This window comes from Rhizobium tropici CIAT 899 (assembly GCF_000330885.1).
GTDB lineage: Bacteria > Pseudomonadota > Alphaproteobacteria > Rhizobiales > Rhizobiaceae > Rhizobium > Rhizobium tropici.
The window spans coordinates 1173770-1401105 of sequence record NC_020059.1; the positions used below are offsets into that span (position 1 = coordinate 1173770).

Genomic DNA, 227336 nt, shown 5'->3' on the forward strand with positions numbered 1-227336 from the left:
AGGAAAACCTTCCCTACCAGCGCCCACCTTTGACCAAGAAGTACCTGCTCGGCGAGATGGCTTTCGATCGCCTGCTCTTCCGGCCTGAACATTGGTACTCGGACAACAATGTCGAGATTCGCGTGTCCACCTGGGTCGAGCAGATCGATCGCGCCGCAAAGCAGATCGTCATGCAGGACGGCTCCAGGCTGGATTACGAGACGCTGGCGCTTGCGACGGGCTCGACGCCGCGCCGCCTGCCGCCCTCCGTCGGCGGCGCGCTCGAAGGTGTCTATCTCGCCCGTGACAAGCGAGACGCCGATCTTCTTGCCGGCGAAATGCGCCCCGGACGCCGGGTGCTCATCATCGGCGGCGGCTATATCGGGCTTGAGGCCGCTGCTGTTGCGCGCCATCGCGGCCTGGAGGTCACGCTCATCGAGATGGGCGACCGGATATTGCAGCGCGTGGCGGCCAAGGAAACCGCCGATATTTTTAGGGCCATCCATCAAAAGCACGATGTGGTCATTCGCGAGAAGACCGGCCTGAAGCAGCTCATCGGGCGCAACGATCATGTCACCGCCGCCGAATTGTCCGACGGGTCTACCATCGACGTCGATTTCGTCGTTGTCGGCATCGGCGTCGCCCCCAATGACAGGCTCGCCAAGGAGGCCGGCCTCGAGGTCGGCAACGGTATCGTCGTCGATTCGTTTGCCCGCACCTCCGATCCCACCATCTTCGCCATGGGTGATTGCGTGGAATTGCCCTGGGAGGGCGGGCGCATCCGGCTCGAATCGGTGCAGAACGCCGTCGATCAGGCTGAGGCCGCGGCGGGAATCATAGCCGGCGGCGAAAAAGCCTATGATCCGAAGCCGTGGTTCTGGTCGGATCAATATGACGTCAAGCTGCAGATTGCCGGCTTCAACCTGGGTTACGACGAGACGCTGCTGCGTCCGGGCCTCCGCGAGGGCGCAGCTTCCGTCTGGTATTTCAAGCAGGGCCGTTTCATCGCCGTCGACGCGATAAACGACGCAAAGGCCTATGTGACCGGTAAGAAGCTGCTGGAAACCGGCGCCAATCCATCCAGGGAGATCCTTGCCGACCCGGCCGCGGATTTGAAGCAGCTACTGGCTTGATGTGAATTTTCGAGCCGGCCGGAGCATAGTTCGGTCGACAATCGCCTGTTGCTGAATCATGGAAAGAACGTACACAAGCGCGAAAAAGCGCTTGCGTCGATAAATGAATGGCCCTATCAGGGCCGCACCGGAGAGGTGGCCGAGTGGTCGAAGGCGCTCCCCTGCTAAGGGAGTATACCAGAAATGGTATCGTGGGTTCGAATCCCATCTTCTCCGCCATTTTCCTGATTGTCCTACCCTGCAGGCGACGGCCCGCGATCTTGGCGCTGCGCCAAGCCGATCAAGGTCAGTTATTATAGAGAATTTCGGCCTGCAAAGCCTTCGGAGCGCTTCAGATATGCTACGAGCGCGCGCAACTTGGGAGCCATGTTCCGTCGATTGGGATAGTAGAGGTAGAAGCCCGGAAAATAAGGGCAATATTCCTCAAGGATCGGCACCAGCTCGTTTCTGCCGATGAAGTTGCGGAAGCTTTCTTCCATCCCGAATGTGATCCCCGCTCCGGCGACAGCCAGCTTGATCATCACGCCCATGTCATTCGTCGTCACCTCCGGCGCGACCTCCACCCGGAATTCCTTGCCTTCCTCGGCAAATTCCCAACGGTAGGGGACAGCCTTCGGTGAGGATCGCCAGCCTATGCATCGATGCATCGAGAGTTCTTTCGGATGCGGGGGGATGCCGAATCGGTCGCGATAGGCCGGGGAACAGACGGCCAATTGCCGCTCGTTGCCGGCGACGGGTACGGCAATCATGTCCTGTTCGATGACTTCGCCAAGCCGGACGCCCGCGTCATAGCCTTCCGATACGATGTCGAATTCCTCGTCCGTGACGGTGATGTCGAGCTGAATCTCGGGATTGGCGTCCGCAAAGCCTGCGAGAAAGTCGCCGGCGAGAAAACGCTCCGCGATCGACGAGACGGCGAGCCGTAATTGACCGCGAGGTCGGGTGCGCAAAGTTTCCGTCTTTTCCATAGCTGTGCGTATGTCCGAGACTGCCGGCTCTACGTCCGCATAAAGCCGTTCGCCAGCCTCGGTCAGGCTGACGCTGCGGGTTGTGCGCTGCAGCAACGCAATGCCCATGCTCTCCTCCAATCGCCGGATCGTCTGGCTGACTGCCGAGCGGGTAACGCCGAGCCTATCGGCAGCGGCGCGAAAATTGCGCTCCTGAGCGACCAGGATGAAGACGGAGAGAGCATTGAGATCGGGCCACATTGGTAATTATTGCTTTCCAAGCTGTCACTAAATGGATGTCTTATCACGACAATGAAGCTCTGTATCCTCCTCATGTTCGGTTCCGGGAAAGAGCCGCTCACACAAGAAGGAGTGATCGCATGCCTATCGATAAAGTCATTCTCATCACCGGCGCCTCCAGTGGCATCGGTGCGGGCATCGCCCGCGAACTCGCGTCTGCCGGCGCAAGGGTCATGCTGGGTGCCAGGCGCATCGACAGATTGGAAGCATTGGCGGCCGAGATACGAGAAAAGGGCGGCACGGTCATGACCCGCCGGCTCGATGTCACCGACAGGGCTGACGTAGCTGCCTTTGCAGAGGCGGCACGCCTGGCCTGGGGAGGTGTCGATGTGATCGTCAATAATGCCGGCATCATGCCGCTTTCCCCGATGGCCTCGATGAAGGTCGAGGAATGGGACAGAATGGTCGACGTTAACATCAAGGGCGTGCTTCATGGCATTGCGGCGGTCCTGCCGGAAATGACGGCGCATGGTTCCGGCCACATCATCAATATCGCCTCGATCGGGGCGCTGGCCGTCTCTCCGACCGCCGCCGTCTATTGCGCGACCAAGTATGCCGTTCGGGCGATCTCCGATGGGCTGCGGCAGGAATGCCGCGACATCCGGATCACCTGCATCCATCCGGGCGTCGTCGAGAGTGAGCTCGCCGATACGATCACCGATCCGGTGGCGGCCGAAGCGATGAAATCCTATCGAGCCGTTGCGCTGACTCCCGATGCCATCGGTCGGGCGGTGCGCTTCGCCGTCGAGCAGCCAGATGATGTCGATGTCAATGAGATCGTCGTTCGCCCGACGCGGGCGGCGCATTGATCCGCTCCCTTGCTCTCATCCTGGCAGGCATCCTGTTCGCTTCGCCGGCACTTTCCGAGGATCGAATCCAAATGAAGAAACCGACTCACGCTTACGCCGGCATGTGGGTGACCGCAGACGGTCATATCCGCCATGAGCTCCTGCCGAACGGCCGCTATATCGAGGCGCGGGGCAGTCGTGAGCGTGCCTATCAGGGGCGCTACGTGTTGACTGGGGATCATATCGACTACTGGGACGACACCGGTTTCACCGCCGATGGTGACTTTATCGATGGCGTGCTCCATCACGCCGGGATGATCCTCTATCGAAGGAAATGATGGTTCGGAGCGGCGTTTGGTACTCAGCGGCCCTTCCTTTTCCAATGGCTGCTCGCGCCTGTCCGAATCGCTCATCCTGGAATCATCCGCGTCCCTGCTTCGTTTTGGGACGCGGGTGGAAGTCACCAGTGGCTATTTGTCCGGCGACGAAGCGAGGCCAGTGCCGCAAAGAGCTCGCCGGACCGCGCAAAAATCGGCCGGCTAGCCATGGAATGGCCATTTCCTCGCCTTTTTCCAGCTGACTGAAGCTATTCTAGCCGTTGGCGTAAGTACCCGTAGATTAAGACGTTTCTTAACGAAGTCTAAATAAATGCGGCCACCGTGTCGCCGACTTGTGTCCTTTCAGCAACAGGAATTGCGGAAGGCTTACGCAAATCCCCTTTTCGGAGAAGATGTCGATTGCGTGACAGGCCGCGTCTTGTATTTTCACTCTCGGAAGCGAGGGCGATTGATCGTCCACTTCTTGAAACACGAGGATGGGACAGGGAATGCCTTCGGGTAGTTCTCATTCTTGAGATAAAACTTTGACTGGAGGTCAATATGAACATCAAGAGCCTTCTTCTCGGCTCCGCTGCTGCGCTGGCAGCAGTATCCGGTGCTCACGCGGCTGACGCGATCGTCGCTGCTGAGCCCGAGCCGCTGGAATACGTTCGCATCTGCGACGCATACGGTGCTGGTTACTTCTTCATCCCGGGCACGGAAACCTGCCTCAAGATCGGCGGTAAGGTTCGTACCGAAGGCAAGTGGTACGATGCTTACGACGCAGACAGCCACAATGGCACTCTCTGGCACACGCGTGCTGAGCTGCAGCTGCAGACGGCAACCGACACCGAATACGGCCCGCTGAAGACCAACACCGAGCTGCGTTGGGACTGGAATGACGGCAATGCGACGTCGACCAACCTGCTGCACGCCAGCATCAGCCTCGGTGGCTTCACCGTTGGTAAGGAAGACTCGCAGTTCAACGTCTTCACCGGCTACGCCGGCGACGTCATCAACGACGACGTGGTCTATGACGGCCCGTACGAACTGAACCAGATCACCTACAACTACGACGCCGGCAACGGCTTCACGGCTGTGATCTCGGTTGAAGACAGCAACTCGGGCGCTGGCGCCACGGGTGCAAACGGCGAAGACAGCACCAACCACTACCTGCCTGACGTTGTTGCCGGTGTTGGCTACAAGGCCGGCGCATGGGCCTTCAAGGTCGTTGGCGGTTACGACTCGATCGTCGAAGAAGGCGCCATCAAGGCTCGCGTAGACGCTGACTTTGGCGTATTCTCGGCCTTCTTGATGGGCGGCTGGAACACCGACGGCGACAAGCTCAACAAGTACGCTGGTGCTGGCAGTGAAGGCATCGGCTGGGGTGACTGGGCTGTCTGGGGCGGCGTTGGCGTACCGGTCAACGAAAAGCTGAAGTGGAACCTCCAGCTCGCTTACACCGACTCCAAGGTCTTCGCCGCTACCACGAACGTCAAGTGGAATCCGGTCAAGAACCTGCTCATCGAGCCGGAAGTTTCCTACACCAACTGGGACTCCATCAACAAGGACCAGTGGGCTGGTATCCTCCGCTTCGAGCGCTCGTTCTAATCTGATCTGACTTCGGTCACATGAGATTTCTCACCCCGGTGAGGAAAAGCCCGGTCTAAAGGCCGGGCTTTTTGCGTTGCCTGAAGCAGCATTTCTTTCTGATCTTGAAGATAGACGCGACCATCTTGGTATGGCGCATTTTTCTCTGCGGATATTGCCTGACGCGCGAAAGTTTTTTCCATGTAATTTTAAGTAGAATTTGCTCCGGGTGCTTCGGAAGTATGACAGATTTGCGACGTGATTTTTGTGCAACGCACTCGTTTGAAACCGCCGTCACAATTGTTCATAGTTTGCCTCTGATATTGCTCTGAAAAAAACGATCTGTAGGTTCCCAATCGGAAGCAAGACTTACTGTCTTGGTTCTCCCAGATCAGGGGTCAACTTTTAAAACTAGGTGGGGTAGGGCGCGTCGATTTTTTCGATGTGATTTCTCATACCTAATTGATATTGAAACTGGAGTTACTATGAACATCAAGAGCCTTCTTCTCGGCTCCGCTGCTGCGCTGGCAGCAGTATCCGGTGCTCACGCGGCTGACGCGATCGTCGCTGCTGAGCCCGAGCCGCTGGAATACGTCCGCATCTGCGACGCATACGGTGCCGGTTACTTCTTTATCCCGGGCACGGAAACCTGCCTCAAGATCGGCGGCCGCGTCCGTACCGAAGGCGGCTGGTACAACGCCTATAAGGCTGGCCAGGACGCTGGTGGCCGCGGCACCTATTGGCATACCCGCGCTGAACTCTCGCTCGACACCGCGACCGACACCGAATACGGCCCGCTGAAGACCAATACCGTTGTTCGTTGGGACTGGAATGACGGCAACGCGACCACGACCAAGCTGCTTTGGGCCAACATCAGCCTCGGCGGCTTCCTCGTCGGTAAGGCTGATTCGGTCTACTCGACCTTCACCGGCTACGCCGGCGACGTCATCAACGACGACGTGATCGAATACGGCATCAACGGCACCGACGAACTGAATCAGATCACCTACAAGTACGACGCCGGCAACGGCTTCACCGCTGTGATCTCGCTGGAAGATTCCAATTCCGGCACGGGCGCGACCGGTGCAAACGGCGAAGACAGCACGAACCACTACCTGCCTGACGTCGTTGCCGGTGTTGGCTACAAGGCCGGCGCCTGGCAGTTCCGCGTCGTCGGCGGCTACGACTCGATCGTCGAAGAAGGCGCTGTCAAGGCTCGCGTCGATGCCGACTTTGGCGTTCTCACCGCTTTCGTTATGGGCGGCTGGAACACCGATGGCGACAAGCTCAACAAGTATGCCGGTGCTGGCGGTGCTGGCCTCGGCTGGGGTGACTGGGCCGTATGGGGCGGCGTTGGCGTTCCGGTCAACGACAAGCTGAAGTGGAACCTGCAGCTTTCCTATGACGATCTGAAGACTTTCGCCGCAACGACGAACGTCAAGTGGAACCCCGTCAAGGACCTGCTGATCGAGCCGGAAGTGACCTACGTCAACTACGACGCCGTCAACAAGGACACCTGGGCTGGTATCCTGCGCTTCCAGCGCACCTTCTAATTCGGTCGCCGAATCGAATTTGACAGATCTTCCGATCAGACCTCCGATCGGAAGAGGGAAGGCCCGGTTTCCCACCGGGCCTTCTTGTTTCATGAGGACTGAACGATTTCAGGCTTCGTTCTCAAAGCCCCGAGATGAAAGCGCCGATTGCCTTTGGAATGTCGCCGAGATGCAGGATCGGAGCGTGTCCTTGTCCGTCGGCGATCTTAACGACGATGCCTGGGTGGCGTCTTGCCATTTCATCTGTCGTGGATTGCGTCAGCAGCTTCGAATTCTCGCCGCGAATCACCATCAGCGGAATATCCTGAAATCCTTGGAACTGCGCCCATAAATCGGGAATCGGCGCGTCCAGATCGAGTGCCTGCATCTGCAGCGCGATGGCGGGATCGTAGTCAGCGACAGGTTTCTCGTCGACAACCGCGTAGATCGCACGGGCCATGTCCTGCCAATCGTCTTCGGCAAGCGCGGCAAAGGCATTCCCATGGTTTTCGCGCAGGATCTCGACCGCCTCGCTCCAGTTGGCGGGCTTCTTGTCACGATTTAGATAATCGCGGATATCCGCTAGCCCATTCCGCTCCAGGAGGGGGCCAATATCGTTGAGAATGACCGCTTTCAGGATGTCCGGCCGACTGGCCGCGATCATATGCAAAACCAGCCCGCCGCGCGAGGTGCCTATGAAGATGGCTTGCGAGATATCGAGAGCGGCGCAAACGGTCAGGACGTCCTGCGCTTCGACGGCGAGATTGTAGTGGGACTTATCGGGATCCCGTTCGGATAGGCCACGTCCGCGGGCGTCGAGTGTAATCACCCTGTGTGGGTCCAAGGAATCCTGCGATAGAAGCAGCGCCAACTGGTGAAAATCGCGCGAGTTGCGTGTGAGCCCCGGCAGGCAGAAGACGGGCGGCCGGTTGTGCGCCGTCGCTTCGCTGCAGGCATAATCCCGCACATAAAGCTTCAACCCGTCCCCGGCCGCGATCGTTCTGGCAAGGAAGCCGCTTTCATCGTCGCTGCGCATGCATCACTCCCTCGGATTTTGGATATCGCGAGGGATGTAACGGCATTTCCGCAGCACGCACAACTGGGGTCACCGGCTAGCCGCGACCGCTTATCAGATCGTGTACGATGTCGGCTTTCTGCCCCAGTCGCGCCTTGTACACCTGATAGTTTTCCATCACGCGCTGCACGTAGTTGCGGGTCTCCGGGAAGGGGATGCGCTCGATCCAGTCGATCACGTCGTCGAGCGACTTGCCGCGCGGATCGCCATAGCGGCTGATCCATTCCGGCACCTTGTTCGGCCCGGCATTGTAGGCGATGAAGGTCAGGATGTAAGATCCGCCGAAGGTGTCGATCTGCTCGCCGAGATAATGGGCGCCGAGTGTGGCGTTGTAGCCGGCATCCTGCGTCAGCTTGTCGGCGGAATAGGTTATGCCGTGCCGGCCGGCAACGGCCTTTGCCGTCTTCGGCAGCAACTGCAGCAGGCCACGGGCATTGGCAGAGGAAACGGCGGCCGGATTAAAGGCGCTTTCCTGCCGGGCGATGGCATAGGCGAGTGCCTTGCCCGAGCCCGAAATATTGGCGTTGTCCGGAATGACGCCGATCGGGAAGGCGAGGGCTGCGACGTCGATGCCGCGCCCATAGGCGATCTTGCCGATCTGCAGCGAAAGCTGGTGATTGCCGGAACGCTCGGCGCGGGCGGTCAGCATGGCGACTTCGCCGGGGCTATCCAGCTGCTTGGCGAGAGCGCGATAGAGCGCGTCGGCACGCCATCCGTGCCCGGCCGCCTCAAGCCGCGAAATCGCCTGTACCGCCTCGCGCGCCTGAAAGCGCTGGCGATCCGTAGCCGCGGGCGAGGGATAGGTGACATCAAGGGTGCGACGGCCAAGTTTCTCAGCGGCAAGCTGGCCGTAGAAAGTGCTCGGATAGGAGGCGGCCTTCGCATAGAAATCGGCAGCCTTGCCCGGTCCGCCTGCCTCTGCTGCCCGGCCGAGCCAATACCAGCCGCGCGATTGCGAGATCGGACCGTTCGAGACCTGCAGGATCTTGCGGAAATGGGCTGCCGCGTTTGCACCGTCCTGCAAGCCGCGCAGAGCGTACCAACCGGCATGGAATTCGGCCTCGCCGATATCCTGCGGGCTTTCCGCGACGCTGGCGTCGACGATGCGATAGGCAGCCTTGAATTCACCCTGATCCACCAGTCCGCGGCTGACGATGCGCTGCTCGGCCCACCATGCGCCGGGGCTGACAAGCAAGCTGCGGTCTTTGGGCATCTGCGCCAGAAGACTGGCGGCATCGTCATATTTGTTCTGGCGGCGCAGGTTCTCGATGCGCATGAAGAGGTAGGCAGGATCCTTGCGCAATTGCGCATCCACGCCTGCAATCATCGCATCGGCTTTCGGCGAGCGGTCATTGACGGCCGCCCACGCCTTGTAGAGCGATTGCGCCCTGCCGAGATCGCCGAAGCGCTTGGCCTGTGCGGTTCGGTCGCGGTAAAGCAGATAGTCCATGCGGGCCTTGTGATCGGCAGGCGAAAGCAGGCTGGCGAATTCCGCAAGGATCTTGTCTTCGAGAGGCTTGTCCAATGGCTCATCGCGCCAGATCTTGCGGATCAGCTTTCCGGCCTGCGTCGACGCGCCGCGCGCCATAAGAGCACGTGAGAGGATGATACTGCCCTCCACGGTCTCCGGCTGCGAGTTGCCGAAGGCGGCGAGGACCTGTTCCGTCGCCGGATTTTCCGTGTAAAGCGCCCGCTCGGAATTGGCGCGCAGGCTGCCAAGCCCCGGCCAGCCGACAAGCTCACGGGCGGCGGCGGCAATCTCGCCGGAGGGGATGCCCGGCTGGCCCGAAGTGGCGATTGCCCAGGTGAGGATATGGCGGTCGAGCGTGCCTTCCCCCATGCCATTGCGAATGGCGAGCGCCTGCATAGGGTTCTTGTTGGAGAGCGCGTCGAGTCCTGCCTTCAGGTCGCCGCTGATGGGGGCGATAGCGCCGCTGCGCGGGATCGCGGCCGTGCTCATGGGATCCGGCGCCATGGCGACATAGGCATTGGCGCTCGTCGGTATCTGCTGGCCAGGAATTTGCGAGGCAACGGCGCCCCAGGCGACCGCCAAGCCCACGGCGGTCCAGATCATGACAGGTCTCTTCATCCGGCTACTCACAAAACAAAAGGCCCCTTCCATTTGCCAAATGCAATATTAACGAAACCTTACCGGTGGTCCGAATTTCAATCAATTATGATATCAGAAACTGCCCTTTACCATTCAAAGCGTGCTTGTCGCGGTCAAGCCTGCGCTTTATGGTGCGCGGATTCATAACCATGGATTGCGGCTGAAGCATGAATGCCGCACCGCTAGGGAGACTTGCATGTTCCAGGGATCCATTCCCGCTCTCGTTACGCCCTTTACTGACGCCGGCAAGGTGGATGAGGCTTCCTTCGCCTCGCATGTCGACTGGCAGATAAAAGAGGGCAGCAAGGGACTGGTGCCCGTGGGTACGACGGGTGAATCGCCGACCCTGTCGCATGACGAGCACAAGCGCGTCGTCGAGCTCTGCATCGAGATCGCCAATAAGCGGGTCCCTGTCATGGCGGGCGCGGGTTCGAACAATACCCGCGAGGCGATCGAGCTGGCGCAGCATGCCGAAAAGGTTGGCGCCAATGCGGTTCTGGTCGTCACGCCCTACTACAACAAGCCGACCCAGAAGGGGCTTTACGCGCATTTCGCCGCGATCGCGGAGGCGGTGAAGCTGCCGATCTATATCTATAACATTCCCGGCCGTTCGGTTGTCGACATGACGCCGGAGACGATGGGTGCGCTTGCCAAGTCCTATTCCAATATTGTCGGTGTCAAGGATGCGACCGGCAAGATCGAACGTGTCTCCGAGCAGCGTATCAGCTGCGGCCGCGATTTCCGCCAGCTTTCCGGCGAGGATGCCACGGCGCTCGGCTTCAACGCCCATGGCGGCGTCGGCTGCATCTCGGTCACGGCCAACGTCGCACCGCGTCTTTGCGCCGAATTCCAGGCGGCGACGCTCGCCGGTGACTATGCCAAGGCTCTGGACTATCAGGATCGATTGATGCCGCTGCACAAGGCGATCTTCCTCGAGCCTGGCCTTTGCGGTGCCAAATACGGTCTCTCCCGGCTGGGCCGCATGAGCCGCAATGTGCGCTCGCCGCTGCTGTCGACCCTGGAGCCGGGCACGGAGGCGGCGATCGATGCGGCCCTGCGCCACGCCGGCCTCTTGAACTGACGCTATTCGAGGCCATTACCAAACTCTGCCGGACCGCTCTCTTCACAAGGAGGGCGGTCTCGCTTATTTAGGGACTAGGATGTGGCGCACCTCTGGTTGCTGCCGGAACGACGCAGGAAAAGAAGAAGAATCATGGCACCCAAAGGCAGCCAGCGCGTGGTGAACAAGGTCGTGGCGGAAAACCGCAAGGCCCGCTTTAACTACGAGATCATCGATACCTATGAGGCTGGTCTCGTGCTGATGGGCACCGAGGTCAAGTCGCTGCGTGAAGGCAAGGCCAATATCGCCGAATCCTACGCTTCGGACGAAGGCGACGAAATCTGGCTGATCAACTCGTATCTGCCGGAATACCTGCAGGCGAACCGCTTCAATCACGAGCCGCGCCGTCGCCGCAAGCTGCTGCTTTCCAGCCGCGAAATTGGCCGGCTGCGTTCGGCGATCAACCGTGAAGGCATGACCTTGGTGCCGTTGAAAATCTATTTCAACGACCGGGGCCGCGCCAAGCTGGAATTGGCTCTCGCCAAGGGCAAGAAGCTGCATGACAAGCGCGAATCCGAGAAGGAACGCGATTGGAACAGGCAGAAGAGCCGCCTGCTCAAGGACAATGGGTGAGGGTGAGGAGCGATCGGGCAACGCCCGAGCAATCGATCCAGTGAATCGATTGCAGCGACGAACGCCCTGAGCCTAGCGAAGGGCCGGCTGTCGCGGCAAACGCAAAATGCTTCCACCGCGCGCAACTATCCCTGAGCAAAGACAGCTGCGCATGAATCGATTGCAGCGGCGAACGCCCCTTCGGCAGGCTCAGGATGCCCTAGCGAAGGGCCGGCTGTCGCGGCAAACGCGAAACGCTTTCTGCCGCGTGCAGCGAACCCGTCTAATGCAGTCCCTAACTATTCCTCGGATTCCGCAGCGGTGTGACCTCCCTCGGGTGCACGTGCGGGCCGTTCCGAGGCTTCGCGGCCGATCTCGGCCTTCAGCGAGACAAGGTCGATGAAATGGTCGGCCTGGCGGCGCAGATCGTCGGCGATCATCGGCGGCTGGGTCGACATGGTCGAGATCACCGAAACCTTGCGTCCGCGGCGCTGGAGGGCTTCCACGAGGGTCGTGAAGTCGCCGTCGCCGGAAAAGATCACCAGATGGTCGACGGTCTCGGATTGCTCCATGGCGTCGATCGCCAGCTCGATGTCCATGTTGCCCTTGATCTTGCGGCGTCCCATGGAATCCGTGAATTCCTTGGCCGGCTTGGTGACGACCTTGTAGCCGTTATAGTCGAGCCAATCGATCAGCGGGCGGATGGAGGAATATTCCTGATCCTCGATGAGAGCGGTGTAATAATAGGCCCGCAGCAGATAGCCGCGTTTCTGAAATGCCTTCAGCAGCTTGCGGTAATCGATATCGAAGCCAAGGCTCTTGGACGCAGCGTAGAGATTGGCGCCATCTATAAAGAGTGCAATTTTTTCGCGTGGGTCAAACATTGCTTACTTATCCACTGTTATAAAAACGTAATCACTTCATTCAAACGCTAGCTAAAACAATGCCTTGTAAGGCGTTGCAGAATAATTCGTATTACTTTATGAATTATTCATATAACCGAGATTTAGGGCACGCAATGGGATATTCCAAGCAACTTCCGGTGGAAATCACCGTTTGTCTAGGGGAATTTTAGCACTTTCCCGGGGCCTGCAAAGGCGCTGAAACAGGAAAAACTTGAATTTGCCATCGTTTGCTTGTATCGGCGTGCTACTCCGAGACATGATGACGACATCACGACCGCAAAGGACAGGCAATGGCCCGTGTCACAGTAGAAGATTGCATTGATAAAGTAGAGAACCGGTTCGAGCTCGTGCTGCTCGCCAGCCACCGCGCCCGTCTGATTTCGCAGGGCTCGTCGATCACCATCGACCGCGATAACGACAAGAACCCGGTCGTCGCGCTGCGCGAAATCGCCGACGAGACCCTGTCGCCTGATGATCTCAAGGAAGACCTGATCCATTCGCTGCAGAAGCATGTCGAAGTGGATGAGCCTGAGCCCGATCCGGCAAGCCTCCTGGCAGCAGGTGCTTCCACCACCAGCGAAGAGGAAGAAGACGCTCCTGAAGCCGTTACTTTCGACCAGATGTCGGAAGAAGAACTTCTGGCCGGCATCGAAGGCCTGGTTCCGCCGGAAAAAAGCGACGATTACTGATCGTCGATCTTGATGCTCCGGGCAGGAGCGATATGATGGCAAGATGCGTGCGCCGGTCAGATGACTGGCGCGCTTTTGTTTTTGCGGGAGTAGCTTCGGAATGATGCGGCAATACGAGCTTGTTGAGCGCGTGCAGAAATACAAGCCCGATGCCAACGAAGCTCTTCTCAACAAAGCCTATGTTTATGCGATGCAGAAGCATGGCCAGCAGAAACGTGCCAGCGGCGATCCCTATATTTCCCATCCTCTCGAAGTTGCTGCGATCCTGACGGATATGCGTCTGGATGAATCGACCATCGCAGTCGCTCTTCTCCACGATACGATCGAGGATACGACGGCGACGCGCGCCGAAATCGACGAGATGTTCGGCGAGGACATCGGTCGCCTGGTCGAGGGCCTGACGAAGATCAAGAAGCTGGATCTCGTCACCAAGAAGGCCAAGCAGGCCGAAAACCTGCGCAAGCTGCTGCTTGCCATTTCCGACGACGTACGCGTGCTTCTGGTCAAGCTTGCCGACCGCCTGCACAATATGCGCACGCTCGATCACATGTCGCCGGAAAAGCGCGCGCGCATTTCCGAGGAGACGATGGAAATTTATGCGCCGCTCGCCGGCCGCATGGGTATGCAGGACATGCGCGAGGAGCTGGAGGAGCTGTCCTTCCGCCATATCAATCCGGAAGCGCATGAGACCGTCACCAAGCGCCTGGAGGAGCTGTCGCGCCGTAACGAAGGGCTGGTCAAGAAGATCGAGACCGAACTGCGCGATCTTCTTGTTGCCAACGGCTTGGCCAATGCCATGGTCAAGGGCCGGCTGAAGAAGCCCTATTCGGTCTTCCGCAAGATGCAGTCGAAGTCGCTGTCTTTCGAGCAGCTTTCCGATATCTACGGCTTCCGTCTTCTCGTCGACGATATTCCGTCCTGCTATCGGGCACTCGGCATCGTCCACACCCGCTGGCGTGTCGTTCCCGGCCGCTTCAAGGATTATATCTCGACGCCGAAGCAGAACGATTATCGCTCGCTGCACACAACGATCGTCGGCCCTTCCAGCCAGCGCATCGAGCTGCAGATCCGCACGAAGCGCATGCATGAGATCGCCGAATTCGGCATCGCCGCCCATACGCTCTACAAGGACGGCACGAATAGCAATGGCAATGGTGCGGATGGTGAGCTCCTGTCGCGGGAAAGCAATGCCTATTCCTGGCTGCGCCATACGATCGAGGCCTTGGCCGAGGGCGACAGCCCGGAAGAATTCCTCGAGCACACGAAGCTCGAGCTGTTTCAGGACCAGGTCTTCTGCTTCACGCCCAAGGGCAAGCTGATCGCCCTGCCGCGCGGCGCGACGCCGATCGACTTTGCCTATGCCGTCCATACCAATATCGGCGACACCACGGTCGGCGCCAAGATCAATGGCCGCATCATGCCGCTCGTTACGCGGCTGAACAACGGCGATGAAGTCGAGATCATCCGCTCGGGCGTGCAGGTGCCGCCTGCCGCCTGGGAAGAGATCGTGGTTACCGGCAAGGCGCGCGCCGCCATTCGCCGCGCAACCCGTCTTGCCATCCGCAAGCAATATGCCGGCCTCGGCCACCGCATTCTGGAGCGCACCTTCGAGCGCGCCGGCAAGGTCTTCTCGCGCGATGCCCTGAAGCCTGCCCTGCATCGCCTCGGTCAGAAGGATGTCGAGGATGCGATCGCCGCTGTCGGGCGAGGGGAGATGTCGTCGCTCGATGTCTTGCGCGCCGTCTATCCGGATCATCAGGACGAACGCGTGACGGTCAAGCCTGCCGGCGACGAGGGCTGGTTCAACGTTCGCAGCGCCTCGGGCATGATCTTCAAGATCCCGGGCAAGAACAAGGCCGAGGTTTCCGATGGCGCCGATCTCGATGCGCCGCCGATCCGCGGCATCTCTTCGAATGTCGAGGTGCATTTCGCGCCGACCGGCGCCGTCCCGGGCGACCGCATCGTCGGCATCATGGAAAAGGGCAAGGGCATCACCATATATCCCATCCAGTCCCCGGTCCTGCAGCGGTTCGACGATGAGCCCGAGCGCTGGATCGATGTGCGCTGGGATCTGGACGAAGCCAACAAGTCCCGCTTTGCCGCCCGCATCCTGATCAATGCTCTCAACGAGCCGGGCACGCTTGCAAAGGTGGCGCAGACCGTAGCGGACGTCGACGTCAACATTCGCGTGCTCAATACCGTTCGGGTTGCGGCCGATTTCACCGAAATGGCTCTCGACGTCGAAGTCTGGGATCTGCGCCAGCTCAACCAGCTTCTGGTGCAGCTCAAGGAACTCGATTGCATTGCGACGGTAAAGCGCCTCTACGATTAATGCAGCCGATCTCAAGGCAGCCTGCATATTTTGTGATCATTTTATGACCAAATTCGAGCACCTTTCCGGATAGATATGCATTATACGCATGGCTGCGTATATTTCAAAGCGGTGGTAATTAACCTTTGTCAGGCCTATCTTCTGGTCATCGAAGAAACGAAACTGAGATGAGAGAAGACAATGTTTAGCCCGATCAAGAAAATCGCCCGTGCCCTGCGTGTTCCGAGTGTTGAAGAACGCGAAATGGCTTACCTGAATGGTTCGCATGACCGTTTTGACCTTGAGTATCGTCAGCGTCAGGTCGACCGCGGTCTGTTCCGCACGCGTTAACAGCCGTTAATACTTGAAAGACCAGGAGGGGCGCGTCGTTGTTGCGCCCTTGGAGCATCCCGATCTCGCGGGATTGCTGCCCGCCGCTGAAGGGGAACGTCCATTTTCTGCTTCAATAGCGGGTGACGTCCAAAAAAGAGCCGTACTTTCGGTCCTTAATCGGTGCATGATACGCTTGGCCGCTCTTGTCACGACGGTCCCCATTGCACTAGATAAGCCGCATGCTGTTTCGCCGCCGAAAACCACTGACATTCAAGGAAAAACTGCGGGAGCATCTTTGGCCTCGCAAGGGTTTTGTCCGCTCGTTCCAATATTTCGGCAAGCGCCTCGTTCGCCTTGCTGCATCGCCGCATTCGGTTGCTGCCGGCTTTGCCGCGGGTATTGTCGTGTCCTGGACGCCGTTCATCGGTGTGCATTTCGTCATGGCGATCATCATCGCATATCTGATCCGCGGCAATGTCATCGCTTCGGCGTTGGGCTGTCTGGCCGCCGGCAATCCCATTACCTACCCCTTCATCTGGGCCCTGACCTGGGAGATCGGTCATCTGATCCTGTCACGCGATAGCGGCGGTCAGGGCGGCAGCATCGATCTGCCCGCGCTCTGGCACAAGGGCGATCTCTCGCAAATCTGGGACCCGGTGTTGAAGCCCATGCTGATCGGCGGCATTCCGCCTGCCATCGTGACGGGTGTGATTGTCTACGCGCTGACCTATTATGGTGTGAAGACCTTCAAGACCCGCCGCAAGGAGCGCCTGATGGAGCGCGCCCGTGAGCGGCTGGCGCTTGCCGAGAACGCATCGAGCGTCTGATCGCGCCTGATTTTGTCCGGGCCGCCAGGAGGGCCTTCCCATGATTATCGGCATAGGCAGCGACCTTATCGACATCCGCCGTGTGGAGAAGACGATCGAACGTTTCGGCGCCCGGTTCACCGAGCGCTGCTTTACCGATATTGAGCGCGCCAAGTCCGAGCGCCGTAAGAACAAGGCGGCCTCCTATGCCAAGCGTTTTGCCGCCAAGGAAGCCTGCTCCAAGGCTTTGGGCACAGGATTGGCGCAGGGCGTCTTCTGGCGCGACATGGGCGTCGTCAATCTGCCCAGTGGAAAGCCGACCATGCAATTGACCGGTGGGGCCGCCGAAAGAGTGGCGGCCATGCTGCCACCAAATCACCGCGCCGCCATTCATTTGACGATAACGGATGATTTTCCTCTTGCTCAGGCCTTTGTGATTATCGAAGCGCTGCCGATGGATGCCTGAATCACGACTGAATGTCGCTTTTGGCACCCGCACCATTGCCGCGATGATATGAAGCGAGTAGACAGTGCCTGAATATAAGTGCGCCGGTGGGGTGCGAAAAAGGAACAAGACTGCGTGTCCGAGAAAGCCGTAAAACAGCAGAACGCCCTGTGGGAGAACATTAAAGTCATCGTTCAGGCGCTTGTCCTGGCCATGATCATCCGCACGGTTCTCTTTCAGCCATTCACCATTCCGTCCGGCTCGATGATGCCGACGCTTCTTGTCGGGGACTATATCTTCGTCAACAAGTTCGCCTACGGCTACTCCAAGTACTCGCTGCCGTTCTCGCCCGATCTGTTCAGCGGCCGCATTTTGGGCAGCGAGCCGAAGCGTGGCGATGTTGTGGTCTTCCGCTTCCCGCCGAATCCTGATGTCGACTACATCAAGCGCGTGATCGGCCTGCCGGGCGACCGCATCCAGGTCAAGAACGACATTCTCTATATCAACGGCCAGGCCGTTCCGCGCGAGCCGCATGGCACCTTCTCGTCCGACTACAGCCAGGAGCCGGGTGACCATATCGCCGTCTACAGCGAACGTCTGCCCGATACCGGCAAGGTCTTCGACACGCTGGACCTTTCACCGAATTCGCGTGGCGACAACACCCAGGAATATGTCGTTCCCCCGGCCCATTACTTCATGATGGGCGATAATCGCGACAATTCCGACGACAGCCGTTTCGATGTCGGCTATGTCCCCGCCGAGAACCTGATCGGCCGTGCCAGCGTCATTTTCTTCTCGCTGGGTCACGACACCTCGTTCCGTGAAATCTGGAAATGGCCGACCAATATGCGTTGGGACCGTATTTTCAAGGTTGTCGAATGACGAAGGCACAGACGCTCTCCCAGGCGGATCGTGCCAGGCTTGAGGTCGTTATCGGCCACGAATTCGCCGAGAAGGAGCGTCTCGACCGCGCGCTGACCCATGCCAGCGCGCGTACGCACAAGACGGGCAACTACGAGCGGCTGGAATTTCTCGGCGACCGTGTTCTCGGCCTCTGTATCGCGGAATTGCTTTTCAAGACCTTCGGTGCGGCGACGGAAGGCGAGCTTTCGGTTCGCCTCAACCAACTCGTGAGTGCCGAAACCTGTGCCGAAGTTGCCGACGAGATGGAGCTGCATCTCTATATCCGCACCGGCGCCGACGTGAAGAAGCTGACGGGTAAGCGGATGCTCAACGTGCGCGCCGATGTCGTCGAAAGCCTGATTGCAGCACTCTACCTGGACGGCGGGCTTGAAGTCGCCCGCGCCTTCATCCTACGCTTCTGGGAGCCTCGCGCCATCCGGCCGGAGGGCGCAAGGCGCGACGCCAAGACGGAGTTGCAGGAGTGGGCGCATGCGAAATTCGGCGTCACCCCGGTCTACAGGGTTGATGATCGCAGCGGACCGGATCATGATCCTCGCTTTACGGTGACGGTGGAAGTCAAGGGAACGGCGCCTGAAACGGGAATAGAACGTTCCAAGCGTGCGGCCGAACAGATGGCGGCGACACGGATTCTGGAGCGCGAAGGTATTTGGCAGCCTCAGTTGACTGAGAAGTGACTGCCGGGGAATAGTGGAAAATGACCAATCAGCAGGACATGCCCGCCGAAGACGGCGCGGTTGAACATATCGGCCCGACGCATTCGGGCTTCGTTGCCCTTATCGGCCCCACCAATGCCGGTAAGTCGACGCTCGTCAACCGGCTCGTCGGCGCAAAGGTCTCGATCGTCAGCCACAAGGTGCAGACGACGCGCGCCATCGTGCGCGGCATCGCCATTCATAACAACGCGCAGATCGTCTTCATGGACACGCCGGGCATCTTCAAGCCGCGTCGCCGTCTTGATCGCGCCATGGTGACGTCCGCCTGGGGTGGCGCCAAGGATGCCGATCTCATCATGCTGCTGATCGACAGCGAGCGTGGTCTGCGCGGCGATGCCGAAGCCATCCTGGAAGGGCTGAAGGATGTTTCCCAGCCGAAGATCCTCGTCTTGAACAAGATCGACCGCGTTCGCCGTGAAGACCTCCTGGCGCTTGCCGCCGCCGCCAACGAGAAGATCGCCTTCGAACAGACCTTCATGATCTCGGCGGAAAACGGCTCCGGCTGTGACGACGTCATGGATTATCTGGCGAAGACCCTGCCGGAAGGTCCCTGGTATTATCCGGAAGATCAGATTTCCGACCTGCCGATGCGCCAGCTTGCCGCCGAAATCACCCGCGAAAAGCTGTTTCTGCGTCTGCATCAGGAGCTTCCCTATTCCTCGCATGTCGAGACGGAAAAGTGGGAAGAGCGCAAGGACGGCTCCGTGCGCATCGAACAGGTGATCTACGTCGAGCGCGAAAGCCAGAAGAAGATTGCTCTCGGCAAGGGCGGCGAAGCGATCAAATCGATCTCGACCGCATCACGCAAGGAACTCTCCGCGATCCTGGAGCAGCCCGTGCACCTCTTCCTCTTCGTGAAGGTCCGTGAAAACTGGGGAGACGACCCCGAGCGTTTCCGGGAAATGGGGCTCGACTTCCCGCATTGACGAGAGTTTGCGTTCCTGCAACGCTTAATATTACAGTGGCTTATTGGGCATATTCTGTTTGCCGCTGTAACTTGAGGGGTGTTTCATGGCGAAGGCAGCAGCGACGGTGCATGGACGACGCACGCCCTGCCAGCAATGTCCGCTGAGATCACTGCCGCATTTCCGGGAATTCGATCGCGACGAGCTGAATTTCATCAGCGGCTTCAAGAAGGGTGAGCTTCTTGTCGATGCCGGTGCCACGATCTTCCTCGAAGGCGCGCATAGCGCTCACCTTTTCACCATCCTCTCCGGCTGGGGTTTTCGATACAAGACGCTGGAGGATGGCCGCCGCCAGATTCTGAACTACGTGATGCCCGGCGATCTTATCGGATTGCAGGGGTCGATCATGGGGGAGATGCAGCATTCGACGGAAGCGCTCTCGCCAGTATCGCTCTGTGTTTTCGAGCGCACGGAGTTGATGACGCTCTATAATTCTCATGCCTCGCTGGCCTATGATCTGACCTGGATCGCATCGCGTGAGGAGCGGATTCTCGATGAGCATCTGCTGAGCATTGGCCGCCGCTCCGCGATGGAGCGGGCCGCTTATCTCATTGCATATCTGCACCAGCGCGCCAGCACTCTGCGCCTTTTCAACGGCAGCAAGGTTATCCCCATCACGCAGCAGCATGTCGCCGATACACTCGGCCTTTCCGTCGTCCATACCAATAAGACTTTGAAAAAGCTGGCGGCCCGAGGGTTGCTCCTTTGGCAGGAGAGGGGCTGCGAGGTTCTGGATGGGAAGGGGCTTGCAGAACTTGCGGGCTGGGACGGTTTTGATTCGGGCAAGCGCCCCTTCATCTAGGCACTGCCTTTTTAGCAAACGCATGTCTTTTTTAAATGCCGGCAATAACTGTATCAGCATAGATTACTGTTATCGTCACTTTTCTACCAGTTTCACCTTTTACTAACCCCGGCGACAAAAGCGATTGGAGCGTGGTGACGAGCCCATAGTACCGCAGTGCAAAAAGTGCGAAGCGGGGTTGGAGGCAAAGTCATGTCACAAGAGACTGAGCCAAGGCGGATGGGGCAAACCATCCATTCAATACGGGCCGATGATTGGCGCCGGAGGGATAGATGCGGGACTTTTTACGGGCTGCGCCAACTGGCGCATACGTGCAGGGATGGCGCTGATATGACGTTTCAGCGCGTGCTTATATTGGAAGATAATCTCATTATTGCAATGGAGACTGAGGAAATCCTTCGTCTTGTAGGTATCCAGCAGATTGAGATTGCTTCGAATCTGGAACAGGCGGTCAACGCGATTCATTCCGAACATTATGATTTTGCGATGCTTGACGTGAATCTCGGGGAGTCGACGAGCTTCGGCTTTGCCAGATTGCTGATGGAACGCGGCATTTCCTTCGGCTTCGTCAGCGGTTATTCCGATACGCTCGATTTTCCGGCCGATCTGCGGCATGTGCCGCTTTTGAACAAGCCCTTCGACGAGCAATCCATGCGTCTCTTTGTCGAGGCCCTGGCCGGCGGCTCCTCTCTTGCCATGTGACAGCCGCGGCCGTTTGCCCTAAACTCGAATCGCGGAAATTTTTCGGGGCAGCCGGCCGATGCAATGGCAGGACCATGCGATCATTCTGGGTGTCAAACGTCTCGGCGAGACCAGTGTCGTCGCTGAGGTGATGACGCGTGGCCGCGGCCGCCATATGGGGCTGGTGCGATCCGGCCGCTCGCGTGCCATGCAGCCGGTGCTGCAGGCCGGCAATCTCGTCGAGGTCACGTGGCGGGCCAGGCTGCATGAGCATCTCGGCGAGTTTCGCATGGAGCCGGTCACGCTCAGGGCCGCGCGGCTGATGGAGACCGCGACCGCCGTCTATGGCGTGCAGGCAATGGCCGCATTGCTGCGGCTCTTGCCGGAGCGTGATCCGCATCCGCATCTCTACGATGCGCTCGATGTCATTCTGGAAAACCTCCAGAATCCCGCCGATGCCGGTGAACTCTTCGTGCGCTTTGAACTTGCCGTGTTGAACGATCTAGGCTTCGGCCTCGACTTGACCGAATGCGCGGCAACCGGCGTGCGCGAGGATTTGGCTTTCGTTTCGCCGAAGAGCGGGCGGGCCGTCTGCCGCGCGGCCGGCATGCCCTGGGCGGACAAGATGCTGGCACTGCCGCCGTTTCTATCGACGGGAGCCGTGGTTGCCGCCGATATGGAGAGCCTTGCGGCGGCCTTCCGCTTGACCGGCTTCTTCCTGCATCGCCATGTCTACGAACCGCGCGGCATAGAGATCGCCGCTGCGCGCGAGGGCTTTATTCAGGCCGCGATGAAGGCGCTGCATGCGGTGTCGCCGGAGCGGCCGGCCATTGCAGCCAAGAGATAGAACACGCCCACAAAGTGCACGGCAAAGGGGCACGCTCGCGGCGTGGTCGGAGGTGAAAGACCGCTCGCTTCAAACAGCCATATTCGACGCCGCCGACATCACTTCCCGCGGTGCGGGAATGCCGAACATATGACGACCGGCCTCTTCAGCTTCGGTGAAACACCAGCGGATGACGCCATCCCGATCAAGCAGGAATTCGCCGACGAGCTGGCCTTCGCCGGTGGCAATCATCTGCTTGTCGTCCTGCGTGAATTCATATCCGTCTGCCTTGTCGAGGAATTCTGTCGCTGCCATCGGATCCATCGGCTCGGGAAGTTCGCCCGGCATGTCGATACGCATCGACCGCACGGCGCTGATGCCGACCTTGCGCGGCCAGTCGGTCTCATCTTCGGTGAACTGGACATTCGGCAGGCCGAAGGCCTTGTGCGATACCCGCTCCGGATCAGAAGCGGCCAACAGATTGGGAAGCGGATGAAACCGGAAATAGAGCCGGGCGCGTTCGATTGGCGTGTTGACGACGGTCAGGCTATCGATGCCTTTCTCCTGCAAAGCGCCTGAGAGTTCGGACATGGCGGCGATCTGCCGGCGGCAGAAGGGACAATGCAGCCCGCGGAACAATCCGACGAGCACGGGCTTTTGACCACGAAAATCGTCGATTGCGATCTTGCCCTGGCGAGTAATCGCGTCCAGCACGACATTCGGCGCACGATCTCCCGGCTGCAATGGTCTTTCGCTGTGGTTCTCCTGCATGTTTCGTTCCTCCCTTTGTGTGCTTTAATAAAGTCTCCTGACAATTGCCGACGACCGTCATGGCAGGGCGGTCAGTCGAGAAACGGCAATACGACGAGTGTTCCTGGATCGAGGTTGTGGCGCATGCACACATCCTGTGCCAGCGTGAAAAACCGCTCCGCTTCGGCCAGGTCGTCATGTTCAAGGCTCAGTGTCGCCAAGCCATCATAGCATGGAAAGAGCAATTGAGGTTCATCGATCTCCTTCGCGACCTCAAGAGCTTCCTCGTAATACTTGCGGGCCAGCTTCGGCTGCCCGTGGCATTGATGGATCTGCCCAAGGACGATCAGGGGCACGGAAAGGTGGTCACGCTGATCGAGCGCCTGGTCGATTTCCACCGCCTTCTCCGCTGCCGGCACGCCCTCGACGGCGCAGCGGTCGGTGAAGGTGCAGCAGGAAACGGCAAGGTTGGCGAGAAGGCGCGCCTGGAAGCCGAGATCGCCGATGCGGGTCGCGACCTCCAGCCCCTGCCGGCAGATCTTGATGGCGTGAGCCGGATCGACGATGGTGTAGAGCACGCCGAGGTTGGAATAGGCGCGACAGGCAGCACTTTGCAGATCGGCCTTTTCGGCGACGGTGAGGCTGCGCTCCACTTCCTGCACGGCATCGCGGCGGCGGCCGAGCCGCGCAAGTGCCACGCCCTTGGTGTTCAGCGCCTCCGCCATGGCGCGGGCCGCCTCCCGTCCTGCCTCGGTCGTTCCGTCGATGGGCAGCATCTCCAGCCGCTGCAGGGCCTGCGTCGCCCATTCAGCGGCTGCGGCCTGGTCGCCCATGCGGAAGGCCAGATGGCCGCGCTCCTGTAAGAGATGCGCGTGCTCGACCGGCGCGTCGACCATCGCGATCATCGCTTCGGCCTCGGCGCAATGCGCTTCCGCCTGATCGCGGCGCCCGGCGTCCAGATGCAGCCGGCCGATCTTGCGCAATATCCTCGCTGCCGCCATCCGATCGTCTCCGGTACGATGGATTGCCAGCGCTCGTTGATAATGATCTAACGCCGCGTCGCGGCGACCGGCAGGGCCGTAGAGATCAGCAAGACGCTCCAGGAGCGCCGATTGTTCTGGTGTTACCTTCGGTTCGTTTGCGAAGGTGGCGAGTGCCTGGCGATAAAGGCGCATCGCGTCGTCATTGGCATAGGTCTTGCGCGCCAGATCGCCCGCGGCCATCAGATAGGCGGCACCTTTTGCCTTCTCTGTCGTCAGGCTGAAATGATGGCCGAGCTGCGCCAGATGCTCGGGCCGGTCCGGCGTCGAGCCATATTGGCGCTCCAGAGCCCGGCCGATCCGGTGATGCAGCTCCATGCGCCGCTGCAGCAGGAGATTATGGTAGATGACGTCATGCAACAGCGATTGGCTGAAACGATAGGTGGGCGAGGCCCCGGCATCCGGCCCACGCAATTCTTCGATGATATCGGCATCGCAGAGATAATCCAACGCAGCATCGATGGCTGCCGGGTCGGTTGCGATGGTGTGGAGCAGGGCGGTGTCGAATTTCGGGCCGACCACCGCCGCCTCCTGCGCCAACCGTCTGATCTCTTGCGGCAGGCGATCGACACGGGCAAGCAGCAGGGTCTGCAGATTGACCGGAATATCGACATCCGTGTCTTCGGCCGCAATTCGCCAGCGCTGACCGTCATTCTGTAGTCTGCCCATATCGATCAATCCCCGAAGGATTTCCTCAATAAAGAGCGGATTGCCGCCGGCTCGATCAAGGATGCGCTGACACATCGCAACCGGCAGCCTGCCATGGCTCTCGCCGAAAAAGGCGGCGAGCAGCTTCCGCCCGTCGGCGGCGGCGAGTGGGCCGAGACGCTGCACTGTGACGCTGACCCGATTGGAATCCAGCGGGTCGATCTGCGACGTCGGCCGGTAGATCGCCAGCAGCATGAGCCGGCTGCGTTCCAGCCGATCCATCATGAAGCGAAGCACTTCCAGCGAAGCGGCATCGGCCCAATGCAGATCCTCGATGACCAGCAGTAAAGGTCCTTGCGCCAGCCGCCGCTCGAAGACGGTGCGGACCGCATAGAAGATCTGGCGGCGCAATTGTTCCGGCTCGATATGGCGCAACGCTCCGCCGGGGTCACCCAGGCCGAGAACATGCAGGAAAAGCGGCAGAAGCCCGTCTATATCCTCCTGCGTGAGATCGAGCGCGCGGAATCCCGTCGCCAGCAATTGTCGCATCCTGTCAAGATTGTCGCGCTCGCCGATGCCGTAGGCGCTGCGCACCACCGCGGCAAGCGTCCCATAGGATTGTTCGCCGAGAGGCGAGCAGGTCGCCTTGCGGATGGCGAGGCCCGGAAAGCGGGCCGTGTCGCCGGCAATGCCGATGAACTCGTTGACCAGCCGCGACTTGCCGATACCCGCTTCGCCGATGAGGCGGACAAGCTGCGCCGCACCCCCGCGGGCAAGGTCGAGGCAGGTCAAAAGCCGCGACAATTCCGCATCCCGCCCGATCATCGGTGCCTGAAGGCCGAAACTTTCGAGCCCGCGCGCCGCATGCGGCGCCTCCAGCGGTCCCGTCAGCCGATGGACAAGCACATTGCCGCTTTTGCCGCGTAAGGCTTGGGCACCGAGGCTGTCGAAGGCGAAGGCATGGCGGGTGAGGCGACAGGTCAGCGGTCCGACGAGGATGTCGTTTTCGCCGGCCATGGATTGCAGCCGTTGGGCTGTGTTCACCGTGTCGCCTGTCACGGAATAGGATTTGGTGCTGACGGCACCGAAGCCGCCGGTGACGACGGGACCGCTGTTGATGCCGATATGCAGCCGCAGTGGGACGCCGGCACGCGATTGCCAGCGCTCGCCGACCTGCGTCGCCCGCTCGATCATGTCGAGTGCTGCATTCAGTGCCCGCACCGGATCGTCTTCATGGGCAACCGGCGCACCGAACAGGGCCAGCAGCGCGTCGCCGACGAACTTGTCGACGAAGCCGCCATAGGCCTCGACTGCCTGGGTCATCTCCTCGAACAATTCGTTCTGCAGCATCCGCATGACTTCGGGATCGATCTGCTCGCTCAATGTCGTGAAGCCGCAGAGGTCCGCAAAAAGTACGGTCACCGGCCGCCGGTCGGCATCATCCTCGGATTTTGCAGGCGCAGTCTTGATGGCCGGCTTGGCTACGGATTGGGCCTTGTCGGCAGTCGCAGCGCCGCATCGGGGGCAGAAGGCAAAGTCAGGCTGGCAGGGATAGCCGCACGCGGCACACGAAATAGGTTGCCTTGCCCCGCATCGCGGACAGAAAGCAAAGCCGCTCTGAATATCGAAACCGCAGCCGGCGCACTCCATCGGACGCACCTCGTGCAAGCCCGCACGCCACGACTATCTTAGCCGCAACCGACGGGTTCAAAACGAACCATAAGCATGCGCCTGCTGCTTTGGGTTCGCAAGCCAAACAATCGGCGGAACGACTATCGCCGCTTGAGCGCCCAGCCCTCCGGCCGTTCCTCAAGCACCGTCACAGCATCGCCGATCTTCACCGAGCCTTCACCGCGCGGCACGGCATTCCAGCCGAAGAGCGGGCCGGGGACGCGGCGGTCGGCCGACATGCGGATGCGGCCCATGGCGGGCATTGGATTGGGCACATCGCGCGAGCCGGTCTGCTGGTCCTGCGTCGTCATGATGCAACGAGAGCAAGGCTTGACGAGATCGAGGCGAATGCCGCCGATCTCGATTGCCGCCCAGCGATCTTCCGGCCACTCCTCGTCAATATCGATGACTATATTCGGGCGGAAGCGCTCCATGCCGACCGCGCCTTCGCCGTGATTGGCGAGATCGGCGTTAAGCGCTTTCAGCGAGCCGGTGGTGGTGACCAGAATCTGGTAGCCATCGGAAAACGTAACAGGCGCGTCCTCGCCCGCCCATTCCGGGCTGGCGATGCGCTTCGCGAGCCTGTCGAAGAAGACCATTTTGACTTCGCGGCCCATCCATGCCGACAGCGCCTTGTTGGTGTCCTCATCCGCGACGGACGCGTTGACGGCTGATTTCCAGACGACGATGTCCATGCGGTTGTCGGGGTGTGGCGGCGGGACGATGATGTCGGGTTTGTCCTCCATCTTCAGGCGCAGATGGGAAGGCGCCGGCTGGATGTCGATCCGGGCCAGTGCCTGCAATTCGCGTTGGGTGATGAAGTTGCCCGAGGGATCGACCAGCATGGCGCGGCGGTCGCCGGCGAGACCGAAAGCATCGACGGCGGCCGACGGAATGGCGATGCCGCGGGCGCTCTTGAGGGGATAGATGAAAAGATCGCTGACGCGCATGGGTGGCCCTCAGATTTCGTCAATGAACATTGCCAGCACGGTTTTCAGCCGGTCGTGTCGTGCTCCGGCAAACCTGGCTCCGGTCTCGGTCTGGAATCCATCAGCCAGTTTGAACAGCTTTGTCTCGAAATGGTCAATGGCGAAGCGCTTGTCGTCAAGCGGCCGCTCTGTCGCAAGCGGATCGAAGGGGTCGTAGAGACCGGAGCCGAGACGCCCGGCAATATAGAAACAACGCGCAGCGCCCACCATGCCGATCGCATCCAGCCGGTCGGCATCCTGCAGGATCTTCGCTTCGAGTGTTTCCGGCGACAGGTTGGCGGAGAAACTATGTGTGGTGATCGCATGCGCAGCAGCGGCAATGTCGTCGTCTGCCCAGCCGAGCTGCTGCAGAATGCCCGAAGCTTTCTCGGCCGCAAGCCGCGAGGCCTGCGCGCGCTGCGGCGAATTCTTTTCGACGGCGACGCAATCATGCAGCAGCACGGCCGCGGCGAGAATGCGCGCATTGCCGCCTTCTTCGGCCTGGATGGCCATGGCATTGCGGAAGACGCGCAGGATATGGGCAATATCGTGCGAACCGTCATCGCCATCCGCGGCGTGGGGAATGAGATCCGCAGCCAGCGCTTCGAACGGGGCAAAGGCTCGCGTCATCTTGTCAGTATTCATTGTTGCGTTTGCTCCGGAATGATCAGTCGGCAGGTTCTTTCCTCCTACCGGGCGAATGGATTCGCCGCAATCATTCCGTCGCCTTCTTACGCGTCAGGATCTTTTGGTAGAACAGGCCGATACCGATCAGCACTGCGCCGAGGCCGATGAAGGAGAGGGCGCGCAGGAAGCCTTCGAGATTCGCCATGTCGATGAGGAAGGCCTTGACGACGGCGATGAAGACGAGCACCGCCGAGGCGATGCGCAGGCTCCGGGCCTCGAAGCGGGCGCCGAGCCCGAGAAGTGCGATGCCGATCAGCAGCCAAACGACGGAATAGGAATAGAGCTCGCCCTGGATGAAGCCGTTCCAGAAGGGAATGTACTCGCCCTGCCAGAAGCGACGCACAGACAATGTCGCCCATGCAAAGGCCATCACGGCCGCCGCGACAGCCAGCATTGCGACATAGGGGAGAGGACGCCGGTTGCGGGCAAAGAGCGCCAATCCGCCATAGGCGGCAGCGGGCAGAAGATAGGCAAGCAGCAGCAGATTGAAGAGTGGGATGCGACCCGTGCTCTCGCCTGTCATGAACGGGTTCAGTCCCAGCAGATGCAGCGTGAGGATCATTGCGACCGAAATGACGCCGAGGGCCATGCCGCCATAGCGGAAGACAGGGCTCGCGGCGCTGAGATCGAGCGCCATCAGCGTTGCGGAAGCACCGATTGCCAACAGCGTATAGATCGACTGTTCCCCGAGCGTTGGAGCCGCATCGTTCAGAACGCCGCCGTTCATGGCATGGCGTACGAGTATGGCGATCATTAGCAGTACGAGGAAGCAGGCGAGCGCCTGCAAAGCGTTGCGCAGTCGCAGGCTTGGCGAATGACGCGTGATGAACGCCGCAAGGACGGCAAGGGCGGCCGGAATGCCGTAGCCGGCAAGCAGCATGTTGAAGACCGGTGTCGTGCCGAGCTCCGAGGGATCGACGATCGTCGGTTGCCAGGCGATGCGCCCCATAGTGATGACAAGCGCGGCAACCATGGTCCATGGCAGAACGGGCCAATTGCGCAGGCGCCCGGCCAGCAGATAGGCGATGCCGAGAACCGGCAGCAGGATCGTCGCGGAGGCATGATGCGCAAGCGTATGCAGGGCGAAGACTGCCGCGGCAAACGAGCCGGCCGCGAGGATGTTCGTCGGCAGCTTCAACCCTTCTCCGTCGCTACGATCCTGCCATTCCGCAAGTCCGATGAGAACCAGCGCCAGTCCGATGCCGTACAGCCCATGCAGCCAGTCGAGTGTCCAGTTGCCGAAGTTGACGAAGCTGATCGTCGCGATCGCCAGCGGCGTGGCGGCCATGACAAGGCTCCAGAGAGCGGCATATGGCTTCTCCGCCTCGGCGAAGCGCCGGAGGAAGAAGGCGCCGATCAGTACGAAGAGGGCGCCGAGGCCGAGGACCTCATGGAGCACCGTGCTCTGCAGGCTGGCGGTTCCATCCGCCGTGGATTCGATCCCGGCGATCCAGTTGGTCAGAATGCCGGACGTGCCGACGATGGCGACGAGCGCGGACAGGATCGTTGCCCAGGCTGCATGCAGGCGGCCGGCGCCGAAGGCCGCAACCGCTGCGACGATCGCCGCAAACATGAACGTCGCATCGACAATGGGATAACCATATCGAAGGCCGAAGCTGACGATGCAGAGTGATACCGTGAGCGCACCGATCGCGGCCGTCAGCGTCATGCCGAGGGGTTGTCGGGCGAGAAATGCCGCCCATTCCATACCGGAGCTTACTCGCTGAGGCGCCTCTTCGGCTGGTGCCGTTGTTGCGTCTTCTTTCACTGCTTCCGAGACTGCATAGCGTCCCGGCCACAAGAAGATGGTGCCGCCGATCATGGCCAGCATGGAAAGCGTGACCGGCGCGAGATCGACGACCGGGCTGAAGGTAATGTAGAGCAGCGGCCAGAGGCTCAGAAGCCCATTTGCTAGGGATGGCGCGATCAGCCAGCGACGCAGGCGCGACGCCAAAAGGGTCGCAAGCCAGGTCAGAACGAGATAGCCGAAGAGTATCCAGGGCCGTGGCGCGGTGGAAGCGACGAGGGCAGGGGTCGCCATCGACGCCAGCAGGCCGAGGCCAGCAAGCGCCTGCCCGTGCAGCAGCGATAGTCCGAGCGTGGCAAGCGAGATCAGCGCGAGAAGAATGAAGGCGGTTGCGGGGCCGATGAATTCGTAGATGGCATGCGCCGCATAGGTCGAGCCGAACAGGGCGACGACACCGGCTGCCGTCAAGACGCCAGGGATCATCGCATTCTGAAAGGCGCTGTTCGGAACCGGCGCGGCGCGGCGGCGGATCACTTCGCCCGCGGCAATCAGGACAAGGCCGAAGAGTGCCGCAAGAGCCAGACGCACGCCGGGGCTGAGAAGGCCGCTTTCGATCGAATATTTCACCATGAAGATGCCGCCGAGTGCCAAGGCGATGCCGCCGACCCAGACCGCCCAACGTGCGCCGATGGTGCTTTCCAGGCTTTCCTTCGGTGGGGTGGAGGTCTGGCTCGCAAGAGGAGCGTCTTCTTCCTGGCCCGCATCCGCAATGTTGCGTGCGGCGAGAGCGGGCGCCTCGATTTCGGGCGTGGAAGTATCTTCGATCGCGACTTTCGGTTCGTCGTCCATGGGTTGCGCGACGGCATAAGCCGCCGGAATCGATTCGCCCGTATCCGGCGTCAGCACCTTGCCCTCGAGAGCGTTTTGCAGCTCCTGAACGCGTGCCTCAAGCTGCTTTATCCGTAGGTTGTGGCCCCGCAATACCACGACACCGACAATCAGGATGACGAGCGGCAACAATTCCATCATGTCCCCTCCATGGGCAATCCGTCGCACCATATACGAAACTGTTCACCGAGTAAGGCTGGATAGCCGGATTTGCCTATGATTCCAGGGGATTATGCCGCGTCGCCAGACAAGGCATCACAAAACCAATATTAGAAAATCTGGATTTAACGCTCGGGAACTATGGTTAATACTCATTAACAATTTGTCTTTACCGGCAGCGCGAAGCAGCTTAATACCCACTTCATAGTTTAGCTCTGAATGTATTGAGTACAAACGACGTCGCATGAGGCGGCTCCTACCCTAGGAGGTTTGTATGTCCCATGTTTCTTCCATATCCAATAGCTCCTATCCGTATCGTGGCACGCTCTCGCGCCTTGATGCGAATGACGACGGTCTTTTGAGCGAAGGCGAGCGCGCGGCGGCCGAGCGCCCCGGCATTCTCGAAGCCGACGACCCCGGTGCTGCAGCCGATGGTTCCAGCAGCGCTTTGGGTAATCTGATCGCCAAGCTCATTCAATTGCCGGGCGCCGACGCTGCCTCTACGGCAAAGTCGCCGGAATCCAATGCCGTCTACGATCTTAATCTGCTGTCGCCGATGGATGCCTACAACAGTACCTACGGCCAATATGACGCCGATAGCGTAGCGGCCTGATACGTACTTTCATCCAATGAGAGGGCGGCCTGCCGGCACACTGGCAAGCTGCCTTATCATTTTGATGTAGGATCATTTTTTCCAGTTACCGGAACCGTCATGCCTGCCATGCGTTGGGCAACAGCCACGCAGAACAGGGAGGGTGTTCCATGAAGCGGATAATGATCGTTGCAATTCTCGCTCTTGCCGCAGCCGCGCCCGCGGCAGCACAAACCCAAAGTCAAAATACCGCTACTGCCGATTTTGTCGGCCTCGACGGTAAGCAGGCCGGTCGGGCGACGTTGACTGAAGGTAAAAAGGGCGTGCTCATCGAATTGGAAGTGTCCGGCATGCCCGCCAATCGCTGGGTCGCCTTCCATATCCATGAGAATAGCCGGTGCGAGCATACGCACGGCTTCGAGTCCGCCGGCGGGCATTTCAATCCCACAAAGGCGGAACACGGCTTTCTGGCCGCCAGCGGGCCGCATGCGGGCGATATGCCCAACCAGTATGTCGATCAGGATGGCAAGCTGCGCGCCCAGGTCTTCAACGGCATGGTATCGCTGAACGGCAAAGACGGCATTCGCGGCCGCACGCTGATGATCCATGCGGAGTCCGACGATTACCGCAGCCAGCCTGTGGGCGGTGCCGGCAAGCGTCTGGCATGTGCCGTTATTCAATAGGAGGCCGGCGGCCAGGCAAGCGAGGGTGAGCCCCGCTATTGACGCGATCGGTGTCCGGCAGTGATTGTTCTGCCGATGGCGTGCCTGCTGGCGATGATTTTATGGCCGTCGATGCGTTAGCTGGCCAAGGATAGTGTGAAAGGCGCATTGCCGTCGGCATCCGCGCCGCGGCCGATCTGTTTGACTGCCGCGACCAGGCGCCCTTGGCGCCCCAGCAGCTCATCGCCGATGGCGACCAGCCGGGCATTCGGCGTGACGAATGGCGAGCTCGCCCGCAGCCGATGCACCAGCACTAAATCGTCTTGCTGGGGGTGAACGGCCAAAGCCGCGATCAGCGCTGCCGCCGGCGAGCGGGAGACGCCCATCCAGCAATGGATAAGCAAAGGCGCGCTTCGATCCCAGCCGGAGACAAAATCGATAATCGCGCGAACATGCGCCTCCTGTGGAGCGACGAGATCGCCTGTCCCGGCAAAACTGATGTCGTTCATATGGAGCAGCAGATGCCGATCCGCCTGGATGACCGCCGGGCGGTGGAAGCTGTGCTCCTTGGCCATCAGGCTGATCATTTCGCGCGCGCCATGATGAACGGCCATTTCGGCAATGCGCGCGAGCGGCGATACGACGATCCTGGTCACGCCCCAACCCTCATGGCAGCGCGCTCCGCCTCGATCGCTTCGAAGCGCTTCAGAAACAGCCGTTGCGCCTCGATTGCCGGCAAAGGCTCGATCGGCAGCATCTCGCGCGTGATGTCGCGCGGCTGACCGAAGAACTTGCGCGCCTCCTCGGGCGAAAAGCCCGCAAGCAGCGTTGCCTCGAAATAGGCAGAGATCGTGTCGGCCTTCTTGATTCTTTCCTTGAGCTTCGGCGCGCAATGGGGGGGCAGGGCGAAGCGCCGGTAGATGGCTGCTTCGAGCCGCTTTTCCACGGCCTTGTAATCGCCGCCGACAACGGACTTGAAGGGCGAGATCATGTCGCCGATCACATATTCCGGTGCATCATGCAGCAAGGCGGCGAGCAGTTCGCCCGGCGTCGCCGGATTGAGGTGACGAAAGATCGCCTCCACCACGAGGCTGTGCTGCGCCACCGAAAAGGCGTGATCGCCGGAGGTCTGGCCGTTCCAGCGCGCGACACGGGCAAGCCCATGCGCAATGTCACTGATCTCGACATCGAGCGGCGACGGGTCCAGTAGGTCGAGCCTGCGCCCGGATAACATACGCTGCCAGGCGCGCGCAGTCGTCGCCGATGTCATGCCGACGCCTCATCGGCGCGGGTGGGGAAGGAGAGGCCGGACCAAGCAGGAAGAGACACGGTGACGTCGATATCGCCAGCCCTTATCGGAGCCTCTTCGGCAATGGCTTCGCCGGCCCGGTCGATACGGACGATGGCAAGGCCCATATTGCCGGCGGTCGAGCCGAGCGTGCCGATCGGCTTGCCGCCGACGGTCAATTCCGTACCGGAGGAGGGCAATTCCGAACTGCCGCTGACAATGACGACGCGCCTGCGCGCCGTGCCGCGATGATGCATGCGCGAAACCACTTCCTGGCCGATATAGCAACCTTTTCGAAAGCCAAGGCCTCCGTTCAGATCCATCAGCACATCGTGCGGGAACGCATCTTGCAACGCGAAATCGAGGCCGGAAACGGCGATGCCGTTGGCGATCCGCAGCGTGTCATAAAGTGTCTCGGGGTCGCCGCCGTGCTCGTTGGGCGTCCGGGTCAGCACAATGCCCGCCTTGGCGAAGCGACTGTCCTTTGGTCCATGCGTCGCATTATCTCCCCACGCGACCGTGACCCCCTGGGTATCCTCAGCGACGAAATCGACCTTGGCGCGCAGCCGATACATGGTGAGCCGCTTCAGCAGACCTTCCCGCTGCGCCGTGTCGGTTTCGAGTAGAAACCCTGCGCCATCCCGCCAGATCATGAGGTCGAACAGGATCTTGCCCTGCGGCGTCAGCAACGCGCCGGGGCGAGCCTCATCGGCGCCAAGCGAGACGAGATCGGTGGTGATGAGATTGTGCAGAAACGCTTCTGCTTCTGCGCCGGTGATGCGGATAAAGGAGCGCTCTCTGAGGAATACGGCTGGCATGACGGTTCCGCTGATTTGACCTGAAGCACGGCGCGATCTCTAAGATTCGCTTCCTGTATTTCAGGTCTTTGATCTTGCGCATGTCGTTGTCGCAAAACCGCTGCGCACTTTTGCGCGACATGCTTCATCACGCAGAGGTAGGGCCTTCGGCGGGGAACCGCAAGTTCTCCGGCCGGATCATTCGCCCGAGGTGAAGAATTTCCAGCGGCCGTCCGGCGTGATGCCGACGCGATAGAAATTATAGCCGCCGAATTCCTGCATATCGGCATAGTCGCCGGCCGTCACGATACGCATCAGATCGACCTTCTCCGGCGTGGAGAGCGCCTTGATGTCCTTTTCGGCGAAATAGGGCCAGACATAGACCTCATCCGGGGTTCCCTGGCCGACATGGGCAAAGCCTGACGACATGATGTCGAGGAGAATGGACTGGATTTCTATGCCGTCGGGATCTCCCGAAAGGTCATGCAGCGTCTTGATCGGATCTTCGCCGGGATCGTCGGCCGTAACCTGGGTCTGTTTCAGACCTCCTCCGATGTTCATCAACGGGCGCAGACGCTCAAGATCGCCGGAAGCAGCAGCCTCGACGATCGCCGTACGGAGCTTCTTTACCGGCTCGGGCGCCTTGTCGATATCGAAGAGGAATTCGACCGATTTGCCGGTATTAGAAGCGCTGCCGCTGCTCTGTGCAGCCTGCTTGTTGATCAAGGGCTCAGGCGCCGGCAGCGCATTGTTGGCGGGTGCTTCCAGCGCCTGCTCGATCGGTTTCTCGTTTTTCTGTTGCGCGGACTTTGCTGTATCTTTCGCCTGGGGGGCCGGCGGATTGAGCTGAGAAAAGGCGCTAGCCGGAATCGGCAGAGCCACGCTGCCCAAAAACAGGGTTACGGCAGCGAAGGAGGCAATGGAACAGGTGAGCGCATTGCCTGGAAAGATACGCATAAGCAATCTCTGATTGTTATTGCAGGGTACGGTTAGGAGAGAATTCGCCAGCGAGCATGCGTTCACGCAGCGATTCGAGCAAGGCTTCGGCGCCCTGTTCCCCCTGAATCCGGATTGTCTCGCGAATTGCATGGGCGATGGCTGCATCGGCGATGATTTCAGGCTCGATGCCGTCAGCCATACCGTCTGCCCAAGCTTCGTTCTGGTATTCCAGCGCTGCCTGCATCTTTTCATGAACGATCATGTCGTCGATTTCGTTCAGGCTGGCTTCCATTGTTTCTTTCCTCGAGACGTTCATGTCCTTACCACTTGCTTAATAACTTTATCAGCCTTTTCTCAAAACGACACGGCTCGCTGTCAAAAGAGGTTAATAAATCGTCAATTTCCAAAGCGTGCGGTGATTTCTGTCGCCAGTGTTGCACCTTCGTTACGGTATCGCTCTTCCGCGATGCGGGCCTGCGGCGTGCAATTCGTGTAAACCGATGCAAAGGACCTATACCCTCGGTTGAAAGCCGCAGTCAGCCTTTCTTTTCGCTTTGGCTCGTTCTTGGTTTCCGTGTCGAGCAATTGCTGCATGTCGCCGCGCCAACCATCCTCCCGTGTCGGGCTGCAGAGATTGCGCAGATAGTCGATCGAGCCGAGGATTTCGGAAAGCCGGGACAGCCGTTCGTCGTAGGGTACCGGCTGCTCCGCATTCCCGCCATCGGGCGCCTGTGCCGGCGGCGTGCTCGCTGCCGGCTGTGCGGCAGCGGGAAAGGCGGCGGCAAGCGCGATGCAGATCAGAAGCGGTGGGCCAAGGTTATGAATCATGTAACCATGTTGACCGGACAAGCATGACGGGAACAAGGCGTGGCAGGTGGTTTCCACCCCGATATTGCTCAGCATCGTTAATTTCGGGGCTGAGCTATGCGTTTTCTGCAGCAAGCCGTTCCACGCATTCGAGCACGCTGGCCGGAACGGGCAGGGCGCGCACCTCCTCCACCGTGTACCAGCCGATGGCAGCCGCATCGTCGGCGGCCTCGGCGACGGCATCCTCATCGGCGTCCACAAGGAAGACCGAGAGCAGGAAGTGGCTCGTCAGCGTTCCGTCTGCCGCATGGGAACGCAGGTCGTAGGTTTCGAACAGGCGGGGATTGCGGGCTGATATGCCGGTCTCCTCCTTGAACTCGCGCAGGGCCGCGTCGGCCGGCATCTCTCCTTCCTCGGCCCGCCCGCCCGGAAAGGCATACATGTCGGCAGACGGCGGATTGCTGCGCAAGACAAGCAGGAAGCGGCCATTGCGCTCGAGAATGGCGGAAGAGGCAGGGCGAGGATTGGAAGTCATGGATCGCTTTGCATCGGATGGGAAGATCGGTGTGCGACGACGAAGGTCATCGGCGACTAATCTCTACAGGAAACGCCGCTTGCTGTCCCGCGGGAAAGCCCATTAACTCGCTTCCGGCGGAAGCCGCGATTCTGAATGCATCGAACATGGGAACGATCGGGGATGATCTACGGGCTATACGCTTTGGCTGCTCTCGCCGAGATCGCAGGCTGCTTTGCCTTCTGGGCGTGGCTGCGTCTGTCGAAGCCGGTCTGGTGGCTGGCACCCGGCCTTGTCTCCCTGGCGCTCTTTGCCTGGCTGCTGGCACTGGTGCCGAGCGAGGCGGCGGGGCGCACCTTTGCTGCCTATGGCGGCGTCTATATCGTTGCCTCCATTCTCTGGCTCTGGCTTGCCGAAGGGCGGCTGCCGGACCGGTGGGATATTTCGGGCGCCGTCATCTGCCTTGTCGGCGCGGGGATCATTCTCTTTGGTCCGCGCGGCTGACATCAGACTTGACCCTCCGCGTCTCGGGTGCAACACAGGCCTCATGTGCGGACGTTTCGCTTTGACATCGACGGCAGACCAGGTGGGCGAAGCGCTCGGCGTCCTGCTGAATGAGGCATTTCCCGCGCGCTATAATATTGCGCCGACGCAGCCGATCCTTGTCGTCATATCGGGCGATAGGCAGCGACCGGGCAGCAACCTGCCGGATCGCCGTGCTCTGCTCGTGCGCTGGGGCTTTATGCCCGACTGGGTGAAGGATCCCAAGGAGTTCCCGCTGCTGATCAATGCGCGAGCGGAAACGGCCATCGGCAAGGCGTCCTTTCGTGCCGCCATGCGCCATCGCCGCATCCTCATTCCTGCATCCGGTTTCTACGAATGGCATCGGCCGCCGAAGGAGAGCGGCGAGAAGTCGCAGGCCTATTGGATTCGGCCTCGCAGCGGCGGCGTCATCGCTTTTGCCGGGCTGATGGAAACTTGGTCGTCGGCCGACGGTTCCGAGGTCGATACGGGTGCGATCCTGACGACGGCGGCAAACAGCGCCATTCGATCCATCCATGACCGCATGCCCGTTGTTATCAAACCGGAGGATTTCGCTCGCTGGCTCGATTGCAAGACGCAGGAGCCGCGCGATGTCCTTGATCTGATGAAGCCGGTTCAGGAGGATTTTTTCGAGGCGATCCCGGTTTCGGATCGCGTCAACAAGGTTGCCAATATGGGGCCGGATGTGCAGACACCCGTAATGCTCGATCCGGTCAGAAAGCCGCCGAAGAAGGCGGATTCGGACGATGGCCAGCTAAGCCTTCTCTGAGCGGCCGCCATTCGGCGGCCAGTGATCGGAAATGCTGCCTGCCGGTATTGGTCGGCGGCGGGCAGAATTGTATTTTCAGGCGATCTTTTTCTTGAGAGGCTTCGTCTTCAGCATCAGATGTGCTGCAAGAACGGCTTTCAGGCCCAGCGGACGATAATGCTTGCTGGGATCGATCTTTGCCTGCGGTTGTGCCGGCTGGTCTTTCTTCTGCGTCATGTTTCACTCCTCACCATGCTCCCCGGAGCATTTTTCGATTCACAGTCGAGTAGTGGTTTTTGTCGTAAATCATGACAAATCGAAGGCGTTTTCCAATCAGCTTTTGTAAACAACGACCATATTTCGAGAGATTAGCGCCGAAACCTCGTGTAGAATCCGCACTGCCGCAATGTTGAATCTGCGGAAATATTGCGCTGCGACGGTTCGCGATGGCGCCGATCAGCTATCGCCATGTCTCTGATCGATAAGGAAGACTTGCCGACTTGCGGTTGCAGTGCAGCGAAGCCGCTGCAGGGCTGCTGCGCAGGGATATGACAAGCAAATCAGATATGCCGGCCTATGTCGTCATTGGAATCGTCGACATTGGGATCCGCGGGGCCGTTGATGGTGTAGGTGCCGTATTTCTTCGCCCAGGAGCGCGCACCGAAGGGCAGGGACAGCAAATAGATGACGACGGTCACGACCATGACATGCCACGTGTAGCTCATTAGCAGCGCGACATAGACGACAAGGCCGAGCATGATCGGCAGCACCAGATCACGCCTTACGCCATTGCCTTCCGATTTGCCGGACCATACCGGCAGACGGCTGACCAGAAGAAAGCCGATGAGGACGGTATAGGCTGCACCCCACAAGGCGAAGGTGCGGTCCGGCGTCAGGCCGAGAAAGCCGAGATAAACAGGCAGCAGCACCAGCATGGCGCCGGCAGGCGCGGGTACGCCGACGAAATATTCCGACTGCCAGGAAGCCTTGTGCTCGCGCTCGGCCATGACGTTGAAGCGGGCGAGCCGCAGCCCGGCGGCGATCGTGTAGATCAGTGCCGCGATCCAGCCAAGCGAGCGGGCCTGGTCGAGCAGGAAGACGTAGACGACGAGCGCCGGGGCAACGCCGAAGTTGACGATGTCGGCGAGCGAATCCATCTGCGCGCCGAACTTCGAGGTGGCCTTCATTAACCGCGCGACGCGCCCGTCGATGCCGTCCAGGAAGGCGGCGACCAGCACGGCCACGACGGCGAGCTCGTAGCGGTTTTCGAAAGCGAGACGAATGCCCGTCAGGCCCGAGCAGATCGCCAGCACGGTGATCATGTTCGGCACGATCAGCCGCAACGGAATTTCCCGGAGACGCGGTCCGCGTGCTTCGTCGTTAGGCCCGTGTGGCTCGAAAGGCGGAAAAGGCGTCTTCATCTCGCTCGTGTTCCTAGAGCAATTCCAGCAAAAGTGCGAAGCAGCTTTGCGTCCGAAATTGCGTGAAAACAATAGTGTAGAGTATTTCCGTACCTCCGTTTAGGGCGGAAATACTCTCGGCTTCAGCTGCGGCGGCTAAGGGTTGCGCCCTTGGCCGAGCCGAATTCGGCAATGACGGTTTCGCCGGCGATCGCCCGCTGGCCGACGGCAACGCGCGACGAAGCACCTTCCGGCAGGAAGACATCGAGGCGCGAGCCGAAACGGATGAGGCCGATGCGCTCGCCGGCATCCAGCGGCTCGTTCGGATGGACGAAGCAAAGAATGCGCCGGGCAACGAGGCCGGCAATCTGCACGACGCCGATTTCGCCATGCTTCGTTTCGATCACGAGGCCGTTGCGCTCGTTCTGTTCGCTGGCCTTGTCGAGTTCGGCATTGAGGAAGCTGCCCTGACGATAGGCGACGTTGGTGATGCGGCCGCGCATAGGCGAGCGGTTCACATGGCAATCGAAGACGTTCATGAAGATCGAGATACGCAGCATCGGCTGGCTGCCGAGGTTGAGCTCAGCCGGCGGCGTCACCATCTGCACGCTCGAAACCTTACCGTCCGCCGGCGATATCGCCAGATCATCGTCCTGGGGCGTCAGGCGTTCGGGATCGCGGAAGAAATAGGCGCACCACAGCGTCAGGATCAGGCCGATCCAGAAGAGCGGCTTGAAGATCCAACCGAGCACCAGCGACGCGACGAAGAAACCTGCAACGAAGGGATAGCCCTCCTTGTGTACGGGAACGATGACATTGCGCACGCTGTTCATCAAGCTCATCTATGGCCTACTCCGTTAGGGCATTTCCGCCAGGAACCGGGCTCCGGTTCTCCGTCAAGATCATGCCAGTCAAAAGAATGAGAACAAGATAAGCGGTCTTGCTCTGAATACCAGTCGAGCGTGACTACAGGCAAACTCTGTCACGGGCAATGCTTTCGCACGCTCGTCCTCAACGCAATCCGCATCGAGCAAGATGCCAACGTCCCCCGGACTTGAAAAGTGTAGCCTGTGGAAACCCGTGTGGGATGCAATGAAAAGGCCGCCGATGGCGGCGGCCTCCTATGTTTTGCGTCGATCGACAGGAAATCAGAGGCCGAGAGCAGCGCGCAGTTCCGTCTTGGCGCCTTCATACTCGGTCTTGTAATCGTCATGCGTCATGATGGTTTCGGCGATGACGGTGCCTGCAATGCGGCCGGCTTCGATGTCGGAGGCGTAATGGATGCCGCCGACGATGCGGTTATGGCCGTATTCCCAGGCGCGGGCCATGATGGCGGCGCGCTTTTCCGGCACCATATTCGCAAGCACGATGCCCATCAGCGTGCCGACCGTGGTGTGGCCGGACGGATAGGAGCCGGACTTGGAGAGCGGTACGATCGGCTTGACGAGATCGCTGTAGAGATGCGGGCGCGGACGCTTCCAGACATCCTTGGCTGGGTCGACGACGGCGCCTTCGGTCTCGACGACGCGATCGAAGAAGGCCGAAAACTTCGGCAGGTTTTCCTTGGTGAATTTCGGATTGTCGATGACGTCGGAAAAGCGCCAGACATTCTCTTCCGCGTCGGCCACGGCGCGTGCCGCCATTTCCGGTGTGCGGGTCACCTGGATCGTCAGGATTTCGCCGAGCTCCGCCTTCATCTGCGCGGAATCATTGGCAGGCGGGGGCGGAAGCAGATCGAGGAGGTTGATCTCCTTAGCATCGGCGAAAGGCTTGGCATCCTCGGCGAAAACCGGCGAGGCCAGGCCGACGACGAGCAAAAGGCTTAAAGCTTTGGCAAGAGTACGCATTGGGGGGCTCCGTTCAAAAAGACCCTCGTACCTAGCAAGCTGTCATCTCAGTCTCGTGACAGCAATCGGTGCATAACTGCTGCGCCCCGGTGCTGCCATGGAGTGCAGAATTCAATGCTTCTGCGGGTTTTCTCACCTTGCCGGCGCCAGCCGATCGATAACGCCCAGGTCGTCGTTCTCGCGCACCTGCTTCAGATGCTCCTCGGCCTGCGTCGCCTCGCGCTGGCGGTTCCACATGGATGCATAAAGCCCGTTCCGCGCCAGCAGTTCGGCATGTGTGCCGCGCTCGGCGATCACACCACTTTTCAGCACGATGATCTCGTCCGCGCCGATAACAGTCGACAGACGATGAGCAATCACAAGTGTCGTGCGGTTCTTGGAGACGACGTCGAGTGCGGCCTGTATTTCGCGCTCGGTCGTCGTATCGAGCGCAGAGGTCGCCTCGTCGAGGATCAGAACGGGCGGCGATTTAAGAACGGTGCGCGCGATCGCCACGCGCTGCTTCTCGCCGCCAGACAATTTGAGACCGCGTTCGCCGACCTTGGTCTCGAAGCCTTCCGGCAGTTGACGGATGAAATCGCCGATCTGCGCGATCTCCGCGGCCGCCATCACTTCCGCCTCGCTTGCGCCCGGCCGGCCATAGCGGACGTTGTAGGCGATGGTATCGTTGAAAAGCACGGTATCCTGCGGCACCATGCCGATGACCTTGCGCAGGCTCTTCTGCGTGACGGTTCGCAGATCCTGGCCGTCGATGGTGATCGTACCGCTTTGCACGTCGTAGAAACGATAAAGCAGGCGCGACAACGTCGATTTTCCGGCGCCTGAAGGCCCGACGACGGCGACGGTCTTGCCTGCCGGAACCTCGAAAGAAATGCCCTTCAGGATCGGCCGGGCCGGATCATAGGCGAAATGCACGTCCTTGAACGTGATCGCGCCATTACCGATGACAAGTTCCTTGGCGTCAGGCGCATCGACCACCTCGGGCTTGACCTCGAGCAGATCGAACATCTCCTCGATATCGGTCAGGCCCTGGCGTATTTCGCGATAGACGAAGCCGATGAAGTTGAGCGGCACGGAGAGCTGCAGCAGCATGGCATTGATGAAGACGAAGTCTCCGACCGTGTGTTGGCCGTTGAGGACAGACCAGCCGGACATGACCATCATCACTGTCGTGCCGAGGCCGAAGATCAAGCCCTGGCCGAAGTTCAGCCAGCCAAGTGACGTCCAGACGCTGGTGGCAGCCTTTTCATATCGCTCCATCGATTGATCGAAGCGTTTGGCTTCCATCTCCTCGTTGCCGAAATATTTGACCGTCTCGAAGTTCAGCAGCGAATCGATCGCCTTGGTGTTGGCGTCGGTGTCGCTGTTGTTCATCGTCCGGCGGATGGAGATGCGCCAGTCGCTCGCCTTGACGGTGAACCAGATGTAGAGCCAGACCGTGACGGCTGTGACCGCGAGATAGGAAAAGCCATAGCCGCGCCAGAAGATAATGGCGGTCAGCAGGAATTCGATGAAGGTCGGAAACGTGTTGAGGATCGTGAAGCGGACGATCGTCTCGATGCCCTTGGTGCCGCGCTCGATGATGCGAGAGAGGCCGCCGGTCTTCCGCTCCAGATGGAAACGCAGCGAGAGTTCGTGCATGTGCACGAAGGTCCTGTAGGCGAGCTGGCGCACCGCATACTGACCGACACTCGCAAACAGCGCGTCGCGCAGCTGGTTGAGGCCGAGCTGGATCAGGCGCGTCGCGTTCGTGGCGATGATCAAGGCGACAGCGCCGACCAGGAAGGCAGGCAGAATGCCCTGCATGTCGAGCTTGCCGTTCAGCGCATCGACGGACCATTTGAAGAAGTAGGGGACCAGCAGCAGGAAGAATTTCGAGACCAGCAGGAAGACGGTCGCCCAGACCACCCGCATCTTTAGATCCATGCGCCCGCTCGGCCACATATAGGGCCAGAGATTGACGATCGTGTTCAACGGATTGCTGGAATCCGCCGATATGGTTTTCTTCTGGCCTGCCATGTCCGTCTCCGGCGAATGATTGGGCAGCCGGGATGGCAGTGTTTGCACAGCCGACTGGCGAGCCTTCGCAGCCAAGACATGGCCATTGCGCGAAGGCTATGGGGTCGGGCGACGCTTATACTATTTTCATGCGGTATAAAAGCAGCGGCCAGGCGTTGATGCACCTGGCCGCAATCAATGTTCTCACTGGACTATGGTTGCTGCTAGAGATGCTCGCCCGAAAGCCGCTTGCGATGGAGCTCCTCGGCATTCGGAAGAGCGTCCTTCGGCAGACCAAAGACCTGACCCGGCAGGATCCGGTCCGGATTGTTGATCTTGTCTTCGTTGGCCAGATAGATCGTTGTATAGCGTACACCCGCACCGTATATGCGGCGTGAGATCTGCCACAGCGTGTCGCCGCGGCGGATGATGACGGCATTGCTATCCTGCGAGAGCGGCGCCTGCTCGAGCGTCTTCGGCTCGCTGGACGAGACTTCGGCATTCGGCTGTGCTGGCGCCGTCTGCGCCGGCGCCGTGATAACGGCGATCATCTGTTCGAGTCCAGGCAGGGCGGCGGCGACCGACTGCGGGTCCTTCGGCAAGGCGACGAGAGCAGCTAGCGCCTTGCCGGCCATGCTGGAGGCATCGGCCGCAGCCTTCTTGAGCGCGGCGCTGGCGTTGATGGTCGGCCGGAATTCGGAGAGCGACTTCAGCGCGATTTCCGTGCCGGAGCGGGCGGCTGCGAGCTGTTCCGTATTCGGTTGCTTACCGTCGGTAAAGAGGCCCTTCAGCAGCGCAAAAGCCTTGCCGGCGCCTTCCTTGAGCTTTGCAAGCTCGCCCTCGTCGAGCGGTACCATGTTTGCCGTGGTCGCTTGCGTTTGACCATTGGCGGCGGACGTCTGCGCCGCAACCGTCACCTGATTGCCCTGGGGGCGCGTGAAGTTGACGCTGGTCCGCACTACGACTTTGCCGGCGCCATCGAGCACATCGACGCGGATCTTGTGATCGCCGACAGCCAGAGGCATGGGTCCGTCTACGACGAAGTGGCCATCGGCACCCGCGACGTTCTCACCGATGAGCTTGTCGTCGGCATAGGCGCGGATCTTGGCATTCGGCTTCGTGGTGCCGGCGACGAAGATATGATCGTTTTCGATCTCAACCGCGTTGACCATGACGTCTTGATCCGCCTCCACCTTTGCTGCCGACGGCGTTGCCGTGCCTGCCGCAGTATTGGCGGATGCAACCGCGGTGCCGTCTTGTTGCGGCTTGGCATCTGTCGTGGCTGCCGGCTTGTCCGTCGCTTTGGCCTGAGTGTCGGCTGCGGACGCGTCCTGTTCGCCGGCGGTCACGCGGCCCTGCTTGGCGGAAGGCGCGGTGATGATGCGGCTTGCAGCGCCTGGCTTGGACACCATCGCGAGGACCTGGGTGGAATTGTCTTTCGGCACGGAGACAGTGGCGACTTCCTCGGAATTGACGGCCTTGCCGTCCTTGCCGGTGGCGCGTAGCACCAGTTCGTGGTCCCCAGGCGGCAGTGGATTGTCGAGCACGGCGGCAAAGTCGCCGCTCGGGCCGGCATTGGTCGTCGTGACGACCTTTTCACCGTCGACGATTTCCAGCTTGGCATTCGGCTCGGCCGAGCCTGCGATAACCGTCGAGCCATCCGGCTCGACGCGCAACACGTCGAATGACGGCACGCGCGGAGTGCCGGCAGCCGTCTCAGGTGCCGGCTGGCCGGTCAGCGCTGCGAAAGCCTTGTCGATAGCCGCACTCGCTTCGGCGGCATTGTCGGGGAGAGACTGGATGATGGTGAGCGCCTTGCCAGCGCCGTCCTGTACCTTCTTCACAAGTCCGGTTGTCGTGGCGTCGATCCCCTCGGGAAGCGCAAAGCCGACGATCGATTGCAGGGCGTTGGTTGCCTTCGTCTTTGCGGCCGTGAAGGTATCCTGGGACGGTGTGTTGCCATCCTTGAACAGCGCCTTGAGATCGGCAAGCGAGGTGGTTGCCGCACCCGTAAGCTCGGTCAGCTTCTTGGTGAGATCTGCGGTGTTGACGGCATTCTGTGCGGTTTTGGTCGCGTTCTGTGCAGTCTCGCCGGCCTTCTGCGCGTTCTCGTCGATGGTGTTCTTCACCGTGTTGCTGGCTTGATTGACCGCATCGCCGATCGGGGTCTTGTCACCGTTGATGCGCGGCATCACGAAGAAGACCATCAACAGGGTCGCAATTGCCAACACCAACAGAGCCAGCCACCCGGCACGGTTCTTCATCATCATTTATCTCCACGCGGCGAAGTCGTCGCAACTCCTGAAATTGCTAGCGATTTCGCCTGCTTTTACAAGCTTTCTCAGCCATTTTCGCATGTCCCGGCACAAGTTTTCCTTTGAAAAATCTTGACTGAGCATCTGCAGCATAGTTGTTTGCATCCATGACCGACGATTCCACGCCAATTCGAACCATTTGCGTCTATTGCGGCTCACGGCCGGGGCGCGATCCCTCCCACATGGCTGCCGGCCGCGAACTGGGCAAAAGCATTGCCGAAAACGGCCTGCGCCTGATCTACGGCGGCGGAACGAAGGGCATCATGGGCGCTGTCGCGAGCGGCGTGCTATCGCACGGCGGTCAGGTTACCGGCATCATTCCGGAATTCCTCGTCGATATGGAAGCGACGCGCCATTCGCTCGGTCAACTCGACGAGCTCATCATAACGCCTGACATGCATGCGCGCAAACACGGCATGTTCGAACGCGCCGATGCTTTCGTGGCATTGCCGGGTGGCATCGGCACTTTGGAAGAGATCGTGGAGATCATGACCTGGGGTCAGCTCGGCCGTCACGAAAAGCCGATGGTCTTCGCCAATATCAACGGTTTCTGGGACCCGATGATGGAACTCATCCGCCATATGACGGAAGAGGGCTTCGTCCATACCGCCCACCGCGTCCAGCCGCTGGTCATCGACAAGATCGCTGATATCATCCCCGCCATCCGCAAGCACGCTGCGGAGGTGCCCGGAGATCGCGGCGGCGAAGAGGCCGTCATTTCCAAGCTTTGACTGGGGATCTGCTAACCAGGCCCGCTGGTTAGCCTCCTCTGCTCTGACGCAGCATCGACCAGCTGTAGAGCACGAGACCGGCCCAGATCAGCGAGAAAGCAATCAGCTGCGTCGTCCCGAAGGGCTCCTTGAACAGGAAAACGGCGATCAGGAAGACCATGGTCGGCACGATGTATTGCATAATGCCGATGGTCGACATTTTGAGAAGCTTCGCGCCATTGGCGAAGATCATCAGCGGCAGCGCCGTCACAAGCCCGCAGCCGAGCAGAAGTGCGGTGTCCGACAGGCCGGTTTGGTAGAAATGGCCTTCGCCCCGCGCTTCCAGATAGATGATGTAAAGCGTCGCGGGAATGCAAAGCAGCAGCACTTCCAGGAAGAAGCCCTGATTGGCGCCGACGGGCAGCGTCTTGCGGAAGAAGGCATAGAAGCCCCAGGAGAAGGTGAGCGATAGCGCGACCCAGGGCAGGGTGCCGGCCTTGACGGTCAGGATAACGACGGCTATCGCCGCAAGGCCGATCGCGACGATCTGCGTCGGTGCCAGTTTTTCCTTGAGCAGGATGGCTCCGAGCGCGATGCTGAACAGCGGGTTGATGAAGTAGCCGAGGGCAGCATCGAGCGAATGTCCGGCGCCGATCGCCCAGACGTAGGTGCCCCAGTTGATGGTGACGAGCGTCGCCGTCAGTGATGCCATGGCGATTGTCCGCGGATTGCGAAACGCCGCCTTCACGTCCCCCATGCGTCCCAGCGCCAGCAGCACTATGCCGGCGACCGGAACCGACCAGACGATACGATGGGCGATGACCTCGAAAGCCGGAATATGGGCCAGCGCCTTCATATAGAGCGGCAGGATGCTCCAGAAGAGGTAGGCCGTCAGCGCGAAGCCGAAGCCCCGGACCGCGTCGTTATTCTTGATTTCAGGTTTGACCGCATCTGTGGCCATGAGTTTTCCCGTCATTCTCTGTTATTTGAGACGGGATTACCCCAATGCATGCGGCATGGCTAATTCATTTCATTGACGGCATCGTCAAGCTTTTTGATGGGCGGCGGATTACTCCGCCGCGATCCTGCCGGCCATGTGCCGGTTTTTCATCAGCTTGTAGATGACCGAATCCACCAGGGCCTGGAACGATGCGTCGATGATGTTCTCGGATACGCCGACGGTCCACCAGCGTACGCCGTCGCTATCCGTAGATTCGATCAGGACTCGGGTTATGGCCTCCGTACCGCCATTGAGGATACGCACCTTGAAGTCGGCCAGTTCCAGGTCGTCGATTTCGTGCTGGTATTTGCCGAAATTCTTGCGCAGCGCCAGGTCGAGCGCATTGACCGGGCCGTCGCCTTCGGCAACCGACATGATGGTCTCGCCATCGATGATGATCTTCACGACCGCTTCCGAGACGATTTTCACCCGGCCGTGGGAATCGAAGCGGCGTTCGACCATGACGCGGAAACCGTCGATTGCGAAGAATTCCGGGATGGTGCCGAGCGTGCGGCGCGCCAGAAGTTCGAAGCTCGCATCCGCACCTTCGTAAGCATAGCCCGTCGCTTCGCGCTCCTTGACGATCTGGATCAGCTGGTCGAGCTTGGGATCGTCCTTGCCGACCTCGATGCCGCGCCGTTTCAGCGCGTTGATGAAGTTCGACTTTCCGCCCTGGTCGGAAACCATGACCTTACGGAAGTTACCGACGCTTTCCGGCGGCACATGCTCGTAGGTGCGCGGGTCCTTCAGCAGCGCCGAGGCATGGATGCCGGCCTTGGTAGCAAAGGCCGACGCGCCGACATAGGGCGCCTGGTGGTCGGGCGAGCGGTTCAGCAGTTCGTCGAAGGCATGCGAAAGGCCGGTCAGGCCCACCAGCCGTTCGGTGTCGATCGTCGTTTCGAAGCGTTCGCTATAGGCCCTTTTCAGTGCCAGCGTCGGGATCAGCGTGATCAGGTTGGCATTGCCACAGCGCTCGCCGATGCCGTTCAGCGTGCCCTGGATCTGCCGGACACCTGCCTCGACTGCGGCAAGCGAATTGGCAACCGCCTGGCCGGTGTCGTTGTGGGCATGGATGCCAAGACAGTGCCCGGGAACGCCGCAGGCGATGACGGCTTCGACGATGGCGCGCACCTCCGGCGGCTGCGTGCCGCCATTGGTGTCGCAGAGCACCACCCAGCGCGCACCGGCGTCATAGGCTGTCTTGGCGCAGGCAAGCGCATAGGTCGGGTTGGCCTTGTAGCCGTCGAAGAAATGCTCGCAATCAACAAGCGCTTCCTTGCCGGCATTGATCGCCGCCTTGACGCTCTCAGCGATGCTTTCGAGGTTCTCCTCGTTGGTACAGCCGAGCGCGACCTTGACGTGATAGTCCCAGCTTTTCGCCACGAAACAGATCGCATCGGATTTCGCCTGCAGCAGGCTGGCAAGGCCGGGATCGTTGGAGGCGGAGATACCGGCGCGCTTCGTCATGCCAAAGGCGACGAAGGTGGCCGATTTCGTGCGCTTCTCATCGAAGAAGGCCGTATCGGTCGGGTTGGCGCCGGGGTAACCGCCTTCGATGTAGTCCAGGCCGAACTCATCCAGCATGGTCGCAATCGCAATCTTGTCCTCGACCGAGAAATCGATGCCGGGCGTCTGCTGACCGTCACGGAGCGTCGTGTCGAAGAGATAGATTTTTTCGCGTGTCATACTGTTTCCTCCGGCGAACCGGTTTTCTTGCTCAGTCGCTCCCTCTCCCCGCGTGCGGGGAGAGGGTTAGGGTGAGGGGCCTTACTCGGCCTACGCTTTCCCAGCAAACTTGTCCGTCGCGCGGATCAGCTGATCGAGAATGCCCGGTTCCGAATAGGCATGGCCCGCGCCCTCGATCAGATGAAATTCCGCTTTCGGCCAGGCCTTGTGCAGCGCCCAGGCATATTTGGCCGGACAGGGCATGTCGTATCGGCCATGGACGATGACGCCGGGAATGTCTTTCAGCTTGTAGGCGTCGCGCAGCAGTTGGCCCTCTTCGAGCCAGCCGGCATTGACGAAGAAATGGTTTTCGATGCGGGCAAAGGCGTGGGCGAATTCCGCATCGGCAAAGTGGTCGCTGGTGGCCGGCTCCGGCAGCAGCGTGATCGTCTCGCCCTCCCAGATCGACCATGCCTTGGCGGCCTCCAGTCGGGCAGCCTTGTCCGGATGCGTCAACAGCCGATGGTAAGCGGCCATCATTTCATGACGCTCTTCCGGTGGGATGGGCGCGATGAAACGCTCCCATTTGTCGGGGAACATCTCGGAGACGCCGAACTGATAATACCAGTCGAGTTCGGCTTTCGTCAGCGTGTAAATTCCCCGCACCACCAGTTCAGAAACACGCTCCGGATGCGTTTCGGCATAGGCGAGCGCCAGCGTCGAACCCCAGGAGCCGCCGAATACCAGCCATTTTTCCGCGCCGGCCATTTCGCGCAGCCGCTCGATGTCAGCAACGAGGTGCCAGGTGGTGTTGGCTTCCAGGCCCGCATGCGGCGTCGAGCGCCCGCAGCCGCGCTGGTCGAACAGGGTCACGTCGTAGAGCCTGGGATCGAATACGCGGCGATGGCTCGGCGAAATGCCGCCGCCCGGACCGCCATGCAGGAAGACGGCGGGCTTGGCGCCGGGCGTTCCCACCCGTTCCCAATAGATCACGTGCCCGTCGCCGACATCGAGGTGACCGGAAGCATAGGGTTCGATTTCCGGATAGAAAGTGCGCAGGAGCTCGGTCATATTTTCAACCCCTCGGCGGGCCAGACATCGGTATCGTGATCGGGATGCTGGAAAGAAATGATGTGCTCCTGCCGCGAATAGAAATCCGGATCCTGATAGACGGGCTTTTCGAAGATCGTCTCTACCCAGGGCAGGCGATAGGCGTGGTTCACCTGGATCTGTGGGGCGAGATCCTCGCGCTCGTCGAAGGCACCGATGGCGATTTCGACGCCGCCCGGATGACGGTATGTCAGCGGTGTGCCGCAGTTCTTGCAGAAGCCGCGATCGATGTTGACGGAAGACTGGAAATAGGTCGGCTCGCCGCGCGTCCATTCCAGGCCATCTTCAGGTGCAGTAACGAGGGCGGAGAAGAAGTTGCCGAACTGCTTCTGGCACATGCGGCAATGGCAGATCGACGGACGGCCGAGCTCGCCGCGGATGCGAAACCGCACCGCCCCGCATTGGCATCCTCCGCTTCTGATGGCTTCACTCATGGTGCTTCTCCTGTGGCCAGCTTGAGGTATCGTGATCGGGATGTTGATGATTGGAGAGCTTGATCGATATCGCACGATCCGAGCTATCCTCATCCGGTTCCATCGGCAGCGCATCGAGCGCCTGGAACCAGGTCATTTTTCCTGCGCGGTTCGATTGCGCAACGGGTTGGACCAGCGCCGGCTCATCCAGTGAGCCAAGTGTCACATTGATAGAATCCGTGCCGGGCACATCATAGAACAAGGGTGTACCGCAGGTGCCGCAAAAGCCGCGACGCACAAGATCGGACGAATGAAACCAGGAGGGTTCGCCGCGTGTCAACTCGAAATCGACGCGCTTGGCACTCCCCAGTGGGAGGGCGTAATTGCCGGATGCCTTCTGGCACATGCGGCAATGGCAAAGATGCGGATAGCCGAGCGCACCGGCGGTGCGATAACGAACCGCGCCGCATTGGCATCCGCCGCTAAATCCCGCTGCCATTGTCATTTGCTGCTCTCCAGAGGCCATGCCGCCGTATCGTGGTCAGGATGCTGATATGACACAAGTTCAAGCACGAAAGGCGCCTGCCCGGCGTCCTCTTCCGTGCGGTGTCCAGGCAGCAGATGCAGCCGATCGACGAAGCCGATCTTGGCTTCCGTGCCATATTGCACGACAGGCGGCAGTTGCGAGGGATCGTCGAAGGCACCGGCCGCGACTGCAATGCCATCGGGCGCCTCATAGGTCAGCGGTGTGCCGCAATCCCCGCAGAAACCGCGCTTTACGAAGTTCGACGATTGAAACGCCTTTCGCTCTCCGCGCGTCCAACTGAGTTCGGCGCCGCGCACCGAAACCAGCGGCGCATAATAGGCGCCGAATGCCTTCTGACACATGCGGCAATGACAGATGGAGGCATCCTTCAGCTCGCCCCGCACCCGGAAGCGAACCGCGCCGCACTGACAGCCGCCGGTGTAGGTCGAGACGGTCATGATCTATCCTTTCCGGCGACGATGAGGATATGCATGCAGACGTTATCGATATCCTTGAGGACGTCGTCATTCCAGAAGCGCAGGACAGTCCAGCCGTCGGCTTCGAGACGGCGGGTGCGAACCTGGTCATAGGTCTGATCACGATCATTGCCGTGCTGGGAACCATCGACTTCGACGATGAGTTTTTCAGTAGGGCAGGCGAAATCGACGATATAACCGGCGATGGGCAGTTGGCGGCGAAAGCCGAGACCCATGAGGCGGTGTGCGCGCAATTCATTCCAGAGCCGAAGTTCCGCGTCCGTCATGACCTTGCGCATGCGGCGGGCGTTACTGCGGATTTTGGGCGGGACTGGAATATGCGGCAAGGTACCCCCCTTTGTCACTTTCGTGACATCTCCCCCACAAGGGGGGAGATTGTTAACCCGCGGCACTCGCTCGGCCCAAATGGACATCGAACTTGCGGTGACCAAGCCTAGTGATCTTGCGAAGACATGCGGCAAACTCCCCCCAATCTCCCCCCTTGTGGGGGAGATGTCACGAAAGTGACAGAGGGGGGTATAAAAACTCACCGCTTGATCTCCCAAGTCGTGATGCGCTCGCTAGTCGCCGCATCCTTGCCGTCCTTGAGCTGGATGCCCATGGCCGTCAGCTCCTCGCGAAGCTTGTCGGCTTCGGCAAAATTCTTCGCCTTCAGCAGTTCAAGCCGCTGCCGCACCTTGGTATCGATCTCTGCGACTACAGCTTCGTCGATCTCCGCCTTCTTCGGCAGCAGGCCGAGAAGATCGGCGCTGGCCGCGAAGACCGACAGGAGGCTGGCATCGGCATTGGCGGCCTGTGCCAGGGCATGCAGTGCCTGGATGGCGGCAACGGTGTTGAGGTCGTCGCCGAGTGCGGCAAGCACTGTTTCATCCGGAGCCGCCCCACTTAGGTCGGCAGCCGGCCATTTGGCGATCAGCCGTTCCGCTTCCTCGAGGCGCTTCACCGAGAAGTCGATCGGCTCGCGATAATGCGTCATCAGCATGGCAAGCCTGAGCACCTCGCCCGGCCAGGTTCGGCCGCCGAGCTTGTCCGTCTGCAGCAGCTCATGGATGGTGACGAAATTGCCTTCCGATTTCGACATCTTGCGGCCTTCGACCTGCACGAAGCCGTTGTGCATCCAGACATTCGCCATCGCATGCGTGCCGTGCGCGCAGCGCGACTGGGCGATTTCGTTCTCATGGTGCGGGAAGATCAGGTCGAGCCCGCCGCCATGAATGTCGAAGAGGTCGCCGAGATAGCGCCCGCTCATGGCAGAGCATTCGATGTGCCAGCCTGGACGACCGCGGCCCCAGGGGCTTTCCCAGCCCGGCTCGTTCTCGTTCGACAGCTTCCACAGAACGAAATCGCCAGGGCTTTTCTTGTGTTCGTCGACGGCGACACGGGCGCCGGCCTGCTGCTCATCGAGATTGCGCTTCGAAAGCTGGCCGTAGTCGGCCATCGATTTGGTGTCGAACAGCACCTCGCCGGCCGCTCGGTAGGCATGGCCCTTCTCGATCAGCGTTTCGATGATCGCGATCATCTCAGCGATATTGTCGGTCGCCCGCGGCTGTACTGTTGGCTCCAGGCAGCCGAGCGCCGTCGTATCCTCGCGGTACTGCCGCTCGGTCTTTTCCGTCACCAACCGGATCGCATCGTTCAGCGGCAAGCCGGGGTGATCGCGCAGCGCGCGCGCGTTGATCTTGTCGTCGACGTCGGTGATGTTGCGGACATAGGTGACCTGGCTTTCGCCGTAGACATGCCGCAGCAGCCGGAACAGCACGTCGAAGACGATGGCCGGCCGGGCGTTGCCGATATGGGCGAAGTCATAGACCGTCGGGCCGCAGACATACATGCGGACGTTGTTGCGGTCGATCGGCTGAAAATCGACCTTTTCGCGCGTCAGCGTGTTGTAGAACTTCAATTGCGGCTCGGTGGCCATATCATTCTCCCAAGGCATAAATCCGAAAAATACCGTCACCGGCAGGCCGGACGTTTGTCATCTTGGATTTTGGGAGACGAAAACGGCCAGGCCAGCGAAGCGCTAGCGAATAATCTTCCGGCAGATAATGCAGATAACCGTTTTCATGGGCGGCTTTATCGCGCGCCGGAAGAATTTGGTCAAGTAGGGATAAGGCGCCTCGTGTAAAGGCGAGGGACTATCTTATTCCGGCATCCGATAGTCGACGAGCTTGTTTTCGCGCACGACGAAAAGCTTGCCGGTTTCGGCGACATCGGAACCGACGAGCGGCAGGATCGCCTGGGCGACCTCGCGGGGATGCGGCAGCGTATCCGGATCTTCGCCGGGCATGGCCTGGGCGCGCATGGCGGTGCGGGTGGCGCCGGGATCGACGCTGGTGATGCGCAGCGGCGTGCTCTGCGTTTCCCCGGCCCAGGTCCGCGCCAGCGCCTCGACGGCGGCCTTGGATGCGGAATAGGGACCCCAGAAGGGCCGGCAGCGATGGGCGGCGGCCGAGGACAGGATGACGGCGCGGCCGGCCTCGGCGCGCATCAGCAGCGGCTCGACGGAGCGGATCAGTCGCCATGTGGCGGTGACGTTGATCGTCATCACCTTCTCGAACACCTTGGCCTCGACGTGGCCGATCGGTGAGATCACGCCGAGGACACCCGCATTGGCGACGAGAATATCGAGTTTGCTCCACCGCTCGTAGATGGAGGCGCCGAGCGCGTCGATGGCATTCATGTCAGCGAGGTCGAAAGGAACGAGAGTTGCCGAGCCGCCGGCAGCCTTGATGGCATCGTCAAGCTCCTCCAGTCCCCCGACTGTGCGGGCGCAGGCGATCACGTGCGCGCCGGCCTTGGCCAGTTCCAGTGCCGTGAAATAGCCGATACCGCGCGATGCGCCGGTGACGAGGGCGATCTTGTCCTTGAGATTGACGCTCATGCTGCCTGGATCCAGATATGTAAGGGGAGGGAGAGGAGCGAAATGCCCCTCTCGGCCGTTACTTGGGCGTGTCAGCCGTTGCTGGCGAGAACGGAAAGCTTGCGCACGTTGCTGGTGCTTTCCTTGTCGAGCAGGCGCGTCGGATAGTCACCGGTGAAATAATGGTCGGTGAACTGCGGCTGCGCATTGTTGCGGGGCTCGCCGCCGACGGCTCGGTAGAGCCCGTCGATCGACAGGAATTCCAGCGAATCCGCGCCGATGAAATCGCACATGGCCTTCAGGCTGCTGTACTGGTTGGCGAGTAGCTTGTCGGCGTCCGGCGTGTCGATGCCATAGAAGTCCGGATGGAAGATCATCGGGCTGGCGACGCGGATATGCACTTCGCTGGCGCCGGCATCGCGGATCATCTGCACGATCTTCACGGACGTTGTGCCGCGCACGATGGAATCGTCGACCAGCACGACGCGCTTGCCCTCGATGATGGCACGGTTGGCGGAATGCTTGAGCTTCACGCCGAAGGCGCGAATCTGCTGCGTCGGCTCGATGAAGGTGCGGCCGACATAATGGTTGCGGATGATGCCGAGTTCGAAGGGAATGCCGCTCGCCTGGGCAAAGCCAATGGCAGCAGGCGTGCCGCCGTCCGGCACGGGGACGACGACGTCGGCCGCAACAGGCGCTTCCCTGGCGAGGTTGATGCCCATGTTCTTGCGGGCGACATAGACGTTGCGGCCACCGACGACGGAATCGGGGCGGGCGAAATAAACGTATTCGAAGAGGCAGAGCCGCTCGGGCTTCGGAGCGTCGGGCTTGCGGGCATCGATGGTGATCGAGCCATCGGGCTGGATCTCGCAGATGACAACCTCGCCGTTTTCGACATCGCGGACATATTTTGCGCCGATGATGTCGAGCGCGCAGGTTTCCGAGCAGAAGATCGGCTTGCCGTCGAGTTCGCCCATGACCAGCGGCCGGATGCCGATGGGGTCTCGGGCGGCGATCAGCTTCGTGCGCGTCATGGCGAGCATCGAATAGCCGCCTTCCATCTGCCTGATGGCATCGATGAAGCGGTCGGAGGAGGAAACCTGCTTGGAGCGGGCAATGAGATGAAGGACGACTTCGGTATCCGAGGTCGATTGACAGATGGCACCGTCGGCGATCAACTGCCGGCGCATGGTCAGGCCGTTGGTGAAGTTGCCATTATGGGCGATGGCGATGCCGCCGACTTCGAGCTCGGCAAACAGCGGCTGCACGTTGCGCAGTATCGTCTCGCCTGTCGTCGAATAACGCACATGGCCCATGGATCGGTCGCCGGGCAGGCGGGCAAGCGTCGCGGGATCGGTGTAGTGATCGCCAACGAGACCCATCCGTCGCTCGGAATGGAAGCGCTGACCATCGAAAGAAACGATGCCGGCCGCTTCCTGGCCGCGATGCTGCAGGGCGTGCAGGCCAAGCGCCGTCAGCGCTGCCGCGTCCGGGTGTCCCAGAATGCCGAAGACGCCGCATTCTTCATGCAGCGTGTCGCCGTCGATATCGTCCTCGAAGGAAAGGGAATGATTCATGGCTGCGGGCCTTTGCTCTCAACGTGGGCGGATCGGGGCGGCGTCACGAGTAACCATTAAAATAGCTCAAAATCCGGCCGGAAAAAATATCCGGTCGGATCTTCTATTGTCACGCCGCTCAAATGGAGATTCTCGAGCGGCAGGTCAAGCCTGTAAACGCACCGTCAATTGTTTGTCTGCGGCGCCGGCGCGTCATCCGAGGGCGCGGTATCGTTCGGCGCGGTGTTATCGCCATTTCCTTGCTGCTTCGGCGCGATCTTGTTGAGGATCTCAGCCGGCAACCTCGCCTGAATGTCCTGCGGAAGCGCTGCGGTCAGCTTCTCGACCATCGAATCGAGGAACGGCTTCGATTTGGCGTTGTTGACCCAGTCCGGACGGGCGGCCGGTGCCACCAGCCAGTTCCAGAAGGCCACGACGACGACCATCAGGAGCAGGCCGCGAGCCGCGCCGAAGAGGAAGCCGAGCGTGCGGTCGAGCGCGCCGATGCGGCTGTCGATGATGAAATCGGCAATCCGGATGGTGATGAAGGAAATGATGATGAGCGCCAGCAGGAAGATGACGGCGGCTGACGCGATCGTCGCGATCTTGGTGTCGGCCTTGTATTGCAGGGCATAGGGAACGAGCAGCGGATAAAGATAATAAGCGGCGACTGCGGAGCCGCCCCAGCTGACAATCGAGAGGATTTCGCGCGAGAAGCCACGAACCATGGCCAGAACGGCGGAGAAGAGAATAACGCCGATAACAATACCGTCGAAAATCGTAATGGGCATTTATAATCCACTTCAAGACTTGCCAGACCTTTTGGTCGGCATCGGCCTCAATCAGGAGCCTCTTCTTCGCCAAGAACGGCTGAAGTAAGGCTCAGTCTTCATCTTCCGCGCGTTTCAGCGCGCCCTTGGATCCGGCAATGCGCGCCACCAGATCGGGCAGGCTGTCGATCTCGCTCCAGCGTCCGCCGTTGACCTTCGGCAGATCGGCAGAAGCGGCAGGCAGAACAGCCCCGGAAAATCCCAGCTTCTCGGCTTCCTTGAGGCGCTGGGCGGTGTGCGCAACCGGCCGGACGGCGCCCGACAGGCTGACTTCGCCGAAATAGACGCAATCGGCGGGCAGAGCAAGACCGGCTAGGGAGGAAACCAGTGCAGAAGCGACGGCTAGGTCCGCAGCCGGCTCGGAAATGCGGTAGCCACCGGCAATATTGAGGTAAACATCGTGCTGGCCGAGCCTGACGCCGCAATGCGCTTCCAGCACGGCCAGAATCATAGAAAGGCGCGCCGAATCCCAGCCGACGATGGCGCGGCGCGGAGTGCCGAGCGATGTCGGCGCCACCAGCGCCTGCACTTCGACCAGCACCGGACGTGTCCCCTCGATGCCGGCGAAGACGGCCGCACCCGGCGACTTTTCGTTGCGCTCGCCGAGAAAGAGTTCGGACGGATTGGGCACATCGCGCAGGCCGGCGTCGGACATTTCGAACACGCCGATCTCGTCGGTGGGGCCGAAGCGGTTCTTCACCGTGCGCAGGATGCGGTAATGATGGCCACGATCGCCTTCGAAATAGAGGACGGCATCGACCATATGCTCGACGACGCGCGGCCCTGCAATCTGGCCATCCTTGGTGACGTGGCCGACCAGCACCATGGCCGTGCCGGTCTGCTTGGCGAAGCGGATCATCGCCTGCACGCCGGTGCGCACCTGCGTCACCGTGCCGGGCGCGGACTCGGCAAGTTCGCTCCACAGCGTCTGGATGGAATCGATGATGACGAGATCCGGCCGCTTGCCTTCGGAAAGCGTCGCCAGGATATCCTCGACGTTGGTCTCTGCGGCCAGCAGCACTTCCGTATCAGCCGCTTTCAGACGTTGGGCGCGCAGGCGAACCTGCGCCACGGCTTCTTCACCGGAGACATAGACGATCTTGTGCCCCTGCCGGGCGAGGGCGGCCGCGGCTTGCATCAGCAGCGTCGATTTGCCGATGCCGGGATCACCGCCGACGAGAACGGCCGAGCCGCGCACGAAACCGCCGCCTGTCGCGCGGTCGAGTTCGGATATGCCGGTATGGATGCGCGGCGCCTCTTCGATCTCGCCCGAAAGCGTCGTCAGCGTGACAGGCTTGCCCTTGCGCGGCGTCTTGGCCGGTCCGCCGCCGATCCCGCCCATCGGATCTTCCTCGACGATGGTGTTCCATGCGCCGCAACTGTCGCATTTGCCGACCCAGCGATTGTGGACCGTGCCGCAGTTCTGGCAGATGAATTGTGTACGGGCCTTAGCCATCGGATGCTGTTCTCAAGTTCAAATGCTTCGCTCCTCGCGACGAATCGTGATCGGCTGACAGATAATGTCTTTCCCGGCCTATCAAAACTAATGATTTCCGTATCAATGGCGATCGTGTCAGCTTTTATGCCGGGTTTTTATGGACGATGACCGATGTTTGACTATTCGCTTGCGCACTGGATCGCCTTTCTCACCGCTGCAACCCTCCTCAATCTGTCGCCGGGGCCGGATATCGCTTTCATTCTCGGCCATACGATCAGAAGCGGCATGCGCTCGGGCTTCGCAGCGCTTTTCGGGATCTGGAGCGGCGCATGCCTGCATGTGCTGATGGCGGCCGCCGGCCTGTCAGCGATCCTTGCGGCTTCAGCACTGGCCTTCTCGACGGTCAAATGGATCGGTGCCGCCTATCTGATCTGGCTCGGCATCCAGGCGCTGCGCTCGAAGGGCGAGGCAGCATGGATCAAGGAGGCCGGTAAAACCTTGTCTTTTGGCCGCATCTATCGCCAAGGCATCCTGGTCTCGCTGCTCAATCCGAAGGTCGCCATCTTCTTCCTGGCCTTCCTGCCGCAATTCGTCGTCGAAGGCGCCGGTCCGGTCTGGGCGCAGCTACTGCTGCATGGCAGCCTGATTATCGTCGTCGCCGCTTTCATCGAGCCGCCGCTCATCCTGCTCGGCGGCCGTCTGAGCGAGGCGCTTCGACGCAATCGGAGCCTCGGCCTGTGGCTCGACCGCGGTCTCGGCACGCTCTTCGTCGCCCTTGGCGTCCGGCTGGCGATCAGCGCCCGCTAAATATTCTGAGGAGTAGCCCGGCTATTCTTCGGTCTGTTCCGAGATATACCGGCGCTCGTGCCGCAGCCCCATGCTGGTCAGCATCTCGTAGCCGATCGTGCCCGCCGCCCTTGCGGCCTCGTCGACCGAGATGTTGCTGCCGAAAAGCTCGACATAGTCACCGGCTCTGACCAGGTTTTCCGGTAGGTCGGTAACATCGAAGATGGTCAGGTCCATGGTGATGCGGCCGGCAACGGGCACCTTGTGACCGGCAATGAAGCCATGACCGCCTGGGATGCCGGTCTGGCGCAATGGCACGCCGGCGCTCGACTGGCTGCGCATATAGCCGTCAGCGTAACCTGCCGAGACGATCGCCAGCCGGCTGTCGCGGGTCAATTGCAAGGCGCGGCCGTAGCCGACGGTTTCGCCCGATTTGACCGAGCGGGTCTGGATGATTCGAGCCTCCGCCGTTGCCACCGGACGCATCGGATTGGCCACGCCGGGCACCGCCTCGCCGCCATAAGTGGCGATACCCGGGCGGGTGAGATCGAAGTGATAGTCGGCGCCGAGAAAGATGCCGGCCGAATTGGCAAGGCTCGCCTCGATGCCTTCGAAAGCGGTACTGACCTTGCGGAAAGCCTCGAGCTGCTGCCTGTTCATCGCATTGGCAGGGTCGTCGCCGCAGGCAAGGTGGCTCATGACGAGAACCGGCGCAAAGCTTGCAGGGCGGGAGACGTCATCGGCAAGCGCGATCGCATCGCCCATCGGCAGGCCGAGCCGGTTGAAGCCGGTGTCGACCTGCAGCGCGCAAGGATAATCACCATAGTCCGACAGAACCGACATCCAGAAGGTCAGCTGCTCCTCCGAGGCGATGACGGGTACGAGATCGTTCTCGAAGAACCGGCGCTCCATACCCGGCCAGATGCCGCTGAGCACGAAGATGCGGGCCTCGGGGGCATAGAGCCGCAAGGTCGTGCCCTCATCCGCTGTCGCAACGAAGAAATCGCGCGCGCCGGCGCCATAAAGCGTTTCACCGACGTCCTCGATCCCGAGCCCGTAGGCATCGGCCTTGACCACGGCCGACGTGCGGGCCTTTCCCGAGCGGCGCGCGAGGTCGCACCAGTTTTCGACGAGAGCGCCGAGATCCACCGTCAGCCGCAGGCCGGCGGAAGCGAAAGCATCGTCGTCATTGAAATTATCTGTCATGGGGCGCCCTAAATAAGGAAGTGGCCGGAGGTGATTTGGCTTGAGCCAGGATACCGGTCGCCGATGAAAAGAAAAAGTGCTGCGAGGCATATATGCGGAACTAGGCAAAAACTGCCGCCACATGTCTGACGACAGCTTCCGGCTTAGTGCCTGAAACCACCGGCTGCTTCGAGGCTTGAATTAGCTGAAGAACAAACCTTCATGCACGTTGCGCGCATCATCTTGAAAATAGGCTGTCGTAGGCTTTAATTTCCGGGATGATGGCTATTTCGGAATGGCGGCGACGGACAGTGCGTCGCTGGAGATCGCCGGAATAGGCTCAGTCGTCACGCCATCTCACCGGCCATGAGGCGGTATCGCGATCAGGATGCTGGTTGTTGCTCGTCTTGATCGCCGCAGCCCAATCAGCGCCGTTATTTTCGGTCGCACCGGTATTTTCTATGCCCGTGATTGTATCGAACCATGCCACCATGTTCTCGGTGCAGGTATTGGCATGCGGCGGGAAGGCGTGCGGATCGTCCAGCGAACCGATCATCAGGTTGGTGCGGCCGTTTTCGAGGTGATGGAAAAACAATGGCGTGCCGCAATTGGCACAGAAGCCGCGCTCGACAAGCTCAGAACTCTTCCAGACGCTCGGCTTGCCGCGCGTCCATGTGAGCGCATCATCAGGCGCGGCGACGAGCGCGGTAAAGATATTGCCGGAGGCTTTCTGGCACATGCGGCAGTGGCAGAGATGCGAATTATCGAGCATGGCGCTTGCGTGGTAGCGCACGGCACCGCACTGGCAGCCGCCGCTCACCTTCATCTCGATGCGTTTCAATTCTTCTTCTCCTCTGGAGGGCGGGTTTGGGCTTAACGCTTTTAGGTTTTCATCTTGTGATCGTCCAGCAGAACGACGGATCCGATCACGCCTTGCCGGTGCTGGCAGAGTCTAATGTTGTATTTGCTTAGCCCGTAACTCGGAAGCCGACATCATGGATGGAGGAGCCATAAGCGCCTCAAGTCGCTGACAAGCGGCTAACGTTGAAAGGTGAGATGGATAGTGCCGCTCGGCGCAGTTTCTGATTTGACCGTATAGCCAGCTTCCAGGCCGCGCAGATCGTCCCACAGGCGTATGCCGCGCCCGAGCAGAATCGGTGCGATCGCGACATGAAGACGATCGACAAGGCCCGCCTTCAGAAACTCGCGAACGACTGTTGGACCACCGCCGATCCTCACGTCTTTATCGCCCGCCGCCTTGACGGCTAGCTGGAGCACATCGGTCGGCGCTGCGCTGAGGAAATGGAAGACGGTGCCGCCAGCCATCTCCAGGGAAGGTCTGGGAGTATGAGTGAGGACGAAGACTGGGACGCGGAAGGGCGGTTCTTCGCCCCACCAGCCCCGCCAATTCGGGTCGTCGGGAAAGTTGTGGAGCCCGAACATGCCGGCGCCCATGATCTCGGCACCCACGTTCTCGAAGTATTCTCTGGCGTAATTATCGTCGACACCTGTGGTCCCGGTTCCGCTGGTATCCTTGAGGACGCGCTCGCGAAACGTTCGCGTTGCAACATATGCGCCGACGAGACGCGGCCAGTCCTCGCCAAACGGGGTTTCGGGTGTCTGATCCGTCGTCGTTGCGAACCCGTCGAGCGAGATCATGAGATCGACACGTATTGCCACTGGAGCTCTCCTTGCGAGTGGTTGCACCATAGCTGCTCCCGCAGTCCGGAGCTCAATACTAAGGTAAATGCCTTTATATAAGATGTAGACACTAAGGCAAGTACCTTATTGTTGTTGACTAAAGGCTGAAGACGTTTTACCGAGTCATATGCCTTACCATTCGACGCCCCTCGATCTTGCCTTTCATGCTCTCAGCGACCCGACCCGCCGCGCGGTGGTATCGCGGCTGGCTGAGGGCGAGGTGCCGGTCAGCATCCTTGCCGAACCTTTCGACATGGCACTGCCCTCCTTTGCCCAGCATCTCAAGGTGCTGGAGGATTGTGGACTGATCGCTAGCGAGAAGCGGGGACGCAGCCGCTGGTGCCGACTGGTGCAGGCGCGCTTCGACGAGGCTGCGGACTGGATGGAGGCAGAGCGCAGGCGCTGGACCGAACGATTGGATCGCCTGGAAGTCTACTTGGACAAGAAGGAAGAGGATGATTGAGAACATGGCAAACCCGTTCGACACTTGGGCGCTCGACAGGGAAATCGTGCTGGTGAAGCTGCTGAATCATCCGCGCGACAAGGTTTTTGCCGCGTGGATGGACCCCAAGGCCCTCGCCGAATGGTACGGTCCGGCCGGATTTGAAATTGAGAACCACGAAGGCGACATCCGCGAGGGCGGGATCTGGCGGTTCGACATGGTGGGCGTGTTCGAGGGCCGGAAGCAGCGCTTTCCCAACCTCATGCGCTTTCTGGAGATCGTCCCGAACGAGCGGATTGTGATGGACCATGGCACGCCGGAGCCCAATGACCCCGATCGTTTCCGCGTCACAGTGACCTTCGATGAGCAAGCCGACGGCAAGACGGTTCTTACCCTGCGCCAACTCCACCCCAGCCCCGAGCGGCGCCGGTTCGTCATCGGCTTCGGCGCGGTCGAATACGGGCTACAGACGCTCGATGGCCTCGCAGCATGGTTGGACGGTTGACGTGTGATCCATTGAAGCAGAGAGGTCTCTCTACGGAAACCTTCACCGCCCATGCTTGCGCCGGTTTTGGCGAGCGCGTCGAGATCAGGCCGCGAAAGTAAAGGCATCCTCGCCTCAGAAAGGGGAGGGAAGATCTGTCATGAATCGCCGCGATGAGAAGCAAGTTGTAGAGAGGATTGTGGCAAGGAGAAAGCGCGGACAGGCAGATACCAGCCTTTCCCACACGCGATCACTTTTGTTCAAGACGCGCGGCAGTCGGCTCGATAATGTGCTGGCATGCAGAACGTTTCGCAGAAAGAGGCGGCTGACGCCATGCCGCTTGCCAAGGTGGAATCGACCCGCTTCTGGCGGGACGGTCGCTTTCGCGGTATGGAATGCCTGAGCGCAAGCTTCGTGACGCATGAATATGCGCCGCATGCGCACGACACGTTCAGCATCGGGGCGATTGAGCGCGGCAGCCAGATTGTCACATTGCACGGCAGGCGGGAGGAAACCGGACCGGGCGATCTCTATCTGGTCAATCCTGACACAGTCCACGACGGCGCTCCGGGCGGCGAAGGCTATCGCTACCGCATGATCTACCCGGACACGAAGCTCTTCGTCGACATTCTGGAAGACGTTACGGGCAAAGCCTTCAACGCGACGCCCTCTTTCGCCAGTTCGCTGTCGCGCGATCCGCAGCTTGCCAGCGCCTTCCACAAGGCGCACCGCACACTCGAGAGCGGCGCCGGCGCGTTGGAATCCGATGAAAGCATGTTCTCGGTGCTGGCGGCGCTCTTTGCGCGCTACGGCAGCACGATCGTCCTGCCCGTCGATACCAAGGAGCGCAGTGCCGTTGCGCGCGCCCGCGATTACCTCAGTGAGAATTTCGACAGCGATGTCGGATTGGAGGAGTTGGCCAAGGTCGCGGGGCTGAGCCGCGCGCACCTGATCCGCGCCTTCCGCAGGGAGTATCATATTACACCCCATGCCTTTCTGACCGACCGGCGTGTCATCGTTGCCCGCCGATTGCTCCGGGAGGGCCGCATGCCGGCCGACGTCGCCATCGAATGCGGTTTCGCCGATCAGGCGCATTTTACGCGCCACTTCAAATCGCGCACCGGTGTCACCCCGGGCCAGTTCCGTGTCGGCTAGCGGTTTTCCGTCCGGAATACGTAAAGAAACAAATACGTAGAGCATTTCGCTTTTCCCCGGATGTTGAAAACGCGTTGCGGATTCCGGATGGAACTCCAGTCACTTTCGTTCAATACAGCGCCGGCTGCCGTCGGCTACCTCTCCGTCATTGTTGAAGTGGAGGTTGCCAATGTTGCAGCAAAGCCGGCCGGCCGGCGAATTCAAAGCCGGGATGCGTGCCATTTTTCCGCTGATCGTCGCCGTCCTGCCGATCGGCCTCGTGTTTGGCGCGGTTTCGGCGACCAAGGGGCTTTCGCCGCTGGAGACCACACTGATGAGCGCGCTCGTCTTCGCCGGCGGCTCGCAATTCGTGGCGATGGACATCTGGACACATCCCGCAAGCTGGATGGGCGCCGGCTTCGCGGCTCTGCTCGTCAATATCAGGCACTTGCTGATGAGTGCTTCGATCGGCACGAAGATGCAATCTTTCGCCGGCATCAAACGCTATATCGCCATGCTGTTTCTCGCCGATGAGATTTGGGCCATGGCGGAATTCCGCGCGGGCACGATGCGGCTCACACCCGCCTGGTATGCGGGCATCGTCACGCCCTTCTACTTGGCCTGGGTCGGCTCGTCGCTTGCGGGTGCCTTGCTTGGCGCCTTTCTCGGCGATCCCGCCGTCATCGGTCTCGACTTCGCCTTTCCTGCCGTCTTCATCGTGCTGGTCATGGGCTTCTGGAAAGGACCGGAAACTGGCGCGGTGCTTGCCGCAAGCGGAATTGCAGCCGTTGCTGTCCACCAGTTCGTGCCCGGTGTCTGGCATATTGCAGCCGGCGCGCTGGCGGGGCTGGCAATGGCTTTCTGGAAAGGCCGGGCGCGGGAGCAGGCAGCGTGACGCTTGATCTCAGCACTCTGCTCGCCATCCTCGCCATGGCTGCCGCAACGATTTTCACCCGTGTTGGCGGTCTTGTCTTGATTCGCTACGTTAGGATTGACGAGCGCAGGCAAACCGCAATCGAAGCCATTCCACCAGCGGTGCTGATGGCTGTCATTGCTCCGACGGCTTTTGCTACCGGCTGGGCGGAGGCGCTGGCCTGCGCGGCCACCGCAATCGCCTCCCGCCGCTTGCCGATGCTGGCAAGCGTTGTTGTCGGTGTTGCGACGGTGGCTTTGCTGCGAACTGCGGGACTGTGAAGCGTCTCCGGGAAAAGTGCGAAGTGTTTCTCCGTCCCAGCGGAACATTGAGCTTCGTGTCAATGTTCCTCATACTGCGTAAAAGACGGGTCGGCGAGGTCGGCAAAGCGCGTGAATTCCGACTGGAAGGCGAGCTTCACCGTGCCCGTAGGCCCGTGGCGCTGCTTGGCGATGATGACGTCGGCCGTGCCTTTGACGCGGTCGAACAGAGCTTCCCATTCCCCATATTTCGGGTCGTTCGGATCGCGCGGCTCCTGGTTCTTGACGTAATATTCCTCGCGGAACACGAAGAGTACGACGTCGGCGTCCTGCTCGATCGAGCCGGATTCACGCAGGTCGGAAAGCTGAGGCCGCTTGTCGTCGCGGCTTTCGACCGCACGCGAGAGCTGGGAGAGCGCGATGATCGGCACGTTCAATTCTTTGCCGAGCGCCTTCAGGCCAGTGGTGATCTGGGTGATTTCCTGAACACGGTTCTCGTTCGATTTGCCGGAGCCGGTCATCAGCTGCACGTAGTCGACCACCAGAACGTCGAGACCGCGCTGGCGTTTCAGGCGTCGGGCACGCGCGGAAAGCTGGGCGATGGAGATGCCGCCGGTCTGGTCGATATAGAGCGGCACCTTCTGCATCATCATAGAGCAGGCAACGAGCTTTTCGAAATCGGCGTCATTGATATCGCCGCGTCGGATCTTCGACGAGGAGACTTCCGTCTGCTCGGAGATGATACGCGTGGCGAGCTGTTCGGACGACATTTCCAGCGAGTAGAAGCCGACGACGCCGCCGTTCTTCGCCTTCATCGAGCCATCCGCCTGGACTTCGCCCTCGTAAGCGGCGGCGATATTGTAGGCGATGTTGGTCGCAAGCGAGGTCTTACCCATGCCGGGGCGACCGGCAAGGACGATCAAGTCGGAGCGCTGCAGGCCGCCCATCTTGCTATCAAGCGAGTGGATGCCCGTGGAGATGCCGGAGAGGCCGCCGTCACGCTCCTTGGCGACGGCCGCCATGTCGATTGCAAGGGCCACGGCGTCGTTGAAGGACTGGAAACCGCCGTCGTAGCGGCCATTCTCGGCAAGCTCGAACAGCCGGCGCTCCGTATCCTCGATCTGTGCCTGCGGCGGCATGTCGAGCGGCGCGTCATAGGCGATATTAACCATGTCCTCGCCGATGGTGATCAGCGCGCGGCGCAGCGCCAGATCGTAGATGGCGCGGCCATAGTCTTCCGCATTGATGATCGACACGGCTTCGACGGCAAGCCGCGCGAGATATTGCGCGACCGTCATGTCGCCGACCTTCTCGTCAGCCGGCACGAAGCTCTTGATGGTGACGGGGTTGGCAGTCTTGCCCATGCGGATGATGTCGCCGGCGACCTCGAAGATCTTGCGGTGCAGCGGTTCGTAAAGATGAATCGGCTTCAGGAAGTCGGAGACGCGGTAATAGGCATCGTTGTTGACGAGGATGGCGCCGAGCAGAGCCTGTTCCGCCTCAATGTTATTGGGCGCTTCACGATAATGCTGGTCGGCGGGAGCAATGGCGGCGAGCTTGCGCGCAGCTTCGTTCATTTTCCATCTCTTCGTACTTTAGGGTGTCGACTGGTTTGCGACGTTCCGATGTCATGGTCAACCAGGCAAATGGACAGCCACCCGAAGTGGGGCGAATAGGTCCGGCCTATCAACGTTTTTCCACTCGTCCACAGGCGCAGATTGCCGCCACGTAAAAAATCTCTTGTGGCCACTTTGCAACGAAAAGATCGACACACGAATCACATACGCAAACCATCTGTGGGGAATATCTTAGCTGGGTCTTTCGGCGTATGCATCAATTGGTGCGGCTATCCTGCTTGAAAAGCTGGGGAAATCCGGGTATTTCCTTTAAATTAGGGTAGGACGCTAATTATATAAAGCTGCAATAATGCCAGGTGCGCCATCAAGACAAGAACTCTTCGACGACCTCTCTGCGTTCAATCGCAAGCTGAGGGCGGCTTTTGACGCCCTCGTTCGAGAGCACGGCATGACCCTTTCCCGTGCGAGGGTTTTTCGCAAGCTCTCCCGCCGGGATGGGATAAACCAGAGAGAGCTCGCCGACGAGCTGGAGCTGGAAACGCCGACGCTCGTACGCATCCTTGATGCGATGGAGGCGCAGAATTTCATCGAACGTCGGGCCGCCGTATCCGATCGCCGCGCCAAGCAGATATTCATAACGGAATCCGGAAAAGTCGTTGCCGCCGAGGTCGAAGCTCTTGCCAGCGGTGTGCGCGCGGATATCTTGGAGGGGATTTCGGACGAGGATGTCGGCATGGCGCTGAAGGTTATTCGTGCCATGACTGCCAATCTTCAGAATATCGGCAAATCATGAGGTAATGCATGAGCGGGGATCCGGGCCCGGTCGCCAATGCGCAAGCCAACGCCGTCCCGCCCGCTCCACCGCCTATGCCGGGCTGGAAAGTGCCGCTCTATATTGCGGCATCCGTTCTGTTCTTCCTGACCCAGGGTCTGGGTCTTAATCTTGCCTTCGCCAACCTTACGCAGATCCAGGGAACCATTGCGGCGACCACCACAGAATCGGCGTGGCTTTCTGCCGCCTATATGGCGCCCAATGTCAGCCTCGCCATCGCGCTGGTGAAGATTCGCCTTCAATATGGCGTGCGCAATTTCGCCGAGGTCAGCATTCTCGGCTTCGTGCTCGCCTCGCTGCTCAATCTCTTCGTCTCCGACCTGCATTCTGCGATCGTCGTCCGCTTCCTGAGCGGAATTGCCGGCGCGCCGCTGTCGACGCTCGGCTTCCTTTATATGCTGGAGGCCTTCGAGCCGGCGAAGAAGATGACGATCGGCGTCAGTCTGGCGATGATGAACACGCTGCTTGCTGCCCCCATCACCCGCCTCGTGTCACCCTCGCTGCTGGACTATGGCGAATGGCGTGGCCTCTACACGCTCGAGATGGCATTGGCGCTGCTCGTCATGCCGATCATCTATCTGCTGCCGCTGACACCGCCGCCGCGCGTCAAGGTCATCGTGCTGGGTGATATCTTCAGCTATCTTCTCGTGGCGATCGGTTTCGGCTGTCTTGCCGTCGCCCTGTCGGTCGGGCGCCTCTACTGGTGGCTGGAGGTGCCATGGCTCGGGGTCGTCCTGGTGATTGCCATCGCGTCCCTGACCGTTGCCATTGTCGTCGAGCTGAGGCGGTCGACGCCTTTGATCGACGTTCGCTGGCTGCTTCGGCCTGAAATTCTGCATCTGACGGCGATCCTCCTGGTCTTCCGCATCATTGCCGCCGAGCAGACCTCCGTCATCATGACCTTCTATCAGAACGCGGTCGGGCTCCTCTATGATCAGCTTTCCATTCTGTACTGGATCATCCTGGCCTTCTCCATCATCGGGGGCCTCATCTGCACCGTGTTTATGAGCTACGGCTTCAGCTGGCAGATCCAGTTCGTCGCGCTCATCCTGATGGGCGTGGGCGCGCTGATGGATTCGCAGGTGACGAACTTGACCCGTCCCGAGCAGATGTATTTCAGCCAGGCGCTGGTTGCAGCCGGCGCGGCCCTGTTCCTGCCGCCGTCCATGTCGCAAGGCTTCAAGGAGGCTATATCCAAGGGGCCACCCTATCTGGTGACCTTCTTCGTCGTCTTCACCTTCACGCAAAGCATCGGCGGCCTGATCGGCTCGGCCTTTTACGGGACGCTGATCACCATTCGCGAGAAGTTCCACTCGGCTGTCCTGACGGAACGCGTGCTGCTGACAGACCCGCATGTGGCCACACGCGTCAGCCAGCTTTCATCCTCCTATGGCAAGGTGATCGGGGATAGCGCGCTCCTGAAAGGGGAGGGGCTGGCGCTGCTCGGTGCGCAGGTCAGCCGTGAGGCCAATATGCTCGCCTATGGAGATGCCTTCTTCACTGCTGCCGTAATCGCCTTCCTGTCGCTTGCCGGCCTCTCAATCCATGTCTTCTTCCGCTTCGTCAGGGCTCGCCTGGCCGACGATCGGGCTGAGGTCGTGACATCCAACCCATGAGGATATGAAATAGCTCCATGTCGAGGCTCGTTCGCTCCCCCATCGAAGTCATCGCGGTTCTCGCCGGCATCGGCGGCGTCATGTTGGTTCTCTATGCCTGGCATCTGCCGCCGTTCAAAACCGCGGTCGAGACCACCGACGACGCCTATGTCAAAGGCTATGTCACGACTATCAGCCCGCAGGTCAGCGGCTATATCACCGACGTGCCGATCAAGGACTACAAACTCGTCAAGGAGGGCGACGTGCTCGCCCAGATCGATAATCGTATCTACAAGCAGAAGGTAGCGCAGGCCCACGCGACGCTGGACGGGCAGAAGGCGGCACTTGCCAATTCGCAGCAGCAGGAGCAGGCCGCCAAGGCTGGCATCGTCTCCAGCCAGGCGCAGATCGATAGCGCCAACGCTGCCTTAAAGCGTGCCCAGCTTGCCTTCGATCGCGTCACGACACTGGTCTCCAGAGGTGTCTCGACCACGAGCGATTCCGAACAGGCGCAGGCGACGCTGCAGCAGGCTCAGGCATCGGTCAATCAGGCAAAGGCCGCTCTCGACGTCTCTCAGCAGAACCTGACGACGATCATCGTCAACCGCGCCTCCCTGGAAGCCGGTGTCAGCGGCGCGGAGGCTGCCGTGCAGCTTGCCGATATCGATCTCGACAACACGACCATCAGGGCGCCGCAGGACGGCCGCATTGGGGAAGTTGGCGTTCGCCTCGGCCAATATGTGACACCAGGTACGCAGCTGATGAACCTGGTGCCGAAGGACATCTGGGTCATAGCCAATTTCAAGGAAACGCAGCTCGATGGCATGAAGCTCGATCAGCCCGCCACGATTTCCGTGGATGCGCTCGGGCATCGCGAGATCAAGGGCCGCATCCAGCGTTTCTCTCCGGCAGCGGGTTCAGAATTTGCCGTCATCAGGCCGGACAATGCCACGGGCAATTTCACCAAGGTCGCCCAGCGTCTCGGCGTGAGGATCAAGATCGAGGATGGACAGCCACTCGCCGACCAGTTGGCGCCTGGCATGTCCGTCGTCGTTTCGATTGACAAGGATTCGGCTCCGCTGCCGGAGCCTAGGAATAACGACTGACAGAAGCGTTCGCTTTATCGTCTGCCAATAACAAAAAAGCCTGGGTCGAGGAGCCAGGCTTTCTTTCATTCACAGTTTTGGAGAAGGCTTGAGGATCAAGCTTCTTCTTCGCCGTCGCGGTCAGCTTCCGGATCGAAGAAATCTTCCGGACGCAGCGCGTCTTCGTCAACGCCGTAGATGGCGTCTGCGGAGGTGAGGGTTTCGCCCTTGGCCTGACGCTCGGCTTCTTCAGCGGAACGGGCGACGTTGAGCTCAACCTTGATTTCGACTTCGGCGTGAAGCCCGATGGCAACATCGTGCAGGCCGATAGCCTTGATCGGCGTGTTCATGTGAACCTGGCTGCGGCCGATGTTGAAGCCTTCTGCGGCGAGGATTTCGACGACGTCACGAGCAGCGACCGAGCCGTAGAGCTGGCCGGTTTCGCCAGCCGAGCGAACGACGATGAAGGACTTGCCGCCGAGAACGTCGGCAACCTTCTGGGCTTCGCTCTTGCGCTCGAGGTTGCGGGCTTCGAGCGTTGCTCGCTCGGCTTCGAAACGAGCCTTGTTGGCGGCGTTGGCGCGCAGCGCCTTGCCGAGCGGCAGCAGGTAGTTACGGGCAAAGCCGTCGCGAACCTTGACGGTTTCGCCCATCTGGCCGAGCTTGGAGATGCGTTCGAGAAGAATAACTTCCATTTTCTTGTTCCTTTCGATGTCAGATTTTCGTGTCTTGTTTGGGTGTGTCGGCATTCTTGTTCGGGGTGAGCGATATCGCCTTGCGGGTATCGTAGAGGCCGAGAACGAGAACGATGAAAAGCGGCAGCGTCACAAAGAAGCATACCAGGTAGCAGATGATCAGAACCGGCAGACGCCAGTCCTTGCCCCGCGTCCGGTAGTGCAGCGAAGCAAAGCCGGAAATGATGAAGCCCGCGCCGAAGGCGCCAAGCACGGCGGCGGCGATGAGGCCGAGAACGCCACCGAAGAAGATCGCGACGATCGCCACGAGAAAGACGAAGATCGCATTGCGGTTCATACGCAGCGACGAGGGGATATCGTCGCGCGGACGCAGATTGTGGCTCGAGGCCGCGACAACGCGGGTCGCTACATAATAGGCGGTCAGCAACATCATGACCCAGATCATGCCCCAGGCGATCGGGATCATGTAGAGCATCAGCGACTTCATCTTCGCGATCGCAACCGGATTGAGCTGAAGATCGGGAGACTGCTGGTTCACTGCGGCCATGTAGGCGTCGACGACTTGTCCCACTAGATCGGCACCGTAGCCCATGACCGCGCCGGCGACGATGATCACGACGGCTGCAAGGCCGCACAGATGCAGCATGATGTCGGAGAGCGGATACCAGGCCATCAGATTATCTGGCCCACCAAGTTCAGAGGCAGGACGCGCCAGATTGGCGAGATGGCTGAGCCATGCGGGTATCAGCGTCAGGAGAACGACGAAGAGCCCGAAATAGACCGAGGGTGCGATGATCGTGCCGACGATGCCGGCGACCACGACGGCAACGATAACAGCCATGTTACCCCAGCCGAGGCCGACGATCAGGATCGGGAGAGCGGAAAGCGCACCGAACAGGATGAACAACAATGGCTGAAGGGTCGCGCCATACACGAGTAGGGCGGCGGTCAGACCGGCGAGCGCGCCGATGCCAAGCTCTTTTGCGTTCAACTTTTTCACGTCGCTGTCCTGCTTCGTATCGAGCAGTTAGAGGATGCCTTCGCCACTCTGGCGCGAAAGCTTATCCCCAACATGGGGTTTCAAGGTTCCGATCCGCGCCCATCGCGAAAGGGAGAAGGGAAGGCATCGCTGCCTTCCCTCTAATTCAATCGGCGTCAGCTTATATTAAGCGACGACGTAAGGCAGCAGGCCGAGGAAACGCGCGCGCTTGATCGCCTGGGCGAGTTCGCGCTGCTTCTTCTGGGAAACGGCCGTGATGCGGGACGGAACGATCTTGCCGCGCTCGGAAATGTAGCGCTGCAGGAGACGAACGTCCTTGTAGTCGATGCGCGGCGCATTGGCGCCCGAGAACGGGCAGGTCTTGCGGCGGCGATGGAACGGACGGCGGACCGGTGCGGAGGAAACTTCAGACATTCTCAAATCTCCTTATACGCGGTCTTCGCGCGGACGGCGCGGACGGTCTTCGCGGTCACCACGATCCGGGCGCGGACCACGATCGCCGAAGCTGCGCTCCGGGCGGTCGCCATCGCGGCGCGGACGGTCGTCACGGTCGCGCTTCTGCATCATGGCCGACGGGCCGTCTTCGTGCTTTTCGACAGCGATCGTCATGTAACGCAGGACGTCTTCGCTGATGCGCATCTGGCGTTCCATTTCCTGGATCGCAGCGGCCGGAGCATCGATGTCCATCAGGGCGTAGTGAGCCTTGCGGTTCTTCTTGATGCGGTAGGTGAGGGACTTGAGGCCCCAGTTCTCGATACGCCCGACTTTACCGCCGTGAGCTTCGATGACACCCTTGTACTGTTCTACGAGGGCGTCGACCTGCTGAGCGGAAATATCCTGCCGGGCAAGGAATACATGTTCGTAAAGAGCCATGGATAGCTTTGCCTTTCTTGCGTTGGTCTGAACCCGATATTCGGCGGCTAAGCCTCAACGACTGCTCCTGAGAGGGTAAACCCAAGCAAGAAAAGCGTTTCCGAGACGGTCGAGAGCGGAGACACGGGAGGCTGGAACGCTTCCGTTCCGAACGATTCCCCTTGCGGAAAACCGGCCCTCCGTTCAGCCACCAGCCAGAAGACCGGGTTGCGAACAGGGCGGCTTATACGGATTTTTCTCCGAAAGGCAAGGGTGCGGGCGAAATTATGCCGTTTTGCCCGTGAGCGGCGTTGATGCTCGGGCCAAATCGCGGGTTCCCGTCCGCCGCAGCGTTGCACCCGCCGCACTCTCCCATATGATGGGATGCGAATTGCAGCAACAGGGATGGTTCATGCGCATCTTTCTCGTTCGGCACGGCGAATCCCTCGGCAATATAGACGACCGGTCCTATCGGCAGTTCGGCGATCATAATGTGCCCCTGACGGAATGGGGCTATCGGCAGGTGCTGGAGGCGGGTGAAGCGATATCAGCCTATCTGAAGGGATTGCCATCAGCTGAATTGCGCAAACTGAGCGTCTGGTACTCGCCCTTCCTGAGAACGCGGCAGAGCAAGGATGCCCTGCTGGAGGTTCTGTCTGCCGAACTCATCGGGGATACCAGAGAGGATTATCTGCTGCGCGAGCAGGATTTCGGGCTCTTCACCGAAATCTACGATCACGCCGAACAGAAGCGGAAATTCCCCGACGAGTTCGAGAAATGGGCCAGGCTGCGCAACAATAACGGCAAGTTCTATGCGCGTCCACCGGATGGCGAAAGCCGCGCCGATGTCGCCCAGCGCGTCCGTCTGTTCCTGCAGACCGTCATGCACGACGCCGAAAACGGCAGAAACAATGTCATCATCGTCGGCCACGGCGTCACCAACCGCGCCTTCGAGATGAACTTCCTGCATCACCCGGTCGATTGGTTCGAGCGCTCGGACAACCCGGGCAATGCCGATGTTACCCTGATCGAGGGGCGAAGCTCTGAAGGCTATCGGTCGATCCTGCTTCACAAGTCGACGGACCGGGTAAAGGGGCAGGACGAGTTGCGTGAGGCCTACGGTTCGGAACTGACGATTACGCCGAAGGCGGAGTAATAGGTCGTTTGCCGTAGATATGGTTTTCCCGCTGCCTTATGGGCCTGCTTTCATATCAGCGCCGAGGCGGAATCTTTCGAACGTGTGCTGCAATCATGGCTTGTGAAGCGCCTGGAGCTGTGGAATTCATTGCATGGCTGCAATTGGGGGCTGGCTTGTGAAAGAAATGACAAAGAATTTTGTTTTGGCGGGTCTTGTTTTGGGCCTCACCCTTGTCGCTCAGCATGCGACAGCGAGGTTAAGCTATGAAGCCCATAGTTTGAAAGATGGTTCCAAGTTCATCATGGTGAGTGGTCGGTTCGAAGCTGACGATGACTTGAGCATATTTCGCAATGAAGTTCTTTCCAGCCATGCATTTTCCATTAGTTTCTTCAGTGGTGGCGGAAACGTATACAAGGCTATGGAGTTTGGTCGTCTGATCCGATCTCTAGGCCTTCAAACCGTGGCTGCGCGGGACTCGGAATGCGCCTCGGCTTGTTCCTTGTCATTTCTGGGCGGCGTAACTCGTTATGCCGAGCCGGGTGCGATCGGCGTTCATAAATCTTCGTTCAGCGATACGAGTGGAATGAATATCGAGGATGCCGTTGCGGCCGTTCAACAGCAAACCGCCGACGTGATTTCCTATATGAACGAAATGGGCGTCGATCCTAGTTTGCTGCAGCTTGCCCTAAAGTACGACAGCAATGATATTCGCTATTTGTCATCGAGCGAAATGACACAGTTTCGGGTTACGACGGTCTCGTTTCAAGAAGTTCATGAATCTGAGGTCAAATCGTCGTCCGATAAAGCTCAGGCACCGGTTGCTGATGGACGCATAACGTCAAAGACGCTGAGCAAAAAGCCGCCGCTTCTGCAAGTTCCTGTCCCAAAAAACGGTATTGTTCAAGATGATAGTGGTTCGGCTCTATTAAAAGCCGGGCGGGATATCCGCTCCAAGACGATTGCGGCTTTTGCGAATGGAAGCGAGTTACAGATCATCAAGAGCACCGGCGACTGGTATCGCGTGTTGATCGGCAAAAAAGCCGGTTATATGCCTCAAACGTCGGTATGGGTACGTGAATTTGAAGAAAAACAGCTTGGGAGGCGATACATTGAAATAACCACTGAAAAATCTTTAGAGCCCGCAATGGTTTTCGCCAAGCAGTCATTTATTCCAATGGCAGTTCATTTAACCGCACAGGGGAGTTATGCCGTCACGATTGTTGGGACGTACGAGGGAGATGTTAATTCCCTTGTATTTCAGCCTTTGATTAATACCAAAAGCATCCCTCCGACCGCCTTCGTTACTTATGGCAACAACTACGTTCGCGAAATCTGCTGTCGTGCTTCCATCATGACGGCCGAATAAACGGACAAACTTGCCCGCTTATCCGTTTTGAATCCTACCGGCAGGCTTCCTCACATCGGCATCGGATACTTGCGATGCACCTGCTCCATCTCGGCAAGTGCCTCTTCCGGGAGCGTCACATAAGCGGCGGCCACGTCGGTCTCGAGTTGCGCCATCGTCGTCGCGCCGATGATGACGGAAGTCATGAATGGCTTGGTGAGGCAATAGGCTAGCGCCAGTTTCGAGGGATCGATGCCGTATTTGGCGGCGATTTCGAGATAGGCCTTCACCGGCGGTTCCTGCAGCGGCTGCAGGCGGCCACCGATATCGAGATTGATCGAGCCACGCGAGCCGGCCGGCCTTGCGCCACCGACGTATTTGCCGGTGAGGATGCCGCCGGCGAGCGGCGAATAGGCGAGCAGGCCGACATCTTCGTGATGCGACAGTTCGGCCAGATCGAGGTCGAAATGGCGGTAGAGCAGGTTGTATTCATTCTGGGTGGTGGCGACGCGCGGCAGGCCCTTCTGCTCGGCAATCGTCAGATATTTCTGGATGCCCCAGGTCGTCTCGTTCGAGAGGCCGACGGCGCGGATCTTGCCGGCCTTCACCAGCTCGCCCATCGTTTCCAGGATTTCGGTGATCTCGGCGATGACTTTCTCGCGATCCTGGTGGAAGGGGTTATAGCGCCAGTTCTGACGGAAATGGAAATGGCCGCGGTTCGGCCAGTGAACCTGATAGAGGTCGATGTAATCGGTCTTCAATCGCTTCAGGCTGGCGTCAACGGCTGCATTGATATTGGCGGCATCCGGCCCTTGTCCGCCGCGCAGATATTCGCGGCCCGGACCGGCGACCTTGGTGGCGAGAACGACATCCTTGCGCTTGCCGCTCTTCTCGAACCAGGTGCCGATATATTCTTCGGTGCGGCCTTGAGTCTCTGGGCCGACGGGCGTCGTCGGATACATTTCGGCGGTGTCGAAGAAATTGATGCCTTTATTGACGGAATAGTCCATCTGTTCATGGGCTTCGGCTTCGCTATTCTGCGTGCCCCAGGTCATCGTGCCCAGGCAGATCTGCGAAACGGAAATATCGGTGCGGCCTAATCTCTTATATTTCATGGGAAAACCTTGGGGATGGGAGAAGGTCAAAATGAACGAGGTCGCGCAAATTTAGGCCCGATCTGAGCGAGCGCAAGAAAAAAATCATTGCACTTCGCAGGCGCAAAAGCGGGCGGCTGCGGGGCTTGCACTATTGACTCCGCTGCAAACAATGTCATTGGGAAGCAAAACGACCCCCAAAAGGACGCTTTATAATGACTGTTGCTTTCACATTTCCCGGCCAGGGCAGCCAAGCTGTCGGCATGGGCAAGGACCTTGCCGACAATTTCGCCGAGGCGCGCGCCGTCTTCGAGGAAGTCGATGATGCGCTCGGTGAAAAGCTCTCCGACGTTATCTTCAACGGCCCGGAAGATAAGCTGACCCTGACGGCCAATGCGCAACCTGCGCTAATGGCAGTGTCGATGGCAGTTATCCGTGTACTGCAGGCGCGTGGCCTCGATCTGAAGAGCAAGGTCGCCTATGTGGCTGGTCATTCGCTCGGCGAATATTCCGCTCTCTGCGCCGCCGGCACCTTCTCGCTTGCCGACACGGCGCGGCTTCTCCGTATCCGTGGCAACGCCATGCAGGCGGCAGTGCCCGTCGGCGTCGGCGCGATGGCTGCGATCATCGGCCTTGAACATGCCGATGTCATCGCGGTTTGCGAAGAAGCTTCCACGCTTGGCGCTTGCCAGATCGCCAATGACAATGGCGGCGGCCAGATCGTGATCTCGGGCGAGAAAGCCCCGGTCGAAAAGGCAGCGGAACTTGCGACCGGCAAGGGCGCGAAACGCGCGATCCTGCTGCCGGTCTCCGCGCCGTTCCATTCCGCATTGATGGCGCCTGCTGCGGACGCCATGCGCGAAGCGCTTGCCGGCGTCGCCAAGACCAACCCGGTCGTGCCTGTTATCGCCAATGTGAAGGCGGCTCCGGTTACCGACGCCGATGAGATCGCGCGGTTGCTCGTCGAGCAGGTCACCGGACAGGTGCGCTGGCGCGAGACGGTGGAATGGTTTGCCGCCAACAACGTGACGACATTGTATGAAATTGGCGCCGGCAAGGTGCTGACGGGTCTTGCCCGCCGCATCGACAAGTCGGTCAACGGCATCGCCGTCAACAACGCTGCAGATATAGATACGGCGCTTGCCGCATTGCTTGCCTGATATATTCAAGGAACGAGGGACACACATGCTTGATTTGACCGGCCGCAAGGCCCTGGTAACCGGTGCATCCGGTGGCATCGGCGAAGAAATTGCCCGGCTCCTGCACAAGCAGGGTGCAATCGTCGGCCTGCACGGCACGCGCGTCGAAAAACTTGAGACGCTGGCCTCCGAACTCGGCGATCGCGTCAAGATCTTCCCGGCCAACCTGTCGGACCGCGACGAAGTCAAGGCACTCGGCGCCAAGGCCGAAGAGGAGCTTGGCGGCGTCGATATTCTCGTCAACAATGCCGGCATCACCAAGGACGGCCTCTTCGTGCGCATGAGCGATGAGGACTGGGATGCCGTGCTGGAAGTCAACCTGACGGCCGTTTTCCGCCTGACGCGCGAGCTGACCCATCCGATGATGCGCCGCCGCTACGGCCGCATCATCAACATCACTTCGGTCGTCGGCGTGACCGGCAATCCGGGCCAGGCGAACTATTGCGCCTCCAAGGCCGGCATGATCGGCTTCACCAAGTCGCTGGCCCAGGAAATCGCGACGCGCAACGTTACGGTCAACTGCGTTGCCCCGGGTTTCATCGAAAGCGCGATGACGGGCAAGCTGAACGACAAGCAGAAGGAAGCCATCATGGGTGCCATTCCCATGAAGCGCATGGGCACTGGCGCGGAAGTCGCTTCCGCCGTCGCCTATCTTGCATCTTCGGAAGCCAGCTACGTCACGGGCCAGACGATCCACGTCAACGGCGGCATGGCGATGATCTAAAGGAATTGCTGTTGGAGGGTGCTTTCCCGCCAATAGCATGTTGAGCAACCCGGAGCCGGCTATTTTCTGGCTTTGCGACAGACTTAAACCGTGTTAAGCGGGCCATGACTGTGAACAGTCGTCCGGAAAATTCAGGCGGACTGGGCCATATTCAAGGCGCTGGGCCGGATCTCAATGCCGGATTGAACGGGTTTGCCAGCGGCGTCGGAACAGATGCTGCAGGTTTGAATTAGGGTAGGGATGTCACAAGGCATTCTCATCAGGATATAAGGTCGAGGAAACCGACATGAGCGATATCGCAGAACGCGTAAAGAAAATTGTTGTTGATCATCTTGGCGTTGACGCCGACAAGGTTGTTGAAAGCGCAAGCTTCATCGACGATCTGGGTGCGGACTCGCTCGACACCGTCGAACTGGTCATGGCCTTCGAAGAAGAATTCGGCGTCGAAATTCCGGACGATGCTGCCGACTCGATCCTGACGGTCGGCGACGCGGTAAAGTTCATTGAGAAGGCCCAGGCCTAATCTTTCGCGCTTTTTGACAGGGCGGGCTGAAGAGTCCGCCCTATTTCGTCCGGCGAAGCCGGCCGAAACCCATTTATACGCATATCATCATAAAAAGACGGGGGTCTGCGGGCGATGAGACGTGTCGTTATCACGGGTACCGGCATGGTATCACCTTTGGGCTGTGGCACTGAGGTGTCTTGGACGCGGTTGCTCGCTGGGCACAACGGCGCCCGCCTCGTAACTGAGTTCGAGGTCGAGGACCTCGCGGCAAAGATTGCCTGCCGAATTCCCGTAGGCGACGGCACCGACGGCACGTTCAATGCTGACGATTGGATGGAGCCGAAGGAGCAGCGCAAGGTCGATCCCTTCATCATCTATGGCATGGCGGCCGCCGATATGGCGCTGGCCGATGCCGGCTGGCACCCGGAAACGGACGAGGATCAGATTGCAACGGGCGTGATGATCGGCTCGGGCATCGGCGGCCTCGAAGGCATTGTCGAAGCCGGCTATACGCTGCGCGACAAGGGTCCGCGCCGCATCTCGCCCTTCTTCATCCCAGGGCGTCTCATCAATCTCGTTTCGGGGCAGGTCTCGATCCGTCATAAGCTCCGCGGCCCGAACCATGCCGTCGTCACGGCATGTTCGACCGGTGCGCACGCGATCGGCGATGCCGCCCGTCTCATCATGCTCGGCGATGCCGATGTCATGGTTGCCGGCGGTGCCGAAGCTCCGGTCTGCCGCATTTCGCTTGCCGGCTTTGCCGCCTGCAAGGCGCTGTCGACGGACTTCAACGATACACCGCAGAAGGCTTCGCGCCCCTATGATCGCGACCGTGACGGCTTCGTCATGGGCGAGGGCGCCGGCATCGTCGTGCTCGAAGAGCTTGAACATGCCAAGGCACGCGGCGCCAAGATCTATGCCGAAGTCGTTGGCTACGGCCTCTCCGGCGACGCTCATCATATCACCGCTCCGTCCGAAGACGGCGAAGGCGCATTCCGCTGCATGACATCGGCTCTGAAGCGCGCCGGCCTGACGCCTGATGATGTCGACTACATCAACGCCCATGGCACTTCGACCATGGCGGATACGATCGAGCTCGGCGCCGTCGAGCGGCTGGTCGGCAATGCCGCGTCGAAAATCTCCATGTCGTCCACCAAGTCGGCCACTGGCCATCTGCTCGGCGCCGCCGGTGCGATCGAGGCGATCTTCGCCACGCTCGCCATCCGCGACAATATCGCCCCGCCGACGCTCAATCTGGACAATCCGGAACGCGAAACCGCCATCGATCTCGTCCCGCACAAGGCCCGCAAGCGCGAAATCAACGTCGCGCTGTCGAACTCCTTCGGCTTCGGCGGCACGAATGCGTCGCTTGTTCTGCGTCGCTATGAGGCTTAATAACAACGCGTAACTATGAGAGCGGGGATGTCTTTCGGCAACCTCGCCCGCATTCTTGATTGTTGCTGCGCCTTCGTCTTTTTCGGGAATGCGGTGCGGGAACGCCTGATCGGTCGAAGTCGGAGCTCGCGTTCCGCCTTATCTTCTGAACCTGTTTTTTGCCGCATTGCTTGGCCAAAGAGCAGGCAATCACAAAAGGGAAGGGATTGCCGGTGAGCGATACGAACCAGAGCAATGGAACTCCGAACGGGCAGAAAGGGCCGATCATCCCGAAGTCGGCCAATGAAGCCTTGCGTCCGGAGCGTGTTCCGGACCCGCCGAAGCGTTCGCGCAAAGCTCGCAGCCAGATGGTCATCTTTCTGAACTTCCTGATGACGCTGGCAGTTTTTGTTGCCGTCGTTGCGATCGGCGGCGCCTATTACGCGTTTTCGATCTATCAGGGGCCCGGTCCGCTGACGACCAATACGAATTTCATCGTTCGTAATGGTGCCGGCCTCGGCGAGATTGCCAATCGCCTTGAATCCAATAACATCATCAGCGATCAGCGCGTTTTCCGGTGGCTGACGGCCACCTATCTCCATGACGGCGAAACTCTTCGGGCCGGCGAATATGAGATCAAGGCTGGTGCTTCCATGAGGGACATCATGGAACTGCTGAAGTCCGGCAAGTCGATCCTCTATTCCGTTACCCTGCCTGAGGGCCTGACGATTCGGCAGATGTTCAACAAGCTGCAGGCCGATACCGTGCTGGAAGGCGATCTGCCATCGGCGCTGCCGCCGGAGGGCAGCCTGAGGCCCGACACCTATAAGTTTACGCGCGGCACCAAACGCACGGAAATCATTCAGCAGATGGAGGCCGCGCAGACGAAGCTGGTCGAGCAGATCTGGGAAAAGCGCGACTCCAGCGTGCAGTTGGCGAATAAGCAGGATTTCGTCACGCTGGCCTCCATCGTGGAAAAGGAAACCGGTCTTGCCGATGAGCGTGCGCACGTCGCGTCCGTCTTCCTGAACCGCCTCGGCAAGGGTATGCGTCTGCAATCTGACCCCACAGTCATTTACGGCCTCTTCGGCGGCGAAGGGAAGCCGGCCGATCGCCCGATCTATCAGTCCGACCTGAAGAAGGACACGCCTTATAATACTTACCTCATCAAGGGTTTGCCGCCGACGCCGATCGCAAATCCTGGGAGGGACGCTCTGGAGGCCGTTGCCAATCCGTGGAAGACGCAGGATCTTTATTTCGTCGCTGACGGCACGGGCGGACACGTCTTCGCCGCAACGCTGGACGAGCACAACGCCAATGTCAGGCGCTGGCGCAAGCTGGTTGCCGAAAAGGGTGAAGATCCCAGCGCCATTGCCGTGGACGGTCAGCCCGACGATGCTGCCGTCGCTCCCGGCTCAGGCGCACAGCAGAAGAAGAAAACCAACTGATCCTCGCTGTGCCGCGGCTTGCATAGGAAGCGCGGCGCGGATTCACTTTACATTGACCCATAATGCGAAGACTTTCGTTGGATGGGGATAGAATTATCGGAGGCTTGCATGGCATTGCAGTCCATGACCGGTTTTGCCCGGCGTGAGGGAACGAGCGGTCGTGGCCGTTGGGCATGGGAGCTGCGTTCCGTGAACGGCAAGGGATTGGATGTCCGTCTGCGTCTGCCGCCGGGCCTGGAGCGCCTTGAGGCTGATGTCCGGAAGTCGATTGCGGATCGGCTCACGCGCGGCAACCTTCAGGTCAGCCTTTCCCTTTCCATCGAAGAGAGCCGCGTCGAGGTCGTCGTGAATCAGGATGCGCTGGCAGCGGTCCTGGCGCTGCGCGATCAGCTGGCCGGCATCGTCGATCCCGCGCCGTTGCGACTGGAAAGCCTGATGGCCGTGCGCGGTTTGGTGGAATTCAAGGAAGCCGAAGAAAATGAAGACGCGGTCGCTGCTCGAGACGCCGATATCATGGCGGGCCTTGAGGCAGCGCTCGGTGATCTCAGCGACATGCGCCGGCAGGAAGGAGATGCACTCGGCAAGGTGCTGCTCGGCCATGTGGCAACGATCGAGTCGCTGACGACGACGGTCGAGCGTGATCCCTCCCGTTCGCCGCAGCAAATTGCCGCAAGGCTAGCCACGCAGGTTTCGATGCTTCTCGATGGCTCGTCCGGCCTCGACCGCGACCGCCTGCATGCGGAAGCGGCTCTTCTCGCCACCAAGGCCGATCTGCGCGAGGAAGTCGATCGTCTGAAAGCGCATGTGGCGGCAGCGCGCGATCTCATTTCCAAGGGTGGCCCTGTTGGACGAAAGCTCGATTTTCTTGCACAGGAATTTAACCGGGAATCGAATACCATCTGTTCGAAGTCGAATGCAGCGGCGGTTACTGCCGCCGGCATCGAGTTGAAGGTGGTTATCGACCAGTTCCGCGAACAGGTCCAGAATTTGGAGTAGGCCATGAAGCCGGCGACATCCACATCCATTCCGATCGCCCGCCGAGGGCTGATGCTAGCCATCTCCTCGCCGTCAGGTGCCGGCAAGTCGACGATCGCGCGCACACTGCTCGATAAGGACAAGCAGGTGAGCCTCTCCGTCAGCGTCACGACGCGGCAGCGCAGGCCGAGCGAAATCGAGGGCGTGCACTACCATTTCGTCTCGCAGCGCGAATTCGAGCGCCTTCGCGATTCAGACTCCCTGCTGGAATGGGCCGAGGTGCATGGCAATTTCTATGGCACACCGCGCGAGCCCGTGGAGACTGCCATGGCAGAGGGCCGCGACATGCTTTTCGATATCGACTGGCAGGGTGCGCAACAGTTGCAGGAGAAGATGCCGGCTGATGTCGTCTCCATCTTCGTGCTGCCACCGACCATGACGGAGCTGCAGTCGCGCCTGCATCGCCGTGCTGAGGATTCGGAAGAGGTCATCGCCATGCGTCTCGCCAATTCCCGGGCCGAGATCGCTCATTGGCGCGAATACGACTATGTCATCGTCAATGACGATCTGAACGTTGCTTTCGACGCCGTTCAGTCGATCGTCAAGGCCGAGCGCCTGCGCCGCGACCGCCGGCATGGCATGTTCGATTTCGTTCGCGATCTGCTGGAAGAGACGCCGAAGCTGTAAAGCTGATTACAGGCAGTTTGCCAGACGGCAGAATTCTTCTACCGAAAGCGTTTCGGCGCGACGCTGCGGGTCGATATCGGCCTTTAGCAGCAGGGTTTCGCCACCAATTGGCTTCAGGCTCTGGCGCAGCATCTTGCGGCGCTGGCCGAACGCGGCCTGTGTCACCTTCTCCAGCTTGTCGACTGAGCAAGGAACGGGGTTTTCCCTTGGTGTCAGATGCACAACCGTCGAGGTCACCTTCGGCGGGGGCGTGAAGGCCTGCGGAGATATGTCGAACGCCATATGAGCCGATGTCCGCCAGCCGCAGAGCACGCCAAGCCGGCCATAGTGATCATCATCCTCCTGCGCGACGATCCGCTGACCGACTTCCTTCTGGAACATCAGCGTCAGAGACTGCCAGAAAGGCGGCCATTGCGCCGGCAGCAGCCAGTTCACCAAAAGCTGCGTCGCGACATTATAGGGCAGATTGGCGATGATTTTGACTGGCCCTTGCGGGGCAAGGGCGGCAAAATCCGTCTTCAACGCATCGCCTTCGATCACCTCGAGCCGGCCTGGATAGTGATCGGCGATTTCCGCCAGCGCCGGCAGGCAGCGCGCATCGCGTTCGACGGCGATGACCTTGGCCGCCCCGAGCGCCAGGATGGCGCGCGTAAGGCCGCCCGGTCCGGGTCCGACCTCGAAAACGGTGACACCCTCGAGTGATCCCGCTGTGCGCGCGACCTTCTGAGTCAAATTGAGATCGAGGAGGAAGTTCTGCCCAAGCGCCTTGCGCGCATCGAGGCCATGGCGCTGGATTACATCGCGAAGGGGCGGCAAGCCATCGAGAGCGGCCATCAGGGATTGTTTCCGGTCTTGCTGCTGATCTCGTTCGCCAGCTTCAGGGCGGCAACCAGGCTGTCTTCCTTGGCAATGCCCTTGCCGGCGATGCCGAAGGCCGTACCATGATCCGGAGACGTACGGACAAAGGGTAAGCCGAGCGTGACATTGACGGAATCATCAAAGCCGAGCGCCTTGGCGGGGATTAAAGCCTGATCGTGATACATGCAGATCGCGACATCGTAACGTCGACGGGCATCGTCATGGAACATGGTGTCGGCGGGCAGGGGACCGAATGCATCGATGCCCTCGGAGCGGAGCTTGTCGATCGCAGGCCGGACGATTTCGTCGTCTTCCTTGCCGAGCGCGCCATTCTCTCCGGCATGCGGATTAAGGCCAGCAACGGCAAGGCGCGGCTTGGAGATGCCGAAACGGACGCGGAGGTCGTGATCGGTAATCCGGCATGTCTCGGCGATCAGGTCGGAGGTCAGCGCCTCCGGGACGTCTTTCAGCGGGATATGAATGGTGACCGGAATGGCGCGGAGCTTCGGACCGGCAAGCAGCATGACCGGCATGACCGGCTTTCCGGTCGCACGCGTTGCAAGATCTGCCAGGAACTCCGTATGACCGGGAAAGCCAAAACCGGCATCATAGAGCACCGATTTGGCAATCGGATTGGTAACGACTGCGGATGTCTGGCCGCTCATACTGAGAGAAACAGCCATCTCTATGGCGGCGATCGTTCCCTTGGCGGTGGCGACATGCGGTTTGCCGGCGATGACATCGACCCCTGCTTCGATCGGCAGGATTGGCAGTGCGTCGGGAAAAACGCTGCCGGCATTTGCCGGATCGGCGATCGCAAACGGTACAGTCAATCCGAGCTGAGAGGCCCGTGCCGCAAGCACGGCAGCATCGCCGAGAAACAGAAAGGGCGGCAAATTCAACTCGCCGCGACGCAGCCAGGCGGCGAGCGTAATGTCGGGGCCTATGCCAGCCGGATCCCCCTGCGTAAGAGCAAGGGGAAGGGGCAGGGAAGAGCGCTGTGGCATGGTCAAATCAGCGATAGACGATCTGCGCCTTGGAGCGCAGTTCGTCCATGTACTTCTTATCGTTGGCGCTCACACCCGTTGCCTTGTCCTTGCCTATATCCTCGGCGCGGAACACGGCAGCCGCGGCAACGTCATCGTTCACCTGGCGCTGCGAACAAATGGCCACATATTCGACGCCACGATCGGTCACGATGGGAGCGGTCGTATTGCCGGAAGCCTTCTCCAGCATCGGCTTCCACATTTCCGGGACTTCCGGTGCGAGCACACGGCCGAGATCCTGTACGGAAACATCGCGCATCGTAGCGGCAAAGACTTTCGCCTGGTCGCAGCCGGGGAACTTCGACCGTGACGCCTCGGCTTCTGCCTTGCGCGCATTCAGGATCGCGTTGCGCTTCGCTGCCGGTACGACGAAGACGATCTGCTTCAGGAAATACTCGGTCGTAACGGGTTTTGTCTTGTTTTCCGTCATGCGCGTCACGAGATCGTCGTTCGACATTCGGCTTCTTGCGCCGAAACGTGCATTGACAACCCGGGGCCAGCTCATGGAAACGGCGATATAGGACTTGAAATGATCAACGCCGACGCCGGCCTTTTCCAGAATCTGGCTGAGCTGCGCCGGTGTCATCTTGTTGCTGGAGGCGAAGCGGCCGAAAGCGGCATCGACGTCCGTCGTTGAAACGGACATGCGCAGGCGGGAGATCTCCGCGCGCTTCAACGTTTCGTCGACGAGCTGCTCCTTGGCGAGCTTGTTCAGATCGCCCTTCTGGCGCTGCAATTTGAGGAAGGCGACGCGTTTGGCGATGTCACCGGATGTGATCACCTGGCTATTGACGAGAACTTTCACTTCGCTTGCTGCGAAAGCAACATCGCTGCTCGGCACGGCGAAGCTCGCCATAACCAAGGCCGCCGCTCCAAACACCAGAGCGCGCATCGGTGCATTTCCAGAAAACATCAATTACCCCTTCCCAAAGGTATTTCCTGCCAGCATTGCGCCGTTTTGGTGCGCCTGTCGCGCAATACGGCAACTTTGCGCCACATGTCTACATCAAGCGCGATGAATTGCAAAATCCTTGCGGCGAAACAATGACGTCGGAAACAGCAAGCCACGTCAATGCAAAAGAGCCGGCGATGAAGCCGGCTCTTTTGCAGTTTCGATTCATATCAGAATGTCGCGTCCTGGACGCTGCCAAGGTTGACATCGCCAAGCGTACGGAAGGTCAGGCGAGCGCCGATCGACCAATTGCTTGCCGAGCTGGCCGTCGAATCCTTCTTGTCGAGGAAGGACACGGTAAAGATCGTGCATTCGTCCTCGTAGGAAAGACCCACGCCCTGGCGGGTGATCTCATTGCTGTTGAGATCATAGCTGACTGTGCCGAAGACGGACCAGTATTCCTTGAACTTGATCTGCGCGCGCGACTGGATTTCATCCTGATTGCTGGTGAAACCATATTGCGGCTGGGCCGCAATATGCGTGTAGATCAAGGATGTCTGGAACACATCGTTCGAGAAGCCGACGGATGTATCGCCGCGCTTGAAAGCGAAATCCTTCTGGTCGAAGCGATAGGATGTCGCAAGCGAGATACCTTGCGGTGTCGTCAGACCGAACATGGTGACGTAGTCGGAACGGGTCGTTTCAAGCCCCGAATCCGAACCGACGCCAGCCAGATCGTCGGTCGCAAACGAGTTGCGGCCCGCGAGCTGATAGGACTGTCCAAAGATATGCTGAAGCTTGTAACCGCTGTCGAAGCTGGCCGTATAACGCCACCCGACATTCGCGCGTGTACCACCCTCGATGCGATCGAAGCCCGAGAACTTGTCACGATCGAAGAGATTGGTGGCGTCGAAAACGAAGCTCTGTGCATCTTCGTTCGGCAACCGACCAGCAAGCTGTTCGTCCGGCCGCACATAGATCTGTGCGATCGGCTCGAACACGTGCGTGCTGTTGCTTGTCGTGATGAGGAACGGATACTTGGCTTCGAGCCCCGCCGTGACCATGCCACGAGTTGCATAGTCGCTGGTGTCGTAATTGCCAGGATAGTTGAACGATGTGCCGAAAGAGTTGGGCGAGTTCATATCCAGACCATAGACGTCACCGCGCGCCGCCGCCAATGGCGTCAGCACAAGGCCTTCATCGGTCGTAAAGGTACGCTGCCACTGCACCTCAGTGCTCAGGCGCGTATAGTCGCCGGAGAGACCGAGGAAACGGTCGTTCAAGTTGGCATCGCCAAGATTGACTACGTTGTCGAGTGCGGATGTCTTCTCGCGCGACAGGTGCGTGAAATTCATCGTTGCCGACAGCTCGCCCCCGTAAACCGACTTCGGGTCTACGTAGTGATAGTCGATGCTCGGATAGACATATGCCTGCTGCTTTTGTGCCGTGGCGTTATTGTCTGTATCCTGCACGTTATAGTAGAAGGCGCGCATATCGAAGAAATTGCGCTTTCCGATACCTGTCAGATAGGCCTGGTTCGTATGGGTGCTCTGGGTGAGCCCGTCCAGTCCATAGGTGCGCGAGAAATTGTTATCGCTTTGCACCATGACGTCCCAGCCGAAAGTCCAGCGAGGATTGATCCTGAAATCGGCCTTGGAATTGATCATGCCGCGAGTTTTGTTCTCGGCATCAGTCGTCCCGGCCGTGAAGGCGTCCGGATTCATCTGGCTGATGCCGGCGACGCGCAGGGTATGTGTGCCATTCTCGAAACGCTGGCGGAATTCACCCTCGAGCAACAGCCCCTGGTTGCTGAAGCCCGTGGCAGTGACCGTCGCATCCATGCTCGGCGAAATGACGTAATAGTAAGGAACCTTTACGCCAACGCCGAGACGCTGCGAAACGCTCACCGACGGAAACAGGAAGCCGGACTTGCGCTTGACCGTATTGTCGGGAACCGTGACCCACGGAATATAGGCGATCGGCAGGCCGAACAATTCGAAGCGAGCGTGCTCGAGACGAATGGTATGGGTCACGCCATTCTGGACGACGCGTTGTGCTTTGACCTGCCAGAGCGGCGCACGTCCCTGTTCGGAGCAGGCCATGCAGGCGGTGTAAACGCCCTTTGTAAGAATCAGCTGATTGCCGCCGACACGCTCGCCCTTTTCGGCGACCATTCGGGTATTGTCAGGCATTTCAATGCGAAGGGCATTCACGAACCCGTCGGAGAAGCTGTCGGTGACGTCCATTTTGTCACCGTACATGCGATTGCCGTCCGGAGTGATCAACTCGACATTGCCGAGCGCCGTCATTCGTCCGGATTTCTGATTATACTCGACCCGCTGAGCGACCATCCTGTAGCCGCCATAGTTGATCTGGACCGCACCGCTTGCGGTGACGATCTGCGTATCCTTGTTATAGACCAGTTCGTTGGACGAAAGGACTAGCTTTGCGCCGTCCGGCACCTTCACCTTGATAGGGGAGGTCGCAGTGCCGGCACCGCCATTGTTATTGCTGGCATTATTATTGTTGACCTGGGCGTAAGCGACGACCGGGCTCAAAATATATGCACATGCGGCCGTGCCCGTAACCAGGGCAGCCACAAACTTTCTGATACTCTTGCGGTTGCCTGCCGCCACTTAGCCGTCCTCCTGATGAAGCAGGATCGTTGCCCCGAATGCCAATGCGACGATCACGGGTATCCATGTCGCCACATAGGGAGGAACCACTCCGCTGCTCCCGAATGCCTTTACAAGCACGGTGACAACATAAAGCACGAAGCCGGAGAGGATTCCACCCAGAATCACAGAGCGCGATTGATTGAATCTACTGAATTTTAGGGACACGGTTGCCGCAATCAGCGTCATTGCCACCAGAAGGAATGGCTGTGACAGAAGCGAATAAAACTGTGTCTCAAGTGCGTTGGTCGATATGCCGAAGGAGCGTGCGACCTTTATTCGATTAGAAAGATCATAAAAAGCAATGGTTTCCGGTTGAGCCAAGCGTTGCGAAACGAAATCCTGTTTCAGATTCGTACGAACCTGTACCGAACTCTTGTGGTCAGGAATTTCACCAGGCCGCCGCTCGACGACATTGTTAAGAAGCCAGTAACCATCTTGCAACTTAGCCGAGTCGGCATCCTGCCGCAGGACGATATTTCCCTGTGAATCAAAGTGGATAAACACGACACCGGTCAACGTCGTTCCATTGTTCAGAATGGCCTTGGCACCGATGATCGTGTCGTCTTTTCCGCTGGATTGGCGCAGCCATGGAACAGAAAGCGTATTGCGATAGGACGGGTCTCCGCGCAGGTCGGCTTCGATTGTTTCAGCATGTCGCTGACCCCATGCCGCAACCGGATTAAGCGCGAGCATGGTCATGAGACCGACGCAGAAGGCGCCCATCACGAAGGGCGTCATGAATTGCCATACGGAGATGCCGGCCGCGCGCGCGATAACCAGTTCGCGGCGGCGGTTGAGGGCGATCAGCACCGTCATCCCGACGAAGAGCGCGATGAACGGTACCGTCTGCTGCAGGATGAACGGCAGTCTGACCGCCGTCATCAGCAAACCGACGGACACCGTGTATCCGGGCAGTCCGGCAAGACGCCCGGCGGTCTCGCTGAAGTCGACGAGATAGACGATCGAGACGACGCCGAGGAAGAACCAGAACGTTGTTACGATGTAACGCGTGAAGAAGTAGCGCCAGAGCGTGCCGAAAATCATGCACCGCCCCCGTTCGAGCTGCCCGGTGCGGTCGGCATGCGGTCCTGGATTTTTTGTCTCCAACTGTTGAGGCGGTTGCGGATCGAGACGGGCATTGTCATCTTCCGGCTTCGCAGCAAGAGGACAATCGCGATAAGGGCTGCGATGATATTGATGCCGTAGAGAACGCCAATGAATTTGGTCGAATGGTCAATCTGGTTGGCGGCGTAGAAATCAGCCCAGCGCAGCGCGAACGCTATGCCCAGCGCCGATACCATCGGATGCAGCCGCGCCTCGCGATGTGACCGCGCATCGCCCGCAATTACCAGAGATATCAGCGCGAAGATTGCCGGCAATGCCCAGTCGTTGAGCCGGCGATGCAACTCGGCCCGATAATCGCCAGGCCTTTGCTTATAGTCCGGATCGTTCGTGTCCGGATTGAGCAGGAAACCGAGGCTGCGATCGCTGGCTCGCGCATTTGGCTGGCCGCGACTTTGCGTCATGTCCGAGAGGTCGAAAGAGTAGGAATCGAACTTGATGACCGAGACGGTGCCGTCGGGTGTCTTGCGGTGAACTTCACCGTCCTTCATGAGCAGCGACGTACCGCTTGGGTCGACCGCCCCTTCCTTCGCATAATAGATGAGATCGAAGGCGGGATCGCGCGAATCGACCACAAACAATCCCTTGAGGATGCGTCCCGACAGACGCTGCGAAATCTGGACATAGAGCCCGTCCTCGATGCGCCGGAAGTTCTTCTCTTCGATCACTGTGGACAAAAGGTCCGCATAGGCCTCGGCCACCATCTGACGGGCAGCGACGCGGGCTCTCGGTTCGACGACATTGTCGACGAAAAAGGAGAACACGCTAATCGCAATGGCGAGAATCATGATCGGGCGGATGATGATGCTGCGCTTCGCGCCGGCAGCTTCCATGACGGTCAGCTCGGAATCGCTGTTCATCGCGGTCAAGGTCTGCGTGATGCCGATGACCAATGCGAAAGGCAGAACGATCGGGATAATCGTCGGCAGAATGAGCGTCGCGAGCTTTGCGAAGGAGCCCATGGACTGACCGCTATCGGTCACGAGATTGATGCGCTGCAGAACCTGGGTGGTCCAGATAATAGCGAGCACCGGCAGCAGTGCCACCAGGAACATCATACCGACACGCCGTACGATATATGTCTCGAATAACTTCATGCCGGCCCTTAAACGCAACAGCTGCCGGGCGAGCCGACAGAGATTCACCCTCCTCTACGCTGTTTGAGTTTTTTTGGCGACAACCAACTCGAAAAAATTCGTTAATTTTCCGAGATTTTTCTGTCGTGTGTCGTTTGGGATAATGCCAGCAGGGCGGCGAATATGACAGGTGAAGAAAGCCACCCGAGGACGGCATCAGAGACGTAATGCGCGCCAAAAGCCACTCTCAGCGCGGGAATCAGCAGTGAAACCGCCGCGATCGGCAGAGCCGCGGCCGATCGGAATGGCTGCGGGATGATGAGGATGAGGCAAAATAACCAGCCGGCCGCCGCGGCCTCACCGGAGATGAACGAACAGTTGCTGAGACATTTGCCGGCGAAGGACCCGGCATGCACGAAATCAAGGGGGCCACCGAAGAGATCGGTCTGCCGGGGCCGCGGGCGGCCCGAGAACGCCTTCAGCCACAGATTGACGATCAGCACCGGACCGATGAGCAGGGAGCCGAGCGCCACCTTGAGATTGCGGGCTCTGAGCGCATTGAAGGTCGCGCCGTGATCCCGCCAGCATCTGAGCAGCATCCACAGCAGCACGAAGGCGACGACATAGGGTAGTTGAAAGAAGATTTCCCTCAGCAGGCGCATGTGCTGATCGCTGCTATAAGGAAAAATGCCACAGATCTGGTCAGGCCTTGTGCTTCCAAGGCATTGCTGCCGTTGGAAGAACATGTTCGCGATACTGAGATCGATCTGTGGAAAAAGGGAAAACAGACCCAGCAAAGCCCACCAGAGACAGAAGAGGGCAATGAAGGCATCGCCCGCCGTGCGTGGCCGTAGAACCTCCGGAAAACGATCTTCGCGGTTGATGCTGTTGAAATCTATGATCAAGGCGGCTTCCCGGCGAGAATTGCACCGCCGAGGCGGTTAAACACCATCCCACTAGCCTAATCCCGCTGAATGACAGGGATTTGAAGAGGCCGGACATCCCTTATGGAGAGAATACCGCGTCGAAAGCTTGTATTCCTTAGGGAGACCTTGAATGATGGTTGTGCAAAATTCTCTCACTACGACGTATATTTATCGGAGCAGAAATGTCTGTGAAATTCGAGATTTCCTTCGCCAAGTCGGCTCGTCTCAGCGGCGGTCTGGCCATTCTCCTGAAAGACACGGACAGTGAACTGCCGGCGGGGGCGGAGAGCGCCGATCCTGCGAATGTTTTCGCCCGAGCCGCACCTGTATCCGGCTTCAAAGGCAAGGTGCTGAGCAGTCTGGATCTCATCGCGCCTGAGGCCTCGCCCGCCGATCGAATCATCGTCATCGGGGCCGGCAAGGCCAGGAACCTGACCGCGCACGACTGGCTGAAACTCGGCGGCAGTGCGGCGGCAAAAATCCGCAATACTGAGAAGGTTGCGATCTTCCTTGATGCGCCCAACATCGATGTCGGCCCCAAGGAGGCCGCCGATTTTGCCTTGGGCATGCTTCTGCGCGCCTACAGCTTCGATACCTACAAGACGAAGAAGGGCGATGACGACGAGAAGGGAGCCTCCCGCAAGGCGGTGAAGGTGACGATCGTCACACAGGAGGCGGCAGCCACCAAGAAGCTCTATGCGGCCTCCGAAGCCGTGGCCGGCGGCGTGATTCTCGCGCGCGATCTCGTCAACGAGCCGCCGAATGTCCTCGGCCCCGTCGAATTTGCTGCCAAGGCCAAGGAGCTGGAAAAGCTCGGTGTCGAGATCGAGATCCTGACGGAGCGTGAGATGCGCCGGCTCGGCATGGCGGCTCTGCTTGGCGTCGCGCAGGGTTCTGCCCGGCCGCCGCGGCTCGTGATCATGCAATGGAAGGGCGGCAAGGCGAAGGACAAGCCAGTCGCCTTCATCGGCAAGGGCGTCGTCTTCGACACCGGCGGCATTTCCATCAAGCCGGCGGCCGGCATGGAAGACATGAAGGGCGACATGGGCGGCGCGGCAGCCGTCACCGGCCTCATGCATACGCTTGCCGCGCGCGAAGCCAAGGTCAACGCCATCGGCGTCATCGGTCTTGTCGAAAATATGCCCGACGGCAATGCGCAGCGTCCGGGCGATATCGTCACCTCCATGTCCGGCCAGACCATCGAAATCATCAATACCGATGCCGAAGGCCGGCTCGTTCTTTGCGATGCGCTCTGGTACACGAATGACCGCTTCAAGCCGCAGTTCATGATCGATCTGGCAACCTTGACCGGCGCGATCCTCGTGGCGCTCGGCAATCTGCAGGCCGGCCTCTTCAGCAATGACGATAAGCTCGCGGGCGAACTGACGGCGGCTGGTCTTGCGACCGATGAGCGTCTCTGGCGCATGCCGCTTGGCAAGGACTACGACAAGATGATCGACAGCAAGTTCGCCGATATGAAGAATACCGGCGGACGCCATGCCGGCTCGACCACAGCCGCCCAGTTCCTCAAGCGCTTTGTCGGCGACACGCCCTGGGCACATCTCGATATTGCCGGCACGGCGATGGGCTCGGTTCAGGACGAGATCAATCAGTCCTGGGGTTCCGGCTTCGGCGTGCGCCTGCTCGATGAACTGGTCCGTGCCAATTACGAATCGTGACCAGCCCGATTTTGTAAGATAGCGCCTTTCCGCTTTTCTTCGAATCGCGAAAATGCGCTATCCTTCCCTTGTGACGCATTCCGAACGGAAAACCGCTTCGCACTTTTCCTGGAATTGCTCTAGAAGAGGCGCCATGACCGACGTTCTCTTCTATCATCTGACGGAATCGAAGCTTGAAGACGCCCTGCCGCCGCTGATCGACAAGAGCGTCGAACGTGGCTGGCAGGTCGCCGTGCAGATGCGCGAGCCGGCCCGGCGCGATCTCCTCGATAGCCATCTATGGACCTATCGCGAGGACAGCTTTCTACCGCATGGCACGGAGGAAGGCGACATGGCAGACAAGCAGCCGGTGCTGCTGACCATTTCCTCTGAGAACATAAATAATGCCTCGGTGCGTTTCTTCATCGACGGGGCCGAGGCAACGGATGTTGGGACCTATCAGCGCGTCGTGCTGATGTTCGACGGCTACGATCAGGAACAGTTGGAAAGCGCGCGTGCCCAATGGAAGCGCCTGAAAGGCGAGGGACATAACCTCACCTACTGGCAGCAGACGCAGGACGGCCGCTGGGAGAAGAAGGCCTGACCTTCTTCCGATTTGGCGGGAAGGTGCTTTACGCGCCTTCCGACAGGATCTTCTGGATGAAATCCTTCTTCGCCGCCGTATAGGACGCGCGATCATTGGCATATTTTGCCGCAAGCTCGATCTTCAGTGCCTCATAGGCATGCGCCAGATCCGGCTCTCGGCGCAACCGGTCGCGAAAGATCAGGAAGTTGCGCCAGGTCGGGCCGCCATATTCGACCACATGCACGAGGTGCGTGCGGGTATCCCCTTGAATGTCACGACCGAAAATATGGTCGTCCGGGACGATATTGCTGCCGGCATAGACGTAGCCGATAGACGCCATCGGCTCGACACAGGCAAGCCCATCCTCGAAACGCCGCACGCCGACGGCAATATCGATGATCGGCTTGGCCTTTATCGTTGGGATCGAGGTACTGCCGAAATGCTGGACATCGACGGCAAGGTCTCCGAGAGCCTTGCGAATGGCAGCTTCCTCCAGCAAATAGGCTTCATGCCAGCTCTGGTTCGGGTCGGCGAGCTTGACGGATTTGTTACCGACGCCGAGGCCAAAAGATTGTTCATGCTCCGATGCCATAGGCATCTCTCCAGTGAAGACGATGCGCCACGCTAGCACGCCGCGGGCGGCATTGTCTTCACCGGGAAAGCCTCATCAATCGTAAAATGCTTCAACGAATTTGCGCTTGCCGAGCATGAAGGCATCGGCGACGTGGCGCAGCGGCGAAAGATCGACGTCGGATGTCCCGGCTTTGACGATCTCCGCAAAACGGCGATAGAGCGAGGGATATTCGGCTTCGGGCGCCGAGAATGTGAGCTCGCCATTGACGGAAAGCTTGGAGCCGCCTTCGGCCAGAACCATCCGGCCGGCATCCGTCTCTGCGACAATATCCCAGCTCTGCTTGCCGGTCTGGCGCCAGTCAAATTCGGCGTGGACCGGAAGGCCGGTCCCGCTCTTGAAGTGCAGGTCGGCCGCGATCGGCGAATCGCGATTTTCCGGGAATTCGAGTGTCGCGCCGGTCAGGAAAAGCGGCGGCAGGATATGGGTGACGATCGACAGCGCATTGATGCCCGGATCGAAGACGCCGAGCCCGCCGGCCTGCCAGATCCATTCCTGGTTCGGATGCCAGTGGCGGACATCTTCCTTCCAGATTACGTGAGCGCTACGGATATTGGTGCTGGCGAGGAAGCTCTTTGCAGCCTCCACCGCCGGAGCATAGCGCGAGTGCCAGCTAGCAAAGAGCGACACGCCCTTGGCCTTGGCGAGGTTTTCAAGGTCGGCAACTTCACTCAGCGTCGCACCCGGCGGCTTTTCCATGAAAACATGCTTGCCGGCCGAAAGCGCCTTGTAGGCGGCTTCATAACGATATTGCGGCGGCATGCAGAGAGAAACGGCATCGATGTCAGGCACGGCATCGAGCATGGCTTCGATCGTCGTGAAAGCGGGAATGCCTTCGACGGTGCCATGACGGCTTGCCGTGGCGATCAATTTGAAATCCGCATTGTTCGCGATGGACGGAAGATGCTGGTCGCGGACGATCTTGCCGACACCGACGATAGCGAGGTTGATGGGGGACATGTGCGTCTCTCGATTAGTATGATTATTGATGCGATCTTTATCAGAATGCCGCATGTGGGCAAGGGCGGCAAATCGCAAATGCAGGAGTCAGGCCCAATCTTGGACCATCGTGGCCAGGCGTCATCATGCTTGGAAAACGGGTGCGGGCTCTTGATTCACAGCCTGAAATCGGCACTCTTCCACTGCGCGGCCAAAAGATCCGGGAAGAATCGCTGCGGGGGGAAATCATGAAAACATTGCTCGGCTTCAGCCGAATCGTCGACTATTTGACTGAGATCATTGGAAAATCGGTCTCATGGCTTATTCTGGTGGCCGTCTTGGTCAGCGCCGGAAACGCGATCGTCCGTAAGGTCTTCAACATCTCGTCCAATGCCTGGCTGGAAGCGCAATGGTATCTGTTCGGCGCAGCCTTCATGCTCGCCGCCGCCTACACGCTGCGCCAAAACGAGCATATCCGCATCGACATCGTCTACGGGTCGCTGTCGCGCCGGGTGCAGCATTGGATCGATCTCCTCGGCCACTGCCTGTTCCTAATGCCCTTCGTGCTGTTGATGGTCTACGATCTCGTGCCCTACGTCCGCACCTCGTTCATGTCCGGAGAGGTGTCTTCCAGCGCCGGAGGCCTGATCATCTGGCCGGGCAAGGCATTGCTGCTGGCGGGCTTCTTTTTGCTGGCGCTGCAGGGGATCTCCGAGATCATCAAGAAGATCGCCGTCATGCGCGGCGATGTGGATGATCCGACGCCCTATGTACCGACGCATGCGCCGCTCGATATCGAAACCCCGGCCGGGGAGGCGCGCTGATGATCGAATTCATCGCCGTGAACATGGCGCCGATCATGTTTGCCTCGCTGATCATTTTCCTGCTTCTGGGTTATCCGGTCGCCTTCGCGCTTGCTGCGAACGGGCTGCTGTTCTTCTGGATCGGCGTCGAGCTCGCGCCCTATTCGGGCGGCACCATTAATCTATCATGGCCGCTTCTCAACGCGCTGCCGGACCGCTTCTGGGGGGTGATGTCGAACGACACGCTGCTGGCGATCCCATTCTTCACCTTCATGGGCATCGTTCTGGAGCGATCCGGCATGGCCGAAGACCTGCTCGACACGATCGGCCAGTTGTTCGGGCCGATCCGCGGCGGTCTTGCCTATGCGGTGATTTTCGTTGGCGCGCTGCTGGCGGCCACCACCGGCGTCGTCGCGGCTTCGGTTATCGCCATGGGGCTGATCTCGCTGCCGATCATGCTGCGTTATGGCTATGACCGGCGGGTCGCCTCCGGCGTCATCGCCGCTTCCGGCACGCTGGCGCAGATCATTCCGCCGTCGCTCGTCCTGATCGTGCTTGCCGACCAGCTCGGTCGTTCCGTTGGCGATATGTATGCCGGCGCGCTCATTCCCGGCCTGGTGCTGACCGGTCTCTACATGCTCTATGTATTGATCATGTCGATCGTGAAGCCGAACTCCATGCCGGCATTGCCGAAGGAGGCTCGCTCGCTTGGCTCCGGCGTCATGTCCTTGCTGATCGCATTGTTGATATGCGCCGGCGTGGCCTATGCCGCGCACGTTTACCTGACCCCCGCCTATGGCGAAAACGCCGACATTCTCGGCGCAACTGTCGGCGTCGCCTTCATCTATGCGATCGCGGTGCTCGACAAGGGGATGAAGCTCAACGTGATGTCCCGGCTGGCGCAGCAGGTCATTATTGTCCTCATTCCACCGCTGGCGTTGATTTTCCTCGTGTTGGGCACCATTTTCCTCGGCATCGCGACACCGACGGAGGGCGGTGCCATGGGCGCGGTCGGTGCGCTCATAATGGCAGCTGCCAAAGGTCGGCTGAGCATGGAGGTCGTCCGCTCCGCGCTGACCTCGACGACAAGGCTTTCAGCCTTCGTGTTGTTCATCCTGATCGGCTCGCGCGTCTTTTCGCTGACCTTCTACGGCGTCAACGGCCATGTCTGGGTTGAGCATCTGCTGGTGTCGCTGCCCGGCGGCGAGGTCGGCTTCCTGATCGCGGTCAACATCCTCGTCTTTGTGCTGGCCTTTTTCCTCGATTTCTTCGAGCTTGCCTTCATCATCGTGCCGCTGCTGGCGCCGGCAGCCGACAAGCTGGGCATCGATCTCATCTGGTTCGGTGTCCTGCTCGGCATCAACATGCAGACGAGCTTCATGCACCCGCCCTTCGGTTTCGCGCTGTTCTATCTCCGCTCGGTCGCTGCCCGTGTGCCCTATCTCGACAGGGTGACGGGCAAGCAGATCGCGCCCGTCACGACCGGCCAGATCTATTGGGGATCCGTGCCTTTCGTCGGCATCCAGATCCTGATGGTGGCATTGACGATCATGTTCCCGCAGATGGTCATGCACTACAAGGGAGCAGGCACGGGCGTCGATCCCAACACGATCAAGATCGAGGTCCCCGGCTTCGGCGCGCCCGGCCAGGACAATGGCGGTGGCCTCGGTCTGCCGGGGCTGCAGCTTCCAGGCGGCAATCCGCTTGACGGCAAGCCGGCGGATCAGGGCGGCGGCGATCAGCCGAAGCCGCCAGCCAACGATCTCAGCCAGCCTCCGTCGTTTAATTAAAAGCAAGAATACCTCCTCCCTTTGGGGAGAAGGTATTCATCTGTGCCAAAATACTGACCTGAGATATTACCTCGCCTGCTTCGGAATAAGTATCATTTGCAGCCTTTGGCCTTCATCGTATTTTGAATGGATAGGACCTTACCTTTGGTGACGGAGACAAGGCCTTCCTTATCACCACCTGTCACGCTGGACATAGGCACGCCAACCAGGAAGACACCGAAGGCATCGCCGTTGGCGGCGTTGTTCTGGTCTTTCGAAAGGGCCGTCAGTTTTCCTTGTTCGGCACTGAGTTCTCGGGTGAGGCCTGTGCAATCAAGGTTGGAATAAGCAGCCATTGGAATTTCTGTAGGAACAATGGCATCGGGACGTTTGGCGCAAGCGGCGAGTGGCAATAAGGCGATTATTGCAAATTGTTTTCGGTTCATAAAATTCCCCAGCGTTGAGACAATAATAGCTAGCAACAACGCAGGAGAGAATTGAGTTGAAATATTAATCAACCACAGGAATTTCGTTTCGCGTGAGAAACGGCAAGTCTTTATTCTCGGCCATCAATTCGCTTGGGCGGAGCTTGGGACAAACTCCGCCCGGAAAGGCTATGTCGCCAATTGCCCCACTCAAATCTTCCCAGAGCGCTGCAGCGTCATCATGTAGACGTCGTAGCTGTACTCGGCGACCTGGGTATAGAGATAGTGCTGGCCGCGGAAGCCCTTGATCGATTCCCAGATCTTCTTGAAGGTCGGGTTGTTGGCTTCCATCTCGGCATAGACCTCGTTGGCCTTGTCGAAGCAGGCATTCATGATCTCGGTGCTGAAGGGTCTAAGCTTCGCCCCTTCTGCAACGACCCGCTTGATGGCTGCCGGGTTCAGGTAATCGTATTTCTGCAGCATGTTCGCGTCGGTCGCCTGCGCGGCCGTGCGCAGCAGCGATTGATAGGCCTTCGGCAAGCCTTCATAGGCCGCCTTGTTGAACATGACATGCACCGTCGGGCCGCCTTCCCACCAGCCGGGATAATAGTAGTAGGGCGCGACCTTGTAGAAGCCGAGCTTCTCGTCGTCATAGGGGCCGACCCATTCGGCCGCATCGATCGTGCCTTTTTCCAGCGCCGGATAGATATCGCCGCCGGCGATCTGCTGTGGCACGACGCCGAGGCGTTCGACCACTTTGCCGGCAAAGCCGCCGATGCGCATCTTCAGACCCTTGAGATCGGCAACCGTATTGATTTCCTTGCGGAACCAGCCCCCCATCTGCACGCCGGTATTACCGGCCGGGAAGCCGATCAGCCCCTGCGTCGCCAGGAATTCGTTGAACATGTCGATGCCGCCGCCGTGATATTGCCAGGCATTCATGCCGCGGGCGTTGAGCGCGAAAGGAACGGCAGCTCCCAAGGCCCAGACCGGATCCTTGCCCCAATAATAATAGGCGACCGAATGGCAGGCTTCGACGGTTCCGGCCGAGGTCGCGTCGGCCGCCTGCAGACCAGGCACGATTTCGCCGGCCGCAAAGACCTGGATGTTGAAATTGCCGTCTGTGGCTTCAGACACATATTTCGACAGCACTTCGCCGCCGCCATAGATCGTATCGAGCGATTTCGGAAACGACGATGTCAGACGCCAGTTGATCTTCGGATTGCTCTGGGCAATGGCCGGAGCAGCAAGCGTTGCGGCAGCTGCCACCGAACCCGCACCGGCGACGCCGGCCTTGCGCAGAAATGAACGACGATCCATCTATTACTCCCCCCGGATACGAGCGGGCGGGTTCGCCCGCTCTTCGTGATCACGGCTGCAGCTAATCACGCCCCTCGACGCGTTTCAAGCGTATCGGAAGCTCGTGCAACCATTGATTTTTGCTCGAACCGCAAGAGGGGCCTATAGGTTTTTGCCTTTCACGATCGTTTCCCGCAGGAAGCTGTAGCCCAGCGCGGTACGTGTCGCGCGTTCCGTCGAAGCGCCGTCACCGCCATGGCCGCCCGAGCCGAATTCGTGGAACAGCGGGTGATGGCCGAGCGCTTCCAATTGAGCCGCAAAACGCCGGGCATGAGAGGGGTGAACCCGGTCGTCATTACTCGAGCTTTCGATGTAGATCGACGGATAAGTGATCTCGGAGATAGCCTTGACATTGTGCAGCGGGGAATAGGTCACCAGGTAATCGCGGTCCGCCGGATTGTCGGGATCGCCATATTCGTCGATCCAGGCTTTTCCGGCCGGGAAGACATGAAAGCGGGTCATATCCAGGACAGGCACCTGGCACCAGATGGCACCGAAATCCTTTGGATAGCGTGTCGTCATGACGCCAGTCAAAAGTCCACCATTGCTGCCGCCATTGCCGGCAATGCGCGACGGCTTGGTATAGCCGCGGGCGACGAGATCGCGGGCGACGGCGGCAAAGTCCGCGAAGGCCTTGTGGCGCCCGTGCCCTTTGGCAGCACGGTGCCAGTTCGGCCCGAATTCGCTGCCGCCGCGAATATAGGCCATGACATAGGCGTTGCCTTGCTCCAGCCAGCGGCCAATGACACCGGAATAATAGGGGCCAAGCGAGACGTCGAAGCCGCCATAGCCATACATCAGCACCGGCAGTTCACCCTTGGTCCAGCTTCTCGGCAGGACGATATGATAGGGAATTTTCGTGCCGTCTTCCGAAGTGGCTTCCAGCAGGACGGAACTCATACCTTCGCTGTCGAAATAGGTTGGGGAGCTGGCAATGTGCCTGAGTTCAAGCGGAGTCTGGCGATCGCCAAGATCCAGCCGGTAGGAGGTGGGCGGCTGCAGAAAGCCCGCGCCATAGACCTGCAGCGTATCATCGCCGAGATGCAGATCGGAATAGAGCGGTGCGACCGACACTGTCTGAACATCCGCCGGCAGTGCGATTTCGCGGATTTCGGCATCGGTCCTGGTCAGATCGAGAACGAAGAGATGCGGTTGCATATTGTCCGAGACAATGAAGACGCACCATTCGCGCAGCAGCAGGAATTGCGAAACCGATTGTCGCTCATTGGGCGAAAACAGAATGCGTCTTTCATCAGCATCGCTCTTGCCGGCCTCCCGTGGCAAGGGCTGCAGGGCCAGGCTGCCGGCCGGAATCCGTTCATCGGTCTTGGCAAGCCAGATCAGATGAGAGTGGTTGAATCCGAACTCGGCATCCTTCGGCAGGTCGATCCGCCGCAGCGAGCCGTCCCGATCCTCGATGAAATGGCTGGCGCTGCCGATTTCGTGACCTGCGCTGAAGATCCGGATCGGCTTGGCCGCATCTCCCGTCGCAAGACCAGCGAGCTGCGGATCGAAGATCGAACAGGAGCCATAGATGTCGCTGTCATCGGCGGCATAGAGCACGGGCGCATCCGCCGGCGACTGTCCGCGTTTCAGGCGGCGGCCGACGCGCGGCCAGCCGGAACGCGTCGAGGATTCGCGGTCGATGGAGCCGAAATAGGCGATTTCGTCACGGCCGAGCCAGGTCGCGTGACTGCGCACGGCCGGCGTGTCGAAGCCGCCTTCGACGATGCTCTTCGTCTCGCAATCGAATTCGAGCATCCGAATGGGATCGGAGCCGCCATCGGAAAGGCAAAGCAGCACGCGCGTCGGCTCCCAGGGGCAGGTGATGGCGCCGCGCCAGAGCCATTTTCTGCCCTCTTTGGCGCAGAAGGCGTCGAGATTGAAGATCGGTTCCCAGGGAGCATCGGGTAGAGGGGCAAGATCGGCCGACAGCCGGTACCAGCGACCGAGCGGATGATCGGCGCTGCGATGAAAATCGAACAGCCAGTTGCCGCGCCGAGTGGTGGTGATCAACCGGTCCTCGCGTTCGATCATCTCCTTGATGGCATCGCGGTCCGCCTCGAATTCCGGCGTCTTTAGCAGCCGCTCGGAGTCCGCATCCATTTTGGCGACGAATTGCAAGGTTTGCGGATCGTCGTCGCGTTCGAGGTGGAGGTGCATGGCGGCTCCGGATTCTATTGCTGATGGTGATGAAGCATCAGCAAACCAAAATACGGGCGTTGAAGCAACCGTGCTTCCGCGCCGTATTGGTCATAGATTTTTCGGTATTACCCGGCTCAGCGGACCATCTTGGTGCCGGCCTGCGCGACGAGATTGGTCGCCGGACCCGGTTCGCGCTTGTATTTCAGCGTGACGACCTTGTAGCCCTCATTCTCCAGCCTGCTCAGGAGAGCAGGCAGCATCCTGACAGTGCGTTGGTGGATGTCGTGCATCAGGACGATACCGCGGCCGCGCTGATGGAGCTGCTTCATGGTGCGATCGACCACAGAGGCGGGCTTCGAAGTGAAGTAATCCTTGCTGTCGATATCGACATCCATGACAATCATGTCGCGGGCCGCGATGGCGGAGCGCAGGCGCTTGGAGTCGGCAAGGTAGGGGAAGCGGAAGAAGGGAACGTCCGTGCCGATCGCCTTGGTGACGGCATCCTTGCCGCGGGCGATCTCGGTCATCGCCGCGTCGAAAGTCATCTTGTCGAGATCGGGATGGCGGAAGGTGTGGCTGCCGATCGCATCGCCATGGGCGAGAACTTCGCGTGCCGTCGCTGGGTGAGCTTGTGCCATCTCCCCGACCATCATGAACGCCGCCTTAACGCCGAACTTGTCGAGCGTAGCGAGAATGCGCTCCGTCTTGCCAGGAGCCGGACCATCGTCGAAGGTCAGAATGACCTCCTTGTCGGCGAGCCTGATATCCTTGAGCGACGAGACTTCGAGCGTGCGGCCGGCAAGATTGTGCGGGCCGCCCATGCCGGCCAGGTCATCCCGGGTTTCGAGATCGGCGACGAGCCATTTCTTCGGCTCCATCTCGATGGGATCGTTGGCCTTCAGCGGCTTGTGGCGCGGCTCCTCGGCGGCATAGCTGCTCTTGAGCGACGCTTCATTGCCTGGCTTCGTGGCGCATCCTCCGAGAGCCAGGGACACGGCAAGGCCAGCCAGCAACAGACGGTAGTTCATCAGAATCGCTCAACACTATGTCTATGAAAGTTGAGCGCATATTCTGCAGTTATGGTTAATGATCGGTTAGGAGCGACCGCGAATTCCTTAACAAGCAGTCAGCTTCAGCCGGCCATGCCGCTTTCATATTCCGATGAAAGTTCCAGCCACTGCTCCTCGGCTGCCGCAAGCTTCTCGGCGGCATCGGCGCGCTGCTTTGCCTTTTCCGCAGCCTTTGCCGGTGCCTTCTCGTAGAGGGCGGGATCCGCAAGTTCTGCATCAAGGGCCTGAATCAGTTTCTCAAGCTTGCCGGTCAAGGATTCGATTTCGTTGATCTTCTTCTTGAGCGGCGCTAGCGACGCGCGCCGATCGGCGTTGAGCTTGCGCTGATCCGCTTTGGAAACGGAATCGTCGATGCCGTTCATCTTGGCCTTCTCGTCCTTCGACTTCGGGCTAGCGACGACGAGGCTGCGGTATTCTTCGAGATCGCCGTCGAAGGTCGTGACCGTACCGTCACGCACCAGCCAGAGACGATCGACGGTGGCTTCGATCAGGTGGCGGTCGTGTGAGATCAGGATGACCGCACCGGAATAATCGTTCAGCGCCTGGATCAGCGCATTGCGGCTGTCGATATCGAGATGGTTCGTCGGTTCGTCGAGGATCAGCAGGTTCGGTGCGTCGAAGGCGGCAAGGCCCATGAGAAGGCGCGCCTTCTCGCCGCCGGAGAGATCCTTGACCTGCGTGTCCATCTTCTCCGTCGCCAAGCCCATCTGTGCAACGCGGGCGCGGACCTTCGCTTCCGGTGTCTCAGGCATGCGGCGGCGGACATGTTCGACGGCGGTCTGGTTCGGAATGAGATCGTCGAGCTGATGCTGGGCAAAGAAGCCGATCTTCAGGTTCGGTGCGAGCCTGACTTCGCCGCTCTCCGCGCCCAGCCGGCCTGAAATGAACTTCGCGAAGGTCGATTTGCCGTTGCCGTTGGAGCCGAGCAGCGCGATGCGGTCGTCGGCATCGATGCGCAGGTTCAGGCGCTTGAGGATAGGCTTGCCCGGCTCGTAGCCAACGGCACCGCCGCTGATCGCGATGATCGGTGAGGCGGGCTGCTTCTCCGGCTCCGGAAAGCTGAAGCCCATCACATGGTCTTCGATGACGGCGGCGACGGTGCCCATGCGCTCCAGCGCCTTGACGCGCGACTGCGCCTGTCGCGCCTTCGAGGCCTTGGCCTTGAAGCGGTCGATGAAGCTCTGCAGATGCTTGCGTGCCGCGTCGTTCTTCGCCTTCGCCTTCATCTGCAGTTCGTCGGCCTCGGCCTTCTGCCGCTCGAACTGGTCGTAGGAGCCGCGATAGAAGGTGAGCTTCTTCTGGTCGAGATGCACGATGGAGTTGACAGCCGTGTTCAAAAGATCGCGGTCGTGCGAGATGATGATGACGGTGTGAGGGTAGCGGCGGATATAGTCCTCAAGCCAGAGCGTGCCTTCAAGGTCGAGATAGTTCGTCGGCTCGTCGAGCAGCAGCAGATCCGGCTCGGAAAACAGTACGGCCGCAAGAGCCACGCGCATGCGCCAGCCGCCGGAGAAGGAGGAGGCGGGACGCTTCTGCGCTTCATGGTCGAAGCCGAGGCCGGCGAGGATGCTGGCGGCACGCGCTTCGGCCGAATGCGCATCGATATCGGCAAGCCGCGTCTGGATATCGGCGATGCGGTGCGGATCGGTCGCGGTTTCGGCTTCCGCGAGCAGTGCGGAGCGCTCCTTATCCGCTGCCAGGACGATATCGATCAGAGGTTCTTCAGTGCCGGGGGCCTCCTGCGCCACCTGGCCGATGCGCGCATTGCGCGGGATCGAGACCGAGCCGCTTTCGGCAGCAAAATCGCCGGTGATGATCCTGAACAGCGTGGATTTGCCAGCACCGTTCTTGCCGACGAGGCCAGCCTTCGTGCCCGCCGGAAGCGTCACGCTGGCATGATCGATGAGAAGGCGGCCGGCAATGCGGGCGGAAAGGTCTGAAATCGAAATCATGGCGCGGTTTTGGCCGAACTCGACGCCGAAGGCAAGAGCGCGAAGTCGCTTAGGCGCCAGCCTTTTACGAGGATTTCGAGAGGTTGGCGCAGTTGCGCAGCCGCTCGGTCAACTCGGTTTCGTAGAGCATGAGGTTGCTGAGCGTCGCATTGAGACTGTCGAGGGCGGCACTGGCATGCGGTGCCGCATCGATCTCGCGGGCAAAACGCTGTTTCTTCATCAAGCCCATGGCGAGCTGCTCGGCCACTTCGCGCAGCATTTCCGCCGCATCGCTTTCCGATTTGCGCGCCACCAGCCCGCAATGGCTGACGAGGCGGTGCTTCAGGCCGATTTCGTCGAGCCCGCTTTGCGAGGGAAGGGGGCCAAGTGCCTCGATTTCTTCGGCAAGACGGCGATCCTGCCCGTAAAGCGCCTCATGAAAGAGCTGATAGTTGCGCGGCAGGTTCTTGACCTTCAGCCGCGTCATGAAGCGGCCGATAACCTCAAGCTCGGTTTCCGTTTCATCATTATCGATGGAATATGCCGAAACGCTTGTCTGCGAGTTCTTCATGCCTGCTTCTGACCGTGAGCTGATATATCTTATCAATTTGCAGGTCGGCAGGTTAAGGGAACCTGAACAAAATGCCTTATTCACGCTGCGTCGCAACAAAATGAGGCAGGTGCTCAACGTTTTGGCGAAAGCGGAAAACAGCAATTCGCTTTCCGCTCACATCCAGCGTGTTCCTTCACTACGCAGGAAGTTCAGCAGATCCAGCACCAGCGACGGCTTGCCCATGGATGTGAGGATGGTATGGCACTGGCCGCGGTGGTGGGTGTGGTGGTTGAACATATGGGATACCGCCGCATGGAGGGGAACGGTGATGGCGCCCGGCCGCAGGATCGAGGTATAGGTGAGATCGACGGCAAGCGCGTCGGCATCGAGTGTTTCCAGCCACATGATGATATTTCGATCTTCCGCCTCCCGTAAGCTGCAAAGTCCTTTCAGGGTGTCATGAAGGACGGTCTCGAGTGACGCCGGCACCCCACCGGTGCCGTTGAAACGGTGCATCCACAGCCGGTCCGCTATCAGCAGATGATTTAGCGTTCCGTGGAGCGAACCGAAGAACGCGCCGCGATCCTCGTGGAATTCCGCGTCGCTGAGGTCTGCCGCGGCGTTGTAGACCTGAACATTGGCCCAACGATTGTAGTCGGCAAGCATCCTGAAATGTTTGAGCATATGACCTCTCCTCAATGGTGCGGCGATGTTGCCGCCGAGTTTGCGAATAAACCGTCGCAATGCCATCGGTCGATTGCGAATCGGATGTCCGGACTGTGACAGCGGCGTGAAATTGGCCGATCCCCCTTGTTTTCGGGCCTTGGGGCAGGTAAAGACCGCCCACTTTTCTCTGATTACAAGGAATGGACCCATGGCGATTGAACGTACTTTCTCGATGATCAAGCCGGACGCGACGAAGCGCAACCTGACCGGCGCCATCACCAAGGTTTTCGAAGACAACGGCCTGCGCGTCATCGCCTCCAAGCGTGTCTGGATGAGCAAGCGGGAAGCTGAAGGCTTCTACGCCGTTCACAAGGAACGTCCGTTCTTCGGCGAACTCGTTGAAGGCATGACCTCCGGCCCGACCATCGTTCAGGTTCTCGAAGGCGAAAACGCCATCCTGAAGAACCGCGAAATCATGGGCGCGACCAACCCGGCCAACGCTGACGAGGGCACGATCCGCAAGACCTTCGCTCTGTCGATCGGCGAAAACTCCGTTCACGGCTCGGATGCTCCGGAAACGGCTGCCGTCGAAATCGCCTACTGGTTCTCGGAAACCGAAATCGTCGGCTGAATCAGCCTTTCAGCTTCAGCGCTGAACGATTTGAAATGACTCATGGAAGCCGGGACCTCGCATCCCGGCTTTTTTCATGCCAGCAAGTTAGACTCCCTCTCCCCGCTTGCGGGGAGAGGGCTGGGGTGAGGGGCAGCAGACTATCGTCTGAATGCAAACTTATCGTCTTCAGAATTCGGCATCAGAAGTGGCAACTCTGTTTTTTACTAACGGCTTCATTGCTGGAACAGCGATGGCGTCGAACAATGACTGTTTTCGCAGACGGCCCCTCACCCTAACCCTCTCCCCGCAGGCGGGGAGAGGGGACTGCCCCGCGAACGCCTTCAAACTCAAGGAAACGCAGCTTATCTCCGTTTATGCCGGGCAGGCGGCATCATGCCCGTAGTCGGCGCTGCCATCGCCCTTGAAGACATCGGGATTGGCGGTATAGACCGGGCCGACGACCAGTGGCTTCGTCGGCAGCACGGTCTGGTCGAGATCGGATTTGACCTCCGTCTTGATCGTCTGGATCGTCTTGTCGCTGGCATCGACCAGCTTGATCGAGACGGAATAGGGGCGGTCCTTGCGGACGCAATGGAGGTCCGGACTTTCCAGCGTGATCTTATCCCAGAATGTATAGATCTTCTGGTTGACAACAAGCGGATCGCCGCCGGCGGGATTTTCGAATTCCGCGATCGCCTTTGTTCCCTCCGGTATCGGGGCGATCTTCTTGAGCGTGATCATGTAGCTTGCGCTCGCCACCCGGTAGTTGAACACGAAGAGGCGGCCGGTGAGCTGGGTCGGGCCCTCATCGTCCTCCCGCTGGCAGCCAGCCAGCGCCAGGCCGGCGACGATCCCGGCACCTATCATTGTCAGCATGATCTTTCGCATCGTCATGGCGCAGTCTCCTCTTTCTTGCGCCGGTAGTGCCGGCTGGCTTTGGCCCGGTTGCCGCAAACCGCCATGTCGCACCAGGCGCGGCTCTTGTTCTTGCTGCGGTCGATAAAGAGCCAGCCGCAGTTGCGGCATATTTTCATTCGTTCCGGATCGGGCATGGCGATGAGGCGCAGCGTCGAACGCACGGTTGCGGCATCGAGCCCATCGGAGGACGCGCGCTTCAGGACCCCAGCCAATGCCGCAAGCAGATCGGCGAGCAGCAGATCGGCACTCTCTCCAAGAACGCGTGCCCGGAAATAACGATCGATCAATTCGCGGAGGGCGATGAAATCGGTTCGGTTTTCACGCTTCACCGGCAGGATATCGCCGAAGAGCGTCCGTTCGGCGCAGAAATTGGCTGCCGCCTTCGGAAAGCTATCCATCTGTCCTGCCGCCTCGAAACGGTCGATCCGGCGCTCGTCGTCATGGCGCAGGATCACGCTGTTGGCGACATCGAGCGCAAGCGCGCCACCGGAAAAGCGATGTGGAGTCCAAGTAAAGCTCATAACAAAAATTATAACTGGTAAAATGAATTTTGCCAGTTACTATTTGCTCGTTCTTCGGAGGGGTGGAATGGCCTATCTTCTGCAGCAATTGGCGAATGCCGTTCCGCTCGCTGCACTTTATGCGACGCTGGCCTTCGGCTATTCCATTGCCTTCGGGGTCATGAAGCGGGCCGATATCACCTACGGCGCGTTGTTCGCCTTTGCCGGCCAGATGCTCGTGCTCTTCACGGACGTCGGTTATACGAAGATGTATCTCATCCTGCCGGCCGCCTTTGCTTTCGGGGCCGTGATCGCCGTCGGTTATACGATCGGCACCAGCTTTCTGGTCGGCCGCGCGATCATGCTGCCGCTATCGCGCAAGTCGCCGAATACGGTCATCGTCGCAGCGCTTGGCATGATGATCATCCTGATGGAAACGGCGCGGCTGGCGTCTAGTACGCGCGGCATCTGGCTGCCGCCCTTTCTGAACGGTGCAGTCGTGTTCTGGGATAGCGGCGGCTTCCGCGTCACACTGACCGAAATCCAGCTACTTAACACCGTCCTGATGATCCTCGTTATCTTTATAGGTGCCTATGTCCTCAAATGCACCGGATGGGGCCGCATCTGGCGTGCCGTCACCGACGACGCGCTTGCCGCCGAACTATGTGGCGCCAGCGCCAGCCGTGTCTTTCTGATGGCCTATGTCGCCTCCGCTATGGTCGCGACCATCTGCGGTCTGCTCGCCACTTCCTACTACGGAACCATGGATTTCGGGGCGGGACTGATGTTCGGGCTGAAGGTGCTGATGATTGCGGCCGTCGGCGGCTATTCCGAGCCGCTGAAGTCGGCCGGCGGGGCTGCGCTCCTCGGCCTGACGGAGACGATGTGGGGAGCTTACGGTCCGTTCCTTTGGCGCGATTTCGTCATCTTCTCGCTGCTGGTGCTGCTGCTGGTGTTGAGCCGCCGTGAACGAGTGGTGCCCTGAAGCCTACTTGTTGCCGGCCCACTTGGCCCGCGCGGCATCGTCGGCATCCTTGGCGGAAACCCAGCTGCCTTGCGTGCCATCCTTGCCGTGTTCCTTCTTCCAGAAGGGCGCAGAGGTTTTCAGAAAATCCATAACGAAATTGGCGCCGTCGAAAGCCGCCTGCCGATGCGGTGCCGCGGCAATGACGAGCACGATGTTTTCGCCAGGTGCGATCTTGCCGTAGCGGTGAATGGCAGTCAGGCCAAGAAGCTCGAAACGTTCGATGGCAAGCTTGGCGATGCGGTCGATCTCCGCTTCCGCCATGCCGGGATAATGTTCGAGTTCCAGCGCACCCAAAGTGCCGCCTTCGTCACGGCAGAGCCCGGAGAAGGTGACGACAGCGCCGATATCGCGTCGCCCGTCGGTTAGTCGGTCGATTTCCGTCTGGAGTTCGAAATCCTCGCGCTGAACTTTGACGAATGGTGCAATCATCGCAATTTCCTTGATCGACTTCTCAATCAGTTTGGGGAGTCCGCTCGGCCCTTCGCTCTTGCTCTGGGCGTTCGTCGCTGCAATCGATTCACTGGATCGATTGCTCGGGCGTTGCCCGATCGCTCCTCACCCTCCCGTCATCGGCGGGAAAAGCCCGATCTCCCGCGCTCCGGCGATCAGCTCGTCGTGCTCGGCGTGCTCCATATTGATCGCGACGCGGATCGCCTGAGGGAATTGAAGTGCCGCCTCGTACTCTTCGCCCAAGCCCTTCAAATGACTCAGGAGATCGCCGACGGTGACGACATCGGCGGGTAGGGAAATCTCCTCTTCCGCTTTGCCGATCCGCTCGCGCACCCAGGCGAAATAGACGAGCTTCGTCATCATTCCTCATCCACGACATGCTTCAGCCCGGCCCGGAAATAATCGTAGCCGGTATAGATGGTCAAAAGCGCTGCGACCCAGAGCAGGACGATGCCTATCTCCGTCGTATAGGGTAGCACCTTGTCGCCCGCAGGCCCAGCCAGCAGGAAAGCGATAGCCACGAGCTGGGCGGTCGTCTTCCATTTCGCGATGCGCGTCACGGGAACGCTGACCTTTAGCGCAGCCAGATATTCGCGCAGGCCCGAAACCAGGATTTCGCGGCAGAGAATGATGATGGCAGCCCAGAGAGACCAGCCGGCAATGGTGCCGTCGGCCGCGACCAGCAGCAGGATTGCGGAGACCAACAGCTTGTCGGCGATCGGATCGAGCATGCGGCCGATATTGGAGGTCTGGTTCCAGATGCGCGCAAGATAGCCATCGAGGAAATCGGTGATCGAGGCAATGACGAAAATCCAGAGCGCGACCCAGCGCGCGAAATCCGAACCCTCCAGCTTGCCTTCGATGAAGAAGCATAGAACGATCAGGGGTACGCAGAGAATGCGGCCGTAAGTGAGCAGATTGGGAATGCTATAAGCGCGCGAAGCCATGGAAATCGTTTCGTTTCGGTTGTCTCGGCGGATCGCGATGAGCCTCGATTTCGGGTTTCATCGCGCTCCGAGCATTTGATTTTCTTGATCTTCTCCAAAAACCGCTTCGCACTTTTTGGGATCAAATCCTAGATGATGGTTTGGCGACCTTATCGTCAATATTATTTCTGTTTTTTCACCGCCATTGCGTGGAATTTGCGACCAGCGTTTCTTATTTCGCGGCGTCCTCGTGGAAATGGTTGTAGACCTGTCGTGCCACGTTTTCCGATATCCCCTCGACCGCCATCAGATCCGATAGCGCTGCCCGCGATACGGCCTTGGCGGTGCCGAAGTGCTGCAGCAGCGCGCGCTTGCGCGAGGGTCCGATGCCGCCGATCTCGTCCAGCGGATTCCTAACCATCTCCTTCTTGCGCCGAGCACGATGCGAGCCGATCGCGAAGCGATGCGCCTCGTCGCGCATCCGCTGGATGAAATAGAGCACGGGATCGCGGGGCGGCAGCGAGAAGCTTTCGCGCGCCGGGGCGAAGAAGCGCTCGCGCCCGGCCTCGCGGTCGACACCCTTGGCGACGCCGATGGCGATGACGCTGTCGGTGATCCCAAGCTCCTCGAGAATGGCGCGCACGGCCGTCACCTGCCCCTGGCCACCGTCGATGAGGATGACGTCGGGCCAGGCCGGGAAGGGCTGGTCGGCTGCATCGGTGCCAGATGCTTCTGCGATGGCTGTCCGATCAGGCTTTCCTTCCTCCTTCAAGAGGCGCGAGAAGCGGCGGGTCATGACCTCGCGCATCATGCCGAAGTCGTCGCCCGGCGTGATGTCGGTCGATTTGATGTTGAATTTGCGGTACTGGCCTTTGACGAAGCCTTCCGGCCCTGCCACCACCATGCCGCCAACTGCATTCGTGCCCATGATATGGGAGTTGTCGTAGATCTCGATGCGCTGTGGCACATAGGGAAGCTTGAATGTTTCCTTTAAGCCTTCGAGCAGCCGCGATTGCGAGGCGGTTTCCGCGAGCTTCCGGCCATGCGCCTCGCGCGCATTGGCAATGACATGCTCGACGAGATCGCGTTTTTCGCCGCGCTGCGGCACGAGGATCGCGACCTTGTGGCCGGCTTTCTCGGTAAGCGCTGCCGCCAGGAGTTCCATTTCCTCGATGGTCTCCGACAGCAGGATCTGCCGCGGCACGGGCTTGTCATCATAGAATTGCGCGAGGAACGCGTTCAGCACTTCGGCGCCGGAAAGCGACGGATCGGCCTTCGGGAAATAGGCGCGGTTGCCCCAGTTCTGCCCGGTGCGGAAGAAGAAGACCTGGATGCAGGAAATGCCGCCCTCGTGATGGATGGCGAAGACATCTGCTTCCTCCACGCCGGCCGGATTGATGCCTTGGTGGCTCTGCACATGCGAGAGCGCGGCAAGCCGATCGCGAAAGATCGCGGCGCGCTCGAAATCCAGATCTTCGGCGGCGGCATTCATCGCCTCGGCCATATGCGCCTTGACGTTCTGGCTCTTGCCGGAAAGGAAGTCCTTCGCTTCCTGCACCAGTTCCGCATAGCCTGCATCGCTGATCTCATGCGTGCAGGGGCCGGAACAGCGCTTGATCTGATAGAGCAGACAGGGCCGCGTGCGCGTCTCGAAGACGCTGTCGGTGCAGGTTCGGATCAGAAAGGCGCGCTGCAGCGAATTGATGGTGCGTCCGACCGCTCCAGCCGATGCGAAGGGCCCGAAATAGTCGCCTTTTCGCGCGCGGGCGCCGCGATGCTTGAAGATCGCCGGCGCGCGATGATCGCCCGTGATCAGAATATAGGGGAAGGATTTGTCGTCCCGCAGCAGCACGTTAAAGCGCGGGCGCAAGCGTTTGATGAGATTCGCTTCCAGCAGCAGCGCTTCCGTCTCCGTGCGCGTGGTGACGAATTCCATATTGGCGGTTTCGCGCACCATACGGGCGATGCGGTTGGAGTGCACCTTGCCCAGCGCGTAGTTGGAAACGCGCTTCTTCAGGTTTCGCGCCTTGCCGACGTAGAGTACGTCGCCGGCCTCGTTGAACATGCGATAAACGCCGGGATTGTTAGGCAGGCGCTTGACGAATTCGGCGATCAGTTCGGCGCCGCGAAGGCCGGTCTCGTTCTTGCCGCCTTCATTCCAATCGACAGGCGCAACAGGGGAGGCGGCGGCATCGCCCTCCACCTCGATGTCGTCTTCGATATCCTCTGATTCGTCATAGAGAACGCCGCCATCGGGCAGCTTTCTTCCATTCATTCCGCACTCTCCGACACGTCTGGCGTTTCCCAGGCAAGATGCTGGCCGCCATCGAGCGCTATCATTTGGCCCGTGATCGAGGGCGTGTCAAAAAGAAAGCGGATGGTCCGGCCGAATTCTTCGAGCCCCGGCGCAGCCTTCAATATGAGGCCCTCGATCTGCGCTTGAAAGTCCTCCTCGCTCTGCCGCACGCTGCGCACCGTCGGACCTGGGCCAATCGCGTTGACGCGGATGCGCGGCGCAAAGCTCTGCGCCATCGTCTGGGTTGCGGCCCAAAGAGCAGCTTTCGACAGCGTATAGGAATAGAAGCGGGGATTAAGCGCCCAGACCCGCTGATCGACCATGTTGACGATCAGGCCCGGATAGGGTTCGGGAAGCTGCCGGACGAAATCGGCAGCCAGGATGGATGGCGCGCGCACATGCACGGCGAAGTGCGCTTCGAAGGCTTCGGCATCGAAGTGATCGGCGGAATCACCGAGGAAAGCCGAAGCGTTGTTGACCAGAAGATCGAGCGGACCAAGAGCATCCGCGGCCCTTTCGACAAGGGTTGACGTCTCGACCAAATCTCGCAGATCGGCCTTGATCGCAATCGCCTTGCGGCCCGTTTGCCGCAGTTTCGCCGCAATTTCTTCCGCCTCGTCGAGGGACTGATGGGCATGCAACGCCACCGCGAAGCCATGAGCCGATAAATCCTCGGCAATTGCCAGACCTATTCTTTTGGACGCGCCGGTTATCAGCGCCGTGCGTAGTTTTTCCTGGCTCAAGAGATCGCCTTCTGCTCGTCGTTACCCGATCGATGTTCATATAGGGCGTCGATACACCATATGAAAAGATCTGCGAGCAAATGACACGCTTCGGAATTCTTATGTAAAACTTGCGATATATTTAGTTTAAAATAAGTATACATGCTTTAACCATTGGTTATGGTTAATAATTCCTCTGTTGCGATGAAGCAACATCGAAATTCAGCCACCTCTGTGCCACAATGATATCATATTTTGGCTCTTCCAATTCCTCATTTGCATTCCAATTTCAACCTCGATCCGGGAGGGATATGTTTAATTGCTCGTGGCGCTTCACAGTCGAAGACAGTAAGCGAAGCACACGGGCCTGAAAGGAGAAAAGTATGCGTACTCTTATCAAGACCCTCATGGTCTCCACTCTCGCCCTCGGTGGCTACACCGCAGCTCACGCCGCTGACGCTGTCGAGCAGATTCCGCAGCCGCCCGTCGCTCAGGAAGCAGCTCCGGCCGTCAACAACTGGTCCGGCTTCTACATCGGTGGTGCAGGCGACTGGAGCAAAGGTCATTTCAGCCACAATGGCAACGGCTATGGCTTCGGCGGCCAGGCCTTCACCGGCTACAACTGGCAGCAGGGCCAGATCGTATACGGCGTTGAAGCAGACCTCGGCTATGCAGGCATTGACAGCACCCGCAACGGTCTGACCGCCAAGAATGGCGTCAATGGCTCGGTTCGCGGTCGTATCGGCTACGACTTCAACCCGTTCATGCTGTACGGCACGGCCGGTCTGGCGCTCGCTCAGAACAAGCTCGAAGACGCTACCTCGTCCGACAGCAAGACGGCTGTTGGCTACACGGTTGGTGCAGGTGCTGAAACCTTCATCACCAACAACATCACCGCTCGCCTCGAGTACCGCTATACGGACTACGGCAAGAAGAACTTCGACCTCGACTCCGGTCGTTTCTCTCGCGGTTACGACGAGCAGAGCGTCAAGGTCGGTATCGGCGTCAAGTTCTAATCGCTTGATGGCATGGAATGAAGAAAAAGCCGGGGTTTGCGCCCCGGCTTTTTTGTTTGCTCGATATTAGTTGCCGATGTGACGCGCAACGTCGCAGAACCGCTTCAGACCTGCGGTTTCATCGCTGGAAAATCCGGGAAACGCTTCTCGAACTTCTGCGCCCAGGCAACCAGCTCGGCATGATCCGCCTCCCATTGCCCTTCGAAGCGGAGCTGCAGATAGCCGACGAGCGAGGCAAGCGCAAAATGGCCCGCGTGCAGCTTCTTGCCGATCTTTGGCGGTTCGGCGTCGAGATGGGTGAGGGCGCGGCTGACCTTTGTCCACTGGCGGTCGATCCAGGGCTGATGCTGCTTCTCGGGTTCGCGAAGGCGCCGCTCATAGACGATCGACAGCAGGCACTCGTTGGTGCCGTCGATCAGCGCTTCCAGAACCTCGATTTCGGTGCGCTTGCCCTTCTTCGATGGGTAGAGCCCGCCCTCGCGCCGGTCGAAATAGTGCATGATGGCGCGGCTGTCGAAAATCGCTTCGCCGTCGTCGGTCAGTAATGTCGGGATCTTGCCGAGCGGATTGTTGTCGATCAGCAGCGTCGGACCGGCATTCGTGTCGACATGGATTTCCGCGAGCTTGATGCCGAGATGGCGTGCCGCCATGCGGACCTTGCTGGAGAAGGGGGAGGTGGGCGAGCAAAGAAGTCTCATGAAATCACCTGTGGGATATGTATGTGAAAAGTCTCAATGTTCGCCACGCAGCCAGAAGGCGCGCTGCGAGGCGAAGCGGTCCTGCGCCAGCAGATCCTTCAAAGCCGGCAGCAGCGCGTGCAGCTCGTCCTTGAGCGTGAAGGGCGGGTTGACGATGATGAGGCCGGAGCCGGTAAGCCCGGTGAAGCCGCGGTCGCTTTTGACGCTCAGCTCGGCGCAGAGCATCTTCGGAATTTCCAGTGCCTGCAGCGCCTCGTGAAATGGCTTGATCGGCGCGTCCTTCTTGATCGGATACCAGAGGCAATAGGTGCCGCCGGGAAAGCGGCGCCAGGACCTTGCGAGGCCGTCGATCAGCCGCTCATATTCGCCTTCTTCCTCGAAAGGCGGATCGACGAGCACGATGCCGCGCTTTTCCTTCGGCGGCAGATGCGCGCCGAGCACCAGCCAGCCGTCGAGCTCGGTAATGCGGGCGTGGTGATCGCCCTCGAACAGCCGGTGCAGCCGCTGGAAATCGTCCGGATGCAGTTCCATCGCCGAAAGCCGGTCCTGCGGGCGAAACAGCATGCGGGCGAGTTTCGGAGAACCTGGGTAAAGCCGGAGTCCGCCTTCCGGATTCAGCTCGCGGATCGCGGCGAGGTAGGGTTCCAGCAGATCGGCCACCTGCGGCACAAGTTCTGCCTCCAACACCCTGCCGATGCCGTCGCGCCACTCACCGGTCTTCTGCGCTTCCTCGGAGGAGAGATCGTAAAGCCCGATGCCCGCATGCGTGTCGAGGACGCGGAACGCCTTGTCCTTGTTCTGCATATAACGGACGAGGCGCGCGAGAACAGCGTGTTTCAAGACATCGGCAAAATTGCCCGCGTGGTAGATGTGCCGATAGTTCATTGTCGGTGAAGTCCGCATGAATTGTTGAGATGGGCCGGATTGTCTCTAGTGGCCGGACATCGCTTGAAATATACAAACATCATGAACATTGCGACCCCCATCCAAGCCAAATCGCGCGTCGGCCACACAGCCTGTCCGCATGACTGTCCCTCCACCTGCGCGCTGGAGGTCGATCTGACTGAAGACGGCAGGATCGGCCGGGTTCGTGGCGCCAACGACCATTCCTACACCGCAGGCGTCATTTGCGCCAAGGTCGCGCGCTATGCCGAGCGGCTCTATCACCCCGATCGCCTGATGAAGCCGCTGCGTCGCGCCGGCGCCAAGGGCGAGGGGCGCTGGCAGGAGATCTCCTGGGACGACGCGCTGGATGAGATCGCCGAAGCCTTCGTCAAGGCCGAAGCCCGGGACGGCAGCGAGGCGATCTGGCCCTATTTTTATGCCGGCACCATGGGCTGGGTGCAGCGCGATTCCATCGAGCGGCTGCGCCATGCCAAGCGCTATTCCGGTTTCTTCTCGTCGATCTGCACCAATCCGGCCTGGACCGGCTTCACCATGGCGACAGGCGTGCTGCGTGGCCCGGATCCACGCGAGATGGGTCGCACGGACTGCGTCGTCATCTGGGGCACGAATGCGGTTGCGACCCAGGTCAACGTCATGACGCACGCGATCAGGTCCCGCAAGGAGCGCGGCGCCAAGATCGTCGTCGTCGATATCTACGACAACCCGACGATGAAGCAGGCCGACATGGCCCTGATCGTCAAACCGGGCACGGATGCGGCCCTTGCCTGCGCCGTCATGCACATCGCCTTCCGCGATGGCTATGCCGACCGCGACTACATGGCCAAATATGCCGACGATCCCGCCGGCCTCGAAGAGCATTTGAAGTCGAAGACTCCGGCATGGGCTGCTGGCATCACTGGCCTTTCGGTTGATGAGATCGAAGCCTTCGCCAAGCTCGTGGGAACGACGAAGAAGACTTACTTCCGCCTCGGCTACGGCTTTACCCGTCAGCGCAATGGCGCGATCGCCATGCACGCGGCAGCCTCGATCGCCACAGTTCTCGGTTCCTGGCAATATGAAGGCGGCGGCGCTTTTCATTCGAACAGCGATATCTTCCGCATGGACGCGAGCGAACTCACCGGCCGCGCCATGAAGGATCAGGATATCCGCATGATCGATCAGTCGCAGATCGGCCGCGCTTTGACCGGCGATGCCGTGGCGCTGCGCCATCGCGGCCCGGTGACTGCGATGCTTATCCAGAACACCAATCCGGTGAATATTGCGCCGGAACAGCGGCTGGTGAAGCGTGGCTTTGCCCGCTCCGATCTCTTCGTCGCCGTGCACGAGCAGTTCATGACCGATACGGCGGACATGGCCGATATCGTCATCCCCGCCACCATGTTCGTCGAGCATGACGACATCTACCGTGCCGGCGGCCAGAACCACATCCTGCTCGGCCCGAAGCTTGTCGAGCCGCCGCCGACCGTTCGCAGCAATCTTTTCGTCATTGAGGAATTGGCGAAGCGCCTCGGTATTGCGGATCGCACCGGCTTCGGCTTCTCCGCCCGCGAGATGATCGACAGGGTTCTGTCCAGAAGCGGCTTGCCGGATTACGATTATTTCCTCGAGCACAAATGGTTCGATCGCCAGCCGGATTTCGAGGCCGCCCATTTCGTCAACGGCTTCGCCCATCCCGACGGCAAGTTCCGCTTCCGCCCCGATTGGACCAACCAGCCGGCGCCGAACCGTCCGCCGGCCTCCGTCGGCCTGCTCGGCCCTCACGTCGAACTGCCAGAGTTTCCGGACCAGGTCGATGTGATCGAGGTGGCCGACCCCGAGCATCCGTTCCGGCTCGCGACCTCGCCCTCGCGCAATTTCCTGAATTCGAGCTTCGCGGAAACGAAGACGTCACGGCAGAAGGAAGGCCGTCCCGAGGTGATGATCAATCCCACCGATGCCGAAGCGCTTGAGATTGCACACGGCGATCTGGTGTGTGTCGGCAATGGTCGCGGCGATATCCGCCTCCACGCTCGCGTGACGACGGAAGTGAAGCCCGGTGTGCTGATCGCCGAGGGGCTCTGGCCGAACAAGGCTCATGTCGACGGCGAGGGCATCAATGTGCTTACCGGCGCCGACCCCGTCGCGCCCTATGGCGGCGCGGCTGTCCACGACAACAAGGTATGGCTTCGCAAGGACGTGGCATGAGTAAATTCGAAAAGGCGAAAGCCGAAATCGTCAGCGAAAAGACGCTGGCGGATCAATGGACTCGGCTGAGCACATTCGAGGTCGACTACACGGATTCGCAGGGCGAAAAGCATCGGCTGAAGCGCGAGGTCTATCATCGCACGCCGGCAGCCTGCATCCTCCTCTATGATCCCAAACGCGAAACCGTGGTGCTCGTTCGGCAATACCGTCTGCCGGCCCGGCTGGTCGGCGAGCCGGTCTGGATGATCGAAGTGCCCGCCGGATTGCTCGACGGCGACCAGCCGGAAGCCGCGATCCGCCGCGAGGCCATGGAGGAGACCGGCTTTCGCGTGCGCGACGTCCGCTTCCTGTTCAAGGCGATGACCTCGCCCGGCTCGTCGACGGAGGTCATTCATTTCTTCGCCGCCGTGATTGACACGTCCGACCGTGTTGCCGATGGCGGCGGGCTTGCGGAAGAGCATGAGGATATAGAGGTGCTGGAAGTTCGCCTGTCCGATGCGATTGTCATGATTGAGAAGGGCGATATCTGTGACGCCAAGACGATCATGCTGCTGCAATGGGCGGTCTTGAATGTCGCCAGCCTGAAATAGGCGGCTGCGTGGGTGGGAGCTTGCTCTCCATTCATCACATTGTCACGAATCGAGCTTACCGGGGCGGGCGGCCGAAGACACTCGAATGTTTCCGCCCTTCCTTCGCTTATGGATGTTTCAGGAGAAAGCCGATGTGGCTCAGCAATTTCACGCTCGTTCTTCCTCATGAAGTCGTCGAGAAGGGCGCAGTGCGCATCGAGGACGGCGTGATTGCTGAAATCCGCTCGGAGCCGGTGGAGCAGCCGACTTTTGACGGCGATGGCCGCTTGCTGATGCCGGGCTTCGTCGACCTGCATTGTGACATGGTGGAGCGCGAGATCGCGCCGCGGCCGAATGCGATGATGCCGATCGATTTCGGCATTCATGAACTAGACAAGAAGCTGGCGGCGGCCGGCGTCACCACGGCCTTTGCGGCGCTCTCCTTTGCGACCGAAAGCGTCTACGGCCACGTCCGTTCGCTCGAAACCACCTCGGCTGTCATTCGCGGCATCGGCAGCCTGCGTGATGAGCTCCTGATCGACCACCGCGTCCATGCACGCTACGAAATCACCAATCTCGGCGCGGCGCCGACCCTGGAGCGGCTGCTGGAGGAGGGCTCCGTCGATATGATTTCGCTCACCGACCACACGCCGGGGCAGGGGCAGTATAACGACATTGAAAGCTATATCCGCAGCATGTCCGAGCGCCGGTCCATGTCGCGCGAGGCTGCCGAGGAGGTCGTAGCAAAGCGCATCGCACAGCGCGAGGACCCTGAGATCGAGCGCAAGCTGCATGACGTGGTTGAACTTGCGCTGAAGCACAAGCTGTCGCTCGCCTCGCATGATGACGACAGCCGGGAGAAGGTGGCTGCCATGCACGATCTCGGCGTAACGATCAGCGAATTTCCGGTGACGGGACCTGCCGCCGAGGAAGCCTGCCGTCGCGGTCTCTGGACCCTCATGGGAGCGCCGAACGCGCTGCGCGGCCAGTCCATGTCCGGCAACCTCAGCGCCCTGGATGCGGCGCGCTCCGGCCTGCTCGGCATCATCGCCGCCGATTATCACCCGGCCGCCTTCGTGCCGGCGATTTTCAAGATCGCCGATGTTGTTGCCGGCGGTCTGCCGGCGGCTGTTGCGACGGCAACCGCCAACGCCGCCCGTTCGGCCGGACTGATGGATCGCGGTGAGATTGCTGTCGGTCAGCTTGCCGATCTGGTCGCCGTCGAGCCCGGCTCGGTTCACCGTATCCGCGCCACCTTCCGCGGCGGCCGCATCGTCTATAGCGACGGCACGCTGCATCCGCTGATGGCAATTGCGGCTTGAGGAAGGCGGTTGAGAGCGGCGGATGAGGGGGCTGTTCGACGCCAGAGCTCCGTAATTACTCCGCGTCCCCAAGCAGCGACAAAATCTGCCGTCCATCGACAGCAGGTGTTTTGCCGAGGCTCACGGCCTTGCCGCCTTCCATCCTGACCTTGCCTTCCGCCAGGAGCCGCAGCGATTGCGGATAAATCTGATGCTCGACTGTAAGTACGCGGGCGGCTAGGCTGTCGGCGGTGTCGTCGGTCAAGACAGGCACGGCAGCCTGGCCGACGACAGGACCTTCGTCCATGCCCTCGGTGACGAAATGCACGGTGCAGCCGGCGATGCGCATGCCGGCGTCGATCGCGCGCTGATGCGTGTGCAGGCCGGGGAAAAGCGGCAGCAGCGACGGATGGATATTGATGATCCGGCCCTCATAGGCCTGGATGAAGCGGCCGGAAAGCAGCCGCATATAGCCGGCAAGGCAGATGATATCGGGGGAGAGGGCTTCCAGCTGCGAGAGGATCGCCTCTTCATGGGCTTCCTTGCTGGCAAATTCCTTGCGCACGAAAGCGAAGGTCGCGATGCCCTCCGCCGCAGCCTTTGCGAGACCACCCGCATCAGCCTTGTCGGAGATGACGCCAACGATCTCGGCCGGATAGTCAGCTGCCTTTGTGGCTTTCAGAAGAGCCAGCATGTTGGAGCCGCCGCCTGAGATGAAGACGACGACGCGTTTGCGCGGCGTGGTCATAGAGCGAGAGTGCCCTTGTAGACGGTGCCGGGAGCGCCTTCTTCGCGGGCGATCATGCGGCCAAGGGTAACGACCGCTTCGCCTTCAGCTTCAAGCGCAGCCTTCACGGCGTCGACGTTTTCCTGAGCGACAACCACGATCATGCCGATGCCGCAGTTGAAGGTGCGCAACATTTCCTTGGCCTCGACGCCGCCCGTCTTGGCAAGCCAAGAGAAGACCGGCGGCACCTTGACGGCGGCCAGATCGATTTCGGCGGCCAGATGCTTCGGCAGTACGCGCGGAATATTCTCCGGGAACCCGCCGCCGGTGATGTGGGCGAGAGCCTTGAGGGCATGGGTTTCACGGATCGCCTTGAGCAGCGGCTTCACATAGATGCGCGTCGGCGTCAGTAGCGCTTCGCCGAGCGCCTTGCCTTCGGCGAAGGGAGCCGGCGCATCCCAGCCGAGCCCGGAAAGCTCGACGATCTTGCGCACCAGCGAGAAGCCGTTGGAATGAACGCCTGACGATGCCAAGCCGAGAATGATGTCGCCCTCGGCAATATCACCCGAAGGAAGCAGTTGGCCGCGTTCGGCCGCACCGACGGCAAAGCCCGCCAGATCGTAATCGCCGTGGGAATACATGCCTGGCATCTCAGCCGTCTCGCCGCCGATCAGCGCGCAGCCTGCATCGCGGCAGCCGGCAGCGATACCGCTGACGATCGCAGCACCCTGGTCGGGATCGAGCTTGCCGGTGGCGAAGTAATCGAGGAAGAACAGCGGCTCGGCACCCTGGACGACCAGGTCGTTGACGCACATGGCAACGAGGTCGATGCCGACAGTGTCGTGATAGTTCGCGTCGATTGCGATCTTCAGCTTGGTGCCGACGCCATCATTGGCGGCGACCAGCACCGGATCGGTGAAGCCGGCAGCCTTGAGGTCGAACAGGCCGCCGAAGCCGCCGATCTCGCCATCGGCACCCGGCCGGCGCGTCGAACGGACGGCAGGCTTGATCTTTTCGACCAGCAGGTTGCCGGCGTCGATATCGACACCCGCGTCGCTATAGGTCAGACCGTTTTTTCCAGACTGGCTCATGCTTCCGCCTCCGATGGCCGCCCGTCCATTATGACAGGGCTTTGATCGGGTCGCCATTGCATGATAGGGGCCTTTATGCAAGGCGCAAGCGCCGCAACACCCTCAATTTTCCCCGCTTCCCATTGCTCAGAGCAGATTTCCGGCCGCAGACTTGACCATAATTGCGGCATCATCCTATGTCCTAAGCACACGGCAAACGGGCGCGGAGTAACGGGGAAGACGATGGAGCAAAAGGTCAGCGGGGCGAGCCTCAAGCGTCAAGTCACCTTCTGGGTGATCGTGCTCGTCGTTTTCATCGCCTTTATCTATATCTTCAGCACGATCCTGCTGCCGTTCATCGCCGGCATGGCGGTCGCCTATTTCCTCGATCCGGTCGCCGACCGGCTGGAGCGGATCGGCCTCAGCCGCCTTATGGCAACGGTGGTGATCCTCGTCTCCTTCGTGCTGGTCTTCGCGCTGGCTCTGACGATCTTCATCCCGATCATCGTCAATCAGTTCAACGATTTCATCCAGCACATTCCGACCTATGTGCAGCAGATCCAGCAGCTGATCGCCAAGGCGCAGACCATGGTGCTGCCGGATTGGATCCGCAACCAACTCGGCGCGATCAAGGACAATTTCTCCAGCATCATGTCCGAAGGTTTGAGCTTTGTCGGCGGTCTGTTCGCGCAGCTCTGGAGCTCCGGCAAGGCGCTGGTCAACATCCTCTCGCTGATGGTCGTCACACCCGTCGTCGCCTTCTATATGCTGCTCGACTGGGATCGGATGGTCGCCAAGGTAGACGACTGGATCCCGCGCGATCATGTTGCCACCGTTCGCGAAATCGCTCGCGAGATCGATCAGGCGATCGCCGGCTTCATTCGAGGGCAGGGCTCGCTCTGCATCATTCTCGGCGTCTATTACGGTGTCGGCCTGTCGCTGGTCGGCCTGAACTTTGGGCTGCTGATCGGCCTCTTTGCCGGCATGATCAGCTTCATTCCCTATGTCGGCTCGATGGTCGGCCTCGTTCTGGCCGTCGGCGTCGCGCTCGTTCAGTTCTGGCCGGATTATCTCTGGGTCGGCCTGACGCTCGTCGTCTTCTTCACCGGCCAGTTCCTGGAAGGTAATGTGCTGCAGCCGAAGCTCGTCGGCGAAAGCGTCGGCCTGCATCCGGTCTGGCTGATGTTCGCCCTTTTTGCCTTCGGCGCGCTCTTCGGCTTTGTCGGGCTGCTGATTGCGGTCCCGGCCGCTGCCGCCTGCGGCGTTCTTGTCCGCTTCGCCCTTTCGCGCTACCTTCAGAGCGATCTCTATTACGGACGCTCGGAAGCGGGCAAGGCGCGCAGAGCCAAGGCCGGCAAGACCGAGAATAGCTAGACATGACCGACGCAAAGAACGCTGATCTAAGGCGCAAGGCCGCCGAGCAGCTGCCCTTGGCCTTTACGCATGACCCCGCAAATGGGCGCGACGATCTGCTCGTCGCCGATCCCTTGAGCGCGGCGGTGAGGATCATCGATTCCTGGCCACACTGGCCGTCGCCGGTGGTGATCCTGGCGGGGCCTGTCGGTTCAGGCAAATCGCATCTTGCGAGCATCTGGACAGAGCGGTGCGGCGCCGTCCACATTCATCCTGTCGCCGGCTCCGATGCCGCAGTCGCAGCGGCGAACGGCCCCGTCATCTTCGAAGACGTGGATCGTCTCGGTTTTGACGATACAGAGCTCTTTCATGTCATCAACAGTGTGCGCGAAAACGGCACCAGCCTCTTGATGACGAGCAGGCTCTGGCCGATGTCATGGCCGGTGACGCTGCCCGACCTGCGCTCCCGACTGAAGGCGGCGACGGTGGTCGAGATCGGCGAGCCGGACGAGGAGTTGCTGTCGCAGGTGATCGTCAAGCTGTTTGCCGACCGCCAGCTTTATATCGATGACAAACTCGTCCTCTATATCGTCAATCGCATGGAGCGTTCCCTGAACGCGGCGCAGCTGATCGTCGACCGGCTGGACCGGCTGGCGCTTGGGCGGGGAACAAGGATCACGCGTCTGTTGGCGGCCGAGGTCCTGAACGAGCTGGGCAGTTCCGGCCAGCCGGATTGAGCTGGCTGCGACTGTCACAGTTCCGTCGTCAAACTGATATAGGTGGCACAAGATTGGAAAGAGGGTAGGTGGAACATGGACTCGGCACTCACGGAACATCAGGACGCCAACCAGGAAAATCCAGAGGCCGCACCCCCGGTCAGCGAATTGATGACCAGCCCCGAGCGCTTCATCAACCGCGAATTTTCCTGGCTGCAGTTCAACCGCCGCGTCCTTGAGGAGACGCTGAACACCGCTCATCCGCTGCTGGAACGTGTCCGCTTTCTCTCGATTTCCGCCGCCAACCTCGATGAATTCTTCATGGTGCGCGTCGCCGGCCTTGAAGGCCAGGTGCGCCAGAAGATCCTGGTGCGCACCCCGGACGGCAAGACGCCCGCCGAACAGCTCGACGATATCCTGCGCGAGATCGACAATCTGCAGATGGAGCAGCAGGCTTCGCTTGCCGTCCTGCAGCAATATCTCGCCAAGGAAGATATTCTGATCGTCCGCCCGGCTGCCCTTTCCGATGCCGATCGCCAGTGGCTCCATACCGAGTTCGAACAGGCGATCTTCCCGGTCCTGACGCCGCTCTCCATCGACCCGGCCCATCCGTTCCCGTTCATTCCGAATCTTGGCTTCTCGATCGCGCTGCAGCTGAAGAGCATGAACGGTCGCGAACCGATGACAGCGCTGCTGCGCCTGCCGCCGGCGCTGGACCGTTTCGTGCGCCTGCCGGACGCCAGCAACGTCATCCGCTACATCACGCTCGAAGATGTGGTGAACATCTTCATCCACCGGCTCTATCCGGGTTACGAGGTTCAGGGCTCGGGTACCTTCCGCATCATTCGAGACAGCGATATCGAAGTCGAGGAAGAGGCCGAAGACCTGGTGCGCTTCTTCGAAACCGCGCTGAAACGCCGCCGACGCGGCTCGGTGATCCGCATCGAGACGGACTCCGAAATGCCGCTCGAGCTTCGCCAGTTCGTGGTGGAATCGCTGAACGTCCCGGGAAACCGCATCGCGGTTCTGCCCGGCCTGCTGGCGCTCAATACTCTGTCGGAAATCTGCAAGGCGCCGCGCGACGATCTGCGCTTCGAGCCCTACAATGCCCGATTTCCTGAGCGCGTCCGCGAACATGCAGGCGATTGCTTCGCCGCGATCCGCGAAAAAGATATGGTCGTCCACCACCCTTACGAATCCTTCGACGTGGTGGTCCAGTTCCTTCTCCAGGCTGCTAGGGATCCTGACGTTCTGGCGATAAAGCAGACGCTTTATCGCACCTCGAACGATAGCCCGATCGTCCGCGCGCTGATCGATGCAGCCGATCTCGGCAAATCGGTCACGGCGCTGGTGGAACTGAAGGCCCGCTTCGACGAAGAGGCGAACATCCGCTGGGCGCGCGATCTGGAGCGCGCCGGCGTGCAGGTCGTCTTCGGCTTCATCGAGCTCAAGACCCATTCGAAGATGTCCATGGTCGTGCGCCGAGAAGACGGCAAGCTGCGCACCTATTGCCATCTCGGCACCGGCAACTACCATCCGGTTACCGCCAAGATTTACACTGACCTTTCCTACTTCACCTGCGATCCGAAGATTGCCCACGACATGGCGAATATCTTCAACTTCATCACCGGCTACGGCGAGCCGGAGCACGACATGAAGATCGCGGTCTCGCCCTATACGCTGCGCCCACGAATCCTCCAGCATATCGAAGGTGAGATCGAGCACGCCAGGAACGGCCATCCGGCCGCGATCTGGATGAAGATGAACTCGCTTGTCGATCCCGACATCATCGACGCGCTCTATCGCGCCAGCAATGCCGGCGTCGAGATCGATCTGGTGGTGCGTGGCATCTGCTGCCTGCGTCCGCAGGTGCCGGGTCTATCGGAAAATATCCGCGTCAAGTCGATCATCGGCCGCTTCCTCGAGCACAGCCGCATCTTCTGCTTCGGCAATGGTCAGGGCCTGCCGTCGGACAAGGCGCTGGTCTATATCGGCTCCGCCGACATGATGCCGCGCAATCTCGATCGTCGCGTCGAAACGCTCGTGCCGCTCACCAACAAGACCGTGCATGAACAGGTGCTTTCACAGATCATGCTGGGCAATATCATTGACAATCAGCAAAGCTACGAGATATTGCCGGACGGGACTTCACGGCGCATGGAAGTGCGTCAGGGAAAAGAGCCATTCAACGCGCAGCAGTATTTCATGACCAATCCCAGCCTGTCTGGCCGTGGTGAAGCCTTGAAATCCAGCGCTCCGAAACTCATCGCTGGACTGCTGTCGGGCCGCAACAAATAAATTGGACCTGCATGGTTGAATCAGAAGCCCAGGGGCGCCTTCCGGGCATCGCCCCTGTCTCCGTTGTCGATATCGGGTCGAATTCGGTCCGTCTTGTCGTCTATGAAGGCCACTCGCGGTCGCCAACCATCCTCTTCAACGAAAAAGTGCTGTGCGGCCTCGGCAAAGGCATAGCGCTGACGGGAAAGATGGATGAGGAAAGCGTGGCACGGGCGCTTGCAGCCCTGCATCGCTTCAAGGCACTCTCCGATCAGGCGCGTGCCGCCACCATCTACGTCCTGGCAACGGCTGCGGCGCGCGAAGCAAGCAACGGTCCGCAGTTCATTCACCAGGCCGAAGCCATTCTTCAGCGCAAGGTGCGCGTGCTGTCTGGCGAAGAAGAGGCACGTTTCTCCGCGCTCGGCGTCATCAGCGGTTTCTTCCATCCCGATGGCATTGCCGGGGATCTTGGCGGCGGCTCGCTGGAGCTGATCGACATCAAGGACCACGAGATCGGCAAGGGCATCACGCTGCCGCTCGGCGGCCTGCGCCTGTCCGAATATGCCGGCGGCTCGATCGATAAGGCGCGCAGCTTCGCGCGCAAGCACGTCAAGACCGCGAAGCTATTGAGCAAGGGCGAGGGCCGCACGTTCTATGCGGTCGGCGGCACATGGCGAAGCGTCGCCAAGCTGCACATGGAAATCCGCAAATATCCGCTCCACATGATGCAGGGCTATGAAGTGCCGCTCGATGAGATGCTGCGGTTCCTGGATCAGATCGTCGAAGCGAAGGATTCGAAGGATCCGGCGTTTCAGGCGGTGTCCAAGCATCGCCGTTCGCTGCTGCCCTTCGGTGCCGTCGCCATGCGCGAAGTGCTGACAGCCATGAAGCCGTCCGTCATCTCCTTCTCCGCCCAGGGTGTTCGTGAGGGTTATCTCTATTCGCTGCTGACCGAGGCCGAGCGCAATAGCGATCCGCTGCTCACCGCCGCCGGTGAACTTGCCATCCTGCGTGCGCGCTCGCCGGAACATGCCCGCGAGCTTGCGGATTGGACCGGGCGGATGATGCCCTTCTTCGGGATCACCGAGACCGACGAGGAAAGCCGCTATCGTCAGGCAGCTTGTCTGCTAGCCGATATCAGCTGGCGCGCCCATCCGGATTATCGCGGCCTACAGGCGCTGAATATCATCGCCCACACGTCCTTCGTCGGCATCACTCATGCCGGCCGCGCCTTCATCGCGCTTGCCAATTACTATCGCTTCGAGGGCTTGAATGACGACGGTGCGACCGAGCCGCTGGCAACGATCGCTACGCCGCTCTACATCGAACGCGCCAAGCTGCTCGGCGGCCTATTGCGCGTCGTCTACCTATTCTCGGCCTCGATGCCCGGTATCGTCCGCAACCTGTCGTTCCGCCGTTCGACAAAGCCTGATCTCGATCTCGAGTTCGTCGTTCCCTCTGAATATCACGACTTTGCCGGCGAGAGGCTGGACGGCCGCCTGCAGCAGCTCGGCAAGCTCACCAATCGCCGCCTGGCTTTCTGCTTCGAATGAAGAACAACCTTCTCCCCAAGGGAGAAGGTCGCGCGCAGCGCGGGTTGAGGGGCGCTCGCGATAGGACTTGTTTAGGCTCCTATGAGAAAGCCATTCCCCCTCGTCCGCCCTTTGGGCACCTTCTCCCCGAGGGGAGAAGGGAGTTTTCTTACTTCGCGTTCAGGAAATCGCCGACTTCGAGAAGGCTGAACTCGTTGTCGTCGGCCTTGTCGACGGCGCGGCCTGCAGAGAAGGGCAGGTTGTTATCGTTGCCGATAACGATATGCGTGGCATCGACGCGGTCGACATTCTCGATGGTGACGAAGGGCATGTCGTAGAAGCCTTCGCCGCCGCCCTGGCGACGCTTGTGGTCCGGATCTTCGATGTGCAGAAGGTCGATATAGCCGATCTTGCGAACGGACTTGCCGACATTGGCGTCGCTGAACTCGATCTTGTAGACGCGCTTCAGCTCGGCGGGAGCCTCGAAGCAATCCGGCTTCGGCTGCTTGGGATCGGCGCAAGCCTTGTCCTTCGTGCCGGCGCCATTGTCGCGTTCGATGACCAGGGCAGTCGTTTCATCGAGCATGTTGAAATCGCCGATCGAGGCGCCCTTGTCGGCGAAGGGATAGAGCCAGCTGCGGCCGGTCCAACTCTTCGAGGCAACGTCGAATTCGATGACGCGGATGGCCGTCTTGCCGTCGACGCTCTCCATCTGGCCGTCTTCCTTGTAGATCGGGCCTTCCAGCAGGCCGTAGAGCTTGGAGCCGTCCTTCGACATGGCGAGACCTTCGAAGCCGCCCGAGCGCTTCAGATTGAAGGCCGGCATCTTCTGCGTAGGGTTACCCGGCAGCTGGATCAGCGGATTGTCGGGAGACATGACCGGCTTGCCGTCGAGCGTCGTTGCGAAGACGTCGGTCAGCTGGCCGCTCGTGTCGAATTTCAGCAGGTAAGGACCGAACTCGTCGCCGATCCAGAAGCCGTCGGCAACCGGCTGGACCGATTCGATATCAAAGTCGGCGCCCGTCAGGTAACGCTTGTCGGCGCCTTCGAGAACGATCGGGAAGGGGGCTTTCTTGTTCGGGTCGGATAGGAACAGGTTCTTGACGACCTCGACCTTGCCGCTGTCCCAGTTGAATTTCAGCTGATGCAGGAAGAGCATCGCGTCGCTGGAGTTCTGTTTGGAGCCGAAGCCGTTGTCGGAGAGCGTCCAGAATGTGCCGTCGGGCATGGTCTTGATGCCAGAGAACCCCTGGATCGGCTGGCCCGCGAAGGGCAGCTTCAGATCGGTGACGCGGGCGCCATCCTTGCCAGGCACGGTGCCGAGAGCGTCGGTGCGCTTGCGATCCGGCGTGGTGAACTTGCCTGAAGTCTTCAGGAAATCTGGTGCATCGGCAGGAGCGGCAGTGATGGTGTTGGCCGGCAGGATTGCTTGGCCGACGAGCTTTGCCTTGAACTGCTGCTCGTCTGCCTGGGCCGAGCCGGCAAGCAGAATGAAGAGTGCTGTGGAAGCGGAAAGGATTCGGGTCATCATGTCACCTTGTGGCGGAGAGTGGCGAAAACAACTCCGCTTAGCAGGCGACCCATGTCTGCGAATTAACGCTTAGGTGAAGATTTGGTGACTGTGGACAACCCATAGGCTGTGAAGCTCAGGCGTGCGGCACTACCGAAATGCAGCCAACAATTCGTATTGTTTACGATCTGCCGCGAACGGTCTTCAACGCCTGCCGGTCCTGCGTGTGAAGGGCGATGACGCCAAGGTGCTGATCACGGCCGCGAACGGCATGCTCGCCGAGCTCTTCCTTGATGATCCCTTCGGGAAGCTCCAGCCGTCTGGCAAGGTCGCTTGAAATCAGCACCTGGCGCTCCAGCGTTTTGCAGAGTGACTCCAGTCTTGCGGTCGTATTCACGGTGTCGCCGAAATAGGCGATCTTGTGATGGTCGACGCCGATTTCGGCCGTCACCACACTGCCGCCATGCAGAGCGGCTCTAAGACGCGGCACCCTGCCGTAGGATTTCAGCCATGTCTCTGCGTTCTTTTCGATATCGTCGAGGATATTGAAGACGCAGCGCACGCAATTGGCATTCTTGACGCCCCGCTGAAGCGGCCAGGTGATGATGGCGGCATCGCCGATATAGTCGTCGATCGCGCCCTTGTGCCGGCGAACGGGCTCGGCCATGGCACCGAACACCGCACCGAGGAACGCCTGCGTTTTCAGATCGCCATATTCCTCGGCAAAAGCTGTCGAACCGACAAGGTCGACGAAAAGAAAGACGCGCTCCTCTTGCACCGGATTGCGGTAACGGCCGGTCAACAGGCTGGAGAAGACGTCGCGGCCGAGCAACTCCCGCACGCGGCCGATGAAAATGACGATGGCGGTCACCAGGACGGCATAGATGTAGACGTCTATCTTCAGTACCGTCAGGTCTTCCCATGATGCTTTGACGAGGCCCAGCAATTTCATGGAGCTGCCTGCAGTGGCATAGCCGACGCTCATCAGCAGGAAATCGACGACGAGCGCCGAAAGGATGAAGGCCGGCGTTGGCAACCGGTGCATCCAGTCGTTCAGCCGCGGCAGGAACATGCGGCGCTCGAAGGCGAGCAGAGGCATGCCGCAGAACAGGGCGAAGATTCCGCCGATATATATCGGAGATTCCGGAAAGAATAGTTTGCCGTAAATGACGCCCGTCGAAGCGACGAACAGCGATATCAGGATCCAGTTGCGTATCGAATGGAAAATACCCATTCACTTTTCCGCCGAGAAACGACGCCTGTCATCGACGCGGGATTGCGTCGGCAAACTGGAACGTCATCGAATAGAACGATTACACAAGACGTTCATTCCACGAGATTTGCGGCGCAATCGTGATGGCGACCGACACCTTGGTCCGCGAATCATACGCAATCGCAAGGCGCCGGGAAAGGAGAATGTCGCGACTAGAGGCTGACGGTTTCGATCCGCTTGCCGACGAAGCGCAGGGCCACCTGGCCCTGGATAAGCTGCAGGGCTGTCTCGCCGAAGAGATCGCGCCGCCAGCCGGTCAGAGCCGCGACATCGGCCTTCTCGCCCTCCGCCGCGATCTTGTCGAGATCGTCGCTGTTGGCGATCACTTTCGGGGCGACGCCATGCTTTTCGGCAATCAGCTTCAATAGCACCTTCAGCAGTTCGGAAGCCGCAGCCGTGCCCTCTGGAGCCTGCTGATGGCGCGGCGGATGCGGCATTTCGGATTTCGGCAGCGCCAGCGCCGTGTTGATCGCTTCAAGCACCGCCGAACCGGCGGCAGAGCGCTCCCAACCCTTCGGGATGGTGCGCAGCCGCGCAAGTGCCTCGGTGTCTTTCGGTTGCTGCTGGGCAATCTCATAGATCGCGTCGTCCTTCAGCACGCGTGCCCGCGGGACGTTGCGTGCGCGGGCCTCGCGCTCGCGCCAGGCGGCCACAAATTTAAGGACGGCCAGCTCCTGCGGTTTGCGCAGCCGCATCTTCAGCCGCTGCCAGGCATCGTCGGGGTGCAGGTCGTAGGTCTCGCGCGCCTCCAGGATCGCCATCTCCTCCTGCAGCCAGGAGGCGCGTCCTTCGCGCTGCAATTGCTCCTTGAGCGAGAGATAGACGTCGCGCAGATGCGTCACGTCGGCAAGCGCATAATCCAGCTGCTTTTCCGAGAGCGGACGCCGGCTCCAGTCGGTGAAGCGCGAGGACTTGTCGATATGGACGTTCTTGATGCGGCTGACGAGCTGGTCGTAGGAAACCGAATCGCCGAAGCCGCAAACCATTGCCGCAACTTGCGTATCGAAGATTGGATGCGGAATGAGGTTGCCGCGATGAAAAATGATTTCGATATCCTGGCGCGCAGCATGAAACACCTTCAAAACCGATGAGTTGGCCATCAGTTCGAAGAACGGCGCGAGATCCAGCCCCTTGGCCAGCGGGTCCACCAGCACTTCGGTGGTGGGGCTTGCCATCTGTATCAAACACAGCTCCGGCCAGAAGGTCGTTTCTCGCAGGAATTCCGTATCGATGGTAATGAATTCCGACTTGGCCAGCTCTTGGCAGGCCGCCTCCAATTGGGCGGTAGTTTCGATCATATCAACACATTCAATGGTAAAATACTTCCTTAACTTCCTTCTCCTTTCAGCCCGATATGTCAATACTTTCGCGGACAAAGCCTTTGTCGCATTTCGCTTTTCACTGAAATTGCCGGGGACTGTGACAGCTTCGACCGAAACTGCCTGCGATCGAGGTGGCTTGCGACCGCCTATGCCACCCGCACGTAACTCGTCATGCCCGTCTTCTGGTGCTCGATGATATGGCAATGCAGCAGCCAATCGCCGGGATTGTCGGCGACGAAGGCCAGCTGCACCTTTTCGTCCGGCTGGATCAGATAGGTATCGGAGACAAAGGGCTGCACCTGCCGAGTCGAAGAGGAGAGGACCGTAAAGCTCATCCCATGCAGGTGGATCGGGTGGCTATGCGGCGTGACATTTTCCATGTCGATGACATAGCTCTTGCCGAGTTTGAGCTCGGCAAGCGGCGCCGTGGGATCGGGGGTGTCACCCGGCCACGGTACCTTGTTGATGGCCCAGAAGCTGTAGCCGAGCGAGCCGCATATGCTGTTGTCAGCGGTGTTCTCTGCCGTCGAGCTCAGGATCAGCGGAATATGGGTAGCGGAACCGAGGTCTGCCTTCTGCACGGGATTATCTTCGAGCGGCGCCAGATCGCGCACGTCGCGCTTCAATGATGCGCCGACGGCGCGCAGCGTCGCCAGTGCTTTCGGATTGGTGCCCTTGATGTCCTCGAGCTTGACGACCGCGCCTTCGCTGTCGGGCATGCGCACGGCAAGCTCCAGCCGTTGCCCCGGCCCAAGCTGCAACAGATCGAGCGGAAAGCGCTGCGGCACGGGATTGCCGTCGATGGCGATCACCGTCGCCTCGGCGCCGTCCATGCGGAAGGAATAGATGCGCGTGACATCGGTAATGGCAATACGCAGCCGCACGAGCCCGCCGGAAGGCGCGTCATATTGCGGCTCTTGCTGCCAGTTGGCGGTCCGGACGGTGCCGTAGGTGCCGGATTTTGCCGCATCGCGCGGCCTGAATTGCGCAATAAACTGTCCGTCTCCCCCCAGGCGCCAGTCGCGCAGATTGAGCACAACTTCCGAATCGAAGGTAGGATCCTTGGGATTTTCCACCACGATGACGCCGGTCATGCCGTGGCCCATCTGCTCCAGCGTATTGCAATGCGGATGATACCAGAAAGTACCGGCATCCGGGGGCGTAAAGGCATAATCGAAATGATCGCCGGTATAGACATAGGGCTGGGTGAGGAACGGCACACCGTCCATATTGTTGGGGAGCCGGATGCCGTGCCAATGAATGGTCGTCGGATCGTCTATGCCGTTGATCAGCCGCGCGGCGAAGGGTTGGCCCTTCTTCATGCGCACCACCGGCGGCATGCCTGCCTCGCCATAGGTCAGCACGCTTTTCGTCATGCCACCATCAGTCAGATTGGCTTCGATCTTGGCGGTTTTCAGCCTGAGTGGCTCAGCTGCCACCGCCTTGCCCGCGAACTTCCCGGCAATGCCAAGGCCTACCCCATAGGCGCCGGCAACGGCTGAAGCTTTGAGCAGATTGCGGCGTGTAAGGATCGGCATGTTATGCTCCGGGGCGACGATATAACGATGCCTGTTTAAAGTTGACTAGAGCGTTCAGCAATAGCATTGAGGTCATCAAACTGCTGCGTAGACTACTTATGGTATGCAATCTTGGAGTATAATTAAAATCTAAAGTTGAAAACAGATGGTAGATTTTGTGTGTCTCGAAGCACCGTTAGTTATAGATGCTGGTGGCAGTGCGCCTGCAGAAAGGTAAGAGTCGCTGGGTTGGCGAGCATTGCAAAATCAGTGCTCCTAAACGCATTTCTCGAATGGTATAGTCGATGTATTGGGTGGCAATATTTGGAGGTGCAGATGTCAAAATCTATCGAAATCTGTCTATCGATTATCGTTGTCTTGGTATTAGCCTCGAACGTTGCTCAATCTGCTGATGTAAAAAAAGATACAAGTGGGCCGCACTACTTTCATCAGGATGATAAAAATCAGTTCGTTGATGTTTATGTGCATCAAGACGATCGGATCACAATCAAGGTCAGTAACGGTCGCCCTTTGAGACCGATGTGGATCAATCTACACGCAGTCTATAGGCAGGGCACGTCCGTTATCACGCACGTAGATTATCATGTTTACTGCAAGTCTCCCGTTGGACATGGCGCTGAGAATTGGTTCGAGTTCCACACTCCGGGAGCCAATCAGGCTAGCTCGGTTGAACTCAGCAGCAATAAAGAAAAGCCATGGAAATCGCCGGCTGATGGATGGACGGTCGGCATCAGCACGGACGGAACTTTTTAGGGGGCAAGGCTATGCTTGCGGCGCTCGCTGGCGCAAAACATCTATCCCGAAAGGACCGCTCCATGCGTCGGGGTATGAAATCGCAAAGTGACAGTAACACTCGATGGCATGTAAGACGATGCCCGTCGAGCTGAGTAACAATAGGGAGTGATCTCGTTATGTGAGGGTTTTCCGAGTCCTCTCTCTTACTCGGCGAACGGAAGCAGTAGTTTCACTGGTCCAGCTATCGAGATGCGGGCGTTGCGTCGTTCACAAAGGCCCGGCGCAATTTCTAAGCCATTGAAATTGCAAGAGCGGTGGATCTGGTTCTTGTTCAGTCTAGTTCAATAGCCATGCGTCCCCACCTACCCCCTCTCTTGCAAAAACTAAGACTTAGAAGAGGGGCGAGCCCTCATCTAAGCCTAAGTTTTTGCTTTCTCGCCCGCCGGGGGCGAGATAGAAGCGGTGTTCGAGCCTTGACAAATCGGGCGTGCCATGCGCTTTTCCGCCCGATTTTCTCGTCGGCGGGCGAGGGGTTTGCGTGTCCTTTCGCCGCTGCCCGCCAAGTCCAGGATATATACTATGCATCTCTATCGCAGCCACACATGCGCCGCCCTGCGCAAGTCCGACGTCGGTTCGACTGTCCGTATCTCCGGCTGGGTCCATCGCGTCCGAGATCATGGCGGTGTGCTGTTCATCGACCTGCGCGATCACTACGGCATCACCCAGGTCGTTGCCGACCCTGATTCTCCGGCCTTCAAGCTCGCCGAAACCGTTCGCGGCGAGTGGGTCATCCGCATCGACGGCTTGGTCAAGGCCCGTACGGAAGACACCGTCAACAAGAACATGCCGACCGGCGAGATCGAGCTTTACGCTCAGGAGATCGAAGTGCTCTCCGCCGCCAAGGAACTGCCGCTTCCCGTCTTCGGCGAGCCCGACTATCCGGAAGACGTGCGTCTCAAGTATCGCTTCCTCGATCTGCGTCGGGAAACGCTGCACCGGAACATCGTCAAGCGCACGCAGGTCATCTCGTCGATGCGCCGCCACATGGGCGAAGTCGGTTTCACTGAATACACGACCCCGATCCTGACGGCCTCGTCGCCGGAAGGCGCGCGCGACTTCCTCGTGCCGAGCCGTATCCATCCCGGCACCTTCTACGCGCTGCCGCAGGCGCCGCAGCAGTACAAACAGCTGCTGATGGTTGCCGGCTTCGACCGCTACTTCCAGATCGCTCCGTGCTTCCGCGATGAAGACCCGCGCGCCGATCGCCTGCCGGGAGAATTCTACCAGCTCGACCTCGAAATGAGCTTCGTGACGCAGGAAGACGTCTGGAACACCATGGGTCCGCTGATGACCCAGGTGTTCGAAGAGTTTGCCGACGGCAAGCCGGTCACCAAGGAATGGCCGCGCATCCCCTATGACGTTGCCATCCGCAAGTATGGCTCCGACAAGCCGGACCTGCGCAACCCGATCGTCATGGAAGCCGTCACCGAGCATTTTGCCGGTTCCGGCTTCAAGGTCTTCGCCAACATGATCGCCTCCAACCCGAAGGTCGAAGTCTGGGCAATTCCGGCCAAGACCGGCGGTTCGCGCGCCTTCTGCGATCGAATGAATGCCTGGGCGCAGAGCCAGGGCCAGCCCGGCCTCGGCTACATCTTCTGGCGCAAGGAAGGCGAAAAGCTTGAAGGCGCAGGCCCGCTTGCCAAGAACATCGGCGAAGAGCGCACGGATGCGATCCGCACCCAGCTCGGCCTCGATGACGGCGATGCCTGCTTCTTCGTCGCCGGCGATCCCTCCAAGTTCTACAAGTTTGCCGGCGAGGCCCGCACCCGGGCTGGCGAAGAGCTGAACCTGGTCGATCGCGACCGTTTCGAGCTGTGCTGGATCGTCGACTTCCCGTTCTTCGAATGGAGCGAGGAAGAAAAGAAGGTCGATTTCGCCCACAACCCGTTCTCGATGCCGCAGGGCGGCCTTGAGGCGCTGCAGAACCAGGATCCCCTCACGATCAAGGCGTTCCAGTACGACGCGGTCTGCAACGGCTTCGAAATCGCTTCGGGCTCGATCCGTAACCAGTCGCCAGAAACCATGGTCGCCGCCTTCGAAAAGGTCGGCCTCAGCCAGACCGACGTCGAAGAGCGCTTCGGCGGCCTTTACCGCGCCTTCCAGTATGGCGCGCCTCCGCACGGCGGCGCTGCCTTCGGTATCGACCGCATCGTCATGCTGCTGGTCGGCGCCAAGAACTTGCGCGAGATCTCGCTGTTCCCGATGAACCAGCAGGCGCAGGATCTGCTGATGGGCGCTCCCTCGGCCGCAACGCCGACGCAGCTGCGCGAACTGGCGATCCGCCCGGTGCCGCCGGTCAAGAAGGACTGAGTCCTCCAAGGTTAATCAAAATGCAAAACCCGGCGACCGAAAATCGCCGGGTTTTTGTTTGGGACGCTGATCTCAATCAAATCGCGGCATAGACCGCTTTCGCCAGATCCGTCGTAAACTGGCCCCACATGCCCTCAAGGGTCGTATTGGTCAGGGCGACCACCGTCAGGCCCTTTTCGGCGTCGACAAACCAGCTATGCCCATAGACGCCGCCCCATTTGATCGTGCCAGCCGAGAAGGGGACCTGCGCGACCACGGGATCGAGAACAACGGACCAGCCGTAGCCGAACCCGAAGCCCGCTTGTTGCGCCTGCATATGCCCGCCCGCCTGATCGGCCATCATGGTATTCACCGTATCGGCCGATAGCAGCGGTGCTCCACCCTTTCTGATCGTGTCCAGAATGGCGAGGATGTCGCTTGCCGTTCCGGCCATACCGGCGCCGCCGGAGTGGTAGGAAGCGGGATCGAATATCCTGTCGGGTGCAAAGCGGATCGTGCCGTCGAAGATTGGAACGAGCGCCTCGTCGCCCATCCGTTGCGGCTCGGGAGCATCATTCACATAGGCGGCTGCCAGGCGGCTGCGGTCGCGCACGTAAAAGCCCGTGTCGGAAAGGCCGAGCGGCTTCATGACAAGCTCTGCAACCGCATCGCCGAGCGGGCCGCCGGTTTCCTTCTCGATGATGCCGCCAAGGACATCGATCGCCAGGGAATACTGCCAGCTTTCACCAGGTGCAAAGAGAAGGGGGGCGCTTGCGAGGCGCTGGAGGTTGTCAGCCAATGATCGGCCTGGAGTGTCCAGCCCGTCGGATACGCCAGCCTTGTGATAGGGGCCGTCCTGCGCCTCGGCGAATGTGTAGCCCAATCCTGAGGTGTGCGTAAGGAGGTGCCGGATGCGGATCACGGCTTCGCCGCCATCAGGCAGACGCGGCCGGAAATCCGGCAGCCATTTGGTGATTGGATCGTCGAGCCCGATACGGCCCTGTTCGACGAGCCGCATGGCGGTAATAGTGACGATCGGCTTGGTAACGGAGGCGAGGCGGAAGATGGCATCTTCCCGCATGGCCACCCTGTTTTCCCGGTCCGCCAGACCGGCGGCGCGGGTGTAGACCAATTCGCCGTCTTGAGCGATCAGAACGACGGTTCCGACCAGCTTTTTGTCCGCGAGGGCGGAATCGATTGCAGCATCGACGCCTTCAGCAAGGCTGCCGTCACCGAGAGGAACGGAATTTTCCAGGGGAAGACTCATGGGGCAAAACCTTATATAATCACAATGACCATTCCTGAATAAACCAAGTCGGGAAATAATTCTAGAGTGACCATTGTGAAAAATATTGAAGAGAAGGACAATTCGTCACCGCGCAAGCGTGGGCGCCCGCCCGCTTTCGATCGCGAAACGGTTCTTGCCGCGGCGCGGGATACTTTCTGGCAGCATGGCTATGACGGTTCCTCGATTGCCGATCTGACGGCGGCGATGGGTATTACGCCGCAAAGTCTCTATGCCGCCTTCGGTTCGAAGGCCGAGCTCTATCGCGAGACGCTCGATCAATATCGGCGCATGCCCCGTCCGGAACCCGGCAATCCCTTTCAGGACAAGTTGGATACCGTGACTGCGTTCGAGCGCTTTCTGACGAACTCCGCCAGGATCTTCACGGCGCCGGAGCATCCAAAGGGCTGCATGATATCGACGGCGGTGCTGAATTGCGCGGAGGAGAATGAGCCGATCGCCCATCATGTCGCATCGATGCGCCTGCAGACGCTGGATATCTTCACCGCCCGGATTGAACGCGGCATCGCGGAAGGCGATATCCGGCCTGACGCCGATCCTCGGTCGCTGGCGCGCTTTCTCGGTGCGATCGTGCAGGGCATGTCCGTTCAGGCCCGCGACGGTGCGACCACGGAGGAATTGCTTGCCCTGATGTCCCATGCGCTTAACGAGCTTAGGACGTATCAGCTTCTGAAAGCCTCCGAGCTTTGAGGCAAAGGAAAACCCGGCGACCGAGATCGCCGGGTTTTGGATGGTTCAAAGAGCGGCTGCTCAGTCGTTCGAGGAAACCTTGAGGCCGATGACCTGCGGTATCGTTTGCGGTGCGCCCATGGCGGCACCGATGATCATCGGCACTGGCACCGGCTTGCCGGGGGCAGCGGTAACTGTCAGGCTCTTCGGATTGTCGAGATAAGTGCTGACCGCTGCGGAGACGGCATTCTGCAGCTCCGGAATGTTAAGCTGCGCCATCATGATCGGCGTCATTGCCTTCAGCGTGTCGGCGAGCTGCTTGCCCGTGACGCCCTGCTGCTTGCCGGCGAAATCGAGCGCGCGTGCGGTGATCGAGGCATCGTCGAAGCGGATCGCAGCGCTATTGAAGGTGAGCTGCTGCAGCAGGCCAAGCATGGCGAGGCCGGCGGACTGCTGTGCTTCCTGCTGGTTCGGATTGGAGCGAACCGTCTTCAGCGCATCCTGCAGCGACTTGGCGAAGGCGGGCGTGTAGCCAGAAATGCTGAAGGCGAGGTTCAGCTTGCCGATGTCCCTGAAGTCGAAGGAATATTCGCTGATGTTGATGGTGCCGGGTCCCATGTCCCAGCTGCCCTTCATGGAGACAGTGCCGTCGATCTGCTGCAGCTTCAGCGCCTCGATGGCTTCCTTGGTCTTCGCATCGTCGACTTTGCTGAGATCGGCCTTGATGCCGTTGATCTTGGCATCGAAATCGAGGCCAGACTTGTCGTCGCGCTTCTTCGTATTGGCGTCTGCGCCCTCGATCGAGAACACCTCGACATCGTCCTTGGTCACGGACACGGCACCTGCATGGGCGCTCTTGTAGTAGAATAGCGAGCTTAGGTCGCCCTTGCTCGCGTCGGCCGGGATCTCGACACCGGTCAACTTGAGGTCGGTGGCGGAAACAGAGGCGCCGTCCTTGTTGAAGTCGACATCGGCAAAATCGATTTCCTCGATCGTATAGCCGCCGTTGTTTTCCTCGACGCCATCAAGGGTGATGTCGCCGAGCGGAATGCTGTCCTCCATGCCGGCTGCCTTGAAGCTTGCACCCTTCAGCGTCACCGTGCCGCCGTCGACATCGATGCCGGTAGTTGCAATCGAACCGCCCTGCTGGCCGTAGAGATCGTTGATCTTTTTCAGCAGATCATTGCCGTCGAGCGCGAAAGCGGAGCTGGCGAAAGACATGATGGCGGCGCTGCAAAGCATCAGCCGCGTGGTCCGATAGAAAGTCATTATGGCGTTTCCTCTTTAAGCCGGTGGTATAGGCATGGGCATACAGATTGGGCGTGTGCTGGGCTGACTTATATTGATCTTTCTCTGAGAATCCAATGACAATGAATGTTGAAGGCAGGCGCAGCAAAAATGTATCGGTCGCCATCTCGCAAGAGAGCTGAAACGCCTTCATCCACAGGTGCTTTCCACCGATTTCTTGCCCGGAATCGCCATCTCTTATAGTCAAGAGCCATGGGAAAAAATCTGACTCCGCCGCCCGGTGACGGCGACGACAATATCCTTCCGGTCGATCTGAAGGCCGCGCTCGAAGAGCGTTACCTGGCCTATGCCTTGTCGACGATTACGCAACGCGCGCTTCCGGACGTTCGTGACGGGCTGAAGCCGGTGCATCGCCGCATCGTCTATGCGATGAGCGAGATGGGGCTGCGCCCCAATGCCGCGTTCCGCAAATGCGCCAAGATCGTCGGCGAGGTGATGGGTAACTATCACCCGCATGGCGACCAATCGATTTATGATGCGCTGGCCCGTCTCGCTCAGGATTTCTCGCAGCGCTACACACTGGTCAACGGCCAAGGCAATTTCGGCAATATCGATGGCGATAGCCCGGCCGCGATGCGTTACACCGAATCCAAGATGACGGCGGTTTCCGAACTGCTGCTCGAGGGTATCGATCAGGACGCGGTCGATTTCCGCGACACCTATGACGAGTCGAATTCTGAACCGATCGTTCTGCCTGGAGCTTTTCCCAATCTGCTCGCCAACGGCTCTTCCGGCATCGCTGTCGGCATGGCGACCTCCATCCCGCCGCACAATGCTCACGAGCTTTGCGACGCCGCCTTGCATCTGATCAAGGATCGCGATGCGACGGTCGAAAAGCTGGTGGAGCTGTATATTCCAGGTCCCGACTTTCCAACCGGTGGCATCATTATCGATGATCGCCAGAGCATTATAGAAAGTTACAAGACCGGCCGTGGCGGCTTCCGTGTCCGGTCCAAATGGGAGATCGAGGATCTCGGCCGTGGCGGCTACCAGATCGTTGTCACCGAAATTCCGTTCCAGGTTCAGAAGTCGCGGCTGATCGAAAAGATCGCCGAACTGCTGCTGGCGCGCAAACTGCCGCTGCTCGAGGACATCCGCGACGAATCCGCTGAGGATATCCGCGTCGTTCTCGTGCCGAAAAGCCGCACCGTCGACGCGACGATCCTGATGGAATCGATGTTCAAGTTGACCGAGCTTGAGAGCCGTTTCCCGCTCAATATGAACGTTCTGTCCATGGGCCGTATCCCCAGGGTCATGGCCCTGAACGAGGTGTTGAAGGAATGGCTGGATCATCGCCGCGAAGTCTTGCTGCGCCGCTCCCGCTTCCGCCTGGCGGCCATCGAAAAGCGGCTCGAAATTCTCGGCGGCTTGCTGGTCGCCTATCTCAACATCGATGAGGTCATTGCCATCATCCGTGAGGAGGATGAGCCGAAGCCCGTCATGATGGAGCGGTTCGGCCTCACGGACAATCAGGTCGAGGCGATCCTCAACATGCGGCTGCGCTCCTTGCGCAAGCTGGAAGAGTTCGAGATCCGCAAGGAATTCGATGGCCTGACAAAGGAGAAGGCCGATATCGAGGCGCTGCTGGCTTCGGAAGAAAAGCAGTGGCAGACCGTTGCCTGGGAAATCGGCGAGGTGAAGAAGAAATTCGCCAAGGCCACCGAGATCGGTCGCCGCCGCACGCAGTTTGCCGAAGCGCCCGAAGCCGATGATGAGGCTATCCAGCAGGCGATGATCGAGAAGGAGCCGATTACCGTCGTCGTTTCGGAAAAGGGGTGGATCCGCGCCCTCAAGGGCCACATTTCCGATACGTCCTCGCTGACCTTCAAGGAAGGCGATGGTCTTAAGGTTGCCTTCCCGGCGCAGACGACGGACAAGATCCTCATCATCACGACGGGCGGCAAGGCCTATACGCTCGGCGGCGACAAGCTGCCCGGTGGCCGAGGCCATGGCGAACCGCTGCGCATCATGATCGACATGGAAAACGATCAGGATGTGCTGACCGCCTTCGTCCACGATCCCCAGCGCAAGCAGATGATCGCATCGACGGCGGGCAACGGCTTCATCGTTGCCGAGGCGGAGCTGGTCGCCAATACCCGCAAGGGCAAGCAGATCATGAACGTCTCCTATCCCGACGAGACCAAGCTTCTCGTCCCGATATCAGGCGATCACGTTGCCGTGGTCGGCGAGAATCGCAAGATGCTCATCTTCCCGCTCGCGCAGGTGCCGGAAATGTCACGCGGTAAGGGCGTGCGCCTTCAGAAATACAAGGATGGCGGCATCGCCGATGTCAGGTGCTTCGCGATTGTCGATGGCCTGACATGGGAAGACAGTGCCGGCCGCACCTTCACCAAGACCAAGGACGAGTTGGTGGAATGGCTGGGCGACCGCGCCGGCGCCGGCCGCGCCGTGCCGAAGGGCTTCCCCAGAAGCGGCAGGTTTTCTGGGTGAGGAGCGGTCGGACAAAGCTTGAGCAATCGACCCAGCGGGTCGATTGCAGCGACGAATGCCCTTAGCTCTAGCGAAGGGCCGGGGGTGTTGCGGCTAAGGGGTAGCTGTCATCAGGCCAGCGGAACGCTGAAATCTTTCAGGAATTGAGTCGCACCTATTTCATCGATTTCCCCGGCCGCGACACCCAATACAAACGTCACGATCATCCCATCGTCGGCTTCAATCAGATAGCCATTGATGTAGAGAAATGTGAACGCTGCCAGGTAACCAGTTCTTTTGTTCCCGTCGGAAAAAGGATGGTTCCGCACTAGGCCATAAAGATAAGCGGCGGCCAGAGCGAATACGTCATTTTCGCCATAGGCAGCCTTGTTGAGCGGACGGGCCAACGCCGCTTCCAAAGCATTTTCATCCTTTAAACCCGGCAAGCCACCATGCTCGGCGAGTTGTTCCTCGTGCATGATCTCGATGGCTTCGCGGGAGAGCCATTTGTATTCGGTCACTTTGCAAGTTCACGCAGAGCGGCACGATATTTCTGCATGCCAAGCCGCGCAGCTCGCAGTTGTTCGGCAAGATCGGCGCGCTCCGGAACCAACTCGATATTGCCGTTCACTTCGCGTATCTCCAGTGCATCGCCGCTCTTCAAACCAAGCTTCTGGAGAACTTCCTTCGGAATAATCACGCCCTCGGAATTGCCGATTTTGCGGATGGTGACGTTCATGCCTTAGCTCCAATGTGATAACCTGGTTATAACATCGGAAGAGGACCACTTCAATGCGCAAGGCTCTGTGCGGTGATTGCTGCTCTGGCTTTCACCCGGGCTTGCCATAGCGAGTGAGCGGCCAGTGCCAGGATGAGGATCGCGCCACCGGCAAGCGTCATATTGGTCGGCGCCTCGGAAAAGATCAGCCAGACCCAGATCGGCGCGAGAATCGTTTCCAGCAGATAGAACATTGCCACTTCCGGCGCCGAAAGAAAACGCGTGCCCGTCGCAAGGCACCAGAAGGAAAGCGGCATCAGCACAGCGCCGTCGAAAAGGATCCAGCCCGGATGATCGATGGAAAAGCCCGAGGGCATCATATGATAGAGCCCGACTGCCGCCGGAATGACGGCCGCCAGCAAGGAAGCAAAACCCATGTCCCGGCCCGAGGCGCGACTGATCGTGATGGCGCAGGCGATGGAAAGCGATGCGAGCACAGAAAGCGCGTCGCCAAGCAGATGGCCGCCCTCCATACCATCTCCCACGATCAGACCAACCCCGAGGATCATGACAGCCATGGTAACTAATGTGGAAAGGGCAGGGCGCTCCTTGAGGAAGATCCACGAGAGCAGGGCGGTGAACATCGGGTTGAGGGCGATGATGAAGACCACATTTGCCGCCTTGGTATAATAGACGGCGAGAAGGAAGGTGATGGTGGTCAGCCCGTAGAAGAAGCCAACCGGAATTCCGAGCCAGCCCGGCAGCACAGTTTGCAACGAGCCCGTGACCCGACGGATGACGAAAAGGGCGGCCAGCGCCACGACGATGGTCGCAAGGCTGCGAGCCGACAGCACCGACCAGACTTCACCGCTGGAAAGCCGTATCAGCGGGATATCCATCGACAGCGCCAGACCGCCGAGCGTCGTCAGCAGCAGGCCCTTCTTATGGTCCGAGAGATGGGAAAACATTCAGCGGAAGGTATCTTTGTCGCCGTCGGCTGCGGGGTCGAAACGTTCCCAGCCGCGCGGCGTCAGATGTTCCTGCGGCTGAAAGCGGGTCTTGTAGTCCATCTTGCGCGAACCCTTAACCCAATAGCCGAGATAGACATGCGGCAACCCCAGCGTCTTCGTCCGCTTGATATGATCGAGGATCATGAAGGTGCCGAGTGATCGCTCGTCGAGATCGGGATTGAAATAGGAATAGACCATGGACAGCCCGTCGCTCATCACATCGGTCAGAGCCGCGGCCAGCAGTTCACCCTTCGGACGCTGCTCCAGCCCTGAACCTTCCTCGCGGCGGCGATACTCGATGATGCGCGTGTTCACATGCGTGTCCTCGACCATGATCGCATAGTCGAGCACGGTCATGTCGGACATGCCGCCTTGCTGATGACGATAGTCGAGATAGCGGCGGAAGAGCCAATATTGCTCGCTGGAGGGCTGCGCCGGAAATTCGGTGGCGATGATATCGCTGTTGGCCGTCAGCACCCGTTTCATCGACCGGGTGGGCTCGAACTCCTGCGCCAGGATGCGGACCGATATGCAGGCCCGGCACGATTCGCAGGCGGGACGATAGGCGATGTTCTGAGAACGCCTGAAGCCGCCCTGCGTCAGGATATCGTTCATCTCGGCAGCACGAGGCCCCACAAGGTGCGTGAAGACCTTGCGCTCCATCTCATGCGGCAGGTACGGGCAGGAAGCCGGTGCCGTCAGATAAAACTGCGGAGAAGGCGTCGACTGCGTGTTCATCTGCCGTTGATTGACCTTTCTTTCGGCACCCGTTTTCTACAAGCATGGCCCAAGTTTAGAAAACGTCAACTACGTCCTTCGCTAAAGATCGAAGTTTCCTAATTGACCATGCACAGAAATATCTCCCGCGCGCCAGTGGCTCCGCAGGAGATCCGTGCGGTGTCCCAAGATTATGCGTCGTTTTAGGCCGTTCGAGCGATGACGGTGCCGAGCAGCAGGTCATGCACAAGCCGGCTGCGGTCGGTAAAGAGACCCACCAGCAGGATAAGCGGCGTCAGGACGGAATTCAGGATCCAGAACAGTGCGAGATGGACGATCGCCGTCAGGAAATCCATGCGCCGGCCGTCGACACGAACCATGGTGAGACCCATGGCGCGCATGCCGAGCGAAGCCTGGTAGGGACCGCCGAGCGTCCAGCCGAAATAGAGGCCCGCAACGAGAACGAACAGCACCGGATAAAGGAAGAAGCCGAGCCCCAGCGTCAGGATCGAAACGAAAAACAGAAGCACAGCCGCGGGAATGCACAGCAGCGCGACGATGATGTAATCGACGATGAGCGCAAAGATGCGCCGGCTCAGCACGCCACTATAGGCGCGCCAGTCGTCCGGTGCTGCATAGAGCGGGCTGGGGTTTAGGCTCATTGTTTTCCTCCTTGGGAAACATTTGCCGAACATATGGTATCAGGTGCGGCAAATACAATAAGCCGGCAGCCCGAGCTATTTCTTCGCAAGATGTCGCGCCACATCGACAGCAAAATAAGTGAGGATGCCGTCGCAGCCAGCGCGCTTGAAGGCGAGCAGGGTTTCGAGCATCACGCGATCACCATCGATCCAGTCGTTGGCGGCGGCCGCCTTGATCATCGCGTATTCGCCGGAGACCTGATAGGCGAAGGTCGGAAGGCCGAACGCCTCTTTCAGCCGCCAGCAGATGTCGAGATAGGGCAGGCCGGGCTTGACCATCAGCATGTCGGCACCTTCCTCGACGTCGAGCGTGGCGTCGCGCACGGCTTCGGTGCCGTTCGCCGGATCGATGTAATAGGTCTTCTTGTCGCCCTTCAGCAGGCCGCCGGTCGAAATCGCCTCGCGGTAGGGACCATAGAAGGCCGAGCTGAATTTCGTCGCGTAGCTCATGATGCCGACGCTCTGGTGTCCGGCTGCATCGAGCGCCTGGCGGATCGCGCCGATGCGCCCGTCCATCATTTCCGAGGGCGCGATGATATCGGCGCCGGCATCCGCCTGGTAGACCGCGGCACGCGCCACCTGTTCGACCGTTTCATCATTGACGATTTCATTGCCGCGCAGGATGCCGTCATGGCCGTGGCTGGTGAAAGGGTCGAGCGCGACGTCTGTGATGACGCCAATGTTCGGCACGGCCTTCTTGATTGCGGCGGTAGCGAGATTGATGAGATTGTTCTTCTCGAGGCTGTTGGAGCCGGTCTCGTCGCGCAGCTCCATTTCGATGTTGGGGAAGGTGGCAAGCGCGGGGATGCCGAGATCGGCCGCTTCCTTTGCCGCTTCTACCGCCATGTCCACGGTCATGCGGTTGACGCCGGGCATGGCAGGGATCGGCTCGACGATGCCGGTGCCCGGGATCACGAAGATCGGCCAGATGAGATCGTCGACCGTCAGCCGGTTTTCCTGCACGAGACGGCGTGTCCAATCGGCCTTGCGGTTACGCCGCACGCGCCGATGACCGGTAATCTCGTCAACGAGATGCGTCTTGTTCTCCATGATGCCGCCATCCTTCTTCGTCTATTTATGGCATTCTATATTGGGGGCGTACCTATCACGCCGTCCCCAGGATTCAAAACCAGGCGAAAGGCCGCAGCCATTATATTCTGGCGAGGCACGTGCCTCCTACGTATTGTTCGCGCATGGAACCTGATTCTTCGACCGTACCCAAGAATACGCTGACGGACATCCTGTTCGTGCTGTTCCTGCGGCTGATCGCGATCGCCTGCTTTTGGCTCGGCCTGCAATATTGGGCCATGCTGGTCGGCTACTCGCTGGATGGCCATGCGCGCTTCGATCTGCTCGCTCTCCCTTGGAAGGTCGCGGGCGCCGGGCTTGCGGTGGTTTTCCCGGTCGCAGCCCTCGGATTGTGGCTTACTGTCTCCTGGGGGCCGGTCATGTGGGTGGTGGCGGCAGGTGGGCAGGCACTGATGTATGGCGTATGGCCGGAGATATTTGGATCCAATCCGCTGATCATGGTCTTGCATGCCTGCGTCGCCGTGATTTATTGCCTTTTCCGCATCCTGCTATGGCAGGAAAAACGCCGGCGCCGTCAGCAGCAGGTAATGGTTGATTTACCCTGAGACAGCAACACGTCCTGGTAAGGTGCTGTTAAGCCTGCAGTTTAAGTAGAATTTTATGTGTATTCGATAGGGTCTCACTCAAGGCGGGAAGAAAACGACACCGCCAAACAAAACAGAGTGAGGCCAAGTCATGATGAACACGAAAATCAAGCCGCAGGCAGTTGCAAACGCTCGGGATCAGCAGGTTGATGACATCCGGGCTCTCTACATGGAATCCCTTCACCTGGTCGAGCGTCTGCACCGTCGCCTGCTTGATGTTATCAAGGACGAGTTCGACCGTCAGGGTCGCGACGACGTCAACGCCGTCCAGGCGCTGCTCCTTTTCAATATCGGCAACTCCGAGCTGACGGCCGGCGAACTGCGCTCGCGCGGTTTCTACCTCGGCTCCAACGTTTCCTACAACGTCAAGAAGCTGGTCGACCTCGGCTTCATCAACCATCAGCGCTCGCGCATCGACCGCCGCTCGGTCCGCATCAGCCTGACGGAAACCGGCCAGGATATCGCCGAAACCGTTGCCAAGCTCTATGAGCGCCACATCGGCTCGATCGACAAGGTCGGCGGCATCGGCACCGATGAATTCACCCAGATGAACAAGCTCCTGCAGCGCCTCGACCGCTTCTGGAACGACAGCATCGCCTACCGCATGTAATCTACCAAGCTGGCGTTCCCTCCGGCTTTTTAGAAACTCGAGACTGACACAAACGGGTGTAGCGAGGCGAGAGAAGACGCCACGTTGCGCCCGTTTGTGCATGAACTGGGCGCGAGAGCATTGTAGGCCCCTTGTCACACGACAGGGTAGACCAAGACGTATGCGTTAGCACGGCTGGCTTGTAAGTCTTCCTCGAGTTGCTAAACATAGCATTCCGCAAAAGAGGTTTGAGATGATTGGAAAAGTGGACAAGAAGCGATGTTTCGTCGTTGGCCCGATTGGCGATGACGACAGTGATGATCGAATACACGCGGATTGGTTGCTTGAAGAAATCATACTGCCCGTTTTCAATGAGCATTTCCCAGAGTATAGCGTGCAGCGCGCGGATAAGATTTCCAATCCTGGACAGATAAACACGCAGGTCATAACTGCCCTACTGGAAGCGGAGATCGTTATTGCAGATCTCACAACGCTTAATCCCAATGCTTTCTACGAGATCGGCATACGTCACACCATTCAGAAGCCCATTATTCATATGCACATCGAAGGCCAGAGAATTCCATTCGATATTGCGCCATTCAGGTCGATAAAATTTTCACGGCGGCGACCTGTCGATATTCGCGCCGCTCGCGCGGCTTTGCTTGAATACGCGAAGGAAGCGACGGACGAGGCGCATGTCATCGACAATCCAGTGACGTTCTCACGGGGCAAGCTTCAATTTGAAAAAAACGCGACGCCTTCTGAAAAGATTGCTCAGGAACAGATGGAGTATTTGGGCAATCGTCTTGATTTGATTGAAATGCAGCTAGGAAATTCCCCCCTTCTCGGCGGATACCGTGATCACAGAAGGAAGGCTAGGTCGATTGCCTTGGAGATTCGAGCCCGTCAAGATACCTCATTGGAGCAACTAAAGAGCTTCATCGACACGGTATTATTGAATAGATTTCCCGACGCCATCATGATGGAAAATAACGGGAACAACTTTGTTTTCTTTGTGCCGGACACCGACCAAAGCCGTCAGCGGATCGAGACTCTAAAAAATGATTCCGCGCTTGCGGCTTTCGCGGTCGACATTTCCGTGAGCTATTAGGAGAATTTTCCACAATAGGGCTTAACGTTCGTTACTAATTGCCTAGCCGTAAAGGTCGCACAACGTGCTGCGAATGGACCCGCAAATCGGTTCTCGACCACTTCTAGAACGATTAAATCCTCCATCGCCTGTAAGTGAGTGGCAGGGATTGATCTTGCGACCTTCAAGTCAAAGCAAGCTGGACACGTTCCCTGCGTGTCCGGCTTGAACGCATTGCCGGCCCGATCGTTGTGCGCTTTTTGCCACGTCCGCGCTTCACCTTCCATCCCATGTAACGTCCCGGACGGCTAAGCCATTGACGCCGGATCAGGACACGCTATGAACCACGCGCAGCTGTGGTATTTTAGCAAAAGCAGTTTGGCTTTTCTTTCGCACTCGTGCGGCAAAGCAAGTTTCATGCCGGGAGACACGAATTGGCCATATTGCTATGACAGCGGAAATCGACTGCAGGCAGCGTTCTCGAAATACGATCTTCCGACCTGAAGGTCTTGGCTTCGCGATATTGTGATAGTTCGTGGCCAAGTTTTTGGTGGTGCATTAAGGGAACGGATTGATACTGAGCGGCGTTACTTGGCGCGAGCTTGCGCTATTTACTGCTTCCTCTCTTGGCTGCGCATGATTGGATCGCAGCGTTGAACGGTTAGGATATGTCGAAGAAAAACGGAATTGGACCCTTTTCGCGCCGCTCTTTCCTGCGGTCGGCTGCAACTCTTGGCGCTGCCGCACTGGCCGCTCCGGCCCTTGCGCAAAACGCAACTCCGCTTGAGGCGTTGATCAACGATCGCTCCCGTGGCAATTGGGACGACCAGTTCGACGCCAAGGCTGCGGCGCGCACCGCTGCCGCCGTCCAGTCGAACGCGCCAATCCTCGGGCCAGATTCCGTACCGAACATTCAGCAGGCGATCGCGCAATATCAGAACATTGCCGCCAACGGCGGATGGCCGCAGATCAATCCGACAAGCCAGCAGGCGCTGCAGCTCGGTGCGACCGATCCGGCCGTACAGTCGCTGCGCCAGCATTTGATGATTACCGGCGACCTGCCGCGTGAGGCTGGTATATCTTCTGCCTTCGACTCCTATGTCGACGGTGCGGTCAAGCGTTTCCAGGCCCGTCACGGACTGCCGGCAGATGGCGTCCTCGGCGATTTCACGCTGAAGGCGATGAACATCCCCGCCAATGTCCGCCTGCAGCAGCTCAACACCAATCTCGTCCGCCTCCAGACGTTCCCGTCCGACCTCGGCCGCCGTCACGTCATGGTCAATATCCCGGCGACACGTGTCGAAGCCGTCGAGGACGGTCAGGTGGCGCTGCGCCACCAGGCGATCGTCGGCCGGGAATCGCGGCCGACGCATATCATCAATTCAAAGATCTACGAGGTCATCCTCAACCCGTACTGGACGGCGCCGCGCTCCATCGTCGTCAAGGACATCGTGCCCTTGATGCGCAAGGATCCGACCTACCTGACGAAGAACAACATTCGTCTTATTGACGGCAAGGGCCAGGAAGTGGCACCCGAGACGATCGACTGGAATTCGGACAAGGCGCCGGACCTGATGTTCCGTCAGGACCCGGGCAAGACCAACGCCATGGCGTCCACGAAGATCAACTTCTATAATCCGAACAACGAATATATGCACGACACGCCCGAGCAGGGCCTGTTCAACAAGCTGATGCGTTTCGACAGCTCGGGCTGCGTGCGCGTTCAGAACGTGCGTGACCTCGCGACCTGGCTGTTGGCCGAAACGCCCGGCTGGCCGCGTCAGCACATCGAGCAGGTCATTTCCACCCGCGTCAACACGCCGATCAAGCTGGCGACCGAAGTGCCTGTCTATTTCGTCTATATTTCGGCCTGGAGCGCCCGCGACGGTATCGTCCAGTTCCGCGACGATATCTATAATCTGGACGGCAATTCCCAGTTGGCGCTCAATACGACCCAGGGCATGGAACAGCCGGTTCAATAATCGGCGTTCTTGGAGCCAATCCGTTTAAAAAGCCGCGTCCTCGATGCGGCTTTTTTGTTAGGAAGCACTGCTCTGCGTAGTTTGCCCAGCAAATGTCGCTGGTCGTATTGCTCTCCGGCGACCCTGACGCTAATACCGTTTGCATTGCCCTTCCGGCCCGTTCAGGAGCTTTCACGATGACCAACGCGTCCACCGAACCCTTCTTCAATCGCTCGCTTGCCGATACCGATCCGGAAATCTTTGGTGCGATCGGCAAGGAACTCGGTCGCCAGCGGCACGAAATCGAATTGATCGCCTCGGAAAACATCGTCTCGCGCGCCGTGCTGGAAGCGCAGGGCTCGATCATGACCAACAAATATGCCGAGGGATATCCGGGCAAGCGCTATTATGGCGGCTGCCAGTATGTCGATATCGCCGAGGAGCTTGCCATCGAGCGCGCCAAGAAGCTGTTCGGCGTCAATTTCGCCAACGTCCAGCCGAATTCCGGTTCGCAGATGAACCAGGCCGTGTTCCTGGCGCTCTTGCAGCCCGGTGACACCTTCATGGGTCTCGACCTGAATTCGGGCGGTCACCTGACGCATGGTTCGCCGGTCAACATGTCCGGCAAGTGGTTCAACGTCGTATCCTACGGCGTGCGCGAAGGCGACAACCTGCTCGATATGGACGAAGTGCAGCGCAAGGCCGAGGAAACCAAGCCGAAGCTCATCATCGCCGGCGGCACGGCCTATTCCCGCATCTGGGACTGGAAGCGCTTCCGCGAGATCGCCGACAGCGTCGGCGCCTATCTGATGGTCGACATGGCTCATATCGCCGGGCTCGTTGCCGGCGGCCAGCATCCGTCGCCGTTCCCGCATTGCCATGTTGCCACCACGACCACGCACAAGTCGCTGCGCGGCCCGCGCGGCGGCATGATCCTCACCAACGACGAGGATCTGGCGAAGAAGTTCAACTCGGCCGTCTTCCCCGGCCTCCAGGGTGGCCCGCTGATGCATGTCATCGCCGCCAAAGCGGTTGCGCTCGGTGAAGCGCTACAGCCGGAGTTCAAGGACTACGCGGCCCAGATCGTCAAGAACGCCAAGGCGCTTGCCGAAACGCTGATCTCCGGCGGCGTCGATGTCGTCTCCGGCGGCACGGACAACCACCTCATGCTGGTCGATCTGCGCAAGAAGAATGCCACGGGCAAGCGCGCTGAGGCCGCACTCGGCCGCGCCTACGTCACCTGCAACAAGAACGGCATTCCCTTCGACCCCGAGAAGCCCTTCGTCACGTCAGGCGTTCGCCTCGGCACGCCGGCCGGTACGACGCGCGGCTTCAAGGAAGCCGAATTCCGTGAAATCGGCAATCTGATCATCGAAGTGCTCGATGGCTTGAAGGTCGCCAATTCCGACGAAGGCAATGCTGCCGTCGAGGCTGCCGTGCGCGAGAAAGTGGTCAAGCTCACCGACCGCTTCCCGATGTACGGCTATATGGGCTAAGGAGAGCGCATGCGCTGCCCTTACTGCGGCTCAGAAGACACCCAGGTCAAGGACTCGCGCCCGGCGGAGGACAACACGTCCATCCGCCGTCGGCGCATTTGTCCGGATTGCGGCGGCCGCTTCACCACTTTCGAGCGCGTGCAGCTGCGCGAGCTCATGGTTATCAAGAAGACGGGCCGCAAGGTGCCGTTCGATCGCGACAAGCTGGTGCGCTCTTTCGAGATCGCGCTGCGCAAGCGCCCGGTCGATCGGGACCGGATCGAGCGGGCCGTATCGGGCATCGTGCGCCGCCTCGAAAGCTCCGGCGAGACCGAAATCAGCTCCGAGCAGATCGGTCTGCAGGTGCTGGAAGCGCTGAAGAGCCTCGATGACGTCGCCTTTGTGCGCTACGCCTCCGTCTACCGCGATTTTTCGCATGCGGAGGATTTCGAGCACGTGATTGACGAAATCAACGCCAAGATCGCTCGCGATCCGCTGGACCCTTGACCATGGCGCTGCGGCCCGAGGACGAGAATTTCATGGCCGCGGCCATCCGTCTGTCGCGCCAGCATCTGGGGTTGACTTCCACCAATCCATCCGTCGGCTGCCTTATCGTCAAGGATGGCGTGATCATCGGCAGCGGTGTGACCGCGCTTGGCGGGCGCCCGCATGCCGAGCCTCAGGCGCTGGCCGAGGCAGGTGAGGGGGCCAGAGGTGCCACCGCCTACGTGACGCTTGAGCCTTGCTCGCACTACGGCAAGACGCCGCCATGCGCCGAGGCGCTGATCGCTTACGGCGTGGCACGCGTCGTCATCAGTGTCACCGATCCCGACCAGCGCGTCTCCGGACGCGGCATCACCATGCTGCGCGAGGCCGGCATTGAGGTCGATACCGGTGTTCTGGAGATGGAAGGCAGGCGATCTCTCGCGGGCTATCTCATGCGCCAGACGAGAAACCGGCCCTATGTGACTCTCAAGCTTGCGATTTCCGCCGATGGCATGATCGGCAAGACGGGCGCGGGCCAGGTTTGCATCACCGGCGATGCCGCACGCGCTGAGGTCCAGATGCTGCGGGCCGAAAGCGATGCCATTCTTGTTGGCATAGGTACGGCGATAGCAGATGATCCGGAATTGACCTGTCGGATCCCCGGTATGGAGGATCGCACGCCGCTACGCATCGTCATTGACGACGAGCTGCAGCTCCCCCTTGGCAGCAAGCTGGTCCGCACGGCCCGGCAATATCCGGTGATCGCGGTCGCCGGCCATCCGCCGCCGTTTGACGAGAATACCGACGCCGCATTCCTCGGACGCCGCGCAGCGCTGGATGCCGCCGGCGTCGAGGTCTTGCAATCCAATTCGAGCGAGCCGGGCGAGCTACTGGAGGCATTGGGCACCCGTGGTATCTCGTCGCTGCTGGTGGAGGGAGGCGCCAAGACGGCACGGCGCTTCCTCGATGCTGGAATGGTCGACCGCATCCTGCTGTTTCAAGGTCCTGCCGAGATCGGCGAGGGTGGTATTGAATCGCCGGTTCTGAAATCCAATATCCCAGCTGATTTTATTCATGTTGGCCAGAGCCGCTTCGGCGACGATCTCTGCGACGAATACGAAAGAGGTTTTTGATGTTTACCGGAATCATCACCGACGTTGGCACGGTCGAATCCATTTCCCCGTTGAAGGAAGGCATCAAGCTGCGCGTCGCCACCAATTACGATCCGGCCACGATCGACATGGGCGCATCTATCTCGCACGCCGGCGTCTGCCTGACGGTTACGGGTCTGCCTGAACAGGGCAGCAACGGACGATGGTTCGAGGTCGAGGCCTGGGAAGAGGCGCTGCGGCTTACGACCATCGGCACCTGGGAAGCTGGCGCCAAGATCAATCTTGAACGCTCGCTGAAGATCGGCGACGAACTCGGCGGCCACATCGTGTCCGGCCATATCGACGGCAAGGCGGAAATCCTGTCGGTGACATCAGAGGGTGAGGCCACGCGCTTCCGTCTGCGCGCGCCGGAACATCTTGCCAGGTTCGTCGCGCCGAAGGGTTCGGTCGCGCTCGACGGCACCTCGCTGACCGTCAATGCCGTCGAGGGTACGGAGTTCGACGTGCTGCTGATCCGCCATTCCCTGGAGGTCACGACCTGGGGCGAGCGCAAGGCTGGCGACTTCGTCAATTTCGAAGTCGATACCATGGCACGCTACGCCGCTCGTCTGGCAGAATTCCCCGCGGTCCGCGAATCCTGAGTTCCCTAAGCTCGCCGCAAGAAGGCGTCGATCGGCGCCTTTCCGGCCTACGCAAGTGTCTTTTCCATACGAAAATTCGACAATATCTGGCCGCGCTTTTCCACCTGCTGCGCGGTCAGGACGATAAAGCCTCTGCTCTCGAAGAAGGGGCGGGCGGTCAGGCTTGCTTCGGTGAAAATCCGTTGCAAGCCCTGTTCGCGAGCGGCTCTTTCGACCGTCTCTAGTAAAAGGCTGGCGACGCCCTTTCCCTGATAATCCGGCGAAACGAACATCATATCCAGGCAGCCATCCGATTTTAGGTCGGTAAAGCCGATGGGTGTAGAACCATCGACAGCAAGCCAGGTCGGCCGGCTTGCCCGATACTGCGCCCAAACTTCGGCATCATCGATCTTTGCCCAGGCGGCAACCTGCTCCGGACTGTAGTCTTTCGATGCGACCTCACGAACAGCCCGCAGGAAAATCTCGATCGTGGCTCGGGCGTCGTTTGGTTCGTAGCGTTTGACAGAAAACCTTTTCTGCGAAACCGGCACGATGGTTCACCCCTGCAACGGCTAACGTTCGAAGATGGCGTTGGATCTGTCCTTGAGCATGAGCTCATCGATACGTCGGAAGCCGATCTTTTCGGCAACCCGCAACGACGGTAGGTTCTCAACGTCTACGATGCAGGTCATGCGCCGTCCTGCGAACTGTTTGTCCGCCCAGGCAATGGCGGCGTTCATGGCCTCTGTTGCATAGCCCTTGCCCTGCATCGGTGGCGTGATGCCCCAGCCGGCTTCCAGTGTGCCTTCCGTCATCGGCGTCATGTCACGATGCAGGTCGAGGAATCCCACCTCGCCGATCAACCGGCCGCTTTGGCGTTCCTCCACAGCAAAGAAGCCGAAGCCGAGATGATGCCATAGGCCGGCATAGCGCAGCAGGCGGGCCCAAACCTGCTCGCGTGTCGGCATCTCGCCGCCGATGAAGCGGACGATCTCCTTGTGTTTCCAGAGCTCGAGGAATTCGTCGAAATCATCAAGCGTATGGCCGCGCAGCAGAAGCCGGTCGGTCGTCAGTGTCGGTATATGGGTCATCGGATTAAATCTTTGCTGAAAATGGTTTTGGTGATGGTCAGTCGTTCGAGGCACCGGGCTCGCCGTCCCAGTAGTCGAGGTTGGTGGCAGCGGCGCGGCCGATGGCACGGAACGCCGTCTTGCCGTCGCTATAGGTTTTGGCCAGGAACTTGCCGGAATCGGGATATTCCACGATCTCGGTTCGAGCCTTGGTGGAAATGGCGAGGTAGGTGAGCACGCCGGGGCCGATATTGATCAGCTGATGGGCCGTTTCCGGGCCGCCGGCCGGCGCGCCCAGTACATCGCCCTTGCTGACCGCGATGCGCTGGCCGCCGAAACGATATTCGCCTTCGCCGTCGAGAATGACGAACATCTCCTCCTCGACGTGATGATTGTGAAACGGGCAGCCGGATTTGCCCGGAGGTACTTCGTTGTAGCTGATGCCGAGCTGCTTCAGCCCGAGCTTCGCCCCGAAGGAGGTGTCGCTGCCGGCAAAGAAGCTGCCTTGCTGCCAGTGCTCCAGCTCGAGTTCGCCGACATTGACGGCGGGTGCGGATTTCTTCGTCATGAACCTCCCCCTTGCAGGCTTCAAATTATTATCGAAGCGGTTGCGTGTGCGGAAGCCACAATTTCCGCGGTGCGCCGATCATTTCCAAATAGGGTCGGAATCGGCGCAGACCATTGAAAAACACTTGCCAAGCGAGGCCCGCCGTGGTTTGACCCGGCCTAACAAGGTGCCGCGCCCTCTCAAATCGCAGGTGATGTATGACCAGCTCTTCCAATGCTCACATCCTTATCGTCGAAGCCCGCTTCTATGACGATATGGCCGATGCCCTGCTCGATGGCGCCAAGGCCGCTCTCGACGAGGCTGGCGCGACCTACGATATCGTGACTGTGCCCGGCGCACTGGAGATCCCGGCAGCGATTGCAATGGCGCTTGATGGGGGCGACAATGGCAACGTTGTTTATGACGGCTACGTCGCTCTCGGCATGGTCATCCGTGGCGAGACATATCATTTCGATATCGTTGCCAATGAATCCTCGCGGGCGCTGATGGATCTGGCCGTCAGCGAATCCCTCGCGATCGGCAATGGTATCCTCACCGTCGAAAACGATGAGCAGGCATGGGCGCGTGTGCGCCGTTCGGACAAGGACAAGGGCGGTTTTGCCGCCCGTGCGGCGCTGACCATGATCGCGCTGAAAGAGAAGTTGGGTGCATAATACATGAGCAATCAGGATAACGAGCGACCGGCCAAGCCCGCCAATCAGCGAGGTGCCGCACGTCTAGCGGCGGTTCAGGCGCTCTATCAGATGGATATCGGCGGAACCGGCGTTCTGGAGGTGGTGGCTGAATACGAGGCGCACCGCCTGGGGCAGGAGCTGGATGGCGAGACCTATCTGAAGGCCGATGCATCCTGGTTCCGCTCTATCGTATCAGGTGTCGTGCGTGAGCAGACGCGACTTGATCCGCTGATCGGCTCCGCGCTTCAGGACGACTGGGCACTGTCGCGTCTCGACAGCACAGTGCGCGCCATCCTGCGCGCCGGCACCTTCGAGCTTATCGACCGCAAGGACGTGCCGGTCCCGGTCATCGTCACCGAATATGTAGAGATCGCGCATGCCTTCTTCGAGGAGGACGAGCCGAAGCTCGTGAATGCCGTGCTCGACCGAATCGCCAAGCAGATTCGCGGCGAAGCGAAGAAATAAAACCGCGCCGGACGCTCGGATCACGGCATAACGCATTTTCGTTTCCTTCGTTCGCGCCTGATTTCATCTTCGAATATTCTTTTGAACCTTCTGCGGGTGTTTTACCCGCGGACGGTCTTGACGCGACGTTTTCCCGCCATCAATCTCGCAACTGCACATCAGCCGATCTCCTGGAGGAGGGGACCGACCGTTGTTGCAGGCGGCCGGGGGAGGAGTGAACCGCCGGCTTTTTTGGAGGGAAAAAGCGAAATGTCGATTCTTTTAGGAGTAATCGCATGCGGACTGCTCTCGGTGATTTACGCCGTATGGGCAACCCGGTCGGTGCTCGCTGCCGATCAGGGCAATGCCCGCATGCAGGAGATTGCCGGGTATATTCGTGAAGGAGCGCAAGCCTATCTGGCGCGCCAATATAGAACCATCGCCATCGTCGGGATCATCGTTTTCATCGCGGCCTGGCTCCTCTTGTCGGCCGAAGCCGCTTTCGGCTTCCTGATCGGCGCAATCCTCTCAGGCGCCGCAGGTTTCATCGGCATGCATGTCTCCGTGCGCGCCAATGTCCGCACTGCGCAAGCCTCGTCGCAGAGCCTGTCCGCAGGCCTCGATATCGCCTTCAAGTCGGGTGCCATCACCGGCATGCTGGTTGCAGGTCTCGCCTTGCTCGGCGTCTCCATCTACTTCTACGTGCTGACCGGTATCCTCGGTCATGAAGCCGGTTCGCGCGACGTGATTGATGCGCTCGTCGCCCTTGGTTTCGGCGCCTCGCTGATCTCGATTTTCGCCCGTCTCGGCGGCGGCATCTTCACCAAGGGTGCTGATGTCGGCGGCGACCTCGTCGGCAAGGTCGAGGCCGGCATTCCCGAAGACGATCCGCGCAATCCCGCTACCATCGCCGACAACGTCGGCGATAATGTCGGCGATTGCGCCGGTATGGCGGCCGACCTGTTCGAAACCTATGCGGTGTCCGTCGTCGCGACCATGGTTCTGGCCGCTATCTTTTTCGCCGGCACGCCGATCCTCGGTTCTGCCATGATCTATCCATTGGCGATCTGTGGCACCTGCATCATCACCTCGATCATCGGCACCTTCTTCGTGAAACTCGGTGTCAATGGCTCGATCATGGGCGCTCTCTACAAGGGCCTGATCGCGACCGGCGTCCTGTCGATTATCGGTCTCGGTGCAGCTACTTCGCTGACCATCGGCTGGGGTTCTGTCGGCACGGTGGCCGGCTTCGACGTCACCGGGACGAAGCTGTTCGCTTGCGGCATCGTCGGCCTGATCGTCACAGCCCTGATTGTGGTGATCACTGAATACTACACCGGCACAAACAAGCGGCCGGTCAATTCCATCGCTCAGGCGTCGGTCACCGGTCACGGCACCAACGTCATCCAGGGCCTTGCCGTCTCGCTGGAATCGACGGCACTGCCGGCGATCGTCATCGTTGGCGGCATCATCGCCACCTACCAGCTCGGAGGCCTGTTCGGCACGGGTATCGCGGTTACCGCCATGCTCGGTCTTGCCGGCATGATCGTCGCTCTCGATGCCTTCGGCCCGGTCACGGACAATGCCGGCGGTATTGCGGAAATGTCGCATCTTCCGCCGGAGGTACGCAAATCCACCGACGCACTGGATGCGGTCGGCAATACCACCAAGGCCGTCACGAAGGGCTATGCCATCGGTTCGGCCGGCCTCGGTGCGCTCGTGCTGTTCGCGGCCTATTCGAACGACCTGCAATATTTCGCGGCTCACGGTGACAAATACCCGTACTTCGCCAACATCGGCACGATCTCGTTCGAGCTTTCGAATCCTTACGTCGTTGCCGGTCTGCTGTTCGGCGGCCTCATCCCCTATCTCTTCGGCGGTATCGCCATGACCGCCGTCGGTCGTGCCGCCGGGGCGATCGTGGAGGAAGTTCGCAAGCAGTTTCGCGAAAAGCCCGGCATCATGCAGGGCACCGAGCGTCCCGATTACGGCCGTGCCGTCGACCTTCTGACCAAGGCCGCCATTCGGGAAATGATCATCCCGTCGCTGCTGCCGGTTCTGGCGCCGGTCGTCGTCTATTTCGGTGTCCTGCTGCTGTCCGGCTCCAAGGCTTCGGCATTTGCCGCTCTCGGTGCTTCCTTGCTCGGCGTGATCATCAACGGCCTCTTCGTCGCCATTTCGATGACGTCGGGCGGCGGTGCTTGGGACAATGCCAAGAAGAGCTTCGAGGACGGTTTCGTCGACAAGGACGGCACGCGTCACATGAAGGGCTCGGAAGCCCACAAGGCTTCAGTCACGGGTGACACCGTGGGTGATCCCTACAAGGATACGGCAGGCCCGGCAGTCAATCCGGCGATCAAGATCACGAATATCGTGGCTCTGCTTCTGCTCGCCATTCTCGCCGGCTAAGCAAACGGAATGCAAAAGAAAACCCGCGAGACGCCATGCCTCGCGGGTTTTTCGTAGAAACGGTATCCCGGCTTACTGGCCCGGGTTGAGGTTGTTGAGGAAGTTCCTCGCGCCGTTGACGCCGCTGCCGCTGCCCTGGAGGATCTGCTGCAGGAAGGTGATGTCGCGGCCGCCAGTCGGGGTCGTGCGGCTGATCATGTCGAAGACCCTGCCGTCCTTCAGCGTATAGTTAGCTTCCTGCTTCACCACGCCGTCCTTGTCGAAATAGATCGCAAGAATGTTCTGGTCGACCAGCTTTGGCTTCATGAAGGCGGCGGCACGCGTGCGCTTCTGGGAGATATAATAGAAGACTTCGCCGTCAAAGGTCGCTGTGGTCGAGGGCGTACCGAGCGAAAGCAGAACCTGCTCGCGGCTCGAACCGACCGGCGCAAGCGCCAGCGACTGCGGATCGAAGATGTAGCCGTTGTTCATGACCTCGCTGGTCTTGCAACCGGAAAGGCCCATGGTCGCAATCACCAGGGCGATGGCGGCAGTGCTGCTGAAAGTAATGTCAGACTTGAAATACCGTCTGGTCAACGACATCTCATCTCCCCTAATGAATCAATCCGATGGCCGGACGGCCAGTATGACCTTGCTGTACACATCATTGTGTCCTTTCCGCGATGGCAAAAGGCACAATCATGTTGTTCGGCACTCTTCGTCACCGATCATGCACAACGTGACGACGGTAAGGGCTGGAGCCTCGAAGCGGGCACAAACGGCATTGCAATTCGCGCCTGCTTCGGTAAACCAGCTTTTGCGTGGATGCAACAAGGCCAAGCAAAAACGGGGCGCTCCGAGGGAGCCAATTCCGGGAATTTTCATGATTTTTGGGCTCTTCCGCAAAAGAAATCACAATCAGATCATCGTCGTCAGGCAGTATGAAACCTTGACCTTCATGGCGCGGCAGCCGGTTTTTTATACCGATTACAACGTGCCGGATACGGTGATGGGGCGTTTCGAGTTACTGTCTGTCATGATGATCCTGTTCTTTCGCCGCACGCGGTCGTCGGCGACAAGCGGTCAGGAACTGGCGCAGGAAATTGTGGATGCTTTCTTCGAGGATATCGATTATTCGATCCGCGAGCTTGGTATAGGCGACAATAGCGTGCCAAAGCGCATGAAGAAGCTGGCCGGCATGTTCTATGGACGCCTCGAAAGCTATGCGAGCGCCATGGATGTCGATGATCGCGCCGCGCTCGCCGTAGCGTTACAGCGCAACATCTATCCCAAGGCAAATGAGGCCGCGGCTTCCATGAGTGCATTGGCCGATTGGATGTTGGTCGCGGAAGCGCATCTGGCGACCGTCGCGGAAGATCAGATCGCCACGGGCTCGGCGACGCTGCCGGTGCCAGACAAAGTCGGTCAACAGGCCGGTTAGGAGATAAAAATGAAAAGACAGGACTCCGATGAAACGCCGTTTTCCTATCCCGTGAAGGTAGGGCATATCTCGGCCAATCCGGTGGATGTGCACATCGAGGCTGATGACCGCGAACTGGTTGGCCTCGCAGCCCTTTGGGGTGTTCTCTCGGTCAGCAAGCTCGAAGCCGATCTCAAGATTTCGCGCTGGAAGCGCGACGGCGTGCGCATCAAGGGCAATGTGAAGGCAAAGATCGTTCAGGCTTGCGTTGTCACACTCGAGCCGGTCGAATCTGATATCGATGAGGACTTCGAGCACATCTTCGTGCCCGAGGATTCCAAACTGGCGCGCGCGCCTTCTGTGGATGCCGGAGAAATGATACTTGATCCCGATGGTCCGGATCTTCCGGAGACCTTCACCGGCGATACGATAGACGCTGGTGCGGCCGTTGCGGAATTTGCCGCCCTCGCCATAGATCCTTATCCGCGCAAGCCTGGCGTCGAGTTCGAAGCGCATATTGAAGATACCGGTGAAGACGACAGAAAGCCTTCGCCCTTTGCCGTTCTGAAAGATTGGAAAAAGGAATAGGCCCCGGTGCCGTTCGAGCACAATTCAGTTGTCACCGGGGGAGAAAACGGTATTTTGACGCCAAATTCGCCCGTCGCGGCGGAGAAAAAGGACTAGGGACGCGTGATCAGAATTTCTCTTGACCTAATGGGTGGCGACTTCGGCCCTGAGGTTGTTGTTCCCGGCGCGGCCAAGGCGCTGGATAGGCATCCCGATATCACGTTCGTGATGTACGGACAGAAGGAACGCTGCGAGGCGGTCCTCGCCAAATATCCCAAGCTTCGCGAGAAATCGGTCTTTCACGAATGCGAAGTTGCCATCAGTATGGATGAGAAGCCGAGCCAAGCGCTTCGCCGCGGCCGCTACGTCTCCAGCATGTGGCGCTCGATCGAGGCGGTAAAGACGGGTGACGCCGATGTCGTCGTATCCGCCGGAAACACCGGCGCGCTGATGGCGATGGCGAAATTCTGCCTCCGCACCATGGCCAATATCGAACGTCCGGCAATTGCCGCGATCTGGCCGACGCTGCGCGGCGAAAGCATCGTGCTCGATGTCGGCGCCACGATCGGCGCCGATGCCCAGCAATTGCTCGATTTCGCCCTGATGGGCGGCGCCATGGCGCGCGCGCTCTTTGAGATTGAACGGCCGACGGTTGGCCTGCTGAATGTCGGCGTCGAGGAAATCAAGGGTCAGGAAGAGGTCAAGGACGCCGGGCGCCTGATCCGCGAAGCCAATCTCGAATCGCTTGAATATTACGGCTTTGTCGAAGGCGACGATATCGGCAAAGGCACCGTCGATGTCGTCGTCACCGAAGGGTTTTCCGGCAATATCGCGCTGAAGGCGGCCGAAGGCACGGCAAAGCAGATCGGCGCCTATCTGCGCGCCGCGATGTCGCGCACGCTGCTTGCACGTATCGGCTATGTATTAGCCAAGGGCGCCTTCGATCTGCTGCGCGAGAAGCTCGATCCCAGCAAGGTCAATGGCGGCGTATTCCTCGGCCTCAACGGTATCGTCATCAAGAGCCATGGCGGAGCCAATGCAGAAGCCTTCGCAGCGGCCGTTGATGTCGGCTATGATATGGCCAAGAATGGGCTCACGCAGAAAATCGAAAACGATTTGAAGAGATATCATGCCAAACGGCTGCCCCCTATCGGGCCGGAAGCGGCATGAGAGACGGGGTACAAGCAGAATGATCCGTTCAGTTGTTCGCGGTTTTGGGGCAGCGCTCCCCAAACGCGTCATGACCAATGCCGAGATGGAGCAGGTCGTCGATACCAGCGACGACTGGATCGTCCAGCGCTCCGGCATCCGTCAGCGCTATATCGCCGGTGAAGGCGAAACTACGGCCTCGCTTGGCGAGCAGGCGGCGCGTGCTGCCCTTGCCAATGCCGGCATGACGCCGGATGATCTCGATCTGATTATCGTTGCCACTTCGACGCCGGATAATACCTTTCCCGCAACGGCGGTGAATATTCAGAACCGGCTCGGAATGCATCATGGCTTTGCCTTCGATGTCCAGGCCGTCTGCACCGGCTTCGTCTATGCCGTAACCACGGCCGACGCCTATATTCGCGGCGGGCTTGCCAAGCGCGTGCTCGTCATCGGCGCCGAGACATTTTCGCGCATTCTCAATTGGACCGACCGCACGACCTGCGTTCTCTTCGGTGACGGTGCCGGTGCGCTGATCCTGGAGGCCGGCGAGGGGACTGGCGCCAATACCGATCGCGGCGTGCTGACGGCAAGCCTGCGCTCCGACGGTTCGCACAAGGACAAGCTCTATGTCGATGGCGGCCCGTCGACGACGGGAACGGTCGGCGTTCTCCATATGGCAGGTCGCGAAGTCTTCAAGCACGCCGTCGGCATGATCACCGACGTCATCCAGGCCGCATTCGATGCGACGGGCACCACGCCCGACGATCTCGATTGGCTCGTGCCGCATCAGGCCAATCGCCGCATCATCGATGGTTCCGCCAAGAAGCTCGGAATTGCTCCCGAGAAGGTTGTGGTCACCGTGGACCTTCACGGCAACACGTCGGCGGCGTCCATTCCACTCGCGCTTGCCGTGGCCGCCGGTGACGGACGGATCAAGAAAGGCGATCTGGTGATGCTGGAGGCCATGGGAGGCGGCTTCACCTGGGGCGCGGTCCTGCTGCGCTGGTAGCGCCGCATCTCTAAAAGCCGTTCCGAACAAGAGCTTGACCGCTCGGCGCAACGGCAATAGTCTCGCAAAACTTGAAGAAGATTACGCAGCAAAATGGGCGGGGAGCTATGACGGGCAAGACAGTGACGCGCGCAGACCTGGCGGAGTCGGTATTCCGGAAAGTCGGTCTCTCCAGAACGGAGTCGGCGGAACTCGTCGAGACTGTGATCGATGAAATTTGCAACGCCATCGTGCGTGGAGAAACGGTAAAGCTCTCCTCGTTCGCGACATTCCAGGTGCGCGACAAGAATGAGCGCATCGGCCGCAATCCGAAGACCGGTGAAGAAGTGCCGATTTCCCCGCGGCGTGTCATGACCTTCAAGGCGTCGAACGTTCTGAAGACCCGTATCCTGAAAGCCCATACGAGCCGTAAGGCAAAGACCAAGCCGGCAAATCCCGCCTCCTGATTCATCCTCGCGATTTCGATTTCGGCCGGCCAGATGCCGTGTCATGCCGTCGTTTTAGGGCGATCCGTTTGCGGATTTGTCGCAAGCTTGTGTAACGGCTGAATATCTGACTTGAATTTCCTCCGCCAAACCGTTGAAATATGGTGAGTCGTATCATCGAGCGATACGAATGCCGAAATCCGCTTATGTGTGATCCGGCTCAACGGCACCGCATGTGCAGTGTGGGAGTATGATGATGGACAAGAGCCCGGATGCGTTCCGCACGATCAGCGAAGTCGCGGAAGACCTTGATCTGCCGCAGCATGTCCTACGGTTCTGGGAAACTCGGTTTCCGCAGATAAAGCCGATGAAGCGGGGCGGCGGCAGGCGCTATTATCGCCCCGAGGATGTCGATCTGCTGAATGGCATCCGCCATCTGCTCTACGATCACGGCTATACGATCAAGGGCGTCCAGAAGCTCCTGAAGACCAATGGCAACAAGTTCGTCATCGCCGTCGGGCATGGCGATCTCGCCAGTGTGGAAGCGCTCGCCGCTGCGCAGGAGCCTGCCGCCGTCGAGCCTCGCGTTGCCTCTGCCAATTCCGAGGAAGATCAGATCGTCGGCCGCGCCAAGGCGCCGATCAGCCGCCGCTTCTTCAATTTCGTCAGCGGGGACGACGGCGTGCCGGGTGTTTCCATCGGAAAATCGAGCGTCGGCAAGGAAGATCGCGCTTTGCTTCAGGAGACGCTTTATGATCTTCTGGAATGCAAGCGCCTTCTTGACCAGGTGCGATAGGCTTGCAGCCACGCTGGATTGCTGCTGAAGCATATTGCCTCTCGTAAATAACATCCAAAAACTGCGGCGATGGGGTTGATGCGCGTATTGGATGCGCGCAAGCCGGTCGTTTTCTTATCGCGAAGGCCGAGTGACATTATTGTCACATCACTCACCCTTCTGCGCCGTGAAAATTAGTTCGCAAACCTTATTAACTTGATGAGTGGAGATCGCGGGTCCAGTTTGACGGCGAAGCTTATGGCTTCGCCCTGTTTTGAGGCAACAGTCAGGCCATGGAGGGGCACGTTGTTGTCTGCCGGGAGACTCCATCTCTGACGAATAGTCGAATGGAGATATCATGAACATCAAGAGCCTTCTTCTTGGCTCCGCCGCTGCTGTCGCTGCAGCAGGCGCTGGCCATGCCGCAGACGCCATTGTCGCCGCACAACCCGAACCGCTTGAATATGTCCGCATCTGCGATGGATACGGCACAGGCTATTTCTATATTCCCGGCACCGAAACCTGCCTGAAGATCGGCGGAAAGGTTCGCACCGAAGGCGAGTGGTATGACGCCTATAATCCGCGCAGCAGGGTCGGCACCCTCTGGCACGAGCGTGTCGAACTCAATGTCGATACGGCGACCGACACCGAATACGGGCCGCTGAAGACCAACACCATTTTCCGCTGGGAGTGGAACGATGGAGGCGCGACCTCCTCCAAGTTGCTGTTCGCCAATATCAGCCTCGGTGGCTTCACGGTCGGTAAGCTCGACTCTCAATACAATCTTTACGTGGGCTATGCCGGCGACGTCATCAACGACGACGTGATTTACGACGGCCCGTACGAGCTCAATCAGTTGACTTATAAATACGAGCCAGACAATGGTTTCTCGGCTGTGATCTCCCTGGAAGATTCCAATTCCACCTCCGACGGTGAGGCCTCTTACGGTGCCGGCTGGTGGACGGATGACAAATCCAACCACTATGCTCCCGACGTCGTTGCCGGTCTTGGCTACAAGACGGCTAACTGGGGCATCAAGGTCGTCGGCGGCTATGACTCCATCGTCGAGGAAGGTGCCATCAAGGCTCGTCTTGACGCCAAATTTGGTGGCGTGGAAGCCTTCTTGATGGGGGGCTGGAATACGGACGGCGACAAGCTGAACAAATATGCCGGCACCAACCAGGATATCTCGGCCTGCACGAAATCGAACGGCACCGTCAATGCTGCCAAATGTGGCTGGGGTGACTGGGCTGTCTGGGGCGGCGTCGGCGTTCCGGTCAACGACAAGCTGAAGTGGAACCTCCAGCTTGCCTATACCGAGTCCAAGATGTTCGAGGCGACCACGAACCTCAAGATCTATCCGGTGAAAGATTTCCTGGTCGAGCCGGAACTCACCTATGTGCATTACGACTACATCAAGGATGACACGGTCGCCGGCATCCTTCGTTTCGAGCGGAACTTCTGATCGAAAACGTTCCCCGGCCTGGATAGTCTGCGGGCCTGCTAATCGGATATGGGCCTCGTCATCCGGCGAGGCCTTTTCATTTTGTGCTAACGCGCTATCCGGCTGTTAAGCACGATGCGATCTCTGTGCACAGTTTTGCCATAATTTGGCCGATTTTCGCGTTTTGCTTGGTAAGGTTGGCTTGCTAAAGCTTACCTTTGGCTGTATTCCACTTTCCCTGGGTTGTATCTAAAATTGCCGGAGGGAACATGCGCATACGTGCCACAATGGCGGCGAGCCTCGTCGCTATATCGACCATTCTATCGAGCTGTCAGACACCGCAGGAATCGGCGACGAATGCGGAAATGACATGCCAGTCGCAAGGGTTCCGTCCGGGAACGCAGCGTTACAATCGCTGCGTCGGCGCGACCTATCAATCCAATCGCGCCCAGGCACAACAGGCTGAAAACCAGGCCGCCGCTTTGGCTGCCGCCGGTATCATCGGTGGCGTCCTCGTCGGTGCCGCCGTCAGCGATAATCATCATCGCGGCTATTACGGCCGTCCTTATTATCGCCGCTGCTATCGCTGCTGGTAGGTGTGATCCTTATCCGCGCCATGCCATGCTCCGTCGGCTCGCGCTGACGGAGTTTTCACGTCCGGGTCATAGCGGGTTGTTAGTCTGGCGGGCTCATTTCCTGGCGGTTGACGAGCTTCACGCTTCGGTCCGGCTGGACGATGTAGGTTTCGAGCACATCCTGGCCCCACTGGTTGGTGAAATGATGCTGGAATTGCGAGCCGGGGGGTGAAAGCGTCAGCTTCATATGCGGCTGACCGCCGTAGGTAATGCTGCCTGGAATGGGCTGCACCGTTTCCGTTGTGTTGCACGCGGCAAGCAGCGGTGCGCATAGGACGAGAGCTAAGAGGGACTTCATTGCCTTGACTTTCCGCGGGCTTCCGCTCTGAGCAATTCGTCGCTCAATAAAGGCGGAAGGGCATCTATGAGTGTGGCTTCAAATCACTATATAGACATAATGACGGCGTGCTCGGCAGCAAGGTTTGCATGCAGATTTACTTCGCAGCGCCGCCGGATTTCGAAGGAGTCGCATATGTTTACGATTGCCAGATCGATAACTTCCGCTGGCTTTGCTCTTTTGCTGGCGACCGGCGCCGTCATGCCGGCGAATGCCATCACCATGCCGGCCCTGACCGTTCCTGCAACCGAACAGCCTGAGATCATCCAGATTCGCGATCACGGCCACGGTCATGGGCATCACCACCACCATAATCGTTGGGGCAGCGGCCACCGGCTACACGGCTCGGACAGCTATTATGACGACGATTCGGACAGCGGCGTGCTTTTCAAATCTTTCGTGACCGGCACTCTGTTTAACAACCAGGGCTCGCAGAGCTATTACGGAAGCCATGCGCGTGACTGCGCAAGCCGCTACCGCTCCTATCGCGCCTCGGATAACACTTATCAGCTGGGCCATGGGCCGAGGCGGCTGTGCCGCTGAACGGCAACTTTTTCTGAGCAGGCTGCTACTTTTCGCTTGCGTCGGCAAACGCTAAACTCTAAACGAAACAAGCCGTTTCGGCAGGTCGGGGCGTAGCGCAGCCCGGTAGCGCACTTGACTGGGGGTCAAGGGGTCGCTGGTTCGAGTCCAGTCGCCCCGACCATTTATCTCCTTGAACTCCCAATCGAATTTTTGAAAATCAGCTACACCAGGATGTCGCCTGGCCGGTCCAGCGGCGTGCGAGGCCTTCCGACACCATCTGGTCCCCGAGCGAGCGCCCCGCGCGCATGGCAATGCGCAGCTTGCCGCCATTCGGGTCGTCGCGGCGGTTGCTGCCGGAAAGCACGAAGTTTCCATCGTTGAGAATGGCCTGCAGGCGAAGCTTTGCGGCCACGCCTCGCTGCTTTTCGCTGGGGCAGCGTGCGGTACCGGCATCCGGGACGTCAATATCGGCCAGCTGGATTCTGATGCCGTCCTGCCAGAAAGTATTGCCGTCAACGACGCAATTGGTCCCGGAGCCGGCGCCGCAAAGCACGAAGCGGCCGCCGGACTGAGCCCGCAAGCTGGGTATGGGCCGTTCGACCGGTATCTTGTTGACCGGCATCGCCACCGGAATGGCGGCGGGCGGCACTGGCAGGGAAGCTTCGGCGCGAGGCTCGGGTGTGATCGCCGCCGTCTTTATCTGCGGCTTCGCTGCCGGCACCGGCGCGTCCCTAGCCATATGAGGCATGCCGGCAACTGCTCCGGCATGCGCCAGCATCGACGGCATATCCTTGCGATGCTGATAGGCGTAGAGGCCGGCTACCGTTGCCAGGCCGACAACGCCCCATAGCCACATCGAATTGCCCGCCTTGGACTGCGGCTTGCGTCGCGTGCGTCGTTTCGCTTTCGCCATGGTATCGTCCCTCAATTGCGAGGGGGATTATCGCCGCCATTTCTTACCGATCCGTTGGCTTTGGCGGAGATCGTGAACTGTGATGGGCAAGGCTACTTCGCGGCCGCTGTCGGCGCCTTCAGTTTCACCGACATCGTCACCTGTCCGTTGATGGAAAGTCTCGTGCCGCGATTGTCGAGATTGTTGACCGCGCTATTGCTCGACAGAGCACTGATCTCGCAGGCATCCGCAATGGTATCGAGTAGAGTGGCGCAGCTGCCGGCGGCAATCTTGTAGAAGGATTTCAAGGCCTTCTCCTGCTGCTCCTCGCTGTCTCCATCCGCCACCGGATAGGAAATCGATATTCCGGATTGAACGGAAATATATCCTTCGGGCGGCTGGCGAGGATTGCGTAGCGGAAGGTTCGAGAAGTTCTGTGCGACGGCGGGCAGGGCCATCGTTGCCAGCGTCACGCCGAGAGCGGTCCGAATCAGAAATTTGGTCATCATTGTGCCTCCGTTTTCCGCTTGTCGCATAAGCAGATAAAGGCTCGGTGATACCATAACTTAAAATTGTACCTTCGTTCGATTTTCCGTAAAATTTGCGAATCAGAAATACTTCGCGCCGAAATGCTTCCTTGCCAACCCAATATGCAAGGCGCATAGTCCAGTCTTATCGTCGGAAATAAAACGGGTGCCGGCGAAGTACTGCGTGCTTCTGCCCGAACGGACAACGAGACGCGCAAATGCTGGACACACCTATACATCCACGAGATCTGCCGCTGTTTTCAGACGATCTGGACCGTCTCGAGAAGGTATTGGATACCGTCTGCAAGGACCGCGGCATGAACCCTCGCAGCCTTGAGGCAGAGCGCCTCGGCGCGCTGATCATCCAGCTCTATCGCCAGGGCGTGAAGGATGACGCAAAGCTGCTCGCCCTTGCGCGGGCTTATTTCTGACACAGCTTCGGTTTTTTGTGGCCGAAAATCTAATCGATTTAAGCTGATTTCACATAGCTGCAATGATGCATTGTGCCTGTTCTAATCGGACAAGGTTCCTTATATTTGCTGCATTGCACAAAGAGATTCGATTTCTCGATATCACTGATTCTCGAAAGGAACAGTGCGCGTCAGCCGGCAGCGGGATAATACCGATCGCGGCTGACGTGGATGGAAAGGTCCATGATGAATTTTAAAGTTCCGAGCCGGCTTCGCCGCCTGCTTGTCGATTCCGCTGAGCTGCCGCGGCTTAAGTTTCCGATGACGCAGCCGCAATCTCAGCCGGCACGCCGTCGTGTTTCCACGCGTCCTTCTGCCCAGCGGCTGACCGAAGTTTTGTGGTTCGGCCGCAATCCTGGCAATCTGCGCATGCTCGAATATGTGCCGCCTGGTGTGAAGGGGCCGATGCCGCTCGTTGTTGTTCTGCATGGCTGCCATCAGAATGCAGAGGATTTCGATCGCGCGAGCGGCTGGACGGCACTTGCCCGTCAGCATGGATTTGCCGTGCTTTATGCGGAGCAAAAGGCTTCGAACAATCCCAATCTCTGTTTCAACTGGTTTCGCCCGAGTCTGGTCACGCGCGATCGCGGTGAACTCGGCTCTATCAAAGAAATGATCGATTTCAGCCGCCGTCTGCATGCGATCGACGACAGCAGGGTTTTTGTCATGGGCCTCTCGGCTGGGGGTGCTATGGCCGCCGCATTGCTCGCGACCTATCCGGAGCTGTTTGCCGCGGGCGCTATCATCGGCGGTCTGCCTTTCGGTGCTGCCCGGGACGCCATGTCGGCGCTTGATGTCATGAGGCGCGGCTCAAGCCGCCCGGCCGAAAAATGGGGCGAGCTTGTGAGCGAAATGTCGCCCGATGCCGGTCGCTTTCCGGTCGTTTCCATTTGGCATGGCGATGCCGATGAAGTGGTGTCCTTCGCCAATGCGGAAGCCTCCGTTTCACAATGGCTGGCCGCTCGTGAGCGTCCACGCACCAAGGGTCGGCTGCGTCTGTTCGAGGGCGGCGAGCGGCGCGAGTGGCGCGACGACTACGGTCATCTGATTTTGGAACTGGTGACGCTGACCGACTTCGGGCATGGCCTGCCCGTCGGCTCGATCGTTGAAGGTTGGGAGCCGGCCAACGATACTGAACGCTACATCTTGCCGGCTGCGCTGTCGGCGCCTGAAGAGCTTGTCAAAAGCTGGAAGCTTGGAGCCTGAGGCAGATAAGCGAAATCGTGCAGCTGTCCTACGTCCGGAATGCTAGAACAAAGAGGTCAAGCGGTTCGGAGCCTGCATGGAAAGCTGATCCGCTCTGGAGGTCGCAACCTGCCTCAGCCCTCAATCGTCATTGGTGGCATTCAGGTTCTCAGGCCGAATGCCATCATCGTCGGACCAGTGCTTGAAGCGAATGCCGGGGCCGCCCGGGCCGTCGCTGCCACCAGCGAGGAAAATCACGCCATGGTTCTCAAGGACGGAGCGGATTGCCGCAAGCGCTCTCATGTCCGCCGAACTGCCCTCTGTTTCCAAGGCTTCGATCGTCGAAGCCGGCAGTTTGCTCTCGCTGGCAAGCGTCTCGACCGTCAGTCCGAGCATGGCGCGCGCGCCGCGCAATTGTGCTGAAGTAATCATGAGTTAAGTCTATCGCATCGGCTCGAAAAGCGGAACCGATTTCGCACGAAAATCCGATGCGAGTTTAGAGGGCCGACGCGCTTTTCTTCCGGCCTTTGATTGTATCGCTAAAGTGGGAGCTCGCCAGTTCCAGCGGGGCGGGGAAGGGTTGACCGAGCAGGTCGTAATAGATCTTCTCGGTCGCATGGGCCATGCCGGCAAGCGTATAGCCATCCTTGCGGCGACGAGCTTCAGCGGTGAAACTTGCAAGCCGTGCCGGGTCAGCAAGTCTCGCCATCGCCGCCGCCAATGCTTCAGGATCATCGCTGTTTGGCACGATATAACCGTTTCTGCCATGTTCCAGCACCGTACGCGCGCCCCCGACATCGGCGAGCAGCAGCGGCTTGCCTGCGGCAGCCGCTTCCAGCATCACATAGGACATAGCTTCGTAGCGGCTGGGCATGACGACGACATCGACGGCGTCTATGGCGGTCACACCACGCACGCTGCCATCGATGCGGGCGCGATCTTCAAGCCTGGCTGCCCTGATCATCTCTCTTGTTGCATCGGCGAGCTCGCCGATCCCGATCATCAGCAGATGCGCTTGCGGCAAGTGGGGTGCTATCCGCGCAAAAGCTTCGACTAGGCGCTCCGGCGCCTTCTGTCGCGTCATCCGCCCGACAAAGCCGAAGAGCAGGGCGTCCTGTGGAATGCCATAGCGTCTGCGGATGGCCGTCCGCTGGCTGATGGGCCGCGCATTTACGCCGTTGACGACGACGCGCAGACGTTTCTCCGGGATGCCGAGCGACAGGGCATGATCATATTCGTCCTGGGAAACGCAGATTAGCCGATCCGTCAAAAAAGCCCCGAGAAGACGCTCGATGCTGCCATAGATCAGGCGGCCTTTCGAACCCAGCGTCGGGTCCATGGTGCGAAAGGCATGCGGTGTGTAAAGAACAGGCACATGCCGCCCCGGCAGCCGCAAGCGCGTGAGAGCGCCGGCCTTGGAGCTGTGACCGTGGATCAGATCGAACGGCCCGTGAATGGCGGCGAGCTTGCGGAGCTGCCACCATGCCGTCAGATCCCAGAGGCCGGGAGCGCGCCGCATGGCAAGCGGAATGACATTGTCCAGGCCCATATTTTCCAGTTCGGTGACGAAGGCGGGCTCGGCGCGCACCGGGGAATAGATGGCGGTCACGAAATGGCCGCGATGCTGCATGGCCCGGCACAGATCGAGAAAATGTCGCCCGGAGCCGCCGCCGCTCGGTTCGAGAACCTGCAGCAACGACAGGCGTTTGACGTTGGTGCGAATGTTCATCGCGCAGCTTCCCTTCTGCTCAAGTCACGCTGATATTTCTGCTCCAGGGCGCCGCAGCCCCAGACGATGCCGATCAGCATGTAAAGATGGCGCCAATGGTCGGTATCGATGACGTTGCCGATGCCGACATGGCCGAGAATGACGATCCAGGCGATCATCAGGTAGGGCTGCCAGGGACGCTCCCTCAGCAGGTTGCGGAAGCCGATATAGATGGTCCAGCAGATCATGCTGACCCAGCAGAAGAAGCCGAGCCAGCCATAGGTCGTCAGCGTCTTTAGCCAAGTATTGTGCTCGTCTTCTTCGAACATCTGGCCGAAAACCAGCGGCCCTATGCCGAACGGCCGCTCCATCGACAGAGAGAAGCCCAGACTATGGCGCTCGAAGCGGCCGAGATGTCCGCCGTCATATTCCTGCACCAGCTGCAGGCGCGTGGAAAACAGGTCGCTGACCTGCGGAAACTGCAGCGCAATGACGAGCAGGACGACCATGAGGATGATCGCCGTCAGCGACATCACCAGGATGCGCAGCCGGAACTTGTTGCTGCGGTGCTTCAACAGCATGCAGAAGATCAGCATTACCGAGGAGAAGGCAAACAGAGCCCAGGCTGCGCGCGAGAAGGACAGGAAGATGCCGAAGGCCAGGACGAGAAGGCAGGCCGCCTTGATGGGAGCCTTTTTCAGATCGCCGATCAAAAGGCCGTGGACCAGATAAAGACTGGGCGCTGCCAGATAGGGCCCAAAGACATTCGGATCCTGGAAGGCGCCCTTGGCACGATCATAGAGGGTGAAGATGTCGAAGCCCGGAACGGCATGAAAATAGCCGAGGATACCGAGGCTGGCAGTGATCAGCGCCGCCACCACCCACGTATTGAAAATCAGCTTCAGCCGCCTTTCGCTATCTTCGATGATGGCCGCGTAAAAGATTGAGCTCAACGCGAGGAAGGTGGAAACGGCAATGTAGATGGGGCCACCGAGATGGTTACCGGCGGCGAGGTCGTGCATCTGCGTGATCGAGAGCATCCCGCCGACATTGAACGTCAGGAACAAGGCCAGAAGCGGCGCGACGCTGCGCGAGATTTTCAGCCCGAGAATGAACCATGTGCCGATCAAAAAGGCGAGCCACAGCTCGTAGGGTGCGGGCTCCGCGATGACGAAGCCCGACAGGAATACGCCCACAGCAACGCTAGCCGTACCGATCAGCCGCAACGCAACAAGCTGCGGCTGCGCGACGCGGGGTGATGGCAGGTCGATCGCGCTCAATATGCATTTTCCGTATTGAGCAGACGGAATGGCGTCAGGAACAGGATTTTCAGATCGAACAGCAGCGACCAGTTCTCGATATAATAGAGATCGTAGGCCGTACGGAACTTGATCTTGTCGTCGCTGTCGATCTCGCCACGCCAGCCGTTGATCTGTGCCCAGCCGGTCACGCCCGGCTTTACGCGATGGCGCGCGAAGTAACCTTCGACCACGTCGGCATAGGTGCGGTTATGGCTGGCGGCAAGCACGGCATGCGGCCGCGGGCCGACGAGCGAGAGGCTTCCGAGCAGCACGTTGAAGAGCTGCGGCAACTCGTCGATCGACGTCTTGCGGATGAAGCGGCCGACGGGGGTCACGCGCGGGTCGTTCTTGGTCACGGCATTGCGAGCCGACGGATCGCTCATATGCGTGTACATCGAGCGGAACTTGAACACGTTGATGATCTCGTTGTTGAAGCCGTGGCGCTTCTGCATGAAGAACACCGGTCCCCTCGAGGTCGCCTTCACGGCAACCGCAGCCCCCAGCATGATCGGCCAGACAAGGGCGAGCGCGACCACGCTGAAGAAGATGTCGAAGATGCGCTTGGCAACGCCATCCCAGTCCCGGATCGGCTTGTTGAAGATGTCGAGCATCGGCACGGCGCCGACATGCGAATAGGCGCGGGGGCGGAAGCGCAGCTTGTTGGCATGCGCCGCCAGTCTGATGTCGACGGGCAGTACCCAAAGCATTTTCAACAATTGCAGAATGCGGTCTTCGGCGCTGATTGGCAGCGCGATGATCAGCATGTCGATGCGCACGAGCCGCGCGAACTCGACCAATTCCGCTACCGTGCCGAGTTTTGGATAGCCGGCCACCATAATGGGAGAACGCTTTTCGCCGCGATCGTCAAAGATGCCGCAGATCCGGATATCGTTGTCAGGCTGATGTTCGAGGGCGCGAATGAGTTCCTTTGCCGGTTCGCCGCCACCGACGATGACGGCGCGCCGCTCCATGACGCCGTTGCGGGCCCAGTGGCGAATGCCATAGGCAAAAAGCAGGCGTGCCACGAGAAGGAAGCCTGCGCCGGCTGCGAACCAGAGGCCGAGGAGGGGGAGAGAATAGATATTATTAATGTCGAACGGGAGCAGGGCGATGACCATGACCGCGAAGGCGGCCGCCCAAGCCCCGAGAATCCTGTGCAGGTAATGGTGAGGCGAGCGCAGGACCGGGATCTGATAGGCATCCGCAATCTGCAGGAAGGCAATGGCGAGGCCGCAGAGTGCGAGCGTCACCACGCCCTTCGACAGGAAGGGATAATTGTCCGATGTGCCGAAAAGGAGAATTGCAAGCCCGAATGCGAGCAGCGATAGAAATTCGAACAACCGGTACTGTCCGACGATGATGGACGGAGACTGGTTGGTTTCGCGAAACTGTTCTGCGATCTGCCGCGCATAGGTGTTCATGCCGCCGGAACGGTCGCCCGGCGTCTCGCCGGCACCGCGCGTGCGGATTTCCGAAACCTGCTTGCGAAGATTGTCCAAGCTGAGCTGCTCGGACTTTTCGGTAGTGTTCATGACAGCTTATCCGATCGTTATCGGACAAGGCCTACCAGATATCAGCTAAGAAACACTTACAACACTTGGCTGTATTCTAACCGTCGCTATCCAGACCAAGTATATTTTGATACAGGTGCAAAGTATCCCGTGCCATGGCTGAGGCGGAAAAAATCGTTCGGATTGTCCCGATATCGGGCATGTTGCGAGCGCCCCATAGCGGTTCAGTGATCGCTTCAGCCATGATGCGTGAGAGGTCGTCGGCATCTTCCGGTTTGGCGAGTGCGGGACTGTTTTCGCCAAGCGCTTCCGCAACGCCGCCGACCCGCGAAGCAATCACTGTCTTCCCGGCTGCGAGTGCTTCGAGAACGATATAAGGCATGGCTTCGGCGCGCGAGGGAACCACCACATTCTGGGACACCGCAAAGGCTTCCTGCACGCGCATGGCTGGCAGCATTCCAATCCGGTGACCAAGCCCCCGCTCGACCATCATCCGGTGATATTTGTCTCTGTCCGGCCCGTCGCCGATCATCAGAGCGGAAAGCGGCCTGCCGATCCGCCGTTCCGTTTTCGCAAAGGCGTCAACGAATAGATCGGGACCTTTGAGGTCCCGCAGCATGCCGATATAGACGAAGTGCACGGAGTCCGATCGTGTCGGTATGATGCGGAAATCTCTTTCGCTGATGCCGTTATAGATCATAACCGAGCGGGTGCGCGGTTTGCCGATCTTTGCTTCGTAGGTGCGGCGTTCGAAATCGCAGATAAAGATCAGCCCGTCGGTCAAAAATTCCAGCATCCGTTCCATGCTATGGACAAGCATGCCCTGGAAGGAGTGACGAGGAAAATGCAGGCTTCCGCCATGCGCGGTGTAAAGGCGGGCTACGCGATACCTGTTGACCCGCAGGATCGAGCCGAGAACGCGCGCAAGCAGGCCGCCCTTGGCGCCGTGCCCGTGCAGCACATCCGGCCGCAAACTCTTGATTTCCTTGTAGCTGCTCCAAAGTGTCGCGCCATCCGTAAGGGTAATTTGCCGCCGGATCGGCAGGCGAACGATGCCGAGAGCGAGGAAGGGTGCTATGTCGTCGAACAGGCGATCCTCATGCTCGCCGCCCGTCAAGCTGTCGCAAAGTATGCCGACCTCGTGCCCCGCCTTGCTCTGTTCCTCCGCCAGATCCCGGACATGGCGGAAGACCCCGCCGACCGGCGACCTGAAGCAATGAAGGATTCGAAGTGGTCGGGTCATGAGCGGTCGCGGTTAGAACAACCGCTCTCTGACATAGATGGTGTCGCCCGCCAGCACCGGATCGGAAATGCCGACCCGTCCGGTCATGACATGACCGTTGATCTTGCGGGTGACATCCGCGTTGGATTGGTTGGCCCGGCTGGTGAACCCGCCTGCGACCGCGATGGCATTCTGGATGGTCATGCCCGGCACATAGGAATATTGGCCCGGTTGGCCGACTTCACCCATGATGTAGACGGAGCGATAGCGGTCGATGTCGATGGTGACGTCGGGATCGCGAATATACCCCTGGCGAAGCTTCTGCGCGATCTGGCCGGAGAGCTGTTGCAGGGTCCGGCCGCGGGCAGCGACCTGGCCGATCAGCGGGAAGGCGATATAGCCGGCCTGATCGACAGTATAGGTGTTGGTCAGGCCGGCTTGGTCGAACACGGTCACCCGCAGCCGGTCGCCGCTGTCAAGCGCATAGGGCTGGATCGTGGCCTCATTGAAGGCCTTCGGAGCCGGTTGATAGGTGTTGCAGCCGGCGAGCGCGGCGCTCACGGCAGCCATGCCGAGTGCAAGGACAATCTTTGGCTTTGCGAAGGGCATTTCGCGCTCATTGGAAAGGGAAGGACACTGTCGTCGTTATCGATCCGTTAGGGTTAACGGTCGGTAAAGAGCAAATGAAAATCCGAGAAAAAATTAGCGACATCAAAAATAATGCTGGCGAAATACTATTAACGCTTGGGTTACTATAGTCGTTTACGCTTAATTCCGGCTTTCTATTACGGAGTTTTGCATATGTCCGGTGTCAACAGCACCCAGCAGGATGTGGACATCGATCTCGCTCAGCTCTTTCGCGCTGTGTGGCAGCGGCGGGTGCGTGTCATCGCCATCACGCTGGCTGGCGCGTGTGCGGCATTTGCGATTGCCAAGGTCATGGCGCCGGAATATCGCAGCGAAGCCCGCATCCTCATCGAGCAGCGTGCGCCGGCCTTCGCAACGACGACGTCTGGCAATGATGCCGGTGCCGGACCTCTGCTGGACGAGCTGAACATTGCCAGCCAGGTGCAGATCCTGCAGTCGGCAGATCTGGTGAAACAGGTCATTACCAATCTGAAGCTCTACGATCGGCCGGAATTCGCCGCCGGCAACAATAGCTCCGCGATCTCGGATATCCTGATCAAGCTGCATCTGAGACAGCCGGCGGCAGATAAGGCACCGGAAGAGCGGATGCTGGACGCCTTCAACAGCCGCCTGCAGGTCTATCAGATCAACAGCTCGCGCGTGATCGGCATCAGCTTCACGTCCCGAAATCCGGATCTTGCCGCCAGCGTGCCGAATGCCATGGCGCAGGTCTACCTGTCGATGCAGAGCGGAGCCAAGCTCGATTCCAACAGCGAGGCAACCCGCTGGCTGGAGCCGGAGATCGCCAAACTGCGCGACAAGGTCAGCGAGGCCGAAAAGAAGGTTGCCGATTATCGTTCCGCCAACGGACTTCTGCAGACCAGCCAGAACAGCAATTTCGCGACACAGCAGCTTGCAGACATTTCGACGCAGCTGGCGCAGGTGCGCGGCGACAGGGCCAATGCCGAGGCGAGGGCACAAGCGGTGCGCAGTGCGCTGTCCAGCGGCCGCTCCACCGATACGCTTGCCGATGTCGCGGGATCGCAGACAATTCAGCGACTGAAGGCGACCCAGTCGAACCTGGAGTCGCAGATCTCCGATCTCTCCACGACGCTGATGGATGGACATCCGCGGCTGAAGAGCCTGCGGGCGCAGCTCGCCGATATCCGTCAGCAGATCGAGCGCGAGACGCAAAGGATTCTGGCAAGCATCGAGAATGAAGCGAAGGTGGCCCAGCTGCGCGAGCAGCAGCTCCTGGCGCAATCCAACGCGCTGAAGGCCGACAGCGCCCGGGCAGGGGAGAGCGAAGTCGGCCTCAACGCCCTGGAACGTGAAGCTACGGCCGAGCGGCAATTGCTCGAGACCTATCTCGCCCGTTATCGCGAGGCGGCCTCTCGCGTCGACAAGAATTCCAGCCCTGCCGATGCGCGCATCGTTTCCACGGCGGTTGAGCCGGCCGATCCCTCTTTCCCGAAGGTCGGCCCGATCGTCGTCGTCGCAACTCTTGCCACCTTTCTCCTGACGGCCATCGTCGTCATGCTTTCGGAGCTGTTCAGCGGCCGCGCATTGCGACCTGTCGGTTCTGCCCGCAAAGAAGATGCCGCCGTGCTGGAGATAGCGAAGCGTGCTCAAACCGTCCCCGCGCCAGTTCCGGTTCGGCCAGTCACGCGAGCAAGCAGTGTCGAGGCGCCCACAAGCATGCTCTCGGTCCCAGCAGAAGAGATCCCGGTTCAGGTTGGGAACACCGCAGTTGCTCCGGAGGCGGCAATTACCTTGGGTACCGCAATCGCTCCGGATCACGAGCCGAAGCAGGCTGTCGAGGCTGCGGATGACGAGGAGGATTTCTCCATTCAATCCGTCGCCGACTATCTGATCGACAGCGGCTCGCGACTTGCCATCGCGATATCTCCGACCGGTGACAATGGCTCGACGGCAACCGTCATGCTGGCGCGGACCATCGCCGATGCGGGTTGCCGCATCGTGCTGGTCGACATGACCGGCACAGGATGCCCCTCGAAGCTGATGGCCGAGCACGACGAACTTCCCGGTGTAACCGATCTGCTATGCAGCGAAGCGGCCTTTGGCGATACGATCCATCCGGATCGCCTGTCGGACGCCCATATCGTGCCCCAGGGCATGAGCGATCTTGCGCGCGCCATGCGGGGTGCCGACCGTCTGTCGCTCATCCTCGACGCGCTGAACTCGGCCTATGACATCGTTCTGGTGGAGTGCGGGGCGGCCGAAGTCTCCGGCGTCGCGCGGCTGACGCGCAGCAAGGAGACGGAAATCGTCCTATCTATGCCGGAGCCGGATGAAAGCCAGTTCATCGCAGCCATGACGGAATTCCAAAAGGCCGGCTACGAACACATCATCCTGATGTCCGGCTGGCGCGAGGAGCACGATCCGGATACGCGCCGGGACGCCGCCTGATCAATCTGCGTCGCCGCGATCATCCGCTGGCGCGCCAGCTACGTGTCTCGCCCGCAGCCGCTGGATAAGGGAATAGAGCTTTCTATTGGACTTGATCGCCACTTTCGTACGCGTCATGCTCCGGCTCGCCATTGCCGCAAGGCGTCCCACGCCTGAGACCGGCAGGAAAAGATCATGCTGCACAGTTTCCATTGGGCACCAGGAACGCTTGTAGGTCTGGTCGCCGATGCCGAAGTCGAAGAGTGCCACGCCCTCGCGATGCAGCCGCTCGATCATCAACCAGAATAGCAATTCGCCGGGGCTTGCGTCAGCAACCACAGCCTCGTCGATGGAAGCAAACTGGCAGATGACATGGTCCCCCTTGCGGGAGAGGGCGGCGATGGCTGGAATATGGCCCTCATGCTCGCCTTTTAGCCGGAGCGCATGCATCTGAAGTGTCGCGCCGATGCTATCGTCTTGGTGTCGGTGTAACATGGCGTGCAGCGCAGCCTTGATCCGGGCATCCTTGAACGCGTCAGGCAAGCCGGCATCCTTGAAGCGGGTCGCCTTCTGTCGGAAGAAAAGATCGAGAAGCGCATCTTGCTGGTCGGGACCGGCAATCAGATATTCGTAACCGCCCTTGGCGTCGAGAAGCCGGCTCTGATGCTTGAACTTCTTGCGCCGGCGCTTGGCGTTCACCTGCTTCAGGCTTGCTTCGAAACTGCCGAGGAAGGGCAACTGAAAAGCACGGTTCTGGTTTTCGATCGTCGTCAGCGAGGCGAGCGGGCTTGGGCGCCCCCGCCATTCTAGCGGGATATTGCGCAGGATAGCGACGTCCACCTTACCCCCCAGAGCCGCGGAAATGGCGTTCACCTGAACGGGGGTCAGTGGACCGTTCACCAGGAACCTAGCCGAAAACAGGCCGGTATTGATATTGTTGTGGTGGCCGCCAATGAACTCGGCTCGTCTTATCCCGTGACTGCGGATGATCTCGAGCGGCAGGATGAAGGCGACGTGATTTCCGATGGAGCCCCTGACGATGGCGAGAGGGCGTTTGAGGTTCTCCGCCCATGCTGCACACCAGTCATAGCTCTGATGCAGCGAGTTGAGGTGGTCCTGTTCCAGCGCGCGCCATTCGGCTTCAAGCGGTGCCGTGCTGTCGAAGATGTCGACCTGCAGATGAACGCTAGGCGCAGGCTCCATCCCGATCGACACAATCCGCTCGTCCGCTGCTTCGGCGGTCATGTCGGCGATATCTCGCGTCTGGGTTTGCATCCGGTCTTCTCCGCTCCGGCGGTATTGGGACGCAGTTTGGCGGGCAACGGCTTATTTTTGGCTTAAGATGGGACAGTCACGCCGGATAAGGCGCGGATCAGGGTTAGCCTTGTGTAAATCGGGCCGGGAGATGCGTCATTGCGGGCGCGGCCCGGCCATCCACTTGATGATGCCCATTGCCGGCAGCACCCAGATGATGCCGCTGAGAAAGAAATACAGGAAATGTACCCAGCCGGGTTGATCTGCAAGCGTTCGCACTGCAACGATCATGGCGACGATCGCATAGATTGCAACCAGCAGCACGAGCAGGATCATGCCAATGAATTTGCGCAGGCGAAGGGGCACGGGGTTTTCTCCTCATTATGACAGCATGCCGCGACGGCATGCCGCAAACTCCCGGGACTTGTTTTGCACGCCCCTATCGGGCAAATCAACAGCCTGATCGAAGGGAGAAGCCATGGCTGCCACTAATTTCACGACCGAACAGGCAATTTTGAAGGAAGTGGCCCGTCAGGACCGCAATCGCCGCGCCATCCGCATCTGGCTCGCCTGCGTGCTTCTGGTTCTCTTCGCTCTCGTGCTGGTGGGTGGTGCGACGCGCCTCACCAATTCCGGCCTGTCGATCACGCAATGGCAGCCGATCCACGGTGTTATCCCGCCGCTGAATGCGCAGGAATGGCAGGAGGAATTCGATCTCTATAAGCGCATCCCGCAATTCCAGATCCTGAACAAGGATATGACGGTCGAGGAGTTCAAGAGCATCTTTTGGTGGGAGTGGGCGCATCGCCTGCTGGCGCGCACCATCGGCGTCATTTTCGGCCTGCCGCTGCTGTTCTTCGTCCTGACCGGCCGCGTTGAGCGCAAGCTCTGGCTGCCGCTTGCCGGCATTTTCGTGCTCGGTGGCCTTCAAGGTGCGATCGGCTGGTGGATGGTCTCCTCGGGGCTGGAAGCACGCACCGACGTCAGCCAGTACCGGCTTGCCACCCATCTCGTCACCGCCTGTCTGATCTTTGCCGCCTGCATGTGGTTCATGCGCGCCCTGTCGCCGCATTCGAACGAGCCGCCGCCAACTCGCCATTCGGCAAAGCTCGCCGGTTTGATCGCCTTCATGGCCTTGTTTCAGATCTATCTTGGCGCGCTCGTCGCCGGTCTCGATGCAGGCCTCAGCTACAATACCTGGCCGCTGATGGATGGAGCCGTCGTGCCCAGCGATCTCTTCATACAGTCGCCGGGCTGGATCAATTTCTTCGAGAACCCCAAGACCGTCCAGTTCGTCCATCGTCTCGGTGCCTATGCGCTCTTCGCCATCGTCGCCATCAATATGATCATCTCGCTGCGCGCCGCGGCGCAAACGACACATGCGCGCCGGTCCGTCGTTCTCTTCGTGCTTGTGCTGATCCAGGCGATCCTCGGCATTTCGACGCTGCTGCTGCATGTGCCGCTGGATTTGGCCCTGGCGCATCAGGCCGGCGCCCTGATCGTCTTCGGCTTCGCGATTGCCAATTGGCGCGGTTTCTATGGTGAATTGCCGCGCCAGACGTCGATCGTCGTGAGAGATTGAGGCGCTGTGCGCCTCAAATCCCTTTAGCGTGCGGAAGCGACACTTGCTGCCGAAGACATCCGCGAGACGACTTTCAGCCGCTTGATTTCCCCACGCCGGAAGGCGGCGAGGAAGCGATTGTAATCCTTGAAGACTACGCAGCCGTTCGATTCGGCACGGCCGCCTCTGAGCATGTATGTGTGAGCCAGCAGGCCGTCGCGGCCGTAAACGCGAGCGCCGCCTGAGGGTGTCAGGCGCAGCGCCTGCACGCCGTGAAACAGGCTTTCCCGGTAGGTCAGGTTATAAGTTTCCGGCGGCGTCGGGCCGGTGTTTTTGCGATCGACATAGCGGGGATTGTCACGCATGTGGCCGAGGCCGGAATGGGCTTCGAGACGCTCGCCGCTCGGCAGGTAAACTGTCTTCGCCTCGATATCGTAGATCGCCGTGCCTGGTCCGGGGCTGATGGCGGCAAACGGATTAATGAAGGGCTTCGTCTTGCGAACCGAGCTGTCATCCGGATCGGCATAGGCCATCATGCGCGATGGCGGTTGCGTGGTTGTTTCGTTGTCCGTTGCCCTGGCGATGGCGCTTGTGGCGCTGGCGCGTTGCACGGGCGTTTCGCGGGCAGGACGCGTCATGGGAATGACGTTCAGCACGGCTTCCGCCACCGCAATGTCGGCGTCTTTCGCAGGCACCGGCTTTGCTTCCGCTATGGCGGGCAGGCTGGCCTCAGGAGCCGCGGAAGCAACCGCCACCGGCTCCTCCGTGGTTTTCAGCGGGCCTGCGGCCGGCATCAGGGCGGCTGCATATTTTGCCTGACTCAGCGATTGCACTGCGGTTGCGAAATTGATCGCGATCACCTTGCGCAGATGGTCAATCGTCTCAGGCGAAGCCGCGGCTACTTCGAGACGGCCGCTCTTGATGCTTGCGGCCGCAATCTGAGCCTGCTTCATATCCGACGTCTGCTGTGCGAGTGCGTATGCGAGTTGCGCACGAACCGCATCCGTCCTGCCAGCTTTCGTTTGAACCTCTGCAGCCGCGACGTTGCCGAAGCGGCTTTGCCCGTGCAGCGAAGTGGTTTGGCTCGCGTAGCGGGCAGGGTGGGCCACGTGGCTCTGCGGAACGATGAAGGCCGATGCTCGCGGCGCCAGGAAGCTGTCGGTCGATGTCGCCGCGCCGGGAAGCGACAGCACCATCGATTGCGTCGTCATCAGCGTCGCAGTGACCCAGGCAAACGCCGCGACTGCGACGCCGGTGGCCAGAGTGCCGGGACGGATGCTGAGGGATTTTTTCGATCGCGAGGCGTAGCCGGAGCGCGAATTGAAGTTACCGAACGTTTCGGTCACGAACGCCATGATACTCGTTATCCAAACTACACAGACACTGAACCGGTTCAAGAACGCACACGTGCCCTAACGCGAAAATCGCGTTCGGTCGCCAACTTGCCGGCTGTCTGGAAGCATGCCGAATTATGGTAACCAATTCCTTTACGATGGCTCATTCTTGGATATTCATTGAAAAAAGGGAAAGTTTTTAACGTCCCGCCTATTCGGGCAAGCAAAGCCGTTAAAGAGCAAATCCGGCCGACAATTGGTCGCAAGCTCAACGGTTGTTCACTTTTCCGTGTAGGTTCCGCTAATTTAGGGCAACGGCAAAAATAAGGCCGAGTACGACAGCGGAGCTTAAATTGCGCAAAACTGCATTTGACGTGAAAAGGCCCGGCCTGAATAAACAGGCCGGGCCTATCGAATTTCAATCCGCGTTGGACTGAGCTACGCGCTCAGCATCAGATCCATGTTCTGTACGGCTGCACCCGATGCGCCCTTGCCGAGATTGTCGAGCAGGGCAACGAGATTGACCTGCGCTCCACCCGGCGTGCCGAAGACGAAGAGCTTCATCGTGTCCTTGCCGGCGAGCTCGACGGCGTTGATGCGGGGCAGGGCGCGGCTCTCATCGAGCGAAACGACCTGAACGATATCCTGACCGGCGTAATGCTCGACGAGTGCTGCATGAATGCTTTCCAGCGTCGCGCCTTCCGCAAGATCGCCGAGATGCAGCGGCACCTGCACGATCATGCCCTGAGGGAAGCGGCCGACGGAGGGCGAGAAGATCGGCGCTCGCTCCAGCAGGCCGTGGGTCGTCATCTCGGGCACATGCTTGTGGGTCAGCGGCAGGCCGTAGAGGAAATGCGGCGCGGTGATCGCATCGGGATGATCGGAATTTTCCATCTGGGCGATCATCTGCTTGCCTCCGCCGGTGTAGCCGGACACTGCATTCACCGTCACGGGATAGTCCGTCGGAAGGATGCCGGCGGCGCGCAGCGGTCGGATGACGCCGATCGCACCCGTCGGATAGCAGCCGGGATTGGCGACGAAACGCGCCGCCTTGATCTTGTTGCCCTGGTTGCCGTCCATCTCGGCAAAGCCATAGGCCCAGTCTGGATGGATGCGGAAGGCCGTCGAGGTGTCGATGACGCGGACATTGTTGTTGCCCGCCACCATATTCACCGCTTCCTTCGACGCATCGTCGGGCAGGCAGAGGATGGCAATATCGGCGCTATTCAGCATGTCCTCGCGCATGGCGGCATTGCGGCGTTCGGCTTCGGGAATGGACAGCAGCTCGACATCGCGGCGGTCGGCCATGCGCGTGCGGATCTGCAAGCCCGTGGTTCCGTGTTCGCCATCAATGAAGATCTTCGGTGCCATCTTATTCCTGCTCTTTCAATAGGTTGAGAGTGTTTCCGGACTCAGTTTTCTATACAGTTGATTCAATTTCATAACGGTCTTTGCCGAAGCGACAGGGTGATTTTCGAAAACCGTCACCCCTACCTGAAATCATGTCTCAGCGACCGCTCGCACGTCGTTCGGCGTGGAGACCGAGCATATACATCGCCACGGTCGCCCCCGCAATGGCGGTGATGTCGGCGTGGTCGTAGGCGGGGGAGACTTCCACGACGTCGGCACCCCGGATATCCAGCTGATGCAGCCGCTGCAGCACCGACAGGATCTTGGCGCTGGAAGGGCCTCCGGCGACCGGCGTTCCCGTGCCCGGAGCAAACGCCGGATCGAGGCAATCTATATCGAAGGTCAGGTAAGTCGGCGCGCCTTTGGTATGCGAGATGATCGTCGAAGCGATGTCGCCGGCGCTCATGTCCTCGACCTGATGGCCATAGAGGATCTGGATACCAAAATCGTCGGGCGCATGCGTGCGGATGCCGATCTGGATGGAGCGGTCGGGATCGATCAGCCCGTCGCGTACGGCGCGTGCGACGAAGGATCCGTGGTCGATACGCCTGCCGTCGTCGTACCAGGTATCCTGATGAGCATCGAACTGCACCAGTGCAAGCGGCCCGTGCTTGGCGGCATGCGCCTTCAACAGCGGCCATGTGACGAAATGATCGCCGCCGAGCGTCAGCAGGAAGGCACCGCTCTCGAGGATCGTCGCCGCCTGTCTTTCGATTGCCGCGGGCGTATCCTGATGATTGCCGTAATCGAGCAGACAGTCGCCATAATCGATGACGGCCATCTCGGCGAAGAGATCGCGGTTGAATGGATATTGCGGATCGTTGTCGAAGATCGCCGAGGCACGCCTGATCGCCTGCGGCCCGAAGCGCGTTCCCGGCCGGTTCGAGGTGGCGGCATCGAAGGGGATGCCCCAGACCACGGCGTCGGCGCCTTCGAGCGATTTGGTGAAGCGGCGGCGCATGAAGGAGAGCGCGCCGGCAAAGGTCGGATCGCTGGCAGCCGAGGTCAGACTTGCCGCGGTGAAGGCATGGTCAATCGATGTGCTCGGCAAGGGCCTCTCCTTTACTTGCATGAAAGTTGTAGGCCCGTTCTATCCTGCCTACGCGCACCTTGTATTCTTCGTACCAGCGCTCGCGGCCGAGTTTCTGCGCGGCCAGATGCGACACGACATTCTTCCACGCGAGGATGCTTTCCTCGTCACGCCAGAAGGAGTTGGTGATGCCGAAGCCGCCAGGCTCCCTGACACTCTCAATCCCAAGAAAGCCGTCCTGTGCCTTTGCCAGTTCTTCCATGCGGTCGCCCATAGAACCATAGCCGTTGTCGCCTTCGGTGCGGAGCGACGCGAATGTGACGATGTAATAGGGCGGCTCGGGAGTGGCGGCGAAACGCGATGAAGTACTCTTGCTCATGGTGTTTCTCCGGAGAGCGGTCAAATCTCGAAATTCGGGCTGGAATCGTAAACTAAGATCCGACGACTATTTGCCCGATCGAGCGGTGCATTGATACGCCTTTTTCACGCAGGCGATCTGCGGCGTCGAGCAATTTGCCTGTCCATCGGTCACGACACAATAGGAGCAGCTGTCGTTGAACTCGCGACAGTCCGCGTTTGCCTGGAGAAAATCCTTCATGCTTTGCATGTCCACGACCTTGTCGGCTGGGGGAGTTGGCTGGGCATCGTCGCATAGAGCCGGTGATGCTAGGCCGATCAAGAATGGAAGCGAAAAGATGAGGCTGCGCATTGAATTCCCCCGATGCCTGTAGGGGGACTTTGCCATAAAAAGCATTCCCTGCCTTGGCAAATCTGCACCATTTCAATGCAGCAAAAGTCATGACCTCCACCAGAGGTGGAGGTTTGAAACGCTGCGCTTGAACCGCTAGAAGCGGTATTGTTAGCGCTTAGTAGCTACGATTGAAGAGGTCGGCAAAGTCGGAAGCTTTGTCGGCCTTTTCCTGATGACGGATATATTGTCTGACGACCTGCTCATTGTAGCCCGTCGTCGATACGAAATACCCGCGCGCCCAAAAGTGATAACCTTTGTAGCGGCGCTTGCGCGCATATTTGTTCGCTACGTAAAGGGCCGTCTTACCCTTCAAGAAGCCGACAATATGCGAAACCGAGTATTTCGGCGGGATCGATATCAACATATGCACATGGTCGGGCATCAGATGACCCTCCTCGATCTGGCAGCCTTTCTGCTGTGCCAGCCGACGTAAGAGTTCTCCCAACTCACGCCGCACGTCCCCGTAGAGTCTCTTCGTGCGGTATTTGCTGCCAAAAACAACGTGATACTTGCAGTCCCACGTCGCATGCGAGAGCGTTTGCTCATCCATATAACCTCCTTGTTCGAAGTCTGGGCCACGCCAGCGGTTCAAGCAGGAGGTCTCTTAACTACCGTGTAGAACTCGTCCAGTCCTCCACCGTAGGTGGAGGTTTATTTATGGATATAAGAAAAAGGCCGGGGAAACCCCGGCCTTTCCGATAATCCGATCTCGGATAAGCGATTAACGCTTGGAGAACTGGAAGGAACGACGTGCCTTTGCACGGCCGTACTTCTTACGTTCGACAACGCGGCTGTCGCGGGTCAGGAAGCCACCCTTCTTCAGCACCGAGCGCAGGCCCGGCTCGAAGTAGGTGATTGCCTTGGAAAGACCGTGACGAACGGCACCGGCCTGGCCGGAAAGACCGCCGCCGGCGACGGTTGCGATGATGTCGAACTGGCCGTCACGGGCAGCAGCGACGATCGGCTGACGCAGGATCATCTGCAGCACCGGACGGGCGAAGTAAGCCGTGTAGTCCTTGCCGTTGACGATGATCTTGCCAGAGCCGGCCTTGACCCAAACGCGGGCGACGGCGTCCTTGCGCTTGCCGGTCGCGTAGGAGCGGCCGAGCGAGTCAACCTTGCGGACGTGAGCCGGAGCAGCAGCTGCTTCCGAAGTCGTGCCGAGGTCCTTCAGGGAGGAGAGGTCAGCCATTATCAGGCGCTCCTTACGTTCTTCTTGTTCAGCTTGGCGACGTCGAGGACGACTGGCTGCTGAGCTTCGTGGGGATGGTTGGAGCCGGCGTAGACGCGCAGGTTCTTCATCTGGCGACGGCCGAGCGGGCCGCGGGGAACCATGCGCTCGACGGCCTTCTCAACGACGCGCTCCGGGAAGCGACCTTCGATGATCTGGCGAGCCGTACGCTCCTTGATGCCGCCGGCATAACCGGTGTGCCAGTAGTAAACCTTGTCTTCGTACTTCTTGCCGGTGAAGACGACCTTGTCGGCATTGATGACGATGACGTTGTCGCCGTCGTCGACGTGCGGCGTGAAGGTAGCCTTATGCTTGCCGCGCAGACGCATTGCGATGATAGAAGCGAGACGGCCAACGACAAGCCCTTCGGCGTCGATGAGAACCCACTTCTTCTCCACCTCTGCAGGCTTCTGGGAGAAGGTTGCCATGTTGCATACTCTCTTTTAGGACCCTTGGCCCGAAGGCGTCTGGGCGTTTCTTGTTGCTTGATTTGGCACGCATGGATGCACGCCAAAAAGAAAGCAGCCCGGAAAGGCTGCGATCCGAGGAGGCTTATAGATCGATTAAGAGCCAGGGTCAATATCGCCCGATTGGCGGTCCGTAAAAATTATGAAGTAAAATCAATATGTTGCTTATGTGGTAAAGTGGAACCACATAATTTATCGTCAGCCCAGCCGCAAAACCAGCACTCCGCCAGCAATAATGGCGCCGGCAATATAGCGCCAGATGCTGGATCGTTCCTTCAAAATGACGACGGATATCACCAAAGCGAAGAGGATCGAGGTCTCGCGCAAGGCGGCGACCATGGCGACCGGCGCCTTCGTCATCGCCCACAATGCCAACCCGTAGGAAGCGATCGAGCCGCCTCCGCCAATAAGCCCGCGCCACCAATTATAGCGGACGTGGGCGACGACGGCATTGAGGCCGCGTTGCGATATAGCCCAGGCGAATAGGAGGATGGGCGGCAGGAGCGCCATCCATAGAGTATAGGATACCGAATTGCCCGACGCCCGCGCACCGATGCCGTCGACATAGGTGTAGGTCGCGATAACAACGGCATTGGCAAGGGCCAGGACGATCGCCCGGCGGCTGCCCTTTCGGGCCTCGAAGGCAAGCGTCAATATGCCGGCGCAGATGGTCATGGTTCCGATCAATGCGCCGCCCGAAAGAGTTTCCCTCAGGATGAAACTGCTTGTCGAGACGATGATGAGGGGTGCTACACCGCGCATCAGCGGATAGACAAGCCCGATATCGCCGGCACGATAGGCTGCCGCCACAAGCTGGAAATAGGCAAATTGCAGGATGGCCGAAGCGCCGATGAAAGGCCAGGCGGCGGAGGCCGGCAAAGGCAGAAATGGCAACAGGGGAAGGGCCGCAGCCGCGCCGCCTGCCGAGACCAGTGCCGCATCGAGCGATTTATCGGTTCCCGCCTTGATGATCGCGTTCCAGGTCGCATGCAGCAGGGCGCCGAAAAGGACGAGCGCGATAACGTCGAGAGACACGGGAAACCTCGCGATTTGGCAGGCGCATGGCAGCGCTTGGCATTTTGTGGGAATGCGGCCTCCATATGATCCGCAATACATCGAAAAGCAACGAAATATCGGCAACTTTGAAGGCTTCTTCCACCCGCGGTGATCGATAGCCGGCACCGAGAGTCGCGTTCTCGTTGTGTTCTTTATCGTTCGCGTTGATATTATAAATAACTAATTTATTAGAGTATGAAGCGCGAACAAATATCGCATGTCCTGTGAACGCGGGAGTAGCATTAGACACTTCTTACTTAAAAACGACAGCGCGCGTCGGGCGGTCGCGCCGCTACTTATCGTCAGCAACAAGGGCGTTCGCCATAAAATTGTTGTTTTGTTGTCAATACAACCAAAAATTTCCCTGGGGGAGAATGGATAATTCTACAGCAGTTGAAAAATATTACAGTTAACAGCTTCCGCCGCCAATCAGAGCCGATAAAAATCATCTATATCCAAGTATAGGATCGAGAAGCGGGCAATTTTCTACATATATCATTGCGCGAGTTCGAAAAATATTCTGTGGAGAACTTATGAAGCAGGGAGATGTTCCATGTTCTCAATTGGTTCTGATGTGAATTCATTATTCATGCGTATTTTCTAAATTACATGTGAATAAATAGAGAACAAAGATTGCATTTCCTGAGAACGCAACTTTCCGGGCGCACAAAAGTGACTAAAAGCGCTTTGAAGAATGACCTCCGGACAGCCTCACAGAAAATATGAGGGTGCCTATAGTGCCGAAAGCGCACAATGCTGATTGCAATCATGGATTGTGATCGATGCTCATCGCGACGAACGCATGAATCCGTCCACCACATCCCGTTCGGGCGTACTTCGATCAGCGCCGGAAGATCAAATCGTCGTCATCCAGATCGGTCGTCGGCCGGCATATATAAACCGGGCACGAGGCTCGATCTTTGGTGGGCAGATAGTCCTGATAGGCATAAAAGCCCTGGTCGCACGCTCCGCTGTCGGCGACATAGCGATCATAGAGCGTCATCTTCGGCGTTCTCTTGGCAGGATAGCGCATAATGACCGCGCGCTCCCGGTTGATGACAGCCCTCGCTTCGGCGCAGGTCATGGACATGGAATTGTAGCGCGAGATAGCCAGGGCTGGCGTTGCGACCGACGTAACGAGCAGGCCCAGCAAGATGATTTTTTTCATCTGAGTAATCCTCCCTGAAGTTGCTATAATATACTATACGCAGAGACCGCCATTGCGGTTTCCGTATTTATGGCAAAACGCAAGTGTGATCGGAGCGGGAGGCTTCGTGATGAACCACGACAGTTATGACGATTCCTATATAGCCGATATCCTTTTGTCGGTGAGGACCATCGCGCTCGTCGGCGCTTCGCCCAATCCCGCGCGCCCGAGCAACGGTGTGATGGCCTATCTTCTGAACAGGGGCTATCGGGTCATCCCCATCAATCCCGGACAGGCCGGCAAGGAAATTCTGGGGCAATGGGTCTATGCGCGTCTCGCCGATATCCCCGAGCCCGTGGATATGGTCGATGTTTTTCGGGCGCCCGAATATCTCCGATCGGTCGTAGAGGAGACGATCATGATCGAGCCGCGGCCGCCGGTCATCTGGGGGCAACTCGGCGTGCGTGACGACGCCGCCGCGGCACGAGCGGAGGCGGCGGGCGTAAGGGTCGTGATGGATCGTTGCCCGGCCATCGAATATCCGCGCCTGGTCGCCTGATCGAGATCACAGGGGATCGACGGCATCCGACCGTTTATCGCGCGATCTCACCGAAAGATGGCAAGTTTTTTCCGCGAGCCGAAAAGCACCGCAAAGTTCGCGGTTAACTTTCGTATGCCAGGCGTTATGCTTTTCCCGTTACGAACAAAATCCGGCGGGAGGAAAGATATGCCAGCAAGCAACCCAGGTTTCGACACGCTTGCAATCCATGCCGGCGCGCAGCCGGATCCGGCGACAGGCGCGCGCGCGACGCCGATCTACCAGACGACATCCTTCGTCTTTCAGGACGCGGATCATGCAGCCGCTCTGTTCGGATTGCAGCAGTTCGGCAATATCTATACCCGCATCATGAACCCGACCCAGGCCGTGCTGGAGGAGCGGGTGGCTGCCCTCGAAGGTGGCACTGCGGCTCTGGCCGTCGCCTCCGGTCATGCAGCGCAGCTCCTCATCTTCCATGCAATCATGCAGCCGGGTGACAATTTCGTCGCGGCCAAACGGCTTTATGGAGGCTCGGTCAATCAGTTCGGGCAATCCTTCAAGAGTTTCGATTGGCGGGTCCGCTGGGCCGATTCCGCGGATCCTGTGACCTTCGAAGCGCAAATCGACAGTCGCACCCGCGCCGTCTTTATCGAAAGCCTTGCCAATCCCGGCGGCACCTTTGTCGATATCGCCGCCATCGCCGCCATCGCGCACAAGCATGGCCTGCCGCTGATCGTCGACAATACCCTGGCGAGCCCCTATCTCATCCGACCGCTGGAGCATGGTGCCGATATCGTCGTGCATTCCCTAACGAAGTTCCTCGGCGGCCATGGCAATTCCATGGGCGGCATCATCGTCGATGGCGGCACTTTCGACTGGTCCGCCTCGGGTAATTATCCAATGCTGTCTTCACCGCGTCCGGAATATAACGGCATCGTGCTGCATGCGACCTTCGGCAATTTCGCTTTCGCCATTGCGTGCCGCGTGCTGGGCCTGCGCGATCTCGGACCGGCCATCTCGCCGTTCAATGCCTTTCTGATCCTGACGGGCATCGAAACGCTTCCGCTGCGGATGCAGCGCCATTCCGACAATGCGGCTGCCGTTGCGCGCTGGCTGAAGGGGCAGGAGAAGGTGGCATGGGTCAATTATGCCGGCCTTGAGGACGATCCCAACCACGCGCTGCAGCAGCGCTACTCGCCGAAGGGCGCAGGCTCCGTCTTCACCTTTGGTCTGAAGGGGGGATATGAAGCCGGCAAGGGGCTGGTCGAAGGCCTGCAGCTGTTCTCGCATCTTGCCAATATCGGCGACACGCGCTCGCTCGTCATCCATCCTGCTTCGACCACGCACAAGCAGCTGAGCGACGAACAGAAGGTCGCAGCCGGCGCCGGCCCGGATGTGGTGCGCCTCTCCGTCGGTATCGAGGACGTCAAGGATATCATCGCCGATCTGGAGCAGGCGCTGGCGAAAGTCTGAGGACGGCACCGGCAGGAAGCCGAAAAAGCCGCAGGGGTTCTTTGATCCCGGCGAATTTCATGTTTGTCTCGGTCCGCGCCCACCAGCATGGTGGCCACCGCGGACATTTTTTAATGTGGCGAAACGTGACCGACGGGGGATCTGAGTGGCAGGCTATGTGCAACTGAATGTCGATGACGTTGAGCCCGAGCTCGGAGCGCCCGCCGCCGATCGCCTCATTTCGGGAGCCCCGACCTTCCGAACCTGGAGCCTCGATGAGGCTGATGGCGGCCTCTATGCCGGTATCTGGGAAGCAACCCCAGGCAAATGGAGGATCGTCTATGACGAATGGGAATATTTCCATATCCTCTCCGGCTATTCTATCGTGACGAGTGAGGATGGCGAGACCTTCCATCTGCGCGCAGGCGACCGCCTTATCTTGAGGCCGGGCTTCAAGGGGACCTGGGAAGTTATTGAAACGACTCGCAAGGATTACGTGATCCGTCTCTGACGATGCTCTTGAATCAGGACATGAAGTTCACGTTCGTGCGCTCTTTGGCGCAGCTCGTTTGACGCCGTTCCGCAATGGCGGCGATGATTGCCGCAGGTTGTGTCACTACCGCTTCATTAAACTGTCATCAAACTGAAACAATGCGTCTTTAGAGCCAAGTCTGTCGCCGGGAGACTTCGGGCGGGGAGGTTCGTTTACCATGGGCAACCTCACGTCGATCTTCTGCTCGCCATCCTTTCATTCACTTGAGGAAGTGAGTCTACTATGCTTAACCTGAAACTCCGTTCGCTTTGCCTGACTGCAGGCCTCATCGCGGCTATGTCCGCTTCGGCCTCCGCTGCCGACATCACGGGCGCTGGCTCGAGCTTCATTGCACCGGTTCTGTCCAAGTGGGCCGAAGGCTACAAGGCTGCGACGAACAACGTCGTCAATTACCAGTCGGTCGGTTCGGGCGCCGGCATCAAGCAGCTCCTCGACAAGACCATCGTATTCGGCGCTTCGGACAAGCCGATGAGCGACGCCGACCTCGAGAAGAACGGCATTGCCCAGTTCCCGATGATCTCCGGCGGTATCGTCGTTTCCTATAACGTCGAAGGCGTAAAGCCGGGCGAACTCGTTCTTGACGGCAAGACGCTGGCCGACATCTTCCTCGGCAAGATCGCCAAGTGGGACGATGCAGCCATCAAGGCTCTCAATCCGGACGTGAAGCTGCCGTCCACGGCGATCTCGGTCGTTTACCGCGCCGACAGCTCGGGCACGACCTTCAACTTCACCGACTACCTGGCGAAGGTTTCGCCGGAGTGGAAGGAAAAGGTTGGCTCGAACACGGCTGTTGAATGGCCGGTCGGCTTCGGCGCCAAGGGCTCGGAAGGCGTTTCCACCACCGTCAACCAGACGGCTGGCTCGATCTCCTACGTTGAATATTCCTACGTCGTCGCCAACCACATCGGCTTTGCGAAGATGAAGAATGCTGCCGGCAAGGTTATCGAGCCGAGCCTGGAAACCTTCAAGGCTGCCGCCTCCAACGCCGATTGGGCCAAGGCCAAGAACTTCAACCTGATCATCACCAATCAGCCGGGCGAAAAGAGCTGGCCGATTGCAGCTTCCACCTGGGTTCTGCTCTACAAGAAGCCGGCTGATGCTGCTAAGAACGAAGAAGCACTGAAGTTCTTCAAGTGGTCCTATGAGCATGGCCAGAAGGACGCGACCGCGCTGTCTTATCTTGCGGTTCCGGACAATGTTGTCGAGATCGTCGAGAAGTCTTGGAAGACGGACTTCGGCACGAAGTAATTTGTGCTAGGCGAAAAAGTTGCGGCGGACAGGGTATTTCCCTGTCCGCCTTTCGTGACAGGACAAGGGGAAATCGATGGCTGACGCGACTCAGATGGCTGGCTTCCAGGCTGTGAATACCTCCGCCGCGACCAGAAAATTCCGGATACAGGATCGGATTTTCTATTTGATGACGCTTGGCTCGGCTATTCTTGTCGTGCTTCTGCTGCTGGCAATCCTCGTGGTTCTTGTCATCGATGCCTTACCCACATTTCAGACCTTTGGCTTGTCGTTCCTTTGGGGCACCAAGTGGAGCGCGCCGGCCGATATTTATGGCGCCGTCCCTGCGGTGGTCGGCACACTCGTAAGTTCGTTCATCGCCATGTTGATTGCCATTCCCCTGGGCATCGGCATCGCCATCTTCCTCACGGAACTTTGCCCCGGCAGCCTGCGCCGTCCGATCAGCACGGCCATCGAGCTTCTGGCGGGCGTTCCCTCCATCATCTATGGCATCGTCGGCCTGTTCATTCTCGTGCCGCTGATGCAGAACAATGTCCTGCCTTTCCTGATGGCGACTGTCGGCCAGGTGCCGGTGATCGGCCTGCTGTTCCAGCCGCCGGCGCCGGGCGTCGGCCTGCTGACGGCAAGCCTCGTGCTCGCCGTCATGATCCTGCCGTTCATCACCGCGATCTCCCGCGACGTGTTCAGCACAGTGCCGCCGATGCTGCGCGAATCCGCCTACGGCATGGGCATGACCACATGGGAAGTGGCTCGCCACATCCTGATTCCCTATACACGCCGCGGCCTCGTCGGCGGCATCATGCTCGGCCTCGGCCGCGCGCTCGGCGAAACCATGGCCGTCACCTTCGTTATTGGCTCGGTGAGCCGTCTGCAATCGTCGATCATCTCGCCGTCCACCACCATTTCCGCCCAGATCGCGAACAATTTCGGCGATGCCGACGGTCTGCAATTGTCGAGCCTGATTGCGCTCGGCCTGCTCCTGTTCGTCCTTTCCTTCTGCGTGCTTGCGCTGGCGAGGTGGATGATCGGCCGCGGCGACTCGCACTGAGGAAAAAACCATGGACAATGCAATTCGTCAGAACCTCGTGTCGAGGCGTTATGGGAAGAACCGGGTGATGATGGTCTTGTGCTTCATCGCGGCCGTCCTCGGCATCTTCTTTCTCAGCGTGATCCTTGCGACCCTGCTTTATCGCGGCATATCGGCGCTCAGCCTCGACGTGTTCACCATGTCGATCCCGGCCCAGGGCTCGCGCGGCGGTCTGATCAACGCGATCTACGGCACCGTGCTGGTCACGGGTCTCGCGATCGTGATCGCCGCGCCGATCGGTATTCTTGCCGCCACCTATCTTGTGGAATATGCCAACGGCAGCAAACTTGCCGAGGCTGCCAAGTTCCTCAACGACATCTTGCTGTCCGCACCCTCGATCATCATCGGCGTGTTCGTCTACGGCGCGGTGGTCGTGCCCATGCATGGCAACTCCGCTATCGCCGGCATCCTTGCGCTGGCGCTGATCGCGCTTCCGGTCGTCAACCGCACGACGCAGGACATGCTGTTGCTGGTGCCAAACGCGCTTCGTGAGGCGACCGCAGCGCTCGGCGCGCCACGCTGGAAATCCATGATGATGGTGGTTTACCGTTCCGCCTGGACCGGCATCCTCACCGGCATCCTGCTGGCCGTCGCCCGCATCAGCGGCGAAACCGCGCCCTTGCTCTTTACGGCCGGTTACAGCAAATTCATGAATACAGACCTGACTGGTCCGATCGCCACGCTGCCGGTTGCGATCAATACGCTCGCCGCCGATGCCGGTGAGGATCTCAAACAACTTGCCTGGGCCGGCGCGCTGATTATCACCGTTGCCATCCTTGCGCTTAACATCCTTGCCCGTGTCTTGAGTGGGCGCCGCCAGTGACGCAGCCGCCGAACGATAGGAATGAGACCATGAACATGAGCGACAGCAATTTCCAGAGCGTCAACGCACAACCGGGGAAGGATGCTGCTTCCCAGTCGGATCTCGGTCTGGCGAAACTTGAGGTGAAGAACCTCGATTTCACCTATCAGAACGGCCATCGCGTTCTGAAGAGCGTGAATATGAACATCCGCAAGAATGCGGTCACCGCCTTTATCGGCCCTTCGGGCTGCGGCAAGTCCACGTTGCTGCGCACCTTCAACCGCATGTATGACCTTTATCCGGGTCAGACGGTTGCGGGCGAGATTCTGCTGGATGGCCGCAATATCCTCACCAAGGACGTCGATCTGAACGATCTGCGCGCCAAGGTCGGCATGGTGTTCCAGAAGCCGACGCCGTTCCCCATGTCGATCTATGAGAACGTCGCTTTCGGCATCCGCCTCTATGAGAAGGTCTCCAAGTCGGAAATGGACGCCCGCGTCGAAGCGGCGCTGACGGAAACGGCGCTGTGGAGCGAAGTCAAGGACAAGCTGCACCAGAGCGGACTTGGCCTTTCCGGTGGGCAGCAGCAGCGCCTCTGCATCGCTCGCGCCATCGCCATTCGCCCTGAAGTCCTGCTGCTCGATGAACCGACCTCGGCTCTGGATCCGATCTCGACCGCCAAGGTCGAAGAACTCGTGTCGCAGCTGAAGGGCGACTTCACCATCGTTATCGTCACGCACAATATGCAGCAGGCGAGCCGTATCTCCGACAGCACTGCCTTCATGTATCTTGGTGAGTTGATCGAATACGGCCAGACCGAGCAGATCTTCCAGGCGCCGAAGGTCAAGCGCACGGAAGACTACATCACCGGTCGTTACGGCTGATACGGCTGGACATTGCTGTCAAATTTGCGAAAGCGCGCTATTCAGGCGCGCTTTTTGCGTTGGGGAATGGCCGTCGTGTTGGGCGGCTATGCAATTTGGTCAAACCAAAGCCGATAGAATGGGATGCGCCGAACAAGCCGATCACATCCTCGCGAGTGTACCCATGCGCCGCAAGGCGTGGATCTGGTCGTCGAGGGTCGGCACGAGTTCGCCTTCGTCCGCTGCAAATGCGGCATCGGGCTCCCTGGCAGTCTCAGTTTCGTTGAAGAGGATGGTGCAGTTGCGGCCTGCGCGCTTGGCAGCGTAAAGCGCATGGTCTGCGAAAGAGATAAGACGATCCCAGCTGACGGTATCGTGCGGCATGATCGAAACGCCGATGCTGACGGTTGCCGGCACTAGCGTGCGGCCGGCAAGCAGCGGTACCCGGCAGAAATCAGCGCGGATGGTTTCCGCCAGCGCCTCGGCCTGCGATTGCTCGTCTATCGGAACGAAGGCGACGAATTCCTCCCCGCCCATTCTGCCAAATGCGCCGGTGCGAGGCACGAACTGACGGGCAATGCGGGCAAATTCGACGAGCACCGCATCGCCCGCCTGATGGCCATGGCGATCGTTGATCTTCTTGAAATGATCGAGATCGAACAGCAGGGCGGCAAGCTTTTGCTGTTGTTGCTGCCCCTTGCCGACGAGAATTTCGTAGCTTTCCTGAAGCCCGCGCCGGTTCAGAACTCCCGTCAGAGTATCGGTGATGGATATTGCCCGCCAGCGGCGCTCGGCGCGCTCCATGAGAAGCTTGCCGTTGAGAACGATGGCGATGATGACGAGCAGTCCATAGCCAAGCGCCATGTAGCCGCGATAGATCATGGCCTCTTCCAGTGAAGGGGCAGCAAGCACCATCCACAGAGCAGAACCGAAGCAGAAGCAGGCGAGCGCCACGAAGACGATGCCGAGTTGCCCGCGCGCCGGCTCCCGTCGGCCGTCGCCCGGATGCACGGCAAAAGCCAGCAAGGTCGCGCCGACTGCGCCCGCGAGATCATAGACGATGACGCGATTGGCGAAATTGCCGGTGACCCAGGGAAGGCTGACGCCGATCAGCCAGATGGCCGGCGGCAGGAATGCGGACCATTCCAGTCTGCGCCTGTCCAAGACGCGGAATCCGACGATCCAGGCGCTTTCGCCGAGCAGGGCTACGGCATTGCCGATCTGGATCGACCATATATCGGGGATGAGACCTCGAGCAGCCACCAACGCGAATCCCACGGCGCTGACGGTGAAACCCAGTGCCCAGATCAAATAGGCTGGGGATTTGCGATCATGCCGCCAGGCGAGAAGGAGAACGGTCGCCAGCGTTATGGCTTCCGAGCACCAGATGGTCAGGCCTGTGGTCATATTCAGCACGATCGGACGTCTCCGCTGTTTTCGGCTACCGGCGCAAACTGCGCGACGATTTCCGTGTCCGTTTCATCCTTGCCCAATAAGATGGCAAGTTCCTTAAGTGCCTTGGTAAATTTTGCCTGTGCTGAAGATGTACGTCGGCCCGATCCGGGCCTTCACGCTTCCTTCACCTTGCGATCTGGAAATATGGTGAGTTGCAGCTTGCGTGTCGCTGCAGCACCTTGGCATTCGGAGAGCCGCGGTTAGAAATGCTTTGTGAACGCTTCGCAGGTCCTTAGAGCTTTTTGACGTTATGCTTTCGGGCGTCTTGAAGTGAAGGGCAGGGACACTCTATGTAGGAGTAAAGGATTTTTACTCCGATTCCCGGCGTTTCCGTCGCCGGGACAAGTTTGATAAAGGACGCACATGAGAAATCCAGTCGATACAGCTATGGCTCTGGTGCCGATGGTTGTCGAGCAGACCAACCGCGGGGAACGGTCTTATGACATTTATTCCCGCCTGCTGAAGGAACGCATCATTTTCCTAACCGGACCGGTCGAAGACCATATGGCGACGCTGGTGTGCGCACAGCTTCTCTTCCTTGAGGCCGAAAACCCGAAGAAAGAAATCGCTCTCTATATCAATTCGCCGGGCGGCGTTGTCACTGCCGGTATGGCAATCTACGATACGATGCAGTTCATCAAGCCGGCCGTTTCGACGCTCTGCATCGGCCAGGCTGCCTCGATGGGATCGCTGCTTCTGGCCGCCGGCGACAAGGACATGCGTTTCGCAACGCCGAATTCCCGGATCATGGTTCACCAGCCTTCGGGCGGTTTCCAGGGTCAGGCTTCGGACATCGAACGCCACGCACGCGACATCATCAAGATGAAGCGCCGTCTTAATGAGGTTTACGTCAAGCATTGCGGCCGGACCTATGAAGAGGTCGAGCAGACGCTCGATCGCGACCATTTCATGTCTTCCGACGAGGCCAAGGAATGGGGTCTGATCGACAAGGTGCTGACGTCGCGTACTGAAATAGAAGGTGAAACCGCCTCGTGATTATCCACTAGGCGGTGACTTCTACGCCACAGTTCTATCCCATTTGTGATCGAATAGGGGTTTAATGTGGAGCAGAACGCGGTAATAGTACGCATTAATGCTATGTAGCGTTTTTATGACATAGCATTCGGCATTCGAAGGGGGATCGTTGCCACGCAGTTCCGGTTTGGTTGCCTGGCCTGCGTTCAGTACCCTGAAGGGCGCCGCGATCTGCAAACGAGGGGCAGGTCCGGCGGGCGCATAGAGTGGACCGCGATTTCAAGTTGGAAATTTGCGGCGTGCTGGAAGGAAAGTGATATGAGCAAAGTCAGCGGCAGCAACGGCGGCGACTCAAAGAACACGCTTTATTGTTCGTTCTGCGGTAAGAGCCAGCATGAAGTCCGGAAGTTGATTGCCGGACCGACCGTATTCATCTGCGACGAGTGCGTCGAGCTATGCATGGACATCATCCGCGAGGAAAACAAATCCTCGATGGTGAAGTCTCGTGACGGTGTTCCGACCCCGCAGGACATCATCAAGGTTCTTGACGAATACGTCATCGGCCAGCGGCAGGCGAAGAAGATCCTCTCCGTAGCCGTTCACAACCATTACAAGCGGCTCGCTCACGCATCGAAGAACGGTGACGTCGAGCTGGCGAAGTCGAACATCATGCTTGTCGGCCCGACCGGCTGCGGCAAGACCTATCTTGCCCAGACGCTCGCCCGCATCATCGACGTGCCCTTCACCATGGCCGATGCGACGACGCTGACCGAAGCAGGCTATGTCGGCGAAGACGTCGAAAACATCATCCTCAAGCTGCTGCAGGCTGCCGACTACAACGTCGAACGCGCACAGCGTGGTATCGTCTACATCGACGAAGTCGACAAGATTTCCCGCAAGTCGGACAATCCGTCGATCACGCGCGACGTCTCGGGCGAGGGCGTGCAGCAGGCACTTCTGAAGATCATGGAAGGCACGGTGGCTTCGGTTCCCCCGCAGGGCGGCCGCAAGCATCCGCAGCAGGAATTCCTGCAGGTGGACACGACCAACATCCTCTTCATTTGCGGCGGTGCGTTTGCCGGCCTCGACAAGATCATCTCCGCCCGCGGCGAGAAGACCTCGATCGGCTTCGGCGCGACCGTCAAGGCACCGGATGACCGCCGTGTCGGCGAAGTGCTGCGCGAGTTGGAGCCGGAAGATCTGGTGAAGTTCGGTCTCATCCCGGAATTCATCGGCCGTCTGCCCGTTCTGGCGACGCTGGAAGATCTGGATGCCGATGCGCTTATCCAGATCCTGTCCGAGCCGAAGAACGCGCTGGTGAAGCAGTATCAGCGCCTGTTCGAGATGGAGGATGTCGAGCTCACCTTCCACGAGGATGCCCTGCGCGAAATCGCCCGCAGGGCGATCGTCCGCAAGACGGGTGCCCGTGGTCTACGTTCCATCATGGAGAAGATCCTCCTCGATACCATGTTCGAACTACCGGCGCTGGAAGGCGTGCGCGAAGTGGTCATTTCCGAGGAAGTGGTTCGCGGCTCGGCCCGCCCGCTCTACATCTATGCCGACCGGCAGGAGGAGAAGGCCAACGCAACAGCCTGATCCATCATCCGTGATCACGAATCGGGGGCTCGTCATCGACGGGCCCCTTTCTGTTTGAAAAATCGCCCGGTTTGCTGATAAAGTCTTGGATAAGCTTAAGGGAATGCCGTCGGAACCGGTTGTGAAGAGCCCCTGCTGCGGCCATGATGGCATGATTCTGGAGCACGAGGCGGACAGGGCGCAGGCCCGGCGTTTTTCTTCGGATATTAACGTCGCCGGCAGCGTTCGAGTTGTCGGGCTTTGGTGTTTTATTGTTGCGTTCCTCCTTGCGTATATGCGGGATCGTTGCCTTCTGGCGGGCGTTTCCTGTGACTTGAAATAGGCAGTGTGAAGCTCCACTTGTTTACCAAGTGAGAGAGCCGGCTAACTCCCCCAAGCCGGCAGAGAGCCCGGGAACGGGACGACGGAAAGGAAATGACATGAGTAAGAAAACGTCTGCGGCACACGACAGCATTGCCTATCCGGTATTGCCGTTGCGCGACATCGTGGTCTTCCCCCACATGATCGTGCCTCTGTTCGTCGGACGGGAGAAATCCATTCGCGCGCTGGAAGAGGTCATGGGTTCGGACAAGCAGATCATGCTCGTCACCCAGATCAATGCCAGCGATGACGATCCCGCGCCGGACGCCATCCACAAGGTCGGTACCGTTGCAAATGTCCTGCAGCTGCTGAAACTGCCCGACGGCACCGTCAAGGTGCTGGTGGAAGGCCGTGCGCGCGCAGAAATCGATGAATATACCGCCCGTGAAGACTTCTACGAAGCCCTTGGCCATGTCCTGCATGAGCCGGAAGAAGACCAGGTCGAGCTCGAAGCTTTGAGCCGCTCCGTCGTTTCCGAATTCGAGAGCTATGTGAAGCTCAACAAGAAGATTTCGCCGGAAGTGGTCGGTGCAGCCAGCCAGATCGATGATTATTCGAAGCTGGCGGACACCGTTGCATCGCATCTTTCGATCAAGATCACCGAAAAGCAGGAAATGCTGGAAACCACCAGCGTCAAGGCTCGCCTGGAAAAGGCACTCGGCTTCATGGAAGGCGAGATTTCGGTTCTGCAGGTCGAAAAGCGCATCCGCTCGCGCGTCAAGCGCCAGATGGAGAAGACGCAGCGCGAATACTATCTGAACGAGCAGATGAAGGCGATCCAGAAGGAGCTCGGCGACGGCGAGGAAGGCCGCGACGAGATGGCCGAACTGGAAGAGCGCATCTCCAAGACTAAGCTGTCGAAGGAAGCCAAGGAAAAGGCCGATGCCGAGCTGAAGAAGCTCAGGCAGATGAGCCCGATGTCGGCTGAGGCGACCGTGGTGCGCAACTATCTCGACTGGCTGCTGGGCATCCCCTGGCACAAGAAGTCGAAGATCAAGACCGATCTGAACAACGCCGAGAAGATCCTCGAAGCGGATCATTTCGGCCTGGAGAAGGTCAAGGAACGCATCGTCGAATATCTCGCCGTCCAGGCTCGCGCGACGAAGATCAAAGGCCCGATCCTGTGCCTCGTCGGCCCTCCGGGCGTCGGCAAGACCTCGCTCGCCCAGTCGATCGCCAAGGCGACCGGCCGTGAGTATGTCCGCATGGCGCTTGGCGGCGTTCGCGACGAAGCCGAGATCCGCGGTCACCGCCGCACCTATATCGGCTCGATGCCCGGCAAGGTCATCCAGTCGATGAAGAAGGCAAAGAAGTCCAACCCTCTGTTCCTGCTCGACGAAATCGACAAGCTCGGTCAGGACTATCGCGGCGATCCGTCTTCGGCTCTGCTTGAAGTCCTGGATCCGGCGCAGAACTCGACCTTTATGGATCACTACCTGGAAGTCGAATATGACCTGTCGGACGTGATGTTCATCACGACGGCGAATACGCTGAATATTCCTGCGCCCCTGATGGACCGCATGGAAGTCATCCGTATCGCCGGCTATACCGAAGACGAGAAGCGCGAGATCGCTAAGCGGCACCTGCTGCCGAAGGCCATCAAGGAACATGCGTTGCAGCCGGAGGAATTCTCGGTCACCGACGGCGCCCTGATGGCGATTAGCCAGCAGTACACCCGCGAAGCCGGTGTTCGTAACTTCGAGCGCGAATTGATGAAGCTCGCCCGCAAGGCGGTCACCGAGATCATCAAGGGCAAGGTAAAGTCGGTTGCCGTTACGGCGGAGAATATTTCCGACTATCTCGGCGTGCCGCGCTTCCGCCACGGCGAAGCCGAGCGCGACGATCAGGTCGGTGTTGTCACCGGTCTTGCCTGGACTGAAGTCGGCGGCGAGCTGTTGACGATCGAAGGCGTGATGATGCCGGGCAAGGGCCGCATGACGGTCACCGGCAACCTGAAGGAAGTCATGAAGGAATCGATCTCGGCGGCGGCCTCCTACGTCCGCTCGCGCGCCGTCGATTTCGGCATCGAGCCGCCTCGCTTCGACAAGAGCGACATCCACGTGCACGTGCCGGAAGGTGCGACGCCGAAGGATGGTCCGTCGGCCGGTGTCGCCATGGCAACGGCAATCGTCTCGATCATGACCGGCATCCCGGTTTCCAAGGATGTTGCCATGACGGGTGAAATCACGCTGCGCGGCCGTGTGCTGCCGATCGGCGGCCTGAAGGAAAAGCTGCTCGCGGCACTGCGCGGCGGCATCAAGAAGGTGCTGATCCCGGAAGAAAACGCCAAGGATCTGGCGGAGATTCCGGACAACGTGAAGAACAGCATGGAAATCATCCCCGTGTCGCGCATGGGCGAGGTGATCAAGCACGCGCTTGTTCGCCGTCCTGAGCCGATCGAGTGGGATGGCACCGTGGAAACGCCTGTGATCGCAACGGTCGAAGGCGTCGACGAAGTGGGTTCTACCATCGCTCATTGAGCCCCTTCGCCTCAATTCTGTCGAATTGACATAAATGGACGAAAAGACCGGCATTTTTGCCGGTCTTTTTTGTGAAAAGCGTATGCCAACGCTTGCTTTTCCTTGATTTGCAGGGCTTTTGGGGTTGCGGCGGGTAAGAGCATTCCCATTTGCACCCCGCTTACTGATAAGTCGTTTCATACCAGAGAAAGGGGTGGAAACATGAACAAGAATGAGCTCGTGTCCGCAGTGGCCGAGAAGGCCGGTATCACGAAGGCTGACGCTGCTTCCGCTGTCGACGCTGTTTTTGATACTGTCCAGGCCGAACTGAAGAAGGGCGGCGACATTCGCCTTGCTGGTTTCGGCAGCTTCACCGTTTCTCACCGTGCAGCCACCAAGGGCCGTAACCCGTCCACCGGCGCCGAGGTCGATATTCCTGCCCGCAACGTACCGAAGTTCACGCCCGGCAAGGGCCTGAAGGATTCGGTCAACAGCTAATTCGTTTCACCCGCTGTGAGGCTTTAGCCTTGCGGGGTGGACAAGATTGGGGCCCGCGAGAGCGGGCCCTTTTTTATGGGTGATTTCCGATCCGCAATCGCCATCCGCATCGGGCAGGATGAACGCCGATGTGTTCATGCGGTGCTCCAACGGGAGCTATCGGGCGCTGTCGATGATCTGGCCACCATCGGGCGTCAGACTTGAACCCGTGATGAATCTCGAATCGCTGCTGGCAAGGAACAGGACGACGGGTGCGACATCGTCTTCGGGTGAGCCGAAGCGGCCAAGGGCATTCGTTGGTGGAGGAGTGTCGGGCCCTGCGCCCCAAGTGTCGGCTACGGGCAGGAGGTTGTTGACGGTGATATTGTCCGGACCCCACTCGCGGGCAGCGGATCTCGTGAGAGCACGTATGGCCTCCTTGGCGAGGTTGTATGGACCGTAAGGGGACATGCCGAGAATGCCTGCCAGAGACGCAAAGTTGATCACACGGCCTTCTCCGCTGGCTTTCAGGTATGGATAGCAGGCCTGCATGGTTCGCAGATATGCAATCGGGCCCATATCGAAGTTGCGTTGCAATTGTTCTACGGAGAGATCGAGGATCGAGGAGTGAACGACGGTCGGGTCGAATGCGACATTCACCAGAATATCGATCCCTCCGAATGTCTGCACCACCTTTGCCACTGCCTCGGCGATCTGCTCGCCGTCGCTCAGATCGCAGACCACGCCGAGCGCGGTTCCTCCCTTGGATTGGATGTGAGCGACGACGGCATTCACGTTGGCTGGGGTGAGCGACAATACGGCGACCTTGGCGCCTTCCGCCGCAAAGAGTTCCGCCGTGGCACGTCCGATGCCCCTGCCGGCACCGGCGACGATAGCCACTTTTCCGGTTAGCTTTCCCATTCGATTTCCTTTCGGGTTTGGCAATTAGAGCGCCATCGCAAATGCGTATGGTGAGGGAATTTCGCGTCCCGCGTTCTGCATGGCGAAGGAGGTTACGAGCAATGCCAGTCCGACTATAGCCGGCAGAGCGCCTACGGGTTTTCGAACGCCAATGTGAGCAAGTCCGGAAAGCAGGAGGTGAAACAACATGCCCGCATAGGCCAGATCGCTGATAGCGACGTTGAACCGCGATAGAATAGCGGCAATGGCGGCGAGCTTCACGAAAGTCAAAAGGTTGACGAGATAGCTGGGGTAGCCAAAGCCGAGGATCGTTTGCCGTACCCATTCGGTTTTGGCGACGTAGGTCACGGCGGAGGCCAGGTACAGCAGGATTAGCAAGGCCGTTGCGGCCCAGTAAACATAGAATTCAGACATGGGATATCCGTTGCCGCCGAATGGCTCCGGCAGCTTGCTCCGTTTCAAGTTTTTCGATGTCCGGAATGGCGATCCGCCATTTCTCCGGTCTGCTGATTGAAAATGTGATATTAAATGAATCTATACAAGTAGGATGAATTTGGTGTGGTAAGTATGGAAAACCAGACTAATGAACCAGGCATCAATATGCATGAAGAGATGCGCCGTGCGTTCACACTACTCTCCGGAAAATGGAAGCTGGAAATCATGTGGCTTCTCAACCAGCGGATCTATCGCTTTAACGAGCTGCGCAAGGCCATTCCAGGCATCACGCAGCACATGTTGACCACGCAATTGCGGGAGCTGGAGGCTGATGGTCTAATCTCACGCACTGTCTTTGCCGAAGTTCCGCCTCGCGTGGAATATGAAATCACCGCGAAGGCAAGGGGGCTTGGACCTACCATGGAAGCCTTGACCGCATGGTGGAGCGAATATGGGCGCAGCATACCCGAAAGGACGACAACTCGCGGCCGAAAACAAACCTCGAAAAAATAGATGCCCGCTCCAAACCGCGGAGCCGGCGTCGGATGGCTGCTTGAGGTGCGAGGCGGCGCCACGACCACAGCTTCGGCTGATGAGCTTTGCTACCGAAGCGCAGAGTCAGAGCAGCGTCCGGCCGCCATTGACCGCGAGTTTCTGGCCGGTGATGAAATCTGCCTTGCTCGAGGCGAGGAAGACGACGGCATCGGCGATATCTTCCGGCCTGCCGAAATGGGCAAGGGGCGTCTGCGCGAGATAGCCGTCCTTCGCCTGCTGCGACGCATCGGCATGGCGTTCGACCGGTATCCAGCCCGGCGCGATGAGATTGACGGTGATGCCTTCCGGCGCGAGCTCTCTCGCCCAGGAGCGCGTCATCGCGAGCATGGCGCCCTTCGCCGCGGCGTAGTTTCCGACATAAGGATTGCCGAGTTCTGCGATCTCGGAACCGATGTTGATGATGCGGCCCGACTTGCGCGCCCGCCAGTCCGGCAATACGACTTGCAGCAATTCCAGCGGCGCCTTGACGAAGAATTCGAGCTGATCGAGGTAAGTCCGCCAGGATTGTTCCATGAGCGGCATGTCCGGCTGAGGGCCGGTCGCGTTGTTGACGATGAGATCGACCGGTCCGAGCGATGCCCTGATTTTTTCCAGACCGTCCACGAGCTGGTCTTTGTCGATCACGCTGAATTTTGCGGCATAAGCCTGGCCACCGCGCCGCCGAACGGTATCGACGATCTTCTCTGCCCCCTGAGTGTCGCTCGCATAGTTGACGGCGACGGCCCAGCCGGCCTCAGCGAGCTGCAAGGCGATTACGGCGCCAAGGCCGCGCGATGCCCCCGTTACCAGCGCTACTTTCATTCTCTTCCTCCTCTTCGGTTTCGAATTGATTTTCGAATAGCCGGAACGTGGTCCCGGCTATTCATGCCAAAATGGCCCTACCAGCGATGATGAACGTGCGGTGCAATCAGGCGCTCGTAGATTTCGCGCGTTGCTGCCATGACATCGGCCGAAAGCGGAGCGAGATCGGCCGCGGCGGCATTGGCCTTGGCCTGTTCGGCATTGCGCGCACCCGGAATGACGACGGTGACGGCGTCATTCATCAGGATCCAGCGGAGTGCAAAGGCTGCCATGCTGGCACCGGCCGGAACCAGCTTGCGCACTTCTTCCACGGCCTGCAGACCAACTTCGAACGGCACGCCCGCAAAGGTTTCGCCGACATCGAAGGCTTCGCCGTGGCGGTTGAAGTTGCGGTGGTCATCGCTGGCAAATTGCGTATCGCGGGTGATCTTGCCGGATAGCAGGCCGGAGGCGAGGGGAACGCGGGCGATGACGGCCACGTTCTTGCGCCTGGCCTCCTTGAAAAACAGATGATCGGGCCGCTGACGGAAGATATTGTAGATGATCTGAATGCTGACGACCCCCGGATATTCGATCGCCTTCAGCGCTTCCTCGACCTTCTCGACGCTGACACCGTACGCCTTGATCTTGCCGGCCTTCTGCAATCCGTCGAGACCGGCAAAAACCTCCGGTCGATAAAGAACTTCGGTTGGCGGGCAGTGAAGCTGCACGAGATCAAGGCTCTCGACACCGAGGTTCTTCAGGCTGCGGTCGATGAAGCCCTCCAGATTGGCCTTGGTATAGCCGTCGGCCACATGTGGACTCAGCCGGCGGCCGGCCTTCGTCGCCACCATCGGGCGCTCGCCGCCGCGTGCCTTCAGTACATCGGCAATGATCTTTTCCGAGCGGCCGTCGCCATAGACGTCGGCGGTGTCGATGAAGGTCATGCCGGCGTCAAGGGCTGCGTTCAAGGCTGCGCGGCCGTCGACCTCGCTGACATCGCCCCATGCGCCGCCGATCTGCCAGGCTCCGAAACCGACATCCGTCACGATAAAGGGCGTCCGTCCAAAGGCATGATGTCTCATGAAAAGTCTCCTCTCTTTTATTCGTAAGATGATAGCGCAGTAGCAGCCGTCCGACAGGGCCACAAGCGCACATTGGTGATCGAGGATCGCAATCGCGTGACTGAGAAACATGGCAGGCGCTGGCCGGCTTACGAAACCGTTGGATGAAGCCGCCGGCGCGGTATTCACAACGCCTTCGTTTCCTTAAAAGGGGAGATCGGATTTCTGACGACATCGGAGCTCATGCCCTCTTTCAGCTTCATTCACGCCGCCGATCTGCATCTTGGCAGCCCGTTCCAGGGCCTTGCCTTGAAGGATGCCGCCGTTGCGGCGGTCTTCGTCGAAGCGAGCCGCAAGGCGTTCTCGACCCTTGTGGGGCTGGCGATCGAAAAGCAGGTGGATTTCTTCGTCATCGCCGGCGATGTCTATGATGGCGACTGGAAGGACAACAAGATCGGCCTGTTCTTCAATCGCGAAATGGCGCGGCTGGAGAGGGCGGGCATTCTGGTCTATCTGCTGCGCGGCAATCACGATGCGGCGAGCGTCATCACCAAGACCATCACTCTGCCAGCAAACGTCCATGAATTTCCGACCGGCAAGCCGGGCAGTGTCAAGCTGGAGGCGCTGAAGGTGGCGCTGCACGGCCAGGGCTTTGCCGAACGCTCCGCCAACGACAATCTGGCGATCACCTATCCGGCACCCGTTTCCGGCTGGTTCAATATCGGCATTCTCCATACCTCGCTCACCGGCCGCGAGCCGCACGCACCCTACGCGCCGTGCTCCGTCGATGATCTGCGCTCGCGCGGTTATGATTATTGGGCGCTCGGCCATGTGCATGATTATGAAGTGGTCGCGCAGGACCCGCTCGTCATCTTTCCGGGCAATCTGCAGGGCCGCAACATCCGCGAGCGCGGCGCCAAGGGAGCGGTGCTGGTAACCGTCGAAGACGGGCGGATCGATCATCAGCGTCTGATCGTCGATGAGGCGCGCTTTGCGCAAGTCGATATCGTGGTTGGACCGGAGGACGATCAGGCGGCGATCCTGCGTCATGTGGAGCAGGCGGTACGGCCCTTGGCCGATGAGATGGCAGGGCGCATGACCGCGCTGCGCGTCCGGCTTTCCGGCGTAACGCCGCTGCAGGGTGCGATCGCTGCCAACCGTCAGCAATGGCGCGACGAGGTGGAAGCGGCCTGCCATCGCGTGCATGAGGATATCTGGCTGGAAAAGCTGGAGCTGCGGCTGGAACCGCCGCCGGAGAGAGCAGCGGACACGGACGGCGCGCTCGATCTGCGCCAGCTCCTCGCTGAACATGCCGGCGATGCTGATATAGCCGTGGAAGCAGGTCGGTTGATCGACGAGATCGCCGTGCGCCTGCCGGGTGGCCTTGGCGCAACGGAACTGCCGCTGGACGACAGCATGGACACTCTCATCGAAGAGGCGCGGCAACTGCTGCTGGCGCGCGGGCAGGGAGCAGGCTGATGCGCTTCGCCCGGCTCGATATTCTCCGCTACGGCGCGCTGACCGATCGATCGATCGATTTTCGCCCCGATGCACGGCTGCATGTGATCTATGGTCCGAACGAAGCGGGTAAATCCTCGGCTTTAAGCGCGATCTCAGATCTTCTCTTCGGTTTCCCGGCCGCTGCTGAGCAAAGCTTCCTGCATGAGCCGAATACCCTGCGGATCGGCGCCGATCTCAGCGCGCGCGATGGCGCATGCTTAAGTTTTCGCCGCCGCCGTGGCCGCAAGGGGACGCTTCTCGCGCCCGATGACAAGGAGACGGCGCTTGCCGACGATGCGCTTGCGCCCTTCCTCGGCAATCTGAGCCGCGATGTCTTCGAGCGCGCCTTCGGCCTCGATTCACAGCGGCTGCGGCAGGGTGCGACTGCCATGCTGCGCAGCGGCGGCGAGATCGGCAGCTTGCTGTTTTCTGCAGCGTCCGGGCTTACCGGTCTGTCGCGCCTGCGCCAGTCGCTGGAAGCGGAGGCTGAAAGCATCTATGCAGCCCGACGTTCGAAGGACCGCGGCTTCTACCAGGCTCTCGATCGCTATGAGAATGCCCGTAAGGCTGAGCGGGACAACGAGCTGAAATCCGGCGACTGGAAGAAGCTTCTTGCCGAGGCGTCCGAATTGGAAGCGGAGCTGGAGCGCCTGCAGGCGGAGCGCCGCGGCACGCGCGAGGCGCTGGATCGGCTCAAGCGGCTGAAGACCCTGCAGCCGTTGCTTGCCGAGATCGATGCGGAAAACCTTGCACTCGACGGCCTTTCCGATCTCGCCGCCATACCGAACGGTTTCGCCGACCGGCTTGAACAGAAGCTGCGCGATAAACAGACGAGCGAAGAGGAACTGCGCCGTGCTCAACAAGCCGTTGTGCGTGCCGAGGAAGACCTCGCGCGTGTTCACGTCGATGAAGCGCTGCTCCAAATGTCGGGCGATATCACCCAGCTCTTTGCAGATACCGGCAACTACCGTGCTCAACGGCAGGACCTGCCGCGCGTCGATCAGGAACTCGCTGGCTACGACACGACGCTTTCCCAACTTGCCCGCCGTCTCGGTCTTGCCGAGGCCGAGCTGGAGCGGCAGCAGCCGAGTGACCTCGACCGCGCGCGCCTGTCCGAATTGGTGGACGAAGGCCGGCAGCTCGCGCGGCAGCTGCAGTCGCTTGCCGAGCAGGCTGACAGCGAGCGCAGGCAGCTTACCACTCTGGAGAGGGACAGCCTTAACGGACGACTGATCGATCCGAGACCTTATATTGACCAGCTTGAGGCTTTGGGCAGCGATCTCTCCGCCTTGGCTCGCCTTGATGGGCTGGAAACCCAGATACGCCGCATCGAGGCCGATCTTCACGAGGCGGCCGGACGGCTGCAGCCACCGGTCAGTGACATCGATGTATTGTTTTCTGTGCCGCTTCCGGAAGCGACGGAGATTACGGGACATCGCGATGCGATCGACGCCGCTCGATCGAAGGTGCGCGATGCCACCGGCAAGCTGCAGACTTATGATGAGCAGCTGGCGGAAATAGCACGAATCCTCGCGGATGCCGAGCGCACCGGGCCGGTTGTTACGCGCGAACAGATCGTCGCCGAGCGCGAAAGCCGTGATGCGCAATGGTCCTCCATCCAGCAGAAATGGACCGAGGGCGCAGCTCCGGAAGCTAAGGCGCTTGCCGCATTGACTGTTGGGGTGGCTGAGGCCGATCGTCTGGCCGATGCCGCCCTGAGCGATGCGGATCGTGTCGCGCGCCACGCCGACTATCGTTTGCGGCAGGCGCGTCTGCTGCGGGAGCGGGAGGAGGCTTCTAGACGGCTGAAGAGCTACGAGAAAGCGCTGAAGGATGCACAGGCAGCCTTTGCGGCGCTTTTTGTACCCTGCGGCGTCGACGCGCTTGATCCATCGACGATGCTGGAATGGCGCCGCGGAGTGGAGCTGCTGCGACGCGAGCGCAAGGCTTTGCGGGATTTAGTCGATCAACGGGATGAGAATGCACTGGCGGAAGGTCGAGTTTTGCCGGCTCTGCAGGATATCGTCGAGGCGACCGGCTACAAGAGCGGCCGCCTTCCGCCGGCTGCGATTGCGGAAGGCTTGCGCAAGCATCTGCGCCTTCTGTCCGAGCGCTGGAGCGAAAGCCGCACGCGGGAAGGCGAGATCGGGGCCGCGCGTGATCGGCTGGCTCGCTTCGACGATCAGCAGCAGCTCTTGGAACGTCAGCAGGTCGCTTGGCGCGCCGCCTTCGCCAAGGCCGTCGAACTGCTCCGGCTGCCGTCCGACACGACCCTGGAGATGGCGAATGTTGCCCTGAAGGCATGGCAGGAACTGCCCGATGTCCTAGCGGAGCGGGAGAACCGTCTGCGCCGGGTTAGCGGCATGCGCCGCGACATGGCCGATTTCGAGCGGCGGTTGGCAACGCTTGCCGCCAACAGCGGCTATGAGCTGGATCATCTGCCGCCGGATGCCGCTGCCGAGGCGCTGCATACCCGGGTCAACGCCATGCGCGGAGAGCTGAAAAAGCGCGACGGTCTCGAAGAGGAGCGGCAGCGCTGGCAGGGCATGGTAACACGCCAGGAGGCAGCGCTCGCCGCCGTTGCCGTCGAACTCGACCAGCTAACCGCGGATCTTCGCGGTGTCGACGATCTTCCCGCACTGCTCTCGCGACTGCGCGAACGTGCGCGTCTCGCCGCACGGCTTGCCGAAAGCCGCGATCGATTCCGCCAGCAGGCTGACGGCAAGGCCGAAGACGAGCTTCGCGCCGAGCTTGCCGGCTTTGAGCGGGTTGCAGCCGATCTCGAAATCGAGCGGTTGACCGAGGAGGATCAGCGGCAGTTCGCCATGCATGGTGAGCTTTCGGCCCGGCTGGCTGAGAACCGCCGCCAACGACAGGCTCTGGAAACTGGGGTCAGCGCAGAATACGCAGTTTTCGAGAGGCTTGCGGCTGAGCAGGAGGCAAAGGACTTTGCCCGGCAATGGGTTGTCCTCAAGGTCGCAGCGCGAATGCTGGCTGGCTCGATGGAAGCCTATCGCGAAAAGCAGGCCGATCCCGTCATCAGTCGGGCGGGCGAGTTGTTCTCGCAGCTGACCGGCGGTCGTTTCTCCCGTCTTGTCGAAGCGCATGATGAAAGCGATACGCTGCAATTGCTGGCCGAGCGTGCGGCAGGCGAGCGTGTGCCGCTTGACGGCTTGAGCGAGGGAACGGGCGATCAGCTTTATCTCGCGCTGCGGCTGGCATTTCTCGAGGATTACTCCGCCCGCAACGAGCCTGCGCCGCTAATCGTCGACGATATTTTCCAAACGTTCGACGACGAGCGCGTCAGCGCCGGTCTGCAGGTGCTGGCTGCTACGGCCGATCGTTTCCAGACGATCCTGTTTACCCATGAAAAGAGCGTAGTCGAGATCGCCAAGAGCGAGATCGGCCGAGGTCTCGATCTCATTCAGCTTTGACGAGGAACGGTCGCGGATCGGGCTATGGCTGTTCCAGCAAAAGTGCGAAGCGGTTTAGCGTCCGGAACTGCGTAAAAACAGGAACATAGAGCATTTTCGCGATTCGAAGAAAAGCGGAAATGCTCTAGGCTATGGTGACGATTTAACTATTTGAGCCAGATTGCAATTGCAGCGATGATGACGAACCCTCTGAAGTTGACGAGGAGTTTGTCGTATCGGGTAGCCACGCGACGGAATTGCTTGAGCTTTGCAAAGAAGCGCTCCACGAGGTTGCGTTCCTTGTAGAGGCCCCAATTGCAGGCATGCGGGCGTCGTCGCCCGGGTCGTGGTGGAATGACCGGAACAGCGCCGGCGTCCAGAATGGTGTCGTGGAAGTGTTCGGCATCATAGGCTCGGTCGGCGATGACGTGGCTGGGATTGAGGCCATGGAGCAATTCCTTGCCATAAATCACATCGCCACGGTGTCCCGGTGCAAGTACGAAGCGCACCGGTAGCCCCAAAGCATCCACGACGGCGTGGATCTTGGTGCCTAGCCCGCCGCGTGAGCGGCCAAGGCCCTGGGCGTCCGCTCCCCCCTTTTTCGCCGGGCGCCAGCGGCTTGAGGCTGGGCACGGATGGAGGTGGAATCGATCGAGACCCAGTCAAGGTCCGCTTCTCGCGCTAACGCCTCGAACAAACTTTCGAGGACACCCATCTCGATCCAGCGGTAATAGCGCCGCTTGACGGTCTGGTAGTTGCCATAACCTTCGGGTAAATCACGCCAACGTCCACCAGAGCGGGCCATCCAGACCAGCGCCTCGACGAACCGCCTGTTATTGGAGCGCGGACCACGACGCCCCTTGCGTCCTCCCGGCACAAACGGCTCGATCCGAGACCACTGTTCCGCACTGAGCCTATCGATATCCATGACCGACCTCCAAAAATCAGTCTTGAATCTGATTTGCTCCTCACTGGGAACCCCAAATCCTTAAATCGTCACCACAGCCTAAGACATCGACGGGATATGCAGGCGCGTCGGCACCACGATCTTGGGGTCCGATTTATCGCGGCTGTAGGCCGGATTGAGCGCGCGATCGATGAAGCCCCGTGTCGCGTGCAGCCGGCGCAGGTTCTGCTTCTCCTGCTCGAAGCGCTTCTTTCGTTCGCCGGATTTGTCCGAGCCGCGCGACAGCGATTCATGGTGATAAAGGCAGGCGAAGGGTGTCCAAATGATGCGATAGCCTGCCTTGTGCGCCCGCAGACAATAATCCACGTCATTATAGGCGACCGCGAAATTCTCTTCGTCGAAGAGGCCGATGTTGCGAAGGCAGTCACCCGAGATCAGCATCACGGCGCCAGTTACGCAGGTCATCGTGTTGCGCACATGCAGCCGGTTCATCGGCCCACCGAACTCCTTCGGCTTGTTCAAGTACCAGTGACCGGCAAGCCCGCCGAACCCTACTACCACACCGGCATGCTGCATATTGTCGTTCGAGAAGAGCAGTTTGGCGCCGACGATGCCCGCTCCGTCATAGGCAAGACAGGAAACCATCTCCTTCAGCCAGCCTGGTTCGATGACTTCGACGTCATTGTTGAGGATGAGGCAGTGCTCGCCCGTGGCAGCGTTCAGGCCGCGATTGACCGAGCGTGAGAAATTGAAGGGTTCCCGATTGATGACGGCCGAAAAGCGAGGCTGGCTTTTGCGATAGTGCTCGTAGAGATCGAGAACGGCCTGGTCAGCGGAGCCGTTGTCGACGACCAGGACTTCAAGATTGGGGTAATCTGTCTTTTCGAAGAGATCGCCGAGAATGCGCGAGATCAGATCGAAATTGTCCTTGCTCGGAATGATAACAGAGATTTTCGGCCATTCGCGGGGCGCATCGAAGATAACGCGGTGCAAGGTCTTGGTGAGAGCGCCGTCAACAGAGACTGTCTGCCGCTGTCGTGCGAACCGTTCGGCCAGGGCCTTTCTGGCGTTGGCGGTTGCGGCATCCATGAATTGGCGTGAATAGGTCTTGCCGTTGCGGCGCCACCAGTAAGCGGGATAGGGCAGGTGGAGAATGCTTTCCTCGGGAACGCCCTCCACGTAGCGCAGCAGCAGATCGTAATCCTGCGAGCCGTCGTAGCCGGTACGGAGATAACCGATTTCCCGAAGGCGGCTGTGGCGATAGATGGAGAAGTGATTGATGTAGTTGACGCCCGTCAGCAGTACGGAATCATAGGCCGGCTTCAACATGACGCCGGTCGGCCTCAGGGTGTCGTCGACCACAAGTTCGTCCGTATAGAGAAAATTGGCATCCGGATTTTGCTCCAGCGTGTGCCGGATGAGCTTGAAGGCATGCGGCGCGATCACATCGTCATGATCCAGAAAGGCGATCCATTGCCCCTTTGCTTGGGACAGGCCGGCATTGGTTGCAGCCGCGATGCCGCCGTTGCGCTCCTTCAGCACGAGGCGGACATTGTCCTTTGATTGCTGGCTCTGATACCACTGCCGCGTTTCCGGAGATGTCGAGCCATCATCGCTCAGGATGAGCTCGGCTCCCATTTCCCCCTGTGCTTCGAAGGATCTGACGAGATCATCCAGATAGCGCGGCGGAGCATTATAGACTGGAACAACGACGCTCAGCCAGGTTCCCGCCGTCGCCGGCACCGATGTTGTCTCCAGTTCTGCGGCAAGCCTGTAGCTCGCCTCGGCATATTGTATCGTCAGACTAGGAGCGCGTTGCCGCAAGCGCAGTCTGGGCAATTTCAGCCAATACTGGGGCAGTCTGCCGAGATCGATACGTTTGGTTTGTTCCTCGCTTCGAAGAAGGGTTGCAATATATCTTTCGGCTGATTTTTCGGATGCAAAAGCCCTGGCGGCAAACTTGAACGATGTCGGAAAACTGGCTGGATCGGCACGCAGGGCGCAGATCGAGCCAACCGAGCCGATATCCGCGGTGATGACGAAGCGGTTTCCTTCCGGGAGGGAAACCGTATCCTTCTCGCGGAAACCATAACCGCGATTGATATAGAGTTTCGGATCTATGGGCTCGCTGGTCGCGGCCACATGGATGACGACCAGCTTCTTTCGCAAGGGCGAGAACCTGATCTCGAAAGCCGGATCATCCCCCAGGGATTTCCATAGGCCGAGATGGGCTTCAGCGGATATTTCCCGTTCAAGATCGGCGTTTGGTATGATTTTGAGTGTCATCGAAATATTGGTTTCATCCACATGCTGGAAGGAAATTCAAGCTCTAGTCGGCACCGCTGAGAGGCTCAAAACGAATGCCGGGAAATGTCGGGCTCGCGTGCTGCCGCATTTTCTCGATCGAGCAACGCGTAGCGTCGCGGGCAGAAAGCCGGCGGGCGTGGTCGCCAACGAGCAGATCGATGGCAGCCATCCACTCTTCGGCGGTGTTGCCAATGTGAAGCTCGCCAGGGACGGCACATCGTTCGAAGGTGGGGCACCGGGAAAAGATCGCTGCCGCCTGCAGGCGGCTGATATCGATCCGTTTGGTGTCGGAGCGGCTTGCATTGGTCTTTCCCGACAGGAGAGGCGCCAAAGCGATGTCGGCTTGGTGATGCATTGTCTTGGCGAGATAGGCTGGCCAGGGCAATGGCGGGATGATGGTCATTTTCGCCGGGTCGATCCCCTGTTGGCTCCAGCGCCGGGCGAGGGAGCCGGCGGCAAAAACCTCAAAATGAAGGTTGCCGTGTTTTTGCATCGCAGCCTTGATGATCGGCATCAGGAACTCGTGTTCCCGGCGATGCACGCCGGTGGCATGATAGACCATCTTCAGCGGCCGGACGCTTTCATTGCGGCTATTGATTGCGATTTCAGGCGCATCCGCCGGAAGGGGACGCAGAATATCGATCCTGTGGCTTTTCATCGCGAGTGCATTTGCCAGGGCATCGGTGGAGGTCCACACGTGAGTGAGCAGCCTGTTGATCCTTGGCAGCGGGCGGACCGCCAGTTTGATCAGCCTGAACTTATAGAGCCACCCTGCTTCGTTCCCGGTAACAACAGCCGGAATGTCGTCGTCGACGAAATAGGCCACCCCGGCGAGGGTGTCCCGCCTTTCCTCCAACCAGCGCAATTGCGGCCGCTTGATGTAGCGGCAGATGATGACGAAGAGCCCATCACTATCGATAGCATCCAATGGATCATCGAGGCCTTTCATGATGACTTCAATGTGGTCGAGTGTTTTGGCGCGCTCGTCGAGATAGTAGCTGAAGCTCGGATTGGGGTTGCGCGATAAGATGAGCAGGCGCCTTGCCACGCGCTCGCCATGCTGCGGCGGTGCCCCGAAGGGCCGCGGTCTTGGAAGCAGTTGGTAGAGGATGTCGCGTAAAACTTGCATGGGTTTCCGCGCGACACTAGGCCAGACGATTGCGAAGATTGGCGAGAATGCCGAAAACAGCACCCCAGGCAAGGATCGTCACGCCCAAAATTCCGCCAATCCAGAGCGCCCGCTGCGGATACTCCGCCTCGTCGGGCAGGCTGGGTGCCAGGAACGTATCGAGGTAGAGCAGCTGCTGCTTGCTCACGAACTTGACCTGTTCGAGCGTCTTCATGCTCGTGGCGAATTGCTGCTCGGCAAGGCTCTGCTCCAATTCGCGCTGTGACATATCCACGGAAACATCCGCGAGATTCTGTTCTGATTTGTTCTGCCCAGCGACTTGGCTGTTCAGCTGATCGATCTGCTTCTGCCTACTGTCGATCTCGCGTTTGAGCACGCGCATCTGCGGTGCATCGGCGGAGACCGTTCCAAGAAGCGCATCATATTTCTGCTGAAGATCTATTCTTTCCTTCTGAACGGACGAGATCAGGTTCGTGATAACGGTCGACGATCCCTCGACGCTGAGGACGCCGGTCTGGTTGCGCGCAATCAAAAGCTTGTCCCGCGCTTTCTGCAGCTGATCCTTTGCATTGTCCAGGTTCGCCTGAGCGGTCGCTATAACGTCCCGCCAGATGCGGGTGTTGACATCGTTGACCACGACTTCGGACGCCGCCACAACCTGATGTAGCACCTTCTGGGCGTCGGCTGCCGTGAAAGCGCGCGCCTTGACCGTCACGATGCCGCTATTCGCATCGATCTTGACCGAGACCATGTCTTCCCAATAATCGAGCAGCTTTTCCGAACTTGCATCTTTTTTCAGGCGCGCGATCCGGTCGATCGAGTCGTTCCCATAGATCTTTTGAAAATCGACCTTTTCCTCAAGAGCGGCAACCATGTCCTTGCTCTTGATGAAATTGGTGACGATCAGGGTATTTTGCACGATCTGTGCCGGCGGCAGACCGGTCACCTTGGTAATCTGATTACCCCCGAGTGCCGGCGTAGATGTGCGGACCGTAAAACGCGTCTCGGATTGATACTGATCGGATGCGACGCCGGTGAAGTAATAGACCGAAGCAATATTGGGGATGACAAGCAGCAGAATGGTCGATGCCAGGATGGCCTTGCTGATGACTTGCTGCATTGGGCGAGGCCGCAGGCCAACGGCCTTGAACAGCTGGCTTCGCCTCGATGTCGAGAAACGCAATTTCCGCGCTGCCACCGACAGATTCGCGGCCACATTGCGGCTATGCTCCGTCGCGCTGAGCTGAAGCGCTTTTGACGCGTTTTCGGTATCATGAGCCATATTTGGGCCTTGCCGTCGATCCCTGGTCTTCTAGCGGTTCAATCTATAATAGGATTCTATAGCCTGCTCTACCTTATCGAAGGCGATAAGTCTGCCGTCGACAAGTACCATACCTCTGTCGCAATGCGTATTGATCATGCTCATGCTGTGCGAGATCATGATGATGTCGGAATTCTTGCGCCTGTTCTCGAATGCGACGCGGCAGCGCTCCTGGAAGCGTGCATCGCCAACAGCAAGAACCTCGTCCACCAGATAGCACTCGAACTCGATCGCCATCGAGAGACCGAATGCCAATCGTGCGCCCATGCCCGAGGAATAGGTGCGCACGGGCGCGTCGATATAATCGCCAAGTTCGGCGAATTCTTCGACAAAGCGGGAGACACGCCTCACGTCCTCGCCATAGGCGCGCGCGACGAAATGAACATTGGCTCGCCCCGTCATGAGAGGATTGAAGCCGCTGCTCAAGCCCAGAGGCCAAGACACCCGGACATCCTTGCTGATCCTGCCGGAGTTCGGCAGCATGGTGCCGGCGATCATGCGCATCGTCGTCGATTTCCCGGCGCCGTTCACGCCGAGCAAGCCATAGGAATAGCCGGACTCGAACTCGCAGCTCACCCGATCGAGAATGACCTTCTTGCCGCTTTGCGTCTTGAAGAATTTCGAGACGTTCTTGAAGCTGATCATTCTGCTTCTCCCGTCATATCCGGTGATCCTCTACGGATGCCCAGATAAGGGAAAGCGTCGCCCAGGTGACAATAAGTGCAAGCAATATGATCAATGGCGTACTGACGCGACGCGGAAATATCGACTCATCCGGCAGTACGGGTTTGACGAAGACGGCAAGGTATAGTGTCTTTCGCAGAGCTTCGGCAAGCACGGCGTCATAATTCTTCTGCGAGCTTTCATAGAGTTTTTCCGCGATCATGCGATCGGTTTCCAGCCTAGAATACTCCAGCAAGGATTTTGCAAGGCTTGCATTCTCGGGGCCTGTCAGCGCCGATTTCATCTTCTCGATCTGCGCATCGAGGCTCTCTTTGGCGAGATTGAGCTGCTGATAAGTCGGAGAATTCTGGGCGTTGGATTGCCGCATGACGAAGAGGCGCGTTTCGAATTCAAGCTTCTGGGCCAGCAGACCCGTTAGAATCGTGCCGCTGTTCTTGGCCTGTGTCTGCGGGCTGAGAAGGCCGGATGCGTTTTGAAACTGATTGAGGGCGATCAACGTATCGCCATAGGCTTTGCCGCTCTTCTGGACATCGGCCTTCATGCTCTGCACGATGTCGTTGCGCGCCCTTTCCGAAAGCTCGTTGATGAGCTTTTCGCTCTCTTCGATAATGGCATCCGCAAGCTTGACGGAATCGTCCGGGGAGAAGGTTCTGACCTTCAGCGTTATGATGCCCGAAGTCACATCGATATAGGCGGTGACGTGATCGTTCCAGTATTTCAGAAACTCTTCGTCGGATCGGGATGAACCAAATCGCGACAGGAAATCCGCATTCTGCCGGATAAACATGGAGCGATAGTCGATCTTCTTTCCGATTCGATTGAGGATTTCGGTGGAGTGAATGAAGCTGGTGACGACATAGGCATCTTGTGACGCCGAGCGCATATTGAGAGCGCTGGTGGCTCCGCCGGGATCACTGGCATCGCTGGTATCGCCTGTTCCCGACACGGCCCGCACGGCGAAACGCGCTTCCGCTACATATTGATCCGAAGCAATGAAGGCATAATAGACCGAGCTTGCCAGGAAAGGCAGGATGACGAGCAGAATAAAGCCGATAAGCCTCAGGGGCGGCTTGCCCCCCGACTGCGTTTCGGGCTCGTTGCCATCATGCACCGGTATATATTCGATCTCCTCGAGATCTGTGCGCGCACGCTGGGCCGGCAGCTTGCGCCGAAACAGCGAAGGCAGGATTTGCCGGCTCGTTCTTACCCGCGGAGAGTCCTGAACTATCGCGTCTTCAATGATTGGCTTCGGCATGTCAGCTTGCAATCGTTTCTGGCAATTGAGGCGCGGTCGGTTTCATCGCCTGACGCACATAGTGATCGAAAATCAAATCTTCTTCGAGCATGAGCTCCGCAATATGCAATGAACGCAACCGTGCCGCAACGTCCTCGAGGGTGCTGTGTCTCGGTGGCAACGGAAAATCACCAACCGAAATCCCGATGAGCTCGCTGACCGCCTGCTGAAAATAAAGGCTGTCCGTATCGAAACCGACAACGGCAAAACGTGAGAGAAGGTCAATCGCAGTGGCGACATCGCTGCGCGTCACTGTCTGTTCCGGTATGGTCGTGGCCAATTGCCGGGTGACGGGGGATACCAGAACGTTTCTGACGCTCTGAGAAGCCTTCTTCAGAGCTGCCTTGAGAGAGGCTTCGTTTTCAAGGCTTACCTCGGCAAAATGCTCCGCAGCAGGCGCCAGGATGATCTTGTCGCGATCGCCGAAGAAGGAAATCTGAGTTTTCGCCATTCGCTTCAGAAGGAATATCCGCAGGGCAAGTTCGTAGTAGGGATCGGTCAGTAGAACGATGGCCTTGAATCCCTTGTCGAGGAATTCTTCATAATTGCGCATCAACAGCCGGCCGCTAAGATAGATCGACTGGATGGCGTTCAGATGAAAGGCCTGGAGGGTCGTTTCGTGACCGAAGCGCTCGACGGAGGAAAGCTCGTATTGAAAGTTGCGGCCACAATAGTAGTCGAATTTGACCATTGGCAGCAGCTGCGTCTCAAGCCTTACAATCTTTAACGGAATCGTGCTCGATACCTGCGGCCGGCGGTAGATCAGCAGCCCCGACTTGGCGTCATGGATCATCAGCGACGTGCGCTCAGCGAGATCGGGAATGGTCGTCGTATCGAGCTTGAACCCGACATGGCCATCTTCGTGCCGTCCGGAATCGATGACCGCCTGTTTGACTTGGTCACACGGCAGGATCATCAGATCGCCGTCGGCGTCCGAGACTCTGATTTGCGGTTTTTCGGAAAAGCCATCAGGGATCAGATAACCCTCAATAACATTGCCATGATCGTATTCGAGGTTAAAAAGCACGGATTTTCTCCGTCCCTTCTATCCGTTGGGGACACGACCGAAATTGGCGATGGAGCGGCGTCATTCTCTTCTGCATGGCTTCACATCTATCAAAATGCCTGTCGATATCGCAAATGTCAGGCCTTGGCATTCGGGCGTCGTCAGGCGCCGCTGGACGTCTTCCGGGCCAGCAGCGAGAAGCTCGGCCCCCCAGGATGACTGAGATATTCATCCCGGATGATAACATCATCAAAGCCGAACGCGTGCAGCAGCTTCAATATGTCGTCCCTATGCATCCAGAAGTGCCGATCCTTCATGCCGCCGCAGAAAGACGCGTTGGCATTGGCGTGGTGATAGCTGCGCTCATAATAGCGCACCTCGATGCCATCTATCAGCTTCGTCTCAATCTTGCCGCTGAAGGGCAGCCACCGCACGTCGCCCTCCGGCATGGCGTCCTCCAAAACGAAATGAGTCCATATGAAAACCGCGTTGACCCGCTTTGCCAGCAAGCGAAGAAATTCGCCTGGGTCGGCCATATGGTAAAGAACCCCCGATGCGAGTGCGAAGTCGTAGATCTCTTCGCCTTCCGTAAGCCACGCCTGGATGTCGCCGAGCATGAAAGAAGCGGCATCGATGTTGAGGATCTGCTTGGTAACCAGACATCTTAGAAAGCAGAGGCGGTTTGCCTCGATGGCGTCGATCCGCGCCGGCCGGTGGCAGTTCAGCATGTGGGTATGCATTCCCTCAAGCGGGCCAATCTCGAGAACTCGCCTGCCTTCGATCGATCCGAAAGTCTGCAATGCCCAATCGATGCGGTCATCCGCGTAGAGGGGCAGGGTGCCGGCATTGAGACCGAACTCCGGCGGAAATGCACAATTCCATCCCTGGAGGGCGCTGATAGCATTTTGATGAGCCGGTTTGCCCTGCTCGTACTGATCAAATATTTCGAGGGGACTTTTCGAGGCTTTCTTTTGTGAACGCTTTGAAAAACCAAGCATTAATACGCACCCTTTATTTTCATCGGCATCCAGCCGAGCTGGAGAGTTACGGGATCGTTCCGCTGTCGTACCACAGCTCCCAAGCCGTTTCTCGCCCTGAAGTATATTTTTGCGGCAATTTGCAAGCGCCGATAGACAATCGAAGATTGTCGGAATGTCTCGCTGATGGCAGAAAATTTAGCAAGCTCCGATTGTTGTGGTTTGTCGTCTTCTGCGTGAGTTGCGGGTCTGAACTCAGTTCTTTTAAAGGCAAGACCCGTCCTATGGAAAGCGGCATAAATGCGATTCAGCGAAACTTTAATGTTATCGATGGGGGACCCCTCTGCTAATGCCGTTGCTTAACGGGTCCTGTTTGCTTTTCAGAAAATTTTAATTTTAAATCTTCAAAAATACTCGCCAAAATTGCTTCAAGTCTCCTTGACCTCTATAAATCTGAACGGGTTGGCGATTCTTGAGGGCCATGTGTGTTCATATGAGCGCATCTGATTTTTTTGGTTGCATTTCCGCTATTTGGGCTTGTTGACGCGTGCCCGTTATGCTTTTCAAGGCGTCGATAGATTTGATGCATTCCATGTCGATGTATGCCATCAGGTAATCACGGCAGCTAATTGTTTGAGGTTTTCAATTGTTTCGTATTGGCGCCGTGATTTGTTGCGTGGTTCTTGCGGGGTGCAATTCCGTCTCCAGTGAAGGCCCTTTGGCTGGCGCCATTGTAAAGGACGCCGGGCAATCCAGCGTCGAGCTGGGTCGCAGAAATGCTGCGGTCTTCGATATCGTTGACATCGACAGCCGCAGTGCGCGTCTGGTTTCCGATTATGTTTCATCCACACTCAATCGCCGTTTTGGTATGGGTGGTGGTGTTGGCGCCGTCGTTATCGGTGTCGGCGATGCACTGAAGATCACGATTTTCGAAGCCGGCGCCGATGGCCTGTTTTCGACGGCGCAATCAAAGCAGGTATCGCTTGATGTCGTCGTGCAGCCGGATGGCACGGCTGCAATTCCTTATGCCGGCTCGGTTCGATTTGCGGGCAAGACGCTTGATCAGGCTCGCAAGGCAATCCTGGCGGCGCTGGCGACCAAGGCCGTCGAGCCGGATGTTATCGTAACGAGCATGGGCACGCCGTCGCGTACCGTCACGGTTTCGGGGGCCGTTGGCCGTCCTTCCATGGTTCCGCTCGATCTGACCAAGGAAAAGATTACCGAAGTCATCGCCAAGGCCGGTGGGCCTTCAACGCAACCTTATGAAACCTATGTAACGCTGGTTCGCGGCAGCCGAACGGGAACGGTTTTGCTGAAGTCCATCATTGAGCATCCGTCGGAAGATATCTATGTCCAGCCGGGCGATCAGATCTTCCTTGTCCGCGATCCGAGGACCTTCACTCTGCTTGGATCTGTTCGCGGAGACGGCCGCCTAGAGTTTGGAGCAAACGATCTGAACCTGCTCGAGGCTGTTGCGCTGGGTCACGGCGCGATCGACGATTCGAGCAATGCGAAAGGCTTCTTCCTGTTCCGCTACGAGGAGCCTGAAATCGCCAAAGCCCTGCTCGGTCCTGCTCGCTTCGAGGGTTTGCTGCGTAAGGGAATGGTTCCGGATGCCAAGGGACGCTATCCGATCGTCTATCGCTTCGACATGTCCAATCCCGACAGCCTGATCGTAGGTCAGACTTTCCCGGTAAAAAGCCGCGACGTCATCTATGTATCGCGTCATCCTTCCGTCGACATCAGGAAGTTCTTGAATCTTATCGGTACCCCGCTTGGTATTGCATCCCAGGGAGCGGCAACGGCGGCAAATCTGGGGCAATAGTCGGGAAAAACGGAACGACAGCGGCTTGACTTAGCCTATTCGCTGATCGATGCCGACATCTGTATGATTGTGACGGATCGTGCCTTGTCGATAACGGAAATTCATCGCGAACTGATTTGGTGAAAGAACTGCAACCACCGCAAGCAAGAATTGCGATTTCTGGCTTGAATTGAAAGCTTGACTGATCGCATATTGCATCGGTTGGTGCGCTGCCGCATAGATGCTGCGCGCGCAAATTGTTGTCGTTGAAAAACGCGGGCAATACTAGCGTGAGTAGTTAATATTGGTCAGTTTGGTGCATTTCTTCGAATATTGCTGAGAGATCATGACAGTTGAGATTATCGGACGCGCAAGCATTGCCCCTGGGGCGGGTTCTATCGATGAACTGCAGCTCGTACTAAAGGAGGGGCGTTGCACCGTAAGCCGTATACCTGAGGAGCGCTGGGATCTTGCGCGCTTTTGGCATCCGGCTGTGGGCATCCAGGGAAAAACTTACAGTTTTGCAGCCGGCGTCTTCGAGAATGTCTACGCCTTTGATCCTGCGGTTTTCGGCCTTTCCCAGCGTGAAGCGATGCAGATGGATCCGCAGCAGCGCATTCTTCTCAACGTTGTCTGGCGAGCTTTGGAAGATGCAAACCTGCCGATCGATGGGTTCGAAGGCCAGCGCGTGGGCGTCTATGTCGGGGCATCTTCCCTTGAATATGGCAATCTGACGCTCGAGGATCCCGCCTCGGGTAGCCCGTATTTTATGACTGGAAACACGCTTTCCATCGTTTCCAACCGCATCTCGCATATATTCGGCTTGCGCGGGCCAAGCATGACGATCGACACTGCCTGTTCGTCGTCGCTGGTAGCGCTCGACCAGGCGGTGAAAGCCCTCGAAAACGGAGAGATCGATACCGCGATCGTCGGCGGCATCAATATTCTGCTCAACCCCATGTCCTTCGTGGGCTTCGCGCAGGCGCGCATGCTATCGCCGGAGGGGCTCTGCCGCGCCTATGACGACAACGGTCGCGGTTACGTTCGCGCAGAAGGTGGTGCGGCGATCGTATTGCGCCGGACGGACGTTGCGCTGCGCGAGAAGGACCGCAGCTATGCCAGGATACATGCCGTAGGCGTCAATTCTTCGGGACGCACCAACGGCATCTCCATGCCGTCGCGTGAGGCGCAGGCCGCCTTGCTTCAGTCGATCTATGAAGGACGCAATATCGACGTCAATCGTATCGCCTTCATCGAAGGGCATGGAACGGGAACGAAGGTCGGCGACCCCGCCGAAATCTGGGCGATCGGCGAGGTCATAGGGCGCAATCGGCGGGCACCGGTACCGATCGGCTCGATCAAGACGAATATCGGCCATACCGAACCGGCATCCGGTCTTTTCGGGCTGTTGAAGGCTGTGATTGCGCTTGAAAATAATTTCTTACCGGCCTCATTGCATTTCGACCACCCGAATGAGTCCATCGATTTCGAGGGCCTGAACGTTCGGGTCAATACATCAACGATCGAGCTTCTTCCGGCCAAGCAGGCCCGCTTTGCCGGGATCAATTCCTTCGGCTTCGGCGGAACGAACGCTCACGTCGTCATCAGTGACCCCGATCCGATCGCACCGCCCGAACCGTCAATCCGAGGCGAGGGGGTCGTTTTCGCCGTCAGCGCTCACACGGCCTCGGCTCTTTCGACACTGCTCGAAGACTACAGAACCCGTCTTGAAACTGCCGAGCCCAAGGAAGCGCGTCAGATCGTTGCTTCCGCCGCTGCCAATCGCGAACCCATGCGTCATCGTTTCGCAGCCCGCGCAAAAGACAGTGCAGCCGTGCTTGCCGCGATCGATGCGCATCTTGCAGGGAGAAACTCCGCTGGCGAGGCTGGCGAAGCTCCGGCCCAGGCCACCAAGATCGCCTTCGTCTTTTCCGGCAACGGCGCGCAGTGGGCGGGAATGGGCATCGGCGCCTATCAGGAAAACCGCCATTTCCGGCAATGCTTTCAGTCTTTCAGCGCTCTCTTTGAATATTATCTTGGCGAGAAGCTGACCGATGTTCTGGTCGCCTCTGATCTTGCTGCCCGCCTGGCCGATACCAAGATCGCACAGCCGCTGCTGTTCGCGATCCAGGCCTCCCTTTCGGATTGTCTCTGGTCGATGGGCGTCAAGCCGGACGCGGTCTTCGGCCACTCGGTCGGCGAAATCGCAGCCGCGTACGCAGCCAAGGTGCTGACGGCTGCCGAGGCGGTTGCAATCGTCGCCAAGCGTTCGCTGCATCAGGATCTTCTTGCCGGTGAGGGCAAGATGGCCGCCGTTGTGCTTGGCGAGGATGCAGCGCTGGCTTTTGCGAAAGCCAGGGGCCTGGACAATATATGTATCGCGGCCGTCAACGCGCCGAATTCGGTAACGATCTCCGGTCCTGCCGATGAGATAGAGGCCTACAGGGACGCCGCGCGTAAATCTCAGATCGTCGCGCATGTTCTCGATATCAACTATCCATTCCACCATCCCATCATCGACCGTGCCAGGGAGGCGTTTTTCGCAGACCTGCCCGATCTCGCGCCGGATAGCGGCACTGGGACCTTCATCTCGACGGTAACAGGCGAACTGCGCGATGGGCGCCTGCTGGATACGCAATATTGGTGGCGCAATGTTCGCGATCCCGTGCTTTTCAAAGCTGGCTGTCAGGTCGCCCTGGCAATGGGCTGCAATCTCTTTATAGAAATTTCACCGCGCCCGATCCTGTCGAACTATGTCGCGGAGATCGCAAAACAGGCATCGGTTCAGGCAATCGCAATATCGACTTTGTTGCGCGAGGCCCCCGTTGATGGCCAT

At 59.4% G+C, this 227336-nt stretch carries 218 protein-coding genes, 2 tRNA genes and 1 pseudogene (2 of these 221 running past the window's edge); 101 read left to right on the plus strand and 120 right to left on the minus strand.

Annotated elements, in window-relative coordinates:
• Both RTCIAT899_RS05690 and RTCIAT899_RS05695 read left to right on the plus strand, forming a co-directional pair.
• Positions 1-1112 carry the 3' portion of an NAD(P)/FAD-dependent oxidoreductase gene (locus RTCIAT899_RS05690; RefSeq protein WP_015339282.1) on the plus strand. Its footprint begins 106 nt before the window's first position, so the window shows 1112 of its 1218 coding nt (coding positions 107-1218); the start codon falls outside the window, past its left edge; its stop codon occupies positions 1110-1112.
• 129 nt (positions 1113-1241) lie between these two features.
• Positions 1242-1331 (plus strand) — tRNA-Ser (locus RTCIAT899_RS05695).
• Positions 1332-1405: 74 nt separating this feature from the next.
• Here the strand turns inward: RTCIAT899_RS05695 and RTCIAT899_RS05700 are convergent.
• The gene (locus tag RTCIAT899_RS05700; protein WP_015339283.1) at positions 1406-2320 is read right to left on the minus strand and encodes a LysR family transcriptional regulator; all 915 of its coding nucleotides are present in this window, start codon (positions 2318-2320) and stop codon (positions 1406-1408) included.
• A 119-nt stretch (positions 2321-2439) separates the two neighbouring features.
• On the opposite strand from RTCIAT899_RS05700, the gene RTCIAT899_RS05705 reads away from it, so the two are divergent.
• The 4 genes from RTCIAT899_RS05705 to RTCIAT899_RS05720 all read left to right on the plus strand — a co-directional run bounded on the left by RTCIAT899_RS05705 (position 2440) and on the right by RTCIAT899_RS05720 (position 6607).
• Positions 2440-3168: an SDR family oxidoreductase gene (locus RTCIAT899_RS05705; RefSeq protein ID WP_015339284.1), complete on the plus strand. Its 729-nt coding sequence runs from the start codon at positions 2440-2442 to the stop codon at positions 3166-3168.
• Between the two features lie 29 nt (positions 3169-3197).
• The gene (locus RTCIAT899_RS05710; protein ID WP_376766865.1) at positions 3198-3485 is read left to right on the plus strand and encodes an Atu4866 domain-containing protein; all 288 of its coding nucleotides are present in this window, start codon (positions 3198-3200) and stop codon (positions 3483-3485) included.
• A 540-nt stretch (positions 3486-4025) separates the two neighbouring features.
• Positions 4026-5075: a porin gene (locus RTCIAT899_RS05715; protein ID WP_015339286.1), complete on the plus strand. Its 1050-nt coding sequence runs from the start codon at positions 4026-4028 to the stop codon at positions 5073-5075.
• A gap of 464 nt (positions 5076-5539) precedes the next feature.
• The gene (locus tag RTCIAT899_RS05720) at positions 5540-6607 is read left to right on the plus strand and encodes a porin (RefSeq protein ID WP_015339287.1); all 1068 of its coding nucleotides are present in this window, start codon (positions 5540-5542) and stop codon (positions 6605-6607) included.
• A 121-nt stretch (positions 6608-6728) separates the two neighbouring features.
• Here the strand turns inward: RTCIAT899_RS05720 and RTCIAT899_RS05725 are convergent, their stop codons facing one another.
• Both RTCIAT899_RS05725 and RTCIAT899_RS05730 read right to left on the minus strand, forming a co-directional pair.
• Positions 6729-7622 (minus strand): alpha/beta fold hydrolase, encoded by an 894-nt coding sequence (locus RTCIAT899_RS05725; RefSeq protein WP_015339288.1) that lies wholly within the window; start codon positions 7620-7622, stop codon positions 6729-6731.
• A 76-nt stretch (positions 7623-7698) separates the two neighbouring features.
• Positions 7699-9750: a lytic transglycosylase domain-containing protein gene (locus RTCIAT899_RS05730; RefSeq protein ID WP_041677316.1), complete on the minus strand. Its 2052-nt coding sequence runs from the start codon at positions 9748-9750 to the stop codon at positions 7699-7701.
• Between the two features lie 217 nt (positions 9751-9967).
• On the opposite strand from RTCIAT899_RS05730, the gene dapA reads away from it, so the two are divergent.
• Positions 9968-10852 (plus strand): 4-hydroxy-tetrahydrodipicolinate synthase, encoded by an 885-nt coding sequence (gene dapA / locus RTCIAT899_RS05735; RefSeq protein WP_015339290.1) that lies wholly within the window; start codon positions 9968-9970, stop codon positions 10850-10852.
• Between the two features lie 132 nt (positions 10853-10984).
• Positions 10985-11464, plus strand: coding sequence for an SsrA-binding protein SmpB (gene smpB / locus RTCIAT899_RS05740; RefSeq protein WP_015339291.1), 480 nt, complete (start codon positions 10985-10987; stop codon positions 11462-11464).
• Between the two features lie 278 nt (positions 11465-11742).
• Here smpB and RTCIAT899_RS05745 read toward each other — a convergent pair whose 3' ends face one another.
• The gene (locus tag RTCIAT899_RS05745; RefSeq protein ID WP_015339292.1) at positions 11743-12327 is read right to left on the minus strand and encodes a LabA-like NYN domain-containing protein; all 585 of its coding nucleotides are present in this window, start codon (positions 12325-12327) and stop codon (positions 11743-11745) included.
• A 311-nt stretch (positions 12328-12638) separates the two neighbouring features.
• On the opposite strand from RTCIAT899_RS05745, the gene rpoZ reads away from it, so the two are divergent.
• From rpoZ to recO, 11 genes are all read left to right on the plus strand, one after another.
• Positions 12639-13037, plus strand: a complete 399-nt coding sequence (rpoZ, locus tag RTCIAT899_RS05750; protein ID WP_015339293.1) for a DNA-directed RNA polymerase subunit omega — start codon at positions 12639-12641, stop codon at positions 13035-13037.
• A gap of 100 nt (positions 13038-13137) precedes the next feature.
• The gene (locus tag RTCIAT899_RS05755; protein ID WP_015339294.1) at positions 13138-15369 is read left to right on the plus strand and encodes a RelA/SpoT family protein; all 2232 of its coding nucleotides are present in this window, start codon (positions 13138-13140) and stop codon (positions 15367-15369) included.
• Positions 15370-15549: 180 nt separating this feature from the next.
• The gene (locus RTCIAT899_RS31850) at positions 15550-15699 is read left to right on the plus strand and encodes a DUF3563 family protein (RefSeq protein ID WP_015339295.1); all 150 of its coding nucleotides are present in this window, start codon (positions 15550-15552) and stop codon (positions 15697-15699) included.
• A 221-nt stretch (positions 15700-15920) separates the two neighbouring features.
• Positions 15921-16508 (plus strand): DUF2062 domain-containing protein, encoded by a 588-nt coding sequence (locus tag RTCIAT899_RS05760; RefSeq protein WP_015339296.1) that lies wholly within the window; start codon positions 15921-15923, stop codon positions 16506-16508.
• A 40-nt stretch (positions 16509-16548) separates the two neighbouring features.
• Positions 16549-16953 (plus strand): holo-ACP synthase, encoded by a 405-nt coding sequence (gene acpS / locus RTCIAT899_RS05765; RefSeq protein WP_015339297.1) that lies wholly within the window; start codon positions 16549-16551, stop codon positions 16951-16953.
• A 114-nt stretch (positions 16954-17067) separates the two neighbouring features.
• Positions 17068-17814: a signal peptidase I gene (gene lepB / locus RTCIAT899_RS05770; protein ID WP_015339298.1), complete on the plus strand. Its 747-nt coding sequence runs from the start codon at positions 17068-17070 to the stop codon at positions 17812-17814.
• Positions 17811-18530 (plus strand): ribonuclease III, encoded by a 720-nt coding sequence (gene rnc, locus RTCIAT899_RS05775; RefSeq protein ID WP_015339299.1) that lies wholly within the window; start codon positions 17811-17813, stop codon positions 18528-18530. Before lepB ends, rnc begins: the two co-directional genes overlap by 4 nt.
• 20 nt (positions 18531-18550) lie before the next feature.
• The gene (gene era, locus RTCIAT899_RS05780) at positions 18551-19495 is read left to right on the plus strand and encodes a GTPase Era (protein ID WP_015339300.1); all 945 of its coding nucleotides are present in this window, start codon (positions 18551-18553) and stop codon (positions 19493-19495) included.
• Positions 19496-19580: 85 nt separating this feature from the next.
• Positions 19581-20336 (plus strand): Crp/Fnr family transcriptional regulator, encoded by a 756-nt coding sequence (locus RTCIAT899_RS05785; protein ID WP_015339301.1) that lies wholly within the window; start codon positions 19581-19583, stop codon positions 20334-20336.
• Positions 20337-20555: 219 nt separating this feature from the next.
• Positions 20556-21038, plus strand: coding sequence for a response regulator (locus RTCIAT899_RS05790; protein WP_244441441.1), 483 nt, complete (start codon positions 20556-20558; stop codon positions 21036-21038).
• 58 nt (positions 21039-21096) lie between these two features.
• Entirely contained in the window at positions 21097-21864 is a 768-nt protein-coding gene (gene recO, locus RTCIAT899_RS05795; RefSeq protein ID WP_015339303.1) for a DNA repair protein RecO, read from the plus strand.
• 69 nt (positions 21865-21933) lie between these two features.
• On the opposite strand, the gene RTCIAT899_RS05800 is transcribed toward recO, so the two are convergent.
• The 5 genes from RTCIAT899_RS05800 to RTCIAT899_RS05820 all read right to left on the minus strand — a co-directional run bounded on the left by RTCIAT899_RS05800 (position 21934) and on the right by RTCIAT899_RS05820 (position 30380).
• Positions 21934-22614 (minus strand): peroxiredoxin-like family protein, encoded by a 681-nt coding sequence (locus RTCIAT899_RS05800; protein WP_015339304.1) that lies wholly within the window; start codon positions 22612-22614, stop codon positions 21934-21936.
• Between the two features lie 71 nt (positions 22615-22685).
• Positions 22686-25931 (minus strand): adenylate/guanylate cyclase domain-containing protein, encoded by a 3246-nt coding sequence (locus RTCIAT899_RS05805; RefSeq protein WP_015339305.1) that lies wholly within the window; start codon positions 25929-25931, stop codon positions 22686-22688.
• Between the two features lie 122 nt (positions 25932-26053).
• The gene (locus RTCIAT899_RS05810) at positions 26054-26902 is read right to left on the minus strand and encodes an MOSC domain-containing protein (protein WP_015339306.1); all 849 of its coding nucleotides are present in this window, start codon (positions 26900-26902) and stop codon (positions 26054-26056) included.
• A 9-nt stretch (positions 26903-26911) separates the two neighbouring features.
• Positions 26912-27565 (minus strand): HD domain-containing protein, encoded by a 654-nt coding sequence (locus RTCIAT899_RS05815; RefSeq protein ID WP_015339307.1) that lies wholly within the window; start codon positions 27563-27565, stop codon positions 26912-26914.
• 70 nt (positions 27566-27635) lie between these two features.
• Entirely contained in the window at positions 27636-30380 is a 2745-nt protein-coding gene (locus tag RTCIAT899_RS05820; RefSeq protein ID WP_041677838.1) for a DUF2339 domain-containing protein, read from the minus strand.
• A gap of 295 nt (positions 30381-30675) precedes the next feature.
• Here RTCIAT899_RS05820 and RTCIAT899_RS05825 point away from each other — a divergent pair, with 295 nt between their 5' ends.
• Positions 30676-31014 carry a hypothetical protein gene (locus RTCIAT899_RS05825; protein ID WP_015339309.1) on the plus strand — a complete coding sequence of 113 codons (339 nt, stop codon included), beginning with the start codon at positions 30676-30678 and terminating at the stop codon, positions 31012-31014.
• A gap of 149 nt (positions 31015-31163) precedes the next feature.
• Positions 31164-31676 (plus strand): superoxide dismutase family protein, encoded by a 513-nt coding sequence (locus tag RTCIAT899_RS05830; RefSeq protein WP_015339310.1) that lies wholly within the window; start codon positions 31164-31166, stop codon positions 31674-31676.
• Positions 31677-31792: 116 nt separating this feature from the next.
• Here RTCIAT899_RS05830 and RTCIAT899_RS05835 read toward each other — a convergent pair whose 3' ends face one another.
• From RTCIAT899_RS05835 to RTCIAT899_RS05865, 7 genes are all read right to left on the minus strand, one after another.
• On the minus strand, positions 31793-32311 hold the full coding sequence (locus RTCIAT899_RS05835; RefSeq protein WP_015339311.1) for a tyrosine phosphatase family protein: 519 nt from the start codon (positions 32309-32311) through the stop codon (positions 31793-31795).
• Positions 32308-32925, minus strand: a complete 618-nt coding sequence (locus tag RTCIAT899_RS05840) for a YfbR-like 5'-deoxynucleotidase (protein WP_015339312.1) — start codon at positions 32923-32925, stop codon at positions 32308-32310. The genes RTCIAT899_RS05835 and RTCIAT899_RS05840 overlap by 4 nt, the downstream gene beginning before the upstream one ends.
• Positions 32922-33761: a CAF17-like 4Fe-4S cluster assembly/insertion protein YgfZ gene (gene ygfZ / locus RTCIAT899_RS05845; RefSeq protein WP_015339313.1), complete on the minus strand. Its 840-nt coding sequence runs from the start codon at positions 33759-33761 to the stop codon at positions 32922-32924. Before ygfZ ends, RTCIAT899_RS05840 begins: the two co-directional genes overlap by 4 nt.
• 177 nt (positions 33762-33938) lie before the next feature.
• Positions 33939-34697, minus strand: coding sequence for a hypothetical protein (locus RTCIAT899_RS05850; protein WP_015339314.1), 759 nt, complete (start codon positions 34695-34697; stop codon positions 33939-33941).
• A 16-nt stretch (positions 34698-34713) separates the two neighbouring features.
• Positions 34714-34971: a hypothetical protein gene (locus tag RTCIAT899_RS05855; protein WP_015339315.1), complete on the minus strand. Its 258-nt coding sequence runs from the start codon at positions 34969-34971 to the stop codon at positions 34714-34716.
• Positions 34972-35075: 104 nt separating this feature from the next.
• Positions 35076-35507 carry a TIGR02301 family protein gene (locus RTCIAT899_RS05860; protein WP_041677839.1) on the minus strand — a complete coding sequence of 144 codons (432 nt, stop codon included), beginning with the start codon at positions 35505-35507 and terminating at the stop codon, positions 35076-35078.
• Positions 35508-35601: 94 nt separating this feature from the next.
• Complete coding sequence (locus RTCIAT899_RS05865) at positions 35602-36021, minus strand: NUDIX hydrolase (RefSeq protein WP_015339317.1); 420 nt, start codon at positions 36019-36021, stop codon at positions 35602-35604.
• 162 nt (positions 36022-36183) lie between these two features.
• On the opposite strand from RTCIAT899_RS05865, the gene RTCIAT899_RS05870 reads away from it, so the two are divergent.
• Together RTCIAT899_RS05870 and RTCIAT899_RS05875 are read left to right on the plus strand one after the other, a co-directional pair.
• Complete coding sequence (locus tag RTCIAT899_RS05870; RefSeq protein WP_015339318.1) at positions 36184-36504, plus strand: YnfA family protein; 321 nt, start codon at positions 36184-36186, stop codon at positions 36502-36504.
• A gap of 43 nt (positions 36505-36547) precedes the next feature.
• Positions 36548-37312 (plus strand): SOS response-associated peptidase, encoded by a 765-nt coding sequence (locus tag RTCIAT899_RS05875; protein ID WP_015339319.1) that lies wholly within the window; start codon positions 36548-36550, stop codon positions 37310-37312.
• A 75-nt stretch (positions 37313-37387) separates the two neighbouring features.
• On the opposite strand, the gene RTCIAT899_RS33765 is transcribed toward RTCIAT899_RS05875, so the two are convergent.
• The 6 genes from RTCIAT899_RS33765 to RTCIAT899_RS05900 form a co-directional block, all read right to left on the minus strand.
• Complete coding sequence (locus RTCIAT899_RS33765) at positions 37388-37528, minus strand: hypothetical protein (protein ID WP_015339320.1); 141 nt, start codon at positions 37526-37528, stop codon at positions 37388-37390.
• Positions 37529-37851: 323 nt separating this feature from the next.
• The gene (pssA, locus tag RTCIAT899_RS05880; protein ID WP_015339321.1) at positions 37852-38712 is read right to left on the minus strand and encodes a CDP-diacylglycerol--serine O-phosphatidyltransferase; all 861 of its coding nucleotides are present in this window, start codon (positions 38710-38712) and stop codon (positions 37852-37854) included.
• A gap of 122 nt (positions 38713-38834) precedes the next feature.
• Positions 38835-39533, minus strand: a complete 699-nt coding sequence (locus tag RTCIAT899_RS05885) for a phosphatidylserine decarboxylase (RefSeq protein ID WP_015339322.1) — start codon at positions 39531-39533, stop codon at positions 38835-38837.
• Between the two features lie 306 nt (positions 39534-39839).
• Complete coding sequence (locus tag RTCIAT899_RS05890; protein ID WP_015339323.1) at positions 39840-40538, minus strand: acid phosphatase; 699 nt, start codon at positions 40536-40538, stop codon at positions 39840-39842.
• A gap of 132 nt (positions 40539-40670) precedes the next feature.
• Positions 40671-42557 carry an ABCB family ABC transporter ATP-binding protein/permease gene (locus RTCIAT899_RS05895; protein WP_015339324.1) on the minus strand — a complete coding sequence of 629 codons (1887 nt, stop codon included), beginning with the start codon at positions 42555-42557 and terminating at the stop codon, positions 40671-40673.
• 203 nt (positions 42558-42760) lie between these two features.
• Complete coding sequence (locus tag RTCIAT899_RS05900) at positions 42761-44803, minus strand: LysM peptidoglycan-binding domain-containing protein (protein WP_015339325.1); 2043 nt, start codon at positions 44801-44803, stop codon at positions 42761-42763.
• A 155-nt stretch (positions 44804-44958) separates the two neighbouring features.
• Here RTCIAT899_RS05900 and RTCIAT899_RS05905 point away from each other — a divergent pair, with 155 nt between their 5' ends.
• A complete protein-coding gene (locus RTCIAT899_RS05905; RefSeq protein ID WP_015339326.1) occupies positions 44959-45582 on the plus strand; it encodes an LOG family protein in 624 nt (207 codons plus the stop codon).
• 28 nt (positions 45583-45610) lie between these two features.
• Here the strand turns inward: RTCIAT899_RS05905 and rarD are convergent, their stop codons facing one another.
• From rarD to radA, 12 genes are all read right to left on the minus strand, one after another.
• On the minus strand, positions 45611-46522 hold the full coding sequence (gene rarD, locus RTCIAT899_RS05910) for an EamA family transporter RarD (RefSeq protein WP_015339327.1): 912 nt from the start codon (positions 46520-46522) through the stop codon (positions 45611-45613).
• A 108-nt stretch (positions 46523-46630) separates the two neighbouring features.
• Positions 46631-48247 carry a citramalate synthase gene (cimA, locus tag RTCIAT899_RS05915; protein WP_015339328.1) on the minus strand — a complete coding sequence of 539 codons (1617 nt, stop codon included), beginning with the start codon at positions 48245-48247 and terminating at the stop codon, positions 46631-46633.
• A gap of 90 nt (positions 48248-48337) precedes the next feature.
• Entirely contained in the window at positions 48338-49297 is a 960-nt protein-coding gene (pip, locus tag RTCIAT899_RS05920) for a prolyl aminopeptidase (protein ID WP_015339329.1), read from the minus strand.
• A complete protein-coding gene (locus RTCIAT899_RS05925; RefSeq protein WP_015339330.1) occupies positions 49294-49770 on the minus strand; it encodes a GFA family protein in 477 nt (158 codons plus the stop codon). Before RTCIAT899_RS05925 ends, pip begins: the two co-directional genes overlap by 4 nt.
• Positions 49763-50254: a GFA family protein gene (locus RTCIAT899_RS05930; protein WP_015339331.1), complete on the minus strand. Its 492-nt coding sequence runs from the start codon at positions 50252-50254 to the stop codon at positions 49763-49765. The genes RTCIAT899_RS05925 and RTCIAT899_RS05930 overlap by 8 nt, the downstream gene beginning before the upstream one ends.
• Positions 50251-50733 carry a GFA family protein gene (locus tag RTCIAT899_RS05935; protein ID WP_015339332.1) on the minus strand — a complete coding sequence of 161 codons (483 nt, stop codon included), beginning with the start codon at positions 50731-50733 and terminating at the stop codon, positions 50251-50253. The genes RTCIAT899_RS05930 and RTCIAT899_RS05935 overlap by 4 nt, the downstream gene beginning before the upstream one ends.
• Positions 50730-51050 (minus strand): endonuclease domain-containing protein, encoded by a 321-nt coding sequence (locus RTCIAT899_RS05940; RefSeq protein ID WP_041677317.1) that lies wholly within the window; start codon positions 51048-51050, stop codon positions 50730-50732. Before RTCIAT899_RS05940 ends, RTCIAT899_RS05935 begins: the two co-directional genes overlap by 4 nt.
• 248 nt (positions 51051-51298) lie before the next feature.
• On the minus strand, positions 51299-52690 hold the full coding sequence (gene cysS / locus RTCIAT899_RS05945) for a cysteine--tRNA ligase (protein WP_015339334.1): 1392 nt from the start codon (positions 52688-52690) through the stop codon (positions 51299-51301).
• 222 nt (positions 52691-52912) lie between these two features.
• Positions 52913-53653 carry an SDR family NAD(P)-dependent oxidoreductase gene (locus tag RTCIAT899_RS05950; RefSeq protein WP_015339335.1) on the minus strand — a complete coding sequence of 247 codons (741 nt, stop codon included), beginning with the start codon at positions 53651-53653 and terminating at the stop codon, positions 52913-52915.
• Positions 53654-53724: 71 nt separating this feature from the next.
• Positions 53725-55209: an amidophosphoribosyltransferase gene (purF, locus tag RTCIAT899_RS05955; protein ID WP_015339336.1), complete on the minus strand. Its 1485-nt coding sequence runs from the start codon at positions 55207-55209 to the stop codon at positions 53725-53727.
• A gap of 164 nt (positions 55210-55373) precedes the next feature.
• Positions 55374-55979 carry a CvpA family protein gene (locus RTCIAT899_RS05960; RefSeq protein WP_015339337.1) on the minus strand — a complete coding sequence of 202 codons (606 nt, stop codon included), beginning with the start codon at positions 55977-55979 and terminating at the stop codon, positions 55374-55376.
• A 91-nt stretch (positions 55980-56070) separates the two neighbouring features.
• Positions 56071-57474 carry a DNA repair protein RadA gene (radA, locus tag RTCIAT899_RS05965; protein WP_015339338.1) on the minus strand — a complete coding sequence of 468 codons (1404 nt, stop codon included), beginning with the start codon at positions 57472-57474 and terminating at the stop codon, positions 56071-56073.
• Positions 57475-57627: 153 nt separating this feature from the next.
• On the opposite strand from radA, the gene RTCIAT899_RS05970 reads away from it, so the two are divergent.
• A complete protein-coding gene (locus RTCIAT899_RS05970) occupies positions 57628-58263 on the plus strand; it encodes a LysE family translocator (RefSeq protein ID WP_015339339.1) in 636 nt (211 codons plus the stop codon).
• Between the two features lie 21 nt (positions 58264-58284).
• On the opposite strand, the gene alr is transcribed toward RTCIAT899_RS05970, so the two are convergent.
• From alr to RTCIAT899_RS05985, 3 genes are all read right to left on the minus strand, one after another.
• Positions 58285-59448: an alanine racemase gene (gene alr, locus RTCIAT899_RS05975; protein ID WP_015339340.1), complete on the minus strand. Its 1164-nt coding sequence runs from the start codon at positions 59446-59448 to the stop codon at positions 58285-58287.
• A gap of 319 nt (positions 59449-59767) precedes the next feature.
• Positions 59768-60268: a GFA family protein gene (locus tag RTCIAT899_RS05980; RefSeq protein ID WP_015339341.1), complete on the minus strand. Its 501-nt coding sequence runs from the start codon at positions 60266-60268 to the stop codon at positions 59768-59770.
• A 197-nt stretch (positions 60269-60465) separates the two neighbouring features.
• Positions 60466-61107, minus strand: coding sequence for a dihydrofolate reductase family protein (locus tag RTCIAT899_RS05985; RefSeq protein WP_015339342.1), 642 nt, complete (start codon positions 61105-61107; stop codon positions 60466-60468).
• 148 nt (positions 61108-61255) lie between these two features.
• On the opposite strand from RTCIAT899_RS05985, the gene RTCIAT899_RS05990 reads away from it, so the two are divergent.
• The 5 genes from RTCIAT899_RS05990 to RTCIAT899_RS06010 all read left to right on the plus strand — a co-directional run bounded on the left by RTCIAT899_RS05990 (position 61256) and on the right by RTCIAT899_RS06010 (position 64382).
• Positions 61256-61591: an ArsR/SmtB family transcription factor gene (locus RTCIAT899_RS05990; protein WP_015339343.1), complete on the plus strand. Its 336-nt coding sequence runs from the start codon at positions 61256-61258 to the stop codon at positions 61589-61591.
• 4 nt (positions 61592-61595) lie between these two features.
• On the plus strand, positions 61596-62075 hold the full coding sequence (locus tag RTCIAT899_RS05995) for an SRPBCC family protein (protein ID WP_015339344.1): 480 nt from the start codon (positions 61596-61598) through the stop codon (positions 62073-62075).
• A gap of 312 nt (positions 62076-62387) precedes the next feature.
• Positions 62388-63209, plus strand: a complete 822-nt coding sequence (locus tag RTCIAT899_RS06000) for an AraC family transcriptional regulator (protein WP_041677840.1) — start codon at positions 62388-62390, stop codon at positions 63207-63209.
• A 169-nt stretch (positions 63210-63378) separates the two neighbouring features.
• Positions 63379-64083, plus strand: a complete 705-nt coding sequence (locus RTCIAT899_RS06005) for an AzlC family ABC transporter permease (RefSeq protein ID WP_015339346.1) — start codon at positions 63379-63381, stop codon at positions 64081-64083.
• Entirely contained in the window at positions 64080-64382 is a 303-nt protein-coding gene (locus RTCIAT899_RS06010; protein ID WP_015339347.1) for an AzlD family protein, read from the plus strand. The genes RTCIAT899_RS06005 and RTCIAT899_RS06010 overlap by 4 nt, the downstream gene beginning before the upstream one ends.
• 59 nt (positions 64383-64441) lie before the next feature.
• Here the strand turns inward: RTCIAT899_RS06010 and RTCIAT899_RS06015 are convergent, their stop codons facing one another.
• Complete coding sequence (locus RTCIAT899_RS06015) at positions 64442-65938, minus strand: replicative DNA helicase (RefSeq protein WP_015339348.1); 1497 nt, start codon at positions 65936-65938, stop codon at positions 64442-64444.
• A gap of 349 nt (positions 65939-66287) precedes the next feature.
• Between RTCIAT899_RS06015 and RTCIAT899_RS06020 the strand changes: the two genes are divergently transcribed.
• The 3 genes from RTCIAT899_RS06020 to RTCIAT899_RS06030 are packed head-to-tail and all read left to right on the plus strand — an operon-like array spanning position 66288 to position 69471.
• The gene (locus RTCIAT899_RS06020; RefSeq protein WP_015339349.1) at positions 66288-66731 is read left to right on the plus strand and encodes a MarR family winged helix-turn-helix transcriptional regulator; all 444 of its coding nucleotides are present in this window, start codon (positions 66288-66290) and stop codon (positions 66729-66731) included.
• Positions 66732-66739: 8 nt separating this feature from the next.
• Positions 66740-68386 (plus strand): MFS transporter, encoded by a 1647-nt coding sequence (locus RTCIAT899_RS06025; RefSeq protein ID WP_015339350.1) that lies wholly within the window; start codon positions 66740-66742, stop codon positions 68384-68386.
• A 17-nt stretch (positions 68387-68403) separates the two neighbouring features.
• Positions 68404-69471, plus strand: coding sequence for an HlyD family secretion protein (locus RTCIAT899_RS06030; protein WP_015339351.1), 1068 nt, complete (start codon positions 68404-68406; stop codon positions 69469-69471).
• Between the two features lie 95 nt (positions 69472-69566).
• Here RTCIAT899_RS06030 and rplI read toward each other — a convergent pair whose 3' ends face one another.
• The 4 genes from rplI to rpsF all read right to left on the minus strand — a co-directional run bounded on the left by rplI (position 69567) and on the right by rpsF (position 72018).
• On the minus strand, positions 69567-70145 hold the full coding sequence (gene rplI / locus RTCIAT899_RS06035; RefSeq protein WP_015339352.1) for a 50S ribosomal protein L9: 579 nt from the start codon (positions 70143-70145) through the stop codon (positions 69567-69569).
• A gap of 19 nt (positions 70146-70164) precedes the next feature.
• Positions 70165-71145 (minus strand): DUF2232 domain-containing protein, encoded by a 981-nt coding sequence (locus tag RTCIAT899_RS06040; RefSeq protein ID WP_041677320.1) that lies wholly within the window; start codon positions 71143-71145, stop codon positions 70165-70167.
• 165 nt (positions 71146-71310) lie between these two features.
• Positions 71311-71559, minus strand: a complete 249-nt coding sequence (gene rpsR, locus RTCIAT899_RS06045) for a 30S ribosomal protein S18 (RefSeq protein ID WP_004122103.1) — start codon at positions 71557-71559, stop codon at positions 71311-71313.
• Between the two features lie 12 nt (positions 71560-71571).
• Positions 71572-72018, minus strand: coding sequence for a 30S ribosomal protein S6 (gene rpsF, locus RTCIAT899_RS06050; protein ID WP_015339354.1), 447 nt, complete (start codon positions 72016-72018; stop codon positions 71572-71574).
• 391 nt (positions 72019-72409) lie between these two features.
• Between rpsF and RTCIAT899_RS06055 the strand changes: the two genes are divergently transcribed.
• Both RTCIAT899_RS06055 and RTCIAT899_RS06060 read left to right on the plus strand, forming a co-directional pair.
• Positions 72410-73153, plus strand: a complete 744-nt coding sequence (locus RTCIAT899_RS06055) for a histidine phosphatase family protein (protein ID WP_015339355.1) — start codon at positions 72410-72412, stop codon at positions 73151-73153.
• Positions 73154-73286: 133 nt separating this feature from the next.
• The gene (locus tag RTCIAT899_RS06060; RefSeq protein WP_015339356.1) at positions 73287-74501 is read left to right on the plus strand and encodes a hypothetical protein; all 1215 of its coding nucleotides are present in this window, start codon (positions 73287-73289) and stop codon (positions 74499-74501) included.
• A 50-nt stretch (positions 74502-74551) separates the two neighbouring features.
• Here RTCIAT899_RS06060 and RTCIAT899_RS06065 read toward each other — a convergent pair whose 3' ends face one another.
• Positions 74552-75595: an aldo/keto reductase gene (locus tag RTCIAT899_RS06065; RefSeq protein WP_015339357.1), complete on the minus strand. Its 1044-nt coding sequence runs from the start codon at positions 75593-75595 to the stop codon at positions 74552-74554.
• 194 nt (positions 75596-75789) lie between these two features.
• Between RTCIAT899_RS06065 and fabD the strand changes: the two genes are divergently transcribed.
• The 7 genes from fabD to gmk all read left to right on the plus strand — a co-directional run bounded on the left by fabD (position 75790) and on the right by gmk (position 82486).
• Positions 75790-76734: an ACP S-malonyltransferase gene (gene fabD, locus RTCIAT899_RS06070; protein WP_015339358.1), complete on the plus strand. Its 945-nt coding sequence runs from the start codon at positions 75790-75792 to the stop codon at positions 76732-76734.
• A gap of 25 nt (positions 76735-76759) precedes the next feature.
• Complete coding sequence (fabG, locus tag RTCIAT899_RS06075) at positions 76760-77497, plus strand: 3-oxoacyl-[acyl-carrier-protein] reductase (RefSeq protein ID WP_015339359.1); 738 nt, start codon at positions 76760-76762, stop codon at positions 77495-77497.
• Positions 77498-77783: 286 nt separating this feature from the next.
• Positions 77784-78020 carry an acyl carrier protein gene (locus tag RTCIAT899_RS06080; protein ID WP_004122114.1) on the plus strand — a complete coding sequence of 79 codons (237 nt, stop codon included), beginning with the start codon at positions 77784-77786 and terminating at the stop codon, positions 78018-78020.
• Between the two features lie 114 nt (positions 78021-78134).
• Positions 78135-79397, plus strand: a complete 1263-nt coding sequence (fabF, locus tag RTCIAT899_RS06085; RefSeq protein WP_015339360.1) for a beta-ketoacyl-ACP synthase II — start codon at positions 78135-78137, stop codon at positions 79395-79397.
• 212 nt (positions 79398-79609) lie between these two features.
• Positions 79610-80824, plus strand: coding sequence for an endolytic transglycosylase MltG (gene mltG, locus RTCIAT899_RS06090; RefSeq protein WP_015339361.1), 1215 nt, complete (start codon positions 79610-79612; stop codon positions 80822-80824).
• Between the two features lie 108 nt (positions 80825-80932).
• Entirely contained in the window at positions 80933-81820 is an 888-nt protein-coding gene (locus tag RTCIAT899_RS06095; protein WP_015339362.1) for a YicC/YloC family endoribonuclease, read from the plus strand.
• Positions 81821-81823: 3 nt separating this feature from the next.
• Complete coding sequence (gmk, locus tag RTCIAT899_RS06100) at positions 81824-82486, plus strand: guanylate kinase (RefSeq protein WP_015339363.1); 663 nt, start codon at positions 81824-81826, stop codon at positions 82484-82486.
• A 6-nt stretch (positions 82487-82492) separates the two neighbouring features.
• On the opposite strand, the gene rsmA is transcribed toward gmk, so the two are convergent.
• From rsmA to RTCIAT899_RS06135, 7 genes are all read right to left on the minus strand, one after another.
• The gene (gene rsmA / locus RTCIAT899_RS06105) at positions 82493-83320 is read right to left on the minus strand and encodes a 16S rRNA (adenine(1518)-N(6)/adenine(1519)-N(6))-dimethyltransferase RsmA (RefSeq protein ID WP_015339364.1); all 828 of its coding nucleotides are present in this window, start codon (positions 83318-83320) and stop codon (positions 82493-82495) included.
• The gene (gene pdxA / locus RTCIAT899_RS06110; protein ID WP_015339365.1) at positions 83320-84351 is read right to left on the minus strand and encodes a 4-hydroxythreonine-4-phosphate dehydrogenase PdxA; all 1032 of its coding nucleotides are present in this window, start codon (positions 84349-84351) and stop codon (positions 83320-83322) included. Before pdxA ends, rsmA begins: the two co-directional genes overlap by 1 nt.
• A gap of 7 nt (positions 84352-84358) precedes the next feature.
• A complete protein-coding gene (locus RTCIAT899_RS06115) occupies positions 84359-85303 on the minus strand; it encodes a SurA N-terminal domain-containing protein (protein ID WP_015339366.1) in 945 nt (314 codons plus the stop codon).
• A 209-nt stretch (positions 85304-85512) separates the two neighbouring features.
• A complete protein-coding gene (locus RTCIAT899_RS06120) occupies positions 85513-87918 on the minus strand; it encodes an LPS-assembly protein LptD (protein ID WP_015339367.1) in 2406 nt (801 codons plus the stop codon).
• Positions 87919-89004 (minus strand): LPS export ABC transporter permease LptG, encoded by a 1086-nt coding sequence (gene lptG, locus RTCIAT899_RS06125; RefSeq protein WP_015339368.1) that lies wholly within the window; start codon positions 89002-89004, stop codon positions 87919-87921.
• On the minus strand, positions 89001-90179 hold the full coding sequence (locus tag RTCIAT899_RS06130) for an LptF/LptG family permease (protein ID WP_041677323.1): 1179 nt from the start codon (positions 90177-90179) through the stop codon (positions 89001-89003). Before RTCIAT899_RS06130 ends, lptG begins: the two co-directional genes overlap by 4 nt.
• A 101-nt stretch (positions 90180-90280) precedes the next feature.
• Entirely contained in the window at positions 90281-91063 is a 783-nt protein-coding gene (locus tag RTCIAT899_RS06135; RefSeq protein ID WP_015339370.1) for a phosphatase PAP2 family protein, read from the minus strand.
• Positions 91064-91266: 203 nt separating this feature from the next.
• On the opposite strand from RTCIAT899_RS06135, the gene RTCIAT899_RS06140 reads away from it, so the two are divergent.
• Entirely contained in the window at positions 91267-92763 is a 1497-nt protein-coding gene (locus RTCIAT899_RS06140; RefSeq protein ID WP_015339371.1) for a leucyl aminopeptidase, read from the plus strand.
• A gap of 133 nt (positions 92764-92896) precedes the next feature.
• A complete protein-coding gene (locus RTCIAT899_RS06145) occupies positions 92897-93346 on the plus strand; it encodes a DNA polymerase III subunit chi (protein ID WP_015339372.1) in 450 nt (149 codons plus the stop codon).
• A gap of 28 nt (positions 93347-93374) precedes the next feature.
• Here RTCIAT899_RS06145 and RTCIAT899_RS06150 read toward each other — a convergent pair whose 3' ends face one another.
• Both RTCIAT899_RS06150 and RTCIAT899_RS06155 read right to left on the minus strand, forming a co-directional pair.
• The gene (locus RTCIAT899_RS06150; RefSeq protein WP_015339373.1) at positions 93375-93920 is read right to left on the minus strand and encodes a GrpB family protein; all 546 of its coding nucleotides are present in this window, start codon (positions 93918-93920) and stop codon (positions 93375-93377) included.
• 75 nt (positions 93921-93995) lie between these two features.
• The gene (locus RTCIAT899_RS06155; RefSeq protein WP_015339374.1) at positions 93996-94919 is read right to left on the minus strand and encodes a Gfo/Idh/MocA family protein; all 924 of its coding nucleotides are present in this window, start codon (positions 94917-94919) and stop codon (positions 93996-93998) included.
• Between the two features lie 227 nt (positions 94920-95146).
• Between RTCIAT899_RS06155 and RTCIAT899_RS06160 the strand changes: the two genes are divergently transcribed.
• Positions 95147-95722: a TRAP transporter small permease subunit gene (locus RTCIAT899_RS06160; protein WP_015339375.1), complete on the plus strand. Its 576-nt coding sequence runs from the start codon at positions 95147-95149 to the stop codon at positions 95720-95722.
• On the plus strand, positions 95722-97491 hold the full coding sequence (locus RTCIAT899_RS06165) for a TRAP transporter large permease (protein ID WP_015339376.1): 1770 nt from the start codon (positions 95722-95724) through the stop codon (positions 97489-97491). The genes RTCIAT899_RS06160 and RTCIAT899_RS06165 overlap by 1 nt, the downstream gene beginning before the upstream one ends.
• A 92-nt stretch (positions 97492-97583) precedes the next feature.
• On the opposite strand, the gene RTCIAT899_RS06170 is transcribed toward RTCIAT899_RS06165, so the two are convergent.
• From RTCIAT899_RS06170 to RTCIAT899_RS06200, 7 genes are all read right to left on the minus strand, one after another.
• The gene (locus tag RTCIAT899_RS06170) at positions 97584-97916 is read right to left on the minus strand and encodes a hypothetical protein (protein ID WP_041677325.1); all 333 of its coding nucleotides are present in this window, start codon (positions 97914-97916) and stop codon (positions 97584-97586) included.
• 189 nt (positions 97917-98105) lie between these two features.
• Positions 98106-99215: a TRAP transporter substrate-binding protein DctP gene (gene dctP / locus RTCIAT899_RS06175; protein WP_015339378.1), complete on the minus strand. Its 1110-nt coding sequence runs from the start codon at positions 99213-99215 to the stop codon at positions 98106-98108.
• A gap of 141 nt (positions 99216-99356) precedes the next feature.
• Complete coding sequence (locus RTCIAT899_RS06180) at positions 99357-101417, minus strand: prolyl oligopeptidase family serine peptidase (protein WP_015339379.1); 2061 nt, start codon at positions 101415-101417, stop codon at positions 99357-99359.
• A 116-nt stretch (positions 101418-101533) separates the two neighbouring features.
• Positions 101534-102427 carry a polysaccharide deacetylase family protein gene (locus RTCIAT899_RS06185; protein ID WP_015339380.1) on the minus strand — a complete coding sequence of 298 codons (894 nt, stop codon included), beginning with the start codon at positions 102425-102427 and terminating at the stop codon, positions 101534-101536.
• 104 nt (positions 102428-102531) lie between these two features.
• On the minus strand, positions 102532-104421 hold the full coding sequence (locus RTCIAT899_RS06190; RefSeq protein WP_015339381.1) for an ABC-F family ATP-binding cassette domain-containing protein: 1890 nt from the start codon (positions 104419-104421) through the stop codon (positions 102532-102534).
• A gap of 64 nt (positions 104422-104485) precedes the next feature.
• The gene (locus tag RTCIAT899_RS06195) at positions 104486-104971 is read right to left on the minus strand and encodes a hypothetical protein (protein WP_041677326.1); all 486 of its coding nucleotides are present in this window, start codon (positions 104969-104971) and stop codon (positions 104486-104488) included.
• Between the two features lie 156 nt (positions 104972-105127).
• Entirely contained in the window at positions 105128-105637 is a 510-nt protein-coding gene (locus RTCIAT899_RS06200) for a DinB family protein (protein ID WP_015339383.1), read from the minus strand.
• A gap of 190 nt (positions 105638-105827) precedes the next feature.
• Here RTCIAT899_RS06200 and ndk point away from each other — a divergent pair, with 190 nt between their 5' ends.
• Positions 105828-106250 (plus strand): nucleoside-diphosphate kinase, encoded by a 423-nt coding sequence (ndk, locus tag RTCIAT899_RS06205; RefSeq protein ID WP_004122188.1) that lies wholly within the window; start codon positions 105828-105830, stop codon positions 106248-106250.
• A gap of 354 nt (positions 106251-106604) precedes the next feature.
• Here the strand turns inward: ndk and RTCIAT899_RS06210 are convergent, their stop codons facing one another.
• Positions 106605-107120, minus strand: coding sequence for a hypothetical protein (locus RTCIAT899_RS06210; RefSeq protein WP_376766866.1), 516 nt, complete (start codon positions 107118-107120; stop codon positions 106605-106607).
• Positions 107121-107122: 2 nt separating this feature from the next.
• Positions 107123-107671 carry a CGNR zinc finger domain-containing protein gene (locus RTCIAT899_RS06215; RefSeq protein ID WP_015339385.1) on the minus strand — a complete coding sequence of 183 codons (549 nt, stop codon included), beginning with the start codon at positions 107669-107671 and terminating at the stop codon, positions 107123-107125.
• Between the two features lie 67 nt (positions 107672-107738).
• Here RTCIAT899_RS06215 and RTCIAT899_RS06220 point away from each other — a divergent pair, with 67 nt between their 5' ends.
• Positions 107739-108635, plus strand: coding sequence for a branched-chain amino acid ABC transporter permease (locus tag RTCIAT899_RS06220; protein ID WP_015339386.1), 897 nt, complete (start codon positions 107739-107741; stop codon positions 108633-108635).
• Positions 108636-108638: 3 nt separating this feature from the next.
• Here the strand turns inward: RTCIAT899_RS06220 and RTCIAT899_RS06225 are convergent, their stop codons facing one another.
• From RTCIAT899_RS06225 to RTCIAT899_RS06245, 5 genes are all read right to left on the minus strand, one after another.
• Positions 108639-109106: a molybdenum cofactor biosynthesis protein MoaE gene (locus RTCIAT899_RS06225; protein WP_015339387.1), complete on the minus strand. Its 468-nt coding sequence runs from the start codon at positions 109104-109106 to the stop codon at positions 108639-108641.
• Positions 109107-109232: 126 nt separating this feature from the next.
• Complete coding sequence (moaD, locus tag RTCIAT899_RS06230; protein WP_041677842.1) at positions 109233-109487, minus strand: molybdopterin converting factor subunit 1; 255 nt, start codon at positions 109485-109487, stop codon at positions 109233-109235.
• A complete protein-coding gene (gene pgsA, locus RTCIAT899_RS06235) occupies positions 109487-110074 on the minus strand; it encodes a CDP-diacylglycerol--glycerol-3-phosphate 3-phosphatidyltransferase (protein WP_015339389.1) in 588 nt (195 codons plus the stop codon). Before pgsA ends, moaD begins: the two co-directional genes overlap by 1 nt.
• 211 nt (positions 110075-110285) lie before the next feature.
• A complete protein-coding gene (gene uvrC / locus RTCIAT899_RS06240; protein ID WP_015339390.1) occupies positions 110286-112328 on the minus strand; it encodes an excinuclease ABC subunit UvrC in 2043 nt (680 codons plus the stop codon).
• Entirely contained in the window at positions 112325-113092 is a 768-nt protein-coding gene (locus tag RTCIAT899_RS06245; protein WP_015339391.1) for an SDR family oxidoreductase, read from the minus strand. Before RTCIAT899_RS06245 ends, uvrC begins: the two co-directional genes overlap by 4 nt.
• Positions 113093-113454: 362 nt before the next feature.
• Here RTCIAT899_RS06245 and RTCIAT899_RS06250 point away from each other — a divergent pair, with 362 nt between their 5' ends.
• Positions 113455-114087 carry an outer membrane protein gene (locus RTCIAT899_RS06250; protein ID WP_015339392.1) on the plus strand — a complete coding sequence of 211 codons (633 nt, stop codon included), beginning with the start codon at positions 113455-113457 and terminating at the stop codon, positions 114085-114087.
• Between the two features lie 104 nt (positions 114088-114191).
• Here RTCIAT899_RS06250 and RTCIAT899_RS06255 read toward each other — a convergent pair whose 3' ends face one another.
• A complete protein-coding gene (locus tag RTCIAT899_RS06255) occupies positions 114192-114785 on the minus strand; it encodes a glutathione S-transferase (protein WP_015339393.1) in 594 nt (197 codons plus the stop codon).
• 33 nt (positions 114786-114818) lie between these two features.
• Positions 114819-115670: a 23S rRNA (adenine(2030)-N(6))-methyltransferase RlmJ gene (locus tag RTCIAT899_RS06260; protein ID WP_015339394.1), complete on the minus strand. Its 852-nt coding sequence runs from the start codon at positions 115668-115670 to the stop codon at positions 114819-114821.
• A gap of 81 nt (positions 115671-115751) precedes the next feature.
• Between RTCIAT899_RS06260 and RTCIAT899_RS06265 the strand changes: the two genes are divergently transcribed.
• The 3 genes from RTCIAT899_RS06265 to RTCIAT899_RS06275 all read left to right on the plus strand — a co-directional run bounded on the left by RTCIAT899_RS06265 (position 115752) and on the right by RTCIAT899_RS06275 (position 119766).
• On the plus strand, positions 115752-117875 hold the full coding sequence (locus RTCIAT899_RS06265; protein WP_244441465.1) for a molybdopterin-containing oxidoreductase family protein: 2124 nt from the start codon (positions 115752-115754) through the stop codon (positions 117873-117875).
• The gene (locus RTCIAT899_RS06270; RefSeq protein ID WP_015339396.1) at positions 117872-118465 is read left to right on the plus strand and encodes an NUDIX domain-containing protein; all 594 of its coding nucleotides are present in this window, start codon (positions 117872-117874) and stop codon (positions 118463-118465) included. Before RTCIAT899_RS06265 ends, RTCIAT899_RS06270 begins: the two co-directional genes overlap by 4 nt.
• A 131-nt stretch (positions 118466-118596) precedes the next feature.
• Complete coding sequence (locus RTCIAT899_RS06275; protein ID WP_015339397.1) at positions 118597-119766, plus strand: alpha-D-ribose 1-methylphosphonate 5-triphosphate diphosphatase; 1170 nt, start codon at positions 118597-118599, stop codon at positions 119764-119766.
• A 55-nt stretch (positions 119767-119821) separates the two neighbouring features.
• Here the strand turns inward: RTCIAT899_RS06275 and purN are convergent, their stop codons facing one another.
• Together purN and purM are read right to left on the minus strand one after the other, a co-directional pair.
• Positions 119822-120493 (minus strand): phosphoribosylglycinamide formyltransferase, encoded by a 672-nt coding sequence (purN, locus tag RTCIAT899_RS06280; protein ID WP_015339398.1) that lies wholly within the window; start codon positions 120491-120493, stop codon positions 119822-119824.
• Positions 120490-121563: a phosphoribosylformylglycinamidine cyclo-ligase gene (gene purM, locus RTCIAT899_RS06285; protein WP_015339399.1), complete on the minus strand. Its 1074-nt coding sequence runs from the start codon at positions 121561-121563 to the stop codon at positions 120490-120492. Before purM ends, purN begins: the two co-directional genes overlap by 4 nt.
• 222 nt (positions 121564-121785) lie before the next feature.
• Here purM and RTCIAT899_RS06290 point away from each other — a divergent pair, with 222 nt between their 5' ends.
• The 4 genes from RTCIAT899_RS06290 (at position 121786) to ppx (ending at position 127441) form a co-directional block, all read left to right on the plus strand.
• The gene (locus RTCIAT899_RS06290) at positions 121786-122916 is read left to right on the plus strand and encodes an AI-2E family transporter (RefSeq protein WP_015339400.1); all 1131 of its coding nucleotides are present in this window, start codon (positions 121786-121788) and stop codon (positions 122914-122916) included.
• Positions 122917-122918: 2 nt separating this feature from the next.
• A complete protein-coding gene (gene hdaA / locus RTCIAT899_RS06295; protein ID WP_015339401.1) occupies positions 122919-123632 on the plus strand; it encodes a DnaA regulatory inactivator HdaA in 714 nt (237 codons plus the stop codon).
• A 75-nt stretch (positions 123633-123707) separates the two neighbouring features.
• Positions 123708-125909 (plus strand): RNA degradosome polyphosphate kinase, encoded by a 2202-nt coding sequence (locus tag RTCIAT899_RS06300; protein ID WP_015339402.1) that lies wholly within the window; start codon positions 123708-123710, stop codon positions 125907-125909.
• Between the two features lie 11 nt (positions 125910-125920).
• Complete coding sequence (gene ppx / locus RTCIAT899_RS06305; RefSeq protein WP_015339403.1) at positions 125921-127441, plus strand: exopolyphosphatase; 1521 nt, start codon at positions 125921-125923, stop codon at positions 127439-127441.
• A 148-nt stretch (positions 127442-127589) separates the two neighbouring features.
• Here the strand turns inward: ppx and RTCIAT899_RS06310 are convergent, their stop codons facing one another.
• From RTCIAT899_RS06310 to RTCIAT899_RS06325, 4 genes are all read right to left on the minus strand, one after another.
• On the minus strand, positions 127590-128948 hold the full coding sequence (locus RTCIAT899_RS06310) for an esterase-like activity of phytase family protein (protein WP_041677843.1): 1359 nt from the start codon (positions 128946-128948) through the stop codon (positions 127590-127592).
• Positions 128949-129111: 163 nt separating this feature from the next.
• A complete protein-coding gene (locus RTCIAT899_RS06315; RefSeq protein WP_015339405.1) occupies positions 129112-130164 on the minus strand; it encodes an adenylate/guanylate cyclase domain-containing protein in 1053 nt (350 codons plus the stop codon).
• Positions 130165-130355: 191 nt separating this feature from the next.
• The gene (gene rnd / locus RTCIAT899_RS06320; protein ID WP_015339406.1) at positions 130356-131501 is read right to left on the minus strand and encodes a ribonuclease D; all 1146 of its coding nucleotides are present in this window, start codon (positions 131499-131501) and stop codon (positions 130356-130358) included.
• Between the two features lie 170 nt (positions 131502-131671).
• Entirely contained in the window at positions 131672-133063 is a 1392-nt protein-coding gene (locus RTCIAT899_RS06325; protein ID WP_015339407.1) for a multicopper oxidase family protein, read from the minus strand.
• Positions 133064-133378: 315 nt separating this feature from the next.
• Here RTCIAT899_RS06325 and RTCIAT899_RS06330 point away from each other — a divergent pair, with 315 nt between their 5' ends.
• Both RTCIAT899_RS06330 and aspS read left to right on the plus strand, forming a co-directional pair.
• Complete coding sequence (locus RTCIAT899_RS06330) at positions 133379-133816, plus strand: hypothetical protein (protein ID WP_041677329.1); 438 nt, start codon at positions 133379-133381, stop codon at positions 133814-133816.
• A 561-nt stretch (positions 133817-134377) separates the two neighbouring features.
• The gene (gene aspS, locus RTCIAT899_RS06335) at positions 134378-136168 is read left to right on the plus strand and encodes an aspartate--tRNA ligase (RefSeq protein WP_015339409.1); all 1791 of its coding nucleotides are present in this window, start codon (positions 134378-134380) and stop codon (positions 136166-136168) included.
• A gap of 76 nt (positions 136169-136244) precedes the next feature.
• On the opposite strand, the gene RTCIAT899_RS06340 is transcribed toward aspS, so the two are convergent.
• Positions 136245-137414 (minus strand): serine hydrolase domain-containing protein, encoded by a 1170-nt coding sequence (locus RTCIAT899_RS06340; RefSeq protein WP_015339410.1) that lies wholly within the window; start codon positions 137412-137414, stop codon positions 136245-136247.
• A 66-nt stretch (positions 137415-137480) separates the two neighbouring features.
• Between RTCIAT899_RS06340 and RTCIAT899_RS06345 the strand changes: the two genes are divergently transcribed.
• On the plus strand, positions 137481-138143 hold the full coding sequence (locus RTCIAT899_RS06345; protein ID WP_015339411.1) for a TetR/AcrR family transcriptional regulator: 663 nt from the start codon (positions 137481-137483) through the stop codon (positions 138141-138143).
• 60 nt (positions 138144-138203) lie between these two features.
• Here the strand turns inward: RTCIAT899_RS06345 and RTCIAT899_RS06350 are convergent, their stop codons facing one another.
• The gene (locus RTCIAT899_RS06350; RefSeq protein ID WP_015339412.1) at positions 138204-139391 is read right to left on the minus strand and encodes a YdgA family protein; all 1188 of its coding nucleotides are present in this window, start codon (positions 139389-139391) and stop codon (positions 138204-138206) included.
• Between the two features lie 231 nt (positions 139392-139622).
• Here RTCIAT899_RS06350 and parC point away from each other — a divergent pair, with 231 nt between their 5' ends.
• On the plus strand, positions 139623-141881 hold the full coding sequence (parC, locus tag RTCIAT899_RS06355) for a DNA topoisomerase IV subunit A (RefSeq protein ID WP_015339413.1): 2259 nt from the start codon (positions 139623-139625) through the stop codon (positions 141879-141881).
• 110 nt (positions 141882-141991) lie between these two features.
• On the opposite strand, the gene RTCIAT899_RS06360 is transcribed toward parC, so the two are convergent.
• The 6 genes from RTCIAT899_RS06360 to hemB all read right to left on the minus strand — a co-directional run bounded on the left by RTCIAT899_RS06360 (position 141992) and on the right by hemB (position 146056).
• Entirely contained in the window at positions 141992-142381 is a 390-nt protein-coding gene (locus tag RTCIAT899_RS06360) for a type II toxin-antitoxin system death-on-curing family toxin (protein WP_015339414.1), read from the minus strand.
• Entirely contained in the window at positions 142378-142599 is a 222-nt protein-coding gene (locus RTCIAT899_RS06365; protein WP_015339415.1) for an AbrB/MazE/SpoVT family DNA-binding domain-containing protein, read from the minus strand. Before RTCIAT899_RS06365 ends, RTCIAT899_RS06360 begins: the two co-directional genes overlap by 4 nt.
• A 50-nt stretch (positions 142600-142649) precedes the next feature.
• On the minus strand, positions 142650-143546 hold the full coding sequence (locus RTCIAT899_RS06370) for a DMT family transporter (protein WP_015339416.1): 897 nt from the start codon (positions 143544-143546) through the stop codon (positions 142650-142652).
• Positions 143547-144326 (minus strand): arginyltransferase, encoded by a 780-nt coding sequence (locus tag RTCIAT899_RS06375; RefSeq protein ID WP_015339417.1) that lies wholly within the window; start codon positions 144324-144326, stop codon positions 143547-143549.
• 182 nt (positions 144327-144508) lie between these two features.
• Positions 144509-144967, minus strand: a complete 459-nt coding sequence (locus tag RTCIAT899_RS06380) for an RDD family protein (protein WP_015339418.1) — start codon at positions 144965-144967, stop codon at positions 144509-144511.
• Positions 144968-145042: 75 nt separating this feature from the next.
• Positions 145043-146056, minus strand: a complete 1014-nt coding sequence (hemB, locus tag RTCIAT899_RS06385) for a porphobilinogen synthase (protein ID WP_015339419.1) — start codon at positions 146054-146056, stop codon at positions 145043-145045.
• Positions 146057-146199: 143 nt separating this feature from the next.
• Here hemB and RTCIAT899_RS06390 point away from each other — a divergent pair, with 143 nt between their 5' ends.
• The 8 genes from RTCIAT899_RS06390 to RTCIAT899_RS06425 all read left to right on the plus strand — a co-directional run bounded on the left by RTCIAT899_RS06390 (position 146200) and on the right by RTCIAT899_RS06425 (position 154033).
• On the plus strand, positions 146200-146640 hold the full coding sequence (locus tag RTCIAT899_RS06390) for a DUF6163 family protein (protein WP_015339420.1): 441 nt from the start codon (positions 146200-146202) through the stop codon (positions 146638-146640).
• 133 nt (positions 146641-146773) lie between these two features.
• Positions 146774-147289, plus strand: a complete 516-nt coding sequence (ldtR, locus tag RTCIAT899_RS06395) for a transcriptional regulator LdtR (RefSeq protein WP_041677845.1) — start codon at positions 146774-146776, stop codon at positions 147287-147289.
• A gap of 232 nt (positions 147290-147521) precedes the next feature.
• The gene (locus RTCIAT899_RS31630; RefSeq protein ID WP_015339422.1) at positions 147522-148379 is read left to right on the plus strand and encodes a hypothetical protein; all 858 of its coding nucleotides are present in this window, start codon (positions 147522-147524) and stop codon (positions 148377-148379) included.
• Between the two features lie 647 nt (positions 148380-149026).
• A complete protein-coding gene (locus tag RTCIAT899_RS06405) occupies positions 149027-150340 on the plus strand; it encodes a L,D-transpeptidase family protein (protein WP_015339423.1) in 1314 nt (437 codons plus the stop codon).
• Between the two features lie 176 nt (positions 150341-150516).
• A complete protein-coding gene (gene glyA, locus RTCIAT899_RS06410) occupies positions 150517-151815 on the plus strand; it encodes a serine hydroxymethyltransferase (RefSeq protein ID WP_015339424.1) in 1299 nt (432 codons plus the stop codon).
• Between the two features lie 9 nt (positions 151816-151824).
• Positions 151825-152301 carry a transcriptional regulator NrdR gene (gene nrdR, locus RTCIAT899_RS06415; RefSeq protein ID WP_015339425.1) on the plus strand — a complete coding sequence of 159 codons (477 nt, stop codon included), beginning with the start codon at positions 151825-151827 and terminating at the stop codon, positions 152299-152301.
• 2 nt (positions 152302-152303) lie between these two features.
• Positions 152304-153413: a bifunctional diaminohydroxyphosphoribosylaminopyrimidine deaminase/5-amino-6-(5-phosphoribosylamino)uracil reductase RibD gene (gene ribD / locus RTCIAT899_RS06420; protein WP_041677330.1), complete on the plus strand. Its 1110-nt coding sequence runs from the start codon at positions 152304-152306 to the stop codon at positions 153411-153413.
• Complete coding sequence (locus RTCIAT899_RS06425; RefSeq protein ID WP_015339427.1) at positions 153413-154033, plus strand: riboflavin synthase; 621 nt, start codon at positions 153413-153415, stop codon at positions 154031-154033. The genes ribD and RTCIAT899_RS06425 overlap by 1 nt, the downstream gene beginning before the upstream one ends.
• A gap of 47 nt (positions 154034-154080) precedes the next feature.
• Here the strand turns inward: RTCIAT899_RS06425 and RTCIAT899_RS06430 are convergent, their stop codons facing one another.
• From RTCIAT899_RS06430 to RTCIAT899_RS06440, 3 genes are read right to left on the minus strand one after another with little or no spacing between them, the layout of a single operon-like run.
• Positions 154081-154563 (minus strand): GNAT family N-acetyltransferase, encoded by a 483-nt coding sequence (locus tag RTCIAT899_RS06430; protein ID WP_015339428.1) that lies wholly within the window; start codon positions 154561-154563, stop codon positions 154081-154083.
• Between the two features lie 21 nt (positions 154564-154584).
• The gene (locus tag RTCIAT899_RS06435) at positions 154585-155103 is read right to left on the minus strand and encodes a GNAT family N-acetyltransferase (RefSeq protein WP_015339429.1); all 519 of its coding nucleotides are present in this window, start codon (positions 155101-155103) and stop codon (positions 154585-154587) included.
• Between the two features lie 37 nt (positions 155104-155140).
• Positions 155141-155650, minus strand: coding sequence for a cupin domain-containing protein (locus RTCIAT899_RS06440; protein WP_015339430.1), 510 nt, complete (start codon positions 155648-155650; stop codon positions 155141-155143).
• A 197-nt stretch (positions 155651-155847) separates the two neighbouring features.
• Between RTCIAT899_RS06440 and ribH the strand changes: the two genes are divergently transcribed.
• From ribH to RTCIAT899_RS06455, 3 genes are all read left to right on the plus strand, one after another.
• Entirely contained in the window at positions 155848-156303 is a 456-nt protein-coding gene (ribH, locus tag RTCIAT899_RS06445) for a 6,7-dimethyl-8-ribityllumazine synthase (protein ID WP_015339431.1), read from the plus strand.
• Positions 156304-156306: 3 nt separating this feature from the next.
• On the plus strand, positions 156307-156789 hold the full coding sequence (gene nusB, locus RTCIAT899_RS06450) for a transcription antitermination factor NusB (protein WP_015339432.1): 483 nt from the start codon (positions 156307-156309) through the stop codon (positions 156787-156789).
• A 249-nt stretch (positions 156790-157038) separates the two neighbouring features.
• Positions 157039-159177: a sodium-translocating pyrophosphatase gene (locus tag RTCIAT899_RS06455; protein WP_041677333.1), complete on the plus strand. Its 2139-nt coding sequence runs from the start codon at positions 157039-157041 to the stop codon at positions 159175-159177.
• A gap of 72 nt (positions 159178-159249) precedes the next feature.
• Here the strand turns inward: RTCIAT899_RS06455 and RTCIAT899_RS06460 are convergent, their stop codons facing one another.
• Positions 159250-159759: an outer membrane protein assembly factor BamE gene (locus tag RTCIAT899_RS06460; protein ID WP_015339434.1), complete on the minus strand. Its 510-nt coding sequence runs from the start codon at positions 159757-159759 to the stop codon at positions 159250-159252.
• 222 nt (positions 159760-159981) lie between these two features.
• Between RTCIAT899_RS06460 and RTCIAT899_RS34005 the strand changes: the two are divergent.
• The 8 genes and pseudogenes from RTCIAT899_RS34005 to RTCIAT899_RS06500 all read left to right on the plus strand — a co-directional run bounded on the left by RTCIAT899_RS34005 (position 159982) and on the right by RTCIAT899_RS06500 (position 166544).
• A pseudogene (locus tag RTCIAT899_RS34005) lies at positions 159982-160597 on the plus strand (ubiquinol-cytochrome C chaperone family protein).
• A gap of 9 nt (positions 160598-160606) precedes the next feature.
• Complete coding sequence (locus RTCIAT899_RS06470) at positions 160607-161164, plus strand: YceD family protein (RefSeq protein ID WP_015339436.1); 558 nt, start codon at positions 160607-160609, stop codon at positions 161162-161164.
• A 102-nt stretch (positions 161165-161266) separates the two neighbouring features.
• Positions 161267-162313 (plus strand): phosphate acyltransferase PlsX, encoded by a 1047-nt coding sequence (plsX, locus tag RTCIAT899_RS06475; RefSeq protein WP_015339437.1) that lies wholly within the window; start codon positions 161267-161269, stop codon positions 162311-162313.
• 19 nt (positions 162314-162332) lie between these two features.
• Positions 162333-163304, plus strand: a complete 972-nt coding sequence (locus tag RTCIAT899_RS06480) for a beta-ketoacyl-ACP synthase III (protein ID WP_041677338.1) — start codon at positions 162333-162335, stop codon at positions 163302-163304.
• Positions 163305-163411: 107 nt separating this feature from the next.
• The gene (locus RTCIAT899_RS06485; RefSeq protein ID WP_041677339.1) at positions 163412-163750 is read left to right on the plus strand and encodes an integration host factor subunit alpha; all 339 of its coding nucleotides are present in this window, start codon (positions 163412-163414) and stop codon (positions 163748-163750) included.
• Positions 163751-163979: 229 nt separating this feature from the next.
• Positions 163980-164525, plus strand: coding sequence for a MerR family transcriptional regulator (locus RTCIAT899_RS06490; RefSeq protein WP_041677340.1), 546 nt, complete (start codon positions 163980-163982; stop codon positions 164523-164525).
• Positions 164526-164862: 337 nt separating this feature from the next.
• Positions 164863-165969 carry a porin gene (locus RTCIAT899_RS06495; RefSeq protein ID WP_015339441.1) on the plus strand — a complete coding sequence of 369 codons (1107 nt, stop codon included), beginning with the start codon at positions 164863-164865 and terminating at the stop codon, positions 165967-165969.
• A 248-nt stretch (positions 165970-166217) separates the two neighbouring features.
• Positions 166218-166544, plus strand: a complete 327-nt coding sequence (locus RTCIAT899_RS06500) for a hypothetical protein (RefSeq protein ID WP_015339442.1) — start codon at positions 166218-166220, stop codon at positions 166542-166544.
• Positions 166545-166623: 79 nt separating this feature from the next.
• Here the strand turns inward: RTCIAT899_RS06500 and RTCIAT899_RS06505 are convergent, their stop codons facing one another.
• Complete coding sequence (locus tag RTCIAT899_RS06505; RefSeq protein WP_015339443.1) at positions 166624-166881, minus strand: hypothetical protein; 258 nt, start codon at positions 166879-166881, stop codon at positions 166624-166626.
• Positions 166882-167055: 174 nt separating this feature from the next.
• Between RTCIAT899_RS06505 and RTCIAT899_RS06510 the strand changes: the two genes are divergently transcribed.
• Positions 167056-167463: a BA14K family protein gene (locus RTCIAT899_RS06510; protein WP_015339444.1), complete on the plus strand. Its 408-nt coding sequence runs from the start codon at positions 167056-167058 to the stop codon at positions 167461-167463.
• Between the two features lie 86 nt (positions 167464-167549).
• Positions 167550-167626 (plus strand) — tRNA-Pro (locus tag RTCIAT899_RS06515).
• Positions 167627-167662: 36 nt separating this feature from the next.
• Here RTCIAT899_RS06515 and RTCIAT899_RS06520 read toward each other — a convergent pair.
• Together RTCIAT899_RS06520 and RTCIAT899_RS06525 are read right to left on the minus strand one after the other, a co-directional pair.
• Positions 167663-168358 carry a thermonuclease family protein gene (locus RTCIAT899_RS06520; RefSeq protein ID WP_015339445.1) on the minus strand — a complete coding sequence of 232 codons (696 nt, stop codon included), beginning with the start codon at positions 168356-168358 and terminating at the stop codon, positions 167663-167665.
• Positions 168359-168450: 92 nt separating this feature from the next.
• Positions 168451-168843, minus strand: a complete 393-nt coding sequence (locus tag RTCIAT899_RS06525) for a hypothetical protein (RefSeq protein ID WP_135488160.1) — start codon at positions 168841-168843, stop codon at positions 168451-168453.
• A 239-nt stretch (positions 168844-169082) separates the two neighbouring features.
• On the opposite strand from RTCIAT899_RS06525, the gene RTCIAT899_RS06530 reads away from it, so the two are divergent.
• A complete protein-coding gene (locus tag RTCIAT899_RS06530; RefSeq protein ID WP_015339447.1) occupies positions 169083-169295 on the plus strand; it encodes a hypothetical protein in 213 nt (70 codons plus the stop codon).
• Positions 169296-169517: 222 nt separating this feature from the next.
• The gene (locus tag RTCIAT899_RS06535; RefSeq protein ID WP_015339448.1) at positions 169518-170540 is read left to right on the plus strand and encodes an extracellular catalytic domain type 1 short-chain-length polyhydroxyalkanoate depolymerase; all 1023 of its coding nucleotides are present in this window, start codon (positions 169518-169520) and stop codon (positions 170538-170540) included.
• Positions 170541-170660: 120 nt separating this feature from the next.
• Here RTCIAT899_RS06535 and RTCIAT899_RS06540 read toward each other — a convergent pair whose 3' ends face one another.
• The 6 genes from RTCIAT899_RS06540 to RTCIAT899_RS06565 all read right to left on the minus strand — a co-directional run bounded on the left by RTCIAT899_RS06540 (position 170661) and on the right by RTCIAT899_RS06565 (position 176870).
• Positions 170661-170951, minus strand: a complete 291-nt coding sequence (locus RTCIAT899_RS06540; RefSeq protein WP_015339449.1) for a helix-turn-helix domain-containing protein — start codon at positions 170949-170951, stop codon at positions 170661-170663.
• A 64-nt stretch (positions 170952-171015) separates the two neighbouring features.
• On the minus strand, positions 171016-172248 hold the full coding sequence (locus RTCIAT899_RS06545; RefSeq protein ID WP_015339450.1) for a glycosyltransferase: 1233 nt from the start codon (positions 172246-172248) through the stop codon (positions 171016-171018).
• Positions 172245-173507, minus strand: coding sequence for an O-antigen ligase family protein (locus tag RTCIAT899_RS06550; protein ID WP_015339451.1), 1263 nt, complete (start codon positions 173505-173507; stop codon positions 172245-172247). The genes RTCIAT899_RS06545 and RTCIAT899_RS06550 overlap by 4 nt, the downstream gene beginning before the upstream one ends.
• Positions 173504-175060, minus strand: coding sequence for an undecaprenyl-phosphate glucose phosphotransferase (locus RTCIAT899_RS06555; protein WP_015339452.1), 1557 nt, complete (start codon positions 175058-175060; stop codon positions 173504-173506). Before RTCIAT899_RS06555 ends, RTCIAT899_RS06550 begins: the two co-directional genes overlap by 4 nt.
• 76 nt (positions 175061-175136) lie before the next feature.
• Positions 175137-176282 (minus strand): glycosyltransferase family 4 protein, encoded by a 1146-nt coding sequence (locus RTCIAT899_RS06560; protein WP_015339453.1) that lies wholly within the window; start codon positions 176280-176282, stop codon positions 175137-175139.
• 12 nt (positions 176283-176294) lie between these two features.
• A complete protein-coding gene (locus RTCIAT899_RS06565; RefSeq protein ID WP_015339454.1) occupies positions 176295-176870 on the minus strand; it encodes a polysaccharide biosynthesis/export family protein in 576 nt (191 codons plus the stop codon).
• A gap of 192 nt (positions 176871-177062) precedes the next feature.
• Between RTCIAT899_RS06565 and RTCIAT899_RS06570 the strand changes: the two genes are divergently transcribed.
• The gene (locus RTCIAT899_RS06570) at positions 177063-179318 is read left to right on the plus strand and encodes a GumC family protein (protein WP_015339455.1); all 2256 of its coding nucleotides are present in this window, start codon (positions 177063-177065) and stop codon (positions 179316-179318) included.
• On the opposite strand, the gene RTCIAT899_RS06575 is transcribed toward RTCIAT899_RS06570, so the two are convergent.
• Entirely contained in the window at positions 179319-180572 is a 1254-nt protein-coding gene (locus RTCIAT899_RS06575; RefSeq protein WP_015339456.1) for a GNAT family N-acetyltransferase, read from the minus strand. It lies immediately after the preceding gene.
• A gap of 135 nt (positions 180573-180707) precedes the next feature.
• Entirely contained in the window at positions 180708-180917 is a 210-nt protein-coding gene (locus RTCIAT899_RS06580) for a DUF2842 domain-containing protein (protein WP_015339457.1), read from the minus strand.
• A gap of 112 nt (positions 180918-181029) precedes the next feature.
• Between RTCIAT899_RS06580 and RTCIAT899_RS06585 the strand changes: the two genes are divergently transcribed.
• Positions 181030-182133: a COX15/CtaA family protein gene (locus RTCIAT899_RS06585; protein WP_015339458.1), complete on the plus strand. Its 1104-nt coding sequence runs from the start codon at positions 181030-181032 to the stop codon at positions 182131-182133.
• Between the two features lie 23 nt (positions 182134-182156).
• On the opposite strand, the gene RTCIAT899_RS06590 is transcribed toward RTCIAT899_RS06585, so the two are convergent.
• From RTCIAT899_RS06590 to RTCIAT899_RS06635, 10 genes are all read right to left on the minus strand, one after another.
• Positions 182157-183467: a tlde1 domain-containing protein gene (locus tag RTCIAT899_RS06590; RefSeq protein WP_015339459.1), complete on the minus strand. Its 1311-nt coding sequence runs from the start codon at positions 183465-183467 to the stop codon at positions 182157-182159.
• Positions 183468-183884: 417 nt separating this feature from the next.
• A complete protein-coding gene (argC, locus tag RTCIAT899_RS06595) occupies positions 183885-184817 on the minus strand; it encodes an N-acetyl-gamma-glutamyl-phosphate reductase (RefSeq protein ID WP_015339460.1) in 933 nt (310 codons plus the stop codon).
• Positions 184818-184953: 136 nt separating this feature from the next.
• Complete coding sequence (gene speB, locus RTCIAT899_RS06600) at positions 184954-185907, minus strand: agmatinase (RefSeq protein ID WP_015339461.1); 954 nt, start codon at positions 185905-185907, stop codon at positions 184954-184956.
• The gene (locus RTCIAT899_RS06605) at positions 185888-186265 is read right to left on the minus strand and encodes an antibiotic biosynthesis monooxygenase family protein (protein ID WP_015339462.1); all 378 of its coding nucleotides are present in this window, start codon (positions 186263-186265) and stop codon (positions 185888-185890) included. The genes speB and RTCIAT899_RS06605 overlap by 20 nt, the downstream gene beginning before the upstream one ends.
• A gap of 66 nt (positions 186266-186331) precedes the next feature.
• Positions 186332-186595: a hypothetical protein gene (locus RTCIAT899_RS06610; RefSeq protein ID WP_041677343.1), complete on the minus strand. Its 264-nt coding sequence runs from the start codon at positions 186593-186595 to the stop codon at positions 186332-186334.
• A 157-nt stretch (positions 186596-186752) separates the two neighbouring features.
• Entirely contained in the window at positions 186753-187187 is a 435-nt protein-coding gene (gene tnpA / locus RTCIAT899_RS06615; protein WP_015339464.1) for an IS200/IS605 family transposase, read from the minus strand.
• A 171-nt stretch (positions 187188-187358) separates the two neighbouring features.
• Positions 187359-187829 (minus strand): 30S ribosomal protein S9, encoded by a 471-nt coding sequence (rpsI, locus tag RTCIAT899_RS06620; protein ID WP_015339465.1) that lies wholly within the window; start codon positions 187827-187829, stop codon positions 187359-187361.
• A 2-nt stretch (positions 187830-187831) separates the two neighbouring features.
• Entirely contained in the window at positions 187832-188296 is a 465-nt protein-coding gene (gene rplM, locus RTCIAT899_RS06625; protein ID WP_004122374.1) for a 50S ribosomal protein L13, read from the minus strand.
• Positions 188297-188533: 237 nt separating this feature from the next.
• On the minus strand, positions 188534-189370 hold the full coding sequence (locus RTCIAT899_RS06630) for an EamA family transporter (RefSeq protein WP_015339466.1): 837 nt from the start codon (positions 189368-189370) through the stop codon (positions 188534-188536).
• An 862-nt stretch (positions 189371-190232) separates the two neighbouring features.
• Positions 190233-190559 carry a hypothetical protein gene (locus RTCIAT899_RS06635; RefSeq protein WP_015339468.1) on the minus strand — a complete coding sequence of 109 codons (327 nt, stop codon included), beginning with the start codon at positions 190557-190559 and terminating at the stop codon, positions 190233-190235.
• Between the two features lie 109 nt (positions 190560-190668).
• Between RTCIAT899_RS06635 and RTCIAT899_RS06640 the strand changes: the two genes are divergently transcribed.
• The 7 genes from RTCIAT899_RS06640 to pstB all read left to right on the plus strand — a co-directional run bounded on the left by RTCIAT899_RS06640 (position 190669) and on the right by pstB (position 197102).
• Positions 190669-191097, plus strand: a complete 429-nt coding sequence (locus RTCIAT899_RS06640) for a CoA-binding protein (RefSeq protein ID WP_015339469.1) — start codon at positions 190669-190671, stop codon at positions 191095-191097.
• A 168-nt stretch (positions 191098-191265) separates the two neighbouring features.
• Positions 191266-192549: an O-acetylhomoserine aminocarboxypropyltransferase gene (locus tag RTCIAT899_RS06645; protein ID WP_015339470.1), complete on the plus strand. Its 1284-nt coding sequence runs from the start codon at positions 191266-191268 to the stop codon at positions 192547-192549.
• A gap of 145 nt (positions 192550-192694) precedes the next feature.
• Entirely contained in the window at positions 192695-193039 is a 345-nt protein-coding gene (locus tag RTCIAT899_RS06650; RefSeq protein ID WP_015339471.1) for a cupin domain-containing protein, read from the plus strand.
• Between the two features lie 264 nt (positions 193040-193303).
• Complete coding sequence (gene pstS, locus RTCIAT899_RS06655) at positions 193304-194329, plus strand: phosphate ABC transporter substrate-binding protein PstS (protein ID WP_015339472.1); 1026 nt, start codon at positions 193304-193306, stop codon at positions 194327-194329.
• Positions 194330-194405: 76 nt separating this feature from the next.
• Entirely contained in the window at positions 194406-195377 is a 972-nt protein-coding gene (pstC, locus tag RTCIAT899_RS06660; protein ID WP_041677344.1) for a phosphate ABC transporter permease subunit PstC, read from the plus strand.
• Between the two features lie 10 nt (positions 195378-195387).
• The gene (pstA, locus tag RTCIAT899_RS06665) at positions 195388-196239 is read left to right on the plus strand and encodes a phosphate ABC transporter permease PstA (RefSeq protein ID WP_015339474.1); all 852 of its coding nucleotides are present in this window, start codon (positions 195388-195390) and stop codon (positions 196237-196239) included.
• A 29-nt stretch (positions 196240-196268) separates the two neighbouring features.
• Positions 196269-197102, plus strand: a complete 834-nt coding sequence (gene pstB / locus RTCIAT899_RS06670; RefSeq protein WP_081598367.1) for a phosphate ABC transporter ATP-binding protein PstB — start codon at positions 196269-196271, stop codon at positions 197100-197102.
• A 141-nt stretch (positions 197103-197243) separates the two neighbouring features.
• Here pstB and RTCIAT899_RS06675 read toward each other — a convergent pair whose 3' ends face one another.
• Positions 197244-198488 (minus strand): GGDEF domain-containing protein, encoded by a 1245-nt coding sequence (locus RTCIAT899_RS06675; protein ID WP_210305371.1) that lies wholly within the window; start codon positions 198486-198488, stop codon positions 197244-197246.
• Positions 198489-198899: 411 nt separating this feature from the next.
• Between RTCIAT899_RS06675 and clpP the strand changes: the two genes are divergently transcribed.
• From clpP to hupB, 4 genes are all read left to right on the plus strand, one after another.
• Complete coding sequence (clpP, locus tag RTCIAT899_RS06680; protein ID WP_015339477.1) at positions 198900-199532, plus strand: ATP-dependent Clp endopeptidase proteolytic subunit ClpP; 633 nt, start codon at positions 198900-198902, stop codon at positions 199530-199532.
• 297 nt (positions 199533-199829) lie between these two features.
• The gene (gene clpX / locus RTCIAT899_RS06685; RefSeq protein ID WP_015339478.1) at positions 199830-201107 is read left to right on the plus strand and encodes an ATP-dependent Clp protease ATP-binding subunit ClpX; all 1278 of its coding nucleotides are present in this window, start codon (positions 199830-199832) and stop codon (positions 201105-201107) included.
• Positions 201108-201526: 419 nt separating this feature from the next.
• On the plus strand, positions 201527-203947 hold the full coding sequence (lon, locus tag RTCIAT899_RS06695) for an endopeptidase La (RefSeq protein WP_015339479.1): 2421 nt from the start codon (positions 201527-201529) through the stop codon (positions 203945-203947).
• A gap of 201 nt (positions 203948-204148) precedes the next feature.
• Positions 204149-204424 (plus strand): DNA-binding protein HupB, encoded by a 276-nt coding sequence (hupB, locus tag RTCIAT899_RS06700; RefSeq protein WP_015339480.1) that lies wholly within the window; start codon positions 204149-204151, stop codon positions 204422-204424.
• Between the two features lie 156 nt (positions 204425-204580).
• On the opposite strand, the gene RTCIAT899_RS06705 is transcribed toward hupB, so the two are convergent.
• Positions 204581-205324: an SDR family NAD(P)-dependent oxidoreductase gene (locus RTCIAT899_RS06705; RefSeq protein WP_015339481.1), complete on the minus strand. Its 744-nt coding sequence runs from the start codon at positions 205322-205324 to the stop codon at positions 204581-204583.
• Positions 205325-205348: 24 nt separating this feature from the next.
• On the minus strand, positions 205349-205738 hold the full coding sequence (locus tag RTCIAT899_RS06710; RefSeq protein WP_015339482.1) for a DoxX family protein: 390 nt from the start codon (positions 205736-205738) through the stop codon (positions 205349-205351).
• Positions 205739-205891: 153 nt separating this feature from the next.
• Here RTCIAT899_RS06710 and RTCIAT899_RS06715 point away from each other — a divergent pair, with 153 nt between their 5' ends.
• A complete protein-coding gene (locus tag RTCIAT899_RS06715) occupies positions 205892-206272 on the plus strand; it encodes a winged helix-turn-helix transcriptional regulator (RefSeq protein WP_081598368.1) in 381 nt (126 codons plus the stop codon).
• A gap of 105 nt (positions 206273-206377) precedes the next feature.
• On the opposite strand, the gene RTCIAT899_RS06720 is transcribed toward RTCIAT899_RS06715, so the two are convergent.
• Both RTCIAT899_RS06720 and RTCIAT899_RS06725 read right to left on the minus strand, forming a co-directional pair.
• A complete protein-coding gene (locus tag RTCIAT899_RS06720) occupies positions 206378-207115 on the minus strand; it encodes an SDR family oxidoreductase (protein ID WP_015339484.1) in 738 nt (245 codons plus the stop codon).
• A 77-nt stretch (positions 207116-207192) separates the two neighbouring features.
• A complete protein-coding gene (locus RTCIAT899_RS06725) occupies positions 207193-208179 on the minus strand; it encodes an aldo/keto reductase (RefSeq protein WP_015339485.1) in 987 nt (328 codons plus the stop codon).
• Between the two features lie 222 nt (positions 208180-208401).
• Here RTCIAT899_RS06725 and RTCIAT899_RS06730 point away from each other — a divergent pair, with 222 nt between their 5' ends.
• Both RTCIAT899_RS06730 and RTCIAT899_RS06735 read left to right on the plus strand, forming a co-directional pair.
• Positions 208402-209637 carry a metallophosphoesterase family protein gene (locus RTCIAT899_RS06730; RefSeq protein ID WP_015339486.1) on the plus strand — a complete coding sequence of 412 codons (1236 nt, stop codon included), beginning with the start codon at positions 208402-208404 and terminating at the stop codon, positions 209635-209637.
• Positions 209637-213092 (plus strand): ATP-binding protein, encoded by a 3456-nt coding sequence (locus tag RTCIAT899_RS06735; RefSeq protein WP_015339487.1) that lies wholly within the window; start codon positions 209637-209639, stop codon positions 213090-213092. Before RTCIAT899_RS06730 ends, RTCIAT899_RS06735 begins: the two co-directional genes overlap by 1 nt.
• A gap of 146 nt (positions 213093-213238) precedes the next feature.
• On the opposite strand, the gene RTCIAT899_RS06740 is transcribed toward RTCIAT899_RS06735, so the two are convergent.
• From RTCIAT899_RS06740 to RTCIAT899_RS34010, 8 genes are all read right to left on the minus strand, one after another.
• Positions 213239-213999 (minus strand): IS5 family transposase gene (locus RTCIAT899_RS06740; RefSeq protein WP_085999169.1). Its coding sequence is split into 2 segments (ribosomal slippage): positions 213239-213672 and positions 213672-213999, totalling 762 coding nucleotides; the frame shifts between segments, so codons are not numbered across the junction.
• Positions 214000-214077: 78 nt separating this feature from the next.
• Positions 214078-216264 carry a glycosyltransferase family 2 protein gene (locus RTCIAT899_RS06750; RefSeq protein WP_015339490.1) on the minus strand — a complete coding sequence of 729 codons (2187 nt, stop codon included), beginning with the start codon at positions 216262-216264 and terminating at the stop codon, positions 214078-214080.
• Between the two features lie 43 nt (positions 216265-216307).
• Positions 216308-217414 (minus strand): hypothetical protein, encoded by a 1107-nt coding sequence (locus tag RTCIAT899_RS06755; RefSeq protein ID WP_015339491.1) that lies wholly within the window; start codon positions 217412-217414, stop codon positions 216308-216310.
• A gap of 16 nt (positions 217415-217430) precedes the next feature.
• On the minus strand, positions 217431-218534 hold the full coding sequence (locus RTCIAT899_RS06760; RefSeq protein ID WP_244441443.1) for a KpsE/RkpR family capsule polysaccharide export protein: 1104 nt from the start codon (positions 218532-218534) through the stop codon (positions 217431-217433).
• 192 nt (positions 218535-218726) lie between these two features.
• Positions 218727-219380: an ABC transporter ATP-binding protein gene (locus RTCIAT899_RS06765; RefSeq protein ID WP_015339493.1), complete on the minus strand. Its 654-nt coding sequence runs from the start codon at positions 219378-219380 to the stop codon at positions 218727-218729.
• Positions 219381-219393: 13 nt separating this feature from the next.
• Positions 219394-220674 carry a KpsE/RkpR family capsule polysaccharide export protein gene (locus RTCIAT899_RS06770; RefSeq protein WP_015339494.1) on the minus strand — a complete coding sequence of 427 codons (1281 nt, stop codon included), beginning with the start codon at positions 220672-220674 and terminating at the stop codon, positions 219394-219396.
• 1 nt (position 220675) lies between these two features.
• Positions 220676-221740 carry a hypothetical protein gene (locus RTCIAT899_RS06775; protein WP_015339495.1) on the minus strand — a complete coding sequence of 355 codons (1065 nt, stop codon included), beginning with the start codon at positions 221738-221740 and terminating at the stop codon, positions 220676-220678.
• A 140-nt stretch (positions 221741-221880) separates the two neighbouring features.
• Positions 221881-222336, minus strand: a complete 456-nt coding sequence (locus tag RTCIAT899_RS34010) for a class I SAM-dependent methyltransferase (protein WP_244441444.1) — start codon at positions 222334-222336, stop codon at positions 221881-221883.
• 1006 nt (positions 222337-223342) lie between these two features.
• Here RTCIAT899_RS34010 and RTCIAT899_RS06785 point away from each other — a divergent pair.
• Positions 223343-224521, plus strand: a complete 1179-nt coding sequence (locus RTCIAT899_RS06785; RefSeq protein WP_015339497.1) for a polysaccharide biosynthesis/export family protein — start codon at positions 223343-223345, stop codon at positions 224519-224521.
• Positions 224522-224846: 325 nt separating this feature from the next.
• On the plus strand, positions 224847-227336 hold the 5' end (the start) of the coding sequence (locus RTCIAT899_RS06790) for a type I polyketide synthase (RefSeq protein WP_015339498.1). Its footprint extends 4971 nt past the window's final position; 2490 of the gene's 7461 nt are visible here — the first part of the coding sequence; it begins with the start codon at positions 224847-224849; the stop codon falls past the right edge of the window.

Coding starts and splice junctions, on each gene's coding strand:
- RTCIAT899_RS06130 (WP_041677323.1), bottom strand. CDS start 90,179: ATGAAGTTATTCGAGACATATATCGTACGGCGTGTCGGTATGATGTTC.
- RTCIAT899_RS05790 (WP_244441441.1), top strand. CDS start 20,556: ATGGGGCAAACCATCCATTCAATACGGGCCGATGATTGGCGCCGGAGG.
- RTCIAT899_RS06500 (WP_015339442.1), top strand. CDS start 166,218: ATGCGCATACGTGCCACAATGGCGGCGAGCCTCGTCGCTATATCGACC.
- RTCIAT899_RS06265 (WP_244441465.1), top strand. CDS start 115,752: ATGAACATTGCGACCCCCATCCAAGCCAAATCGCGCGTCGGCCACACA.
- RTCIAT899_RS06290 (WP_015339400.1), top strand. CDS start 121,786: ATGGAGCAAAAGGTCAGCGGGGCGAGCCTCAAGCGTCAAGTCACCTTC.
- RTCIAT899_RS06555 (WP_015339452.1), bottom strand. CDS start 175,060: ATGAACACTACCGAAAAGTCCGAGCAGCTCAGCTTGGACAATCTTCGC.
- RTCIAT899_RS06195 (WP_041677326.1), bottom strand. CDS start 104,971: ATGAAGAACTCGCAGACAAGCGTTTCGGCATATTCCATCGATAATGAT.
- pdxA (WP_015339365.1), bottom strand. CDS start 84,351: ATGCCACAGCGCTCTTCCCTGCCCCTTCCCCTTGCTCTTACGCAGGGG.
- RTCIAT899_RS06560 (WP_015339453.1), bottom strand. CDS start 176,282: ATGACCCGACCACTTCGAATCCTTCATTGCTTCAGGTCGCCGGTCGGC.
- rplM (WP_004122374.1), bottom strand. CDS start 188,296: ATGGCAACCTTCTCCCAGAAGCCTGCAGAGGTGGAGAAGAAGTGGGTT.
- parC (WP_015339413.1), top strand. CDS start 139,623: ATGGGAAAAAATCTGACTCCGCCGCCCGGTGACGGCGACGACAATATC.
- RTCIAT899_RS06425 (WP_015339427.1), top strand. CDS start 153,413: ATGTTTACCGGAATCATCACCGACGTTGGCACGGTCGAATCCATTTCC.
- gmk (WP_015339363.1), top strand. CDS start 81,824: ATGAAGCCGGCGACATCCACATCCATTCCGATCGCCCGCCGAGGGCTG.
- RTCIAT899_RS06060 (WP_015339356.1), top strand. CDS start 73,287: ATGGCTGCAATTGGGGGCTGGCTTGTGAAAGAAATGACAAAGAATTTT.
- RTCIAT899_RS06460 (WP_015339434.1), bottom strand. CDS start 159,759: ATGTCGTTGACCAGACGGTATTTCAAGTCTGACATTACTTTCAGCAGC.
- RTCIAT899_RS06470 (WP_015339436.1), top strand. CDS start 160,607: ATGAAAAGACAGGACTCCGATGAAACGCCGTTTTCCTATCCCGTGAAG.
- RTCIAT899_RS06590 (WP_015339459.1), bottom strand. CDS start 183,467: ATGGCGTTCGTGACCGAAACGTTCGGTAACTTCAATTCGCGCTCCGGC.
- rpsF (WP_015339354.1), bottom strand. CDS start 72,018: ATGGCTCTTTACGAACATGTATTCCTTGCCCGGCAGGATATTTCCGCT.
- RTCIAT899_RS06575 (WP_015339456.1), bottom strand. CDS start 180,572: ATGCAAACCCAGACGCGAGATATCGCCGACATGACCGCCGAAGCAGCG.
- RTCIAT899_RS06315 (WP_015339405.1), bottom strand. CDS start 130,164: ATGGGTATTTTCCATTCGATACGCAACTGGATCCTGATATCGCTGTTC.
- rnd (WP_015339406.1), bottom strand. CDS start 131,501: ATGATCGAAACTACCGCCCAATTGGAGGCGGCCTGCCAAGAGCTGGCC.
- RTCIAT899_RS06480 (WP_041677338.1), top strand. CDS start 162,333: ATGATCCGTTCAGTTGTTCGCGGTTTTGGGGCAGCGCTCCCCAAACGC.
- nusB (WP_015339432.1), top strand. CDS start 156,307: ATGAGCAATCAGGATAACGAGCGACCGGCCAAGCCCGCCAATCAGCGA.
- RTCIAT899_RS06275 (WP_015339397.1), top strand. CDS start 118,597: ATGTGGCTCAGCAATTTCACGCTCGTTCTTCCTCATGAAGTCGTCGAG.
- ldtR (WP_041677845.1), top strand. CDS start 146,774: ATGAACACGAAAATCAAGCCGCAGGCAGTTGCAAACGCTCGGGATCAG.
- RTCIAT899_RS06190 (WP_015339381.1), bottom strand. CDS start 104,421: ATGATTTCGATTTCAGACCTTTCCGCCCGCATTGCCGGCCGCCTTCTC.
- RTCIAT899_RS06215 (WP_015339385.1), bottom strand. CDS start 107,671: ATGAGCTTTACTTGGACTCCACATCGCTTTTCCGGTGGCGCGCTTGCG.
- RTCIAT899_RS06635 (WP_015339468.1), bottom strand. CDS start 190,559: ATGAAAAAAATCATCTTGCTGGGCCTGCTCGTTACGTCGGTCGCAACG.
- RTCIAT899_RS05810 (WP_015339306.1), bottom strand. CDS start 26,902: ATGCGCGTCAGCGATCTTTTCATCTATCCCCTCAAGAGCGCCCGCGGC.
- glyA (WP_015339424.1), top strand. CDS start 150,517: ATGACCAACGCGTCCACCGAACCCTTCTTCAATCGCTCGCTTGCCGAT.
- RTCIAT899_RS06015 (WP_015339348.1), bottom strand. CDS start 65,938: ATGAACGAAGCTGCGCGCAAGCTCGCCGCCATTGCTCCCGCCGACCAG.
- RTCIAT899_RS06640 (WP_015339469.1), top strand. CDS start 190,669: ATGAACCACGACAGTTATGACGATTCCTATATAGCCGATATCCTTTTG.
- RTCIAT899_RS06370 (WP_015339416.1), bottom strand. CDS start 143,546: ATGTTTTCCCATCTCTCGGACCATAAGAAGGGCCTGCTGCTGACGACG.
- RTCIAT899_RS34010 (WP_244441444.1), bottom strand. CDS start 222,336: ATGCTCGGCGACATCCAGGCGTGGCTTACGGAAGGCGAAGAGATCTAC.
- RTCIAT899_RS06350 (WP_015339412.1), bottom strand. CDS start 139,391: ATGACTTTCTATCGGACCACGCGGCTGATGCTTTGCAGCGCCGCCATC.
- RTCIAT899_RS06535 (WP_015339448.1), top strand. CDS start 169,518: ATGATGAATTTTAAAGTTCCGAGCCGGCTTCGCCGCCTGCTTGTCGAT.
- RTCIAT899_RS06710 (WP_015339482.1), bottom strand. CDS start 205,738: ATGTCTGAATTCTATGTTTACTGGGCCGCAACGGCCTTGCTAATCCTG.
- RTCIAT899_RS06770 (WP_015339494.1), bottom strand. CDS start 220,674: ATGCCGAAGCCAATCATTGAAGACGCGATAGTTCAGGACTCTCCGCGG.
- RTCIAT899_RS06220 (WP_015339386.1), top strand. CDS start 107,739: ATGGCCTATCTTCTGCAGCAATTGGCGAATGCCGTTCCGCTCGCTGCA.
- pstS (WP_015339472.1), top strand. CDS start 193,304: ATGCTTAACCTGAAACTCCGTTCGCTTTGCCTGACTGCAGGCCTCATC.
- RTCIAT899_RS06705 (WP_015339481.1), bottom strand. CDS start 205,324: ATGGGAAAGCTAACCGGAAAAGTGGCTATCGTCGCCGGTGCCGGCAGG.
- era (WP_015339300.1), top strand. CDS start 18,551: ATGACCAATCAGCAGGACATGCCCGCCGAAGACGGCGCGGTTGAACAT.
- rpsI (WP_015339465.1), bottom strand. CDS start 187,829: ATGGCTGACCTCTCCTCCCTGAAGGACCTCGGCACGACTTCGGAAGCA.
- RTCIAT899_RS05745 (WP_015339292.1), bottom strand. CDS start 12,327: ATGTTTGACCCACGCGAAAAAATTGCACTCTTTATAGATGGCGCCAAT.
- RTCIAT899_RS06210 (WP_376766866.1), bottom strand. CDS start 107,120: ATGCGAAAGATCATGCTGACAATGATAGGTGCCGGGATCGTCGCCGGC.
- RTCIAT899_RS05925 (WP_015339330.1), bottom strand. CDS start 49,770: ATGAGTGAAGCCATCAGAAGCGGAGGATGCCAATGCGGGGCGGTGCGG.
- fabG (WP_015339359.1), top strand. CDS start 76,760: ATGCTTGATTTGACCGGCCGCAAGGCCCTGGTAACCGGTGCATCCGGT.
- RTCIAT899_RS05830 (WP_015339310.1), top strand. CDS start 31,164: ATGAAGCGGATAATGATCGTTGCAATTCTCGCTCTTGCCGCAGCCGCG.
- RTCIAT899_RS06565 (WP_015339454.1), bottom strand. CDS start 176,870: ATGCCCTTCGCAAAGCCAAAGATTGTCCTTGCACTCGGCATGGCTGCC.
- RTCIAT899_RS05950 (WP_015339335.1), bottom strand. CDS start 53,653: ATGAGCGTCAATCTCAAGGACAAGATCGCCCTCGTCACCGGCGCATCG.
- RTCIAT899_RS06440 (WP_015339430.1), bottom strand. CDS start 155,650: ATGACGAAGAAATCCGCACCCGCCGTCAATGTCGGCGAACTCGAGCTG.
- ppx (WP_015339403.1), top strand. CDS start 125,921: ATGGTTGAATCAGAAGCCCAGGGGCGCCTTCCGGGCATCGCCCCTGTC.
- RTCIAT899_RS05850 (WP_015339314.1), bottom strand. CDS start 34,697: ATGCGTATCTTTCCAGGCAATGCGCTCACCTGTTCCATTGCCTCCTTC.
- RTCIAT899_RS06200 (WP_015339383.1), bottom strand. CDS start 105,637: ATGCTCAAACATTTCAGGATGCTTGCCGACTACAATCGTTGGGCCAAT.
- RTCIAT899_RS06765 (WP_015339493.1), bottom strand. CDS start 219,380: ATGATCAGCTTCAAGAACGTCTCGAAATTCTTCAAGACGCAAAGCGGC.
- uvrC (WP_015339390.1), bottom strand. CDS start 112,328: ATGAATGGAAGAAAGCTGCCCGATGGCGGCGTTCTCTATGACGAATCA.
- RTCIAT899_RS06495 (WP_015339441.1), top strand. CDS start 164,863: ATGAACATCAAGAGCCTTCTTCTTGGCTCCGCCGCTGCTGTCGCTGCA.
- clpP (WP_015339477.1), top strand. CDS start 198,900: ATGAGAAATCCAGTCGATACAGCTATGGCTCTGGTGCCGATGGTTGTC.
- RTCIAT899_RS05940 (WP_041677317.1), bottom strand. CDS start 51,050: ATGCGCAAGGTCATGACGGACGCGGAACTTCGGCTCTGGAATGAATTG.
- purN (WP_015339398.1), bottom strand. CDS start 120,493: ATGACCACGCCGCGCAAACGCGTCGTCGTCTTCATCTCAGGCGGCGGC.
- RTCIAT899_RS06030 (WP_015339351.1), top strand. CDS start 68,404: ATGTCGAGGCTCGTTCGCTCCCCCATCGAAGTCATCGCGGTTCTCGCC.
- RTCIAT899_RS06165 (WP_015339376.1), top strand. CDS start 95,722: ATGATCGAATTCATCGCCGTGAACATGGCGCCGATCATGTTTGCCTCG.
- ribH (WP_015339431.1), top strand. CDS start 155,848: ATGACCAGCTCTTCCAATGCTCACATCCTTATCGTCGAAGCCCGCTTC.
- RTCIAT899_RS06610 (WP_041677343.1), bottom strand. CDS start 186,595: ATGCGCAGCCTCATCTTTTCGCTTCCATTCTTGATCGGCCTAGCATCA.
- RTCIAT899_RS05970 (WP_015339339.1), top strand. CDS start 57,628: ATGTTTGACTATTCGCTTGCGCACTGGATCGCCTTTCTCACCGCTGCA.
- RTCIAT899_RS06380 (WP_015339418.1), bottom strand. CDS start 144,967: ATGAGCCTAAACCCCAGCCCGCTCTATGCAGCACCGGACGACTGGCGC.
- RTCIAT899_RS06020 (WP_015339349.1), top strand. CDS start 66,288: ATGCCAGGTGCGCCATCAAGACAAGAACTCTTCGACGACCTCTCTGCG.
- RTCIAT899_RS06340 (WP_015339410.1), bottom strand. CDS start 137,414: ATGAGTCTTCCCCTGGAAAATTCCGTTCCTCTCGGTGACGGCAGCCTT.
- radA (WP_015339338.1), bottom strand. CDS start 57,474: ATGGCTAAGGCCCGTACACAATTCATCTGCCAGAACTGCGGCACGGTC.
- RTCIAT899_RS06270 (WP_015339396.1), top strand. CDS start 117,872: ATGAGTAAATTCGAAAAGGCGAAAGCCGAAATCGTCAGCGAAAAGACG.
- RTCIAT899_RS05825 (WP_015339309.1), top strand. CDS start 30,676: ATGTCCCATGTTTCTTCCATATCCAATAGCTCCTATCCGTATCGTGGC.
- RTCIAT899_RS05860 (WP_041677839.1), bottom strand. CDS start 35,507: ATGATTCATAACCTTGGCCCACCGCTTCTGATCTGCATCGCGCTTGCC.
- fabD (WP_015339358.1), top strand. CDS start 75,790: ATGACTGTTGCTTTCACATTTCCCGGCCAGGGCAGCCAAGCTGTCGGC.
- RTCIAT899_RS06185 (WP_015339380.1), bottom strand. CDS start 102,427: ATGAACTACCGTCTGTTGCTGGCTGGCCTTGCCGTGTCCCTGGCTCTC.
- RTCIAT899_RS06260 (WP_015339394.1), bottom strand. CDS start 115,670: ATGAACTATCGGCACATCTACCACGCGGGCAATTTTGCCGATGTCTTG.
- RTCIAT899_RS05705 (WP_015339284.1), top strand. CDS start 2,440: ATGCCTATCGATAAAGTCATTCTCATCACCGGCGCCTCCAGTGGCATC.
- pssA (WP_015339321.1), bottom strand. CDS start 38,712: ATGAAGACGCCTTTTCCGCCTTTCGAGCCACACGGGCCTAACGACGAA.
- RTCIAT899_RS31630 (WP_015339422.1), top strand. CDS start 147,522: ATGATTGGAAAAGTGGACAAGAAGCGATGTTTCGTCGTTGGCCCGATT.
- RTCIAT899_RS06255 (WP_015339393.1), bottom strand. CDS start 114,785: ATGAGACTTCTTTGCTCGCCCACCTCCCCCTTCTCCAGCAAGGTCCGC.
- pstA (WP_015339474.1), top strand. CDS start 195,388: ATGGACAATGCAATTCGTCAGAACCTCGTGTCGAGGCGTTATGGGAAG.
- RTCIAT899_RS06310 (WP_041677843.1), bottom strand. CDS start 128,948: ATGACCCGAATCCTTTCCGCTTCCACAGCACTCTTCATTCTGCTTGCC.
- RTCIAT899_RS06180 (WP_015339379.1), bottom strand. CDS start 101,417: ATGCACCTCCACCTCGAACGCGACGACGATCCGCAAACCTTGCAATTC.
- RTCIAT899_RS05990 (WP_015339343.1), top strand. CDS start 61,256: ATGCCTTACCATTCGACGCCCCTCGATCTTGCCTTTCATGCTCTCAGC.
- RTCIAT899_RS06170 (WP_041677325.1), bottom strand. CDS start 97,916: ATGAACCGAAAACAATTTGCAATAATCGCCTTATTGCCACTCGCCGCT.
- pip (WP_015339329.1), bottom strand. CDS start 49,297: ATGACCGAGCTCCTGCGCACTTTCTATCCGGAAATCGAACCCTATGCT.
- RTCIAT899_RS05890 (WP_015339323.1), bottom strand. CDS start 40,538: ATGCGTACTCTTGCCAAAGCTTTAAGCCTTTTGCTCGTCGTCGGCCTG.
- RTCIAT899_RS06545 (WP_015339450.1), bottom strand. CDS start 172,248: ATGAACATTCGCACCAACGTCAAACGCCTGTCGTTGCTGCAGGTTCTC.
- lon (WP_015339479.1), top strand. CDS start 201,527: ATGAGTAAGAAAACGTCTGCGGCACACGACAGCATTGCCTATCCGGTA.
- RTCIAT899_RS06405 (WP_015339423.1), top strand. CDS start 149,027: ATGTCGAAGAAAAACGGAATTGGACCCTTTTCGCGCCGCTCTTTCCTG.
- RTCIAT899_RS06530 (WP_015339447.1), top strand. CDS start 169,083: ATGCTGGACACACCTATACATCCACGAGATCTGCCGCTGTTTTCAGAC.
- RTCIAT899_RS05895 (WP_015339324.1), bottom strand. CDS start 42,557: ATGGCAGGCCAGAAGAAAACCATATCGGCGGATTCCAGCAATCCGTTG.
- ndk (WP_004122188.1), top strand. CDS start 105,828: ATGGCGATTGAACGTACTTTCTCGATGATCAAGCCGGACGCGACGAAG.
- RTCIAT899_RS06735 (WP_015339487.1), top strand. CDS start 209,637: ATGCGCTTCGCCCGGCTCGATATTCTCCGCTACGGCGCGCTGACCGAT.
- RTCIAT899_RS05700 (WP_015339283.1), bottom strand. CDS start 2,320: ATGTGGCCCGATCTCAATGCTCTCTCCGTCTTCATCCTGGTCGCTCAG.
- hdaA (WP_015339401.1), top strand. CDS start 122,919: ATGACCGACGCAAAGAACGCTGATCTAAGGCGCAAGGCCGCCGAGCAG.
- RTCIAT899_RS05930 (WP_015339331.1), bottom strand. CDS start 50,254: ATGACAATGGCAGCGGGATTTAGCGGCGGATGCCAATGCGGCGCGGTT.
- RTCIAT899_RS06000 (WP_041677840.1), top strand. CDS start 62,388: ATGCCGCTTGCCAAGGTGGAATCGACCCGCTTCTGGCGGGACGGTCGC.
- RTCIAT899_RS06325 (WP_015339407.1), bottom strand. CDS start 133,063: ATGCCGATCCTTACACGCCGCAATCTGCTCAAAGCTTCAGCCGTTGCC.
- RTCIAT899_RS06300 (WP_015339402.1), top strand. CDS start 123,708: ATGGACTCGGCACTCACGGAACATCAGGACGCCAACCAGGAAAATCCA.
- RTCIAT899_RS06155 (WP_015339374.1), bottom strand. CDS start 94,919: ATGTCCCCCATCAACCTCGCTATCGTCGGTGTCGGCAAGATCGTCCGC.
- RTCIAT899_RS06760 (WP_244441443.1), bottom strand. CDS start 218,534: ATGCAGCAAGTCATCAGCAAGGCCATCCTGGCATCGACCATTCTGCTG.
- RTCIAT899_RS06585 (WP_015339458.1), top strand. CDS start 181,030: ATGGCTGCCACTAATTTCACGACCGAACAGGCAATTTTGAAGGAAGTG.
- pstB (WP_081598367.1), top strand. CDS start 196,269: ATGAACATGAGCGACAGCAATTTCCAGAGCGTCAACGCACAACCGGGG.
- RTCIAT899_RS06725 (WP_015339485.1), bottom strand. CDS start 208,179: ATGAGACATCATGCCTTTGGACGGACGCCCTTTATCGTGACGGATGTC.
- cimA (WP_015339328.1), bottom strand. CDS start 48,247: ATGACACGCGAAAAAATCTATCTCTTCGACACGACGCTCCGTGACGGT.
- RTCIAT899_RS05865 (WP_015339317.1), bottom strand. CDS start 36,021: ATGACTTCCAATCCTCGCCCTGCCTCTTCCGCCATTCTCGAGCGCAAT.
- alr (WP_015339340.1), bottom strand. CDS start 59,448: ATGACAGATAATTTCAATGACGACGATGCTTTCGCTTCCGCCGGCCTG.
- purM (WP_015339399.1), bottom strand. CDS start 121,563: ATGAGCCAGTCTGGAAAAAACGGTCTGACCTATAGCGACGCGGGTGTC.
- RTCIAT899_RS06055 (WP_015339355.1), top strand. CDS start 72,410: ATGCGCATCTTTCTCGTTCGGCACGGCGAATCCCTCGGCAATATAGAC.
- RTCIAT899_RS06505 (WP_015339443.1), bottom strand. CDS start 166,881: ATGAAGTCCCTCTTAGCTCTCGTCCTATGCGCACCGCTGCTTGCCGCG.
- RTCIAT899_RS05935 (WP_015339332.1), bottom strand. CDS start 50,733: ATGACCGTCTCGACCTACACCGGCGGCTGTCAGTGCGGCGCGGTTCGC.
- RTCIAT899_RS06540 (WP_015339449.1), bottom strand. CDS start 170,951: ATGATTACTTCAGCACAATTGCGCGGCGCGCGCGCCATGCTCGGACTG.
- RTCIAT899_RS06645 (WP_015339470.1), top strand. CDS start 191,266: ATGCCAGCAAGCAACCCAGGTTTCGACACGCTTGCAATCCATGCCGGC.
- RTCIAT899_RS06160 (WP_015339375.1), top strand. CDS start 95,147: ATGAAAACATTGCTCGGCTTCAGCCGAATCGTCGACTATTTGACTGAG.
- RTCIAT899_RS05760 (WP_015339296.1), top strand. CDS start 15,921: ATGCTGTTTCGCCGCCGAAAACCACTGACATTCAAGGAAAAACTGCGG.
- RTCIAT899_RS06730 (WP_015339486.1), top strand. CDS start 208,402: ATGCCCTCTTTCAGCTTCATTCACGCCGCCGATCTGCATCTTGGCAGC.
- recO (WP_015339303.1), top strand. CDS start 21,097: ATGCAATGGCAGGACCATGCGATCATTCTGGGTGTCAAACGTCTCGGC.
- rplI (WP_015339352.1), bottom strand. CDS start 70,145: ATGGAAGTTATTCTTCTCGAACGCATCTCCAAGCTCGGCCAGATGGGC.
- dapA (WP_015339290.1), top strand. CDS start 9,968: ATGTTCCAGGGATCCATTCCCGCTCTCGTTACGCCCTTTACTGACGCC.
- RTCIAT899_RS05725 (WP_015339288.1), bottom strand. CDS start 7,622: ATGCGCAGCGACGATGAAAGCGGCTTCCTTGCCAGAACGATCGCGGCC.
- RTCIAT899_RS06150 (WP_015339373.1), bottom strand. CDS start 93,920: ATGGCATCGGAGCATGAACAATCTTTTGGCCTCGGCGTCGGTAACAAA.
- RTCIAT899_RS06510 (WP_015339444.1), top strand. CDS start 167,056: ATGTTTACGATTGCCAGATCGATAACTTCCGCTGGCTTTGCTCTTTTG.
- RTCIAT899_RS06490 (WP_041677340.1), top strand. CDS start 163,980: ATGATGATGGACAAGAGCCCGGATGCGTTCCGCACGATCAGCGAAGTC.
- lptG (WP_015339368.1), bottom strand. CDS start 89,004: ATGATTTTCGGCACGCTCTGGCGCTACTTCTTCACGCGTTACATCGTA.
- RTCIAT899_RS06520 (WP_015339445.1), bottom strand. CDS start 168,358: ATGGCGAAAGCGAAACGACGCACGCGACGCAAGCCGCAGTCCAAGGCG.
- pstC (WP_041677344.1), top strand. CDS start 194,406: ATGGCTGACGCGACTCAGATGGCTGGCTTCCAGGCTGTGAATACCTCC.
- RTCIAT899_RS33765 (WP_015339320.1), bottom strand. CDS start 37,528: ATGACGCAGAAGAAAGACCAGCCGGCACAACCGCAGGCAAAGATCGAT.
- RTCIAT899_RS06755 (WP_015339491.1), bottom strand. CDS start 217,414: ATGCAAGTTTTACGCGACATCCTCTACCAACTGCTTCCAAGACCGCGG.
- rpoZ (WP_015339293.1), top strand. CDS start 12,639: ATGGCCCGTGTCACAGTAGAAGATTGCATTGATAAAGTAGAGAACCGG.
- RTCIAT899_RS06435 (WP_015339429.1), bottom strand. CDS start 155,103: ATGACCCATATACCGACACTGACGACCGACCGGCTTCTGCTGCGCGGC.
- aspS (WP_015339409.1), top strand. CDS start 134,378: ATGCATCTCTATCGCAGCCACACATGCGCCGCCCTGCGCAAGTCCGAC.
- fabF (WP_015339360.1), top strand. CDS start 78,135: ATGAGACGTGTCGTTATCACGGGTACCGGCATGGTATCACCTTTGGGC.
- rpsR (WP_004122103.1), bottom strand. CDS start 71,559: ATGTCTGAAGTTTCCTCCGCACCGGTCCGCCGTCCGTTCCATCGCCGC.
- rsmA (WP_015339364.1), bottom strand. CDS start 83,320: ATGGCCGCTCTCGATGGCTTGCCGCCCCTTCGCGATGTAATCCAGCGC.
- RTCIAT899_RS05995 (WP_015339344.1), top strand. CDS start 61,596: ATGGCAAACCCGTTCGACACTTGGGCGCTCGACAGGGAAATCGTGCTG.
- RTCIAT899_RS06250 (WP_015339392.1), top strand. CDS start 113,455: ATGCGTACTCTTATCAAGACCCTCATGGTCTCCACTCTCGCCCTCGGT.
- RTCIAT899_RS06485 (WP_041677339.1), top strand. CDS start 163,412: ATGACGGGCAAGACAGTGACGCGCGCAGACCTGGCGGAGTCGGTATTC.
- RTCIAT899_RS06365 (WP_015339415.1), bottom strand. CDS start 142,599: ATGAACGTCACCATCCGCAAAATCGGCAATTCCGAGGGCGTGATTATT.
- tnpA (WP_015339464.1), bottom strand. CDS start 187,187: ATGGATGAGCAAACGCTCTCGCATGCGACGTGGGACTGCAAGTATCAC.
- RTCIAT899_RS06715 (WP_081598368.1), top strand. CDS start 205,892: ATGGAAAACCAGACTAATGAACCAGGCATCAATATGCATGAAGAGATG.
- RTCIAT899_RS06140 (WP_015339371.1), top strand. CDS start 91,267: ATGTCTGTGAAATTCGAGATTTCCTTCGCCAAGTCGGCTCGTCTCAGC.
- RTCIAT899_RS06065 (WP_015339357.1), bottom strand. CDS start 75,595: ATGAAATATAAGAGATTAGGCCGCACCGATATTTCCGTTTCGCAGATC.
- RTCIAT899_RS05885 (WP_015339322.1), bottom strand. CDS start 39,533: ATGAGCTTGATGAACAGCGTGCGCAATGTCATCGTTCCCGTACACAAG.
- ribD (WP_041677330.1), top strand. CDS start 152,304: ATGGCGCTGCGGCCCGAGGACGAGAATTTCATGGCCGCGGCCATCCGT.
- rarD (WP_015339327.1), bottom strand. CDS start 46,522: ATGGCCACAGATGCGGTCAAACCTGAAATCAAGAATAACGACGCGGTC.
- rnc (WP_015339299.1), top strand. CDS start 17,811: ATGACGAAGGCACAGACGCTCTCCCAGGCGGATCGTGCCAGGCTTGAG.
- RTCIAT899_RS06080 (WP_004122114.1), top strand. CDS start 77,784: ATGAGCGATATCGCAGAACGCGTAAAGAAAATTGTTGTTGATCATCTT.
- RTCIAT899_RS05815 (WP_015339307.1), bottom strand. CDS start 27,565: ATGAATACTGACAAGATGACGCGAGCCTTTGCCCCGTTCGAAGCGCTG.
- argC (WP_015339460.1), bottom strand. CDS start 184,817: ATGGCACCGAAGATCTTCATTGATGGCGAACACGGAACCACGGGCTTG.
- RTCIAT899_RS06570 (WP_015339455.1), top strand. CDS start 177,063: ATGTCCGGTGTCAACAGCACCCAGCAGGATGTGGACATCGATCTCGCT.
- RTCIAT899_RS05785 (WP_015339301.1), top strand. CDS start 19,581: ATGGCGAAGGCAGCAGCGACGGTGCATGGACGACGCACGCCCTGCCAG.
- RTCIAT899_RS06005 (WP_015339346.1), top strand. CDS start 63,379: ATGTTGCAGCAAAGCCGGCCGGCCGGCGAATTCAAAGCCGGGATGCGT.
- RTCIAT899_RS06330 (WP_041677329.1), top strand. CDS start 133,379: ATGTCAAAATCTATCGAAATCTGTCTATCGATTATCGTTGTCTTGGTA.
- RTCIAT899_RS06145 (WP_015339372.1), top strand. CDS start 92,897: ATGACCGACGTTCTCTTCTATCATCTGACGGAATCGAAGCTTGAAGAC.
- RTCIAT899_RS31850 (WP_015339295.1), top strand. CDS start 15,550: ATGTTTAGCCCGATCAAGAAAATCGCCCGTGCCCTGCGTGTTCCGAGT.
- RTCIAT899_RS05730 (WP_041677316.1), bottom strand. CDS start 9,750: ATGAAGAGACCTGTCATGATCTGGACCGCCGTGGGCTTGGCGGTCGCC.
- RTCIAT899_RS06720 (WP_015339484.1), bottom strand. CDS start 207,115: ATGAAAGTAGCGCTGGTAACGGGGGCATCGCGCGGCCTTGGCGCCGTA.
- RTCIAT899_RS05900 (WP_015339325.1), bottom strand. CDS start 44,803: ATGATGAAGAACCGTGCCGGGTGGCTGGCTCTGTTGGTGTTGGCAATT.
- RTCIAT899_RS05715 (WP_015339286.1), top strand. CDS start 4,026: ATGAACATCAAGAGCCTTCTTCTCGGCTCCGCTGCTGCGCTGGCAGCA.
- RTCIAT899_RS06675 (WP_210305371.1), bottom strand. CDS start 198,488: ATGACCACAGGCCTGACCATCTGGTGCTCGGAAGCCATAACGCTGGCG.
- nrdR (WP_015339425.1), top strand. CDS start 151,825: ATGCGCTGCCCTTACTGCGGCTCAGAAGACACCCAGGTCAAGGACTCG.
- smpB (WP_015339291.1), top strand. CDS start 10,985: ATGGCACCCAAAGGCAGCCAGCGCGTGGTGAACAAGGTCGTGGCGGAA.
- RTCIAT899_RS06375 (WP_015339417.1), bottom strand. CDS start 144,326: ATGAACACGCAGTCGACGCCTTCTCCGCAGTTTTATCTGACGGCACCG.
- RTCIAT899_RS05870 (WP_015339318.1), top strand. CDS start 36,184: ATGATCTACGGGCTATACGCTTTGGCTGCTCTCGCCGAGATCGCAGGC.
- RTCIAT899_RS05875 (WP_015339319.1), top strand. CDS start 36,548: ATGTGCGGACGTTTCGCTTTGACATCGACGGCAGACCAGGTGGGCGAA.
- pgsA (WP_015339389.1), bottom strand. CDS start 110,074: ATGGCTTCGCGCGCTTATAGCATTCCCAATCTGCTCACTTACGGCCGC.
- ygfZ (WP_015339313.1), bottom strand. CDS start 33,761: ATGCCAGCCGTATTCCTCAGAGAGCGCTCCTTTATCCGCATCACCGGC.
- RTCIAT899_RS06095 (WP_015339362.1), top strand. CDS start 80,933: ATGGCATTGCAGTCCATGACCGGTTTTGCCCGGCGTGAGGGAACGAGC.
- RTCIAT899_RS05960 (WP_015339337.1), bottom strand. CDS start 55,979: ATGCCCATTACGATTTTCGACGGTATTGTTATCGGCGTTATTCTCTTC.
- acpS (WP_015339297.1), top strand. CDS start 16,549: ATGATTATCGGCATAGGCAGCGACCTTATCGACATCCGCCGTGTGGAG.
- RTCIAT899_RS05720 (WP_015339287.1), top strand. CDS start 5,540: ATGAACATCAAGAGCCTTCTTCTCGGCTCCGCTGCTGCGCTGGCAGCA.
- RTCIAT899_RS05800 (WP_015339304.1), bottom strand. CDS start 22,614: ATGCAGGAGAACCACAGCGAAAGACCATTGCAGCCGGGAGATCGTGCG.
- purF (WP_015339336.1), bottom strand. CDS start 55,209: ATGAATCATTCCCTTTCCTTCGAGGACGATATCGACGGCGACACGCTG.
- RTCIAT899_RS06605 (WP_015339462.1), bottom strand. CDS start 186,265: ATGAGCAAGAGTACTTCATCGCGTTTCGCCGCCACTCCCGAGCCGCCC.
- cysS (WP_015339334.1), bottom strand. CDS start 52,690: ATGGCCACCGAGCCGCAATTGAAGTTCTACAACACGCTGACGCGCGAA.
- RTCIAT899_RS06115 (WP_015339366.1), bottom strand. CDS start 85,303: ATGTTTTCTGGAAATGCACCGATGCGCGCTCTGGTGTTTGGAGCGGCG.
- hemB (WP_015339419.1), bottom strand. CDS start 146,056: ATGGAGAACAAGACGCATCTCGTTGACGAGATTACCGGTCATCGGCGC.
- RTCIAT899_RS06750 (WP_015339490.1), bottom strand. CDS start 216,264: ATGACACTCAAAATCATACCAAACGCCGATCTTGAACGGGAAATATCC.
- RTCIAT899_RS05820 (WP_041677838.1), bottom strand. CDS start 30,380: ATGGAATTGTTGCCGCTCGTCATCCTGATTGTCGGTGTCGTGGTATTG.
- RTCIAT899_RS06455 (WP_041677333.1), top strand. CDS start 157,039: ATGTCGATTCTTTTAGGAGTAATCGCATGCGGACTGCTCTCGGTGATT.
- RTCIAT899_RS05840 (WP_015339312.1), bottom strand. CDS start 32,925: ATGACATCGGCGACGACTGCGCGCGCCTGGCAGCGTATGTTATCCGGG.
- RTCIAT899_RS05805 (WP_015339305.1), bottom strand. CDS start 25,931: ATGGAGTGCGCCGGCTGCGGTTTCGATATTCAGAGCGGCTTTGCTTTC.
- RTCIAT899_RS06225 (WP_015339387.1), bottom strand. CDS start 109,106: ATGATTGCACCATTCGTCAAAGTTCAGCGCGAGGATTTCGAACTCCAG.
- RTCIAT899_RS05855 (WP_015339315.1), bottom strand. CDS start 34,971: ATGGAAGCCAGCCTGAACGAAATCGACGACATGATCGTTCATGAAAAG.
- dctP (WP_015339378.1), bottom strand. CDS start 99,215: ATGGATCGTCGTTCATTTCTGCGCAAGGCCGGCGTCGCCGGTGCGGGT.
- hupB (WP_015339480.1), top strand. CDS start 204,149: ATGAACAAGAATGAGCTCGTGTCCGCAGTGGCCGAGAAGGCCGGTATC.
- RTCIAT899_RS06025 (WP_015339350.1), top strand. CDS start 66,740: ATGAGCGGGGATCCGGGCCCGGTCGCCAATGCGCAAGCCAACGCCGTC.
- moaD (WP_041677842.1), bottom strand. CDS start 109,487: ATGACGAAGCTCGTCTATTTCGCCTGGGTGCGCGAGCGGATCGGCAAA.
- RTCIAT899_RS05755 (WP_015339294.1), top strand. CDS start 13,138: ATGATGCGGCAATACGAGCTTGTTGAGCGCGTGCAGAAATACAAGCCC.
- RTCIAT899_RS06390 (WP_015339420.1), top strand. CDS start 146,200: ATGGAACCTGATTCTTCGACCGTACCCAAGAATACGCTGACGGACATC.
- clpX (WP_015339478.1), top strand. CDS start 199,830: ATGAGCAAAGTCAGCGGCAGCAACGGCGGCGACTCAAAGAACACGCTT.
- RTCIAT899_RS06525 (WP_135488160.1), bottom strand. CDS start 168,843: ATGACCAAATTTCTGATTCGGACCGCTCTCGGCGTGACGCTGGCAACG.
- RTCIAT899_RS05905 (WP_015339326.1), top strand. CDS start 44,959: ATGACCGACGATTCCACGCCAATTCGAACCATTTGCGTCTATTGCGGC.